The sequence below is a fragment of the Mesorhizobium sp. P3_B5 genome (genome assembly GCF_056402815.1).
In genome coordinates, this window is sequence record NZ_JBFUGR010000003.1 from 331,737 (window position 1) to 494,053 (window position 162,317).

A 162,317-nucleotide genomic window follows, 5' to 3' on the forward strand; every position below is an offset into this window, starting at 1 on the left:
CGCAAAGAGAAATATTGCAACCGGAACTATCCATTTTACGTCGTTCATTTCCATTCCCTCCCAGATTTGGACAATGATTGGACGACGGCGAAGTTCTATTCCTTGGGACCGATTGAGGAGGATTTTTGCGGATTAGGGCGGGGCATCGCAGTTGCTGCCTTCGCAGGCATAGTCACAAGCCCATTCACCCGTCTGGTGGCAATGGTCGTAAATCTCCCTCACCGACGCGCCGGGATTGTCGAGAGAAAAGTTACAATGCTGCTTTCCCACCTGATAGACATTAGCCCAGAAAGCGTGCTTGTTTCGGCAGGCATCAGGAAAGACCCACCTGTTGTCTGCCTGTATTTGCTTGCGCACTCGATCTTGATTCTTGCGGAGCTCGTCTAAATCTCTCGCGAGTTTTTCACGCTCCTTAGCAAGTTCCTTACGCCATACTTCATTGGAGCCTTCCTTTGCATTGTTGAAATAGTCAAAGTTAGCCTTCGCTTTATCTTTGTAAGATGGGACTCGCTTTTTTGCCTCAGACAGTCGGCTTTTCATAGGATCAGTTGGCGGCTGATCTGATGAATCCGAGCCAGCGCCTCCAGGTTCATTTGCCGAACCTTCATCCTTGTCTTTCGACACCGCTGACGACAGTTGCCAGACTTGTATTCCGGTACAGTCATCTCTAGCAAATAGACAATAATATTCTTCTCGTCCATTAGATTGTATGCCCGTCTGTCGTGATTTCTTTCCAGCAACAATCTCTATACGTATGTCGCTACCACATATATTTGTAACCTGAACCCCAAATCTTTTGTCATAGCAACTATTATTATACCGTATCGGACATACCCCTGGCGGCAATAGCTCAGTTTGTCGCGCTTCAGGCAAGTTTGTAGCAACAATACAAGATTGTTTGATGAGAGTCTCATTCTGCTCAGCGTTGGCAATTGAAGTAACCACTATAAGGCTCGCTATGGCTAGCAACAAGCGCATTTGGTCACCCTCCTAGAGATAGTAACACCGTTCAATTTACTTGACGGTCGCTTAGAACAGTCGCCGTCCTATCGGCCCTGGAGCCAAGCATGATCTCGTTTCAGCGCAGATTCAAGCGATCGCTAAATTGGCTAGCTCAGGGGGGCGATCGTCAGCCATTTGGCGGCCGTTCATTCCTCGCGAAAGTCCCTGAGTGACGCATGGCGCAGCTTTTCTTCGCCCTTCAAGAACTTCACTCGCCCCACCAGCCCGGGCTTCAACCACTCGGCCTTCTCTCGGGCAAGCCCATTCGGCGGGGGAGCGCCGATCTTGCCCTGAACACGATCCCACAGGGCCAGCCGCTGGTCGGCTTTGAGGGTGACGAACGCGCCGCCCATGTAGTGGCCCTTGTCAGCCATCAACACCATTGCCGGCTTTCCGGTCTCCCGCTTCACCCCGATTATGTCCATTTCCTGCTCGACGTAGCACTTGATCTTACGCCAATTCATCGTTGAGCCGCTGCTATAAGGGCTGTCGAGGCGCTTCGAGACGATGCCTTCGAGGCCGGCCTCACAAGCAAGATGATAGACGGCCTCACCAGAGCCAGGCAGCGCCTCGCTGAACTGGATATGGCCGCCGGCCGGGATCATCGCCTGCAAGATTTCGCGCCTGTCTTTCAGCGGCATGTCGCGCAGATCATGGCCGTTGAGGTGCAGAAGGTCGAAGGCGACGAGGTAAAGGTCTAGGGGGCGTCTCGTGATGGCCGAGCGCAGCGCATGGAAGTCCGAAAGCCCAGCCTCATTCGTAACGATTGTCTCACCTTCCAGAATGAAGCTCTCGGCCTTTATCGACTTCGCCTCGTCGGCAAGCGGCCGGTACTTGGCCGTCCAGTCGAAACCGTTCTTGGTGTAGAAGCGTATGCCGTCAGCGACTTTGATGATTTGGGTGCGGTAGCCGTCGAACTTGACCTCGTGGCCCCATTCGCCACCCTTGGGCGGCTGTTCGACTAACTCCGGCTCCATCGGGCGGATGAAGGACAATCGGACCCCGCCGGCAGGCTTACGCATGAAAACCCCAACACGACACTCGAATTTTATTCAATATCGCACAGCCGTAAGCGTTCCGTTAGCCGGTGCTAAAAAGCGTCAGAACCAAACAGCTGAGGCCCTCGTCGGGTCAGTTGCACTCGCCCAAGGCACCGGCGATCATCTTGTCGCTTGCACCAAGTTCATAAGTTCCCAATTTCTGGTTTTTCGCCATTTGGGATCGGATATCGGGAAATCCAAAATCTTGGGCAGCACCGTTTAGGCCATATTTCAGACCGCCGAGTTCGATAGTCACAACGGGTCGTCTCACACCACCAACGGAAGCGCGATCACATCTAAGCACTCCTTGCTTAAAGGCTGGAAACGGCCACTCGCCGCCAAACTCTGCTTTCGTAATCGCCCTCGTATAAGAGGGGTACAAGGTCCGCGCCGCCCCCGGAATTTCATCGTCCAAAACGCTCCGAGACTTGCCCTCCCACATCGGTGACGTGAGCGCTAGGGCGAAGAGAGAAATTGAAACCAGCGCCGAATTGTGCCGATTTAACGCGAGGAACACACCGGTCGTGGCGAGGCAGAAAGCCATCCATCCTGCGGTTCCGTCCGCGTAGACGCGTTTGACAACTCCAATTTCGACGAGCCAAACCAGGACAAGGCAGACCCCTACTCCGATGATCAGACACGCAAATGCAAGAGCGCGCCAATTCATCCAAGGCAGGGCATTCGTTGAAACCTGTACTTCGGTTTGGGTTGGCTGCTGGACCTCCTCGACCGCGCTCAGCGAACGGATGAGGACCAGTCCACGTTTGAACTTCTCTTCATCGATCTGACCAGCCTGCCACAATTCGATCAGTTTTTCGTACCGCGGGTCAGACATTTGTATTGCCCCAATCGTTCCCCTTGCTCTGAACGATATCCAATTTTTGGATAATTTGAAGATGGGAATACCGCCGTGCGGGTAAGCTCCAGCTGCCCCACCCAGAATGGCGAAGACACTTCACTCGGCTCGACATCGACGGCTCGCGGAACTGATCGTTGAACAACGGTTGGCAGCGGGGCTGACGCAGGCTGCAGTTGCCCAAGCGATGGGACGTCACCAACCGTTTGTCGCAAACATAGAAGGTGGCGACCGCCGCGTTGACCTGATCGAGCTGATGGATTTGGCTTCGATCATCGGGTTCGATGTGCGCGACATTCTCGAGCAGCTTGAACGCTTATAGGCCACTATCCCGTCTACAAGACCGCGCCAGCAGCATTGTTTTCGAACATGTTGCCATCACGTATATATCTGGCCAGCATAACGTCGCTCGCGTGGCCGGTTTGCGCCCTGATCTTGTGAGACGGAGAACCAGCCATCGCTGCGCTGGTGGCCAACCCGGCGCGAAGCGAGTGGCCCGAGTAACCTTCCGGGTCGAACCCGGCTGCCCCCGCGCGGTCCTTGACGACTATCGAAACAGCCTCACCCGACAGCCGTTTATTAGCGACATAGCCGTGGCGGTTAATGAGACGGAAGATCGGTCCGGTTTCGATCTGGGCGTGAGCAAGCCATTCAGACAGATGCTGGACCGGGCACCATCTCGACCTGCCGAACGGTATCCCGATCTTTCGGCCCGCGCCTGTTTGGTCAGTCTTGGATCGGCGGAGGGTGACAACGATGCCTTGCCGAACTCGCTCAATATCTCCGGCATCGAGACCGACGAGTTCCGAGCGTCGGAATGCCCCAGCGAAGCCAATCAGAATCATTGCTCGGTCGCGCATATCTTTGGGCCGGTTGCCGATGCGCTCCAGTATCTGAAACAAATCATCCCGAAGCAGCGGCTTCGCTTCCCTTTGAGCGGTTCCGATGGAACGGCGTATCCCGCGCAGGGTCGCCTTCACGATCTCTGCTTTGCAGGGGTCATCAGCTCCGATAGCGCGATGTGCTTTCGAGATCGAGGCCAGATATCGAGCGAGGGTTGCCGGTCTATGCGTCGAAGCGCGGGCGGCCAAGTATTCCGCGATCCGTTCTGGTGAAGAAGGGATAGACCCGCCGGAAGCCTTGTATTGGGCTAAGTCCGCCCCGTACGCGCGTTTTGAGCTGGCGGAGAGGGAGTTGGTGATAAACTGCTGGAAGAGCGCAGGCGGGGCTGTGAGGGCACTTTGCGAGATGGGAAGACATACCTCTGTGCAAGTGATTGCACTGGCAATCTGCGTTCCATCTTTACCAACCCCTAAAGGAGTTCCGTGGCGAGGAGCGCCAGTTCCGAATTGACGAATTGCCGGGCTAGAGAACATTGGCCCGCTCCTCGTTCAAGAGGTCGATATCTGCGCGCAGAAGGTCGAGCAGCGTTACGACCTCCTTGGGTTCGACCACGAATGAATTCCAATCGGCTTGGCGACGGAGGCTGACGCTATCCGGCCAAATGATCCGGTCCTTCACCAAACCGCTCTCCACTCGGAAAAGAGCGTGGCCTAACATGGACATCCGGTCGCGGATGGCAATGTGACTGCGAAGCCATTGTGATGTGGTGCTGCCTCCAGCAAGAAACTGCGCCATCGCGGCTCTACCCTCACGCGTGAACTTGTCTAAGGCCCACGACGGTATTCGGCTGATCATCGTCTCTGGCGGAAACTGGTCAGACCGCGTGGTGACTTCGGAGCCTTCAAAGGCTGACCAAAGAAGCGGAAGGAATGCGCAAATGACTTCGCCTGTCTGCCGATACGCTTCGCGAGAGATTTCCACCAGCGTATGAGGTAAGCCTCGCTCGCATAGGAATTCGAACATCGCTTGCGGATGCCCACGCCGTCTTGCCAGATCACTCGTGACTGCCACTAACTCGGTCCCCATCGCGTACCGTAAGGCGATGGCGCGGCGCTCTATCGGATCGCTGCCCGCGACCACATCAAGCAAGTCGCCAAACGGTAGATCGGCGAGTTCGAGACGATGGTCGCCCCACTCTGGGCAGTCTTCGCTGACAACGTGAAGATCGTCCGTGCAGCGGCATTTCATGGCCTCGGATAAACGCATGACAATCAGACTAACCAAGTGCCAACGGTGGTATCGCTTAGCCAGTCGCCTCCTTTGCGCCCCGGCAACGACAGTCAGATAGACTGCGTCCAAATCACCAAGGCCGACATCCTCGACTGCGATAATTGCCAAGCGTCGCCAGAGGCGATCCGGCGCGGCTTGTAGCAGCAAGGCTGCCGCAGCCAGCGCTAGATCGGTTCGACCACGCCGCACGCTCTTCTGAAGCAACGCCGTCGCCAACCAGGGCGAGGTCGCGGGAAGGCTCGCGGGTAGCTCTGACTGGCGGTGGTGAAGTTGTCGTTCGAGGTCGAAAATGACTGAGGCAATGATGTCTGGGCCGTTCATGTTTTGCTCTCCGTTTCGGTGAGAGCCAGATCATCCGCGCCCGCTACTAACTTGGCAGAATGAACGGCGTAGGAAAGTGAAAATCCAACCTTTCTGAGACGCCCGGCCGTGAGCGGTCGTTTCATTGTTCCCAAGAAAGGGAAAATATTCCGAGGTATTTTTTCCTAGATAAGTCGTTGAACGAGCCGACTAAATCGAGATTTGTCAGGCGAATTCGCGTCGGCCCAGTTATCGATCCAAAGGAAGCAGGTGGATCGAGAGGCGTGCTTTTTGGATCGAAGCGCGATCCAAACCAAGCAAATTGAGAAGTGGAGCGAATTGACTAGCTAATACAGGACCTTACGCTCGTATCACTCTCAGTCGCTTCGCCAGCGTCTCACCCAGTTGCCTGATACCCAAACGATACGGGTTCGAAGTGATGTTTAAGGCTGTAGCGGTCTCCCGCTACCACCTTCACAGTCCAAACGATTCTCCGGTCCCCTCATGGCTCCCCGGAAGCGCATCGTTTGCGGGGTGTGCGGCCGAAAGCCGGGGAGAGCAGGTCCCGGGGTCTTATTTGACGGTCGAAAACTCAAAACGATCGAAACGGAAGACTGCCGTATACTCGTTGCGTCGCTCCGGCGTCCCGGCAGGATTGCGAAAGATCGCGCCGCAGGTTGTCTGAACTTTCGGAATGGCGTCGCACAGGAAGTTCTGCTGCACCCAGCTGGTTCCTTTATCTATCCATGCGCCTCCCCCGCGCAGGTCACGACCGAGGATGAGCGACCTGATCTCCGAACCGGTAAGCCGGTCCTTCGCATCCAGATCGACCTCTTCCGGCAACTCCGGCAAACCGGCCTTGTCCAGGCCGTCCAGCAGACGCCCGATGTCAGCCGGGTTCTTGAACACAAAATATCTCTGCGTGACCAGCTGATTTGCCCCTCCATCCTTTCGTTCCAACATGACGTTCCTTAGCCTGTCACTATAGGCCGCGACCTGGTCACTGCGCCCGAGATGTGCGTAGGCCGAAACCAACACCTGCAGGCCGTAGAATTTCGGCCATGGATCGGTCGATTGGAGATCGATCCTTTCAAGGTAGTCGACAGCTTCCTCGAAACGACCCTGGCCAAATTCAGCCAGCCCAGCCAGGTAGTGCCGATGGTCATTGCCGCCTGGGTCGACACGGTTGGCCGCGACGAGATAGTCGCTGGCCTCGTTCGGCCTGCCATTGAAATTCAGAGCTTCTGCCAGCCCGACATAGTTCAGGGGATCGCTCGGGTCGAGCGCCACTGCCTTGAACATAACCGCGACTGCCTCGTCGGACCGGTGCTCGCGAACCAGCAAACTGGCGACGAGCTGATAGTAGGACGGCGAAGGATGCCTAGCCGCCGCCCCCAGGTACTTGTATACGTTGAACTGCGCAATGCTATCCGAAGAGGCTAAAGCTTTGACCCGTGGCCCGTCCATGTCCCAATAGGCCCATGCGAGCGAGGCTGCCGCCACGCCGAAATTCGGATCGAGTTCCAGCGCCTGCTGGAAAAACCTCACCGCCTGCGCAAACTCGTCTGGAGTATTGCGACGATTGTAGATCTCCATGCCCTGGAGGTAAGCTTCGTAGGCTGCAGGATTGCGCGTGCCGCCCGCGACATCTGCCTTGCCTTGGGCGCTGACGAGACGGAGCTTGAGCGCGCCCGCGATGCTGACGACGACCTTGTCCTGCAACGCAAACACATCCGTCCACTGGCCGTCGAAACGTTCTGYCCAGAGATGACCGGTGGTCGAGCCGTCGATCAATTGCGCGTTGATACGCATGTCGTCGCCGACCCGACGTATCGAACCCTCCAGTATGTACCGGACACCAAGCGCTGCGGCGACCTCAGCGGGTCTGGTCTCCTTGTCCTTGTAGGCGGAAGCCGCGTTTCGCGACACGACGAACAGTCCGGGCACGCGTGCAAGTTCTGTGGTCAGGTCCTCGGTGAAACCGTCGGCCAGATAACCTTGCGCCTTGTCGTCGCTGAGATTGTCAAATGGAAGCACGACGAGGGATGGCCGGGTGTCGGCTTTCGCATTGGCCGTCAGGGCGGTGGGCCGAAGCGGTGGCTCCCACGGTCGCCACCACGCTGCTGCAAGGCCGACTGCGACAACAAGGACCCCAATAACGACGGCCAGATTGCGCCTGAAGCGTGGGTGTCGATTGACAGTCATGGGCTTTCCCGCCACCGCGGGATCGAGCAGCACCCGGTACGCTTGCACCGGTTCGGCGATGTTCTTCAGCTTCTGTTGGCCCATCGGCTCAAAGCCGAAAGCCAACTTCTTCTCAACCTCTTTTGCGACCTTTGCCGAGACACAGATGCCGCCAGGTTCCGCCAGTTGTTGGAGCCTGGCAGCGACGTTGACGCCTTCGCCATATCGGTCCTCGCCCTCGACAATCATCTCGCCGAGATTGATCCCGATCCTGACGCGAATCCGATGATCCTCGGAAACGGCGGCGTTGCGTTCCGCCAGGGCGTGCTGCAACGACACGGCACATTCGACCGCATCCACGACGCTGCCGAATTCGGCCAGCAGTCCATCGCCCATCAGCTTGAAGATGTGGCCGTGGTGGCGGGCAATCTCAGGCTCGAACAGTTCCTTGCGTCCAGCTCGAAGGCGCTCGAACGTGCCGGCCTCGTCGCGTTCCATCTGGGCGGAATAGCCCACAACATCGGCAGCGAGAATGGCGGAAAGCTTACGGTCCATCGATCTGGCCTGTCCCCCGTGGAGTATAGACCTGGTCACACTGAAATGAAACGACCGACCTCTCCAGCGTCCGTCGCCGGTGTCTCTGGATCATCCAGCAATCGTTGGCACCGATCTTGCCATCGAGGATGACGGAACTGTCGCTTTGATGCTTGAGCGCCGAGGCTCGCCTCCCGCAATCTCGATGGCGAACTGCAGTTCCAGCGAGATAGCAGGAAGGCGCCGCGGCGGTGGTCGACTTGGCATTGTGCAGCGCCCCAGAGGACTGAACCGCGAAAGATCGGACGAGGTTCAGATGCGAGGAAAAGCAACGCGCATTTCACTCCTCCCTGAAGGCCCGCGCAATCTGATCCGCCAGGGGTTTCACGAGATAGGAAAGCATTGTGCGACCGCCCGTCGAAAAGAACACCTCGACCGGCATTCCAGGTGCCAATGTCAGGCCCTTGAGCCTGGTAAGCTCCGCGCGGGTCAAGTTGACGCGCGCTGTATAGAAGCTGGCGCCGCTTCGTTCGTCGATAGTGAGATCGGGAGAGATCTCGCTGACGACACCGTTCAGTTCCGGCGTGATCCGCTGATTGAAGGCAGTGAGCCGCAGGATCGCACTCTGCCCCAGTGTCAGTTGATCGATATCTTGCGGGGCCACGCGCGCTTCGACAGTCAGGTCGTCTGCCACCGGTACGATGAGCATGATTTGCTCACCCGGAGAAACAACCCCCCCGACCGTGTGTACGCCGAGTTGATGAACGACGCCGGTTTGCGGACTGCGTATATCGATACGCTTGAGCTGATCCTCAGCTGACACCTTGCGTTCGACGAACTCGGAAAGCTTGGCCTGAACGTCACGGAGCTCGGTCGCAACCTCGCTGCGCAGATCCTGGTCGACCTGGATGATCTGCAGGCGGATTTCGGATGTATGACCCTTCGATTGCGCGATCGCCGCTGTAAGCTGCCCGTGCTCGCCTTCCAGGCGCACGGCATCGCGTTCGAGCGCGGTTATGCGATCAATCGAGACCAGCTTGCTTTGCCAAAGTTTGCGCATGCCCTCGAGCTCTATGCCAATCAGCTTGATTTCCTGGCTTTTGGCGTCTCTTTGCTCGGTCAGGCCGGAGACCTCCTCGACAAGCTGAGCGATACGCTCCGCCAGCTGAGCCTTCTGGCCAGCGCGCGCCTGCCTGCGAAACTCGAACAGGGATCGCTCGCCGGCCATCGCGCGGCCGGTCTCGGGTTCCGCTTGCCGCGACATGAGTGACGCCGGAAAGGCGATGACGTCGGCACCGTCGCGCTCGGCTTCAAGGCGCGCCAGGCGGGCATCGAATTCATCGAGGCTCTTGGTGACAATGGCCAGATTGGCGCGGGTGATCGTTTCATCGAGACGGATCAGGACCTGCCCCGCCTGCACGGCATCGCCTTCCCGGACCAGGATTTGACCGACCACGCCGCCCGTTGGATGCTGCACCTTCTTGACGCTGGAATCGACGACCAATCGTCCCGAGGCGATGACGGCTCCGGAAAGCTCCGTGACGGCGGCAAGGCTTCCCGCGCCGCCAACAAGCAGGACGCAGGCGGCGATGCCGCCAAGCAGATAGCGCCGAATGGTCCTGTCAATCGCGGATGCAGCGCGTTCCGCCATCAGGATGTGGCCTCTTCGGGGCCGGAGACGACCTTCAGCGGGACGCCTGCCGGGCGGGTAACCTTGTTCAACACCTCATTCTTGGGGCCAAAGGCCTGCACGCGGCCGCCGGCCATGACGAGCACCTGGTCAAGGCTTGCCAGCGCGCTTGGCCGATGCGCCACGACGACGGCAATGCCACCTCTTTCACGCACGCCCTGGATTGCCACCGTCAGCGCGGTTTCGCCTTCGGAATCGAGATTGGAGTTGGGCTCATCCAGAATGACCAGGAACGGATCGCCAAAGAGAGCCCTGGCCAGCGCCACCCTTTGTCTCTGGCCAGCCGAAAGCGCCGACCCGGCCTCACCGATCCGCGTCTCATAGCCTTCCGGCAGATGGACAACGAGATCGTGCACGCCGGCAGCGCGTGCCGCCGCCAATATCTTGTCCGAGGGCGCCTGGAGTTCGAAGCGCGATATGTTTTCGGCAATGGTGCCGTCGAACAGCTGGACGTCCTGCGGGAGGTAGCCGACATGCTTGCCAAGCTCTTCGGGCGACCACTGGTCGAGCGTCGCGCCGTCCAGCCTGACGGTTCCGCGCACCGGCAGCCAGATACCGGCGATGGCTCGCACAAGCGAGGATTTTCCCGAAGCGCTCGGCCCGATGATGCCGAGGCCGGCGCCCTTCTCCAGCGCAAAGCCGGCATCCTGCACGACCACACGACGCTCGCCCGGTGGCGTAACGCTGATGCCTTCGACCGAAAGCGCCGATATCGGCGCCGGCAGCGAGACACTTGTTGCAGTTTCGGGAAGCAGGGCCAAAAGCTGCGTCAGCCGAGCCCAGGCCTGGCGGGCAGTGACGAAACCCTTCCAGTGGGCGATGGCCAGTTCGATAGGTGCGAGCGCCCTACCCATCATGATCGAACTGGCGATCATTATACCGCCCGTCGCCTCCTGATGAATGACGAGATAGGCGCCGATCGCCAACACACCTGACTGCAGCATCATCCGCAGGATCTTCGAGATCGTTCCGAGCGTACCCGCCAGGTCGCTCGCTTTCGCATTCGTGTCGAGATAGTCGGCGTTGATGCCCGACCAGCGCTCGGCGATACGTGAGCCAAAGCCCATGGCCTGCAGAACCTCGACATTGCGGCGGGTAGCCTCGGCAAGCGTGTTGCGCGCCGCGGCCTGGCTGTTTGCCCTTTTCGTCGGCTCTCGTGTGCGCATTTCGGCAAGCAATGTCAGGCCAAAGAGAATGACGGCGCCGGCGAGCGCAGCCATGCCAATCCAGAAATGGAACAGGAAGCAAATACCCAGATACAGCGGCATCCACGGCAGATCGAAAAGCGCGGTCGGACCGGCGCTCGACAGAAACGAGCGCACCTGGTCGAGATCCCGCAACGACTGCAGGCCATCGCCAGCGAGCTTGGTGCGCAATGGCAGGCGCATCAGGGCTGCATAGACTTGCCCGCTCAGCTGCGCGTCGAGCGCCATGCCGATGCGCACCAGCAGCCGTGACCGGATGAGCTCGAGCACGCCCTGGAAGATGAAAAGCGTGGCGGCAAACACGGCAAGCCCGACGAGCGTCGGCACGCTGCGGCCGGGTATGACGCGATCATAGACCTGCAGCATGAAGAACGAGCCGGTCAGCGCCAGGATGTTGACGACCCCGCTCATCAACGCGATTCCGGCGAACGCGCGTCGAAACGAAGCCAAAACCGATGCGAGGGTTGTTCGCGGCGGCTCGGATGGATTGGACTGCGTCGTCGCCTTCACATCAGTTCCTGTTCAGTCTCAGGCAGCAATGCAATAAATGGAGATTGCCGAGGCTTGATGACGAACGTGTCCGTACCGGCCTCACCATCAGCTGTTGCGCCTAGATAAACCAATCCCCCAGCGCATAAGCGTGAACATAGTCGATGTGCATTTCCGCCGGCGTCGCCAGCCCGTCGGCGGGTGCTCCCGCGATGCCGCCAACCGCCAGGTCGACCAGCATGTACATCGGCTCGTGCATGTCGGCAGGCGTTGCGGCACGGGCGACTTCGACGTCGTCGAAATACCAGACCAGTTCGTCTTGCGTCCACAGCACCCCGTATGTGTGGAAGCCTGCGGTATCCGAGACATAGGGCGTCGCGCCCACGGTTGTGTGCGCTCCCGTCTCGTTCGTGTGGCCAGTCAGGAGGAGCTTGTTAGGGTCCTGGCCGGTCATCTCGATGGCATCCAGTTCCGGCGGCCAGGAACCGTCCGCCGGCAGCAGCCAGAAGGCCGGCCACGCACCTTGTTTCTCCGGCATGTCGGCACGGATTTCGAAATAGCCATAGGTCTGCACGAAGGTATCGTGGGTCGTCAGCAGGCCCGACGTATACTTGTAGTCGTTTATCAAGGGCTGGATCGCTTCCGCAGCCCGGGCGGCGGTTATCGTGAGAACGCCGCTGTCGACGCTGAACGGATGGACGGAACTGGTCGGCGCGTAGTTGGCATCGATATACCATTGAAGCTCGCCATTGTCGGTGAGCGAACTGCCGTTTGCGCCGCCCCACCAGAAGTTCGTGTCCCAGGTGCCGCTCGAGCCGTTCCTGAGGCTCAGCGTGTTGAACTCGTCGGAGAAGGTGAGTTCCAGATGCGACCTGTCCAGCGCCAGATCGAACTGGCCTTCCGTGAACTGGCCGACCGTCTTGTTGGCGAAGACCAGAAACTCGGTGCTGGAAAGATTGAGCCGCACATTCGCGCCCGACTGGACCATATTGGCCTGCACCTGCTCGAAGGAGGTGGAGCCGTAGCTCCCGACGCGCACGGTGTCGTCGGCGCCAAAGTCCAGGATCAGGTCGCTGCCGTTGCCCCGGGTAACGACGAAGATGTCCGCCCCCGATCCGCCTTTCAGAACATCATCGCCCTGCAAGCCGTCGAGCGTCTGCTGGCCGGCGCCGCCGGTAATGATGTTGTTTAGCGCGTTTCCGAAAGCATAGTGTTTGTCGCCGGTGACGGTCAGGTTCTCGAAATTCGCCGGCAGCCGATAACTCATCCAGGTCGAGATGGTGTCGACACCCTCATTGGCCAGCTCGACCGGCTTGTTCTTCGTGGAATACAGATAGTAGATGTCGTCGCCCTTGCCGCCATACATCGTGACGCTGACGCTGGCGTCGCCGTAGATGGTGTCGTTGTATATGCTGCCATAGAGTGTCGGGCCGGAATTGGTCGCCGAGTACCACTTTGTCGAGGACCCGCTGTAGGAGAGTGGAACGCCTTTGGCGTTCAGGACGGTCGCCATGCTGGTCTCTGCTCCTTCGACTCGCCTTGATGTCAGGCCTAGCATCTATGGAGGACACGAGAAGCCAATGCTTTTTTTGGTCTTCGACTTGGGTTCGACTTGTGAGAGTTACCAAGAACTTAACATGCAGGCGGTCCGGGCCGCCCTCATTGCCTCTAGTGCATCAAGGTTGGGCTGCCAGCACTTTTTTTGGTCACAAGTCGTCGCAATGTGCGGGGCTACGGGAAAGGGGCAGACTGCGTTGAGAAACGCGATACCTGCTATCCAGGTTCGAGCGCGTCGCCTTGGGCTTTGGATGGAGCAGCATCCAAGACGCAATTCACGAGAAGCAAGCAAGCTCTCAGGCCATTCTCTATGGCCTCGCTATTCTTTCGACGCACCCAATCAAGCCACAGCCCGTCCATCGTCGCAGTAATGCTGTCCACGAGAAATGGGACTGATTCACGGCCCTTCGTTCGTTCATCCGCTATCTGACTCAGTATCTCTGAAAGTTCATTTCGGAAATGCTGGTAAAGGGAAACCTCGGTTTTCAAAATATCGTCGGAGGCCAAAGCGGCGGACCAGAGGTCGATCCGGACGCGCAAGAAGTCCCTTTTGAGGAAATTAGGGGTCAGGAACGTCCCCAGGAAAATTTTAAGCTGCTCAGTCGGGGAATTAGATCCTTTGGCGCGTTGATCGCGGACCGCTTCTATCAAGAGATTTGACGTATATCGATAGGTCTCAACAAGAACCTCATTCATATCTTTGAAATTGTAGGTTATGTGACCCAAGGAAATATTGGGGTGCTCGGCAATTTTTCGAGCGGTTAATTTGGCGTAGCCGACCTCCTTGATGCACTGGAACGCCGCCTCGATGATCTCGGCCCTCCGCGCCTCGGAGGTCAGATACGTTCGTGGGGATTTCCGCATTGCCGCCATCTCATTCCTGCTTTCAGCGTTCGTCGACAGAACCGGCTTTCGGTTCCAAATGCAAATCGTGGCGAGACCCTGCGATGCCCAGCGATCCCTTGACAATGAGTATGGTACGACCGTACAACAATGGTACATATGTACTAATAGCCGGAAAATCCGATGCCTGCCACCGCGTCAAACGGGACCGTAAAGGGCCATGTCGAGCCCGGCTTCGAAGCCGTTGCGGAGGAGTTTGAGAGGAATTTCATCGAGCGAGGCGACGTTGGCGCCGCATTCGCCGCGGTGCATTCGGGTCGAACTGTTGTCGATATTTGGGGCGGCAACGCGGCGCCGGGCCGACTATGGCAGCAGGACACCCTGCAAGTCGTCTTTTCCGGCACCAAGGGCCTATTGGCGGGGTGCATGTTGATTCTGATCGAGCGCGGTCTGGTGGATATTGATGCACCGGTCACAAAATACTGGCCTGAATTTGCACAGGCCGGGAAAGAACGCATTCTCGTTCGCCATGTTGTTTCCCATCGCAGTGGGGTTCCCGGTGTCGTAGCTCCATTGTCGATCGATGACGTGCCGGACTACGAGAAAATAGAAGGCCTGCTTGCAACGCAGCCTATCGCAAACGATCCCGACGCCTTCGCTTGCTACAATGGACTGACGATCGGATGGCTGTGCGGGGCCATCATCCGTCGTGTGGATGGCCGGACGCTCGGGCAGTTTTTTGCCGACGAGATCGCTCGGCCTCTGAATCTGGAGGCATGGATCGGGCTGCCACACGATCTCGAATCGCGCGTGGGAGAGATCGAAGTTGAGGACGCGATAGGCTGGGTTGACGCAGATCCGGAAAATCCAACAGGTCGATCCATCTGGAGCAATCCCCCGCTGCTCACCACCCATACCGCTGCGTGGAACACGAGGGCATTTCACGCCGGTCAGATTGGCGGAGCCGGCTGTATCGCAGCGGCTCGTTCCATGGCTCGTTACTACGGCTGTCTCAGCCAGGGTGGCGAGATCGATGGTGTGCGCATTCTCAAGCCTGAGACATTGGATCAAGGTTTGATCGAGCGTTCGCGCTTCACAGATCCCTATTTCTCCGAGCCGCTGGCCTTTGCCACGGTCTTTGCGCTTCAGACGCAAAAGATGCGTTTCGGTCCAGCCCACGATGCCTTCGGGCATTCAGGAGCCGGCGGCTCCATTCATGCCGCCTGGCCGTCACGAAAGACAGGGCTGTCCTACACGATGAACCAGATGAGGAACGATCCGGACGATCGTCGCTCGCGCTTCGTTCTGGAGAAGCTCTTCGAAGCGGTAAACCTGCAATAGGCAATGTTGGACAAGCAAAAGGGGAGATTCAAATGCCGGAAGAATTCGAAGCTATGGCAAGGGCCACGGTCCGGGGCAAACTGAGCCGGAGGGAATTTCTTGGACGCGCGGCAACGTTGGGGATCACCGCCACGGTGGCCCAAAATCTGCTCGTTGGTGCTATACGCGCCGCCGGCCCGACCAAGGGGGGCACGTTGAAGGCGGGCATGGTCGGCGGCGAATCGACAGACAGCCTCGACCCCGCGACCTGGGCGAGCCAGGTGCCTCTGACATTCGGACGGACTTGGGGCGAAACTCTGGTTGATGTCAGTCCCGACGGTTCGATCGCAATGAAACTTGCGGATCAAGTGAGCTCGTCGAAAGATGCCAAGACCTGGACGTTCAGAATCAGAAAGGACGTATCCTTTCACGACGGCAAGAAACTCGTCCCCGCCGACGTAGTCGCGACGCTTGAGCGACATTCCGATGCGAAGTCAAAATCCGGCGCCCTTGGTTTGATGCGCGGGATCGACACGATCAAAGCGGATGGCGACAGCGTTGTCATCGGTTTGAAGGATGGTGACGCCGATCTGCCCTATATCTTGTCGGACTATCATCTGGCGATCCAACCAAATGGCGGCAAGGACGATCCCGCGGCAGGAATAGGAACCGGGCCGTACAAGATTTCGACCAACCAGCCCGGTGTGCGCCATGCTGGAGAGAAGTTTTCCGGATACTGGAATGGCGATATAGGCCATGCCAGCGAGGTCGAGATCATTGTGATCAACGACACGACAGCGCGCACGGCGGCACTCCAGGGCGGTCAGGTCAATATGATCAATCGTGTCGAGCCGAAGATCGTCGATCTGATCAAGCGGGTAGCCGGCGTGACGATCCGCACGGTTGCGGGAAGGGGACACTACCTGTTCGTCGCTCATTGCGACACCGCGCCCTTCGACAACAATGACCTCAGGCTGGCGCTCAAATATGCGGTTGACCGCGACGAACTGGTCAAGAAAATTCTGAACGGCTACGGCAGCGTCGGCAATGACAGCCCGATAAACGCGACGTATCCGCTCTACACGCCCGTCGAGCAGAGGTCATATGACCCGGACAAAGCCGCCTTCCACTATAAGAAATCCGGACACAGCGGATCAATCCTTCTGCGAACCTCCGAAGTCGCGTTTCCCGGCGCGGTCGATGCGGCGCAGCTTTATCAGCAGAGCGCTTCCAGGGCGGGCATCAAGCTGGATATCAAGCGCGAACCTGGAGACGGCTACTGGTCGGAGGTGTGGAACAAACAGCCATTTTGCGCTTCTTATTGGGGTGGGCGCCCAACGCAGGATCTCATGTACACAACGGGATATTATTCTAAGGCCGATTGGAATGAGACCCGATTCTTCCGCGACGATTTTGATAAGATGCTCAGTCAGGCCCGCTCGGAGCTCGACACCGAAAAGCGCAAGAAACTATACGCCGACATGGGGTCCATTGTCAGGAACGATGGTGGGGCCGTCGTTCCCATGTTCAACGACTACATTGACGCAACGGGTCCAAATGTAGAGGGCTGGGTCGACGATCCAAACTACGAAATGTCCGGCGGTTCAGCCTTGATACGCTGTTGGATGAACTCCTAGAGCATGATCCCGAAAAGTGGGAACCGGTTTCCGGAAAAGATCATGCTCAAACAAGAAGATAGAGCCCCATCCCGATTCCATCGGGATGGAACAGGCTCTCGTCGCGAACAGCGCGTATAGTCCGCCGATCCCATTTTTGAAGCCCCAGCGGCCAAAGCCGGCTGCTGGGGCATCAGCTTGATGACGGCTCGTCGAATTTCGCATTGTAGGACTGGGGCAAGCCATGAGTCATGCGCCGCAATCGGAAGAAGCCACCAGAGTCGCTTTGGCCGCCTGCTATCGGCTGGCTGCCCATTTTCAGATGACGGATCTGATCTACACCCACATCACAGCCAGGGTTCCAGGCACCCAAGGTCAGTTTCTCATAAATCCCTATGGCCTGCGGTGGGAGGAAATTACGGCGTCGTCTCTGGTCAAGATCGATACAGATGGCCAGAAAATCGAAAATACGCCTGCCTCCGTCAATCCCGCAGGGTTTACGATTCACAGTGCTGTTCACACTGCTCGCGCCGATGCGCATTGGGTTATGCATACGCATACGAAAGCGGGGGTAGCGGTTTCGTGCCTTGCGGAAGGCTTGCTTCCGCTCAATCAGATCGCGCTGCAATTCTTCGAACGCCTAGCCTACCACGACTTTGAGGGCATAGCCCTGGATCATGCGGAACGCAGTCGCATCGTCGCCGACTTTGGCAACCATCCCGCACTTGTCTTGCGCAACCACGGCCTTCTCACGGTCGGCCGTACTGCTGCTGAAATGTTCAACACCATGTTCTACCTGAACCGAGCCTGCGAGATCCAGGTTGCGACGCTGTCGATGGGGCGGGATATCGTAGCGATCCCGGGATCGATCGCGCAGAGAGTGGTCTCGCAAAACGATCAAATGTCGCTCGATGATGGTGGGCTCGAGTTGGAGTGGGCAGCACATTTGCGCATGCTCGATTCGATTGATCCGACATTTCGGACCTGAGAAGTCTAAAAGGCGTTGGAAGCCGGTCCGGTGAGCGCTGCGCCGCCTGTTCCCGATATCTTGCGCTTGCGGACCGGGCAGGCCCTCGGCTGAAATCAATCGCTTGACATTAATTAAATCAAGATGATTGATTTATTTTTAGGATCATAATTCGCAAAGACTCGTCTAGCTGGTCATCATGATAGTCAAGAAAGCCATCGCCGGCACCAATCTCGAACAGGCCAAGTCACACAATCGCCGCGTGGTGATCGAAGCGATCAGGACCAACGGCGCCTTGTCGCGTGCGGCCATCGCGCGACTGACAGCACTGAGTTCACAGACCATTTCCAACATCGTCGAGGAGCTCGAAAAAGAGGAGCTGCTGCGCCCGGAAGCGACGCAGAAGGGCGCTCGCGGTCAGCCGGCCGTTCCCTATTCGATCAATCCCGACGGCGGTTATTCGATCGGCCTGCAACTCGACCATCAACTGGCGGTGGGTGTCATCACCGATCTGTCCGGCACGGTTCGGGCCCGTTTCGAACGGCCGGTCGACCGGCCGACGCCGGCGCAGGCGATGCCATTGCTGGCTGCGATTGCCGATGATTTGATGCGGACGTTTCGTTTCGACCGCAGCCGCCTGCTTGGCATCGGCATGGCGATGCCGGGCCCGTTCGACGTCGAGGGCATGACTTCGGTCGGGCCAACGGCACTGCCTGGCTGGCAGGATTTCCCCGTCGCCGAAGAGCTCGAGCGGCTGACCGGCATTCCGGTGACGGTGGAGAACGACGCCACCGCAGCCGCCATCGGCGAACGGCTTTACGGCGTTGCCCGCAACCTGAGCAGCTTCGTCTATTTGTTCATCGGCACCGGTCTCGGCGCTGGGCTGTTTCTCGATGGCCATCTCTACAAGGGCACCCGCCACAACGCCGGCGAGATCGGACATATGATCGTCAGTCCTGGCGGCCTCGAATGTGGCTGCGGCAAGCGCGGCTGCCTTGAACGCTACGTCTCGTTGCGCGCCGCCTATGAATGTCTGGAGATCCCCGATCCCGATCATGCCTCGCCGGAACTGCTCGAGGCTTTGCTGGCAAGCGGCGACAGCCGCATGGAACCATGGATCGCACAAGCCACCGCGCCGCTGCGCCAGGCGATCAATGTGCTGGAACTGGCGCTCGATCCTGAAACCGTCGTCCTCGGCGGCTTCATGCCGCTGGCCGTCATCGAGCTTCTGGCGAGCCGACTCGACCCCTTGTATCTCTCGGTCAGCTCGACCAGCACCCGCACGGTACCAAGGGTGCTGGTTGGCGCCGCCGGCAAGGACACCTCGGTTCTGGGCGCGGCCGCGCTGCCGATTTTTTCGGAGACCAACCCGCAATTCGACGTGCTGCAGAAACCGTTCGGATAAGATCCTATGGCGGTTCGATCGATTGTAAGATTTCCCAATCCGCTTCTGCGTGCCATCGCCGATCCGGTGGAGCTGTTCGACAACGACTTGTCCAAGCTGGCGGGCGATCTCATCGACACCATGCACGCGGCACCTGGTATAGGTATCACCGGCCCGCATATCGGCATTTTGAAACGCCTGGTCGTGATCCAGCTGCCTTCTGCCGCAAAGCCGGGAATCTATGTCAATCCATCTGTCATCCAGGCCTCGCCTGAAATGATCCGCCACGCGGAAGGCAGCGTTTCGATGCCCGGTGTCACCGAAGACGTCGAGCGACACGCACGCATACGGGTTCGCTATCAGGATCTCGACGGCAACGAGCGGTTCGAGGATGCCGATGGTCTGCTGGCTGTCTGCCACCAACATGAGATCGATCAACTCGACGGTATCTTCTGGACGCACAGGCTGTCGCGCCTGAAGCGCGACCGTCTGACCAAACGCTACGACAAACTCATGCGGATGTCCTGAACGGAAGTCTGGCGCTAGGATAGCCCGTAGAGCACCGGCATCAGCCCTGCGAGCGCGCTGAACCGTTCCCAGGATTTTCGCTCCGGCACCGTCCAACCGGTCTCGGCAAGGGCCGACAGCCGGGGAAAGACCAGCCGGTCGAAGACGGCGCGGTYGGTCATCGGTTCCGACCAGATGCAGCATTGCACGCCGAGGAAATGTTTTTTCTGCGCAGCGCTCCAGCCTGCCACCGGATCGAAGCCGTAAAGCTTCTCGGGCGATGACCAGCCGGCCCAGGCAGCGCCGGGCTCCGACCATTCCTGGCTGTTGGCCATGTCGAGGTAATAGACCTGTCCCGGATTGACGACGATGTCATAGCCTTCGCCGGCCAGTGCCGCCGAAACCTCGACGTTGCGCCAACCATTGAGGTAGCACTTCGTCTTGTCGATGACGTTGCCGTGCGCGGCTTCTTCCCAGCCGCCGGTGATGCACCCGCGGGAGGCAAGGAAGGTTTGTATCCTTTTGAGGAACTGGGCTTGCAGCAGGGCAGCGCCCGAGCCGTCGATCTCGTCGGCGCCATGCGTGTTGGTGACCACGCCGAGCCGCTTGGCATGCGACTGCGCCAGCGCCTCGCCGCCGAGTTCGGCAAGCCGTTTTAGCGCCTGCGGCGAGCCCGACCATGCACCGATCGGCACCTCGTCGGCGCCGACATGGATCGCCTTGAACGGGAACAGCTCGATCATCTCGTCGAAGATCGTTTCGAGCACGCGGTAGGTTTCCTCGCGTGCCGGGTTGAGGCAGTTGTTGGGAAATCCCTGTACGGAAAAATACTGGCCGTGTTCGCCGGGATCGCGCAGCTCGGGCAGCGCCTCGAGCATGGCGTAACAGTGGCCGGGCACGTCGATCTCCGGCACCACTTCGATGCCGAACCGGCCGGCCAGCGCGACGATCTCGCGGATCACAGCCTTGGTGTAATAGCCGCCGGTCTTGCCGGGGCCTGAGCCAAGCAGCGACGGGATCGGCAGGCCGTGGCCGCGCCAGGCGCCGATGCTGGTGAGCGCAGGGCATGCGTCGATTTCGACCCGCCAGGCCTCGTCATCGGACAAATGCCAGTGGAAACGGTTCAGCTTGCTCCAGGCGAGGATTTTGAGGAACTTCGCGATCTCGGCGGAGGCATAGAACTGCCGCGCCGCATCGAGGTGGCAACCGCGCCAACCAAGCGACGGTTCATCGTTGATTTCCCCGCTGGCCGGAAAAGTGAAAGTGCCAGGATGCTGTCTCGCGCCACGCACGATCTGCCCAAGCGTGATAAGCCCATAGAGGAACCCTGTTTGAGTCGATGCTAAAACCGTCGCAGCGTCAGCCGAAAACATGATCGCATAGGCTTCCGCTCCGAGACCCTCCTTGAGGGACAGGATCACGGGAAAGCCACCTTCCGCTGCCGGACGCACCAGTCCCTCAGCTAGGAACAGGCTGGCGCTGAGTTCGGCAAAGGCTGCCGCAGCAATTGTGGCCTCCCTGCCTCCTGGCCTTGGGTCAAGACCAGCTGGCGCCAGCATGGCGCCTGACACCTCAACACTCCGCGGCCAAGGAATGACCGAGATGGAAGCCGGCGCGACAGTCGGCACCGGATAGGGCTCGGCGCCGCGCTTCAGCGGCGCGTTGTCGCCTTTGGCCTTCGTCGGCTCGACGGAGATGCGCTGGACGCTGCCATCGGCCAGCACCAGGTAGGCGCCGGTAGCGCCATCCGTCCAGTGGCGCAGCGGGTAGCTGAGGCCGCGCGCCGTCAATGTCCAGGCCGCACCGGGTTCGAGCACGAAGCCGACGGGTGGCGCAAACTCGGCATGGTTCGACACGCGATTGACCAGCGTGGCGCCTTCGACGGCGGCCGCCGGGTCGATCCGCGCCGGGCCGCTGATGCAGAGGCGGAAATCCTGCAAGGCCCGACTTGAGGCGTTGGTGAGTTTTAGCGAATAGGCCAGCGCCTGGTTGTCGGATGCGGGCGTCCAAAAACTCTCCAGCCGCAGGGCAAGTGTCTCGGTCATGGCAATCTCATGTGTAAGCGTGAAAAGATCAGTCGACCGACTTCAGCAGGCCGGCATAGATGCCGGGTTCCGAATTGGGGATTTGCGTCGCGCCGACGGTGCGTTCGTAGAATTCCGACGGGCCGACATCGCCAATGATGGCGTAGGCATAGCCCATGGTCTTGAGGTCGAGCAACGAAGCCAGCAGCAGCGCATGCCCGATGCCCTGGCCGCGCACCGCCTCGTCGACGCCGGTCGGGCCGAAAAAACCGCGGGCGATCGATTCATGGCAGGCAAAGCCGACCAGTTTTTCCCCCTTGGTGGCCAAGAAACAGGTCGGCGGCTGGCGCATCATGGAAACCGCCGTCTCGCCCGCCCAGCCGGAGCTGAACTTGCGCCGGACCCAGTCGGTGACCAGTTCGAGTTCCGGGGCCAGCGCCCGGCGAATGGTGACAGCGGCGCTGCGGACGCGCGCGTCGAGTTCCGGATCGGGAGCGAGAAGCGAGAGATTGACAAGATAGTCCATGAAAACCTTCCGGCGTGAATGTCAGGAAACGGCGCCCAACGCGCGGACGAAATGGTTCGACCCGACCTGATCGACCACGGTCGAGGTTGGCCGGCTCAAGCGGCGCACCTCCTCGGCGTGGCCGAGAAAACGGGCGCTGTCGCCGGCAATGAACGGCCGATCGGGGTCGGGCACAGCCGAAAGCAGCAGCCGCGTATAGGGATGGCGGGCATCGCCGATCACGGCCCGTGTGTCGCCCCACTCGACCATCTGTCCCGCAAACATCACGATCACCTCTTCGGCGACATGGGCCGCGGTGGCGATGTCGTGGGTGATGTAGAGCAGCGCCAGCTGCCGCTCGCGCTTGACGCGCGCCAGGAGATCGAGGATGCCGAGGCGGATAGAGACATCGAGCATCGAGGTCGGCTCATCGGCAACCAGCACCTCCGGCTGAACGGCGAGCGCGCGTGCGATGTTGACGCGCTGGCGCTGACCGCCCGAAAGCTCGTGCGGAAACTTGTGCGCTGTCAGCGCCGGCTCCAGCCCGACCCAGTCGAGCAGATCGGCAACGCCTTTCACTTGCTCGGCCTTGCTTTTGGCGTGGCCATGCAGCGCCAGCGGCCGGGCTAGGTGATGCTGCACCGAAAACACCGGATTGAGCGAGGCGAATGGATCCTGGAACACCATCTGCACGGCGCGGCGATAGGCCTTTTCGCCGGCCGCCGTGCCGGCTCGCGTCACGTCGCGGCCGCGGAAGAACATGTCGCCACCGGTCGGGGCGTCCATGCGCGCGATGATGCGGGCGCATGTGGTCTTGCCGCAGCCGGACTCGCCAACCAAWGCCAGCGCATGGCCGCCCCGCAGCGACAGCGAGATACCGCGCAAGGCCTGCACAAGACCGAAGCTGCGCTCGATGCCATCCAGCCTGATGATCGGCTCGGCCTCGATCGTGGCAATTGGGGTCGTCGGCACAGCATTCATACGGCCGCTTCCTTTGCCAGGCCTGGCAGTTGCGGGATCGCGCCCCAGAGTTTTCGTGTGTAGTCATGCGCCGGGGCGCGACTGACCTGCCTGACATCGCCGATCTCGACCAGTTCGCCCTTCAGCATCACCCCGATGCGGTGGCAGAGCTGCGCCATCAGGTGCAGATCGTGGGTGATGAACAGCACCGAGAAGCCGTAGCTTCGCTGCAGGTCGATGACCTGTTCGAGGATTTCGCGCTGCACGACGACGTCGAGCGCTGTCGTCGGCTCGTCCATGATGATCAACTCCGGCTTCAGCGCCAGGCAGATGGCGATGACGATACGCTGGCGCATGCCGCCTGAGAACTGGTGCGGATAGTCGCCAAGTCGGCTGGCCGGGATGCCGACCAGCTTGAACATCTCTTCTGCCCGCGCCCGCGATTTTTCGCGCGACGAGCCGGTATGATGGCGCAGCACATCGTGGAACTGCGCCTCGACCCGCATCAGCGGATTGAGCGAATTCATCGCGCTCTGGAACACCATACCGATGCGCCGCCAGCGCACCTCCTGCAGCTTGCTTTCCGTTAGTTTCAGCAGGTCCTGGCCATCGAGCAGGATTTCGCCGCCCGCCACCCAGGCCGGCGCCTTGGCGAGCCTTGTGATGGCGTAGGCGATCGTGCTTTTACCGCAGCCGGATTCACCGGCCAGCCCGAACAGTTCGCCGCGGCCGATGTCGAAGGATACGTTCTTGACCGCGCGAAAGGCTCCCTTGTCGAGCAGATAGTCGACACTGAGGTCGCGGATTTGCAGCAACGCTTCGCTCACCGTGCCGCCTCCAGTTCACGCTTGCGCAGCCGGTTGAGGCGCAGCCAGCGGCTGAGCGCCGGGCCGGAGCGCAGCTGCGGGTTGGCGATTTCGTCGAAGGTGAAGTTCAAGAGCGCCAGGCCCAGCCCGACCAGTGCGATGCCGGCGGCCGGCGCGCTGATATCCCACCACGCACCGACGATGATGGCCGACGAATTCTGCGCATTGTAGAGCATCGTCCCCCAGGTGACGTTGAGCGGATCGCCAAAGCCGAGATATTCGAGCGTCGTCTGCGCCACGATGGCGTAGATGATCGAGCCGACGATGTTGATGCCGATCAGCGGCACCAGATTGGGCAGGATCTCGACGAAAATAATCCGCCAGGCGGGCTCGCCGACCATACGCGCGGCGGTCACGAACTCGCGGTTCCGGAGTGCCAGCGTCTGCGAACGCGTCATGCGCGCGCCCCACGGCCATGAAGTCAGCGCGATGATCATCATGATGGCGACAGGTCCGACCGTGCCGGCGAAGGAAGCGAGCAGGATCAACAGCGGAATGTTGGGAATCACCAGCACCGCATTGGTGATCAGATCGAGCGTGGCGTCGGTGCGGCCGCCGAAGTAGCCGGCGACAAGTCCGATGATGGTGCCGAGCGCGGTGATGAACAGGCCGGTGGCGAACCCGACGGCCAGCGACGGGCGCGCGCCCCAGACGAATTGCGCATAGACGTCGCGGCCCATCTTCGTGGTGCCGAAATAGTGCTCGACGGTCGGCGGCTGATGCGAGCGCCCGACGCGCTCACCGGGATCGGTCGGCGCAAGGATCGGCGCGAACAACGCCATCAGGCAGAGCGCGGCGACGATGATCAGGCCGGCGACGGCCTTCTTCTGCCGCCATAAAAGGCGCCAACCAAAATTCATGCCCGCTCCTCCCGAATGCGTGGATCGACGAACCCGTAAAGGAGATCGACCAGAAGATTGGCGCCGAGCGTCGCCATCGTCATCAAAAGCAACTGGCCCTGGATGACCGGATAGTCGCGTGCGACGCTGGCGGTAAACAGCGTCAGCCCGAGGCCGGGATAGTTGAAGACGATCTCGGTCACGATCGAGCCGCCGAACACGGCGCCAAGCATCAGCGCCAGATTGGTCAGCACCGGCAGCATGGCGTTGCGCAACGCGTAGGAAAACATCACCATCGTCTCGCCGAGCCCCTTCGCGCGGCCCATGGTGACGTAGTCCTCGCCAAGCACCGATATCATCGAGGAGCGCGTCGTCGTCTGGAACTCGCCGATCAGATAGGGCGACAGCGTCAGCACCGGCATGATCGCGTGCCAGAAGACGCTGCCGAAAAAGGTGAAGTTCAATCCCGGGTCGAGGTCGGGATTGTAGGCATAGCCCACCGGGAACCAGCGCAGCGTCACGCCAAAGGTGAACAAGGTCGCCAGTCCGATGATGACCGGAGGGATCGCGATCAGCACGACAGAAAACGGCGAGACGAACGCATCGAAGCGTCCGCCCCGCCGCCAGGCTGCCACTGCGCCGAGGGAGACTCCAACGCAGAGGGAAAAGATGATCGCCGTGGTAACCAGGAAGGCGGTCCAGCCGGCGGAGCGAGCCAGAACCTGGGTGACGGTCTGCGGGTAGTATTTCACCGACACGCCGAGATCGAACCTGGCGAGGCCGGTGATGTAATCGACGAACTGCCCCAGCATCGGCTGTTCGACGGCGCCGAAGCGGGCCTTGATCGCTTCGATCGCCGCCGGTGTCGCGCGCGGCCCGAGTTGCGCGATCATGCCGTCGACCGGACTTCCCGGCATCAGCCGGGGGACAGTGAAATTCATGACGATGGCGAACAGGAAAGCGACGAAATAGACCCCGAGTCGTCGAAGAGGAATCCGCATTCACCTGTCCTTATGCTCGGTTTGCCTTCTCTTCCTGTGGAAGAAGGCGACGGATGGAAGGGGGACGACGGCTGCTTCGTCCAGCACCGTCGTCCGACCTCGCGGCGTCTGTCCCTGCTGCTCGCCAAAAGGCGGGGCTGGGACGCCCCCTCCCCTCAGGGAAAAGGGCGCTTGCCCCAGACTATTGCACGGGCTTCAGGCGCAGCAAATGCATCAGCCGCAGGCGGTTGTTGTCGTGGTTTTCAGGGTTCATCACCGGCTCGTCCTTGGTCACCCAGCCGGTGAAGCGCTTGGTCGAATACTGGTACCAGGTCGGTCCGTTGAACACCGGCACCACCGGAAAGTTGTCGGCGATGAGGACTTGCACCTGATCGAACAGTTTTTTGCGCTCGTCGTCGGTGGTCGCCTTGCGGTAGGCGTCGAAGACCTTGTCCAGTTCCGGATTGGAATAGCGCGACGGTGCGCTGGTGATACGGCCGGCAAAGGCCGTCGACAGCGACTGGTAGTAGCCGCGGAACGGTGTCGGCCCGTCGGCGCGCGAGTTCATGACCGCATCGAACGAACCGTCGAGAATCTGCTTTTGCCATTGCTCATATTCCGGCGTCGCCACCGAGGCATTGATGCCGGCCTTGCGCAGTCCTTCGGTGGCGATCTGAACGGCGTCGATCCAGTCGGTCCAGCCATTGGGAACGATGATCGAGAACGCGATCGGCTCGCCCTTCGGCGTGGTGCGCATGCCGTCGGCGCCCTTCTTGTAGCCGGCGTCGTCAAGCACCTTGTTGGCCTTGTCGACGTCGTAGGTCATCCAGACATCCTTGTCGCCTTCGGCTGCCTTGTTGCGCCAGGCGTCGAAACGCGGCGGCAGGCCGCTGGCGTGCAGATTGACCACCGGATAGCCGAAACCGGCAATATCGACCATCGCCATGCGATCCATGACCAGGCTGAAGGCGTGGCGGAAATTAATGTCGTTGAAGGCTTCGGCCAGCGCCGGCTTGGCGGTCTTGAAATTCATCTGGAAAGCGATGGTTTCCGCCGGCGGCTGCCAGTAGCCATTGTGCTCCTTGTCGAGCGCGACATAGGTCTTGTCGATCTCCGGCAGGAACGAGCCGATCCAGTCCATCGACCCCTCCGGCAACAGCGCCAGCATCTGGTCGTTGCCGGCGATCTGCGGCAGCTTCAGGCAGTCGACATGCAGCGAGGCGGCATCCCAGTAGTTGGGATTGCGGCATTGTTCGTAGACCTGCGGCGTGAAGCGGCGGATCTCGGTCATCGGGCCCGATCCCACAGGCTTCTCGTTCTTGAAGGCGAGCGGATCGGCGACATCCTTCCAGATGTGCTCGGGCACTACCGGGAAATCGGCCATCGATTCCGGAAAATGCGTGTCGATGTCCTTCAGCGTGATCTTGACTTCGGTCGGCGACGGCGCTTCGACCGAGGCGACGCTGCTGCCGACACCGACAGTGTCGACCGCCGGGTTCTTCAGCATCAGGTCGAGGGTGAATTTCATGTCGGCCGAGGTCAGCGGTTGACCATCCGACCATTTGACGCCGTCGCGCAGCGTGTAGGTGATCGATTTCAAGTCGTCGGAGAATTTGTAACCCGTCGCCAGCCGATAGATCGGCTTGCCGCTGTCATAGTCGTTGAAGATGACCAGCGGCTCATAGACGAAGTCCATGGTGCTCTGGCGGCGCCCGCCGAGATCGAACGGGTTGAAATTCTGCACCCAGCTCGTCTGCTCCTCGATGTGCATGGCGAGCACCGATTCGGCGGATGCCGATCGCACGCCGAAGGGAAAAGTCGTGGCGATAGTCGCGGCGACGAGCGCCGTGCCGATCAACAGCCGCCGGCGTGAAATCGCCGTCGACAGGTCTTGCGGGCAACGCAGATTCGGGTCTGGCAGCTTAGCGGTCATGCTTCATTTCCCCTTGGTTGATTGCCATTCCGCCTCTTCGGGCGAATAAGATAAATCAATTTGATTTAATCCTAAGTGGGAAACAGTGCCGGCGTCAACGCCTCTGTTCAGCAATGCCGATTGAAGTTCCCAAGAACCGCTGGTTACTCAGGTCTGGCATAGATGCCGGGGGGCGAAATTGCGTTGGGTTGAGGCCCTGCGGATCGCCTCTTATCTCCTCTTGATAGATTGCGTTCGTCATCTATATAGGTATAGATTGCGAACGAACTCTAAATGGAGACTGACGATGCGTGTGAGTCGTAGTCAGGCCGCGGAAAACCGCGAAACCGTAATCAACGTCGCAAGCCGCCTTTTTCGGGACCGCGGCTTTGACGGCATCGGCCTCAAGGATCTTATGAAGGGTGCCGGGCTGACCCAAGGCGCCTTTTACAAGCAATTCGCGTCAAAGGAGGATCTGGCTGCGCAGGCTTCCAGGCGGGCGATGGAGAGCGCCACCCACCGATGGTCGGCCGCAACTGCGGCGAACCCCGAGGATCCGCTGGGCGCGGTGATCGGATTCTACCTCAGTATGGGCCATCGCGGAGAAAAGATGGACGGCTGCCCGGTCGTTGCGCTCGGCTCGGATGCTGCCAGGCAGCGCGCCGAGGTGAAGGCGTCATTCGAAGCCGGGATCAAGGAATACCTTGAGATGCTCGGTAGTTGGGTTGGCGAGGCCAGCGGCGAGGAGGCTGGCGGCAAGGCCATGGCCATTCTCTCGACAATGGTCGGCGCGGTGGTCCTCTCGCGGGTCGTCAACGATCCCGACCTTGCGCAAGCTTTTCTGGATGCTGCGACCAATCAGGTTCGCGAAGCAGTCGCCGCTTGAGCGGTGCCGGTAGCGCTGTCGGTGCACCCAAGTGATAGGAGAAAAGATGCGACGGATTGTTGTTACAGGCATGGGAGCGGTCACGCCGCTTGCTGCCAATGTCGATGCGTCCTGGTCGCGCCTATTGGCCGGTCGATCGGGCATCCGCAGGCTTCCGGACGATGTGGTGGGAGACCTGCCGGCGAAGATTGGCGGCGTGGTTCCCTCCGCAGATGAAGATCCGGACGCCGGTTTCGATCCCGATGTCATCCTGTCTGCGAAGGACCAGCGCAAGGTAGACCGGTTCATTGTCTTTGCGCTGGCTGCGGCGGAAGAGGCGCTTGCGCAGGCGAAATGGAAGCCTGCCTTGGAAACGGATCGCCTGCGTACAGCAACGATCATCGCTTCAGGGATCGGCGGGTTTCCCGCCATCACCGAGGCGGTGCGCACGGTCGACCTGCGTGGCGTCCGCCGCCTGTCGCCCTTTACGGTGCCGTCCTTCCTAGTGAATCTTGCGGCAGGCCACATCTCGATCCGGCATGGCTTCAAAGGCCCATTGGGCGCACCGGTGACGGCGTGCGCTGCCGGCATCCAGGCGATCGGCGATGCGGCTCGTCTTATCCGCGCCAATGAAGCCGATATTGCCGTGTGCGGCGGCACGGAAGCATGCATGAATATCGTCAGCCTCGGTGGGTTTGCCGCGGCACGCTCTCTTTCGACCTCTTTTAATCACCGTCCTGATGAGGCCTCCCGACCGTTCGACAAGTCGCGCGACGGCTTCGTCATGGGCGAAGGAGCCGGCGTGCTGGTCATCGAGGAGTTGAGCCACGCGCTGGCGCGCGGCGCAAAACCGCTTGCCGAGCTCGTCGGCTACGGGACGACCGCGGATGCTCATCACGTCACTTCCGGTCCCGAGGATGGCGGCGGTGCGCGCCGAGCCATGGAGATCGCCATTGCGCAAGCAGGGATTTCGCCGCGCGAGGTTCGTCATCTCAATGCGCATGCGACCTCCACGCCAGTCGGCGACCTGGGTGAGATCGAAGCGATCAAGAGCGTATTCGGGCGCGATTTCGCGATAGCCGTCAGCGCAACGAAGTCGGCGACCGGGCACCTGCTCGGAGCGGCCGGCGGGCTTGGTGCTATCTTCGCGATCCTGGCGCTCAGGGATCAGGTCGCCCCGCCGACCCTTAACCTGAGCGGTCCCGATCCGGCCGGCGACGGCATCGACTTCGTCGCAAACGAGCCCCGGCCAATGGAGATGGAGTACGCGATCTCCAATGGCTTCGGCTTTGGCGGTGTGAATGCCAGCGCCTTGTTCAGGCGCTTGAACCACCCGTGGCCTGACGCGAGCGCCAGAGGCAGTCAGGTCTAACGCCCTTTGCTCCGACCTTTCATGCTTCTCCCCCCGATCCAACGCAAAGAAAGAAATGATTTCGATGAATAAGACCAATCCTGGCGTCGCCCTCGTCACGGGGGCATCCTCCGGCATCGGGCGCGCGACGGCCAACACCTTACTGAACGCGGGCTTTCGCGTATTCGGAACCAGCCGTCGTACGGCCTCCAAACAATCCGACGGCGTTACCATGCTGACCTGCGACGTGACCGACGACGCGTCCGTTGCGAAAATGGTCGATGACGTTCTGGCCAAGGCCGGACGCATCGACCTGCTGGTCAACAATGCCGGCATGGGTCTGTTTGGCGGCGCGGAGGAGTCCTCGACCGCTCAGGCCCAGGCGCTATTCGACGTGAACGTCTTCGGCGTTTTGCGCGTGACCAACGCGGTGTTGCCGGCAATGCGACGCCAAGGGACGGGCAGAATCGTCAATTTGAGTTCGGTACAGGGGTTCATCCCCGCTCCCTATTTCGCGCTTTACTCGTCGACCAAACATGCCATCGAGGGTTATTCCGAGTCGCTCGATCACGAATTGCGCCCGTTCGGCATTCGCGTTTCGTTGGTGGAGCCCGCCTATACTCGTACGTCATTCGAGGACAATCTTGCCGCCCCCGATCAGTTGCTTGATATTTATGACTCAGCGCGCGCTGGCATGACTGTAGCCGTGCGGAAAGCGATGGAAACAGGCGATGCGCCCGAAGTGGTAGCTGAGACCATTTTGGCGGCTGCGACCGATTCCGCGCCCAAGAGGCGCTATGCGGCGGGCAAAATGGCGCGCCGGGTCAGTTTCTTGCGCCGTTTCGTCCCCGCGTCCGCATTCGACAAAAGCCTGCGAAAGCAGCTCGGGCTGCCGGTCTGACGGTTTGGGCTGCGGCGCTCTCCCGCTGCCATTGCTTCCCTCGAACGGAGAAGCGTGTCCCAAGCCCTGGTCGCCGGCTGACATTTTCGACGTGAATGCGCAGCCAAAACTCAACCGCCGCCGACTACGCCATTTCAGGACGTTTTGACGCCTCGCGGATCGCTTTGTGCACGCCGCGCTGCAGATCCATGAACGCCGGCGTTTCCATGACCTCTTCGCGACGTGGGCGTTCCATATCGACATTGAAGGTCTGGGTAATGCGTCCGGGGCCAATGCCCATGACGACGATCCGATCGGAGAGATAGACAGCCTCCTCGACATCATGGGTGACGAACAGCACTGTCAGCCTGTGTTCTTCCCAGATCTGGGTCAGGAGTTCCTGCATCTGATGCCTGGTCAAGGCATCCAGCGCGCCGAAGGGCTCGTCCATCAGCAGCATTTTGGGTCGATAGGAGAGCGCGCGGGCGATGGCGACGCGCTGCTTCATGCCGCCTGAAAGCTCGGACGGATAGCGATCGGCGCTGTGGGGCAGCTTGACCAGTTCGAGATGCTCGAGCGCGATCCGCCGACAGGTCGCACGGTCATGGCCGGCGGCCTTGAGGGCAAACTCGATGTTCTGTTGCGCCGTCAGCCAGGGAAGCAGTGTGTAGGACTGGAAGACGACGCCGCGGTCGAGCCCCGGCTGCAGGATCGGCGCGCCGTCGATGGCAAGCTCGCCCGCGTCGAAATCCTGCAGCCCGGCGACGATCGAAAGCAGCGTGCTCTTGCCGCAACCCGATGTGCCCACCAGCGAGACAAACTCGTTGTCGGCAAGATCGAGATTGATATCGCGCAGCACTTCCGTGCGCCGTTCCCCCGAGCCGAAGCTCTTGTGGAGGCCTCCGATGTGCAATTTGGGAACACTCATCGGCTGCATCTCATTGCGATTGGCCATCCTGACGAAACAGCACTTTCTCAAGCGCCTTCATGACCTGGTCCGTGACCAGGCCGAGGACGCCCAGCAGCAGGATGTAGCCGATGATGGTGTTGGTCTGGAAATAGCGCTGCGACACTGTGATGCGATAGCCGAGGCCGGATGTCGCCGCGACGAGTTCCGCCAGCACGAGCCATGTCCAGGCCCAGCCGAGGCTGATGCGCAGCGTGTCCCAGATGCCCGGCAAGGCACTCGGCACCACGATGCGGGTCAGGATCTTGCGATCCGGCAGGCCGAGTGTCCGCCCAAGGCCGATGAAATCCTTCGGAACCCGCTTCACATTGTCCATGATCATCAGGACCTGCTGAAAGAAGGTGCCGATGAAGATGATCAGGAATTTCTGCGTGTCTCCCGTACCCGCCCAGAGGATGGACAAGGGCACGAAAGCGACCACCGGCATGTAGCGGATGAAATCCACCAGCGGCTCGACCGCTGCTTCCCACGACCTGAAACTGCCGATCAGCACGCCGATCGGGATTGCCAGGGCCGAGGCAATCAAGAATCCGATGGAGATACGGTACATCGACGCTTTGAGGTCGATCCACAGCGTGCCGTCGCCGGCGAGCTTGGCGAGCTGGCTTGCCACACTGCCGGGCGATGGCAGGAAGATCGCTTTCACCGCCCCAAGGCCTGTGGCTGCCCACCAGGCAACACCGAGCCCGATGAACACCGCAACGGCAATCATCACGAAGCGCGACCGGGCGATGGGCACGCCGATCCCCGAGGATCGGCGGCGCGCCGGCGTGCGTTTCGTGACTGGCTCCGGAGGCGGGCTCGTGGTCACAGCACGCTCCTCGGCCGTTTTCGTTGCCACGTCAGGCCTTCGTCACTCTGCCGCCTTGACGAAAGCCGGGTCGATCATCTGCTCGGGCGTCACATCGGCCTGAAGCAGCTTGGCGTTCTTGGCGGCGGCTTCGACATCGGCAAACGTCTTGGTCGAGAAATCGCCGGTCAATGCCGTCTTGTTTTCGGCGAGCGAATAGTAGCGCACGCCGTCAAACGCGGTGTTGAGGTCTTCGACGCTCGAACCAACCGCCTTGGAGATGATAGCGCGGCCACCGGGCGTATCGGCGGTGTAGTCCTTCAGCGCTGCGTCCCAACTCTTGATCATGGCCAGCACCTGCCCGGGGCGCGACTTGATCACCTCATCGCGCACCACCAGCACGTCGCTGATCAGGCCGGGATCCTCTCCGGCGGTGAAGATCAGTTTGAAGTCCTTGTTCTGCGCCATGGCCACGGTGAGATAGGGCTCATAGGTGACCGCGACCGGAACCTGACCGGCGATCAACGCGCCGCCTGCATCGGACGCCGGCATCGGTACCGGCTGGATATCGTCGATGGACATGCCGTTTTTGGCCAGCGCATATTTGAGCAGGATATCGCTCGTCGTGCCTTCCTCGAAGGCGACCTGCTTACCCTTGAGATCCTTGACCGACGTGATGTCCTTGCCGGCGATCATCGCGTCGGCCGTCATCGAGACATCGAGCAGCAGCACGATTTTCACCGGCAGGCCGGCGGCAACCATACCCATCGCCGTGTGGGTCGCGATGTTGGCTGCGTCGAGCTGGCCGCTCGCCAGGGCAGCGTTGATATCCTTGTCCTGGGCGAAGTTCACGATTTGGACGTCCGCCAGCCCGTTTGCCTTGAACAGACCCTTGGCCTCGGCGATATGCCACTGGCCATATCCAAGCCACGGTTCGATGCCGATCTTGAATGAACCCGCCTCGGGCGTGGTGGGAATGGTCGCATCGGCCGCATTTGCGGCCTGGCTGGCGGCGATGCCGATGGCCGCAGCCATGAACAGCGCGCGAAATTGTCCTGTGAGGTTACGCATCGTCATTGTTCCCCTTGATGCCGGATCACTTCTTCAACAAAGCACCGGTCTGGTGAGAAGGCGGGTTCTGCTCTCGCGGCTCTTGCCCTGGCGTTTTTCCGCAGCCTTCATGGAAGTGCAGCGGCATTTCAACGTCGGCGAAAGCCGTTGTCAAGAAGTAAAACTACATACATGCATATACAAGCCATGGCTTCTCCTGGTCAGGCATTTTTGGAAGGAGAATAGCGGCTGCCGAGGGTGTACCGGCTGCCCGCATAGGTCAGTTTGCTGATCGTCGCCACCACGGCGCCGGTCCATGTGCGGCGATGCAGAAAGAGGCAGCAATCGCCGACCTCGATGCCCAGATGCAGCGCGGTCTCGGTATCCGCCGGGATGGCGGAGATGATGTGCTCGACCTCGGTCACCGGGGTTTTCTGCATAAGGTAGTCATACGTCGCCGTCTTCGTGAAATCCTGCTTGTCATAGTCGGGGATGAGGCCTGGATTGACGAAGCGCTCTTCGACTTGCACGGGCACGTCGTTTTCGAAATTCACGACGACGGAATGGTAGACGGCAACCCGTTTCGCCATCTCGAAGGCAAGCATCAGCTCCTTTGCCGGCATGATGGTTTCAAGGACCAGCACTTCGGAACGGTGCGTGTTGCCGCGCCCGACAATCTCCGCCGCTATGTTGTTGATCTCAAGCAGGGCCGACTGCGGCCGAGGCGGCGCAATGAACGTTCCAACGCCCTGAATGCGGACCAGAAATCCCGCCGACGTCAGCTCCCTCAAGGCCCGATGGATGGTCATCCTGGAAACGCCGAGCGATGCCACGAGTTCGTTTTCGGACGGCAGCTTGCGGTCCTTGCTCCATCGCCCGGTGCCGATGTTGGTCAGGATGTAGTCCTTCACCTTTTCGTAGAGCGGGCTCGCCGTATTGGGCAAGGTGTTCATCTTCAAAGTCCTTTCCGGCAATCCATCGAAAGTCATGCGCCCTCGGCACGTTGCTGCATCCGGATGATCGTTTTCAAGCCATCGGCTCGCCCCGCCAGCAACCGCTCATAGGCGGCGGGCACGTCATCGAGGCCGACCTCGCGGTCGATCAGCTCGATCAGGGGCTGCGTCAGTTCACCGAGCATCGCAATGGCGTCGGGAAGCTCGTCCGCAAACGCATGGCAGCCCAGCAATGTGATTTCCCGTTCAACCAGAGTGTTGGGATCGATATCGAGACGGCCATGGAATATGCCGACCATTGCCACCGCGCCGCCCGGATCGAGAACACCCAGCAGTTGCTCGAGTACGGCGATGCTGCCTGTCGCTTCGACAGCGGCGAGCAAGGGGGTATACGCCGTGGCCGCGGCGATGGCTTCGCGGTTCAGCACGACAGGCACGGCGCCGGTGACTCGCGCCACCAGCGCGCAGCGGCTCGGGTTGCGGTCGGTGACCAGAATGGTCCCCTGAAATGTTCGGGAGAGCAGCAAGGCAACGAGACCGCCGATAGGGCCGCAACCGGTGACGAGGACGGAACGTCCGTTTTTAGGCAGGCGCCGCACGGCATGCAAAGCCACCGCAAGCGGCTCGGCCATTGCCGCAACCCGCTCGTCAAGGGCGGCATCGACGATGTGCAGGAGACGGGCGGGCAAGACGGCCTCTTCGGCGAAGCCGCCATCGCAGACTTCACCGACAAATCCAAGCGAGCTGCAGTGCTGCCTGCGCCCCGCTCTGCACTCAGCACAGTCTCCGCACCAGAAGCGCGAGTCGGCGACGACCCTGTCGCCGACGGCGAGCGTGTCCACGCCCTCCCCGACCGCTGTCACCTCGCCTGTCAGTTCATGCCCCGCCGTGGACGGAGATCGGCTTATCCACTGGCCCGTCCGGAAATTGTGCAGGTCCGAGCCGCAAATGCCCGCGGCCGTGACCTTCAGCTTCACCCAGCCCGCATCGGGATCGCTTGGTGCCGCGATGTCTTCGACGCGCAAGTCACCGGGTCCATGCAGGCGTACGGCTTTCATGGCGACCCCTTAGAGATAGCGGTTGCGGATCTCTGAAATCGCGTTTTCGTGGGAACTGAAACCTTCGTAGCGGGCCAGCTTGCGCGCATGCCCGGCGAGTTCCGGATAGGCTGCCGAGGTGACATAGCCGACGGACGAGCGCTTGACGAAATCCGTCACCGAAAGCGGCCCGTAGGTTCGCGCCCAGCGGCTGGTCGGCAGCACCGCATTGGGTCCGAGGACAAAGTTGGCGAGCGTCACCGGCGTGTGCGGCCCCATCAGGATTTCGGCCGCTTCGGTGATCTGCCCAAGGTGCGCAAACGGCTCCTTCGACAGGATCTCGAGGTGCTCGGGCGCATAGTCGTTGATGAAGCGGTAGCTGTCTTCCAATGACGCCGTCAGCACGATGCCGCCGCGCTTTCCGGTCAGCACCGCACGCGAAAATTCGACACGCTGCTCGGTCATCCGCGACCAGTGTTCCGGAATGGCGGCAAGGGCGGCTTCAGCAACCTTGCGGCTATGCGTGACGATATAGGCCGATGAATCGGGCCCATGCTCGGCCTCGATCAAAAGGTCGAGGGCAGCAAGGCCGCCGTCGATGCTGTCGTCGACAAAGATGATCGCTTCGGAGGGGCCGGCCGGAAGACCGGTGTTGATGACCGAGGACAACAAGCTCTTTGCCGCAACCACCCACGGGCTGCCAGGACCGACGATCTTGACAGCTGGCTTCACCGTCTCGGTGCCATAAGCGACTGCGGCGACAGCCTGGGCGCCGCCGCATTTGTAGACGGTCTCGACGCCGGCAAGGCGGGCTGCGACCAGAGTGGCGGCGTCCACGGAGCCATCCGATGTCGGCGGCGTGACGATCGCGATCTGCGGCACCCCGGCGATCACGGCGGGAACCGACGTCATCATCGTCACCGATGGAAAGGCACCCTTGCCGCGTGGCACGTAAAGCGCAACCGAAGCGATCGGCGTGTACCGGTCACCGGCATAGGCGCCTGGCCGAACCTCCTTCAGCCACATCGGTTCCGGCCGCTGCTCCAGGTGGAAACTGCGGATGTTGCCGATACCGTATTTGATGCTCTCGGTGACATCCTTTTCGACCGTGTCGAACGCCGCGTCGAATTCGGCCTCCGAGACCTTCAGCTCACCTTCGGCCACACTGGCCTTGTCGAACTCCCTGGCGAACCGGATCAGCGCCGCATCGCCTTCGTCCCTGACCGACTGGATGATCGGCCGGACCTTCTCGACGAAAGTCGACAGATCGCCTTCGGCTCGCTTCAGCAAATCGGCTCGCTGGCCAGCATCGATCGACGACAGATCATGAAAGCTGATGTCAGACATGGGTGTTCCCTCTTCTGGAAAATGTCAACATGCCGGGCGGCTTCCACAAAGTATGTACAACCACATACAAGATGCCAAGTTGATTCTCGCTGCCCGGCTTCGCGCCGCAGCGCAGCCACTGTCACCCGGTCATATCGACGCCAGAAAGCCGCCATCGACCGGGATCGACTGTCCGGTTATGTAGGCAGCGGCATCGGACGCCAGGAACACGGCGACCCCATGCAGATCGGCGACATCGCCGAAGCGTCGCTGCGGTATCTTGGCAAGCATTGCCCGCTGCCAGGTCTCGTCGCTGTAAAAAACATCGGTCATGGCTGTCCGGAAGTATCCGGGCGCGATGGCGTTGACGCGGATGCCGAGCTCCGCCCACTCCGCCGCCAGAGCACGCGTCATGCCGAGCAGGCCCGATTTCGACGAACCGTACGGCACCGCTGTCGGCACGCCGACTTCGGATGTCAGGGAGCAGAGATTGATGATGACGCCTGGTCGCCCCGCCTCTCTCATGTGGCGGGCGGCGGCCTGGGCGCAGAAGAACGCTCCCTTGAGATTGGTGTCGACGATCCTGTCCCACAGGGCTTCCTCGACATCGAGTGAAGGCCGGACCTCTTCCACGCCGGCATTGTTGACGAGGATGTCGAGCCCGCCGAGCAGGTGGGCTGCCTCCGCCACCGCGCTCCTGCAGCTACCGACATCGGTGACATCGAGGGCCAGCGCATGCGCAATGCCATCGGCTTGACGTATGGCCGCGGTCGTCTCGTCGAGGGACGGCACGGCACGTGCGGTGACCGCGACATCGGCGCCGGCAGCACTCAAAGCCTCGGCAATGCTGCGCCCGATGCCACGGCTGGCGCCGGTGACCAGCGCCTTCTTGCCGGAAAGGTCGAAAAGAGAAGCATTGCGCATGTGAGTCCATTCCCTCGGTGCCGTCTTCCGATCCACCGGCCCATTCGCCGTCTTAGGGCCATCTAACGGTGGTTGCCCACGCTGGCATACATGCCGGTGGTGCGAAATTGCGTGGGGTTGATGCCATACAGGCGGCGGAAGACTTTCGAAAAATAGTTGGCATCTTCGAAGCCGCACATGATGGCCACTTCCTTCACCGGCAGGAAGTCGGCTTTCGTCAGCAATTTCGCCGCACGCTGCAGCCGCTGCTGCAGCACGAATTCGGCCGGTGGCAGGCCCTCGCTCTCGGCGAAGCAGCGCGAGAAATGCGCGCGGCTGAGCCCGCTGATCGCCGCTAGATCGTCGACCGACAGCGGCCTGTCGAGATTGGCCTTGATGTGATCGATCACCGGCTGCATCGGGCTTTTCTCGTCGGTGAAGGCATGCGAGCCGAACACATCGTCATAGAGCGCCATCGCCGCCTCGTAGGCGACGGCGGACGCGGCTCCGGGCGAGGCCGCGCCCTTGACCAGGCGCACGCTGCAGTCTGCGAGATGATCGATCGTCGACGGCTGCAACCGCAGCACCGGGCCGACGGCGGCAAGGACCAGCTTGTGGATGCGCAGCGCCTCATCGCCGTTCATCGATATCCAGAAATATTCCCAGCGCTCGCCCTTGGCCAGCCAGTACCGGTGATTGTGCGGCACCAGCACCAGCAGCGTGTCGCCCTTTTGCAGGCGGTAGTTGCGGTTCTCGTAGCGCAGCCGGCCAGTGCCGCTGATTGTGTGCTGAAGCACCGTAAACGGCGTCTGGCCGCGCTTGCGTCCATCCCAGTCGTAGATTTCGTTCTCGCGCACTTCGTAGCCGGTGCTTGTCGGCATGGTGTGCAGGCGCTGACGGCCGCGCGGCAGCGAGACGGTTCTGCCCGATGGTCCGGTGTCGATCAGGTCGCGCAGCACAAAATTACCCCCGAAAGCACAATCCTTCTCTGGTCGCTTTCCTCAATAGGCGCATAATCCCTGCCGAAAGCATAAGAAGCCGCGGTCGAGGAGCGGTCAGGAGGAGACGCCGGATTCCCGTTTGTCGTGGCTCTATGCCGCGGCATGTGGATCAAATTTCCTTTTGTCGCCCTTACCTAACATTTCGACAGGATCGAGGTGAAGTGATGAGTTTCAAAATCGCCATCATCGGCGCGGGCAGCGTCGGCTTCACCAAGAAGCTGTTTACCGACATTCTGTGCGTTCCGGAATTCAGGGATGTCGAATTCGCGCTGACCGACCTTAGCCAGCACAATCTCGGAATGATCAAGGAGATCCTCGACAGGATCGTCGAATTCAACAAATTGCCGACGCGGGTCACGGCGACAACGGATCGCCGCGTTGCCCTTGAGGGGGCTCGCTACATCATCAGCTGCGTGCGCGTCGGCGGCCTCGAAGCCTATGCCGACGACATCCGAATCCCGTTGAAATATGGCATCGACCAGTGCGTCGGCGATACGATCTGCGCCGGCGGCATTCTCTACGGCCAGCGCAACATCCCGGTCATTCTCGACTTCTGCAAGGACATCCGCGAACTCGCCGAGCCTGGGGCGAAATTCCTCAACTATGCCAACCCGATGGCGATGAACACCTGGGCGGCGATCGAGTATGGCAAGGTGGATACCGTTGGCCTCTGCCATGGCGTCCAGCACGGCGCCGAGCAGATCGCCGAAGTGCTGGGTGCCAACTCGCATGGCGAACTCGACTATGTCTGCTCCGGCATCAACCATCAGACCTGGTTCATCGATCTGCGTCTCAACGGCCGCAAGATCGGCAAGGACGAGTTGGTTGCGGCTTTCGAGGCGCATCCGGTTTTTTCGCAGCAGGAAAAGCTGCGTATCGATGTCCTGAAGCGCTTCGGCGTCTATTCGACCGAAAGCAACGGCCACCTTTCCGAATATCTGCCCTGGTACCGCAAGCGGCCGGACGAAATCACCCGCTGGATCGACATGTCGGACTGGATCCATGGCGAAACCGGCGGCTACCTTCGCCACTCCACGGAAACGCGCAACTGGTTCGAAACGGAATTTCCGCAATTTCTCGAATCCGCTGCCAGGCCGATCGATCCTGCCAAGCGCTCCAACGAGCATGCGAGCCACATTCTGGAAGCGCTGGAGACCAACCGCGTCTATCGCGGCCATTTCAACGTCAAGAACAATGGCGTCATCACCAACCTGCCGCAGGACGCGATCATCGAGTCGCCGGGCTTCGTCGATCGCTTCGGCATCAACATGGCCGCCGGCATCACGCTGCCGGAAGCCTGCGCCGCCACCTGCATTTCCTCGATCAATGTCCAGCGCATGTCGGTTCATGCGGCGATATCAGGCGATATCGACCTTTTGAAACTGGCGGTCCTGCACGACCCGCTGGTCGGCGCCGTCTCGACGCCGGAAGAAGTCTGGCAAATGGTCGATGAGATGGTCGTCGCCCAGGCCAACTGGCTGCCGCAATACGCCCATGCCATTCCGGCCGCGAAGGAACGGCTTTCGAAATCCAGGGTCAAGACCCGCGAATGGGCAGGCGCCGCACGCCGCGACGTCCGCTCGATCGAGGAGCTGCGCACCGAAAAGGCGGCCCTCAAACAGGCCGTCTGAACGACAGGCAGAACGGATCACGGCTGATTTTCGGAGGAGATCACCGACCGCATATCTCGAGGAGCAATGGAGTGGCGCAAGCGCTCCGAAACAACAACAGGGAGGAGAGACGATGACGAGTTTCCGAAACATTGGCATTCTTGCCGGGCTGGCGCTGAGCGTATCCGCCGCGGCGTTGACTGCGCACGCATCCGAACCGACCGTGCCGCCGGCGCCCGCACAATTTCCCGCCGAGGGAAAAATCACCTATGTGGCGCGCGACTCCATCCTGGAGTTCAAGGCGCTGCCCGAATACCACGAGCCCGATTGGGTCACGCAGAAATACGTCAAGACCGGCGAACTGCCGCCGGTCAAGGATCGGCTGCCGAAGGAGCCGCTGGTCTTCAAGACCGCCAACATGCAGGACGGCATCGGCGTCTACGGCGATACGATGCGCCATGTCATCGGCGGCCGGCCGGAAGGCTGGAACTATGGCGCCGGCCAGACGCAAGGTTGGGGCGGCATCGATATCGGCCTTTCCGAATGCTTGACGCGCACCGCGCCGCTGTTCCAGGTCGAGGCCAAGGACACCGAGCCGCTGCCGAACCTGGCCAAAAGCTGGGACTGGTCGAAGGACGGCCACAAGCTGACGATGCACCTGGTCGAAGGCGCCAAATGGTCTGACGGTGTTGCGTTCAATGCCGACGACGTCATGTTCTACTGGGATGACGAGGTCGTCGACCCGAATGTCTCGCCGCTCAACGGCGCCACCCCGGAAACCTTTGGCGTCGGCACGACGCTGAAGAAAATCGATGACTACACCGTCGAGTGGACCTTCAAGGAAGCCTTCCCGAAGCAGTATCTCTATGCCATGGCCTACGGCACTTTCTGCCCCGGCCCAGCGCATATTTTGAAGCCGCACCACCCGAAATATTCGAAGAACACCTACGAGCAGTTCAAGAACGCCTTCCCGCCGGAATATATGAACATGCCGGTGATGGGCGCCTGGGTGCCGGTCGAATACCGGCCGGACGACATTATCGTGCTGCGGCGCAATCCCTACTACTGGAAGGTCGACGAGAAGGGCAACCAGCTGCCTTACCTCAATGAGCTTCACTACAAGCTCTCGACCTGGGCAGACCGCGACGTCCAGGCCGTCGCAGGCGCCGCCGATTTCTCGAACCTCGAGCAGCCTGAAAACTTCGTCGCCTCACTGAAGCGTGCGGCGGAAAAGGACGCACCGGCCCGTCTCGCCTTCGGTCCGCGCCTGATTGGCTACAATTTGCGCATGAACTTCTCCGCCAACGGCTGGGGCAACCCTGACGAACGCGGGCAGGCGATCCGCGAGCTGAACCGCAATGAGGACTTCCGCAAGGCCGTCACCATGGCACTCGACCGCAAGGCGCTTGGCGACTCGCTGGTCAAGGGTCCGTTCACCGCGATCTATCCCGGCGGCCTCTCCTCAGGCACAAGCTTCTATGACCGGAATTCAACCGTCTACTATCCATTCGATCTCGAAGGCGCCAAGGCAGAGCTCGCCAAGGCAGGCTTGAAGGATACGGACGGCGACGGCTTCGTGAACTTCCCGGCCGGCACCGCCGGCGGCAAGAACGTCGAGATCGTGATGCTGGTCAACAACGACTACACCACCGACAAGAGTCTCGCCGAGGGTGTCGTCGGCCAGATGGAAAAGCTTGGCCTGCGCATTGTCCTCAACGGGCTCGACGGCACCCAGCGCGACGCCTCACAATATTCCGGCCGCTTCGACTGGCTGGTAAGGCGCAACGACCAGGAGCTCACCTCCGTCGTGCAGAACACCGAGCAGCTGGCCCCTGTCGGCCCGAAGACCAGCTGGAACCATCGCGCTCCGGAAAGCGGCCAGGTCGATCTGATGCCGTTCGAGAAGGACCTTGTCGACATCGTCAACAAGTTCGTCTCGACGCAGGACAATGACGAGCGTGCCAGCCTGATGAAGCAGTTCCAGAAGATCTCGACGGAACACATCTACACGATCGGCCTGACGGAATATCCGGGCGCGCTGATCATCAACAAGCGCTTCTCGAACATCCTGCAGGGCACGCCGATCTTCATGTTCAACTGGGCCGAAGACTCGATCATCCGTGAACGTGTCTGGGTCGCCGCCGACAAACAGGGCAAGTATGAGCTGTTCCCCGAACAATTGCCCGGCAAGCCCGGAGACAAGGGTCCGATGAACTAATGCCTGTCGCCCAAAAACGCGCAGCGGTTTTGGGTAACGACATGCATCAAAAAAGAAACTTGAAGCGCGCTGCCACCTGCGACGCGCTTTAAGATCCTCCCAGACGAAAAGACCTTCCGGCCGCGCCGCGAGCGCGGCCGGACAAAAAAGAAACCGCCGGCTGCACCCACGAGGAGCAACTGCTGCAAAGCGAAGCGAACCGTCAAATGTTACGATTCCTGCTCGTGCGCATAGCCTCCGCCATACCGGTGCTGGTCATCCTGAGCGCGGTGACTTTTGCCATCATCCAGGCACCGCCGGGCGATTATGCGGATTACATTCGCTCCCAGCTCATCAATCAGGGTGGCGCCTCCTTCGCCGAGGCCGACGCGCAGGCGCAGGCCTACCGGGTCGAGCACGGGCTCGATAAGCCGATGCTGGTCCAGTATTTCAACTGGATCGGCGGCATCGTCACCCACGGCGATTTCGGCTACAGCCTCTACTACAACAAGCCGGTTGCCGATGTGGTCGGTGAGCGCTTGCCGCGCACCTTGCTGCTGGCTCTTGTGTGCCACATCCTGGCCTCCGTGCTCGGCATCGGTTTCGGCATCTGGGCGGCGACCAGACAGTATAGCTGGATCGACAGCGCGCTTTCGACCGTCGCCTTCCTCGGCATGACGGTGCCGCGCTTCCTGATGGCGCTGATCATCGTCTATCTCCTGGTTTTCAAGTTCAACGTGTCCGAGATCGGCAGCTTCTTCTCGCCGCAATATGGCGGGGCGCCATGGTCTTGGGCCAAATTCGCCGATCTCGTCAAACATGTCTGGCCGGTCGTTGCGATCGCAACTTTTGGCGGGCTCGCCTACAATATGCGCGTCATGCGCGGCAATCTGCTCGACACGCTGAATGCCCAGTATGTCGAAACGGCCCGCGCCAAGGGCCTGAGCGGCGCCGCAGTCGTCATGCGCCATGCGGTGCCGAATGCGCTGCATCCGCTTGTCATGTACCAGGGCGTGGTGCTGCCCTACATGCTGACAGGCGAGATCGAGACGGCGATCATCTTTGCGCTGCCGACCGTCGGGCCGGCGATCGTCGGCTCGATGGCGGTCGGCGACGTCTATGTCACCGCCACCTTCATGATGGTGCTGTCGGCGACACTGATCGTCGGCAACATCATCGCCGACATGCTGCTGGTCCTGCTCGACCCCCGCGTCCGCCAGTATGCGGGGGCTTGAGATGCTTGCGATCGATCCCTCCCTGCCGCCGCCCGTCGAAGAACCCGTCACGACGAGACCGTCGCATGGCAACGAAAGCTATATGGCGCTCGTCTGGCGTCGGCTGAAGCGATCCTGGACCGGCATGGCCGGGCTGATCCTGGTTGTATTTCTGGTGCTGATGGCGGTGTTCGCCGATTTCTTCGCCCCCATGGACCCCAAGGTGACCGATGTCGGTTTCGCGCCACCGCAAATGATGAGCTTCCACGACAAGGACGGCAATTTCGTCTTCCAGCCGCGTGTCTATGCGCTGGCCGATTCCGAAGAGCTTGACCCGGTCACCTTCCAGCCGGTCGTAGGACCGGACTATGACCACCCGCGCCTGCTCGGTTTCTTCGTCAAGGGCGCGGACTACAGGCTCCTTGGCCTGATCCCTGCCAACCGGCACTTCTTCGGCTCGACCGACGGCCTTCCGGTGCATTTCCTCGGCACCGACAAATTCGGCCGCGATGTGCTGGCCCGCGCCATCTATGGTTCGCGCATCTCCTTGATGATCGCGCTGACCGTGGTCTTCATCGTCACCGTCATCGGCACCACTGTCGGCATGGTTTCGGGCTATTTCGGTGGTGTGTTCGATGTCTGGGTGCAACGCTTCGTCGAACTGGTGCTCGCTTTTCCGCAACTGCCGCTCTACCTGGCGCTGACATCGCTGGTCCCGGTGACAGCTCCGACGAACGTCTTCCTGGCCTTTGTGATCATCGTCATGTCCGCACTCGGCTGGGCGCAGATGTCGCGCGAAGTCCGCGGCAAGACGCTGGCGCTGGCCCGGATCGACTATGTCCGTGCCGCGATTGCCGTCGGCGCCACCGACCGTCGCATCATCATGCAGCACATTTTCCCGAACGTAATGAGCCACGTCATCGTTGCCGTCACCTTGGCGATCCCGAGTGTCGTGCTGCTCGAATCGTTCCTGGGCTTCCTCGGTTTCGCGGTGAAGCCGCCGCTGATCTCCTGGGGGCTGATGCTGCAGGACACCGCGACCTACTCGGTCATCGGCACCTATCCCTGGATTCTTGCGCCCGTCGGCTTCGTGCTCGTCACCGTCTTCGCGTTCAACGCGCTTGGCGATGGGCTGCGCGACGCGGTGGATCCTTATTGAGGTGATGTGATGGCTCTCGCACTCGTCAACACCTTCGCACCGCCTGTCCGGCTCGACCATGACGGACGTTCGGAAAATCCGGTCATCGATGCCCGCAACATCGCGGTCGAATTCAAGGTCGAACACGGCACGGTCGAAGCCGTCAAGGACATCTCCTTCCAGCTCTATCGCGGCGAGACGATCGCCATCGTCGGCGAATCCGGATCGGGCAAGTCGGTGACGGCGCGCACCGTCATGGGGCTGCTGTCCAAGCGCGCGGTGGTGTCGGCGAAATCGACCGTCGAGTACGACGGCGCCAACATTCTGAAATTCTCCGAACGGGAGCGGCGCAAACTGCGCGGCGACCGCATTTCGATGATCTTCCAGGAGCCGATGAGTTCGCTCAATCCGATCTATACGATCGGCAGTCAGATCGTCGAGGCGATCCGGGTGCATCGCAAGGTGAGCCGCAGGCAAGCCGAGGCGCGAGCGCTGGAACTATTGCAACAGGTGCAGATACCGGACCCTTCCGCGCGGCTGCGGCAATATCCGCACCAGCTTTCCGGCGGCCAGCGCCAGCGTGTGATGATCGCCATGGCGCTCGCCAACGATCCGGACGTGCTGATCGCCGACGAGCCGACGACGGCGCTCGACGTCACGGTTCAGGCGCAGATCCTGAACCTCATTCGCAACCTGCAGAAACAATTGCGGATGGCGGTGATCCTGATCACCCATGACCTGACCGTGGTGCGGCAGTTCTCCGACTATGTCTATGTCATGCAGCACGGCGCCATGTGCGAGCACAATGTAACGGACAGGCTTTTCGCCGATCCGCAGCATCCCTACACAAAGCACCTGCTGGCCTCCGAGCCGCGCGGCCAGGCCAATCCGTTGCCGGAAGGCGCGGGCATCATCCTCGATGCCAAGCGCGTGCGCGTCTCCTTCATGTTGCGGCACGGCACTTTCCTGAAACCGGACCTGCGCGAACTCGTCGCCGTCGACAGTCTCGACCTGACCCTTTGCCGCCACGAGACACTGGGCCTCGTCGGCGAATCCGGGTCGGGCAAGACGACCTTCGGCGAGGCGTTGCTCAGGCTCAACACCAGCAGCGGCGGCGAGATCTACTTTGACGGCCAGCCGATCCATGGCCGGTCGCGGGCTGAGATGCGGCCGTTGCGCTCGCGCATGCAGATCGTCTTCCAGGATCCGTTTTCATCGCTCAACCCGCGTATGACGATAGGCCAGATCATCGAAGAGGGGCTGGTCGTTAACCGGATCGGGGCGACCAAGAGCGATCGCATCGACCGGGTGCGCGACGCGCTGACCAGCGCCGGCATGCCCGGCAATATCCTCTCGCGTTTCCCGCACGAGTTTTCCGGCGGCCAGCGCCAGCGTATCGCCATCGCCAGAGCGATCGCGCTGGAACCCGAATTCATCGTGCTCGACGAGCCGACATCGGCGCTGGATCTTTCGGTCCAGGCGCAGATCATCGAACTGCTGCGTAAGCTGCAGCGCGAACGGGGCCTCAGCTACCTCTTCATCTCGCACGATCTCAAGGTCGTCCGCGCCCTCTGCCACCGTGTGATCGTCATGCAGCACGGCAAGATCGTCGAAGCGGGGCCGGTCAACGAAGTTCTGTCCAATCCCAAAACCGCCTACACGCAACGGCTCGTCAAAGCCGCTTTCGAGGTAGCCTGATTGCATTTGCCGGAGACTGTAATGACAAGAAATCCCAAGATCACCTTTATCGGAGCTGGCTCCACGGTGTTCATGAAGAACATCGTCGGCGACGTGCTGCAGCGTCCGGCATTATCGGGGGCGAGCATCGCCCTGATGGACCTCAACCCGCAGCGCCTCGAAGAGAGCGCCATTGTCGTCAACAAGCTGATCTCGACCCTCGGCGTCAAGGCCAAGGCCGAAACCTATTCCGATCAGCGCAAGGCGTTGAAGGGCGCGGATTTCGTCGTCGTCGCCTTCCAGATCGGCGGCTACGAACCCTGCACGGTCACTGATTTCGAAGTCCCGAAGAAATACGGCCTGCGCCAGACCATCGCCGATACGCTCGGCGTCGGCGGCATCATGCGGGGCCTGCGAACCGTGCCGCATCTCTGGAAGGTCTGCGAGGACATGCTCGCCGTCTGCCCGCAGGCGATCATGCTGCAATACGTCAACCCGATGGCGATCAACACCTGGGCGATCGCGGAGAGATACCCCGAGATCAGGCAGGTCGGCCTCTGCCATTCGGTGCAGGGAACGGCGATGGAGCTCGCCCACGACCTCGACATTCCCTACGAGGAAATCCGCTACCGCTCCGCCGGCATCAACCACATGGCCTTCTATCTCAAATTCGAGCATCGCCAGCCGGACGGCTCGTACCGCAACCTCTATCCCGATCTGGTGCGCGCCTATCGCGAAGGCCGCGCGCCGAAGCCGGGCTGGAACCCGCGCTGCCCAAACAAGGTGCGCTACGAGATGCTGACGCGGCTCGGTTATTTCGTCACCGAAAGCTCGGAGCATTTCGCCGAATACACGCCCTACTTCATCAAGGAAGGCCGCGACGATCTGATCGAGAAGTTCGGCATTCCGCTGGACGAGTATCCCAAGCGCTGCATCGAGCAGATCGAACGCTGGAAAGGGCAAGCCGAAGCCTATCGTTCAGCCGACAGGATCGAGGTCGAGCAGTCGAAGGAATACGCGTCCTCGATCATGAATTCGGTGTGGACGGGCGAGCCGTCGGTGATCTACGGCAATGTCCGCAACAATGGCTGCATCACCTCGCTGCCCACCAATTGCGCCGCCGAGGTGCCGTGCCTCGTCGATGCCTCCGGCATCCAGCCCACCTTCATCGGCGACCTGCCGCCGCAGCTCACCGCCCTGATCCGCACCAACATCAACGTGCAGGAGCTGACGGTTCAGGCCCTGATGACGGAAAACCGCGAGCATATCTATCACGCGGCAATGATGGACCCGCACACGGCAGCCGAACTCGACCTCGACCAGATATGGTCGCTGGTCGATGAATTGCTCGCCACCCATGGCGACTGGCTGCCGGCCTGGGCGCGTAAAACGCCAGGAGCCCGGGCGGCCTGACCGTCGTTTCCGAAATCCGATCGGGAAGAACGAGGCGGCAATGACCGCCCGTGCCCGGGGCTCGGCTTCAGCCGAGCTCCAGGGTCGTTATCCCGAAAACTCCCGACGGGGCAGACACGCCTCCCCTGTACATCCGGGTCGTTGTGAAGCCCGGTGACAGACCGGCCGCCTCGAGCGCGGCGATGAACTCGCCATTGGTCGCAGGAGCGTCGATGTGCAGCGTGTCGCTTGCCTGCAAGCCTGCCAGTCCCGTCACCAGTTGCAGCGCAATGTCCATGTCGTCGGCGAACAAAGGCCCGATCTTGAAACCGTCCCGGCACGGCCGCGCGACGCCATAGCCGTAAATTCTTCCTGCGTTCACGACCGCAAGCGCGTTGCGCGGTGGCCGCAACCATTCCTGCAGGAAGGCTTGTCGGGGCGCCGGAAAACAGTGACGGTCGTAGGCCAGGATATCGGCGAGAAGGTCTGGCGTGACAGGCCGGACGTCGCTGCCGCTGGCCTCACCGGCAGCGTGCCCGCTGTAGCGAACGGTGTCATAGGCAGGCACGAAGCCCATGCTGCGGTAATTGGCCTGCTGCTCGGCAACGCCATCGAGGCCGATCGTGCGGTTGCCAAGCCGCGCCATGCCGGCATCCCACACCGCCTTGCCATGGCCCTGGCCACGCCGGTCCGGACGGCAGATGTAGAGGCCGATGAAGCCGAAATCGTCGCCATAGGCGACGGCCGAAATGCCGGCGACCATCTCGCCATCGACAAAAGCGCCGATGAAGCCACCTGGATCCGCCGCGCGGAACACCGCGGCATCGCCGAAGCCGGGGTTCCAGCCCTCGACAGCTGCCCAGTCGACAAGGGTTTCCACTTCGCTCTCAGCGAGCGTCCGGATCGTTCGAGGCATTGCAATCACTCGGCGGCAACAGGTCCCGGTGCAAAGGATTTTAGGACGCCACGATAGGGCTTTGCCAGCGGGTTTGCATAGGCGCCACGCTTGGATGTCGACAGGCCAAGCGCGATCAGCGCCTCGGCCTGTTTGACCGCGGCGCCGACGCCGTCGATGACCGGAACGCCGAATTCCGCCTGCAGCCGGTGGGCAAGATCGGCCATGCCGGCGCAGCCGAGCACGATCGCCTCGGCGCGATCCTCGTCGATGGCGCGCGCAATCTCGCCACGCAGTTTTTCGACCGCACCGGATGCCGGGTCTTCAAGCGCGAGCACTGGAATATCGGCCGCGCGCACGCGCGCCCGGCCCGCCATGCCGTAGCGCTGCACCAGCGCCTCGACGGGAACCCATGATCGTGTGGTCGTCGTCACCACGGTGAAGCGTTGGGCGATGAATGAGGCGATGCTGAGCGCGGCCTCGCAGATGCCGATGATCGGAATATTGGCCATGGCGCGCGCGGCGTCGAGGCCGGTGTCGTCGAAACAGGCGATGATCGCAGCCTGCGCGCCCGAGCGCTCGCCGGCGGCGATCTCGACCAGCAGGCCGGGCACGGCCAGCGCCTCGTCATAGTAGCCTTCGATCGAAACCGGACCCATCGAGGAGGTGACGGCGACGATTTCCGTCGCGGCGCCGGCGGCGGACCGCGCCGCCCCCGCGATGGTCTCGGTCATGCTGGCGGTGGTGTTCGGATTGACAACGAGAATCTGCACTGCGGTTCTCAAGCCCTTGCCCGGCGGCGGCCGAGATAGAGAATGGCGCCGAGCGTCGCCAGGATCACCAGGAAGGAAAACACCGTGGTCACCGTGCCCAGCGCATAGAGCACCGGCGTCGTGACGTTGGTGGTCATACCGTAGATTTCCAGGGGCAGCGTGTTGAAGGTTCCCGACGTCATCAGCGTGCGCGCGAACTCGTCATAGGACAGCGTGAAGCCGAACAGGCCGACGCCGATCAGGCTCGGCGCGATCATCGGTAGCACGACATGGGCGAAGGTCTGCCAGGAGGTTGCACCAAGATCGCGCGCGGCTTCCTCATAGGCCGGCGAGAACCGGTTGAAGACGGCGAGCATGATCAGCACGCCGAACGGCAAGGTCCATGTCAGATGCGCGCCGAAAGCCGACGTGTACCAGGTCGGGCGAAAGCCGATCTGCTGGAAGACGACGCCGATGCCGAGCGAGATGATGATCGACGGCACCACGAGGCTGGCAACGGCCAGGTAGAACAACGCAGTGGCGCCGCGGAATTTTTGGCGAAAAGCAAGGCCGGCGAGCAGCGACACCACCACGGTGACGATCATCACCATGACGCCCAGCATCAGCGATCTCTTGAAACTGCCGCCGAAATCGCCGACCGCTTGGCGCTCGAACAGATTGGCGAACCAGTGCAGCGACACGCCGTTGAGCGGAAACGTCAGGCCGCCATTCTCACCCTGGAAGGACAGGATCAGGATCGCCGAAAGCGGGCCGTAGAGAAACAGCACGAACAGCGCGAAGAAGGCCGCCAGCACGTAGAATTCAAGGGTGCGTTTTTCGTGGCTCACGTCAGAGCTCCTTGCGGATGTCGACGATGCGCAGGATGCCGGCGACCATCAACAGCACCAGCACCAGCAGCACGACCGCATTGGCGGCGGCTGCCGGATACTGCAGCAGCGACATCTGGTTCTTCATCATCAGCGCCACCGAGGCGCTCTGGCCGCCCGACATCACCTGCACGGTAGAGAAATCGGCCATCACCAGCGTGACGACGAAGATGGTGCCGATCGCCATGCCGGGCTTGGCCAGCGGTATGATGACGTTCCAAAGCACCTGCCAGCCGGAAGCGCCGGCGTCGCGCGCGGCCTCCAACAGCGACCGGTCAATGCGCATCAGCGTGTTGAAGATCGGCGTCACCATGAACAGCGTGTAAAGATGCACCATGGCCAGCACCACGGCGAATTCGGAATAAAGCAGCCACTCGATCGGCTTCGGCACCAGGCCCAGTTGCACCAGCGTCGAGTTGATCAGCCCGTTGCGGCCGAGCACCGGAATCCAGGAGATCATGCGGATGATGTTGGAGGTCAGGAACGGCACCGTGCAGACCAGGAACAGCACCATCTGCATGGCCGTGGTGCGGATATGGAAGGCAAGGAAATAGGCCACCCAGAAACCGATGAACAAGGTCAGCGCCCAGACGATGGCTGCGAATTTGATGGTGTTGAGATAAGTCTTCCAGGTCACCCAGGAGCCGAGCACGTCGGAATAGTTGGTGGTCAGGAAATCCGGATACATCGCCGCGAAGTCGTAGTCCCAGAAGGAGACGACGACGATCATGATGATAGGCAGCAGCAGGAATGCGCCGAGGATGAGCGCCAGCGGCGCTGATTGCAGGTAGGGCGTGACGGCACTGAACGACCAGCGGCGGCGCCTGGCGGGCTTGGCGGCGGCGATTGCGGGGCGTTCGAGCGCGACTGTCATGCGGGATATCCGACGAGCTGTGGTGTTGCGGATGACGGCGGCGTCGCCGCCGTCATCCGCGATCAGTGCATCACGCCGCGATGAACTCGTTCCAGCGCTTCACCATGTAGCGGTCCTCGTCCATGACCGAGTTCCAGCAGGCGACCTTGCCCATGCGCTCTTCGAACGAGCCGCCGTCGCGCACGGCGCCGGCCTTTTCCATAACGGTGCCGTCTGGCGCCTTGATCTCGCCCTTGGCCGGCTTGCCCTCGATCCAGTAACCCCACTCGTCCTCGGACATGAACTTCTTGGCCGACACCATGTTGGCGGAATAGTAGCCCTGGCGGTTGAGATAGCCGCCTACCCAGCCGGACGTGTACCAGTTGATGTATTCATAGGCAGCGTCGAGTTCGGCGCCCTTGAGGTGGGCGGCGAGGCCAAGGCCACCGCCCCATGAGCGGTAGCCTTCCTTGAGCGGCTGGAAGCGGCAGGCGATGCCCTTGGAGCGCACGGCGGCGACGGCCGGCGACCACATCGACTGAATCACCACTTCGCCCGACGCCATCAGATTGACGCTCTCGTCGAAGGATTTCCAGAAAGCGCGGAACTGGCCAGCCTGCTTGGCCTTGATCAGGAAGTCGATCGTCTTGTCGATCTCTTCCTTGGTCATGTTGCCCTTGTCGGCATATTTGATGTTGCCGGTGGCTTCCATGATCATTGCCGCGTCCATGATGCCGATCGACGGGATGTTGAGGATCGCGGTCTTGCCCTTGAAGGCCGGGTCCATGATGTCGGCCCAGGTGGTGATGTCGCGGCCGACGAGGTCGGGACGGATGCCAAGCGTGTCGGCGTTGTAGATGGTCGGCACCATGGTGAACCAGTTGGTCGGCCCCTTGGCGAAGGTCTTTGAGTCCTGCGCCTCGACATAGCCGACCGTGTGCGGCGCGGTGCCCTGGGCAATCACGCTGTCGGGCGTCAGCTTGCCGGTTTTGAACAGCGGCACCAGCTCGTCATAATATTTCAGCTTGCTGACATCCATCGGCTGCAACACGCCGCTCGGAAACACCTTCTTGCAGATCCAGTATTCGATGTCGGCAATGTCGTAGCTGTCCGGTTGCGTCACCGCGCGTTGGGCGGCGGCGTCGGAATCGGTCGCGGTCATTTCCAGCGTAATGCCGAGATCGGCCTTGCACTTGTCGGCGATGGCGTTGAGGTTCGACACGCCGGTGCCGAACTGGCGCAGCGTGATGTTCGACTGCGCCCAGATGGTCGGGAAGCCTGATATGGCGCCGGAGCCGGCGGCAAAACCGACGGCCGCAGCCCCTGTCTTGAGCAGCGAGCGGCGGGAAATTCCTGTCTTCTTGGTGTCGGTGGTGTTGGTCATTTTCTGTTCCCCTTTTCTGGTTGGTTATGCTGGTTCAGGAATCGAGACGGCCGAGGACGATCGCGTCCGCGGGGTCCCAGGCGATTGGCACCGCATCGCCGACGGCCACCGGCTTGGCGAAGAAGCTGGTGTCGTCGACGATGACGGTGAAATCCTCGATGCCGGCGCCGTTGACCGAGAGCTTCACGGTCGAGCCGCGGTACTCGATGTTGGAGATGATGCCGGTGAAGCCGAGCCCGCTGGCCGGCGGGTCACCGATCCGCACATGATCGGTGCGAATGGCGATGTCGATGGGCTCACCGGCCTGCCTGCTCTGCCCGCTGGCTGCCAACGATGTACCACCCGGCACATCGAAGACGACCATGCCGTCGCGCTCACCACTGACGCGGCCGGAGATCACGTTGTGGTCGCCCATGAAACGGGCGACGAAGGCGGTGGCCGGTCGCTCGAAGACGTCGCGCGGTGGTGCCGCCTGCTCGATGCGGCCGTCATTCATCACCACGATCAGATCGGCCAGCGCCATCGCCTCTTCCTGGCTGTGGGTGACATGGACGAAGGTGATGCCGAGCGACGCCTGCAGTTTCTTCAACTCGGCCCGCATGCGGATTTTCAGGAACGGATCGAGCGCCGACAGCGGTTCGTCGAGCAACAGCGCCTCGGGGTCGGTAATCAGCGCGCGGGCCAGCGCCACGCGTTGCTGCTGGCCGCCTGAAAGCTGCGCCGGGCGACGGCCGGCATAGGCCTCCATCTGCATCAGCTTCAGCATGTCGAGCGCCTTGGCGCGACGCTCCTCCTTGCCGACGCCTTTCATCTTGAGGCTGAACGCGACATTGTCGATCAGGTCGAGATGCGGAAACAGCGCGTAGGACTGGAACATCATGGCGGTGCCGCGCTTGGCCGGCGGCAGATCGGTGACCACCACATTGCCGAGCCGCACATCGCCGCTGGAAATGCTCTCATGCCCTGCGATCATGCGCAGCGTCGAGGTCTTGCCGCAGCCGGAGGGACCAAGCAGGCAGCAATAGGTGCCGGCCGGAATTTTCAGGCTGATGTCTTCGACGGCGGTGGTTGCGCCATAGACTTTCGAAACGGACACGATGTCGATTTCGGCGGCTTTGGACATCCGGCTTCCCCTTTGATCGGATTAACCAAAGCATCATGCGTGCCAGTCGCTCGCCGTGAGCCTCAAGCGTTTGAATCCTTGGAAAAATCAGCCCCGAAGCCGACTGCCCGCCGAAATGGCATACTTGTGCAATGCACAAATAATGAGCGATTGTTTTCGATCTGCGCAAAAATCGTATGCAATCTTTTCTGCGATCGTGTTCACTTTGGCTCTCGTCCGAACGCCCCGATTCAGGATAGAAAGGCGCGAGGGTGCGCAGCCATGAACATTGCCGACCAGACTTTCCCTGCTATCGACAACGCCAATGAGGATCGTGCCCAGGCGATCCGCGACCATTTGCGCGATGCGATCGTCGACCGCCGGCTTGCACCCGGAACCAAGCTGTCGGAAGGCGAGGTCGGCACTCTGTTCGATGTCAGCCGCACCGTGGCACGCGCCGCACTGCAGATGCTGTCCTTCGAAGGCCTGGTGCGAACCGAGCGCAACCGCGGCGCTTTCGTCGCCAACCCCTCGCCGGAAGAAGCGCGACAGGTCTTTGCCTCGCGCCGGCTCATCGAACCCGGCATCGCCATTGCAGCCGCCGGGCGCATCACGCCGGAGCATGTCCTTGCGTTCAAGGCTCAGCTCGAGGAAGAGGGCCGCTTCATTGCCGAACGCGGACCGACCGCGAGACGCTCCGAAATCAAGGCGTCAGGTGATTTTCACTTGCTGCTGGCTTCGGTGGCGGGAAACGTCATCCTGCAGCGCTTCATGGAAGAGCTGGTGGCGCGCTCCTCGCTGGTGATCGCGCTTTATGGCCGCTCCGGCATTTCGAGCTGCGGCCACAACGAGCACATGCAGATTCTCGACGCGCTCGAAAACGGCAATGCCGAACGCGCCAGCGCACTGATGCTGCACCATATCGACCACATCGAAGCCGATCTCGATCTTCGCGTCAGGGGTGGTCCGGCACTGCGGGAAGCACTCGAACTCTGACGCGCCGCTCCTTCAACCAGGTGAAGACGGGCACCTGCTCCACGAACAGTCGCCAACAGTTGGCCGCAAGTATTGGGTGCGATCCGCTCGGGCCTATTGTTCAGGCTGGAACGTCTAGACACGAAGTGTGAAGGCTGAAAATGTAATCTGCGTCTTCGCAGGCTGGGGCTGGGTCGGAGCGAGGAGGATGGCGCTGAATTTGGAAGATATTGCCGGCCATCCGGCATTGCATCGCGGTGTTCGGGAGCAGTCGCTGGCCCTGCTCCAGATTTATGAAGCGACGCCGCGCCTTGCTTCGGTGTTCGCCACGCAGCAGCGTTGGCTGATGGCCCATGTCGGCCTTGCCCTGCATTTCAGGCGAGACCCGCATGACCGTCACACCGAGGTGACGGTGACGCGTTTCATGGAGGCCATCCGCCGGAATTCGGTGGCCAGCCGCAACACCGCCGACGCTTTCATCAAGGAGATGTTGCACTACCACATCATTGAGTATCTGCCGAAGACCGAGGACGGTCGTGCCCACCCCTTTCAGGTGACGGCGGGCACGCTCAAAGCATTTGCCGGCTGGGTCGTTGCCCATCTGCGCACGCTGGACAGTCTCGATGGCGGCAGCCGGTTGGCCATGTTCCTCGAACGACCCGAAATGATTGTCAAATTGCAGCCGCTAGTGGCGGACGGCCTGCTCTCCTCCAGCCCGGTGCGCGAGCCCAAACAGACCTTTTCGCTGTTCATCTGGCTCAACAATGGCGGCATCGTCATGGACCGGCTGATGTCCGGCATCGATCCCGATCATGCGGGCCTCGATCGTATCCCGACCAGCGTCGTTTCGATCGCGGAGTTTGCCGACTGGCTCAAGCTGTCGCGAACCCATCTGGCGCGCAAATTGCGCGATGCCGAGGCGCTCGGCAGTATTGGCTGGCTGGGCCAGCCCGGCCATTCGGTCATGTGGGTATCGAACCAGTTTTACCAGGAGTACATGACGGTCCAAGCCGCAAAGCTCGCCATCGTCGAGGCAGCCTTCCAGGCGTGTTTTCCGACAGCTGAGGCGTAGCAACCACCTGCAGAACACAGCCATGATCGATCCGTTGTGTCGTCCTGATTTTGGGCGTCTGGACACAAGCGGCGAAGACTGAAAATGTGATTTTCTTCTTCGCAGCCGGGAGGCTGTAGCGGCGCACGGGGAGGATATGCTGACCTTGGAAGATATTGCCGGGCATCCGGCATTGCACCGCTGTGTCCGGGCGCAGGCGCTGGCGATGGTCAAAGCCTTCAGAGCCGACCCACGCCGCTCTTCGGTGTTTGCCACGCAGCAGCGCTGGCTGATGGCGCATCTCGGCCTTGCAATGCATTTCAGGCGGGATCCGAACGACTATCGCAAGCAACTGACGATAGCCCGTTTCATCGACGTGATCGGTCAGCACTCCGTCGCCAGCCGTAACACGGGTGACGCCTTCATCCGCGAGATGCTGCACTATGATTTCATCGAGTATCTGGAAAACAGCGAGGACAGGCGCATCCGCCCACTGCAGCCCGCAGCAGCTACGCTGGAGGCGGTGACCGGCTGGCTTCTTGCCCATCTGCAGACGCTGGACGCTCTGGACGGCGCCAGCCGGCTTGCGAATTTCCTCCAACGACCCGACGCGCTCGCAAGGGTGCAGCCGCTGGTGGCCGACGGCCTGGTGTCGTCGAGTCCGGTGCGTGAGCCAAAACAGACCTTCTCGCTGTTCACCTGGCTCAACAATGGCGGCGTCGTCATGGACTGGCTGATCTCGGGCGTCGACCCCGACCATGCCGGGCTGGACCGGATCCCGACCGGCGTGGTGTCGATCGGCGACTTCGCCAACTGGCTCAAGCTCTCGCGCACCCATCTTGCCCGCAAACTGCGCGATGCCGAAGGGCTCGGCAGCCTCGGCTGGCTCGGCCAGCGCGGCAAATCCATCATGTGGATCTCGAACAGTTTCTATCAGGAGTACATGACCGCCCAGGCCGTCAAGCTGGCCATTATGGACGCGGCCTTCGCAGCGTGTTTTCCGCCATCGAATGGCGCTTGAACGTCGATTTCAGGACCCGCCGGAGCGTGTCTTCAGGATCGCTGAAAACCGCGGGTCGAAGGCGCGGCTGATCGGCTCGGCCGCGGCACCGAGCGCAATCGACCAGGGATCGGTGATGCCGAGTTGCAGGCGTGGCAACAGCCGTCCGGGCCGGTCGGCGATCGACGGCAGCAACGGGTGCATCGCCTCCAGCAGGCGGCGGGCCAACGCTTCCGGTGCGCCGCTGGTCAGGATGACGGTCTGCGGATCGAAGATCGTTTCGATGAGATGCACGCTCCAGCGCAGATCATGCGCAGCACCCTCGATCCAGCCCATGATCTTGGGATCCTCGGCCACGGCCAGTGCATTCATCCGCTCGTAGAGACCTTCGTCGGCGAGGTTCATGTCGAGGTGCTGGTAAAGTGAGGCGAGCGAGGCGCGGTGCTCGAGCGGCGTCGAGCCGGGACCAGCCGGCGACAGCAGCGCCATGCCGATCTCGCCGGCATTGCCGTTGCCGCCGCTGTACAGCTCGCCGTTCAGGATAAGCCCGGCGCCGATGCCGTAGCCGACATAGAGGCAAACCGCATGATCGACACCATGCGCGGCGCCGACGATCCGCTCTGCCGTTGCACAGGCGGCAGCGTCGTTCTGCAGCCCGACATTCAACCCGGTGCCTGCGGCAAGGGTTTCCAGCAGCGGAAATTTCTGCCAGGCCGGCATCATCCATTTGTCGTCGGAATTCTTCACCCCGAACGGGCCGGGCATGGCGACGCCAAGGCCGACGAGCCGGCTTTCGGACTGGCTGGAAATATCGGCCAGCTGGCGTCTGACGCCGGCGATCAGGCCGAGGATGATTTTGACGCCTTGTGAGGGCTCGTCGACGGGCAGGTTGGCTTCGGCGCGCGCCAGCACGCTGCCGACCAGATCGACGGCGACCGCCCGCGTCACATGCCGGTCGATCTGCAGCCCGATGGCGAAGGCGCCTTCCGGAACCAGCCTGTAGGGAGTCGAGGGTTGTCCCCTGCCCTTGCGCACCGTGTCGAGGGCAATGACCAGGCCATCGCGCTCGAGGTCGTCGATGATGTTGGAAACCGCCTGCTTGGTCAGTTGTGTCGCCCGTGCCAGGTCGGCGCGCGAAAGCGCACCGTTGAGCCGCAGCGCCTCGATCATGACACGGCGGTTGTGCGCGCTGGTGCCTTCCTGGTTGGTGCCGCTTTTGGCGCGGATCGGGCTGATATCGTTCACCGGCGTTTCCCTCTTGACTCCAGTAAACTATTGATCGACTAATTAAGTCAAGCGGATTGACTTAATGGTGAAACGGGCGCTCCAGAAAAAGATGGCCAAGGCTGAATGCCTATCGCCACCGATCGCTCCGGGGAACAAAAGGTCACGCGACATCAGTTCGAGAAGGCGGTGCAACGCCGGCGCCACCAACTCGCCAACGCTGGAAAATGGGAGATGAAAATGTTGAAATCGATTGGTAAGGCACTTTTGGGCGCAGTCTTCGCAGGAGGATTGCTGGTTCCTCACGCTTTCGCAGAAACCTCGCTGAATGCGCTGTTCATGGCGCAGGCCGCCTACAGCGAAGCCGATGTCCGCGCCATGACGGACGCCTTCACCAAGGCCAATCCGGACATCAAGGTCAATCTCGAATTCGTCCCCTATGAGGGCCTGCACGACAAGACCGTGCTGGCGCAAGGATCGGGTGGCGGCTATGACGTCGTGCTGTTCGACGTCATCTGGCCGGCTGAATATGCCACCAACAAGGTGCTGGTCGACGAGTCGTCGAAGATCACCGACGACATGAAGAAAGGCGTGCTGCCCGGCGCCTGGACCACCGTCCAGTATGACGGCAAATATTACGGCATGCCCTGGATCCTCGACACCAAGTACCTGTTCTACAACAAGGAGATCCTGGAAAAGGCCGGCATCAAGGCGCCGCCCAAGACCTGGGAAGAACTGAACGAACAGGCCAAGATCATCCAGGACAAGGGCCTGCTCAAGACCCCCATCGCCTGGAGCTGGTCGCAGGCCGAAGCCGTGATCTGTGACTACGCCATGCTGGTCAGCGCCTATGGCGGCGACTTCCTCAAGGACGGCAAGCCGGACTTCCAAAACGGCGGCGGGCTCGACGCGCTGAAATACATGGTGGCCAGCTACAAGTCCGGCCTCACCAATCCCAATTCCAAGGAATTCCTCGAAGAGGACGTCCGCAAGGTGTTCGAGAACGGCGATGCCGCCTTCGCGCTCAACTGGACCTATATGTACAACATGGCCAACGACCCCAAGGACAGCAAGGTCGCTGGCAAGGTCGGCGTCGTGCCGGCGCCCGGCATTGCCGGCAAGAGCGAGGTTTCGGCCGTCAACGGTTCGATGGGCCTTGGCGTCACCGCGGTCTCCAAGCACCCGGACGAAGCCTGGAAGTACATCGAGTTCATGACTTCGCAGGCAACGCAGAACCAATACGCCAAGCTCTCGCTGCCGATCTGGGCCTCGTCCTATGACGATCCGGCGGTCACCAAGGGCCAGGAAGAACTGATCGCCACCGCCAAGGTCGGGCTTGCCGCCATGTATCCGCGCCCGACCACGCCGAAATACCAGGAGATGTCGACCGCTTTGCAGCAGGCGATCCAGGAATCGCTGCTCGGTTCGGCTTCGCCGGAAGACGCGCTGAAGACGGCTGCTGAAAACAGCGGTCTTTGAGCCCAGCTGTTCGTTGAGCACGGGCGGCGAAAGGCCGCCCGTGCTATCTCTCAAATCGCGATGAATGAAGAGAGGCTGCTCCGATGTCGAGCACCTGGATGACAACCCGTGCGTGGCTGCTGATGCTGCCGTTGCTCGTGGTCATGGTCGCCGTCATCGGCTGGCCGCTCGTCGACACTGTCGGCCTGTCCTTCACCGACGCCAAGCTGGTCGGCACGGAGGGCTCGTTCGTCGGCATCGACAACTACACCAAGATGCTGTCCAGCTCGAATTTCTCGCGCACGCTGGTCACCACGACCTGGTTTGCTGTCGCCTCCGTCGCCATCGAAATGGTGATCGGCGTCCTGGCCGCACTGCTGCTCAACCAGGAGTTTCGCGGTCGTGCCTTTTTGCGGGCGCTGATGATTCTGCCCTGGGCATTGCCGACCGTGGTCAACGCCACGCTGTGGCGGCTGATCTACAATCCGGAATATGGCGCGCTGAACGCGGCGCTGACGCAGCTGCATCTCATCGACGCCTACCGCTCCTGGCTCGGTGAGCCAGGGACGGCGTTGGCGGCATTGATCGTCGCCGACTGCTGGMAGAATTTTCCACTGGTGGCGCTGATTGCGCTGGCCGCCCTGCAAGCGGTGCCGCGCGACATCACCGCTGCCTCGCTCGTCGACGGCGCCGGACCTTTCGCCCGCTTCCGCTTCGTCATCCTGCCCTATCTCGCCGGACCGCTGATGGTGGCGCTGGTGCTGCGCACCATCGAGGCCTTCAAGGTCTTCGACATCATCTGGGTGATGACCCGCGGCGGCCCTGCCAACAGCACGCGCACGCTGTCGATCCTCGTCTACCAGGAGGCCTTTTCCTTCCAGCGCGCCGGCTCCGGCGCCTCGCTGGCGCTGATCGTCACCTTGCTCGTCACCGTGCTCGCCGTCGCCTATGCAGCACTTGTGAGGAAGACCGCCGGGAGTGCCAACTGATGGAACGCAAGAGCCCTGCCTTCACCGTCTTCATCTACGCATGCGCGCTGCTGCTTGCCGTGGTGATCCTCGCTCCTATCGCCTGGCTGTTCATCATGAGCATATCGCCGGCCGCCGACCTGGCCGCCAAGCCGCTGCGCTGGTGGCCGCAAAGCGCCGACTTCTCGCGCTACCGGCAATTGCTGTCGACGGGCGAGAACAGCGCCGGCGCCGCCTTCACCGCGTCGCTGCGCAACAGCCTTGAGATCGCCGGCATGGCGACCATTGCCGCCCTGCTGCTCGCCATTCCCGCCGGCTGGGCCGTCTCGCGCACGCCGTCGATCGGCTGGTCGCTGTCGATGGTCATCGCCACCTATATGCTGCCGCCGGTGGCACTCGCCGTGCCGCTCTATATGGGTCTTTCGCATCTTGGCCTGCTCAACAACGTCTTCGGCCTGGCGCTGGTCTATCTGACCATCCTGGCGCCGTTCACCACCTGGCTGATGAAGGCGGGATTCGACTCGATCCCGCGCGAAATCGAAGCGGCGGCGATGATCGATGGCGCCGGCCTGTTCCAGACGCTGCGCATCATCACGCTGCCGCTGGCAGCCCCTGTCATGGCGACCTCGGCACTGTTTGCCGTGCTGCTTGCCTGGGACGAGTTCTTCTACGCGCTGCTTTTCACCTCCGATCAGCGCGCCAAGACGCTGACCGTCGCCATCGCCGACCTCGCCGGCGGCCGTGTCTCCGACTACGGGTTGATTGCTACAGCCGGCGTGCTGGCCGCCTTGCCGCCAGTGCTGATCGGGCTCGTCATGCAACGTGCCCTGATTTCCGGCCTGACCAGCGGTGGTGTCAAAGGATGACGATGACTGTACAAAAACCGCGGCCTTCCGGGCTCGCTGCGATCGACCGCGAAATGGCGCGCCAGCATACGGATGCGATCGCGTCTTTCCAGGACAACGCGGTAATGGCGACCAAAATCGCCACCTCGATACGACGGACCGGCCGCCTGCTTCTGCTCGGCATGGGCGGCTCGCATGCCGTGGGACGCGCCGTCGAACCGCTCTATCGCGCCCATGGCATCGAGGCCATCGCGTTGCCACTGTCCGAGCAGCTTGGCCAGCCGCTGCCGCTCGCCGGCACGACCGTGCTGGTTACGTCTCAGTCCGGCGAAAGCGCCGAGGTCGTGCGCTGGTTCGCGGAAGCCGGCGCTGCTTCCGACACGTTCGGCCTGACGCTGGAGCGAGCCTCGTTCCTCGCCCGAACCGTCCCCTGCCTGGTTGGCGCCGGCGGCACCGAGCTGGCCTTCGCCGCGACCCGCAGCCTGACCGTCAGCTTCGCTCTGCATCTCGCGATCCTGGCGGCGCTCGGCGACGACCCGGCGGCGGCACTCGGCGCGCTCGACGCTCCTGAGACCGCCGACATCGGTGACGCGCTTGCAGCCCTCGACGATGTGACCACTATCGTCACCTCCGGCCGCCGGCTGCAAGGACTGGCCGAAGCCTTGGCGCTCGGCCTCACCGAACTGTCGCGCCTGCCCTGCTTTTCCCTCGAAGGCGGCCAGCTCCGTCACGGTCCCATGGAAATGCTCGGCCCGCATATCGGCGTCATCCTGTTTCGCGGCAAAGATCCGACGGCGGAGCTGGTCACCGCCATGGCCATGTCCGTGGTCGAGGCCGGCGCACCGCTCGTCATCTTCGATTCCTCAGGGCAAGCACCAGTCGCCGGCGCCGTCACGCTTTCGTTCAAGCCGGCCTCCGGCCTGACGGCGATCTTTGCCATGCTGCCGGTGGCGCAGCGGCTGATGATCGCCTTTGCCGACGCTCGCGTCGACGATGCCGGCACGCCGGTTCGCTCCACCAAGATCACCCGGAGCGAATGATGCGGCCGCTTGCAGTGATCGGCAACGTCAATGTCGACCTGATTGTCGGCCCGGTCGCGCCGTGGCCGGCGGCGGGCACGGAAACCGTCGTCGACCATGACGAGTTGCGCGTCGGTGGGCAGGCGGGAAACAGCGGCCTCGCCTGGATGGCGCTCGGTGTCGACTTCGAGATCGCCGCCAATGTCGGTGACGACCAGTTCGGCCGTTGGTTGCGCGAGGCCTTCGGCAGCCGGGCGCAGAAATGGCCGGTGCGCCCCGAAGGCACGACGCTGTCGGTCGGCATGACCCACCCCGATGGCGAGCGCACCTTCTTCACCACGCGCGGCCACTTGCCGCGCTTCAGCCTGGCCGACGTCCTCGCCGTTCTCGATGGCAAGCAGCTCTCCGGCGGCTACGCGCTGTTGTGCGGCTCCTTCCTCACCGATGATCTGACCGGTGACTACAAGGCGTTTTTCGACTGGGCGGACGAGCACGACATTGCGGTGGCGCTCGACACGGGTTGGCCGATGGCTGGCTGGACGGCGACGAACTGCGCCGCCGCGCGCGCATGGCTGTCGCGCTGCGATCTCGCGCTTTTCAATGAGGTCGAGACGCTGACCCTGGCGGGGCTTGAAAGCCCCGCCGACGCCGCACGCGAGATGAGGTCCAGCATGAAGAAAGGCGCAACCGTCGTCGTCAAGCGCGGCCCGGATGGCGCGCTCGCCATCGGCTCGGACGGTGCCCTGGTCGAGGCGCCCGCGCCAAACGTGAAAGTCGTCGACACGATCGGCGCCGGCGATGTCTTCAACGCCGCCTTTCTCGCCGCACTGGCGCAGGACCAGTCGCTGAGTTCCTGCCTGTCGGCCGCCACGCATGTGGCGTCCCGTGCGATATCCACCTTGCCCCGCAACTATGGCGGGCCCATGCAATTCGAGGACGCCGTCCATGAGCGCGCTTGAAATCCGCAATATCCGCAAAAGCTACGGCGCCGTCGAAACGCTGAAAGGCATCGACATCGCGCTGGAGAGCGGCGAATTCCTGGTGCTGCTCGGTTCGTCGGGCTGCGGAAAGTCGACGCTGCTCAACATCATCGCCGGACTGGCCGAAGCGACCAGCGGCGATGTGCTGATTGGCGGCCGCTCGGTGCTTGGCGTCCATCCCAAGAACCGCGACATCGCCATGGTCTTCCAGTCCTACGCGCTCTATCCGAACCTGACCGTTCACCGCAACATCGGCTTCGGCCTGGAGATGCGCAAGGTCCCAGCCGCCGAGCGCGACAAGACGGTGCGCGAAGCGGCAAAACTGCTGCAGATCGAAGCCCTGCTCGACCGCAAGCCGAGCCAGCTGTCCGGTGGCCAGCGCCAGCGCGTCGCCATCGGCCGGGCACTGGTGCGCAAGCCGCAGGTCTTTCTGTTCGACGAGCCGCTCTCCAACCTCGATGCCAAGCTGCGCCTCGAAATGCGCACCGAGCTCAAGCGCCTGCACCAGCTCCTGCAGACCACCGTCGTCTATGTCACCCATGACCAGATCGAGGCGATGACGCTGGCGACGCGGATCGCCGTCATGCGCGACGGCAGGATCGAACAGCTCGGCACGCCCGAGGACATCTACAATTATCCGGCGACGCTCTATGTCGCCGGTTTCGTCGGCGCGCCGTCGATGAACATGCTGCAGGCATCGGTCGAGAATGGAGCGCTGGCCATTGCCGGCTCGGCTGTGCGATTGCCCTTGCCCGCCCGTTTCAGAAACGCGGTCAAGGATGGCGCGCAGGTCATTGTCGGCATCAGGCCCGAGGCACTTCGCCTCGCCACTGGCGCGGCAGCGGAATTGTCATTGCCGGTCGAAATCGACGTCGTCGAGCTGACCGGCCCGGAACTGGTCACCACCGCCCGGATCGGCACGCAAAGGCTGACGGCTTGCCTGCCGCCACGCGCCCGCGTCGCCAAGGGCGAAACATGCACGTTCGCCTTCGACGAAGAAACCTTGCGCCTCTTCGATCCCGTGACCGGCAAGGCCTTCGCAGCGAAGCTATAGAAACGGAAACGGGCAACGCCTCACGGTGCTGCCCGAATACTGTTTCAACGAAATTCCTCAGTCGATGTCGAAGGACACGCCCTGCGCCAGCGGCAGCGCCTTGGAATAGTTCACCGTGTTGGTGGCACGGCGCATATAGGCCTTCCACGCATCGGAACCACTCTCGCGACCGCCGCCGGTTTCCTTCTCCCCACCAAACGCGCCACCGATCTCGGCGCCCGAAGTGCCGATATTGACGTTGGCGATGCCGCAGTCCGAACCGTCGACGCCGAGGAAGCGCTCAGATTCCTGCAGGTCGCGGGTGAAGATCGACGACGACAGGCCGGCGCCAACCGCATTGTGCTCGTCGAGCACGGCGTCGAAGTCGGAATACTTCATCACATAGAGGATCGGCGCAAAGGTCTCTTCGGTGACAGGAGCCACCTGCTTCGGCATTTCGACCAGCGCCGGATGCACGTAATAGGCATCGGGATGGCCGTTCTCGACCCGCGAGCCGCCGGTCAGCTTACCGCCGTGAGCGGTGGCTTCCTTGAGCGCTCTCTGCATGGCGTCGAAGGCAGCCTTGTCGATCAGCGGACCGACCAGCGAGGAGGTCTCCAGCGGGTTGCCGACCGAAACGCTCTCATAGGCCTTCTTCAAGCGCGGCAGCAAAGCATCATAGACACTGTCATGCACGAACAGGCGCCGCAGCGTCGTGCAGCGCTGTCCGGCCGTGCCCATGGCGCCGAAGGCGATGGCGCGCAAGGCCATGTCGAGATCGGCCGTGGGGCAGACAATGCCGGCATTGTTGCCGCCGAGTTCCAGCACGGCGCGGGCAAAGCGCTTGGCCAGCCGCGGACCGACGTCCCGGCCCATGCGGGTCGAGCCGGTGGCCGAAACCAGCGCCACCTTCGGGTGGTCGACCAGGATTTCGCCGATGGCGCGGTCGCCGATCAGCACCGGCGCCAGCCCATCCGGGGCATCGCCGAAACGCTCTGCCGCGCGCTTGAAGATCGCCTCGCAGGCAAGCGCTGTCAGCGGCGTCTTTTCCGACGGCTTCCACACCACGGCGTCGCCGCAGACCAGCGCCAGCGCGGTGTTCCACGACCAGACCGCAACCGGGAAGTTGAAGGCCGAGATGACGCCGACGACGCCCAGCGGGTGCCAGGTTTCCATCATGCGATGTCCCGGACGTTCGGTGGCGATGGTCAGGCCGTACAATTGCCGGGAAAGGCCGACGGCGAAATCGCAGATGTCGATCATTTCCTGCACTTCACCAAGGCCTTCGGACGGGATCTTGCCGACCTCGATCGACACCAGCCGGCCAAGCTCGGCCTTGTGCGCGCGCAGCTCCTCGCCGAGCAGCCGCACCAGTTCGCCGCGTCTCGGCCCCGGCACCATCCGCCAGGTCTGGAACGCCTTGTGGGCGGCTTCGATGGTCTTTGTCGCATCGGCTGGTGAGATCGTCTTCAGCGCCGCAATCTGCTCGCCCGTTACCGGGCTGCGCACGATGAGATCGCCGCCGACAAGCGCGCCCTTGGCAACACCCAGTTTCGCCAGAAGCTCAGTCGTTTCCTTCGCTATCGTCATTTTTGTCCCTTTCAGAGTCCGCCGCTCATAGGCTGGCGGCTCAAGCCTTGCGCCATGCCTTCTCGGTGCCGTCTGGCACTGGAGGCGCTGTCATGGCGTGCCATTACCTGTTTCAGGGAAAAATCGCCACCCCGGCATGGTCCAAGCCGGGTCTAGACCATTGAACCAGCCGGATGAAAGGATCAGAGGGCTGCCTTGGTGACGCCCTTTGTGGCACCGTCCTTCATCAGGCGGTCGATATGCATGCGGATATGGGCCGCTTCGGCGGCGGTGTTGGCGAGCGCGATGGCGCGGTCGAAGGCGACACGCGCCTCGTCGCCGCGGCCAAGCTGCATCAAGAGGCCGCCCTTGAGGCCGAAGAAGTGGAAATAGCCGGACAGCCGCTGTTCCAGCGGGTCGATCATGGCAAGGGCCGCTTCAGGGCCGCGAACTTTGGCAACGGCGACAGCGCGATTGAGGGTGATGACCGGCGATGGCTGCATCTGTTCGAGCAGGCTGTAGAGCAGGTCGATTTCAACCCAGTCGGTATCCTCGGCCCGTTCCGCCCGCGCATGCAGCGCCGCAACCGCCGCCTGCACCTGGTAGGGACCGGGCTTCTGGTGGCGCAAGGCCTTGTCGACCAGCGCCAGGCCCTCGTCGATCATCTTGCGGGTCCACAGGCTGCGATCCTGGTCTTCGAGCAGCACGATCTCGCCATTCTCGTCGAAACGCGCCGGCGCCCGCGCATGCTGCAGCAGCAACAGCGCCGCCAGCCCCATGATCTCCGGCTCGGTCTGGAACAGCCGGAGCAGCAGCCGGGCCAGGCGGATCGCCTCTTCGCAAAGCGGCGCGCGCGCCGGCGCCTCGCCGCTGTTGGTCGAATAGCCTTCGTTGAAGATCAGATAGACCATGGCCGCGACAGCTGCGAGCCGCTCCGAACGCTCCACCGCGCCCGGCGTCTCGAACGGCACGCCGGCATCCGCAATGCGCGCCTTGGCGCGGGTGATGCGCTGCTCCATGGCGCTTTCGCCGACAAGGAAGGCGCGCGCAATCTGCTTGACGGTCAGGCCGGAGACGATGCGCAACGCCACAGCAATCTGCTGCGTCGCCGGCAGGTCTGGATGACAGCAGATGAACAGCAGCCGCAAGATATCGTCGCGGTAATGCGCTCCGTCCAGCCGCTCGGCGATATCGCTCTCGGCATCCTCGAGGTCGGAGATCTGATCCTCCTCCGGCAGCGGCGCCTGTTTGGCGCGCTTGCGCACCGCATCGATGCCGCTGTTGCGGCCGACAAAGATCAGCCAGGCTGCCGGATCGCGCGGCGGGCCGTTTTTCGGCCAGTTGTTCAGCGCTCTCAGGCACGCGTCCTGGAACGCTTCCTCCGCCGCATCGAGATCGCGGAAGTAGCGCAGCAGCGCGCCCATCGCCTGCGGACGGGCGGTGCTGATCGCCGTGCTGATCCAGGCGAGCTCGGTCATACGGGAACTCTTGCGGGGTTGAAGAGGGAAACCGGCCGGATCTCGTAGGAGCCGCCGCTTGGGTTGACCTCGGAAAGCTCACGCGCGAACTCGACCGCCTCGTCGAGATCGGCGCATTCGAGCGTGTAGAAGCCGAGGAACTGTTCCTTGGTCTCGGCGAACGGGCCGTCGATGACCACCGACTCGCCCTTGACCCTTCGCAGCGTTGTCGCCGCCGTTGTCGGCAGCAGGCGTGCCACCGGGCCAAGACGGCCGGCTTTCGCGTATCTTTCCTGGACGTCGAGCAGATTGGCCATGACCTCGTCGTCCTGCGCCTTGCTCCAGGAGCAGACGACATCTTCGGAGGCGTAGCAGAGGATAGCGTAGAGCATGGGACGTCCTTTTCTCTATCAAAGGACGAAACAGTAGGACCGATCCCGACATGGCGTCGATAAAAAAATTGCGCCTGACTTGGCGTCAACCAGCCCCCGCTTTGAGCCATCTCAAAACGAGGGCTTCCTCGTCGTCGAGACCGTCTATCGATCGCTTGCGCCTGTTGGCCTCCGCCATTTCACCGAGCAGCCTTTTTCCAGACCAGGCATCGAAGACTTGCGGGTGGATATAGCATTTGCGGCAGACGGCGCGCGTGTTGCCCAGCCGTTCGGCAACCTTGTCGATGACGCCGTTGATCACCCTTTTCGATTGCGCCTGGCTCTCTGGGTACTCGGTCTGCGCAAACAGCGACGCGGCATGGATGGTGCCGCCCCAGGTGCGGAAATGCTTGGAGCTGAAATCGGCGCCGGCTGCGTCGCGGATGTAGCGGTTGACATCGTCGGAGTGGACCGGCCGCCTGTTGCCGTCCTCGTCGAGATACTGGAACAGTTTCTGGCCGGGCAGTTCCTGCGCCCCACGCACGATCTTGGCGATGCGGCGATCGGTGAGCTTCAGTCGCCACTCCTTGCCGGATTTGCCCTTGAAGGCGAAACGCAGGCTAGATCCCTGGATATCGACATGTCGGTCGCGCAGCGTGGTCAGTCCAAAGCTCTTGTTGTCGCGGGCATAGGCGGCATTGCCGACGCGGATCATGGCGTTGTCGAGCAGCCAGACGATCGCCGCCACCACGCGCTCCAGCGGCAGGCCGTGACGGCGCAGATCGGCATCGATCTGGTTGCGCAGGGCCGGCAGTGCCTCGGCAAAGGCAATCAGGTTAGAATACTTGGCGCCGTCGCGCTCTTCGGCCCATTGCGGGTGGTAGCGATACTGCTTGCGCCCGCGCTGATCCCTGCCTGTAGCCTGGATGTGACCGTCGGCATCGGGCGAAATCCAGACATCCGTCCAGGCCGGCGGAATGGCGAGCGCCTTGATGCGCGCACGCGTGCCATTGGAGACTGCCCGCCCGTTTGGCCCCTTGTAGTAGAATCCCTTGCCTGTCTTCAGCCGGCGAATGCCGGGCTCGGTATCGCTGACATAAGTAAGCGAGGCTCGCTCGGCAGAGGCCTGTGCGCCATTCGTCAGCGCACCATTCTTTGGGGCAAGCTCCTCGGCGGCCGATGAGCCGGATGGCGACGCGGATTTGTCCAGCATTTCCTCTCCACGGAATTTTGCCCGTAGATAAGCTGCGTGACCGGCAGCAGGTTCCACCGAGCTCCTATGGAATGTCGTCTGGTCCGCCGAATTTGGCGCCTGCCGAGACGTCGGCCATCCAGAGGCTGCCATCATCAACGTGCAGCGGGCGATAGTCGCGCCCGGGCGGAATCTGTTCGAACACGGCCCCTGCCTCGTCGGCAAGGTAGTCATAGCCCACCTCCTGCAGGAGGTGCTTCGGATCGAGTTGGTCATAGAGATTGCGGCGGGCGATCCGCCGCTTCGGCTCTACCATCTTCAGATGATAGAGGTTGAGCCCGCTTTTGCGGGCCTTGAAACCGAGATCGGGAGGATACCAGAGCCCATGCAGGTCCTCTGGTCGGTATTTCGCCGGATTGTAGGCCCTGAACAGACGATACTGGAACTTTTCGGCCCAGAGGCCGTCAACCCGGTACTCGGTCGGCGAATACAATTCGCGGAGGCGGAACCCCCAGGCCATGCGCCGGTAGTCGCCCGTTAATTGTCCAATCCGCTCCGCGGCACCGCGTTCCAGCCGCTCATCGGGATCAATAGCCAGTATCCAGTCGGCGGCGGCGTTCTTCGCTGCTTCGAGCAATATCTGCCGCCGCTGTGGCTCACTGCTGAACACGCCGGTCGCCCCACGATCATCATAGGCAATCCAGCCGTCGACGACCGGATCGATATTGGCGAGCAGATCGGCAACCAGATGCGCGTCATAGCGATAGCTGAAAACTGCGATCGTTCTCTGCCGCGTCCAAAACAGTCGGCTCCGTCGCCAGCGGTGAGGTTTGATCTGGCTCGTTATCATTTTCTTGTCGCCGCTTTCATGCGATTTCGCACGCCGGCACAGACGCCCATGGACTTGACCAGCAGGGCAAGCCAAACAATTGGCAGCGACATCATCGCGAAGGTTAGATCCCGTCCGGAAAGCCCGATCTTCGCCAGCTTGCGGGCATTGCGCCGGTCGCGAAAAGTGTCACGAAAACACCGAAACGAAGTGTCCGGGGTGGACGCTGCAAGGTAATCGCCGCGGCGATAGCCGCGCCTGTACTGATCGGCAAGCAATCTGGACAACCGGGTTTCGTTGCGATGAACCGTTTGCACCTCCGGCTCCCAAACCGGCTGCAGTTGCTGCGGCAGCCGCCCCAGGAATTCGGTGTCTTCGGCAGCAGGCATGGTTTCATCGAACAAGCCATATTCATCGAACAGCCGGCGATCGAACGATACGCCGTAGCGCAGCGCACGATCCGCCGGCAGACCGGGAAGCCGTCGCATGAACATGATCAGGTGAGCTGCACAGGCAATCAGATTGCGCGGATGGCTGTTCACCATTGCGCTCGCCACGGCGCGATCGCCGGCGAGATGCCGCTGCATCCGTGCCGCGGCCCAGCCCGGACAGGCGAGGCAATCATCGGCAAGAAAGGCAACGAATGGCGCCCGCGTCGCGGTGATGCCGAGATTGCGGGCCGCACCAACAAACAGCCTTCGACTGACCTCGATCACTGGCACCTTGACCCCGGCGCCAGACAGCAGCGCCAGCACGTCCCCTCCGCCCGAGTTGACCACAATGATCTCGAGCGGCGCATTCTGATCAAGCAGGGATATCACCGCCTCGACGATTTGAGCCGGCGCGCGGTAGCCAATGACAATGACCGCAAGCTTCGGCGGGTCCGTGTCACGCACGTTGCAACTGGGCGTGCGGAGGGGAAAACCGGCGTCGCACCGCAAGCTTGAACTGGTAGCGCATGCAGCGCCAGGCATCCGAGGCACCTTTCGGCGCCGCCATGGCGATAGTCAGGAACCGCGCCGCTGTGTTCAGATCGCCGCGCGCATAGTGGACGCGGGCGATCTTGAGCGCGACCATGCCTTCCCTGACCTTCAGCGTCGACTTCGGAAGGCCGCAGTCGGTAAGCTTGCGCAGCGCCAGATGCCAGTCGAGGAAACGTTGCGCCGGCTTGACCGTGAAACGGTCGTCGGAGCGCTCCGCCGACACGACGTAAATCATCACAGGTCGTGAAATGACGGCAAGCGATGCCCTGCTCATCAGCCGTGCCCAGAACAATGTATCCTCGTCATAAGCGAGCCCGGTCGGGAACCTGGTGTCTCCGATCCCGCTGCGTGACACCAGCACGCTGCCCACGGCAATCGAGCGGATGCGACCTTTCAGATAGGCCGAAGCATTGGCGGCACCGTTGGCCGTATAGCCGCTCGGAACCTTGACATGCCTATCGTCGCCATCAGTCCATCGGCGGTAGGCACCGACCACCATATCGGCCGGCGGCTGGGAATTAGCGCGCAAGATCAGAGACCGCAGCCCGCCTTCCAGATGCAGGTCGTCAGCGTCGATCATGTATATCCAGGAACATCGCGCCTGCGCCAACGCCAGATTGCGGGCACCGCCGGCATCACGGCAATTTGCAGGAAGCACGCGCAACGGCAATGTCATGGACGAAGCGGCGTCTTGCGCTATGCGCGCCGTGCCGTCCGACGACGAATCGTCGACCACCAGCACCTCGCCAATAAGGTCAGCCTCGGAGCGAAGTGAGGCCAGCGTAGCGGCGATGGTTGCCGCCGCATTGTGGGCCGGAATAACAACGCTGACTGCTTTCAAAGATAGCTCCACGCCGGCGCATTTCTCGTGTGCAGGAGGTTCCCCTCAAATATGCTCAGGATAACCGCCGCATCCGCGTTTGAGAAGCAGTCTTTGCCTGCCTGGCCTGGCCCGGCCCCTCGCAGAAGTCAGGCCTTCTCGAGCACCACGGGGATGACATCCACCGCCTGGTCGCCGACTTGTCCGCCGGTGGTTTTCAGAACACCGACGATCGGCGCCACATCCGAGTAGTCGCGGCCGTAGCCGACGGTGATGTGGTCGTTGCTTGCCCGCATGCCGTTGGTCGGGTCGAACTCCTGCCAGCCGGCATCCCGTCCGCACCACACCTTGACCCAGGCATGCATAGCGTCGGCGCCTTCGAGCCGCGGCTTGCCCTTCGGCGGGATGGTGCGCAGGAAGCCGCTGACATAGCCGGCCGGAATGCCGAGGCCACGCAGGCCGGCGATCATCATGTGCGAAAAATCCTGGCAGACGCCGCGTTTGAGTTTGAAAGCGTCGCTGGCTTTGGTGCGGACGGTCGTCGCCTTGCCGTCATAGGTGAAATCGCGGCGAATGCGGTTGCACAGATCCACGGCCGTACCGATGATCGAGCCGCCGACGCTGCCTTGCGCATAGGCGGTGATCGCCGCGTCGATGCCGGCATGATCGCTGGCCGCCAGGAAATGGTGCGGTGTGTCAGGCGACAGCGACCGCACCGCGGTAAGTTCGGCCCGCAGCCGGGCAATGTCGGGCGACACGTCGAGCCCGGGCTCCGGCCGCGACACGGCCACGCGCGCGCTCATCCTTATGTCGAGCGCGTCATGGGCGTCGCGAAATGCGATCGCGGTGACGTTGTTGCCAAAGAAATCGGAAAAGTCCGAACGTTCGCTCGGCGCCGGCGCAAACGACAGCGAAGCGGCGATCACCCGCTGCACGCCCGGTATCGTCGGCGGCAGCACGCGCACCTGATGGCGGCCGCCGCCGGCCGCAGCGTCATAGTCGTAGCGCAGATGGAGCCTGATGTCGTAGAGCATGCCGGCTTTTACCCGAAATAGGCTTTGGCGAGGCTGTTGTAGAGGCCGCCGATCTCACTGGCGAGATCGTCCAGGGCCTTCGCCGTCATGTCCGAAGGTTCTTTGATGGCGATCGCGGTGTTCAGCTGCAGTATCTCCTTGGCTGCGAGCGACATATGCCCCTCGCCGCCAATAGAAGGCAGCAGACCGATTTCGGCCTTCAGCCGTTCGAGCTGGAACAGAATGGAGCGCGGGTTGAGCGGATCGAGCACCAAGAGGTCGATCACCGTGCGCCGGCCCGCCTGCACCGGGTACTGCCGCCGATGGGTCATGACGCTGTCACCGATCTCCAGCATCATGTCGAGAGCACCGTCCGGCGCCTTGGGATTGGTCAGCCGGGCCAGCGTGCGGGCGATCTGGATGCCGCGTTCCAGCCGCCGGCCGATCTCCAGGAAACGCCAGCCGGTGAAGCGGTACATGTTCTCATGCAGCAGGCCGGAAAATCCGGCGAGCTTGCGCAGCAGGACCGTCATCGCCCGGGTCGCGTCATCGCCAGGCGCCACCGTCGTCGCGAACTGATGCACGGTCTTCGACAGATCCTTCAGCGCCAGCCAGCCATCGGGCGAAAACCGGTCGCGGATTTGCCCGGCGCTGTAGACGGCGCTGTCCAGCGTGCCGATCAATCCGGATGGGATTGCCGAGTCGACGTCGATGCCGAAGGGCTCGAGATAATCCCTGATATCGGCCAGCAGCGGCATGTCGGGGTCCGAGGTCTCGGCCAGACGGACGTGATAGGCGCGCAGGATACGCACCGTGTCTTCCGAGCGCTCGATATAGCGGCCGAGCCAGGTCAGGTTTTCCGCCGCCCGGCTGGGCAGGCTGCCCGGCATGCTGCGGGTAAAACTGTCATGCTCCTGCGGCAGCAGCGTCTCGCGCTCCACCGGTTTGTCGCTGACCACCCAGACATCCGCCGCCTGGCCGCCGCGCTGCATGGCGATGGCGGTCGGGTCGAGCGAAAAGCCGACACGGGCAAAACCGCCGGGCATCACCGTCCAGCCATCCGGGGTTCGCGCCAGATAGACGCGCAGGCTTGCCGGGCGCGGCTCCAGCCAGCCGCCGACATAGACCGGCGTCGTCGACAGCGTCACCGCTTCCTGGCCGACGAAGTCGCCGCCGGCCTGTTCAATACGCGCCACCAACTCCGCCCGCTCCCCTGCAGACAGGGCCGAACCGAGCTTCGTCGAATCGTCATCCTCGAAGGCCAGCCGCGTCGACAGCGCCGGGCCGATCACCATGCGATCGATATTGGCAAGCACATGGGCTCGTTCGGTTGCTTGCCCGCACCACCATGTGGCGACGCTTGGCAGCAGCAGTTCCTCGCCCCGCAATTCACGCGAAATCTTCGGCAGGAAGGCGAGCAGCGCCCGCGTTTCCATCAGACCTGAGCCCAGCGCATTGACCGTTGAAACAGCACCTCGGCGGATCGCCTCGACCAGGCCCGGCGTGCCGATCTGCGAATCCGAGCGCAGTTCAAGCGGATCGGCAAAGGCAGCGTCGAGCCGCCGCCACAGCACGCTGACCGGCTTCAGGCCGGAAACGGTGCGCACCATCAGCCGGCCACCGGAGACGGTCAAATCCTCGCCTTCAAGCAGCATGATGCCGAGATAGCGGGCGATATAGGCATGTTCGTAATAGGTTTCGTTGAGCGGCCCCGGCGTCAGGATGGCGACGCGGCCGTCGGTTTCCTTGGCCATGCCGATCAGCGCGTCGCGGAAACGGCGGAAGAAGCCGGCAAGGCGATGCACATGCATCTCGCCATAGATATCGGACAGCGCACGCGTGGTGGCGACGCGATTTTCCAGCGCAAAGCCGGCGCCCGACGGCGCCTGCGTGCGGTCGCCAAGCACCCACCACTGTCCGTCAGGCCCGCGGCCGAGTTCGAAGGCGCAGAAATGCAGGAAATGGCCGCCTGCCGGCCTGGTGCCAACCACCGGCCGCAAATATTCCGGGCTCGCCGCAATCAGTCCTGCCGGCAGGATGCCTTTCTCGATCAGCCGGTTCGGCCCGTAAATGTCGGCAATGGTTTCCTCGAACAGCTCGGCGCGCTGGACGAGGCCGGCGCTGATGTCGGCCCACTCCTTGTCCTCGATCAGCAGGGGGACATGCGCCAACGGCCATTCGCGCTCATTGGCGCCGGCCTTGTCGTAGACGCGGTAGTAGACACCGGCATCGCGCAGATACTGGTCGGCGCGGGCGAAGCGCTGGGCGAGCTTTTCAGGACCGAGGTCTTCCAGCGCCTCGACGAAATTCTTCCAGGCCGGGCGGGGATTGCCCGATGCGTCGACCATCTCGTCGACGACGCCATCAATCGGCTGGTAGTGCTCCAGCAGACTGTGGGTTTGCGGCTTGCCGCGGACCCTCTTGTGATTCCCCTTTGCCATCGCTGATCAGAGTCTGGCAGGGCGGCGCAGGTCAAGGGTCATCGGAAAGTCTTCAGCAGCTTCTTCGTTGCGCAGCACATAACCGGACGGCGTATGGCCGCGCGGCTCGAAGCGGGCGAGCCTTCTTGCTTCCGCTTCGTTGCCGTTGACCGGGAAAGTGTCGTAGCTGCGCCCGCCGGGATGCGCGACATGGTAGACGCAGCCGCCGACCGCCCTGCCCGACCAGCGGTCATAGATATCGAAGACCAAAGGCGTGTTGACCGGCAGCGCTGGATGCAGGCCCGATGAAGGCTGCCAGGCCTTGAAGCGGACGCCCGCCACCGCGACTTCGCGGTTGTCGGTCACCTTCATCGGCACGATGCGGCCATTGCAGACGATGGCATGGCGCTCCGGATTCAACCCTTCGGTCTTGACCTGCAGCCGCTCGACCGAGGAATCGACGAAACGAACGGTGCCGCCGATCGCGCCTTGCTCGCCCATGACATGCCACGGTTCCAGCGCCTGGCGCAGTTCCAGCTTGATGCCGGCATACTGGACCTCGCCGCAGAACGGGAAACGGAATTCAAGCTGCGCGTCGAACCATTCGGGCCGGAACTCGAAGCCATTGAGCTTGAGGTCGTCGAGCACGTCGAGAAAGTCAGCCCAGACATGATGCGGCAGCATGAAGCGGTCATGCAGCGATGTGCCCCAACGCACGAAACGACCGTCGAGCGGGTTCTTCCACGCGCGGGCTATAATGGCGCGGACCAGTAGCTGCTGCGCCAGGCTCATGCGCGCATTGGGCGGCATTTCGAAGCCGCGGAACTCGACCAGCCCCAGACGGCCGGTCGGGCCATCCGGCGAAAACAGTTTGTCGATGCAGATTTCCGAGCGATGCGTATTGCCGGTGACGTCGGTCAAGAGATTGCGGAACAGTCGGTCGACCAGCCACGGCAAAGGTGCCGCGCCCTTGTCCGGATGCGGCACCTGCGCCATGGCGATTTCGAGCTCGTAGAGCGAGTCATGACGCGCCTCGTCGAAGCGCGGCGCTTGGCTGGTCGGGCCGATGAACAGGCCGGAGAACAGATAGGACAGCGACGGATGCCGCTGCCATTGCAGCACCAGGCTCTTCAACAGGTCGGGCCGGCGCAGGAACGGGCTGTCATTGGGCGTCGCGCCGCCGACGACGACATGGTTGCCGCCGCCGGTGCCGGTGTGGCGGCCATCGATCATGAACTTGTCGGCGCCAAGCCGTGTCTGCCGCGCTTCCTCGTAGATCGCGGTGGTCGTCGCCACACAATCCTGCCAGTTGGAAGCCGGGTGGATGTTGACCTCGATGACGCCGGGGTCCGGCGCGACGCGGATGACGTTGAGGCGCGGATCGTGCGGCGGGCCGTAGCCTTCGATGTGCACGGGAAGGCCGATCGCCTTGGCCGCGTTTTCAGCCGCTGCGATCAGTTCGAGATAGTCCTCCAGCGCCTCGACCGGCGGCATGAACACACAGAGCCGCCCGTCGCGCGGTTCGACCGAGAGTGCAGTGCGCACCGCGCCGCCGATCTCGGTGATCTCCTGCTCGACACGGTCCTGCTGGCCGGTCGCAGCGGTGAAGGACACCGCTTGCTGGCGGCGCGCCATTTCGTCGGCGCCTTCCAGTTCGGCCGGGGCGGCGGTAGGCAAAATCGCTTCGCGCGCGGGCAGCGGTCCGCGCGGCAGCGACGGGTCCACGGGCACGATGTAGGGGAACTGCGCCGGCGGCACATAGGGCAGCGTGCCCAGCGGCAAGCGGTAGCCGACCGGTGAATCGCCCGGCACCAGGAACAGCCGTCCGCGCCGCGTCTTCCATTTTTCCGAGCGCCAGCGTGGACCCGATGCCTGGCTGTTCCAGCGCTGCACAGGCAGCACATAGCCCGAGGGCTTGGTCAGCCCGCGTTCGAACACCTTTGCCATACGGCTGCGTTCTTCGGGATCTTCCAGTTTGGAATTGGACGGATCGACATTGTCGGGCAACTTGCCTTCCTTGAGCAGCCACTCCGCCGGATCCTCATAGGCCTCGCTGACCATGGTCTTTTCGATGCCGAGCTCGCCGGCGATCGCTGTCAGCAGGCTTTCGGCCTGCTTCGGCCCGATATCGGCCTCGCTCTTTTCGCGCGCGATCAGCGACGGATCGCTCCACACCGGCTGCCCGTCGGTGCGCCAGTAGAGCGAGAACGTCCAGCGCGGCAGGCTTTCGCCCGGATACCATTTGCCTTGCCCGTAGTGGAGAAAGCCGCCCGGCGCGAAACGCTCGCGCAGTTTTCTAATCAGCGCATCGGCTTTTTCCCGCTTGGTCGGGCCGACGGCGGCGGTGTTCCATTCCGCCGACTCGAAATCGTCGATCGACACGAAGGTCGGCTCGCCACCCATGGTCAGCCTGACGTCGCCGGACGCAAGTGCTGCATCGACCTTGTTGCCGAGCGCATCGAGCGCCTGCCAGCTTTCGTCCGAGAATGGCTTGGTAATGCGTGGATGTTCGGAGATGCGGTCGACTCGCATGTCGAAACCGAACTCGACATTGGCAAAACTCGCCATGCCGGAGATGGGCGCGGCATTGCGGAAATGCGGCGTCGCCGCCAGCGGCACATGGCTCTCGCCGGTCAGCAGGCCGGAGGTCGGATCGAAACCGATCCAGCCGGCACCCGGCAGGTAGACCTCGCACCAGGCATGCAGATCGGTGAAATCCACAGCGGTTCCGGGCGGGCCATCGAGCGCCACCAGATCGGGCTTGAGTTGGATCAGATAGCCTGAGACGAAACGCGCGGCGATGCCGAGATTGCGCAGGATCTGCACCAGCAGCCAGCTCGAATCACGGCACGAGCCTTTTTTCGCAGCCAGCGTTTCCTCCGGCGAGAACACGCCGGTTTCCATGCGCACGATATAGGCGATCTCTCTCTGCAGCCGCGCATTGAGGTCGACGACGAAATTGACGGTGTTGGTCACGCTGCGGTCGATGGTTTTGAGGAACGCCGACAGCAGCGGTCCCGCCGGCTCCGGCGTGCGGTAGATAGCGAGATCGTCCCTGATGTCTTCAGGGTATTCGAACGGAAATGTCTCCGCCGACGGCTCGACGAAGAAATCGAACGGATTGTAAACCGTCATGTCGGCGACGAGGTCGACTTCGATCTTCAGTTCCGTCACCGGCTCCGGAAAGACGAAACGGGCGAGGAAGTTGCCATAGGGGTCCTGCTGCAGATTGACGAAATGGTTTGCCGGCTCGACCTTCAGCGAATGGCTCAAGACCTTGGTGCGGGAATGCGGCGCCGGCTGCAGCCTGATGACCTGAGGGCCGAGGACCACCGGCCGGTCATATTTGTAGTGGGTCAGGTGGTAGATGGCTGCCAGAATTGCCATGGGGCCTCGAAAGTCGGCGTTTCAACGAATTCGCCGAACCCTGACACAAATGACGCCCATTCTCCAAGCAGAGATGTTGCGGTGCACCTAATTTAGGCTTGGGAACCGTTGATCCTGCAGCACGTCACGGCCGCTCCGAGCCCGGGTGAACCCGCCAACATTGTCGGCGGGTTCGGATTGCTGCCAGCGGATTCATCCGGTCGGCATGCGCTCGAATGCCTGCAGGGCGGGATCGACCGTGTCCCAGGCGTGGCCGCGGATGCCATAGGTGAGCACTTGCGGCTGAAACTGGCCCGGGTCGTCAAGGCTGGTTGCGTGGATCGCTATCAGCTCGGGCATGGCGACGAATGTCAGGTAGACCGGCGTTCCGCAGGTCGGGCAGAAGGCGTGGATTTTCTCGTTGCCGCTGTCGCCCTTTATCCGCCAGGTTTTCGCCTCGCCGGTGATTGCCATGTCGGCGCGCCGGCCGAAGGTCAGATAAGAGCCATGCCCGGTGCCGCTGCGTTTCTGGCAATCGAGGCATTGGCAGTGGTTCTCAAAGATGGGTTCGCTGCTGGTTTCATAACGGATCGCGCCACACGCACATCCGCCGCTAAATCGCTTGGTCATTGTCATTCTCCGCTGGCGGATGTGTTGATCGGCAAGGATCAGGCCGATTTCGGCTTGGCGAAAACGTCGATGCCGCTGCCGGTTTCCAGCAGGGATTTCAGGCTGGACAGCACGACTGGCCAACCCTGGCTGATGCCTTTCGCCATGCCGCTGCCGGCTTCGAGTTGGTCATGAGTGACGGTCAGCCGGACCATATCGTCATATTCCTCGATGCCGAAGGTCACACGACTGTAGGCAGAGGGATCGGCGGCCTGCGAAGGGCTCGCCCAGGTGATGACGAGACGGGTCGGCGGCGAAACCTCGACAACCTCACCGACAATCTGGACGGTGCGCTCATCATTGGCGCGGACATGTTCCCATTTCGATCCGGGCTTCCAGTCCGAGACGTTCTCATGGCCCCAATAACGCCTTGCAACGTCTGGTTTGGTGATGGCTTCGAACACCTTTTGCGGCGTTGAGCGAATATAGGTCACGTAGACAAAACTGGTCGTTTCCTTGGTCATTGGTCGTCTCCTTCGAGTTCTTTTTTCAAATCGTGCAGCAGGCTGAGCCGCTGCTGTTCGAATTTCCGCACCCAGCGCTCGTAGATGTCGTGCAGCGGCACCGGGTTGATGAAGTGCAGCTTTTCGCGGCCGCGCTTGACCGTAGTCACCAGATTGGCCGCCTCCAGCAGGTCGATGTGCTGGGTGGCCGATTGCCTGGCCATTTCAAGGTTTTCGCAAAGCTGGCCGAGCGTCTGCCCGTTCTTCTCATGGAGAAGGTCAAGCAGCCTTCTGCGTGTCGGGTCGCCCAGCGCCTTGAAAACCTTGTCAGCGTCCATCGGTCTCGCTCGTTGTTGAGGCTATTATATGCAGGCAAATACCTGCATGTCAAATGGCAACTTTCTCGCGCTCGCCGCGACGAGCGAGGCAACTGGCGCGGGCGTGATCGATGCCACACATCTGGAAGCCCACCGAAGGGGGCCAGCTAAAGGGAGAGTCCGTCGTCTTTAGGGGGACGAGAAGCGGCCTGAACTCCAGGCCGCACGCGGTTTGCGACGCCGATGACTATCGTCGTGCAGCATTGAACGCGAGTCGGCAGGCCTAGGGATACGACCGATGCGCCCACGCCTTCATGAGCGCCATCGCCTTCGCGGCAACCAGCATCTTCTGACTAAAAGTCCTGAGCCCAGGCAGCTCTTGCAGGGCTTAGAAAAACGCCTGCAACCCGGTCTGCGCCCGCCCGAGGATCAGCGCGTGCACGTCATGCGTGCCCTCATAGGTGTTGACCGTCTCGAGGTTCTGCGCGTGGCGCATGACGTGGTAGCCGATCTGGATGCCGTTGCCGCCATGCATGTCGCGGGCCTGGCGGGCGATGTCGAGCGCCTTGCCGCAATTGTTGCGCTTGACGATGGAGATCATCTCCGGCGCCATCTTGCCTTCGTCCATCAGCCGCCCGACCCGCAAGGACGCCTGCAGCGCCAGCGCGATCTCGGTCTGCATGTCGGCGAGCTTCTTCTGGAACAGCTGCGTGCCGGCCAGCGGCTTGCCGAACTGCTTGCGGTCGAGGCCATATTGGCGCGCCCGGTGCCAGCAATCTTCCGCCGCGCCCATCGCGCCCCATGAGATGCCGTAACGGGCGCGGTTGAGGCAACCGAACGGACCGGCGAGGCCCTTGGCGTTGGGCAGCAGCGCATCCTCGCCGACCTCGACACCTTCCATCACCACTTCGCCGGTGATCGAAGCGCGCAGGCTGAGCTTGCCGCCGATCTTCGGCGCCGACAGGCCTTTCATGCCCTTCTCCAGCACGAAACCGCGGATCTCGTCCTTGCCGTTCTCGCCCTTCAACTTCGCCCAGACGACGAACACGTCGGCGATCGGCGCGTTGGAAATCCACATCTTCGAGCCGGAAATCTTGTAGCCGTTGGCCGTCTTCTCGGCCCGCGTCTTCATGCCGCCGGGATCGGAGCCAGCATCCGGTTCGGTCAGGCCAAAACAGCCGATCCACTCGCCGCTGGCGAGTTTCGGCAGATATTTCTTGCGCTGCTCCTCCGAGCCATAGGCATGGATCGGATACATCACCAGCGACGACTGCACTGACATCATCGAGCGATAGCCGGAATCGACGCGCTCGACTTCCCGCGCCACCAGCCCGTAGGTGACATAGTTGGCGCCAAGCCCGCCATATTCCTCGGGGATGGTCAGGCCGAGCAGACCTGCCTCGCCCATTTCGCGAAAGATGCCGGCATCGGTCTTTTCCTCGAGATAGGCTTCCTCGATCTTCGGCGCCAACTTGTCGGCGGCAAAGGCAGCTGCGCCATCGCGCACCATGCGCTCGTCTTCCGAAAGCTGGTTCTCGATCAGGAAAGGATCTTCCCAGACGAACGCGTTCTTGTCGGCGGCCATGGCTCTCGGTCTCTCCCAGCGAAAAATCTGAAGTGCCCGGCTTATCGGCCTCCGCCTCGGAAAAATCAAACGAAATTGCTTCACCGATCAATGAGCGTTAGTAATGGATCATGAGTGTCCAACGCCGTCTTTTGCCAAGCACCAGCGCCCTTGCCGCCTTCGAGGCGGTGGCGCGTCTCGGCAGTTTTACCGCCGCCGCCCAGGAGCTCGATCTCACCCAGGGCGCCGTCAGCCGGCAGATCGGGCTTTTGGAGGACCAGTTCGGCCGCCGGCTGTTCGAACGCGACAGCCGCAATGTCCGGCTGTCGACGGCAGGCGAGATCTATGCCGACGCGGTGCGCGCAGCACTTGGCCAATTGCGCGACGCTGCACTTGGATTGATGAGCAATCGGCATAGCGGCATCCTGAACCTTGCCATCTTGCCGACCTTCGGCACGCGCTGGCTGATGCCGATGATCCCCGATTTCGTCGAAAACAATCCTGACATCACCATCAATTTCGTCACCCGCGTCGGCCGCTTCGACTTTGCCCGCGAGCGGCTGGACGCCGCCATCCACTATGGCTTGCCCGACTGGCCGGAGGCCGACTCGACGCTGCTGGTGCGCGAAACGGTGGCGCCGGTGGTCTCGCCCCAATTCCTGGCCGGGCGCGCCATCGCCACGCCGGCCGATCTTGGCCGCCTGCCGTTGCTGCACATGGCGACGCGCCCCGGTGCCTGGACCGAATGGTTCGAGCATCAGGGCCTGAGCGCGCCGACCGGGCCGGGCATGCAGTTCGAACAGTTCGGCACCGCCGCCCAGGCCTGCATGGCCGGGCTCGGCGTCGCGCTGCTGCCGCAAATCCTGATTGCCGGCGAGTTGCAGCGCGGCCAGCTGGTGCCGGCGCCCGGCCAGCCGATGCAAAGCCGCAGCGCCTATTACCTGGTCGTGCCGCACGACAAGCGCGGCCATCCCCCGGTCGCCAGCTTTCGCGACTGGCTGCTTACGCATGTCGGCAAGAAGGGCGAAGCCTCCGCTCAGCCGCCGAAATAGCGGGGATGGTCGAGGTCGGCGATCAGGCCGGGCTCTCGCGGCTGCCATCCCAGCACGTCGCGGGTCTGCTGGCTCGACGCCGGCCAGTCCAGGCCGAAGAAGTGCCCGACAAAGCCGAAATGTCCGGCCGCCTCCTCGCGGGTCTTGGCGACCACAGGCAGGTTCAGGCGCCGGCCGATGATCTCGGCGATCTCCAGGGTCGGTACGCCTTGCTCGGCGACCGCGTGATAGCGGGCGCCCCCAACCCCCTTCTCCAGCGCCAGCCTGAAGAGGGTGGCGGCGTCGAGCCGGTGTACCGCCGGCCAGCGGTTGAGCCCGTCGCCAACATAGGCTGAGACCCCCTTGTCACGCGCGATGCCGATCAACATCGGAACGAAGCCGTGATCGCCGTCACCGTGCACCGTTGGCGAAAGGCGCACCGTCGAGGCGCGCACGCCGCGCGCCGCGAGTGCTTCGGCCGTCACTTCCGAGGCGCGCGGATAGGAGGCGGAGGGAGGCACAGGCGCATGATCCTCGGTCGCCATGCTGCCTTGCGACAACACCGCAAGCCCGGAGGTAACCAGCAGCGGGCGCTCGGAGCCTTCGAGAACCGCGCCGAGCACCTCGATGGCGCGCCGGTCCGCCGCGCAATTCTCGGCAAACTTCGAGAAGTCGTGGTTGAAGGCGGTATGGATCACCCCGTCCGATCGGGCCGCGCCACTGCGGAGGCTTTCAAGGTCCGTGATATCGCCGCGATGCGCCTCGGCACCAGCGGCGACGACCGCCTTGGCGCCTGCATCCGAACGGGCAAGGCCAAGCACCTGATGGCCCGCGTTGAGGAGCTCCTGCACAACGGCAGAACCGACGAAACCTGTAGCTCCGGTGACAAATACCCGCATCGGGATTTCTCCTTTGTTTCGTTCGAAAGCTGCGGGGGCAGCCTGTTGCCAAAGGAGATACGGGATTGAGGAAATACGATCTATGCTGTAAAGTCCGTGATATCTTCGCGATCGTCCGGAACAGTGCATGGATCCCCTCTCAGACGTGCTGTCGCTGCTGAAGCCGCGCAACTACCTCTCGGCCGGCCTGGAGGCGGGTGGGGACTGGTCGATCCAGTTCCCCGACCAGCAGGCAGCCATCAAATGCGGCGCCGTGGTTTCCGGCCAATGCTGGCTGTCGGTGGAGGGCGTCACGGATGCGGTTCGGCTGGAGACGGGCGACTGTTTCCTGCTACCGCGCGGACGGCCTTTCCGCCTTGCCAGCGACCTGAGCCTGACGCCGGTCGATGCCCGCACGGTTTTTTCACCCGCCCGCACCGGCGGCATCACCGCGCACAATGGCGGCGGCGATTTTCTTCTCGTCAGCAGCCGCTTTGCACTTTCCGGCGACCACGCCGGCATCCTGCTGAGGATGTTGCCGCCCATCGTCCACATCCGCAAAGAGACCGACCATCCGGTGCTGCGCTGGCCCGTCGAGCGGATGATGCAGGAACTGCGCGTGCCCCAGCCGGGCGGCTTCCTGGTCGTGGAGCACCTCGCCCACATGATCCTGATCGAGGCCCTGCGGCTGCATATGGCGGAAGGGCCGCGCGGCGGTGTCGGCTGGCTCTTTGCGCTGGCGGACAGGCAGATGGGCGCGGCGATCAACGCCATGCATGACGATCCGGCACGTGGCTGGACCTTGCAGACGCTGGCCGAGCGCGCCGGCATGTCGCGATCGACCTTGGCCCTCAAATTCAAGCAAACGGTCGGTACGTCCGCCATGGACTATCTGACGCGCTGGCGCATGCTGCTGGCCGGCGACAGGCTGGCGAATTCCGGCGATCCCGTTTCCGTCATTGCGCTGTCGCTCGGCTATGAATCCGAAAGCGCCTTCAGCACCGCCTTCAAGCGGGTGATGGGCTGCTCGCCACGCCAATATGGCCGTGGCCGCAACCAACCGTCCGCTGGCGAGGCGGAAGCCGCGAACGCCAATCGGATCGCAGCCGTCGCCAGCTGATCTGCCCGCCTATTTCCGCTTCAGCGCATCCGCCAATGCAGCGCCGAACGCACCTTGCTGCGCCGGCCTTTCCGGCTGGCGCAGCGGTGCCGGCGAGCGTGGCGCCGGCTTGTTGCCATTGTCGCGCGGCCCTCCACGCGAGGCGCCGCCGTCGCCGTCCTTGCGCATCGACAGCGCGATGCGCTTGCGCTTGATGTCGACTTCGACGACGCGCACCTTGACCACGTCGCCGGCTTTGACCACCTCATGCGCGTCCTTGACGAAACGATCGGCCAATTGCGAGACGTGCACCAGCCCGTCCTGATGCACGCCGATATCGACGAAGGCGCCGAAGGCAGCGACATTGGTGACCGTGCCTTCCAAGAGCATGCCGGGCTTCAGATCCTTGATGTCATCGACGCCGTCGGCAAAGGTCGCTGTCTTGAAGCCGGGACGTGGATCGCGGCCGGGCTTTTCCAGCTCCGCCAGGATGTCGCGCACCGTCGGCAGGCCAAAGCGCTCATCGACGAAGACGCGCGGGTCGAGCGCCTTCAGCGCTGCGCTATCGCCCATCAGCGAGCGCACATCGCGGCCGCAGGCCGCGACGATCTTCTTGGCCACGCCATAGGCTTCCGGATGCACCGACGAGGCATCGAGCGGCTCGCTGCCATTGGCAATGCGCAGGAAGCCGGCAGATTGTTCGAACGCGCGCGGCCCAAGCCGCGCCACCTTGAGCAAATCCTTGCGGCTGGCGAAGGGTCCTGTCGCATCGCGATGCGCAACGATCGCTTCGGCCAGCGACGCGCCAAGGCCTGAAACCCGTGCCAGCAGCGGCGCCGATGCGGTATTCAAGTCGACGCCGACGGCATTGACCGCGTCTTCGACGACAGCCTCCAGCGAACGGCCGAGCCGGTACTGGTCGACATCGTGCTGATATTGGCCGACGCCGATCGACTTGGGCTCGATCTTGACCAGTTCGGCCAGCGGATCCTGCAGCCGCCGGGCGATCGACACCGCGCCGCGCAGCGACACGTCGAGGCCGGGAAATTCAGCTGCCGCTGTCGCTGAAGCCGAGTACACCGAGGCGCCGGCCTCGCTGACGATCACCTTGAGCGGCTTTGGCCCGGCATCGGCAGGCATCTCGGACAGCATGTCGGCCACCAGCTTCTCCGTCTCGCGAGAGCCGGTGCCGTTGCCGATCGAAATCAACTCGACCTTGTGCAGGCGAATGAGCTTGGCCAGTTCCGCTTGCGTGCCGCGCACATCGTTCCTGGGCGGAAAAGGATAGACGGTCGTCGTCGTCAGCACCTTGCCGGTACCGTCCACCACCGCCACCTTGACGCCGGTGCGGATGCCGGGGTCGAGCCCCATCGTGGCGCGCGAGCCGGCGGGTGCGGCGAGCAGCAGATCTTTCAGGTTACGGGCGAAGACATGGATCGCCTCTTCCTCGGCCCGCTCGCGCAGATCGCGCATCAGATCGAGCGTCAGATGCAGCGAAAGCTTGATGCGCCAGGTCCAGCCGGCGACCTCCATCAGCCAGCGGTCGCCAGGCAGGCTGCCACCGATGGCATAGGAGTTGGCGATCATGCGCTCGACCGGCTTCACCGGCGACGCATCGTCGGCATCGACCTCGATGTCGAGCGACAGCACCTCCTCGTTGCGGCCGCGCAGCATCGCCAGCGCGCGATGACTCGGCACCGTGGCCCAGCGCTCGACATGGTCGAAATAGTCGGAGAATTTCGCACCAGCCTCCTGCTTGCCGTCGACGACCCTGGCCCGCATGAAGGCGCGTTCCTTCATGTAGCTTCGCAATTTGCCGACCAGATCGGCATTTTCGGCGAATTGTTCCGACAGGATGTCGCGCGCGCCGTCGAGCGCCGCCTTGGCATCCGCCACCTCTTCGCCGAGATAGGCCAGCGCCAGTTCGGCCGGCACCAGCGCACGATCAGCAAGGATGGCCTCGGCCAGCGGCCCCAGCCCGCGCTCACGCGCGATCTCGGCTTTGGTCCTCCGCTTCGGCTTGTAGGGCAGATAGATGTCTTCCAGTTCGGCCTTGGTGGTTGTTGCCGCGATCTTGCCTTCCAGTTCCGCCGTGAGCTTGCCCTGCTCGCGGATCGAACCGAGAATGGCGTCGCGGCGCGCCTCGAGTTCGCGCAGATAGGCAAGCCGTTCGGCCAGCAGGCGCAACTGCGTGTCATCAAGCCCGCCCGTGACCTCCTTGCGGTAGCGCGCCACGAACGGCACCGTCGCCCCTTCGTCCAGCAATTCGATCGCCGCCGCAGCCTGTTCCGGCCGTGAAGCAATCTCGGCTGCGATGAGGGCTGCGATGCGCTTGATGTCGGATGCCATGTCGTTCCTGTACCCAGTCGAAAAGAGCGGCGACCATAGGCGCTGCGCATCGCTACGCCAACCGCGGCGTTTTCAACCCCCAGAAAGGTCCACAGGAAAGCGTGCCGGAGTCCAGACGCCCGGGCGTGACTAAACCAGATGGCTCAGCGCCTCCAGGAAGGCAACGACCTCGACATCCAGCGGATCGTCGACCGGGACTGGTTGCGACGACATCTTGGCAATCACCACTTCTGCTTGCGGATTGACGTAGAGCCATTGGCCATGGATGCCGATGCCGCAGAAGGCACCACTTGCCGCCCCGGTCTGGTACCATTTGTTGCGGTAGCGTCCCTCAGGAAACAGGAACGCCATGGTGCCGCGCTGCCAGGCCTCGAGGCTGCCGCCGGTGGCGACCGTATCGCGCACCCATGCCTCCGGCACGATGCGGCGGCCATTGACTGTCCCCCCTTGCCGCATCATCTCGCCGACCCGCGCCAGGTCGCGCGGCGTCACCGAAATGCCGCCAGCCGTGCGCGCCGTGCCTTCCATGTCGACGCCGATCGAGGCTTCACTGACCGCACCGAGCGGCAGCCAGAGTTTCTCGCGCATCAGATCGGCAAAACGCTGGCCCGACGCGCGTTCGAGCAGGATGCCAAGCAGGTCCGAATTGGGCGAGCGGTAACGAAACGTCTGGCCATGCGGCTCTGGCAGACGCTGCAGCGTCAGGATGAACTCGCGCAAGCTTTCGGTGCCGCCGCCCGGGTTCCACAAAGTGGCGCGACGGTAACGGGCAAAGGCGCTTTCCGGGTCGAGATATGCCTCCTCGAAATCGAGGCTGACGGTCATATCCAGCACATGCCGCACACTCGCGTCGCCATAGGCCGAACCGGCAGCTTCCGGAATGTAATGCGTGACAGGGGCTTGCGGATCGAAAAACCCCTCACCTTCCAATATGCCGGCGATGATGGCGGTGACCGACTTGCTGATCGAAAAGATGATGTGGCGCGCGCCGAAATCCATATGCGGTGCGAACCAGTCGCCAACGACCTTGCCACCCTTCATGATGGTCAGCGCGTCGGTGTCTGAACGCTTGAGAAAGGCCGCTACCGTCTCCGCGCCATTTGGCAAGGCGATCTTCTCGCCGAGCAACCCACCAAGATCCTGAACCGGCGCCTCGCTGCCACCCGCCGCCGCCACGCGGGCAGTCGGCACCAGTTCGCCGAGGTTCTGGAACGACCACCTGTTGTAGGGGTTTTCCCGCCAGTTGCCGAGCAGCACCTGATTGCGGGCAAAGCCATATCGGGTCTCGAACGCGGTCGTGCCGGTCATGGCGTCTCCTCACAGTTTCTTCTTGGGGCTCAGGCCAGCGCCGCGGCAATCACGTGCACGGCCTTCAGCGTCGCCACGGAATAGGCGATGTTGGTGAAATCCGGATAGGTCGAAAGCTTCACCACGACCATTCTCGTGTCCCAGTCGATATGGATCAATTGGCCGAACACGCCCCGGCACATCAGCGCGCGCGAGCGCGGGTCCTCGATCCAGAACTGGTTGCGGTAGCTGCCTTCCGGCAGGCTGGGATTGAAATCCGCTCCATGCCGGCCGTCGCGCGTCGCCTCGATCCACCCGGCCGGCACCACGCCACCGCCATTGTCGAGGATCAGCTGGCCGAAGCGGCCATAGTCGCGCAGCGTCGCGTTGAAGCCGCCATCGGCCACCGCATAGCCGGTGCTGTCGACGGTGAAGCAGGCGCTTTCATCGGCGCCAAGCTTTTGCCAGATCTCTTCGGAAACCAGTTGCGGCAGCCGCTTGCCTGTCACCCGCTCCATGATGAAGGCGAGCACATCGGTCTCGATCGAGCGGTACTCGAATTCAGCGCCATGCGGCCGGCTTTGCTCCTTCAGGCCCAGGATCAGCTCGAACATATGCGAAGGCCAGCGGAAGTCCGGATCGCTGCCCGGCGGCACCGGCTTCCAGCCGGTGGCGACATCGACCTGGCCGATGTCGGAATAGGGGTCGGTGTATTCCTCGGAAAAGCGCACGCCGCTGGTCATATCAAGCACATGCTGCACGCTGGCGCCGGCCCAACCGGTGGCGGCCAGTTCCGGCAGATAGGTCGTCACCGGCAGCGCCGGATCGATCAGGCCGCGCCCAACCAATATGCCGAACACTGAAGCGGTGACCGATTTCGCCATCGACTGCGACAGATGCAGCGAGCGGTCGGTCATGCCGTTGAAATAGCGCTCACAGGCGACCTTGCCGTCCTTGAGCACGAGGAACCCGTCCGTATAGGTTTCGTCGAGCAGCCCGGCCAATGTCGTCGGTGCGCCCGCGCTGTCCACCACCGGCAGCGCATCGAGATCGACTTCTGCCCGCTCGAGCCGGTGCCGATGGCCGTTGCCGCGCCAGACTTCGGCGGTCGGCAGGAATTCGCGTATGTGCTGGAACGCCCAGCGATTCCACGGGCCCCTGTCCCAGTCGAGCTTCGGCAGCACCATCTGCGGCGGCGAGCCTTGCATGATCGGCGGCGCCGGATCGCTGTTGCGATAGGATGTCATGGAACCTCCTCGTAGGCGCAAAGAAGGGAGGCCGAAGCCTCCCTTCCGCTGGACCCTAGACCGAACCTATTTGCGCAAATTGGTCCAGATCTTGTTGTAAATCTCGACCACCTCAGGCGGGCAAGGCGGAACGAACTCAGCGGCCGGCGCTCCTGCCGGCGGATTGAGTTCCGGCGACGCCGCGAAATCGGCCGGCAGGAACTTGTGGCTGCCGGCAATACCGTTGTCATAGCCGGCGAATTCCGAGATCAGCGCCGCGTTTTCCGGAGCCATGATAAAATCCTGGAAGAGCTTGGCGTTGTCGAGGTTCTTGGCGCCTTTCAGCACCGCGACATTGTCCATCCAGCCCTCGATGCCTTCCTTCGGATAGGCATACTTGATTGCCGGAATCTTCTGCCGTGCACGGTAGGTGGCGCCATTCCACGCCTGCGTGACGATGACGTCGCCGGAGGTGATCTTGGTGATGGTGTCGTAGCTGAAGGTCTTCCATGAAGGCTTGGCCGCCGTCAGGATGTCGTTGACCTTCTTCAGATCGGCCTTCTCGGCGCCGCAACGCGGCACGCCGGCATAGCGCTCAGCCGCATGCATGACGGTGTTGACGTCGTCGAGCATGTTGATCTGGCCCTTCAACTCGTCCGGCGGGTTGAACAGGATCGCCAGCGTGTCGATGTCGCCCTTGTACTTGTCGGTGTTGACTTCGAACGTGGTGGTGCCGAACTGCCATGGCGCGGTGTAGTGGCGGCCACTGTCCCAATAGATGTCGAGGAAGCGCGCGTCGATGTTCTTGCCGTTCGGCATAGCATTGGGCTCGGTCTTTTCGAGCAGGCCCTCGTCGACCATGATCTTCACGGTGTAATCCGACGGCACCACGATGTCGTAGCCGGAATTGCCGGCGCGCACTTTCGACAGCATGGTTTCGTTGGAGTCGTAATCGTCCAGCGTGACCTTGACGCTGTACTGTTTCTCAAACTTTTCGATCAGCTTGGGGTTGGTGTAGTCACCCCAATTGTAGATATGCAACTCGCCGTCGGCGAGCGCGGGCACTGCCCACAAAAACGCCGCTGTCGAAACAGCAGCCATCAGTTTCCTAGACATTTTTGTTCTCCTTTGCCTTCCCATTTATTCAGTTGGCCCATATTCAGTTGGCCCATTTGTTCAGTTGGCGCGTCGGCGCGCGATCAGGAACGATACCGAGACGAAGAGGATCGAGACCAGCAGCAGGATGGTGGAGATGGCATTGATCTCCGGCGTCATCGGCCGCCTGATCTGGTTCCAAATGTAGAGCGGCAGTGTCGTCTGTCCGGGACCGGCGACAAGCTGCGTGATGGTGAAGTCGTCGAAGGACACGATGAAGGCGAGTGCCGCACCCGACAGGATGCCGGGAACAAGCAAGGGCAGCGTTATGCGCCGGAAGGCGTGCCACGGCGTGGCATAGAGATCGGCCGCGGCGGATTCGAGCGTCAGATCCATATCCTCAAGACGCGCCCGGATCGGCATGTAGGCGAAGGGAATGCAGAACACGGTGTGGGCGAGGATCAGATTGCCGATGCCGAAGTTCAGCCCGAACGCGCCGGCGATCAAGGCGAAGAAAGACAAGGTTGCCACCGCGGTGATGATCTCGGGGACCATCAGCGGCAGGTTGATGACCATGAAGGCAGCCGAAAGCCCGTGCCACGGCTTCACCCGCGTCATGCCGATCGCCGCCAGCGTCGCGCAGATCGTCGAAATGATGGTCGCGGTCACCGAGATGATCAGCGTGTTCTCGGCGGCGTGGTGGAATTCCTCGTTGAGCAGCGCGCTGCCGTACCAGCTGAAGCCGACGCCCTCCCAATGCGTGACGAGCGAGCCGGTGTTGAACGAAAAGACCATCAGGATCAGGATGGGCACGTAGAGCACGGCAACGCAGATGATGGCGATTGTGCGGAATCCCGGTTGATCCTTGATATCGACGTTGCGGGGATCAGCCATGCTGGATCTTCCCCGATGTGTTACGAACGTAGAAGTAGAGGGCGACCAGCACCGCGGCCATCAGGATCAGCGCCTGGGCGCAGCCAAGCGGCCAGTTGCGCCCGGAGCCGAACTGCTGGGCGATGAGATCGCCGATCATCAGGTGGATGCCGCCGCCAAGGATCAGCGGCGTCACATAGGCGCCAAGCGCCGGAATGAAGACGAGCAGGCAGCCTGCGATAATGCCGGGCAGCGACAGCGGAATGATCACGCGCCAAAGCACCTGCCGGCGTGTCGCATAGAGGTCGTTGGCGGCCTCGACGAGCCGGAAATCCATCTTCTCCAGGCTGGCATAGAGCGGCAGGATCATGAACGGCAGGAACGAATACAGCAGGCCAAGCTGAATGGCGAAATTGGTGTAGAGCATGGTGATCGGCTTATCGATCACGCCAAGCCCGATCAGCAGATTGTTGATGAGACCTTCGTCGCGAATGATGAACATGATGGCCAGCGTGCGCACCAGCAGGTTCGACCAGAACGGAATGGTGATCAGCAGCACCCACCAATTGCGCTGCGCCGGTGTCCGCGTCGCCATGAAATAGGCGGTCGGAAAACCTAGCAGCAGGCAGATGACCGTGGTCACCACGGCGAACAGAAACGAGCGCAGATAGATGACCAGAAAATCCGGCGTGAACTGAAGCGTGTCATCGAAAATGTCGCGCTGGAACAGGAAGTTCAGATAGGCGTCCGTCGAAAACTTCCACTGCACGCCACCATAGGGCGCGGCAACGAGAAACGAATAGACGCAGATGATCAGCAGCGGCAGCACGCCGAACACGCCGATGACGACCAGCGCCGGCGTGGACAGCAGGCGATTGCGGCGGCTGGCAGCCCGCTCCGCCTTGGCTTCGAACAACGCGGCCTGGGAAACGACGTTTGCCATCAGTCCCTCAATATCCGCGCGCCGCCGTCCTCGAACACGATGCCGACCTTGGCCCCTGGGTCGAATGCCACCGCACTCGACCGGCTGTTCTGGTGGCGCACGATGAAGTTGTCGCCGCCGTCGAGCTTCACGTGGTAGTGGGTGTCGGTGCCGAAATAGACGACATTGGCCAGAACGCCGCCGACCGTGCCCTTGGCCGCATCGGCAACCAGATCCGCATGTTCCGGCCGCACCACGACCGTCACTTCACCGGAGGGATCGAAACCTTCGGGGAAACCCGCCGCGACCATTGCGTCTGAAGCGATCCTCACGGTGGCGATGCCGGATTTCTTCGAAACCACAGTACCTTTCAGGAAATTGGTTTCGCCGATGAAGTCGGCGACGAAACGCTCGGCCGGGCGATCGTAGATGTCGTGCGGCGTGCCGACCTGCAGGATCTTGCCGGCCGACATCACGGCGATGCGGTCCGACATCGTCAGCGCTTCTTCCTGGTCGTGGGTGACGAAGATGAAGGTGATGCCGGTCTCGTGCTGCAGCCGTTTCAACTCGATCTGCATTTCCTTGCGCAATTTGTAGTCGAGCGCCGACAGCGGCTCGTCGAGCAGCAGCACCTTCGGCTGCGGCGCCAAGGCACGGGCCAGCGCCACGCGTTGCTGCTGGCCGCCGGAGATCTGGCTGGTACGGCGAGCTGCCAGCGCCTCCATCTTGACCAGTTTCAGCATCTGGGCGACGCGCGCCGTAATCTCGGCCTTCGGCTTGCCCAACATTTCCAGGCCAAAGCCGATATTCTGCGCCACCGTCATGTGCGGGAATAGCGCATAGGACTGGAACACCGTGTTGACCGGCCGCTTGAACGGCGGCAGCGGCGCGATGTCCTCGCCATGCAGAAGTATTTCGCCGGCGCTCGGAAAATCGAAGCCGGCAATCAGCCTTAAAAGGGTTGTCTTTCCGCAGCCGGACGGCCCGAGCAGCGTGAAAAACTCATTCTCGCGGATCGACACCGAGACTGTGTCGAGAGCGGCGACCTGGTTTTCACCGGTGCCGAATACCTTGCGCACACCACGGACTTCGATCGCATTCTTACCCGGTTGTTCCGGCACGATTACCCCATTGAGAAAGCCTGCTCTTGGTGGCAGGTGTGTTCCTGTTTGATTGTCATCACAAGCCAGTCGGCTTGGCAACTGCGGAGCTGTAACTGGACTTTCAAACGCAATTCCCATGCCATCGTCAGGCCTGGTAGGTAACCTTTCCGCCGCAGATGGTGGTCACCGGCCGCACCGTGTGCAGCGCTTCCGGCGCGGTCGCCTCGATGTCGGCGGACAGCACCACCAGATCGGCCAGATAGCCTGGCTTCAACCGGCCTTTGCGGTGCTCCATGAACTCGCTATAGGCGCCCTCGACCGTGTAGCCGGCAAGCGATTCCTGCAGCGAGAACCTCTGGTCCGGCAGCCCCTCTGCCCAAGGTTTGCGCAGCACCGCCGCCTGGATGCCCAGGATCGGATCAACCGGCGAAACCGGCCAGTCGGAGGCGAAGACGACGTGGGCGCCGGCATCTTTCAGGGTCCGCCAAGCGTAGCTCAACGGCCATTTTGCGCGGCCGATGCGCGAAATCGTCGGCTCCAGTGGAAAGTTCATGGCTCCCGGCGGATGCGGCGGCTGCATCGAGGCGATGACGCCGAGCTCGGCAAAGCGCGGCACGTCGGACCGCGTGGTGACCTCGATGTGCTCGACCCGGTGCCGGCTGTCGCGCTTGCCGTTCTTTTTCTGCGCCGCCTGGTAGCCGTCGAGCACGGCGCGCACCGCGCCGTCGCCGATCGAATGCACAGCGATCTGAAGGCCGCGCCTGTCGGCCTCGACCGCCACCTCGGCGAAATGCTCCGGCGTAAACAGCGGCTCGCCGCGCCAGCCCGGCCGGTCGGCATAGTCGTCGACCATGACGGCGGTCCAGGAATCGAGAACGCCGTCATAGAAGACCTTGACCATGCCCGACGAAAGCCACTCGGAATTGTATGCCGTCGCCATGCGCGAGGCCTTTTCCAGCATGTCCAGCGTCATGAAGTTCTTGAAATGGAACGGAATCTTGGTGCGGCAAAGCAGCCGCCCTTCCGCTTCCAGCCCGGCAAGCAGCTCCAGCTGGTAGAGGTTGCCGTCCATGTTCTGGATCGAGGTGATGCCGTGCTGGGCGCACCATTGCAGCCCTCGGTGCATCAGGTCGCGATCGGCGGCCAGTTCTTCCGCGGTTGGATAGGGCTCGGGCTCCTGGCCCGTCAGGCCGAGCCGCGTCCGGTTGGCCCCGAAATGCTCGAGGATCGGCCCGAAGGCCTCGCCCTCGCGCAATTCGCCGGCGGCGAGCCCATCGGTGCCCATGACAACCTCGTTGCCCGGCCCGACCTGCTTGCCATGCAGCAAGCCCGCTTCTTCCAGCGCCTTGGTGTTCGCCCACATCGTGTGGTGGTCGGATGCCGACATGGCGAAGGGGCGGTCGGGAATGATGCGGTCGAGATGATGCCGCGTGACCGGCTCGGGCAGGATCGCATAGTCGACGCCGGCGCCGATCAGCAGTCTGGCGTTCGGCCGCGCCGCCGCGAAGGCGCGGATCGCATCGCGCAAGGCATCGAAGCCATGCACGCCTGCCAGATGCAGATTGTCGAGCTCGGCCGCGCCGCCGAACAGATGCATGTGCGCTTCGATGAAACCGGGCACGACCGAGCCGCCCTGGGCGTCGATGACCCTGGTGGCCGGGCCCTCGAGCTCTTCGATGGCGGCGCGGTTGCCGATGGCAATGATGGCGCCGTCCTTGACGGCAATGGCCTCGGCGGCGGGATTGTCATCGTCCATGGTCCGCACACGACCGTTGATGACGATCAGATCAGCACCCGCACCCGTGACAGACATCGCGACTCCGCGCTTTTGACGACTGACTGAGACCGGCAACCCTGTTGTCCAACAACCCGCCACTCCGCAGAGCGGCGCTGTCGGGCGAAAATGATGCCAGTGCGCTGTCTCTGGAGATTCCCCTTGTTATCCCCGAGGACAGCGTGGATAAAAGAATGCGACTAAATATTCGCGTTTGTCAACGTGCCGAATTTCGAATGTATTGTGGACAGCATCCGGCGCTTGGGACGGGGGAACGAGGGCATCGGTACGTGAAGCGCAATCTCAGCCGCGAAACCAGGATAGCGCTCCAACCGCGCAAGCAGCCGCGGCAGGAACGGTCGAGCAAGGTGGTCGACCGGATACTCGACGCGGCGCTGACCTTGACGCGGGAGCAAGGAACCAAGACGCCAACGACGCTCGCCATTGCACAGCGCGCCGGCCTGTCGGTCGGTTCGGTCTACCAATACTTCCCCAACAAGGAGGCCATTCTTCTCGACCTCGCCCGGCGCTGGCTGTCATCCTTTCCCGAGGTCATCGCCAAGCGCATCAAGGTCGCTCCGCCCACCAACCGCGAAGAGTTTCGGCAGGAAGTGCGAGAGCTCTTCATCGATACCTCCAGGATTTATCTCGACAACGCCAATCTGATGCCGGTGATCGAGGCTATCTCCGGCAATGCCGACCTCAGGCCGATCCAGGACGAGTATGACGACCAGATCATCGCCCTCTACGCGGCATGGCTGCAGCATGTGAACCCGGCGCTTGAAGGCAAGATCGCCAGCCGGCTCGGCGTGGTTATGATGGAGGTCGGGCACGTCTGCCGGCTTGTGGGGTTGAAAAAAGACCGCAAGACGTTCGACCTCATTGAGGACGATGTGGAAACCATGTGGCTCGCTTTGGTGAGCCCCTATCTCAATCTTGACTAAGTTCGCATTTCGAGAGGAATTTTATGAAGACTGTCTATTCGCCGCTTCATGCCGGCCATGCCGGGCAGATGGAACTGGTTGCGTCGGCCATCGTGCCGGGTTTCGAAAAGCCGTCGCGGGCCGAGTTCATCAAGGCGCGGGTCGAAAGCGAAAAGCTCGGGCCGATCATCACGCCGGTCGAGCATGATCTTACCGCCGCCAAGCGCATCCACAAAGCCGACTATATCGACTTCCTGCCGACCGTCTGGCCGCAATGGACGGCCGCCGGCTTCACGGGCTCGGCCATGCCCTTCACCTGGCCAACGCGCGGCCTGCGCGGCGACGTGCGGCCGCAGCGCATCGACGCCCTGCTCGGCTACTATTCCTTCGATGCCGGCGCCACTTTCGTCGAGGGCACCTGGACCGCGATCAAGTCGTCTTACGATGTCGCGCTGACCGCTGCCGCGCTGGTCAAGGGTGGCGAGACATCGGCCTTCGCGCTTTGCCGTCCACCCGGCCATCACGCCGGTGCCGGCTTCATGGGCGGCTACTGCTTCATCAACAACGCCGCCGTCGCCGCGCAATGGTTTCTTGACCAAGGCGCCAGACGGGTCTCGATCCTCGATGTCGACTATCACCATGGCAACGGCACGCAGGAAATCTTCTACGACCGCGCCGACGTCCAGGTCATCAACCTGCATGGCGATCCCCTGACCGAGTATCCGTTCTTTCTCGGCCATGCCGACGAGCGTGGCGCGGGCGAAGGCGAAGGCTTCAACATCAACTATCCGATGCCGTTCGGCACCGGCTGGGACGCCTGGAACGCATCGCTGGACGATGCCTGCACGAAACTTGCCGCTTACGCGCCGGATGTCGTCATCGTCTCCCTCGGCGTCGACACTTTTGAGAAAGACCCGATCAGCCAGTTCAAGCTGAAAAGCCCCGACTATCCCAAGATCGGCCGCCGCATCGCAAAACTCGGCCTGCCGACGCTGTTCGTCATGGAAGGTGGCTACGCCGTCGAAGAGGTCGGCATCAACGCCGTCGGCGTGCTGACCGGCTTCGAGGACAGGTAACAAAACAGGGCGGACGCCCTGTTTTGCCGATCAGGTGGCTGCGCCAGCGCTCGGCGCGGCAGCGGGGGTCGCTGCCTTGCGCGACCGGCCGAGATAATAGACCGCCGCCGCCGCGATGATGCCCGCCGCCAGAATGCTTGCCGCCAGCACCGGCCGGTACCAGAACCAGGCGATGGCGATGGTCGTCGTCCCGACCAGGATCGCCAGGAAGAAGGCGATGATGCCGGTCCCCATCCGCGCGATGCTGCCGAGGAAGGGTATGACGTCGAGGATGACGCCGATCGGGCTGAGAAACAGCGCAAAGCCGATCGTCAGCAGCAACAGGCCGGCGGCGCGCAGCAACCAGGTGATGATAGTGTTTTCAGAGACCGCGTCGGCGAACATCTTCGCCGCCGGCACGTCGCCAGTATCCACCATCAGCAACTGGTCGCCGGCGACCGTCTGGTAGGGCTCGAACCGGCTGCCGGCCTGCCGCGCGACGATGCTGACCACGCCAAGCGGCGCCAGCTCATAGCCGATGCGATAGTCCCCCAACGCCGGCGATGTCGTGTCGGCGCCGAGATAGATCTTGCCGTCGACGACGTTGATTGGCTTTGTGCCGGTATAGGCGGCCTTGATCGCAGCCGCCTGGCTGGATGCGAGCGAATAGTCCTTGTCGCCCTCGATGCGGTCGAGCACCGGCGTATCGAGATCGAACGCGACGAGCTTGCCGTCCGGAATCTGGAAAGTCTTGCTGTGAATTTCCATCGGCGGATTCTGGTGGCCGTCCGGCTTCTTGAAATCCGATGAATCGATCTGGCTGTCATCCCACACCTTGGAATAGGAGTAGGTCGTCACCGTCTCCTCGCCGCCGCCCAGCTTCTTCTCTGTTTCGGACTTGGATTCTTCCTTCCACTGGTACATCTCGGCAGTGCGCGACAGGCGCAGCCCTTGCGCCGCAATGCCGAAGTCGGGGTCGGCAAGGCCGTCGCTCGCCGTCACCGGGCCACTGACATGCACAAGCTTGCCGTCATTGGCGGCATCGACGCTGTCTGCCCCAACCGAGACGACCGCACCGGAGCCCTCGGCCAGCGAGCGCGCCGTCTGCACAGCGCGACCCTCGTTCCAGAACAGCCCGATCACCATCAGCACGACCAGCAACAGGCCGAAGACGACCCCGCCAACCGCGCGCTTGATCCGCCCGAACCACGAGACGGATGTTACTTCCCGAAATGAATCGCTCATTGTTTCCCCCGAAACTGCTATTGTCGAAACTTGCGCGCGAGCGGACTGCCGCGCGCTTCAAACCATTAATCAGCGTGAATGCGCGCGCCGCAATCCTTGCCGTTCTCGCAGGAATGCACCGCCCGTGTCGTCCCGCCATCGCCGATCCGCCATGGCGAGGCGGTCAGCGGTGACTGTTGATTGCCGCTGAGCAGATCGAGAGCGCGCATGGCGGTTTGCTCGTCTCCCCGCTGCACGATCTCGACGTCCTCGAGGCCGATCGCTGCAAGCTGCGGCATCACCACATCCGGGTCGCCCGCCACGACGATCAGCGAGGGATCGAGCGACGACAATGCCAGCGCCTGTTTCTGCACGGCGTCGAGCGTAAGCTTGGTGCGCGCTGTCATGCGGCCCTGCTGGTCTTCCAGCGTCGAGCCGCTGCCGACGGCGCCGATCAGCGAACTGAACAATCCTGCCGAAGTTTCCGCCGATCCGGCCAGTGCCCGGCGGTAGACAGTGACCGTGCGGTCGACCTCGTCCTGCGCCACCGGCAAGGTCTTCAGTCCGGCAAATCCTTTTAGGATTTCGGTGATCGCCGGACCGGTGTTGGCTCGCTCGACGGTGGTCGCCACCACCAGTCCGGAGCCGGCCTTCATCGGGCTGAGCAGATAGCTCGACACGCCGTAGGAATAACCCTTCTCCTCGCGGATCACCGAATTCAGCCGGCTCGAAAAATCGTCGCCGAGCAGATTGGCGACCGCAGTCGATTCGGCACGCTCGCTTTCGTCGCTGCCGGGTGCGGGCCGAGCCACGAACAGTGCCGACTGGCTGGCGCCGGGTTCCGGCACCAGCAGCACTTTTTGGCCGCCATTGAAATGCGCCGCCGGCGAGGCTTCGGGCGCGTAGCCGGCAGCATCGCTTGACCATGCGCCGAACGCCTTTTCAAGGCTGGCGGCGACTGTTTCCACCGGCACCGGGCCGACGCTGTAGAAGGTCACGGATTTCGGCGTGAACACGGCCTTGAAGGCAGCCTTCGCGTCATCCAGCGAGATCGACGCCAGTGCCTTTGCCGACCAGTCGATCGCCGCCTTGCCTGGCTCTTGCGGAATGAGTGCTGCCTTCGCAGCGCGGCCTGCCACACCCGGCAGGTCCGCTTCGCGGCCATTGAGCCAGTCGGCAGTCTGCGCCGTCAGGATGGTCCAGTCGGCCTTGTCGAATCGCGGCTTCAGCACCGCGTCGGCAAGCAGTCCGATGCCTTGATCGAGTTTCTCGGGCTGGACGCCGAGCGTCATCGCCGTGGTCAGGGTGCCCGCCTGGGAACCGATACTGGCGCCGATATCGCTGGTGGCCTTGGCGAAGTCAGCGGAACCACGCTCGCCGGCACCGCGCGTCGCCATGCTGGCGGCAAGTTCGAGCAGCCCTTCCTTGCCTTCCGGCACGCTGTTCCAGCCGCCTTCGGCGCTCGCCGCGAGATAGACCATCGGCGCTTCCGGCATGGTGTAGTGGACAAGCCTGATGCCATTCGAGAGCGTCGCCGTCTCTTTTTCCGGCAGCACCGCCGAAGGTGCGTTGCCGGCCGGGTGCTTGGGAATGTCGATCGCCACGCGCTCCGGCGCGGTGAACGGCTGCGGTTTGCCGGACGATCCGATCAACGCATCCGGGTAGCCGCCGCGCGGACCGGGCTTCAGCACCAGAACGCTGGCGTCTTCCGGCTTCAACAGCCGTTTGATCGTCGCTTCGATATCGGCGGCACTGGCATTCTTGATCCTTGGATCGTCCTCCAGCGCGCTCTGTGCATCGCCGAGGATATCGGCGTCGTAGGAGACCGCGCCGGCGCGATCCTTCAACGACTCGGTGCCGAGCCGGGCACCGAGCAACAAATTGCTGCGCGCGCGTTCCACGTCCGCCGGATCGAGCGGCGTCTTCAGGAAATCGGCGAAAACCGCCTTCATCTCGGCTTCGAGCGCCTCGGGAGCGACACCTTGCGCAGCACCCGCCTCAAGGGTGAAGCGGCCACCGAGCAGCCCACCCGTCCAGCCGGCGCTGGCATAGGTGGCGATGCCCTTCTGCGCCACCAGCCGGTTGCGCAGGAAGCCGTAATCGCCGTTGCCGAGCAGTTCCGCGGCGATGCTAAGCGCGCCATTGTCTGGCGACTGCGCTGCCGGACCGCTGAAGCCGACCACCACGACCGGGCTCGGCACACGATCCTCGAGCACCAGTTTAAGCCTGGCCTGCGTCGGTTCGGGCACTGCCGGCCGCGCCACGTCGGCGCCGCGCGGTATCCGGCCGAACGTGTCTTCGATCAGCGCCTTGGTTTCATCCACCTTGAGGTCGCCGACCAGCACCAGCACGGCATTGTTGGGCAGGTAATAGCTGTTGAAGAAGCCTCTGACATCGTCGAGCGTCGCGGCATCGAGGTCGGCCACCGAACCGATGACCATGCGGCTGTAGGGATGCGGCTTCGGAAACAGCCCCGACCAGAAGGCTTCCCAGCCGGAGGCGCCAGCCTTGTCGAGCACGTTCTGGCGCATCTCGTTCTTGACCACGGAGCGCTGCAGGTCGAGCTTGGCCTGGGTCACCGAACGGCCGAGATTGGCCATGCGGTCGGCTTCCAGCGACAGGATCATCGGCAGCGACGACGACAGGCCGTCGACATAGAAGACCGTGCCGTCCTCGGTGGTCCAGGCGTTGATCTCGTTGCCGAGCGCGGCGTGCGCCCCGAACACGTTCGGCCATGCCGGCGTGCCGGAAAACATCAAATGCTCGAACAGATGCGCAAAGCCCGAGCGTCCGGCCGGTTCGTTCATCGAGCCGACGCGATAGCGCAGGTTCATCACCACTTTCGGCGCGCGATGATCCGGCACCAGCACCACCTGCAGCCCGTTGCCAAGCGCATAGGTGACGACAGGCTCGGCCTTCGCCGGCTCTGCCGCCCAGGCGCCGCTCCACAGCGCAAGCGCCACCGTGAATGCGAGAAAAATCCGCACCATGATCAAACCCCATCTCGACGGCCGCGAAACACGCGCCGCCAACATCGCCCAGAATCGATCGAAAAGGACGCCCATCCGTTCCGGTCGCCGCAACCTATCGGAATCGATCGGTCGCCGATACGGCACGCTTGCAACAAGGTCTGGCTTTTTCGTGTCGGGACCTGTGGTCGAAGCTCCCGAAAGCCGGCCTCTGAGTCGCGCCTGAGTCCACAGGATTCGATTTTGTCAAATCGCGTTTGATGTCGGATTCGAGTGCGGGTAGATTAGACCCGAATCAGCCGGTCCTGGGGGGCGCGGCGACCACCCAAAGTCTCACGTTCCGGAGTTTCTCCGGCGCCAGACGCGGACGGCTTCGCGTTCCCTGAAAGGATTCGGTTTGATCCGCGCGACCCCGCGCCATGCGTGTGCTTCGTAAACGTAATGCGTATCCAAGTTCGGCTGCTGGTCACTCCAGCCTCCGGGCTCAAGAATAGATTCCGGCCATGACATACAACCAAAGCAGCAAATGAGCAGTCCCGCCGCGCTTCTGCAATCCGACACAGTAGGCTCGCGCCTCGCGTCCCGCGGCGATCTCACCTCTTTTTTCATGCAGCTTGCCGCCGAGATCGGCGCCGACAGCTACATGCTCGTCGCCATCGTCCACGACCAGGACCGCAACGACGCGCGCATCGTTTCTTCCAACTGGATCTTCGACGCCATCGAACTGATCGGCAAGCGACTGATCGCTGGCCTTGCTCAAGGGGCATTGACGGCCGCGCCCGGCATCCGCCCGAAACCATTGGTGGCCGCCCATGCGCCCGACGATGGCGGACTGCTTACCGGCGAGGAGGCCCGCCTTCTCGACGTGCTCGGCCACGCCGAAATCTATTCGCTGCGGCTGAATGTCGGCCGCCAGCGCCTGTTCGCGCTGTTTTCTGCGGCGGCTGCCGGCAAGATCGACCAGCCGGCGCTGATGAAGGCGCAGCTGAAGTGCTGCTATGCGCTCTCCAGCATCCCGCAATTGATCGCCGCCGCCGCCATGCAGGATCCGCTGTCCGATCGCGAGCGCGAATGCCTGTTCTGGGTCTCCGAAGGCAAGACCACCGACGAGGTCGCGGTCATCCTTGGCGTCTCCTCGAACACCGTCAACAGCTACATCACTCACGCCATACAGAAATTCGCGGCCTCGAACCGCGCGATGGCTATCGCCACGGCGATCAGGAGCGGCATCATTTGAAACACGCGCACATCAAGGAGGCGGCGGAAGCCCTTTTCAGTGAGCAGCGCAATCCGTTCGGAGCCTTCTCGCTCGGCTCCGAAACGCATCACGCCGTCACCATTCCCGATGCCGTGCGCCGCTGCCGCTGGATCGCCGTCGACGTCAATGCCTCGGCCTTCGGCCTGTTCTTCGTCAGTCCGTCACCGGAACGCGCCCGTCTCGTGGCCAGCTTCGATTCCGACTATCCCGGCACCGCCGTCGCGACGAAATTCATCTCCGGCGCCAATGGCGAGGAGATCGTACGCCACACCCGCACCTCGACGGCGCCGCGCTGGTGGGCGGATGACGGCATGGCCGGCTCGGAAGCGACATTCCAGAACCTTGCCTGGTCGGAGCGCATGGCGCCGCTGGCGCCGGGCACCAACGGCATCGCCTTTCCCGTCCATGCCGATCGCGGCCATTGCGGGTTGGTGGTTTTCCTGGGCTCGCAAATGGCCTTGCCGGAAGACGCGCTCTACGAGATCCACGCCCGCTGTTTCTCGCTGTTTGCAGCGGTCGCCCGTATCCGTCCGAGCGATGCCGGCAGGATGCGCTCGATCTCCAAGCGCGAACTCGAATGCCTGAAGCTGACCGCCAACGGCAACACCAGCGAGGAGATCGCACGGCTGCTGAAACTGTCGGTCCACACCGCCAACCAGTATCTGACCCAGTCGACCCAGAAGCTCAACGCGGTCAACCGCAACCAGGCGGTCGCCAAGGCGCTGCGGCTGGGTCTGATTGAATAGGGCAGGCAATCAGCCAAAGGCCAGCGGTTCGGTCTTGCGGATCCGCGCCTGCTCGATCACCGCCTCGAGCAGGGCCGTGTTGTGCTCGGGATCCTCGCCAGGCTTCTCGAACGACACGTAGTTCACCACCACCGATGCCTTGTGTTCGCTCAGCGTCAGCTGGAAATAGACGGTGACGCCGGGCGGCCTGAGTTCCAGATCGAGCACGATGCGCGGGCTGCCGCTCCAGTCGACATGCGCCTCGCCGCCATGGCCGAGCCGCAACGTTCCCGGCAGGAAGAACAGCTCGACGGCCGAATCCACCAGATCCGACAGGCAGGCGAAATGCTCCAGCCGGATGAAGGCGATGTAGTCGGCGACATCGATGAGCCGCAACTCGTCCACCACCTGCTCGATGGCGTTGGCGACGATGATCTCGCGGGATTTTGCGTGCGGTTGGCGGTTCATGAAATCTGTCTGCGCTCAGCCTTTTTCGAGTAGACGATCCGCACCAGTTCGGCGACGGCCTGGTAGAATTGCGACGGGATCACGCTATCAACCGAAACTTGCTTGTACATGGAGCGGGCGAGCGCCACGTCTTCGAAGATCGGGATATTGTGCTCCCTGGCGATCTCGCGGATCTTGAGCGCCACCAGATCCTGGCCTTTGGCCAGCACCACGGGGGCCGCATCCTCGTCGCGGACATATTTCAGGGCGATCGAGAAGTGTGTCGGATTGGCGATGATCAGCGTCGCGCGCGGCACCGCCGTCATCATCCGCCGCCGTGCCCGATCGCGTGCCAGCGACCGCAGCCGCGACTTGATGATCGGGTCGCCTTCCGACTGCTTCATCTCGTCCTTGACCTCCTGCTTGCTCATGCGCAGATCCTGCTTCCAGTGGAAGCGGGACCAGACGAGGTCGACGGCGGCAATCAAGGCCATGACGAAGACGATCGCCACCAGGATATCGACGGCGATACCCCTGATGACGAGACCGAAAGCGACCGGGTTGGTGATCATGCCGGTCAACAGCTTGCGGTGGTCTTCCGACAGCGTGAAGACAAGCACGGCGATGGCAAAGCCAAGCTTGCCGAGCGATTTCAGGAACTCGACCCAGCCCTGAACGCCGAACATCCGGCTCCAGCCCTTGGCAATCGAGATGCGCGACAATTGCGGCCTGATCCGCTCGCCGACGAATTGCGGCATGTTCTGGAACACCGAGGCGCCGACACCGGCCACGACCAGCAGCACCAGCAGGCTCAAGACAGCTCGACCGACCTCCGTGATGACGGTTTTGTAGAGCGCAATGACGTCGGTCTCGGTCTCCATCGGCCACGCCTCCGGCTTCTCCAGGAACATCGACAGGAACGTGCCGAGATCGACGATGGCATCCTTGGCGTAGAAGACGGTGAACACCAGTATGGCGACGAAGGAGGCAAGGATCGCGGTTTCCCGGGAATGGGGCAGCTTGCCCTGTTCGACGGTGTCGCGGATCTTCTTTTCGGTCGCGTCTTCGGTTTTCGAGTCTTTGTCGACCGCGTCAGCCATTTGGTGTCAGCCGCTTTGAGCAATTCCAGGAAAGTGTGAGCGGTTTCCGCCCGGAATTGCGAAAAAAGAGATAGAATGTCAGGCTGCTTCGCTCTGCTGCGACGAGGGAAGTTCGAAGGCCCCCTCGCGCGAAAGCCGGATCGTCGTCACCGAGACTGTCTTGCGTGCCGCCATGATGTCGGCAAGCGCGATCCCTTCCGAGCCCTGTCCGAGTTCGGCTTCGATCATGCGCCGCGACCGCGCGCCGATCGCCGACAGCACCGCTTCGGTCAATCCGGGCGGCGCGCCGCGCAGGGCCAGCGTCACCAGTTCGGTCGACAGCCCGTCGAACAGCAGCACGCGCGCCTTCTGGGTGAGCAGCGGCAAATCGTCGAAGGAAAACAGCCGCGACCTGACGCCGCCGAGATCGGGCGTGCCGGCTTCTTCCAGATCCTGCATGACCTCTTCGAGCTGAGGCTTGTCCATCTCGTTGAGCAGGCTGGCGACGCGCGCCTGTCCGGCCGATGTGTCCTTGGTCGAGGTCTGCGCCAAGATGCTGTTGCGCAACTGGTTTTCGACGATCTTCGTGGCCGCGTCCGGAACGCTGGCCAATGTCACCATGCGCTTGATGATCTCGCTGCGCATCGGCTTGGTCATGGTCAAGAGCACATTCGCCGCTGCTTGCGGCGAAAGCTTCGCCAGCACCATGGCCGCGGTCTGCGCATGTTCGCCGGCAAGGAAGGTACCGAGGCGCTCCGGTTCGAGCTTTTCCAGCTCGGGCCAGATCGGCGGCGGACCTTCCGGCGCGACCTCGAACCGTTTGTCGCCCATGATGGCGCTCATTTCTTCCGGCGACAGCGATTCATTGAGGATGGTGTCCATCCTGTCGGCGGAATCGAGCAGCCCCGCCCCTTCGGTGAATTCGGCTTCGAATTCGGCGACGATGCGTTCGAGATCGCTTTGCGGAATCGTGCGCAGCAGACGCGCACCCTCGATCAGCGCCTTCAATTCTTCCTGCTTGAAGAATTTCAGCAGCCGACTGGCCGAGGGCTTGCCCATCGCCACCAGGATCGCGGCGGCCTTTTGCGGGCGCGTCAGCGTCATCAGCGTCGTCATGCCGTCCGCTCCCACCGCCGATGACCCCGCGCGTCGCTCATATCTAAGCGCCCTTTGCCGCTGCGATGATTTCGGTCAGCCTGATGCCGAAGCGCGATGGATCGCTTTCCAGCACGGTGATTTCGCCGCGCGCTATCTTGCGGCCATTGACCACCACGTCGACCGGTTCGCCAATGCGGCGGTTCAGCGCCACCGTCGAGCCCTTCTGCAGCGCCATCAATTCCGACACCGGCATCTCTGTGCTGCCAAGGATGATCTGCACATCGACAGGTATCGTCATGATGACATTCGAATTGGTGCCGGAAGCTGCCCGGAAGGCGGCGTCGGGCCGCTTTTCCTCTTCCTGGAGAACGCCGCGCAACTCTTCGATGGCCCGGTCGAGCTGTTCGTCCGGTTGATCGGGTTCGGCTTCCACCTTGGTCTTGGCCATGCGTCGTCTCCAAAAAGCTCAAGCTCGCCCGGCATCAGCCTGGCATAAGCCCATCGATGAAGTCCTGTCCGGCGTCGTATGGGTGCCGGATGCGGACGGTGTAGTTTTGTCCCAGCTTGCCGAATTCGCACACGAACAACGTCTTGTCGCGCGCGCTCAGCCGCGCTTGCGACTGCGCGGTCTCCTCGAATTCGATGACCTGGCCGGCCTCGAAATCGGCGATGTCGCCAAGTGTCAGCCGGGCCAGCGGCATGGTCGCCTCGAGCGTCACCATCGAGCGCATGACCTCTTCCGAAAAGCGGGCGCGCCAGTCGGAATTCACGCTGTCGGCCTCATTGCCGTTGGCCGCAATGCCGCGGGTCGCCAGCAGAATGCGCTGCGGGATCATCACCGTGACCGTTCCGGTATCGGTCGGCGTCGAGATACCGAAGACGATGCGAACCGCGGCACCGTCGCGCAGCACGCGGCGCTTGGCCTCCATGCCGGACATCGCCCGCGGCACCGGCAGCCGCAATTCCAGCGACCGGCGGCCCGAACCGTTGAGGGCTTGCGCGACCTCCTGGAACACCATCGTCGCCACATCCGTCTCGATCTGCGACAGATCGCGCTCGATGGGTGATACGGCCAGATCCGGATCGCCTCCGAACAGCGCGCAGACCATGACTGCGATCGCCGGTGAATCGATGACCAGCGTCATCGCATCGGAGGATGTCGGCGAGGCAATGATGGTCAGGGCAAACGTGTCGCCGGCATGCGCGCGCGCATCGGGGACGCGGCTGACTTCGACCGCCCGCAGGTCGACGGTGACCGGAGCGCCAAGCTCGTTGGCCAGGCTTTTCTGCAGCAGCGGCAGCGCACGTTCGCCCATCGACCGGCCGGTTCCGATGACGTGAGCGGCCTCGCCGCTGTCACCGACCAGACGCTCGATGATCAGGGAACGGGTTTGCGACGGGCTGCCTGGGCTGGTCATGACGGCGCGCGGCCCCGTCTTTTGTCACCCATGTGTCTGTTGTCGCGCATGGCTCAGGCCGCTTTCTTCTCGGCGGACGCGGTGTTCATCGTGCTCTGCTCAACGGCGTCGATCGTCGGCCGCTCATAGGAAGAAATGGTCTTGCGGCCGAACTCGATCGCCACCTGCGGCAGCGCGCCGTTCATGTAGGCCAGCAGCGTCTGCTTGACGATGATGTAGAGGCGGTTCTTCTTCTCGCGCACAGTCTTGATCTTGGTGGCGACCGGCCCGACCACCGCGTAGGACAGGAAGATGCCGAGGAAGGTGCCGACAAGGGCGGCGCCAATCAGGCCGCCGAGGATTTCCGGCGACTGGTCGAGCGCGCCCATCGCCTTGACCACGCCGAGCACGGCAGCGACGATGCCAAGCGCCGGCAGGCCGTCGCCCACCGCCACCAGCGCATGATAGGCCTTCATCTTGTCGGATTTGATGGTCTGGATTTCCTCGTCCATCAGCGCCTCGATCTCATGCGAGCGCGCATTGCCGATGATGATGATGCGGCAGTAGTCGCAGATGAAATGCGTCAGATCGTGGTTCTTCAGCACGGTCGGGAAGGCCTGGAAGATCGCCGATTCCTCCGGGTTGTCGATATGCGCCTCGACCTCGCTGCGCGACTTGGAGCGCAATTCGCGCATCAGGCTGTGCAGCACGCCAAGCGTTTCGAGATAGTCCCGCTCCTTCGGCACCGCCTGCTTGAAGGCTTCCAGAATGCCTTTGCCGGTATCCTTGACGGTCTTCATCGGATTGGCGACGAGGAAGGTGCCAAGTGCCGCGCCGCAGATGACCACCGCTTCCCATGGCTGCATCAGCACGTGAAGATGGCCGCCCATGGCCATGAAGCCGCCGAGAACGCAGCCGAGCGTCACCACAAGTCCGATCAGAATGCCCACAAACGGTCCTTCCGCATTTCAACGAGATCAACGGATAGTCCTCGTGCCTTGTGTGAGGCTTGAATCGCGCATCACGAACCGATTCAGCCTCGCGCAAGCAAGTCGGCATACTCTGCTTTGAACGCTGCGACCGGAGGCACGTCGTGTTGAGCACATTTACCAGCTACCAGCTCATCGCCAGGGACATCCCCAAGGCGATCGACCAGGTCGAGGCGCAGCCGATCACCAAGCGCGACACCGACTACTATCTGGCCAACATCGGCAGCGTGAAAACGATCGACGATTTCGTCAAGAACACCCGCCTGTTCACCTATGCCATGAAGGCCTTTGGCCTTGGCGACATGGCTTACGCCAAGGCCTTCATGGTCAAGGCCCTGAAGGAGGGCGTGTCCGACTCCGACAGCTTCGCCAACAAACTGTCCGACAAGCGCTATGCCGAGTTCGTGAAGGCGTTCAATTTCGCGGCCTTGGGGGAGAATGCCACGAGCTACAATCCGGCGCAGCAGGGTGTGACCAACAATTATAGCGTTCAGGTCTCGGCCGGCGTCTCGCAGAGCGGCTTCAGCTACTACAAGGGCGAGACCTCCTACTATCTGAGCAATATCTCCAACGTAAAATCGATCAACGACCTGATGGGCAATGACCGCCTGCTCACCTATGCGATGGCCGCATTCGGGCTCGACGCCGACAGCGAACCGGCTGCGACCGTGCGTGCGATGCTGGAAGGTGGCGTCACCGATCCGAACAGCCCCGCAAACACGTCGACCAACAAGGGCTATGCAGCCTTCGTCGCTGCCTTCGACTTCGCCCAATATGGCGACCAGACAACGGCGCGCGACGCCGCCCAGCTGGCGGTTCCAAAAGCTGTCATAGGCGGAACCGGATTGGTGCTGGTCAAGCCAACCGCGCAATACATCAAGGGCGAGGCTGACTACTACGCGGCAAACATCTCCAAGGTGAAGTCGATCGACGATCTCCTGAAGGACAAGCGCCTGCTTACCTTCGCCATGGCTTCATATGGTTTGGATGCGTCGACCGAAACGGCCAAGCAGATCCGCACCATGGTCAACGGCGGCGTCACCGATCCGTTCAGCCCTGCAAACCTGTTGTCCGACAAGAGCTACGCCAACTTCGTCACCGCTTTCGATTTCGCCCAGTATGGCGATCAGACGACCACGCGCGACGCGGTGCTGAAGATCACGCCGAAGCTATATACGAGCGAGTCCAGTCTAGGCCTCATCAAGCCGAATGCGGACGCTATCCAGGCCGAGACCAGCTACTACCTCGCCAACATCACCAAGGTGAAGTCCATCGACGATCTGATGGCCGACAGCCGCCTGTATAATTATGCGCTGTCCGCCAGCGGGCTCGATCCGGCAACCACCAACACGGATCTCGTCCGCGACGTTCTGGAGGGCGGCGTCAGCGATCCCGACAGCGTCGCCAACAAGCTCAGCAACAAGGCTTACGCCAGGCTCGCCACCTCGCTGAATTTCGAGGCTTACGGCGAAGCGGCAACGACCCGCAGCCCGTCACAACAGCCGGTCGTCGACAAATACATGCGCCAGACGCTGGAAGAAGATGCCGGCAAGACCAATGAGGGCGTGCGGCTGGCGCTCTATTTCGAGCGCAAGGCGTCGACCATCACCAGCTGGTACGACGTTCTGGCCGACACGGCACTGTCCAGCGTGGTGCGCACCGCGCTCGGCCTGCCCGATTCCTTCGCCTCCGCCGACATCGACAAGCAGGCGCAGGCCTTCGAGCAAAAGCTTGACCTCACCGATTTTACCGACCCGGCCAAGCTCGAGAAGTTCCTGACCCGCTTCACCAGCCTGTGGGAAATCAATCACCCAACCTCGACGGCATCGACATCGGTCGGCGTGCTGTTTGCCCAACCGACCTCTGCCGGCATCTCGACCGATCTGATGATGGCGATGCAGAAAATGAAATTCTGAGAGCACCATGCAGGACAGCCTCTACGTCGCCCTTTCGTCGCAGATCGCGCTCGAGCGCCGCCTCGACACCATCGCCGACAATGTCGCCAACGCCTCGACCATCGGCTTTCGCGCCACCGGCGTGAAGTTCGAGGATGTCGTCTCCGGCACCGGGCCGAAGTCCGTGTCCTTCGCATCGACAGGCAACACCTATCTTTCCAGCGCGCATGGCGCGATGACCGAGACCGGCAACCCGTTCGACTTCGCCATCCAGGGCGACGCATGGTTCGCCATCGACACGCCCGCCGGCACCGTGATGACCCGCGACGGGCGTTTTTCGATGAACGAGAACGGCGAACTGATGTCGATCGAGGGCCACCCGGTGCTTGATTCCGGCGGCGCGCCGATCCAGCTCGATCCGCGCGATGGTCCGCCCAAGGCGGGCGCCGACGGCTCGCTGCGGCAAGGCGACAAGCTTGTCGGCGCCATCGGTCTCTACGATTTCGACCCGGGGCAGAATTTCGTCCGCTACGGCAATTCGGGCATCGTTCCCGCCCGCACGCCCGAGCCGGTCACCGACCGCTCCGATATCGGCGTCGCCCAGGGCTTCCTCGAGGAATCCAACGTCAATCCGGTGCTGGAAATGACGCGTCTGATCATGGTTCAGCGCGCCTTCGAGAACACGGCGGCGCTGATGCGCCAGACCGATGCGTCCACTGACGACGCCATCAAGACGCTCGGCTCCAAGTAGCGGCATGTCGACCGGCCCATTGATACGCGCGCTTGAAAAACTGCCCGAAGCGGTGCCGGAAGACCGGCTTGCCGCGCTGGAGCGGATCTGGCGCCGTTTCGACGACACGGACATATTGCTGCGGCGCGGCGGTCGCGTCGCCGAGGTTTCTTCCACGCACTACAAGGTACGTGGCCTTTCCGAAGTCGCCAGGTTGGGCGATCTCGTCGAGCAGCGCGGCCATGCTGGCACGCGCCGCGGCGAGATCGTCAAGATCGGCCGCGACGAGGTCGTCATCGCACCATTCGAACGCAGCGCCGATGCCGGCATCGGCGACGCCGTGTTTCGCCGCGGTCCGCTGACGGTGACGCCGCATGCCTCATGGCGCGGGCGGGCGATCGACGCGCTCACCCGCGTCATCGACGGCGGTCCGGCCTTGATCAGGAATGACGGCGCTGCAAGCGGCGATGGCACGACACCAGGCGCCATGTCGCGGCAGCGCGTCGGCACCTCGTTCATGACCGGCGTCAGGGTCATCGACATCTTCACCCCGCTTTGCTTTGGCCAGCGCCTCGGTGTCTTTGCCGGCTCGGGCGTCGGCAAGTCGACGCTGCTCGCCATGCTGGCCGGGGCCGAAGCCTTCGACACCGTCGTGGTAGCGCTGATCGGCGAGCGTGGCCGTGAGGTGCGCGAATTCCTCGAGGATACGATCGGCGCCGAAAGCATGGCCAAGACCGTCGCTGTCGTTGCCACCAGCGACGAGAGCGCCATGATGCGCCGGCGCGCGCCGGACACCGCCATGCGCGTCGCCGAGCATTTTCGCGACCAGGGCCACCGCGTGCTTCTGGTGCTGGATTCGATCACCCGTTTTGCCCATGCGCTGCGCGAAGTGGCCACGGGAACCGGCGAGCCGCCGGTGGCGCGCGGCTATCCCGCCTCCGTCTTCACCGACCTGCCCAAACTGCTGGAGCGCGCCGGACCAGGCGTCGAAGGCCCAGGGATCAAAGGCCAGGGGTCGATCACAGCCATCATTTCGGTGCTGGTCGACGGCGACGACCACAACGACCCGGTTGCCGATTCGGTGCGCGGCATCCTCGATGGCCATGTCGTGCTCGACCGGGCCATCGCCGAGCAGGGCCGCTATCCGCCGGTCAATCCGCTATCGTCGATCTCCCGCCTTGCCGACAAGGCATGGAGTGCCGAGCAGCGCATGCTGGTAACCAGACTGAAGTCGATGATTTCCCGCTTCGAGGACACCCGCGACATCCGCCTGCTTGGCGCCTATCAGGGCGGCGCCGACGCCGAACTCGACATCGCGGTGCGCCAGGTGCCGCTGATCTACGAAGCGTTGACGCAGTCGCCCAGGGATCGCGCCTCGACCGATCCATTCTCCGACCTCGCCCGTCATCTGAAAGGCAAGCAAAGTGTCGATGCAGGAGACTGAGCTTCAGTACACTGAGCGCCTTTTGCGCGAGATGATTGCCGAGGCCTCGGCTGCGGAAGAAGCGCGGGCGAACGAAGCGAAATTTGCCAAGGCAAAGGCTGATCGCGCCAAGGCAGCCAAGACCGAGGCGGTTCTGGCCAGGGCAGCCAGGCCATTCTTGCCGAGAGTGGTCAAGCCTGCGTTGCCCGAGCCTGCTTTGCCCGGATCCGCCTTGCCCAGCCTGCCCGAGCCTGCCCTGCCGGGCGTAGCCAACCTTGCCTTGCCGGGCCGGGCCGGGCCATCCATGCCCGGCGCAGTCAAGCTTGCCTTGCTCAGCGCGCCCAAGGCTGCTTTGCGCAGTGTGACCAAGCTCGCATCGCGCAGCGTAGCCAGGCTAGCCAAGCCCGCCTCGCGCAGCGTGGCGAAGCCTGCCTTGACAGGAGAAGCCAAGCTGGCCTCTCGCAGAATAGTCGAACCTGCCTTGCTCGACGTCGCCAAGCCTCCATTGCCCAGTTCAGCGAGGCCCTCCCCTCCCAGCCCGCCCAGGCCTTCATCGCCGAGGGCTCCTCATGCCGAGCTTGTCGACGCGATCGCCGCCAGTCGTGACTCCCTTCTCGACGGGCTCTTTCCAGCCACCGAATGGCCGCAGCCGCCAAAGACGCAGTTTCCCAGGCTGAAAAAGAAGGATGATCGGCGCAGCGATTTCGTCGTCGCCGCGCTCGGCCTCACGCTCGGCCTGATTTGCGCGCTGTTCCCCTGGTATATCTTCTTCAATCAGGACCAGTTCGGCGTCCAGGCCATCAAGTTCGGCGGCAGCGGCACCAATGCCGGACGCACCGCTGGTGGCTCGCAAATGGAAAATGCCGGCGCGCCGTTGACGGCCAAAGATGTTCCTCCTGATGTCGATCTGTTGGCCACCGGCACGCTGCAGGACACCACTGTGAATCCTCCCGGTGTCGACGAACAACCCTTCCCGGCCGACGTCGGGAAATTCCGTATGGTCCATGTCGCCAACGGCCGCGCCATGATCGAGGACGACGCCGGCCTGTGGATCGTCCAGCGCGGCTCGAAACTGCCGGATTCCAGCATCGTCTCGTCGATCGAGCAACGCGGCGGCAAATGGGTTCTGGTCACCAGCACCGACCAGGTGATCGAACTCTCCAAGTAGCAGCCCCTTCACGCTGCGCGGTGTCGGGCTCCGCGCAAGGCCCGCGCAAGACTGGCGGCCTAGTCTCTGGAAACCTGCCCGGAGATTCCCATGGAGCCCGTCAACCTTTTCGATCTCGCTGCCAAGCAGTCGCAGTGGCTGGCTGTGCGCCAGTCCGCCATTGCCAGCAACATCGCCAACGTCAACACGCCGGGCTACACCGCCGGCGATGTCGAACCCTTCGACAAGGTCCTCGACCGCACGGCGGTGTCGCTCAACGCCACCCAGGCCGGTCATCTCGGCAGCGCGGCGACCAATGCCGGCTTTACCGTCAAGCCTCAGGAAACCACCGGTTCGATCATGCCGTCGAAGAACACGGTGGTGCTGGAAAACGAGTTGATGAAGGCTGGCGAAGTCCGCCGCTCCTTCGAGCTCAACACCGCGATCGTCAAAGCATTCCATTCGATGATGATGATGGCTGTGAAGAGCTGACCATGGACGCATTGACCGCAGCCCTCAAAGTCGCAGCATCCGGTCTCGGCGCCCAGTCGGAGCGCTTGCGTGTTGTCTCGGAAAACCTCGCCAATGCCCAGTCGACCGGCGACACGCCCGGCGCCGATCCCTATCGCCGCAAGACCATCAGCTTTGTCTCGCAGCTCGACCGGTCTTCCGGCGGCTCGCTGGTCGAGGTCAGTTCGATCGACCGCGATCCGGCCGCCTTCCCTGTCGAATTCCAGCCCGGCAACGAAGCCGCCGACGACAAGGGCTACGTCAAGATGCCCAACGTCAATGTGCTGATCGAGATGGCCGACATGAGCGAGGCCAACCGCTCCTACGAGGCCAACCTGCAGGTCATCAAGCAGGCGCGCGATCTGATTTCCATGACCATCGACCTGATGAGGAACCAGTGATGATCGGCGGCATTGGCGGCATCGGTGCACTTCAACTCAAACCTGAAATCGGCGGCACCGACGCGGCGACGAACCTGTTTCAGGGCGGTGCCGCACCGCTGGCCGGCACCGACATCGGCACCACCTTTGCCGAAGCGCTCAGCCAGGCCGCGTCGAAGACGGTCGGCACCTTGCAGAATGCCGAGCAAGTATCGCTCCAGGCGCTCAAGGGCGACGCCGACACCCGTCAGGTCGTCGATGCCGTCATGAGCGCCCAGCAAGCGCTGCAGACCGCCGTCGCCATCCGCGACAAGGTCGTTTCCGCATATCTCGAAGTCAGCCGCATGGGCATCTGAGGAACCTCGCTATGAAAGCACTCGCCATCGCCGCCACCGGCATGAATGCCCAGCAGACCAATCTGGAAGTCATCGCCAACAACATCGCCAACATCAACACCACCGGCTACAAGCGCGCCCGCGCCGAATTTTCCGACCTGCTCTATCAGGTCGACCGCACGCAAGGCGTGCCCAACCGCTCCAATTCATCGCTGGTGCCGGAAGGCGTCTCGATCGGCCTCGGCGTCAAGACCACGGCGGTGCGCAACGTGCACACCCAGGGCGAACTGACCAGCACCGGCAACAGCTTCGACATGGCGCTCACCGGCCGGGGTTGGTTCCAGATCGAGGGCGCCGACGGCGGCACCCTCTACAGCCGCGCTGGCGCCTTCAACACCAATGCCACCGGCCAGCTGGTGACCGTCGACGGTGCCAATGTCATTCCGGCCATCACCGTGCCGACCGATGCGATCGAGGTCATCGTCAACAAGACCGGCCAGGTGTTCGCCCGCATCGATGGCCAGACCGACCTCCAGCTGCTCGGCCAGCTGCAGCTCGCCAACTTCGCCAATGAAGCCGGTCTCGCGCCGCTCGGCGACAATCTCTTCCAGGAAACGGCGGCTTCAGGCCCGGCCAATGTCGGCGTGCCCGGTGACCCCGGTTTCGCCACCGTCCAGCAAGGCTATCTCGAGGCGTCCAACGTCGATCCGGTCAAGGAAATCACCGAGCTGATCTCGGCGCAGCGCGCCTATGAGATGAACTCCAAGGTCATCCAGGCCGCCGACGACATGGCCTCGGTCGTTTCCAAGAACATCAGGTAACAGACGATGTTCAAGCCGGTCTCCCGCCCTGCATTCTGCCGCGCCGCGCTGCTCATCGCGCTGGTGGCCGGCGGCATGCCGGCTGTTGCGCAGGAGACCACAGACCAGACCGCAAACCAGTCGGCCAACCAGATCGCCAGCAACCAGGCCGCCGGCGATGTCGTGCTGATCCCCAACCGGGTCATCTATCCCGGCGAGACCATCGAACCGGGTGCCCTCAAGCAGGTGACGCTCATCCCAGGCAAGCACAGGCCGGATGCCGTCGCCACCAGCGCCGACGAACTCGACGGCAAGGTCGCCAAGCGCACGCTGCTGCCCGGCCGCTACATCCCGGTCGCCGCCATCCGCGAGGCCTGGCTGGTGGAACAGGGTGCAGCCGTGCAGGTCTATTTCATCGCCGGCGGCCTCACCATTTCGGCCACCGCCGTGACGCTGCAGCCAGGTGCTGCCGGCGATCTCGTCAAGGTCCGCAACATCGACAGCGGCAAGATCTTCTCCGGCACGGTGATGGCCGACGGCTCGATCAGGGTCAGCGCTTCATGAGGCGCGGGCTTGCCCTTGTGCTTGCGGCTGTGCTCGGCCTGCAGCCGGCGCTGGCCGACGGGCTGACGCCGAAGCAAAAGCGCGAACTCGCGGCCAAGAATGGCGGCGCCTTCAACGACCCGGAATACGACCCGGCAACCACCACCCGCATGTTCAAGGTGTCGAACGGGCCAAGCACGCTGCCGCCCGGCCAGGTCGCGTCGCGCATCAAGGACATTGCCCAGTTGCAGAGTTCTCGGGACAACCAGCTTGTCGGCTATGGTCTGGTCATTGGTCTCGCCGGATCGGGCGACAGCCTGCGCAACTCGCCCTTCACCGAACAGTCGATCCGCGCCATGCTCGAAAATCTCGGCATCGCCACCGAGGGCGGCAGTGCGCGAGCCAAGAACGTCGCCGCCGTCATCGTCACCGCCAACATGCCGCCCTACGTCCAGTCGGGAGCCCGCATCGACATCGATGTCTCCTCGATGGGCGATGCCACATCGCTCGCCGGCGGCACGCTGGTGATGACGCCGCTGAAGGCGGCCGACGGCGAGATCTATGCTGTCGGACAGGGATCGGTCATCGTTTCCGGTTTCACCGCCCAGGGCCAGGCCGAGCAGCTGACGCAAGGCGTGCCGACCGCCGGACGGGTGCCGAACGGCGCCATCGTCGAACGTGCTGTCCAGGCCGAGTTCGAAGATCAGGCTTCACTGACCCTGCAGCTGCGCAATCCCGATTTCTCGACTGCCGTTCGCATCGCCGACGCGGTCAACGACTACACCTCCCAGCGCTTCGGCATGCGCGTGGCGGCAGAGCGCGATGCCCGCACGGTACAGATCAGAAGGCCGAAAAACGTTTCGGCGGCCCGCTTCTTTGCCGAGATCGAGAACCTGGTCGTCGAGTCGGACACGCCGGCCCGCGTCGTCATCGACGAACGTACCGGCACCATCGTCATCGGCAACGAGGTCAAGATCTCGCGGGTCGCCATCAGCCACGGCACGCTCACCGTGCGCATCACCGAGCAGCCGAAAGTGGTCCAGCCGGAACCCTTCTCCAAGGGCGTGACCGCGGTTGAGCCTTTCACCACCATCGAGGCCACGCAGCCCGACGCCCGCGTCGCCGTGCTGGACGGACCCGACCTTCAAACGCTTGTGTCCGGCCTCAACCGTCTCGGCGTCAAGCCGGACGGCATCATTGCCATCCTGCAAGGCATCAAGTCGGCCGGCGCCCTGCAGGCCGATCTGGTTCTCCAATAGGCCCATGCCGATGATCGATCTTCTTCGCCGAAAGCATCACCGCAACGCCAGGGCAGTCCTGGCGGCCTGCGCCTTCGCACTTCTCGCCGGCGGCCCTGCCCGCACCGAGGAAGCGGTTCGACAGGTGTTGCCGGGCGCGCCGCCGCCGGCAGCTCCGCAGCAGCTGGCGCGGGAGAAGGCGCCGGATCAAAGCGAGATCGAGCGCTTCTGCTCCAACATTGCCGACGCCGCCCGCGACCGACGCTACATGCTGCAGGCAGAGGAACTGAAGCAGCTGCAGGCCGGCATCGACCAGCGCATGAAGGCATTGGACGACAAGCGGGCCGAATACGAGCAATGGCTGAAGCGGCGCGAAGTCTTTCTGGCACGCGCCGAGGACGGTGTCGTCAAGATCTATGCCGGCATGAAGCCCGATGCGGCTGCCGAGCGCCTGGCGATGGTCAATATCGACCTCGCCGCCGCCATCCTGATGAAGCTCGATTCGCGCAAGGCCAGCATCATTCTCAACGAAATGGACCAGAAGGCGGCGGCAGCGCTCACCGGCATCATGGCCAGCGCCGCCCGAAGGGTAGATCCGTCATGATCCGCAGAACGCTCATCCTGCTCGGCGTCGCCGTCCTGTCCGGCTGCGGCTCCGACCTCAGGGAGGTCGGCAGGGAGCCGGCGCTGTCGCCGGTCGGCTCCGGCATCACCGGCAGCACCAACGCTCCCTACAGCTATCCTGAGGCGCCGCCGGCGCCGGTGAAGAAATTTTCGCTGTGGGACGATCGCCAGAGCCGGCTGTTCACCGATCCGCGCGCGCTGCGCGATGGCGACATCCTGACCGTCAGGATCAAGCTCAACGACAAGGCCAACTTCAAGAACCAGAACGACAGGAGCCGTACCGCCGGCCGCAAGCTCGGTTATGACGTCAACGTCGGTTGGGAAGGTGCCAGCACGAGCGGCAAGGGCGACGCCGGCTTGAGTTCCAGCACCGAAACCAACGCGGACGGCGAGATCAAACGCTCGGAAAACCTGGAGCTCAATGTCGCCGCCGTCGTCACCGAGGTGTTGCCCAATGGCAATCTGCTGATCAAGGGATCGCAGGAGGTGCGTGTCAACGCCGAACTCCGGGTGCTCACCATTGCCGGCATGGTGCGGCCGTCCGATATCGGCGCCGAGAACACCATCTCCTATGAACGCATCGCCGAGGCCCGTATCTCCTATGGCGGCCGCGGCCGCGTCAGCGAGATCCAGCAGCCTGCATATGGCCAGCAGATCCTTGATCAAGTCCTTCCTTTCTAGGATCGGGAGAATCGCACCGTGGCCAGCGTCGAGCAAATCGAACCCAAAAAGGGACCTTCCCTCGTCATCCAGCTGGCGATGCTGCTCGCGGTGACGGCCGCCGCCATCGGCATGGGCTGGATGTCCGGTGGCTATCTGAAGGGTGTCGGAGGACCAGTGCCGGTGCCGGCGGCGCCGGAGAACCAGGCCAACGCCGAGCAGCCCGCCGCCGCGCATGAGCAGCCGGGCGCAGGACCGACGCTTGTGGCACTGGCGCCAATCACCACCAATTTGGCGGCGCCCGCCGACGTCTGGATAAGGCTGGAGGCGTCGGTGCTGTATGACGCACCGCAACCGACGACGGTTTCCGACGACATCCATCAGGATCTGCTGGCCCTGGTCCGCACCTTGAAGATGCACCAGATCGAGGGCGCCAGCGGCTACCAGCATTTGAAAGCCGACCTCGAGGAGCGCGCCGCGATCCGCAGCGGCGGCCATGCCAAACAGGTCCTCATCAAGACATTGCTGCTCGAATGAAGAAATTCCTCATCGCCTCGGCGATCGTCATTGCCGCCACATCTGTCGCCGCCGCCCAACAACTGGACCTCGGTGGCATCGGCAAGACCGACGGCACGACCGTCGGCTACATCATCCAGATGTTCGGCCTGCTTACCGTGCTGTCGGTGGCGCCGGGTCTGCTGATCATGGTGACCAGTTTCACCCGCTTCGTCATCGCCTTCTCGATCCTGCGCGCCGGCATCGGCCTGCAATCGACACCGGCCAATCTGATCCTCATTTCGCTGTCGCTGTTCATGACTTTCTATGTCATGGCGCCGACCTTCGACCAGGCCTGGAACACCGGCGTCAAGCCGCTGATGGACAACCAGATCAGCCAGACCGAAGCGTTCGGGAAGATCTCGGATCCGTTTCGCACCTTCATGCTGCACAATGTGCGCGACAAGGATTTCGATCTTTTTGCCGACCTCGCCCGCGAGCGCGGCCAGGTGGTTGCCAAGGAGACCGTCGACCTGCGCATCCTGGTCCCGGCCTTCATGATCTCGGAAATCCGGCGCGGCTTCGAGATCGGCTTCCTGATCGTGCTGCCGTTCCTGGTCATCGACCTGATCGTCGCCACCATCACCATGGCCATGGGCATGATGATGCTGCCGCCGACCGTCGTCTCTTTGCCTTTCAAGATCCTGTTCTTCGTCCTGATCGACGGCTGGAATCTTTTGGTCGGCAGCCTGGTGCGATCTTTCAACTGATCGTTTTCCGGCCGGCGCCGCATTCGCTCAAGTTTTACGCAATATATTTTCGATTAACCGTCCCGTTTAGCCGTTTGGTAGGGACTTGCCCGCATATTCGCCTGCAGATGGCGGGTGATCGGGTCTCACGATCATTGGCATGATGCCGCTCCGTCATACCGGACATACCGGTATGTCAAAAAAACACCTGTAAAAAACAAGGTACGAGTAGCCATGTCCAGTATCATGACCAATGCCTCGGCGCTGACCGCGCTGCAGAGCCTGAACAACACCAACAAAGCCCTCGAACAGACCCAGTCGCGCATTTCGACCGGCTACCGCGTCGCCACCGCCAGCGACAACGCCGCCTATTGGTCGATCGCGACCTCGATGAAGTCCGACAACAAGGCGCTTTCGTCGGTCCAGGACTCGCTCGGCCTCGGCGCCGGCAAGGTCGACACCGCCTACACCGCCATCAATGACATCAAGGACCAGGTCGATCTGATCAAGACCAAGCTCGTCACCGCTCGTGGCGCCAGCCAGGAAGATCAGCAGAAGATCTCGACCGAAATCAAGGCCATCCAGGCACAGATCAAGTCGTCGGTCACCAACGCCAACTTCGCCGGTTCGAACCTGCTGCAGAACAACGCCGCAGCCGCGTCCGACCTGAAGATCGTTGCGTCCTACAACCGCACCGGCGCGACCGTCACCATCGACACGATCGATGTCACGGCTGCCGATACGCAGGTTCTCGACGTCGCCGGCACGGGCGGCATCGTCGGCGGCCTGCTCGCCGCGGCGTTCTTCGACCCGAGCAGCGCCCAGGTCTCGGCCGCTGCCATCGACACGGCACTGGGCAGCGTTGAAACCGCGCTTGGCAAACTGTCGACGGGCGCTGCCTCGCTCGGCGCCGCCAAGTCGCGTATCGACACTCAGAAGAGCTTCCTCTCCAATCTGAGCGACTCGATCGACAAGGGCGTCGGCGCGCTGGTCGATGCCGACATGAACAAGGAATCGACCCGTCTGCAGGCCCTTCAGGTCCAGCAGCAGCTCGGCGTCCAGGCGCTGTCGATCGCCAACGGCAACTCGCAGTCGATCCTGTCGCTGTTCCGCGGCTAATCGCTTCCGCTTCACGACGAAGCAAGGCAATAAATCGGGCCGCGCCATCAGCGCGGCCCGTTTTCTTTTGTGCACAACCCATCGCCCTGAAACTTGCCGCTTCTTGCCGGCCTGCATCACTTTTAAGAAGGCATTAACCATATCGCGCTACTCATGGTTAACCATTCACTACAGACCGGTCGGCATGACGCCCTCCTGTCGAACAGGGTTGACCAGGCATGTGCGAGCAAGCCTGTTTTTAAAAGGGGTGTATCTTGGCAAGCATCATGACGAACGCCGCGGCGTTGACTGCACTTCAGAGCCTTAACGCCACCAACAAGTCGCTCGAAACGACGCAGGCGCGCATTTCGACCGGCTACCGCGTCGCCACCGCCAGCGACAACGCCGCCTACTGGTCGATCGCTACGACCATGCGCTCCGACAACAAGGCGCTTTCGGCCGTCCAGGACGCGCTTGGCCTCGGCGCCGGCAAAGTTGACACCGCCTACACCGCCATCACCGACATCAAGGACCAGGTCGACTCGATCAAGGCCAAGCTGGTCACCGCCCGCAGCGCCAGCCAGGACGACCAGCAGAAGATCGCGACCGAAATCAAGGCCATCCAGGCACAGATCAAGTCGTCGGTCACCAACGCCAGCTATGCCGGCTCGAACCTGCTGCAGAACGACGGCTTGGCCGCGTCCGACCTGAAGATCGTTGCGTCCTACAACCGCACCGGCACGACCGTCGCCATCGACACGATCGATGTCAAGGCTGCCGATACGCAGATCCTCGACCTACCTGGCACCGGTGGCATCGTCGGCGGCCTGCTCGCCACGGGGTTCTTCGATCCGAGCGCCGCCCAGGTCACTCCTGCCGCCATCGACACGGCACTGAACAGCGTTGAAACCGCGCTTGCCAAGCTGTCTACCGGCGCTGCCTATCTCGGCGCCGCCAAGTCGCGCATCGACACCCAGAAGAGCTTCCTCTCCAATCTGAGCGACTCGATCGACAAGGGCGTCGGCGCGCTGGTCGATGCCGACATGAACAAGGAATCGACCCGGCTCCAGGCGCTTCAGGTCCAGCAACAGCTCGGTATCCAGTCGCTCTCGATCGCCAACGGCAACTCGCAGTCCATACTGGCGCTGTTCAAGAGCTAAGGTCCCGGCTGATCTCTCAATTTCGTCGAAAGGCCGCGCCCCGAGCGCGGCCTTTTCGTTTGCGCCTATCATCTTCGCACAAGCTTCGCGGTCTACTGTTCCTGCGGACAGTCATGCTGGGAGCGATTGAATCGTGCCGGAACAGATCCAGAGGATCATCTCCAATCTCCAGGGGTTTGGCGTCAAGCGCCTCGCCATGCTGGCTGGCATCGCCGCGCTGGTGATGACCGTCATCGGCGTTGCTTCGGTGTATCTCAACCGCCCGGCCTACGACACGCTCTATGTCGGGCTCGAACGCTCCGATGTGAACCAGATCGGTCTCGTTCTCGGCGAGGCGGGCATCGGCTTCGACGTCGGTCCTGATGGAACCACCGTGCTGGTGCCGGCCGGCACCACCGCCCAGGCACGCATGCTGCTCGCCGAGAAGGGCCTGCCGACCAGCGCCAATGCCGGCTACGAGCTGTTCGACAATGTCGGCTCGCTCGGCCTGACATCCTTCATGCAGCAGATCACCCGGGTACGGGCGCTGGAAGGCGAGATCGCCCGCACCATCCAGTCGATCTCGGGCATCAAGGCCGCGCGCGTCCACATCGTCATGTCCGAACGTGCCAATTTCCGCCGTGACGAACAGCAGCCCTCTGCCTCGGTCGTCATCCGCTATTCCGGCATTGACGCCGAAAAGAGCGCCATGTCGATCCGCCATCTCGTTGCCGCCGCCGTTCCCGGCCTGTCGGCCGACAAGGTCACCGTGCTCGATTCCAACGGCAACCTGCTGGCGGCCGGCGATGATCCCTCCAACACCAGCGCCGCCCGCACGCTCGGCGTCGAGCAGACCGTCGAAGCGCAGATCGGCGACAACATCCGCCGCGCCTTGACCGCCTATCTCGGCCCCGACAATTTCCGCGCCAGCGTCAAGGCCGACGTCAACACCGACACCCGCCAGACCGAAGAGACGATCTTCGATCCGGAGTCGCGCGTCGAACGCTCGGTGCAGTCGGTGCGCGCCAACGAGAACAACAGCCAAAAGCAGGCGTCGACGCCGGCCAGCGTCGAGCAGAACCTGCCCGAGACCCAGGCGACCAGCACCGACGGGCCGCAATCGTCCTCCGAGAACGACCGCAAGGAGGAGATCACCAATTACGAGATCAACTCCAAGAAGATCGCCACCGTCTCCAACGGCTATTCCGTCACCAAGATGTCGATCGCCGTCGTCGTCAACCAGCAGCGCCTGATGACCATCCTCGGCAAGGACGCCACGCCGGAGCAGATCGCCAAGCGCGTCGCCGACATCCAGAAGATGGTGCAGTCGGCAACCGGCTTCGATGACAAGCGCGGCGATATCATCGATGTCTCGGCGGTCGAGTTCATCGACGGGCTGGATGGCGAGCCGATCGAGCAACCCGGCATGCTTGCATCGATCGGAACCTATGCCGGCACGTTGATCAACGCCGGTGCATTCATCGTCGTCGTGTTCCTGGTCGCCTTCTTCGGCCTCAAGCCGATGGCCGCCTCGCTGACCGCGAAGGCCACTCCTGCTCTGGCCGGCCCGAGCTTCGACGATGTCCAGCGCTCGCTGCCGACGCCCGAAGCCAGCGCCGCTTCCGAAGCGTCTTCCGCTCCCGTCGCCGCCCTGCCCGGCACTCGATCTTCCTCGACCCCGCTTGACGATTTGCGCCAGAAGATCAGGCCGGCACCGCAGGATCGTCTTGCCCGCATGGTCGACATCAATGAGGAGCGCACCGCGCAGATTCTGCGCAAATGGGCGGCCCAGGAAGTCGCGGGGTAGACCATGCCCACAGCAGCGCTCTTTGACCTTCTGCCGGATTTCGGCACGCGCACCCCGCGCAACGGTCAGCCTCAGGCGATGACCGAACCGCAGCGCAAGCCGGATGCACCCGCACCGCAGGCCGATATCGGCGCACTGATCGCCGAAGCGGTTGCCGACGCCGAGGCAGCACTTGAGGCGCGCCTTGCCATTGCCCATGAAGCAGCGCTCGAGGCCGAGCGCCAGGCCAACGCCGACGAGGCAAGGATCTTTCTCGAGAGCTTCGGCGGCGATCTCGGCAACGCGGTCGCCACGCGCGTCGATGCCATGGAGGCCGAGGTAACCCGCCTCGTCAGCGCCACCGTTGCCCGTGTCATCGGCGGCCTCGTCAGCGACGATTTGCAGAAGCGCTCGCTGGAAGCCCTTGCCCGCACGATCGGCGAAGCCGTCGCTGACAACGAGGCCGTGCGCATAGGTGTTCGCGGTCCGCTATCCCTGTTCGAAACCTTGAAGACCGCGCTCGGCCCGCGCGCCGCCAATCTCGACTTCGTCGAGATGCCCGGCTTCGACCTTACCGTCGCCATCGACGAGGCCGTCTTCGAAACGCGCATCGCCGAGTGGTCGGCCGCCCTGTCGGAGGCCTTGTCATGAGCGCTGTCGACGCCGCGGAGGTCAGGCACGAGATCATCATCGTCAAGCGCAATCATCACGATCACGACGAAGGTCACCATGGCGGTGTCTGGAAAATCGCCTTCGCCGATTTCATGACCGCCATGATGTGCTTCTTCCTCGTCATGTGGCTGATCAACGCCGCCAACGAGCAGACCAAGGCCGCCGTCGCCAGCTACTTCAATCCGGTCAAGCTGATCGACCGCAATGCCAGCCGCAAGGGCCTGGAGGACCTCGGCGACGGCCCGAGCAAGGTCGCGCCGGCGGCCGAGGACCAGCACGACAAGACGACCGCCAAGTCCGGGCAGGATAGCGCCGGCACCGCCGGTTCCGCGGACAAGCAGCAGCCGAAGCAATCGGCGCCGAAAACAGACCTGTCCGACCAGCATCTCTTTGCCGATCCCTATGCGGTGCTTTCCGAAATCGCCACCGACACCGGCGTCATGCAGAACGTCAGCGAAAAAGGCGACGGCGGCGTGCAGAATGCCGGCCCGGCGACTGGCGCGTCCGGCGGCGAGTCCTACCGCGATCCCTTCGCCCCGGATTTCTGGTCGCAGCAGGTTGCAGCACCCGCCGCCGAGGCCAGTGCCGAACGCGCAAAGATCGAAGGCGACCCGGTCAAGCCTGGCGACAAGGTCGCGCAAACGCAGGTGCCCAAGGTGAAGGCCGTCCCGCCAGCGCCGCCTGTGACCGAGGCGCCATCCGAGCCGCCAGCCACATCCGCGCCGGACAAGGCGGCTCCGAAGACGGCGGCGGCGAAAAAGGCCGAAGCCGCGAAGCTCGAAATCGCGAAGGCCGAAGCCGTTGAGGCCGAAGCTGCCAAGCTCGAGGCCGCAAAGGCGGAAGCAGTGGCCAAACCCGACGCCACGGAAAAGGCACCGAGTGCGGCCGCCGTCAAGGCCGCGGCGCAGGTCGGGCAGCAACTGGCCGATGCCTTCAAACCCGGCGACAAACTGCATGATGGCGTCTCGGTCGAGGCCACCGACAAGGGCGTCGTCATCTCGATCACCGATCAGCTCGATTTCGGCATGTTCGAGATCGGCTCGGCCTTGCCGAGCCGCGAACTGGTGCTGGCGATGGAAAAGATCGGCCGCATCGTCAACAGCCAGAAAGGCACCATCAGCATCAACGGCCATACCGACGCACGGCCGTTTCGCAGCGACACCTATGACAATTGGCGGCTGTCCACGGCGCGTGCCCATTCCGCCTACTACATGCTTGTCCGCGGCGGCGTCGACGAGCGTCGCATCACCGAGGTCGCTGGCTTCGCAGACCGTCAGCCAAAGGACCCCGCCAACCCGATGGCTGCCGCCAACCGCCGCATCGAAATCCTGATGTCGGCCGGCGGATGAGACCCGGCGCCATCATCGGCCGCGCCATCGGCCTGTTGCTGCTGACCGCCGCACACGCACCGGCGGCCTTCGCCCAGGATGCGCTGCAGCCCTATCAACTTGTGCGCTCGCTGCAGCTTGTCCAGGACCGCATCGCCTCCGGCGACCATGCAGCACTGCCGATGCAGGCCAAGCTGCTCGAAATGGCCGACGCACGGCTTCGTGCGGCAGATGCGGACGATTTCAAGGATCCGAAGAATTTTCGCGCCTTGCTGGTCTATGGCATGAGCGGCGGCAACCCCGTCACCGTCGAGGCGGCTGCGTCGCGTGCTCAGACCGACCCGCAAAGCCTTGCCATCGCCAAGGGCATCATCAGCTACCTCAATGGCCGGCCGGCCGAGGCGATCGAAGCGCTGAAACCGATCGATCCGATGACCCTGCCAAGCGACATCGGGGCGTTCCTGGCTCTGGTCAAGGGCTCGCTGCTCGCCACCGAGGAACCGGCCGAGGCGCTCAAGCTGCTCGACGATGCCCGCCTGCTCGGCCCCGGCACGCTGGTCGAGGAGGCGGCATTGCGCCGCTCGGTCGGCATTGCCGCCGCCAAGGGGGATGCCGCGCGCTTCGCGCTCGCCTCCACCCAGTACGTCGAAGATTATCTCTATTCGCCCTATGCCAGCCAGTTCGCGGACTCTTTCGTCTCCGGCGTCATTGCCCTGCACATGGCCATCAACGTCGACAAGCTCGCCGACATCACCTCGATGATGGATCCCGAGCGCGAGAAGGTGATTTATCTGCGCATCGCCCGCCGTGCCGCGATCGACGGGCTAAACGACCTTTCCGCCTTTGCCTCGGCCAAGGCCGAGCAGGGCCGCGACGGCATCCACAGCACCGACGATCCGCGCGCCGCGCTCTATGCCGGCCTTTCCACGGTAACGTCCGGCACCATCGACGACGTGCGCGCCGCGCTGGGCAAGATCGACCGCAGCAAGCTTTCGGAGGGCGACCGCGCCTTGCTCGATGCCGCGCAAGTGGTCGCCAGCGAAGTGATTGCGCCGCCGGCGGCCCTCCCCGTCGAACAGCCTGCGCCAGCCGCCATCGAGCAGAAGCCGGCGACCGCGGCCGCTGTCGCTGCAAAGCCCGATGAAACCGGCCTGCCGCCGGTCGAAGGTGCGATGCCCGAGCAACCGGCCGTCGCGTCATCCGACAAACCCGCTGGGCCGGTGCCGGACGCGCCAGCTGTTGCCGCTGCTTCCAGCGATGCGGCTTCCGTCCTGCCCGTGTCGGCGCCCGCGCCTGCTGCCGGCCTCGACCCGACCGACCCCACCGACGCCGCCATGATCAAGGCGCGGCGTCAGCTCGATATGATCGACCAGATGCTTGGAGCCGCCCCGAAATGACTACCAGTGTTGGCCAGGCCCTTCCGGGATTCGCAGCTGCGCGCGCGCCGTCGGCGAAGTCCGCGACGGACGAAAAGAGCGACGACACAAGCTTCGGCAAAATGGTGCGCGGCGACGAAAAACCAGCCGCGCCGGAAACCCCGCCGGCATCCGAAGCCAGCGTCCACGGCCCGCGATGGGCCAAGCGCACCCTGGCTGGTCTTGGCAAGGCAGAGTCTGCCCAAATCGAGCCGGGCAAGACTGCTTCGCCGAAACTGCCCGCCGGAAAGATGGCAAAGGACGACCCGGATACCAGTGCGGACAAGGTCTCGACCGATACCGAAGAGAGCGGGCAAAGCGCAAGCGCAACGCCGCTTCAGGATCACTTGCCGTTGCTGATCGCACTCCACGACATGCGCCATTTCTCGACATCGGCCAAGACGGATGCACGCAGCACCACGGCAGACGAACAGGCACCTGATCCGGCGCTCGACGCCCAGCCTCGTTCTGCGGAGCAGCTGCCCGTGTCGACGAAAAAATTCCGCGCGGCATCCGGCGGCGATACCGACGCCCTTGCAGCCCTGTCGCGTTCCGGCGGGGCCCTGGTTGCGGCAAACCTTTCCGGACAAAAGGAGAGCCAACAAGCGGACTGGATAGCGCCTGCTTCCGACGAACCTTCGCACCAGGATGATTTGGCGGCTCGTCTGCTGAAAGATCAGCCGGCGGCCGATGTTTCTGCGCCGGAAGCCAAGCGCTCGGCGCCGGTGGTGAAGGGCCTTGACGCGGTCCAATCCGCCATCCGCTCCGAGACCGGAAAACAGGCCGCGCCCGGCGGACGCATTGAAATCGTCGCCGAGCAGAGTTTCCCGGCGCCACCCCAAAACCCAATGAGCCAGACGGCGTCAGCTCTGGTTGATGCAATCGCTTCGGATGGCTTGCGGCAGGCTCTTTCGACACCTTCGACGACCTCTCAAATGGCCAGTTCTGTTGCCGTTCCGACACATATACTGAAGATCGAGCTGCATCCGGCTGAACTCGGCATCGTCACGGCCAGCATGCGGCTTGCCGGGGAACAACTGTCGATCGAACTGAAGCCCGAAACGCATGAAGCCTACCGCCGTCTGACCACCGACAGCGAGGCCATCGTCAAGTCGTTGCGCGGCCTCGGTTTCGATGTCGACAAGGTCACCATCCTGCAACCCTCGATAGCAGTTCCCGCCGCGACCCGTACCGATGCAAGCAGTTCCTTGCCGATGTCGTCAGGCCGCGATCAGCCCCCCTTTCAACCCGGCAACTCAAGCGGCAACAATGCCGGCTCCGGCGGCCAGCAACCGGGAAGGAACCCTCGGAATGACGCACACGAATTTGGCCGTGCGGCTTCGCCTGCTCGCGAGCGTGCTGGCGACGATATGTTTATCTAGCCTCGCTGCCGGCGTCGCGAACGCCGCCACCAACCCGTGCGAACCGGAAATCCTGCGCGCCGCCGATCGCTATGGCGTGCCTGCCGGCATCCTCTATGCCGTCGGCCTGGCCGAGACCGGCAACAAGGGCAGCTTGCAACCCAATGCCTTGAATATAGAAGGAAAAGCGGTCTTTCCGCGAAACCGCAGCGAGGCGCTGGCGACGTTCGAAAATGCCCGACGCGAGGGCAAGACACTGATCGATCTCGGCTGCATGCAGATCAACCACCACTATCATGCCTCGCATTTCCGCAGCGTCGACGACATGCTCGACCCCCGCCAGAATGTCGACTATGCGGCGCGGTTCCTGGCCGCTCTGCATGCCCGTCACGTGACCTGGTCGATGGCCGTCGCCCGCTACCATGCAGGTCCCGACAACGATCCCGCACAGAAGATCTACGTCTGCCGTGTCATCGCCAACATGGTTGCCACCGGCTTCGGCAAATGGACTGCCAACGCTCGGAATTTTTGCAACCCATAGCTGTCTTCAATGGTCGCAGCTGTAGGCCTTTGCCCGGCCTTGCCGATGCTCCAATCGTCGTCGGCGCATGCAGCCACCGAAGCAGCCACGCGGCCGCCGTTATTTCGAACCTCAAAAAAACTCCCAAGAAAATAGCTACAAGAAATGACGGTTGTTCACGAATCCCGCCACCGGATACGGCTTTTCACACGGGGCAGATGAGCTGATTCGGAGGGCGGGCCGATGATTGTGATCGTTGACGAGCGTGAGCTCGTAACTGAGGGATACAATTCACTTTTCGATCGTGAGGGCGTCGCCTGTGCAGGCTTCGCACCCGGCGAGTTCGGCGAGTGGGTGACCTCGGCGGCAGACACCGATCTGAGGTCGGTCAGAGCCTTCCTTATTGGTGACTGCCGCGAGGGCGCAATCTCACCACGCCAGATCCGCGATCGCACCGGCGCACCGGTCATCGCACTCAGCGAACAGCACTCGCTGGAGAACACGCTTCGGCTGTTCGAGAGCGGCGTCGACGACGTCATCCGCAAGCCGGTTCACATCCGCGAAATACTGGCCCGCATCACCGCCATCCGCCGTCGCGCTCACGAAGACGTGGCCTACACCGAGATCGGCGCCATGCGCATCTTCATGGACGGCCGCGATCCCGAGATCGACGGCCAGCCGCTACCCTTGCCGCGCCGCGAGCGCCGTATCCTCGAATATCTGGCGAGCAATCGCGGCCGCCGCGTCACCAAGACCCAGGTTTTCAACGCCATCTACGGCATCTTCGACGAAGAGGTCGAGGAGAACGTGGTGGAGAGCCACATCAGCAAACTGCGCAAGAAGCTGCGTGAGAAACTCGGCCACGATCCGATTGATTCCAAGCGCTTCCTCGGCTACCGGCTCGTCTATTGATGCCGACCTCCGCCAGCCTCGCGCAAGACAGAAAGCGTACCCTCACGGCCAGTAATATGGACATTGAGGAGACGTTTCGATGAGCCTCTACGGAATGATGCGGACCGGCGTTTCCGGCATGAATGCACAGGCAAACCGCCTGTCCACGGTGGCCGACAACATCGCCAATTCCGACACCACGGGCTACAAGCGGTCCTCCGCCGAATTTTCAACGCTGGTCATGCCGACTGTCGGCGGCGCCTACAATTCCGGCGGCGTCAACACCACGATCCGCTCCGCGATCAGTTCGCAAGGGGTGCTCCAGTACACCACCTCGGTTTCCGACCTGGCGGTCAATGGCGAAGGCTTCTTTGTCGTCCAGAATCCGAGCGGAACGCCTTTCCTCACCCGCGCCGGTGCCTTTGTCCCGGACGCCGAAGGCAAGCTGGTCAATGCCGCCGGCTACCAGCTGATGGCCTACAGCTATGCCAATGGCCCGCCGGCCGCCACCGCCAACGGCTTCGACGGGCTTGTGCCTGTCCAGATCTCCGACCAGGAGATGACGGCGACGCCGAGCACCGAGGGCACTTTCAACGGCAATCTTCCCGCCGGCGCGACCCCGGTCGCTGCGGGCAGCCTGCCCACGACCAACACGGCCACGGCTCAATACACCTCGAAATCCTCGCTGGTCGCCTATGACAATCTCGGCAACAAGGTGCTGCTCGACGTCTATTTCACCAACACCGGCGCCGGCACCTGGCAGGTCTCGGTCTTCGACCAATCCAAGGCCACGGCCGGCACTTCGTTCCCCTATACGGGTGGCGCGCTGGGCTCCGCCAACCTGACCTTCGACACCACGACCGGCAAACTCACCGGCGCCGTCACCGGTGTGTCCGTGACAGTGCCGAACGGCGCCGCCTTCAACCTCGATCTGTCCAAGCTCACCCAGCTCGGCACCGGCTTCACCGTCTCCGACGCGACGGTCAACGGCAACGCACCGAGCACCATCCAGAAGATCCAGATCGGTCAGGACGGCATCATCTACGCGCAGTATGAGGACGGCTCCACCAAGCCGCTCTACAAGATTCCGCTGGCCGACGTGCAGAGCCCCGATCGCCTCACCGCGCTGCCTGGCAACGTCTACTCGCAAAGCGCCGACTCGGGTGCCGTGCGCATCGGCTTTGCCAATGAGGGCAAGCTCGGCAGCGTCGTCTCCGGCGCCTTGGAGAATTCCAACGTCGATATCGCCGAGGAATTGACCAACATGATCGCGGCGCAGCGCAGCTACACCGCCAATTCGAAAGTCTTCCAGACCGGTTCCGACCTGATGGACGTCCTTGTCAACCTGAAGAGATAAACGACGGGCGCCAGCCCGTGAAAGACCCGCATGTCGCTGACCTCCGCATTGAGCATCGCCCAGTCGGCGCTTCTGACCACGTCGAAGCAGACAAGCATCGTTTCCCGCAACGTTGCCGATGCCTCCAATCCGGACTACGCCCGCCGCACGGCGGTCGTCACCAGCACGGCGCCCGGCGCGCGCTCGGTGGAGATTCAGCGGGCCACCAACGCCTTGCTGTTTCGCCAGAACCTCAGCGCGCAGTCGGCATGGAGCGGCCAGAGCACGCTTTCCAGCGGCATGGACCGGCTGGACCTCGCCGTCAACGGCGTCGACAACGCCTCCTCGGCTTCGACCGCGATCGGCAATCTGCAGCAGGCGCTGCAGCTCTATGCCACCTCACCGTCGAACCCGAACCTCGGCGCCAGCGTCATCGACGCAGCCAAGCAGGTAACGCGCTCGCTGAACGACGGCACCAAGGCGATCCAGGATTTCCGCACCCAGACCGACGGCGAGATCGCCACGGCGGTCGACGATCTCAACTCGCTGCTCAGCCAGTTCCAGGATGCCAACAAGGCCATCATCTCCGGCACCCGGTCGGGCGGTGATGTATCCGATGCGCTCGACCAGCGCGACGCGCTGCTGAAGAAGATTTCGGAATATGTCCCGGTGTCGACCTTCACGCGCGGCGACAACGACATGGTCATCACCACCAAGGATGGCACCACGCTGTTCGAAACGATACCGCGCTCGGTGAGCTTCACGCCATCGCCGGGCTATGCCGCCGGCGTCGCCGGCAACACCGTCTATATCGACAACGTACCGGTCTCCGTGGGCTCAGGCGGCAATGCCAGCGCCGACGGCAAGATCGCCGGCCTGATCACATTGCGCGACGGCGTCGCCGCTACCATGCAGAGCCAGCTCGACGAGACCGCGCGCGGGCTCATCACCGCCTTTGCCGAGACCGCGCCGTCACTGCCCAACGCAGCCGGTCTGTTCACCTGGTCGGGTGCCCCCGCCGTGCCGCCGGCCGGCACGCTGGTCAACGGCCTTGCCGGCTCGATCAGCGTCAACGCGGCGATGGATCCGAGCGTCGGCGGCAATGTGACGCTGCTGCGCGACGGCGGCGCCAACGGCGCTGCCTATGTCGCCAACACCAGCGGCGGCGCTTCCTATGCAGACCTTTTGATCGGCTATGGCGACAAGCTCGATCAGCCGATGGCTTTCGATCCGTCCGCCGGCATCACCACCGCATCCAGCGTCGCCGACTATTCCGCCAATGCCATCGGCTGGTTCGAAAGCGTGCGCCAGCAGGCCTCGACCAATGCCGACACCAAGGAAGCGCTGGCGACGCGCACGGCCGAGGCGCTGTCCAACGACACCGGCGTCAACGTCGACCAGGAAATGTCACTGCTGCTCGACCTCGAACACACCTACCAGGCCTCGGCCCGCATGATGAAGACCGTCGACGACATGCTGTCCGCCCTGCTCGATGCCGTGGGATAAGCCATGAAAGCGACATCCGTCTCCTCAGCCGCCATGTCAAACGCTCAGCGCTATTCGCAGATGCGCATGCAGAGCGACCTCGTCAAAGCCCAGAAAGAGGCAACGACAGGCACGGTCGCCGATGTCGGCCTGGCGCTTGGCGGACGCACCGCCCAGGCCGTGACCTTCTCGCGCGATCTCGACCGGCTGAATGTCATCATCGATTCCAACGCATTGGTCACCGCCCGGCTTACCTCGACCCAGAATTCGCTCGGCCAGCTCTCCGACGTCGCGCAGGATTTGCTGACCGCCCTGACCGCCACCGGCGATTCCTCGAGCACCATCACGCATGACGCCGGCAAGGCCGCGGTGCAGCAACTGACGTCGATCCTCAACACCAGCGTCAACGGCGAATATCTGTTCGCCGGCACAAACACCGACGTCAAGCCGGTCGACGACTTCACCGCCGCCGGCTCGCCCGCCAAGGCGGCGTTCGACGCCTCCTTCGTCGCTTATTTCGGTTTCACCCAGAACGACCCGGCCGCGGCCAGCATCACCGCCACCCAGATGGACAACTTCATCACCACCAGTGTCGAGCCGCAATTCCTCGGCTCCGGCTGGCAGACCAACTGGTCGAATGCCACCGACCAGCAGATCACCAGCCGCATCGCGCTCAACGACACCACCCAGACCTCGGTCAGCGCCAACAGCGACAGCATTCGCAAGCTCGCCATGGCGTCGGCCATGATCACCGGCCTGCTGTCCAGCAACATTAGCCAGGCCGCGCGCAATTCGGTTGTCACCCGTTCCATGTCGCTGGTCGGCGAAACACTGGGCGGGCTCGGCCAGCTGCAGTCGCAGACCGGCCTTGTCCAGAAACGCGTGTCCGACGCCAGCGACCGCATGAAGACGCAGGTCGATCTTTTCGAGCGGCACATCCTCGATCTCGAAGGTGTCGATCCCGCCGAAGCCGCCACAAGGGTCGCCGATCTTACGCAGCATATCGAGACGTCTTTCGCACTGACGGCGCGCCTGCAGCAACTCAGCCTGTTGAATTACCTGACCTGACAACTCCGCAACGGAACGGTAGAGCCCAACGATGTACCAATTCTCCTACGCCGACATCCAGACCGACTCCGTAGCCGATGCGAAGGACCGCGAGCGGCAGTTGCTGACCCGCTCGATCGACATGCTGTCGGCGGCCGCCGCTGTCGGCCACGGTTCGATGGAGGCGGTCGAGGCGCTGCACTTCACCAACCGCATCTGGACCACTTTCGTCGACGATCTCGGCTCCAGCGACAATGCGCTGCCCAAGGAGCTGCGCGCCAATTTGATCTCCATCGGCCTGTGGCTGCTGCGCGAGACCGAGGACATCCGCCAGGGTCGCACCGACAATTTCGAAGGACTGATCGAAGTCTCCCAGATCATCAGGGACGGCATTCAATGACCAACACGCTGAAGATCTCGCTGAAACCCAACGAGAAGATTTACATCAACGGCGCCGTCATCCGCGTCGACCGCAAGGTCACCGTCGAACTGATGAACGACGTGCAGTTCCTGCTCGAGAGCCATGTGATCCAGCCCGAGGACGCCTCGACGCCGCTCAAGCAGCTCTATTTCATCCTCCAGGTCATGCTGATGAACCCTTCGGGCGCCGTCGAGGCGCGCGATATGTTCCGCCGCTCGCTGCCGCTGCTTCTGGCAAGCTTCGAGGACGAGCAGATCTGCGGCGGGCTGAAGCAGATCGACCGCATGGTCGGCGAGGATCATGTCTACGAAGCGCTGAAGGCGATCCGCGCGCTTTATCCGCTCGAACGCCGCGCGCTTGGCGGCAATGACGATGTTGCAGGCGCGCAGCGCCCGCTGGCTGTGGGAGCACGATACTGATGAATGTGGATATGACGACCACCATACCGACCGGCGCCAACCAGGCCACCCAGTCGACCTCCAAGACCGCGGTCGACTACCAGTCGTTCCTGAAGCTGCTGATCGCCGAGATGAAAAACCAGGATCCAACGAAGCCGATGGATTCGACGCAGTATGTTGCCCAGCTCGCAACCTTTTCGCAGGTCGAGCAATCGGTGCAGACAAACACCAAGCTTGACCAGATAATGCAGTCCTCGGCATTGTCGCAGGCGGATGCCTTGATCGGCCGTTCGATCACCTCCGCCGATGGCAAGACGTCAGGCACGGTGGCGTCGGTGCGCCTCGCCAACAACGGCCTCATCGCAGTGCTGCAGAACGGCACGGAAATCGCGGTTGGTCCTGGCGTCTCGGTGAAGGCCGCAAGCTAGAGCAATTCCAGGAAAAGTGTGAAACGGTTTTCCGTCCGGAATTGCCTAAAAACAAAGAGATAGAGCTGTTCAGCGTGAAACGGTGAACAGCTCTATGCCGGTCGCGAGGTAAGGCTTACCCCATGAACGAGGCCGACGCCCTCGATATCGTCCAGTATGCGGTGTGGACGGTGCTGACCGCTTCCGCTCCGGTGGTGCTGGTCGCCATGGCGGTCGGCATCGGCATTGCCCTGATCCAGGCCTTGACCCAGATCCAGGAAATCACGCTGACCTTCGTGCCCAAGATCGTCGCCATCATGCTGGTCGTGGCGCTGACCGGCCCGTTTATCGGCAGCCAGATATCGGCCTTCACCAACGTCATCTTCCAGCGCATCGAAAACGGCTTCTAGCCTCGGCTCAAGGCCGCGCTTGCAGCCGGCCGGGTTCCGGATAGATTGCTCTCTCGCGGCAAGCACCTGCTTTTCCCGCGGCGCCCTTTGTCCCGATAATGTCTTGGAATGCAATGAACCAGGCAAGACCGACCGGCAGGCCATGTGCGGAATAGCCGGCGTCTGGCGAAAGCATAGCCCGATCGGCTCGCGTGACCTGTCGGATGTCGCCCGCATGATGCAGGCGCTGGTGCATCGCGGTCCGGACGATCATGGCAATTGGAACAGCGGCCGGCTCGCTTTGGGTCACCGGCGGCTAACGATCATCGATCCGTCGTCCGCCGCGCGCGAGCCGATGCTGACCGCGTCGGGACAGGGCGTGCTGGTCTACAATGGCGAAGTCTACAACTACCGCGCGCTGCGCGGCGCCCTCGAGGCCGAAGGCAATGTTTTCCGAACCGTATCGGATACCGAGGTGGTCCTGCAGGCCCTGCATCACTGGGGCCCGGACAAGGCAGTGCCGCTGTTTGACGGCATGTTCTCCTTCGCCTATTTCGACCTGCGCGATGAGACGCTGTGGCTTTGCCGCGACCGGCTCGGGATCAAGCCTATGTCGGTGGCGGTGACGGACGACCGCATAATCTTCGCGTCCGAGGACAAGGCGATCCTGGCCTGCGAAGGGTTCGCGCGCGACATCGACACGCGTGAAATCACCTTGCGGCTCGCCTGGCAGAGCCGCGATTCAAGCTTCAGCCTGTTCGACAAGATCGAGCGCCTGCCGCCCGCCGGCCTGTGGAAGGTCACCGATGACGGTGTCGAGAAACGCAGTTTCTGGCATGTTCTCGATGTCCTCGAAACAGTGCGTATCAACGATGACAGGGCATCCGACCCCGACCGCATAGCCGCGCTGGAGAAGCTGATCGAGGACAGCATCGAGATGCACTGCATCGCCGACACCAGCGTTGCCACGGCCTGCAGCAGCGGCGTCGACTCCGGCCTGATCACCGCGCTGGCCAAGCGCTTCCGGCCCGAGATCCATGGCTATGTCGTCGATCCCTTGATCGGCCGCAGCGAAGCCGAAGGCGCTGAACGAACCGGCCGCCATGTCGGCGTGCCCTTGCGCAGGGTGCCACTCGACAAGAAACGCTTTTTCGAACTGTGGCCGAGAATGGTCTGGCATCTGGAAAGCGACGGATGGCACCCCAGCCGGCCCGCACTGCTGGCGCTTGCCGAACAGTGCCGGGCCGATGGCATCAAGGTCCTGCTCACCGGCGAAGGCGCCGACGAGCTTTTTGGCGGTTACGATTGGCAGGCGGCGAGCATGAAGCTGTGGCGTCCATGGTCATGGCCGCAGCGGCTGTTTCAGTCGAAGCGCTCGCTCGATCGGAAATTCAAGCGTCTGCGCCGTGCGCCATACGCGATCTCGATGGGTGGCGGCAAAGGATCGGATCGCAATGCCGTGTTGCGAGCCCTGTCGCCGGAACTGAACTTTCTGCAAACCAAGCTCTTCGACCGGCTGGAGCCGGTGACACCACTGAGCGACCGCGCCTTTCTGGGAAGCTGCCTTCAGGACCTGTACGGGCATCTTCAGGATCTGCTGCACAGGCATGACCGGCTCAGTATGGCGGCGTCCGTGGAACTCAGGGTGCCTTTCCTCGAGAACAGGCTGATCGATTTTGCCATCCATCTGCCCAGGCGACACAAATATCGCGACAAGACCGGGAAGTGGCTTTTGAAAAAGGTCGCGGAAAAACACATCCCACGCCAGAACGTCTACGCAAAAAAGGTCGGTTTTGACATGTCTCCCGACTTTAGCGCCGGCGCTCAGGATTTGTTGCGCAAGGGGTTCTTGCGGGATGCCATGAAATGGCCGGCGTCTTCCCTGGAGGATCTGGTGGAGCTTGCGGCGCGCGATGAATCATCCCGCATGCGGCTCGTCGGCATGGACCTTTTCCTGCGCCTCTACGCCGGCGGCGAGACGGCGGGCAACCTCACCGAAGCGTTGCACGCCGCCAGCAGGGACGCCCGCTGACGTGGACCAATGAGAACCTTGCGCTGGGCAAAAGACTGTCACATCAGGACGTATTTTCGCCTTCGCTATCCTGTTGTTGGATCATGATCTTTTTGAAAGAGGCGTTCGCCCTTTGCGGCGCCGCGGTCTACTTGGTTCAGCGGACGAAACCAGCACGTGATGGCAGGCAGCTTTTATGATCGATGACGAGCCGGCCAGCGAACGCGTCTCGGCGCTGGCGCCGTTCCGGCACGGAATTTTCCGTGCTGTGTGGTCGGCCAGCCTGGTGTCGAATTTCGGCGGCCTGATCCAGGGCGTCGGCGCCGCCTGGATGATGACCACCATCGCCACCTCGTCCTACCAGGTCGCGCTGGTCCAGGCTTCGACCACTCTGCCGATCATGCTGTTTGCGCTCGTCGCTGGCGCCATCGCCGACAGCTTCAACCGGCGCAAGGTGATGCTGGTCGCCCAGACCTTCATGCTGGTCGTGTCGGTGCTGCTGACGCTGTTCACCTGGTTCGGCCTGATCACGCCGTGGACGCTGCTCGCCTTCACCTTCCTGATCGACAGCGGCACGGCGCTCAACAGCCCATCCTGGCAGGCTTCCGTCGGCGACATGGTGCCGCGTCCCAAGCTGCCGGCGGCGGTCGCGCTCAACTCACTCGGCTTCAACCTGACGCGCAGCGTCGGCCCGGCGATCGGCGGCATCATCGTTGCTGCTGCAGGTGCCGCGGCCGCCTTTGCCGCCAACGCGCTGAGCTATGTCGGCCTGATCATCGTGCTGGCGCGCTGGAAGCCGGAACTGCCGGTGTCCACCCTGCCGCGTGAGACGCTCGGCGCGGCGATGGGCGCCGGCCTGCGCTACGTCGCCATGTCGCCCAACATCGGCAAGGTGCTGGTCAGGGGTTCGGCCTTCGGCTTCAGCGCCGGCGCGGTGCTGGCGCTGCTGCCGCTGGTGGCGCGCGATGTCGTCAAGGGCGACGCCTTGACTTACGGCATCATGCTCGGCGCCTTCGGCATCGGCGCGGTCGGCGGCGCGCTGATCAGCGTCAGGCTGCGGCAGCTGCTGTCCAGCGAGACGATGGTGCGCATGGCCTTCGCCGGCTTCGCGCTCTGCGCCTTCAACGCCGCCATCAGCCACAATGCCTGGCAGACCTCGCTCGGACTGCTGCTGGGCGGCGCCTGCTGGGTGAACGCGCTGTCGCACTTCAACGTCACCGTGCAGATGTCGACGCCGCGCTGGGTGGTTGGCCGGGTGCTCTCGGTCTACCAGACGGCCACCTTCGGCGGCATCGCGCTCGGCAGCTGGGTCTGGGGCGTCGTTGCCGATGCGCACGGCGCCGAAACCGCGCTGATCGCTGCCAGCGTCGCCATGCTGGCGGGCGGCGCCATCGGCCTGCTGCTTCCCCTTCCCCAGCAGGCGATGCTCAATCTCGATCCACTCAACCGCTTCAAGGAACCGCATCTCGGGCTCGACCTCAAGCCGCGCAGCGGTCCGATCGCCATCATGATCGAGTACATCATCCGCGACGAGGACGTGCCGGAATTCCTCGGCGTCATGGCCGAGCGCGGCCGCATCCGCCGCCGCGACGGCGCCCGCAACTGGACGCTCGCGCGCGACCTTGAAAACCCGGCGATATGGATCGAGCACTATCACACGCCGACCTGGCTCGAGTACATCCGCCACAACAAGCGCACCACCCATGCCGACGCCGTCATCGGCGAGCGCATAAGGGCGCTGCACAGCGGCGACGAACCGCCGCGCGTGCGCCGCATGATCGAGCGCCCGACAACCGCCGGCACGGCGTTGGTCATGCCGAAGGGCCCGATCGAGCATTAGGCCTTTCCTGCTGGATCGAGTCGCTCCCCAGCATCTGCGTCAATTTTAGCGAAACTTGATATAAAGATTCTCGGCGTATTCGTGACCTTGACGGCAAGCACCCTGCAAGGAGCAACGAGAACCTTATGCCAGCATTGCGCAAGTCGCCCGCACCGATGGATTTCCAATCGAACGAACCGGCAAAGGTCAGTTCGACAGAGCAGTCCCTGCGGGAAAGAGTTCGGCTTCTGGAGGCAGTCGTCGACAACTTCCCCGGCGGCATATCCCTGTTTGATGACGACCTGCGGATGGTCCTCTGCAACGACCAGCAAAAGTCCATGCTTGACTATCCTCCGGAACTTTTCCGCAATGGCTATCCAAACATGGAGGATCTGTTCCGGTTCAATGCCGAGCGAGGTGAGTATGGCCCCGGGTCGACCGAAGAACATGTCGGCAGGCGTCTTGAGCTGGTCAGACAGCGAACGCCCCACAGTTACCACCGCACCCGCCCCAATGGCACCGTGCTTGAAGTACGGGGCGTTCCACTCAGCGGCGGAGGATTTGTGACCACCTATCTGGATGTGACGGAGCAACGCCGCAACCAGGAACTCGTTGCCCATATGGCGCACCACGATCACCTGACCGATCTTCCCAACCGCGCGCTGTTCAATGACCGTTTGCAGCAGGCAATCGCGAAGACGAAGCGCAACGGGACCATAGCCGTCCTGTGCCTGGATCTTGATCGGTTCAAACCGGTCAACGACCAGCTTGGTCATCAGGCGGGAGATGAGCTTCTGAAGCAGGTTGCCGGACGACTAAATGCCTCGGTTCGCGATCACGACACGGTCGCCCGCCTTGGAGGCGACGAGTTCGCGATCGTGCAGACAGATATCCATCGGCGATCCGATGCCGGCGTCCTTGCACGCCGTCTGGTTGCCTCGATGCATGAACCGTTCGCTGTTTGCGGGCATTCGATCTCCATCGGCACCAGCATCGGTATCTCCGTTGCACCCGACGACGGGTTGTCATTGGACGACCTGTTGCGGAAAGCCGACCTTGCACTCTACCGGAGCAAGCGTGGCGGTCGGGGCACATTCAGTTTCTACGAGGACGACAGTTCGCCACTAAGCCACATTTAACGCTGTCACCCCTCGCCCGACAGGTCGCGGCGCGCCTTGTCGAGCTCTTCGGCATAGCGCCGCATCAGATGGCCTTCCGTCAAAAGCCCAACGACGACCTGGTCGTCGAAATCCTCGACCACCGCCAGTTCTTCGGCGCCGGCGCGTTGAAAAGTCCCGGCGGCTGACTGCACGTTCATGCTCGGCACCAGCACCGCATCCCTGAATTTCGCCAGCGACAGCACCGGCGTCTCGCCATCGGACTGGTCACTGTGCAGTTCGGCGACGATCAGCACGCCCGTATAATGCTGCCCGGCATCCACCGCGATGACGCGCTGCGCGGCGCCGAGCGGCACTTCCTTGCGAAAGGCGGCAAGCGTGGTCGAGGCGTCGATGGTGCGGACATCCTTTCGCATCATCGAGCCGACCGTCAGGCTGCGCATCCAGCCGACATCATGGGCGCTGCGGATCGTCTCGCCGCGCAAATGGAAGCGCCATGTCGAGAAGGAATAGCCGAAGGTTTCGCGCACCAGGATCGCCGCCATCAGCGAAGCCGCCAGCACCACGCCAGTGAGCGTTAGGTCGCGGGTCGATTCCAGCGCCAGGAACGTCATCGTCAGCGGACCGCCGACGACGCCGACGGCCAGCGACGTCATGCCGACGACGGCGGCGACCGACGGGTCGATGCCGGTTGCCGGCGAGACAAATGCCATCACGCCGGCGAACATCTTGCCGAGCAAGGCGCCGAGGAACAGCGAGGCGAAGAACAGGCCGCCGCGAAAGCCCGAGCCGAGCGAGATCGCCGACGCCGCCAGTTTCAGCACGAAGACGCTGGCCACGACTGCGAGCCCGTAGTTCATCGCGAACTCGCGATGCAGCGCGCCATGGCCGCTGGACAGAACCTGCGGCGTGATCAGCCCCAGCAACCCGACGATGACGCCGCCAATGAAGGGACGCAGCGAGGCGTCGATCGACAGCCTGGCGAAACCGCGTTCGATCAGGCTAACCAGATGCATGATGGCGATGGAGGCGCCGCCGCCCAGCAGCCCGAGCAGCAGGAACGGCAGATACTGGCTGGCGGTGAGTTCCGGCAGGCCGGAGAGCTCGAGGGGAAACGGCACCACGCCGAAGATTTCGGCGATCAGCGAAGCGCAGATCGCGGCGGTCATTACCGGCGCGACATTGGCGACCGAATAGATGCCGATGACCAGCTCGAAACCGTAGAAGGCGCCGGTCAGAGGCGCGTCGAAGGCAGCGGCGATCGCGCCGGCAGCGCCGCAACCGACCAGGATGCGGACATCGTTGCGGCGCAGGTTGAAGGCGCGCGCCAGCCACGACGCCAGTCCGGAACCGACCTGCGCGTAGCCGGCCTCCAACCCGACCGAGGCGCCAAAACCGCTGGAGATCATCGTCTGCCCGGCGATGATGAAAGTGTCGGTGAGCGACATGCGCCCGCCATAGAGCGCGTTGGCTTCGATCGGATCGACCGGGGTGCGGAATTTTCGTCTGCGCAGCCAGATCACCGTCAGTCCAAGCAGGATGCCGCCGATCGCCGGCACCAGCGCCTGCACCGGGTTGGCCAGCGAAAACATCGCAGAAAGCCGGCCGCCGGGCTGAACGCCGAACAGCAGCCCATGCAGGTCCTGCACCATCTGGCTCATCGCGGTGACCAGCACCGCCGCCATCACCCCGACGACACCGGCCAGCATGACGATGACGATGCCGCGTGCCTCGAGCAGCGGGATCGATCTGATGAGCACCGCGCGAAGCCGGCGGGCATAAACTTGCGGTTCGTTTCTGGAAGGCACCGGAGCGGCTCGCCGATATCCGAATGGTGTGAAGGCCTGCCGTGCTGATACGCCCGGCGATACCGCATGGCAACCGCGATACCGGCTGCCAATCAGGTCGGCTTGGGCTCCCCCGCCTTATAGAGCACGAGATTGCGATCGCCGATGCCGAGTGCCGGCCAGCTGGCACGCCAGCTTGTCAGATGGGGCGCGGCAAAATGGGCATCGAGCGCCGCCCTACTGCTCCAGACTTCGGTGATCCGGATGAGCCCCGGATCGAAGACATCCTGCGCATAGGAATATTCGAGGCAGCCGGGCTCGGCGCGGCTGGCCGAAACCATGCGCTCCATCGCCGGCTTTGCCTGCTCGAGCTTTTCCGGCGGCAGGCGGACGGTGCCGATGATCAGGAGCATGGGAGTTCCTTTCGAAGGCTCGGACCACGGTGCAGTAGCCAGTCTCCCACCCTCGCGCAAGCTTGGTCGCTTAGGCTCACCAGGCTGTCGCATGCTCGGCAGGCTTGTGATCTGGGGACGACATGGCGATCAGCGAAAGCATCCAGCCCGGCGCGGTGGCCAAGAACGGCCGCGACGTCTTCTTCGCCATCGGCATCGTCATCATCCTGGCCGTGCTGTTCCTGCCGATCCCGGCTTTCCTCATCGACATCGGCCTTGCCTTCTCGATCGCGCTGTCGGTGCTGATCCTGATGGTGGCGCTGTGGATCCAGCGGCCGCTCGATTTCTCCTCGTTCCCGACCGTGTTGCTGATTGCCACCATGCTGCGGCTGTCGCTCAACATCGCCACCACGCGCATGATCCTGGCGCATGGCAATGAGGGCACGCACGCCGCCGGCTATGTCATCGCCGGCTTCTCCAGGCTGGTGATGGCCAGCGATTTCGTCATCGGCCTCATCGTCTTCATGATCCTGATCGTGGTCAATTTCATCGTCATCACCAAGGGCGCCACGCGTATCGCCGAAGTCGGCGCGCGCTTCACTCTCGACGCCATCCCTGGCAAGCAGATGTCGATCGACGCCGACCTGTCCGCCGGCATGATCGACGACAAGACGGCGCAGCTGCGCCGCCGCGAGCTTGAAGAGGAATCCTCCTTCTTCGGCTCGATGGACGGCGCCTCAAAATTCGTCCGTGGCGACGCCATCGCCGGTCTCATCATCACCGCCATCAACATCGTCGGCGGCATCGCTATCGGTTACATCCGCCACGGCATGGGCATGGGCGAAGCCGCCGATGTCTTCATCAAGCTGTCGGTCGGCGACGGCCTCGTCACCCAGATCCCGGCGCTGATCGTTTCGCTCGCCGCCGGCCTGCTCGTCTCCAAGGGCGGCACCCGCGGCTCGACCAACCAGGCGGTGTTCGGCCAGCTCGGCGCCCATCCGCGCGCCCTCTATGTGGCGGCATCGCTGCTCGTCCTGCTCGGCCTGATGCCCGGTCTGCCGCTGTTCCCGTTCTTTGCGCTCGCCGGCGGCATGGCCGGCCTCGGCTACATCATCCCGATGCGCGCCAACCGTGTGCTTGCCGAGGCCGAAGCGCTGAAGAACCAGGAGAAGGCGACCAAGGTCGAGGAGGAAAAGAACTCGGTCAAGGCTTCGCTGGCCACCGCCGAGATCGAGCTTCTGATCGGCAAGCAGCTGTCGACGCGGCTTTTGGTGTCGCATCAGGAACTGTCCTTCCGCATGGCCAAGATGCGCAAGAAGTTTGCCACGCAGTATGGCTTCGTCGTGCCGGAGGTGCGCGTCGCCGACGATTTCGGCATCCCGCCGAAGAGCTATCAGATCAAGGTGCACGGCACCGTCGTCGCCGAATATCAGATGCGCGTCGGCGAGATCATGGTGCTGCTCGGCACCCGTGACGTGCCCGACATGCCCGGCGAGGAAATCCGCGAGCCGGCCTTCGGCATGCGCGCCTTCTCGGTGCTCGAAACCTTTGCCGAGGATCTGAAGCGCGAGAACTACACCTTTGCCGACAACATGTCGGTGCTGCTCACCCATCTCTCCGAGGTCATCCGCAACAACCTGCCGCAGCTTCTGTCCTACAAGGACATGAAGGCCCTGCTCGAACGCCAGGACCCGGAATACCGCAAGCTCGCCGACGAGATCTGCACCTCGCACATCTCCTACCCCGGCCTGCAGGCGGTGCTGAAGCTGCTGCTCGCCGAGCGCGTCTCGATCCGCAATTTGCACCTGATCATCGAGGCCATCGCCGAGATCGCGCCGCATGTGCGCCGCACCGAGCAGATCGTCGAGCATGTCCGCATCCGCATGGCCCAGCAGATCTGCGGCGACCTTTCCGAAGGCGGCGTGCTCAAGGTGCTGCGCCTCGGCAACCGCTGGGACCTCGCCTTCCACCAGAGCCTCAAGCGCGACGCCAAGGGCGAGGTGCGCGAATTCGACATCGACCCGCGCCAGCTCGAAGAATTCGGCCAGGACGCGACCAAGGCGATCCGCAAGCATCTGGAAGCCGGCGAGCGCTTCGTCCTCGTCACCGCCCCGGACGCCCGCCCCTATGTGCGCATGATCATCGAGCGCCTGTTCACCACGCTGCCGGTGCTCAGCCATGTCGAAATCGCCAAGGGCGTCGAGATCAAGGTGCTCGGGACCATATCGTGACCGCGCTGTCGCAAGGCGTCGTCATCGCCGCCTTCCTCGCCTTCTGCCGCATCGGCAGCTGCTTCATGTTGATGCCCGGCCTGTCCAGCGCCCGCGTGCCGGTTCAGGTCCGGCTGTTCGTGGCCATCGCCGCCACCGGCGGCCTGCTCACTTTCCTGTGGGACCGCATCTATCCCTTCGTCGATCCGCGCCCGCAGATACTGGCGCCGATGATCGTCTCGGAACTTCTGATCGGCGGGCTGATCGGCGCCATGACCAGGCTGTACATGGAGGCGCTGCGCTTCATGGGCGCCGGCATCGCCACGATGATCGGCTATGGCGGCTCCGGCGGCCCGGCCATCGAAGAAGCCGAGCCGCAGGCAGCCCTTGCCGCCATCATTTCGTTTTCGGCGCTGATGCTGCTTTTCGTCTTCGACTTCGACCACGAGATCGTGCGCGCGCTGGTCTCCTCTTACACGGTCGCTCCGGTCAACATCTTCTTCAACCCGCAAGCGGCGCTGGTCGATGTCACCGACACGGTGTCGGACGCCTTCTTCCTGGTCATCCGCCTCGGCAGCCCGTTTGTCGCCTATGCCATCCTGGTCAACCTGACCATCGGCTTCGTCAACAAATTGACCCCGCAAATCCCGGTCTATTTCATCTCGCTGCCCTTCGTCATCGCCGGCGGGCTGATCATCTTCTATTTCGCTATCGGCACTCTGCTGTCGCTGTTCGTCAACGGCTTTGTCGACCTCACACTCGCCCGGTAAACACAATGAGCACGCGCAAGGATCGTCTGAAAAAACTGGTCAAGGTGCAGGAACAGCTGAAGGCGCTGCACGAAACCCGTCATGCCACGTTCCTGTCGGCGGCCGCGGAGGCGCAGACGGAAGCAAAAGAACTGGTCGAACATTTCGACGCCGCCGACTCGCTGGCCGGTCTGTTTCCCGATCTCTACCATCGCCGCATCGCCAATGCCGTAGGCCGCCAGGAGGCGAACCTCGAAAGCGCCAGGCAGGAGGCCGGCCTGATCGCCACCGCAACCGCGCGCACCAACATGGTCGAGCGCGCCTACAAGGACGTGCGCCGCCGCGACGACCGCGAACGCTCCGACCGCGACCGGCTCGACCTCATTGCCCAGAAGCGCGGGCAGGAGTAGCGGCGGGAATTCTGCTTTCCATAACCGAAGTTTCCCCGAAAGCCACCTCAAAGCCAGTTGCCGCCATTTACGGGCGTACGCCAATTCGGTTTTTAGGACTCGATTTTTCGGCGTCTGGCCCAATCGCCGCAACCGAGGAAGCGGATGGCCATTATGAGGAGACAGTTTATAACGGTCGCTGAAATTCCGATATCCAAGGGGAGACGATGCGTTACATACGTCCGCTTTCAATCGAAGATGCCGTTGGTGAGCTCGCCAAGGCAATAGGCCCGGCCGCCATCCTCGCGGGGGGCAGCGACCTCCTGGTGAGGATGAAGGGCGGCTTCATCGAACCCGACCTGATCGTCGACATCAAGGCGATCGACGGCTTCAACGAAATCCGCGAAACGGCCGACGGCTTCAGCATCGGTGCCGCGGTGCCCTGCGCCGTGCTGGGCGAGAGCGCCGCCCTGAAGAAGGCATGGCCCGGCGTCGTCGAAGCGGCCAAGCTGATCGGCTCGAAGCAGGTGCAGGGGCGCTGCACCATCACCGGTAATCTCTGCAACGCCTCACCGGCGGCCGACAGCGTGCCGGCACTGGTCGCGGCCGGTGCCCGGGCATCGATCGTCGGACCGGGGGGCAGGCGCACCATTCCCGTGGGCAGCGTGCCGATCGGGCCGGGCAAGACGTCTCTCGCCAAGGGCGAGATCATCGAGGCGATCCTGCTCGACAGCCAAGCACCGCGCTCGGGCGATGCCTATCTGCGTTTCATTCCCCGCACCGAGATGGATATCGCGGTGGTCAGCGCCGGCGTCAACCTGACGCTCGACGAGCACGGCGTCGTCAAAGCGGCCCGCGTGGCATTGGGCGCCGTGGCGGTGACGGTGCTTCTGGTGGAAGAGGCAGCCGAGGCGCTCATCGGCAGGAAGCTGGATGAAGCAGCCCTTGAGCGGCTCGCCAAGGTCTGCGCCGGGGCCTGCCGCCCCATCGACGACAAGCGCGGTACAATCGAATTCAGAAGGAAAGTTGCGGGTGTGCTGGCCAAGCGGGCCGCGACGACCGCCTATGCACGTGCAGGAGGCAAATGATGGCTGGTGTAGCAGTTTCAACCACAATCAACGGCGACCATGTCGAGTACCTTTGCCAGCCGGACGAGACGCTGCTCGACGTGCTGCGCGATCGGCTGGGGCTGACGGGCGCCAAGGAAGGCTGCGGCACCGGCGACTGCGGCGCCTGCAGCATCATCCTCGACGACCGGCTGGTTTGCTCGTGCCTGGTGCTCGGCGCAGAGGCTGAAGGCCGGCGCGTCGAGACCATCGAGGGCATGGCGCATGGCGACAAACTGCATCCGCTGCAGCAGAAGTTCCTCGAGCACGCGGCCCTGCAATGCGGCATCTGCACGCCCGGCTTCCTGATCGCGGCCAAGGATCTCCTGGCCAAGAACCCCGACCCGACCGAGGAGGAAATCCGCTTCGGCCTCGCCGGGAACCTGTGCCGCTGCACCGGCTACGACAAAATCGTGCGCGCCGTCCAGGACGCCGCCACCGTGATGAAGGGAGCCTGAGATGAATTTCGATCCACGTTTTTCCGGGCGTAAATTCACATCCGTCGGCACACGCCCGATCCGTCCCGATGGCGTCGACAAGGTGACGGGTCGCGCCCGCTACGGCGCCGACTTCAACATGGCGGGACAGTTGGTCGGGCGGATCTTAAGAAGCCCGCATGCGCACGCTAAGATCAGGAAGATCGACACCTCGAAGGCGGAAAAGCTTCCCGGCGTGAAGGCGGTAATCACCGCCGCGGACCTTCCCGACCTCACAGATGGCGATGCCGCCATGTACGACATCCTCGACAATTGCATGGCGCGCACCAAGGCGCTCTATGACGGCCATGCCGTGGCCGCGGTCGCCGCGGTCGATGCCCGCACCGCCAGGCAGGCGCTGAAGCTGATCGTGGTCGACTACGAGATCCTGCCGCATGTCACCGATGTCGACGAGGCGATGAAGCACGCAGCACCCCTGATCGACGATACGATCTTCACCGAAGGCCTCGAGGAAAAGCCGGTAAAACCCTCCAATGTCACCAAGCGCAGCCAGTTTGGCCATGGCGATGTCCATCAGGGTTTCGGGCACGCCGATTTCATCGTCGAGCGCTCGTTCAAGACCGAGCAGACGCACCAGGGCTATATCGAGCCGCATGCCTGCGTCGCGAGCGTCAGCTCCGACGGCACCGCCGACCTCTGGGTCTGCACGCAGGGGCATTTCGTCTATCGCCAGCATTGCGCGCAACTGCTTGGCATGGAAGCCTCGAAGCTGCGCGTCACCTCCTCGGAGATCGGCGGCGGCTTCGGCGGCAAGACCCATGTCTGGGCCGAGCCGGTGGCGCTGGCGCTGTCGCGCAAGGCCGGACGGCCGGTCAAGCTGGTGATGACCCGCGACGAGGTGTTCCGCGCCTCGGGGCCGACCAGCGCCACCTCGATCGACGTCAAGATCGGCGCCCGCAAGGACGGCACCATCACCGCCGCCGAAGCGACGCTGCGCTACAGCTGCGGCCCCTATGCCGGCTCCTGGGCCGAGATCGGCGCCATGACGGCGTTTGCCTGCTACAAGCTCGATAACGTCAAGACCGTCGGCTACGAAGTGCTGGTCAACCGGCCGAAGACGGCGGCCTATCGCGCGCCCTCCGCACCTATGGCTGCGTTCGCGGTGGAAAGCGCCGTCGACGAGCTGGCCAAGGAGATCGGCATGGACCCGGTCGACTTCCGCATCAAGAACGCCGCCCAGGAAGGCACCAAATCGTCCTACGGCCCGGTCTACGGCCCGATCGGCATCGGCCCGACGCTGGAGGCGGTGAAGAGCCATCCGCACATGAAGGCCAAGCTCGGCAAGAACCAGGGCCGCGGCATGGCTTGCGGCTTCTGGTTCAACTTCGGCGGCCAGACCTGCACCGACCTCAACATCGGCATGGACGGCTCGGTTTCGCTTGCCGTTGGCACGGTCGATGTCGGTGGTTCCCGCGCCTCGCTGTCGCTGGTGGCGGCGGAGGAGCTCGGCGTCGATTATAGCCAAGTCAAGGCGATCGTCGCCGATACGTCCAGCCTCGGCTACAACGACATGACCGATGGCAGCCGCGGCACCTTCTCGTCTTCCATGGCGACGATCTCGGCCGCGCGCAACGCGATAAGAATCCTGCGCGAGCGCGCCGCGCAGATGTGGGACATCGCCGTTGACGACGTGGTCTGGGAAAAGGGCCATGCCGTCGCCAAGGGCGAGAAGCACGGCAATCTCGGCAAGCTGTCGCTGAAGGAGATCGCGGTAGAGTCCGGCAAGACCGGTGGCCCGATCGCCGGCCACAGCGAACTCGTCGCCGACGGCGCCGGCGTCTCCTTCGCCACCCATATCTGCGATATCGAGGTCGATCCCGAGACCGGCTTCACCAGGGTCATCCGCTACACGGTGGTGCAGGATGCCGGCAAGGCGGTGCACCCGACCTATGTCGAGGGCCAGTACCAGGGCGGTGCCGCGCAAGGCATCGGCTGGGCGCTCAACGAGGAGTATATCTACGGCAAGGACGGACGGCTGCAGAACCCCGGCTTCCTCGACTACCGCATCCCGGTCTGCTCGGACCTGCCGATGATCGACACGCAGATCCTCGAGATCCCCAACCCCAACCACCCCTATGGCGTGCGCGGCGTCGGCGAAACCTCGATCGTGCCGCCGCTGGCGGCGATCGCCAATGCGGTGTCGAACGCGGCCGGCGTGCGCATGACGCACATCCCGATGTCGCCGCCGCGGATTCTTGCCGCCATCGAGGCGGAACGGGGAGGCTAGAAAGGGGCTGCCTCATGGTCGAAGTCACGCTCTGGGGCGCACTCGGCCAACTCGCCGGCGGCCAGAGCAAGGTCGAGGTCGAGGCCAAGGACATAAGGGAGCTGTTCAGGAAGCTGGCTGAACAGTATCCCGGCCTCGAGCCCTTGATCGAGAAGGGCATCGCCGTGGCGATCGACGGGACGATCTATCGCGATACGTGGTCGAAGAAGCTGCCGCCGGGGGCGGAGATTTTCCTGCTGCCGCGGTTGGCTGGGGGGTGATGGGGGGCTGATTACCGGCAGTGGCTAAGGCTGGCTCGCTCCGCCGTGCTTTTCTAAGTTAAGTCGGTTGGCGTGAGGGAGGATAAGTCATCTCACCTTCTCTGTTGACCAATTCCGCTTGGCCTTCAACCCACCTCGCGCAGGTGAGATGACTACCTCCACGTGAGTAGTAATGACACTTGCCATGATTTTTGCAGCCGTCGTGCGGCTCTTGTAGAAATCTGGGATTAGCGATTAGATCTCGGCAAATTCCCAAGTGCATATTTGGCGGAACGCCGACCAAGTCTCGATTCAGCGCGCGGCCGGAAATAATAAAAGAACGCCCGGGATGCCTTAATCCGAAAGAAATGCTTTCGCGAAATCGATCAGAAAGTATATCTGGCCGAGCCGGGTAAATCAGTCGTTTGTCGATATTGTAAAAACCAGATGAAATATCTACGTAGTCAAACGGAAGTTGCGCAATCGCATCTTGGTAATCGAGGGAACCTATACTGTCAAAATCGGAATCACCGGTCTTAAGTGAGATACGGATCGATGTTTGCACGCCCTCTTGCCTCAGCCGCTCTGCGAGCAATCCCAATCGATCAAGCACGCTATTCGCGTCGCGGTTAACACGATGATCAGTCAGCAGGCTAAGTAGATAGCCATGGGCGGCGTGAATCTGGATGTGACCAAATCCATGCCGGATGGCTACGTTTGCTGCGAGATCAAAAGAGTCGATTACAGCAGTGATTCTCTCCGAACCCATACTTTCAACCATATGGCGCGCAAGAGGAATGAACTTAGTTGCCTCACCCGTCAGGAATTTTCGCGAGCCGACATAGCCCTCCCACGTAGTGGCCAGCTGAATGCCGGGCACGGTGCCTTCTGCTCGGATAGCGGAAGCTAGATCGGCCCAAACAGAGTCGATAGTGAGCGCGGGTGTTACTGCGTTGCTAGCAAAGCCGCCTGGCACAACCACATTTCCGACGATCGCGCAGTGTAACTGCGGGGAGCTGCGAGTTCGGTAAAAATCAAAAAAACGATCGTCTGGCACACCGCCAACTACAAACCCCGTATTTACGGCGAGAAGGAAAACGAGCCTATCGCTCAAGGTAACGATATCGTTCTTGATTGATTTTCATTTTGCTCAAGACGTCCTGCTCAAGGTCACCTTCAAGGATTGTCGATAATCGGAAGAGGTATATCGCGACGTCTGCAAGCTCAGACCGCAGACGCGGGGCGGCCTCAGGAAGACTAGGGCCTGCGTAACCTACGGTTGAGAGCGCCAAGCCAACTTTCTTCAATAGGTCGGCGAACTCGCCAACTTCCCCGATCAAGCCTACTAGGTCGCGCATAAGTTGGTCGTGACGTTCAGCATCGCTTCCGAATCTCACCGGAAAACCTCGACGCTCGTCTGCGTCAATTTGCTTCTTCATAAGTGCCGAAAGTTCCACTCAACCATTCCTTCGACGGAAATTGATGAATAAGGCGGAAAGAGTAATTATACCACTTGCAACTAAATTCCCCACTATTCCATAGAAATTATCCTCAAATTGTCCGCCGATCGCAAATAGAGACACCGAATTATTTATTATTGCTAGAAATATTCCGGCGTTGGTCCAAATTTGCGTGTTCTCAATGCGGCGTATGACCGTTTGCGTTGCTGACGGAAGGAGCGCGAAGGCTTCTTCTTTTTCCGAACGAACGCGAGGGTCATTCGCCACGTCACCATGCTCCTTCTGCAGGTGAGTTTTGATAGGCCAGATGCCCACTTGGAATCCATGTTGACCTTTGTACAAGTGCTCCGCAGGTGTCGAAAGCCGAGTGAAGTCCGCCTTGGCTATCGGTTCGCCCTGTGGGAGCTCTACATATTTGTCGCTGATGTTCTGAGTCACAATCCCTAAATTTCCACTGAACCCAGGATCTGCATAGGTTGCAACCGGGCTTAACCCAACGCTAAACAATGAGCCCTTGCTCACCACGCGCACCAGAATATCCGACGGCACATCGAAATCTTCCGCCGTGATGAGGACAACACGGTGACCAGGCTTGATAAGCACCATTTGATCTGGCGTCAGCGCAATTCGCTTCCCGCCCTCGGTTAGGTCGTAATATACACTTCCCATCCGCAGTTCGTAGCAAGCTCCTGCGAGCCCGCGAAGGTCGGCATTGCGAAGCAGCCTCTCCGCTTGGATTTCCTTACCAATATCAACGTCGCTAAGTGTCGTCATTAATCCCACCCTCAAAAGCGCTTAAAATGGTAGCGCCAGATTTTTGGCTCAATGGCCTCTTCCCTTCTAAGCCCTCAGATGAGCTTAGGGAGTACAGTATCTATGTTCGAGGTGGCGTGAATTCAATTTAGATCGAATGAATATCAAAATGACAGCGACTGGAGGCCTACTACTCCGGTCGTGTGATCTCCATTCTGAATTCGGCTCGGTGGGGCACGCTGATGATATTGGCCTTCGGCAATCACGAATCGCGCCGCCGTCATCCATCATCGCTCTTCTGGTCGAGTGCCGAAGACGCTTCGTCCACCGGGGTATGAGAAAGGACACGAAGGCGAGGCGAGGCGTTTCGGGCCTCGACAGCGGTGCACCTTACTCAAGCTAGCTGCGGCCGAGCTCGTTGACGCTGCCGCCCCTACGCCCCCAGCGTCGGCTCCGTATTCACCTCCAGCGCCTCTTCCGCCTCATCCTCCTCGCCGAGCAAATCCCCATGCACCCCCAGCGGCCGGCCAATCCAGAGGGGATCGACCAGATGGTCGCGTTTGGGGTTGGTGGTGTTGGGGTGGATGAGGATGCTTAAGCCGCCATGGTTCAGCATCAGCCACGGAACGAGGGTAGCGAAAATCTCGTTCGCGAAAGAGACCTGGTACATGGCCTGCTCATGCGGGCCGACCGGCTCGTCGCGCCAATTGCCCAGGCGCACGCGAAAACGTTCGCCGATGCGCAGGCGCAGCCATTCGGCGTGCTGTCGCTCGGCCGATCCGCCATAGTAGATATGGGCGTGGTAGCTGGCGATCTCAGCGAGCGGCCTTGGTGAGCTTGGGCTGGCGGTGTCTGCGTTCACCTCGATGGCTCCCTCGATGATTGTCATGCAGACAGCGTACACGCGCGACAAATGCCTGTCACTTGGACTCGAGAAGCGGCTCGACTATCCGCCCGCATTCCGCCTCCCCTCTCCCCGCAAGCCTGCCACAAGCTTGTTGAGGCATGGTTTAGCCACGGAAAACCGGCAAAAGGCGGACTCTCTTGGCGATTTCTCCACCCAGCGACATCGTTATGGATGTAGCCCGAGCCGTCGACCCCGAAGGCATCGAGGCGGCTCGCGCGGCGTTGACCAAGCGGGCGGGTGGTGCTGCCGGGACCTTTTCGGTCGACACCGCCGCGTCGGTCGATGCCGGCTCGATCCTGTCGCGCGCCACCGCCGACAAGGCCGCGGCGAACGCCGACCCCGCCAAGAAGTTCAAGAAGTTCGAGGCGATGGTGCTGCAGACCTTCATCCAGAACATGCTGCCCAAGGACACCGAAGGCGTCTATGGCAAGGGCCTGGCCGGCGACATGTGGAAATCGCAGCTTGCCGAAAGGCTGGCCGACGTCATGGCCGATCGCGGCGGCATCGGCATCGCCAAGTCGATGCTGGCCGACCACTATAAGGACGGCAAGCGCACGGTTCCGGTCGGGCCGGTCTCAGGCGGGCCTGAGAAGACCGAGATCGACCAGCAGACCCGGCTGTCCACCTCGCTGGTCCAGGAACTGCAGCGCAAGGTCGCGCGGTCGATGACTGGCGACGAGACGACCATCAAAACCGACATCAAAATCTAGACCAGGATTTGTCATGGCCGATTATTCGGAATTCTCTTCCAACCTGCCGGCGCGCACGAGCGAAGCGCCGATCCCGTTCGCGCGGCCGGGAAATCTCGCCGCCATCATCGGCCGCATCGAGGAAGCGGTCGAGGAAGAGACGGCAGGTATCCGCAGCGACACCAGTTATGACCTCAAGGCGTCGAACGCCCGCAAGAGCCGCTATCTCTATGAGCTGACGCGCGCCATGAAGGGCGGCAGCGAAGCCGAATTCCTCGAGCAGCATCGCGAGGGCCTGACGCGGCTGCGCCAGAAGCTGGCGAAGAACGAGGCGGCGATCCTGGCGCACCTCAACGCCGTCAACGAGGTCGCCAATCTGTTGAAGAACGCCATTCAGCGCGCCGAAGCCGACGGCACCTATTCGGCCGGCGAATTCGGCTGGGCACGAGCATGAAAAGAACCGACCCGGGCAGAACGGGGACTCCCCGGTGATCAAGTTCATCGCCGCCGCGATCTGGATCTGCGCCGCCACGCTCGGCGCCGTGTTCTATTCGTTCCAGGCGGCCGGCGAGGCCGGCGTCGGCCAGACCCCGAAGCCGATGCTGGGCGGTCTCGACTATGTCAAGACCGACATGATTTCGGTGCCGCTGATCCGCGATTCCAAGATCGACGGCTATTTCCTGACCAAGCTCGTCTACACGGTCGAACCCGCCGAGATAAAGAAGCTGTCGATACCGGCCGAAGCGCTGATGACCGATCAGGTCTATTCCTATCTCTATTCCAACCCGCAGATCGACTTCACCAAGAAGGAGACGATCGACCTCGACGCCTTCCGCACCGCCATCCGCGACACCATCAATGCCCGCGTCGGTGCCGAATTGGTGCATGAAGTGCTAATCGACCAGGTCAACTTCCTGACCAAGGACGAGATCCGCGACAACGCGATGCGCCGCCGCAAGGAGCCGGCCGCGGCGGAGGCGGAAACGCCCAAACCAGCCGCCGAACATTGACCTGCCGACAGGCGGATAGGCCCCTGCCGGAGGGGCTCTGCAAATCATCAACGTGACAAAGCCGATGGCTTGCTCCACTCGTCATCGGAAAAATGACGCAGGCAAACTGCGTTGACGTAAACGTCAACCCGAAGCTATATGCGCCAGCGATCATGATCGCGAAGTGCCAATGCGCATCAAACGCAACGAGACGAGGAGAACAGCCATGAGCGTTCAGGAGATTGCCGACAGGATGAGGTCGCGCGTGGCGAGCGCCGGGTTCGAGCATTCGGTGAAGTTCGACACCGGCAGCGACGGCGTCATCGTCATCGACGGTGCTACCGTCTCGAACACCGATGCACCGACCGACTGCACCGTAAAGCTTTCGCTCGACGATCTGGACTCGCTGATTGCCGGCGACCTCAACCCGACCATGGCGTTCATGTCCGGCAAGATAAAGGTCGAAGGCGACATGACGGTCGCCATGGCGCTGAGCCAGCTGCTCGGCTGATCCCTAGGGATAACAGCAAAACGCCGCCTGAAACCTCATAAGGTCGGGCGGCGTTTTGTTTTCGGCTGATCAGGCGGCCAGCGACAGCCTCTGGGCCCTCAGCTTGCGCCCTGCGGCCTTCAGCGTGCCATGCACGCCGTCGAGCGCGCCCTCGACCAGCTCCAACGCCAGCAAGCGGTGCCGTTCGTAAGGTCCGGGCATGGCGAGCGAGCCGGTCTTGTCAGCCGAGAAGCCGAACCGCCCGTAGTAAGGCGCATCGCCGACCAGCAGGATCGCGGCGTGGCCGAGGCGCGCGGCTTCAGTCACCGCATGACGCATCAGCGCCGAGCCGATGCCTGCGTCCTTCAGCGCCGGATCGACGGCGAGCGGGCCAAGCAGAAGCGCAGCCGGACCGCCGTCGCCCAGCCGCACATCCCACAGCCGCACGGTGCCGATAACCGCGCCCGCCGCATCGCGTGCGACAAAGGCCAGACCTTCTGAGGGACGGCGGCCGCGCCGCAGCTTTTCCGACGATTTCTTGTGCCGCATCGGGCCCATGGCGTGATCGAGCAACGCCTCGCGCGCCGCAATGTCGGCCGCGGTTTCGGCGGTGATGACAATGGCGCAGGCAATCTCCCCCCTCGAGGGGGAGATGTCGCCAAAGGCGACAGAGGGGGTCGGCACGACCTGACGCGACACCCTGCCGTCGACAGAGGGCGACGGCGCTTCACGCGCGGCGACCCCCTCTGACCGCTTCGCGGGCATCTCCCCCTCGAGGGGGGAGATTCCGGGCGTCGCGCTGTCAACGATAGAATTTGCAATGTCCATTTCCGCGATCCTTCACGAGCGGAGACTGTTCCACAGGCGAGCCCAAGCGGGCGACAGGCGCCCACCTGGGATGATCTGACCGGCTCTATCGAGCCGTCAGATCACGTAGGATCGGAGAGGCTCGAAGCCGTTGAAGGCGACCGAAGCGTAGGTCGTCGTATAGGCGCCAGTGCCCTCGATCAGCACCTCGTCGCCGATGGTCAGCGACAAGGGCAGCGGGTACGGCGTCTTCTCGTACATCACGTCGGCCGAATCGCAGGTCGGGCCGGCGAGCACGCAGGGTGCGGTCTCGGTGCCGTCATGCGCGGTGACGATCGGGTAGCGGATCGCCTCGTCCATCGTCTCGGCGAGACCGCCGAACTTGCCGATGTCGAGGAACACCCAGCGCACATTGTCGTTGGCGGCCTTCTTCGAGATCAGCACGACTTCCGACTTGATGACGCCGGCATTGCCGACCATGCCGCGGCCCGGCTCGATGATGGTCTCGGGCAGTGCATTGCCAAAATGCTTGCGCAGCGCCGAGAAGATCGCCTGGCCATAGGCCTGCGCCACCGGCACGTCCTTCAGGTAGCGGGTCGGGAAGCCGCCGCCCATATTGACCATCTTCAAGACGATGCCTTCGTCGGCGAGCGTCGCGAACACCTTCTTGGCGTCGCCCAGCGCACGGTCCCAGGCCGTCAGGTCGGTCTGCTGCGAGCCGACATGGAACGACACCCCATAGGCGTCGAGGCCGAGCCCCTTGGCATGGCGCAGCACGTCGACGGCCATGTCAGGCACGCAGCCGAACTTGCGCGACAGCGGCCATTCGGCACCCTCGCCGTCGGTCAAAACGCGACAGAACACGCGGGCGCCGGGAGCGACGCGGGCGATCTTGTCGACTTCCTCGACGCAGTCGACCGCAAACAGCCGAATGCCGAGCTGGTAGGCGCGTGCGATGTCACGCTCCTTCTTGATGGTGTTGCCGAAGGAGATGCGGTCCGCCGGCGCACCGGCGTCCATCGCCATCTCGACTTCGGCAACGGAAGCGGTGTCGAAGGACGAGCCCATCGCAGCAAGCAGGCGCAGGATTTCCGGCGCCGGGTTTGCTTTCACCGCATAGTAGATCTTGGAATCGGGCAGCGCCTTCTCGAAGGCGCGGAAATTGTCGCGCACGACATCGAGGTCGACGACGAGGCAAGGGCCGCTCGGACGTCGGGTGGCGAGGAAGTCAAGGATGCGCTGGGTAGCCATCGGGGTCTCTCCATCAGCGCCTTGCGGCGCGCAATAAGGCTGCGGGACGCGGGCTGTCAGCCTCGCGAACACGCGGTGGACAAAGGCGGGACGGAAATCCATGGAACCAGCCGGTGGAGACCCCGGAACCATGAAGCGCCGTCTCGCGGCGGTGAACCTTGGCCTTGCCCGGCCTCGGTTCGCTTTGTCTGCCTTGGCTTGGATGGGAGACCCGTCCGCACTGCCGGCAATGAAGGTGTGCCTCTTCAGTAACCCCGGTCTTTGGACGACCGGCAGAACACCAGAAAGGCCCGCACCGTCGTTGCTTCAAGGTGTCCTCGGTCTTGCGGTTGGCCGCTAAACCGACTGGAGGGGTTGGCTCCAGTTACCTTACCGATATCCCTCACCATTTGAGGATCGGCGGACACCCACAGGCACGTGCGACTTTGGGCAAGCGCGATATAGGGTCGAAAGATTTCACAATCAATAAGAATCGTATCCCAGGTTGTAAAATTTCTGGCATCGAACAATGCTGCGGCAACCGTATCCGGATAGCGAACGATGACAGGAACGCACGGCCCGCTCAACGCCTTTCTCGACCTGCGCCGGATGCCGGTGGCGAATGCGGAACTAGGCCCGCTTGCGGGGCTGAGGCTCGCCGTCAAGGACATCTATGACGTTGCCGGCTACCGCACCGGCTGCGGCAATCCGAGCAAGTCCGTCGAAGGCCACGCCGCCTCCGGTACCGCCGCGGCCGTGCAGATGATCCTCGACGCCGGCGCACGATTCGTCGGCAAGACGCAGACCGACGAGCTTGCCTTCTCGCTGATGGGCCAGAACGCGCATTTTCCTTTTCCGGTGAACCCGGCAGCGCCTGATCGCGTTACCGGCGGCTCTTCGTCGGGATCGGCGGCAGCGGTCGCCGGCGGGCTTGCCGATATCGCCGTCGGCTCCGACACAGGCGGCTCGATCCGCGCGCCGGCGAGCTTTTGCGGGCTGATCGGACTGCGCACCACGCATGGCCGCATTTCGCTTGAGGGCGCCATGAAGCTGGCGCCAAGCTTCGACACATTCGGCTGGTTCGCGGACGACATCGAGACCTACGAGACGGTCGGCAAGCTGCTGCTCGGGCGCGATCCGCACCAGCAGCCGCTCAACCGTCCGCTTTCGATTGGCAGGCTGGACGCTTTCGTGGCCGGCCCCGCCGAGGCGGCCGAATATGCCAGGATGAAGGCATTGGCCGCCACCGTCATCGGCGAGCCGACGCCGGTGGAATACTTGTTCGCGTCCTTCCCCGACGAGCTCTACTGGTGCTTCCGCCGGCTGCAGGCCTTCGAGGCCTGGCGCGAGCATGGCGACTGGATCGCCGGCGGCAACCGCCAGCTCGGGCCCGGCGTCGAGGAACGCTTCGGCTTCGGCCGGGCGGTCGACATCAAGACGGCGCAGGCCGAGGCGGCGCGCCGGCTGACCTTCCGCGCCGAGCTCGACCGCTTGCTTGGCAACTACGGGTTTCTGGTCATGCCGACGGTTCCAGGCCCGGCGCCACTCGTCAGGAGCACACCGGAACAATTGCAAGCGTACCGCGAAAAGGCTCTGCATCTCTTGTGTCTTTCCGGCCTGTCGGGCTTCCCGCAGATCACGCTGCCGCTCGGCCAGGTCGATGGCGCACCCTTCGGCCTTTCGCTGCTCGGCCCTTCCGGCAGCGACGTCGCCCTGATACGGCTCGGCCGTAGGATTCTCGACGCCGCACGAAAGGCCTGACCATGGACACACTGACCCGCATGCGCGCCTTCATCGACGTGGTCGAGGCCGAAGGCTTTTCGGCAGCGGCACGCAAGATCGGTCGCTCCAAGGCGCTGCTGTCGAAATATGTGCGCGAACTGGAGGATGAGCTCGGCGCGCTGCTCTTGAACCGCACCACAAGGCAGTTCTCGATGACCGAAGCCGGCCACACCTATTTTCGCCGCGCCTCCGAGATTGTGCGCGAGGTCGACAGCCTCGCCGATGCGGTGCGCGAATCCTCCGGCGACGTGCGCGGCCGAATCAAGCTCTCGGCGCCGCGCACTTTTGCCGACGCGCCGATCGGCCAGTCGCTGATCGACTTCGCCAAGCAGCATCCCGACATTGTGCTCGACATCCATCTCGACGACCGCTTCGTCGATCTGGTCGAGGAGGGTTTCGATCTCGCAGTGCGCATCTCGCGGCTGGAAAACTCCTCGCTGATCGCCAGGCGCCTGGCGCCGTTTTCGGTGCGCCTGTGCGCATCTCCCGAACTGATTGCCAAGCACGGCATGCCGTTGCGGCCGCAGGATCTTGCCCGTGTGCCTTGCATCGTCGACACCAATGGCCGCTCGCTGACCAACTGGCCGTTCAAGGGCGACAATGGCGATGCGGTGAGCGTTTCGGTGTCAGGTCCGATCGAGGTCAACAGTCCGATGGCGGCAAGAGCCGCCGCCGTGTCGGGGCTGGGCTTCACCATATTGCCGGATTTCATCGCCGCGCCCGATATCGCAAACGGCCAGCTGGTGACTGTGATGGACGACCGCATCCTGTCGGGCAGCGGCATTTTCGCTGTCTACCCGCACCGCCGTTATCTGCCGGCGAAGGTTCGCGTTTTCGTCGATTTCCTGGTGCAGTGGTTCAAGACGCGCGAAGCGGCATGACCTGTCCGGCCGTCAAAGCGCGTTGCGCTTTGAGTTTTTGTCGGGCGCGTGCCGTTATCCCAAAACCGCTTCGCACTTTTGGGCGGCACTCGGCACCGGTCCCAATTTCGCCCCGTTTCTGGTAACTGTCGACAGCCTCTGAAGTCGATGGAATCGCGACCGGGAATGCACCTGAAACGGCAAGCAATGATGATGGCTTCGGCCATGGCGGCGACCTTTGCCACGGTCGGACCGGCCGAGGTACATCCGCACGTCTTCGCCGAGGCGCGTCTCGACGTCATCCTCAGCCCGGATCACCAAAGTGTGAAAGCACTGCGCCATCTCTGGCGCTTTGACGATCTGTTTTCCAGTACAGTGATGATGGAGTTCGACAAGAACTCCGACCTGAAGCTTGACGACAAGGAGCTGAAGGATGTCGCCGACACCGTCCATGCCTCGCTGGCCGAGTTCAACTATTTCCAGCTCGTCACCGTCGACGGCAAGGACGTGGCGATGACGCCGCCGCCGCATCTGATGGCCAATTTCGACAATGACCAGCTGATCATCCTGTTCGAATCCGAACCGAAGGAGCCGATCAAGCTCGCCGGCAAGATCGATTTCGGCGTCTATGACCCGACCTTCTACACGGCGATCGATTTCACTGAGGATTCCAACATCACGGTCGAAGGCCTGCCCTCGAACTGCACCAAGACCGTCATCCGACCCGACCCGGATGAGGCGATCAAGGAAAACCAGAAGACCCTGACGGAAGCCTTCTTCAACGACCCGACAGGCACGGACATGAGCAAGATCTTTGCCACCAAGCTCGAGCTGAACTGTCAGCCAGAAGGATAATCCGGTGACGAAACCGTCCCTGCGTTTGGCACTCGCCCTTTTGGCCCTCACCTTTGCGGCGATTTATTTCGTCAGCACCGCCTATGCGAAGAGTTCGCTCGGCATCGGCGTCAATGACGGCTTGGCGCCCACCGCCACCGGTCCGTTTGCCCACATTCTGATGTGGGTCTATCTCCGCCAAATGGAATTCAACCAAGAGTTGGGAGCGGCAATGAAAGCGATGCGCCAGGATGGCAGCAAGGTCTGGCTGCTCATCGGGCTGTCTTTCGCCTACGGCATTTTTCACGCCGCCGGCCCCGGTCACGGCAAGGCTGTGATCTCGTCCTACATGGTCGCCAATGAAGTGGCGCTGCGGCGCGGCGTCCTGTTGTCCTTCGTCTCGGCGCTGCTGCAGGGCCTGACGGCGATCGCGGTCATGCTGCTCGCCTATTTCGTCCTGCGCGGCACCACTATCTCGATGACCGACGCGACCTCGTTCATGGAAATCATGAGCTATGTTTTCGTCACCCTGTTCGGCGCCTGGCTGTTGTGGCGCAAGGCCGGCCCCGCCATCCTGCGCCTGTTCGGCGCCAACCCCGCCTACAGCCTCTCGGCCGCTCATGCCGGCCATTCCGCCGGCCATTCGCATGCCGGCCACACGCATTCCGCACATGCGCATTCCCACGCGCTCCACGCGCATGACGAACACGACCATGCGGCACACGATCATTCTCACGCGCATGACCACGGCACGCATGACCATGATCATGGCGATCATCACGACCATGGCCACGTCCATGCGGCGGGCGAGGTCTGCGACACCTGTGGACATTCGCACGCACCCGATCCGGCGCTGCTTTCCGGCGACCGCTTCGACTGGCGCACCGCCTGGTCGGCGGTGGCCGCCGTCGGCATCCGCCCCTGCTCCGGCGCGCTGATCGTGCTGAGCTTTGCTCTGCTCAACGGCCTGTGGTTCGGCGGCATACTTTCGGTGCTGGCGATGTCGCTCGGCACTGCGATCACCGTCTCGGCCCTGGCGACGATTGCGGTGACGGCCAAGAACTGGGCGGTGTATTTCGCCGGCGATGGCCGCATGGGCAACCGCATCCACTCGATCGTCGAGATCGGCGGTGCCGCCTTCGTCTTCCTGTTCGGACTGCTGCTTTTGTCGGCGAGCCTGGCGACCGGTACGGTGCTCTAGAGCGGGATGAATTGAGGCTGAATCGGCGAGGATTCCCTTAGGCGTGCAAATCTGATTCAACCTTCTTGCTGAGACAAGGAGGTCAGCATGGATGGGCAAGCCTTACTCGATGGATCTTCGCGAACGGGTTGTTGCGTCGGTTGAGCGGGAGGGGCTGTCGCGACGGCAGGCCTCGGCACGCTATGGGGTTGGTATCAGCACCGTCATCAGGTGGGTGCAGCGGTTGCGCGACATGAGTAGCCTTG

150 protein-coding genes are annotated in these 162,317 nt (G+C 62.6%); 79 read left to right on the top strand and 71 right to left on the bottom strand.

Features of this window, described 5'->3' with window-relative positions; translation table 11 throughout:
• Positions 1 to 132: 132 nt before the first annotated feature.
• The 3 genes from AC1DVW_RS11335 to AC1DVW_RS11345 form a co-directional block, all read right to left on the bottom strand.
• Positions 133 to 978, bottom strand: a complete 846-nt coding sequence (locus AC1DVW_RS11335) for a hypothetical protein (protein ID WP_477323104.1) — start codon at positions 976 to 978, stop codon at positions 133 to 135.
• A 170-nt stretch (positions 979 to 1,148) separates the two neighbouring features.
• On the bottom strand, positions 1,149 to 2,024 hold the full coding sequence (locus tag AC1DVW_RS11340; protein WP_477323106.1) for an ATP-dependent DNA ligase: 876 nt from the start codon (positions 2,022 to 2,024) through the stop codon (positions 1,149 to 1,151).
• A 109-nt stretch (positions 2,025 to 2,133) separates the two neighbouring features.
• Complete coding sequence (locus tag AC1DVW_RS11345) at positions 2,134 to 2,877, bottom strand: hypothetical protein (RefSeq protein WP_477323108.1); 744 nt, start codon at positions 2,875 to 2,877, stop codon at positions 2,134 to 2,136.
• A gap of 106 nt (positions 2,878 to 2,983) precedes the next feature.
• Here AC1DVW_RS11345 and AC1DVW_RS11350 point away from each other — a divergent pair, with 106 nt between their 5' ends.
• Complete coding sequence (locus AC1DVW_RS11350) at positions 2,984 to 3,220, top strand: helix-turn-helix domain-containing protein (protein WP_477323110.1); 237 nt, start codon at positions 2,984 to 2,986, stop codon at positions 3,218 to 3,220.
• Positions 3,221 to 3,233: 13 nt separating this feature from the next.
• Here AC1DVW_RS11350 and AC1DVW_RS11355 read toward each other — a convergent pair whose 3' ends face one another.
• The 7 genes from AC1DVW_RS11355 to AC1DVW_RS11385 form a co-directional block, all read right to left on the bottom strand.
• On the bottom strand, positions 3,234 to 3,878 hold the full coding sequence (locus AC1DVW_RS11355) for a site-specific integrase (protein WP_477323112.1): 645 nt from the start codon (positions 3,876 to 3,878) through the stop codon (positions 3,234 to 3,236).
• A 385-nt stretch (positions 3,879 to 4,263) separates the two neighbouring features.
• The gene (locus AC1DVW_RS11360) at positions 4,264 to 5,352 is read right to left on the bottom strand and encodes a hypothetical protein (RefSeq protein WP_477323114.1); all 1,089 of its coding nucleotides are present in this window, start codon (positions 5,350 to 5,352) and stop codon (positions 4,264 to 4,266) included.
• 552 nt (positions 5,353 to 5,904) lie between these two features.
• On the bottom strand, positions 5,905 to 8,070 hold the full coding sequence (locus AC1DVW_RS11365) for an adenylate/guanylate cyclase domain-containing protein (protein WP_477323115.1): 2,166 nt from the start codon (positions 8,068 to 8,070) through the stop codon (positions 5,905 to 5,907).
• Positions 8,071 to 8,389: 319 nt separating this feature from the next.
• Positions 8,390 to 9,700 carry an HlyD family type I secretion periplasmic adaptor subunit gene (locus AC1DVW_RS11370; protein WP_477245648.1) on the bottom strand — a complete coding sequence of 437 codons (1,311 nt, stop codon included), beginning with the start codon at positions 9,698 to 9,700 and terminating at the stop codon, positions 8,390 to 8,392.
• A complete protein-coding gene (locus AC1DVW_RS11375; protein WP_477245650.1) occupies positions 9,700 to 11,454 on the bottom strand; it encodes a type I secretion system permease/ATPase in 1,755 nt (584 codons plus the stop codon). Before AC1DVW_RS11375 ends, AC1DVW_RS11370 begins: the two co-directional genes overlap by 1 nt.
• Positions 11,455 to 11,554: 100 nt before the next feature.
• Positions 11,555 to 12,946, bottom strand: a complete 1,392-nt coding sequence (gene eglC / locus AC1DVW_RS11380) for an endo-1,3-1,4-beta-glycanase EglC (protein ID WP_477323117.1) — start codon at positions 12,944 to 12,946, stop codon at positions 11,555 to 11,557.
• Between the two features lie 260 nt (positions 12,947 to 13,206).
• Positions 13,207 to 13,863 (bottom strand): TetR/AcrR family transcriptional regulator, encoded by a 657-nt coding sequence (locus AC1DVW_RS11385; RefSeq protein WP_477323119.1) that lies wholly within the window; start codon positions 13,861 to 13,863, stop codon positions 13,207 to 13,209.
• Between the two features lie 153 nt (positions 13,864 to 14,016).
• Between AC1DVW_RS11385 and AC1DVW_RS11390 the strand changes: the two genes are divergently transcribed.
• The 5 genes from AC1DVW_RS11390 (at position 14,017) to AC1DVW_RS11410 (ending at position 19,648) form a co-directional block, all read left to right on the top strand.
• Positions 14,017 to 15,174 carry a serine hydrolase domain-containing protein gene (locus AC1DVW_RS11390; RefSeq protein WP_477323121.1) on the top strand — a complete coding sequence of 386 codons (1,158 nt, stop codon included), beginning with the start codon at positions 14,017 to 14,019 and terminating at the stop codon, positions 15,172 to 15,174.
• A gap of 32 nt (positions 15,175 to 15,206) precedes the next feature.
• Complete coding sequence (locus tag AC1DVW_RS11395; protein ID WP_477323123.1) at positions 15,207 to 16,790, top strand: ABC transporter substrate-binding protein; 1,584 nt, start codon at positions 15,207 to 15,209, stop codon at positions 16,788 to 16,790.
• A 223-nt stretch (positions 16,791 to 17,013) separates the two neighbouring features.
• On the top strand, positions 17,014 to 17,757 hold the full coding sequence (locus AC1DVW_RS11400) for a class II aldolase/adducin family protein (protein ID WP_477245657.1): 744 nt from the start codon (positions 17,014 to 17,016) through the stop codon (positions 17,755 to 17,757).
• Positions 17,758 to 17,935: 178 nt separating this feature from the next.
• Entirely contained in the window at positions 17,936 to 19,141 is a 1,206-nt protein-coding gene (locus AC1DVW_RS11405; RefSeq protein WP_477323125.1) for an ROK family protein, read from the top strand.
• Between the two features lie 6 nt (positions 19,142 to 19,147).
• Positions 19,148 to 19,648, top strand: a complete 501-nt coding sequence (locus AC1DVW_RS11410) for a peptide deformylase (protein ID WP_477323126.1) — start codon at positions 19,148 to 19,150, stop codon at positions 19,646 to 19,648.
• Positions 19,649 to 19,662: 14 nt separating this feature from the next.
• Here the strand turns inward: AC1DVW_RS11410 and AC1DVW_RS11415 are convergent, their stop codons facing one another.
• From AC1DVW_RS11415 to AC1DVW_RS11445, 7 genes are all read right to left on the bottom strand, one after another.
• On the bottom strand, positions 19,663 to 21,672 hold the full coding sequence (locus AC1DVW_RS11415; RefSeq protein WP_477323128.1) for a beta-N-acetylhexosaminidase: 2,010 nt from the start codon (positions 21,670 to 21,672) through the stop codon (positions 19,663 to 19,665).
• A gap of 28 nt (positions 21,673 to 21,700) precedes the next feature.
• On the bottom strand, positions 21,701 to 22,177 hold the full coding sequence (locus tag AC1DVW_RS11420) for a GNAT family N-acetyltransferase (RefSeq protein ID WP_477323130.1): 477 nt from the start codon (positions 22,175 to 22,177) through the stop codon (positions 21,701 to 21,703).
• A gap of 21 nt (positions 22,178 to 22,198) precedes the next feature.
• The gene (locus AC1DVW_RS11425) at positions 22,199 to 23,137 is read right to left on the bottom strand and encodes an ABC transporter ATP-binding protein (protein ID WP_477323132.1); all 939 of its coding nucleotides are present in this window, start codon (positions 23,135 to 23,137) and stop codon (positions 22,199 to 22,201) included.
• Positions 23,134 to 23,943, bottom strand: a complete 810-nt coding sequence (locus tag AC1DVW_RS11430) for an ABC transporter ATP-binding protein (protein ID WP_477323134.1) — start codon at positions 23,941 to 23,943, stop codon at positions 23,134 to 23,136. Before AC1DVW_RS11430 ends, AC1DVW_RS11425 begins: the two co-directional genes overlap by 4 nt.
• On the bottom strand, positions 23,940 to 24,842 hold the full coding sequence (locus AC1DVW_RS11435; RefSeq protein WP_477323136.1) for an ABC transporter permease: 903 nt from the start codon (positions 24,840 to 24,842) through the stop codon (positions 23,940 to 23,942). Before AC1DVW_RS11435 ends, AC1DVW_RS11430 begins: the two co-directional genes overlap by 4 nt.
• Positions 24,839 to 25,822 (bottom strand): ABC transporter permease, encoded by a 984-nt coding sequence (locus AC1DVW_RS11440; protein WP_477245671.1) that lies wholly within the window; start codon positions 25,820 to 25,822, stop codon positions 24,839 to 24,841. The genes AC1DVW_RS11435 and AC1DVW_RS11440 overlap by 4 nt, the downstream gene beginning before the upstream one ends.
• 181 nt (positions 25,823 to 26,003) lie before the next feature.
• A complete protein-coding gene (locus tag AC1DVW_RS11445) occupies positions 26,004 to 27,734 on the bottom strand; it encodes an ABC transporter substrate-binding protein (RefSeq protein WP_477323138.1) in 1,731 nt (576 codons plus the stop codon).
• A 286-nt stretch (positions 27,735 to 28,020) separates the two neighbouring features.
• On the opposite strand from AC1DVW_RS11445, the gene AC1DVW_RS11450 reads away from it, so the two are divergent.
• The 3 genes from AC1DVW_RS11450 (at position 28,021) to AC1DVW_RS11460 (ending at position 30,830) form a co-directional block, all read left to right on the top strand.
• Complete coding sequence (locus AC1DVW_RS11450; protein WP_477323333.1) at positions 28,021 to 28,599, top strand: TetR/AcrR family transcriptional regulator; 579 nt, start codon at positions 28,021 to 28,023, stop codon at positions 28,597 to 28,599.
• Positions 28,600 to 28,645: 46 nt separating this feature from the next.
• Positions 28,646 to 29,950: a beta-ketoacyl-ACP synthase II gene (gene fabF, locus AC1DVW_RS11455; protein ID WP_477323140.1), complete on the top strand. Its 1,305-nt coding sequence runs from the start codon at positions 28,646 to 28,648 to the stop codon at positions 29,948 to 29,950.
• 64 nt (positions 29,951 to 30,014) lie between these two features.
• Positions 30,015 to 30,830 carry an oxidoreductase gene (locus tag AC1DVW_RS11460; protein ID WP_477323142.1) on the top strand — a complete coding sequence of 272 codons (816 nt, stop codon included), beginning with the start codon at positions 30,015 to 30,017 and terminating at the stop codon, positions 30,828 to 30,830.
• A 124-nt stretch (positions 30,831 to 30,954) separates the two neighbouring features.
• Here the strand turns inward: AC1DVW_RS11460 and AC1DVW_RS11465 are convergent, their stop codons facing one another.
• From AC1DVW_RS11465 to AC1DVW_RS11500, 8 genes are all read right to left on the bottom strand, one after another.
• Complete coding sequence (locus AC1DVW_RS11465) at positions 30,955 to 31,737, bottom strand: ABC transporter ATP-binding protein (protein WP_477323144.1); 783 nt, start codon at positions 31,735 to 31,737, stop codon at positions 30,955 to 30,957.
• 10 nt (positions 31,738 to 31,747) lie between these two features.
• Positions 31,748 to 32,521 (bottom strand): ABC transporter permease, encoded by a 774-nt coding sequence (locus AC1DVW_RS11470; protein ID WP_477323335.1) that lies wholly within the window; start codon positions 32,519 to 32,521, stop codon positions 31,748 to 31,750.
• Between the two features lie 108 nt (positions 32,522 to 32,629).
• Entirely contained in the window at positions 32,630 to 33,643 is a 1,014-nt protein-coding gene (locus AC1DVW_RS11475) for an ABC transporter substrate-binding protein (protein WP_477323146.1), read from the bottom strand.
• Between the two features lie 194 nt (positions 33,644 to 33,837).
• The gene (hutC, locus tag AC1DVW_RS11480; protein WP_477323148.1) at positions 33,838 to 34,569 is read right to left on the bottom strand and encodes a histidine utilization repressor; all 732 of its coding nucleotides are present in this window, start codon (positions 34,567 to 34,569) and stop codon (positions 33,838 to 33,840) included.
• Between the two features lie 32 nt (positions 34,570 to 34,601).
• A complete protein-coding gene (locus AC1DVW_RS11485) occupies positions 34,602 to 35,627 on the bottom strand; it encodes a zinc-dependent alcohol dehydrogenase (RefSeq protein WP_477323150.1) in 1,026 nt (341 codons plus the stop codon).
• 9 nt (positions 35,628 to 35,636) lie between these two features.
• Complete coding sequence (gene hisD, locus AC1DVW_RS11490) at positions 35,637 to 36,953, bottom strand: histidinol dehydrogenase (RefSeq protein WP_477323152.1); 1,317 nt, start codon at positions 36,951 to 36,953, stop codon at positions 35,637 to 35,639.
• Between the two features lie 129 nt (positions 36,954 to 37,082).
• Entirely contained in the window at positions 37,083 to 37,856 is a 774-nt protein-coding gene (locus tag AC1DVW_RS11495; RefSeq protein WP_477323154.1) for an SDR family NAD(P)-dependent oxidoreductase, read from the bottom strand.
• Positions 37,857 to 37,918: 62 nt separating this feature from the next.
• A complete protein-coding gene (locus tag AC1DVW_RS11500) occupies positions 37,919 to 38,794 on the bottom strand; it encodes an AraC family ligand binding domain-containing protein (protein WP_477323156.1) in 876 nt (291 codons plus the stop codon).
• Between the two features lie 206 nt (positions 38,795 to 39,000).
• Between AC1DVW_RS11500 and melA (AC1DVW_RS11505) the strand changes: the two genes are divergently transcribed.
• The 6 genes from melA (AC1DVW_RS11505) to melA (AC1DVW_RS11530) all read left to right on the top strand — a co-directional run bounded on the left by melA (AC1DVW_RS11505) (position 39,001) and on the right by melA (AC1DVW_RS11530) (position 48,085).
• On the top strand, positions 39,001 to 40,467 hold the full coding sequence (melA, locus tag AC1DVW_RS11505; RefSeq protein ID WP_477323158.1) for an alpha-galactosidase: 1,467 nt from the start codon (positions 39,001 to 39,003) through the stop codon (positions 40,465 to 40,467).
• Positions 40,468 to 40,579: 112 nt separating this feature from the next.
• Positions 40,580 to 42,664 (top strand): ABC transporter substrate-binding protein, encoded by a 2,085-nt coding sequence (locus tag AC1DVW_RS11510; RefSeq protein ID WP_477245691.1) that lies wholly within the window; start codon positions 40,580 to 40,582, stop codon positions 42,662 to 42,664.
• A 206-nt stretch (positions 42,665 to 42,870) separates the two neighbouring features.
• The gene (locus tag AC1DVW_RS11515) at positions 42,871 to 43,878 is read left to right on the top strand and encodes an ABC transporter permease (RefSeq protein ID WP_477272954.1); all 1,008 of its coding nucleotides are present in this window, start codon (positions 42,871 to 42,873) and stop codon (positions 43,876 to 43,878) included.
• 1 nt (position 43,879) lies between these two features.
• Positions 43,880 to 45,016 (top strand): ABC transporter permease, encoded by a 1,137-nt coding sequence (locus tag AC1DVW_RS11520; RefSeq protein WP_477272956.1) that lies wholly within the window; start codon positions 43,880 to 43,882, stop codon positions 45,014 to 45,016.
• 9 nt (positions 45,017 to 45,025) lie between these two features.
• The gene (locus AC1DVW_RS11525) at positions 45,026 to 46,693 is read left to right on the top strand and encodes an ABC transporter ATP-binding protein (protein ID WP_477323160.1); all 1,668 of its coding nucleotides are present in this window, start codon (positions 45,026 to 45,028) and stop codon (positions 46,691 to 46,693) included.
• A gap of 21 nt (positions 46,694 to 46,714) precedes the next feature.
• Complete coding sequence (gene melA / locus AC1DVW_RS11530) at positions 46,715 to 48,085, top strand: alpha-galactosidase (protein ID WP_477323162.1); 1,371 nt, start codon at positions 46,715 to 46,717, stop codon at positions 48,083 to 48,085.
• Between the two features lie 67 nt (positions 48,086 to 48,152).
• On the opposite strand, the gene AC1DVW_RS11535 is transcribed toward melA (AC1DVW_RS11530), so the two are convergent.
• From AC1DVW_RS11535 to AC1DVW_RS11560, 6 genes are all read right to left on the bottom strand, one after another.
• Positions 48,153 to 48,980, bottom strand: coding sequence for a GNAT family N-acetyltransferase (locus AC1DVW_RS11535; RefSeq protein WP_477323164.1), 828 nt, complete (start codon positions 48,978 to 48,980; stop codon positions 48,153 to 48,155).
• 5 nt (positions 48,981 to 48,985) lie between these two features.
• Complete coding sequence (locus AC1DVW_RS11540) at positions 48,986 to 49,732, bottom strand: aspartate/glutamate racemase family protein (protein WP_477323166.1); 747 nt, start codon at positions 49,730 to 49,732, stop codon at positions 48,986 to 48,988.
• 8 nt (positions 49,733 to 49,740) lie between these two features.
• The gene (locus AC1DVW_RS11545) at positions 49,741 to 50,559 is read right to left on the bottom strand and encodes an ABC transporter permease (RefSeq protein WP_477323168.1); all 819 of its coding nucleotides are present in this window, start codon (positions 50,557 to 50,559) and stop codon (positions 49,741 to 49,743) included.
• 1 nt (position 50,560) lies between these two features.
• A complete protein-coding gene (locus tag AC1DVW_RS11550; protein ID WP_477323169.1) occupies positions 50,561 to 51,472 on the bottom strand; it encodes an ABC transporter permease in 912 nt (303 codons plus the stop codon).
• 70 nt (positions 51,473 to 51,542) lie between these two features.
• Positions 51,543 to 52,835: an ABC transporter substrate-binding protein gene (locus AC1DVW_RS11555; protein ID WP_477323171.1), complete on the bottom strand. Its 1,293-nt coding sequence runs from the start codon at positions 52,833 to 52,835 to the stop codon at positions 51,543 to 51,545.
• A gap of 34 nt (positions 52,836 to 52,869) precedes the next feature.
• On the bottom strand, positions 52,870 to 53,958 hold the full coding sequence (locus AC1DVW_RS11560; RefSeq protein ID WP_477323173.1) for an ABC transporter ATP-binding protein: 1,089 nt from the start codon (positions 53,956 to 53,958) through the stop codon (positions 52,870 to 52,872).
• 261 nt (positions 53,959 to 54,219) lie between these two features.
• Between AC1DVW_RS11560 and AC1DVW_RS11565 the strand changes: the two genes are divergently transcribed.
• From AC1DVW_RS11565 to AC1DVW_RS11575, 3 genes are all read left to right on the top strand, one after another.
• Positions 54,220 to 54,933: a GntR family transcriptional regulator gene (locus AC1DVW_RS11565; protein WP_477323174.1), complete on the top strand. Its 714-nt coding sequence runs from the start codon at positions 54,220 to 54,222 to the stop codon at positions 54,931 to 54,933.
• Positions 54,934 to 55,120: 187 nt separating this feature from the next.
• Positions 55,121 to 55,984 carry a hypothetical protein gene (locus tag AC1DVW_RS11570; RefSeq protein WP_477323175.1) on the top strand — a complete coding sequence of 288 codons (864 nt, stop codon included), beginning with the start codon at positions 55,121 to 55,123 and terminating at the stop codon, positions 55,982 to 55,984.
• A gap of 136 nt (positions 55,985 to 56,120) precedes the next feature.
• On the top strand, positions 56,121 to 56,984 hold the full coding sequence (locus tag AC1DVW_RS11575) for a hypothetical protein (RefSeq protein WP_477323177.1): 864 nt from the start codon (positions 56,121 to 56,123) through the stop codon (positions 56,982 to 56,984).
• A 9-nt stretch (positions 56,985 to 56,993) separates the two neighbouring features.
• Here AC1DVW_RS11575 and AC1DVW_RS11580 read toward each other — a convergent pair whose 3' ends face one another.
• A complete protein-coding gene (locus AC1DVW_RS11580; RefSeq protein WP_477245719.1) occupies positions 56,994 to 58,208 on the bottom strand; it encodes an ROK family protein in 1,215 nt (404 codons plus the stop codon).
• Positions 58,209 to 58,427: 219 nt separating this feature from the next.
• Between AC1DVW_RS11580 and AC1DVW_RS11585 the strand changes: the two genes are divergently transcribed.
• The 6 genes from AC1DVW_RS11585 to AC1DVW_RS11610 all read left to right on the top strand — a co-directional run bounded on the left by AC1DVW_RS11585 (position 58,428) and on the right by AC1DVW_RS11610 (position 64,511).
• Entirely contained in the window at positions 58,428 to 59,666 is a 1,239-nt protein-coding gene (locus AC1DVW_RS11585; RefSeq protein WP_477245721.1) for an extracellular solute-binding protein, read from the top strand.
• Between the two features lie 83 nt (positions 59,667 to 59,749).
• Positions 59,750 to 60,634, top strand: coding sequence for a carbohydrate ABC transporter permease (locus AC1DVW_RS11590; protein WP_477323178.1), 885 nt, complete (start codon positions 59,750 to 59,752; stop codon positions 60,632 to 60,634).
• On the top strand, positions 60,634 to 61,479 hold the full coding sequence (locus AC1DVW_RS11595) for a carbohydrate ABC transporter permease (RefSeq protein ID WP_477245725.1): 846 nt from the start codon (positions 60,634 to 60,636) through the stop codon (positions 61,477 to 61,479). The genes AC1DVW_RS11590 and AC1DVW_RS11595 overlap by 1 nt, the downstream gene beginning before the upstream one ends.
• Before the next feature lie 2 nt (positions 61,480 to 61,481).
• The gene (locus tag AC1DVW_RS11600) at positions 61,482 to 62,498 is read left to right on the top strand and encodes an SIS domain-containing protein (protein ID WP_477323179.1); all 1,017 of its coding nucleotides are present in this window, start codon (positions 61,482 to 61,484) and stop codon (positions 62,496 to 62,498) included.
• Positions 62,498 to 63,436 carry a PfkB family carbohydrate kinase gene (locus tag AC1DVW_RS11605; protein WP_477323180.1) on the top strand — a complete coding sequence of 313 codons (939 nt, stop codon included), beginning with the start codon at positions 62,498 to 62,500 and terminating at the stop codon, positions 63,434 to 63,436. The genes AC1DVW_RS11600 and AC1DVW_RS11605 overlap by 1 nt, the downstream gene beginning before the upstream one ends.
• Positions 63,423 to 64,511, top strand: coding sequence for an ABC transporter ATP-binding protein (locus AC1DVW_RS11610; RefSeq protein WP_477323182.1), 1,089 nt, complete (start codon positions 63,423 to 63,425; stop codon positions 64,509 to 64,511). Before AC1DVW_RS11605 ends, AC1DVW_RS11610 begins: the two co-directional genes overlap by 14 nt.
• Positions 64,512 to 64,568: 57 nt before the next feature.
• On the opposite strand, the gene amaB is transcribed toward AC1DVW_RS11610, so the two are convergent.
• The 14 genes from amaB to AC1DVW_RS11680 all read right to left on the bottom strand — a co-directional run bounded on the left by amaB (position 64,569) and on the right by AC1DVW_RS11680 (position 81,524).
• Positions 64,569 to 66,080 carry an L-piperidine-6-carboxylate dehydrogenase gene (amaB, locus tag AC1DVW_RS11615; RefSeq protein WP_477323183.1) on the bottom strand — a complete coding sequence of 504 codons (1,512 nt, stop codon included), beginning with the start codon at positions 66,078 to 66,080 and terminating at the stop codon, positions 64,569 to 64,571.
• A 182-nt stretch (positions 66,081 to 66,262) separates the two neighbouring features.
• Positions 66,263 to 67,537 carry an RNA polymerase sigma factor gene (locus tag AC1DVW_RS11620; protein ID WP_477323184.1) on the bottom strand — a complete coding sequence of 425 codons (1,275 nt, stop codon included), beginning with the start codon at positions 67,535 to 67,537 and terminating at the stop codon, positions 66,263 to 66,265.
• A complete protein-coding gene (locus tag AC1DVW_RS11625; protein ID WP_477245736.1) occupies positions 67,534 to 67,908 on the bottom strand; it encodes a YciI family protein in 375 nt (124 codons plus the stop codon). Before AC1DVW_RS11625 ends, AC1DVW_RS11620 begins: the two co-directional genes overlap by 4 nt.
• A gap of 85 nt (positions 67,909 to 67,993) precedes the next feature.
• A complete protein-coding gene (locus AC1DVW_RS11630) occupies positions 67,994 to 69,100 on the bottom strand; it encodes a DNA topoisomerase IB (protein WP_477323186.1) in 1,107 nt (368 codons plus the stop codon).
• Positions 69,101 to 69,164: 64 nt separating this feature from the next.
• Complete coding sequence (locus AC1DVW_RS11635) at positions 69,165 to 69,929, bottom strand: glycosyltransferase family protein (RefSeq protein ID WP_477323187.1); 765 nt, start codon at positions 69,927 to 69,929, stop codon at positions 69,165 to 69,167.
• A complete protein-coding gene (locus AC1DVW_RS11640) occupies positions 69,926 to 70,804 on the bottom strand; it encodes a glycosyltransferase family 2 protein (protein ID WP_477323188.1) in 879 nt (292 codons plus the stop codon). Before AC1DVW_RS11640 ends, AC1DVW_RS11635 begins: the two co-directional genes overlap by 4 nt.
• A complete protein-coding gene (locus AC1DVW_RS11645) occupies positions 70,797 to 71,732 on the bottom strand; it encodes a glycosyltransferase family 2 protein (RefSeq protein WP_477323189.1) in 936 nt (311 codons plus the stop codon). The genes AC1DVW_RS11640 and AC1DVW_RS11645 overlap by 8 nt, the downstream gene beginning before the upstream one ends.
• A 128-nt stretch (positions 71,733 to 71,860) precedes the next feature.
• Positions 71,861 to 72,745, bottom strand: a complete 885-nt coding sequence (locus AC1DVW_RS11650) for a transglutaminase family protein (RefSeq protein WP_477323191.1) — start codon at positions 72,743 to 72,745, stop codon at positions 71,861 to 71,863.
• A gap of 8 nt (positions 72,746 to 72,753) precedes the next feature.
• Entirely contained in the window at positions 72,754 to 75,165 is a 2,412-nt protein-coding gene (locus tag AC1DVW_RS11655) for a circularly permuted type 2 ATP-grasp protein (RefSeq protein WP_477323193.1), read from the bottom strand.
• Positions 75,166 to 75,171: 6 nt separating this feature from the next.
• On the bottom strand, positions 75,172 to 78,531 hold the full coding sequence (locus tag AC1DVW_RS11660; RefSeq protein WP_477323195.1) for a transglutaminase family protein: 3,360 nt from the start codon (positions 78,529 to 78,531) through the stop codon (positions 75,172 to 75,174).
• Between the two features lie 192 nt (positions 78,532 to 78,723).
• On the bottom strand, positions 78,724 to 79,140 hold the full coding sequence (locus AC1DVW_RS11665) for a GFA family protein (protein ID WP_477323197.1): 417 nt from the start codon (positions 79,138 to 79,140) through the stop codon (positions 78,724 to 78,726).
• Positions 79,141 to 79,178: 38 nt separating this feature from the next.
• The gene (locus AC1DVW_RS11670; protein WP_477323199.1) at positions 79,179 to 79,643 is read right to left on the bottom strand and encodes an SRPBCC family protein; all 465 of its coding nucleotides are present in this window, start codon (positions 79,641 to 79,643) and stop codon (positions 79,179 to 79,181) included.
• The gene (locus tag AC1DVW_RS11675; RefSeq protein ID WP_477323200.1) at positions 79,640 to 79,960 is read right to left on the bottom strand and encodes an ArsR/SmtB family transcription factor; all 321 of its coding nucleotides are present in this window, start codon (positions 79,958 to 79,960) and stop codon (positions 79,640 to 79,642) included. The genes AC1DVW_RS11670 and AC1DVW_RS11675 overlap by 4 nt, the downstream gene beginning before the upstream one ends.
• Positions 79,961 to 80,327: 367 nt before the next feature.
• Positions 80,328 to 81,524 carry an acyl-CoA dehydrogenase gene (locus AC1DVW_RS11680; protein ID WP_477323202.1) on the bottom strand — a complete coding sequence of 399 codons (1,197 nt, stop codon included), beginning with the start codon at positions 81,522 to 81,524 and terminating at the stop codon, positions 80,328 to 80,330.
• Between the two features lie 110 nt (positions 81,525 to 81,634).
• Here AC1DVW_RS11680 and AC1DVW_RS11685 point away from each other — a divergent pair, with 110 nt between their 5' ends.
• A complete protein-coding gene (locus AC1DVW_RS11685) occupies positions 81,635 to 82,555 on the top strand; it encodes a LysR family transcriptional regulator (protein ID WP_477323203.1) in 921 nt (306 codons plus the stop codon).
• Here AC1DVW_RS11685 and AC1DVW_RS11690 read toward each other — a convergent pair.
• A complete protein-coding gene (locus AC1DVW_RS11690) occupies positions 82,540 to 83,433 on the bottom strand; it encodes an SDR family oxidoreductase (RefSeq protein ID WP_477323204.1) in 894 nt (297 codons plus the stop codon). The two genes, AC1DVW_RS11685 and AC1DVW_RS11690, sit on opposite strands and share 16 nt — an antisense overlap.
• A gap of 127 nt (positions 83,434 to 83,560) precedes the next feature.
• Here AC1DVW_RS11690 and AC1DVW_RS11695 point away from each other — a divergent pair, with 127 nt between their 5' ends.
• Positions 83,561 to 84,532 carry an AraC family transcriptional regulator gene (locus AC1DVW_RS11695; protein WP_477323206.1) on the top strand — a complete coding sequence of 324 codons (972 nt, stop codon included), beginning with the start codon at positions 83,561 to 83,563 and terminating at the stop codon, positions 84,530 to 84,532.
• A 9-nt stretch (positions 84,533 to 84,541) separates the two neighbouring features.
• Here AC1DVW_RS11695 and AC1DVW_RS11700 read toward each other — a convergent pair whose 3' ends face one another.
• From AC1DVW_RS11700 to AC1DVW_RS11735, 8 genes are all read right to left on the bottom strand, one after another.
• Entirely contained in the window at positions 84,542 to 86,860 is a 2,319-nt protein-coding gene (locus AC1DVW_RS11700; RefSeq protein ID WP_477323208.1) for a Tex family protein, read from the bottom strand.
• Between the two features lie 129 nt (positions 86,861 to 86,989).
• Positions 86,990 to 88,168 carry a serine hydrolase domain-containing protein gene (locus AC1DVW_RS11705; protein WP_477323210.1) on the bottom strand — a complete coding sequence of 393 codons (1,179 nt, stop codon included), beginning with the start codon at positions 88,166 to 88,168 and terminating at the stop codon, positions 86,990 to 86,992.
• A 29-nt stretch (positions 88,169 to 88,197) separates the two neighbouring features.
• On the bottom strand, positions 88,198 to 89,394 hold the full coding sequence (locus tag AC1DVW_RS11710) for a serine hydrolase domain-containing protein (RefSeq protein WP_477323212.1): 1,197 nt from the start codon (positions 89,392 to 89,394) through the stop codon (positions 88,198 to 88,200).
• Between the two features lie 66 nt (positions 89,395 to 89,460).
• Positions 89,461 to 90,489 (bottom strand): extracellular solute-binding protein, encoded by a 1,029-nt coding sequence (locus AC1DVW_RS11715; RefSeq protein WP_477323214.1) that lies wholly within the window; start codon positions 90,487 to 90,489, stop codon positions 89,461 to 89,463.
• 60 nt (positions 90,490 to 90,549) lie between these two features.
• Positions 90,550 to 91,362, bottom strand: coding sequence for an ABC transporter permease (locus AC1DVW_RS11720; protein WP_477323216.1), 813 nt, complete (start codon positions 91,360 to 91,362; stop codon positions 90,550 to 90,552).
• Entirely contained in the window at positions 91,355 to 92,284 is a 930-nt protein-coding gene (locus tag AC1DVW_RS11725; protein WP_477323218.1) for an ABC transporter permease, read from the bottom strand. The genes AC1DVW_RS11720 and AC1DVW_RS11725 overlap by 8 nt, the downstream gene beginning before the upstream one ends.
• Complete coding sequence (locus AC1DVW_RS11730; RefSeq protein WP_477323219.1) at positions 92,284 to 93,384, bottom strand: ABC transporter ATP-binding protein; 1,101 nt, start codon at positions 93,382 to 93,384, stop codon at positions 92,284 to 92,286. Before AC1DVW_RS11730 ends, AC1DVW_RS11725 begins: the two co-directional genes overlap by 1 nt.
• Before the next feature lie 127 nt (positions 93,385 to 93,511).
• Positions 93,512 to 95,179 carry an amidohydrolase gene (locus AC1DVW_RS11735; protein ID WP_477323221.1) on the bottom strand — a complete coding sequence of 556 codons (1,668 nt, stop codon included), beginning with the start codon at positions 95,177 to 95,179 and terminating at the stop codon, positions 93,512 to 93,514.
• A gap of 44 nt (positions 95,180 to 95,223) precedes the next feature.
• Between AC1DVW_RS11735 and AC1DVW_RS11740 the strand changes: the two genes are divergently transcribed.
• Together AC1DVW_RS11740 and AC1DVW_RS11745 are read left to right on the top strand one after the other, a co-directional pair.
• Positions 95,224 to 96,084, top strand: coding sequence for a TetR/AcrR family transcriptional regulator (locus tag AC1DVW_RS11740; RefSeq protein ID WP_477323223.1), 861 nt, complete (start codon positions 95,224 to 95,226; stop codon positions 96,082 to 96,084).
• A 23-nt stretch (positions 96,085 to 96,107) separates the two neighbouring features.
• Positions 96,108 to 97,139, top strand: a complete 1,032-nt coding sequence (locus AC1DVW_RS11745; protein WP_477323225.1) for a histone deacetylase family protein — start codon at positions 96,108 to 96,110, stop codon at positions 97,137 to 97,139.
• Between the two features lie 30 nt (positions 97,140 to 97,169).
• Here AC1DVW_RS11745 and AC1DVW_RS11750 read toward each other — a convergent pair whose 3' ends face one another.
• A complete protein-coding gene (locus tag AC1DVW_RS11750; RefSeq protein ID WP_477323227.1) occupies positions 97,170 to 98,363 on the bottom strand; it encodes a TMEM43 family protein in 1,194 nt (397 codons plus the stop codon).
• 65 nt (positions 98,364 to 98,428) lie between these two features.
• Positions 98,429 to 101,332, bottom strand: a complete 2,904-nt coding sequence (locus AC1DVW_RS11755) for a M16 family metallopeptidase (RefSeq protein WP_477323229.1) — start codon at positions 101,330 to 101,332, stop codon at positions 98,429 to 98,431.
• Positions 101,333 to 101,837: 505 nt separating this feature from the next.
• Between AC1DVW_RS11755 and AC1DVW_RS11760 the strand changes: the two genes are divergently transcribed.
• Positions 101,838 to 102,548 (top strand): helix-turn-helix transcriptional regulator, encoded by a 711-nt coding sequence (locus tag AC1DVW_RS11760; RefSeq protein ID WP_477323231.1) that lies wholly within the window; start codon positions 101,838 to 101,840, stop codon positions 102,546 to 102,548.
• Positions 102,545 to 103,315, top strand: a complete 771-nt coding sequence (locus tag AC1DVW_RS11765; protein ID WP_477323233.1) for a helix-turn-helix transcriptional regulator — start codon at positions 102,545 to 102,547, stop codon at positions 103,313 to 103,315. The genes AC1DVW_RS11760 and AC1DVW_RS11765 overlap by 4 nt, the downstream gene beginning before the upstream one ends.
• Positions 103,316 to 103,324: 9 nt before the next feature.
• Here AC1DVW_RS11765 and AC1DVW_RS11770 read toward each other — a convergent pair whose 3' ends face one another.
• The 6 genes from AC1DVW_RS11770 to motA all read right to left on the bottom strand — a co-directional run bounded on the left by AC1DVW_RS11770 (position 103,325) and on the right by motA (position 108,265).
• The gene (locus AC1DVW_RS11770; RefSeq protein WP_477245795.1) at positions 103,325 to 103,762 is read right to left on the bottom strand and encodes a hypothetical protein; all 438 of its coding nucleotides are present in this window, start codon (positions 103,760 to 103,762) and stop codon (positions 103,325 to 103,327) included.
• Positions 103,759 to 104,841 (bottom strand): flagellar biosynthesis protein FlhB, encoded by a 1,083-nt coding sequence (gene flhB / locus AC1DVW_RS11775; protein ID WP_477323235.1) that lies wholly within the window; start codon positions 104,839 to 104,841, stop codon positions 103,759 to 103,761. The genes AC1DVW_RS11770 and flhB overlap by 4 nt, the downstream gene beginning before the upstream one ends.
• 78 nt (positions 104,842 to 104,919) lie before the next feature.
• Positions 104,920 to 105,936, bottom strand: a complete 1,017-nt coding sequence (locus tag AC1DVW_RS11780; RefSeq protein WP_477273033.1) for a flagellar motor switch protein FliG — start codon at positions 105,934 to 105,936, stop codon at positions 104,920 to 104,922.
• 43 nt (positions 105,937 to 105,979) lie between these two features.
• Entirely contained in the window at positions 105,980 to 106,366 is a 387-nt protein-coding gene (gene fliN / locus AC1DVW_RS11785; protein WP_477273035.1) for a flagellar motor switch protein FliN, read from the bottom strand.
• Positions 106,367 to 106,400: 34 nt separating this feature from the next.
• Positions 106,401 to 107,336 carry a FliM/FliN family flagellar motor switch protein gene (locus AC1DVW_RS11790; RefSeq protein WP_477323237.1) on the bottom strand — a complete coding sequence of 312 codons (936 nt, stop codon included), beginning with the start codon at positions 107,334 to 107,336 and terminating at the stop codon, positions 106,401 to 106,403.
• A gap of 53 nt (positions 107,337 to 107,389) precedes the next feature.
• A complete protein-coding gene (motA, locus tag AC1DVW_RS11795) occupies positions 107,390 to 108,265 on the bottom strand; it encodes a flagellar motor stator protein MotA (protein WP_112559342.1) in 876 nt (291 codons plus the stop codon).
• 143 nt (positions 108,266 to 108,408) lie between these two features.
• Here motA and AC1DVW_RS11800 point away from each other — a divergent pair, with 143 nt between their 5' ends.
• From AC1DVW_RS11800 to AC1DVW_RS11960, 33 genes are all read left to right on the top strand, one after another.
• Entirely contained in the window at positions 108,409 to 110,220 is a 1,812-nt protein-coding gene (locus AC1DVW_RS11800; protein WP_477323239.1) for a DUF1217 domain-containing protein, read from the top strand.
• 7 nt (positions 110,221 to 110,227) lie between these two features.
• On the top strand, positions 110,228 to 110,950 hold the full coding sequence (gene flgF / locus AC1DVW_RS11805; protein WP_477323241.1) for a flagellar basal-body rod protein FlgF: 723 nt from the start codon (positions 110,228 to 110,230) through the stop codon (positions 110,948 to 110,950).
• Positions 110,951 to 110,954: 4 nt separating this feature from the next.
• A complete protein-coding gene (fliI, locus tag AC1DVW_RS11810; RefSeq protein WP_477323243.1) occupies positions 110,955 to 112,373 on the top strand; it encodes a flagellar protein export ATPase FliI in 1,419 nt (472 codons plus the stop codon).
• Positions 112,360 to 113,520, top strand: coding sequence for a hypothetical protein (locus AC1DVW_RS11815; protein WP_477323245.1), 1,161 nt, complete (start codon positions 112,360 to 112,362; stop codon positions 113,518 to 113,520). The genes fliI and AC1DVW_RS11815 overlap by 14 nt, the downstream gene beginning before the upstream one ends.
• 90 nt (positions 113,521 to 113,610) lie before the next feature.
• Entirely contained in the window at positions 113,611 to 113,991 is a 381-nt protein-coding gene (gene flgB, locus AC1DVW_RS11820; RefSeq protein ID WP_477323247.1) for a flagellar basal body rod protein FlgB, read from the top strand.
• A 2-nt stretch (positions 113,992 to 113,993) separates the two neighbouring features.
• A complete protein-coding gene (gene flgC / locus AC1DVW_RS11825) occupies positions 113,994 to 114,410 on the top strand; it encodes a flagellar basal body rod protein FlgC (RefSeq protein WP_477245814.1) in 417 nt (138 codons plus the stop codon).
• Positions 114,410 to 114,745: a flagellar hook-basal body complex protein FliE gene (fliE, locus tag AC1DVW_RS11830; protein ID WP_477323249.1), complete on the top strand. Its 336-nt coding sequence runs from the start codon at positions 114,410 to 114,412 to the stop codon at positions 114,743 to 114,745. Before flgC ends, fliE begins: the two co-directional genes overlap by 1 nt.
• 11 nt (positions 114,746 to 114,756) lie before the next feature.
• Positions 114,757 to 115,545 carry a flagellar basal-body rod protein FlgG gene (flgG, locus tag AC1DVW_RS11835; RefSeq protein WP_477273051.1) on the top strand — a complete coding sequence of 263 codons (789 nt, stop codon included), beginning with the start codon at positions 114,757 to 114,759 and terminating at the stop codon, positions 115,543 to 115,545.
• Between the two features lie 6 nt (positions 115,546 to 115,551).
• Positions 115,552 to 116,088, top strand: a complete 537-nt coding sequence (flgA, locus tag AC1DVW_RS11840) for a flagellar basal body P-ring formation chaperone FlgA (protein ID WP_477323251.1) — start codon at positions 115,552 to 115,554, stop codon at positions 116,086 to 116,088.
• Positions 116,085 to 117,326, top strand: coding sequence for a flagellar basal body P-ring protein FlgI (locus tag AC1DVW_RS11845; protein ID WP_477323253.1), 1,242 nt, complete (start codon positions 116,085 to 116,087; stop codon positions 117,324 to 117,326). The genes flgA and AC1DVW_RS11845 overlap by 4 nt, the downstream gene beginning before the upstream one ends.
• Positions 117,327 to 117,330: 4 nt before the next feature.
• Positions 117,331 to 117,909, top strand: coding sequence for a MotE family protein (locus tag AC1DVW_RS11850; RefSeq protein WP_477323255.1), 579 nt, complete (start codon positions 117,331 to 117,333; stop codon positions 117,907 to 117,909).
• Positions 117,906 to 118,610 (top strand): flagellar basal body L-ring protein FlgH, encoded by a 705-nt coding sequence (gene flgH, locus AC1DVW_RS11855; RefSeq protein WP_477323257.1) that lies wholly within the window; start codon positions 117,906 to 117,908, stop codon positions 118,608 to 118,610. The genes AC1DVW_RS11850 and flgH overlap by 4 nt, the downstream gene beginning before the upstream one ends.
• Positions 118,611 to 118,628: 18 nt before the next feature.
• A complete protein-coding gene (locus AC1DVW_RS11860; RefSeq protein WP_477245828.1) occupies positions 118,629 to 119,126 on the top strand; it encodes a flagellar basal body-associated FliL family protein in 498 nt (165 codons plus the stop codon).
• Positions 119,123 to 119,854: a flagellar type III secretion system pore protein FliP gene (gene fliP, locus AC1DVW_RS11865; RefSeq protein WP_477245829.1), complete on the top strand. Its 732-nt coding sequence runs from the start codon at positions 119,123 to 119,125 to the stop codon at positions 119,852 to 119,854. Before AC1DVW_RS11860 ends, fliP begins: the two co-directional genes overlap by 4 nt.
• A 213-nt stretch (positions 119,855 to 120,067) precedes the next feature.
• A complete protein-coding gene (locus tag AC1DVW_RS11870) occupies positions 120,068 to 120,952 on the top strand; it encodes a flagellin N-terminal helical domain-containing protein (protein ID WP_477273061.1) in 885 nt (294 codons plus the stop codon).
• Positions 120,953 to 121,206: 254 nt separating this feature from the next.
• Positions 121,207 to 122,091 carry a flagellin N-terminal helical domain-containing protein gene (locus tag AC1DVW_RS11875; protein WP_477245833.1) on the top strand — a complete coding sequence of 295 codons (885 nt, stop codon included), beginning with the start codon at positions 121,207 to 121,209 and terminating at the stop codon, positions 122,089 to 122,091.
• 133 nt (positions 122,092 to 122,224) lie between these two features.
• A complete protein-coding gene (fliF, locus tag AC1DVW_RS11880) occupies positions 122,225 to 123,877 on the top strand; it encodes a flagellar basal-body MS-ring/collar protein FliF (RefSeq protein ID WP_477323259.1) in 1,653 nt (550 codons plus the stop codon).
• 3 nt (positions 123,878 to 123,880) lie between these two features.
• Complete coding sequence (locus AC1DVW_RS11885; protein WP_477323261.1) at positions 123,881 to 124,507, top strand: hypothetical protein; 627 nt, start codon at positions 123,881 to 123,883, stop codon at positions 124,505 to 124,507.
• Positions 124,504 to 125,877: a MotB family protein gene (locus tag AC1DVW_RS11890; protein ID WP_477323263.1), complete on the top strand. Its 1,374-nt coding sequence runs from the start codon at positions 124,504 to 124,506 to the stop codon at positions 125,875 to 125,877. Before AC1DVW_RS11885 ends, AC1DVW_RS11890 begins: the two co-directional genes overlap by 4 nt.
• Complete coding sequence (locus AC1DVW_RS11895) at positions 125,874 to 127,253, top strand: chemotaxis protein MotC (protein WP_477323265.1); 1,380 nt, start codon at positions 125,874 to 125,876, stop codon at positions 127,251 to 127,253. The genes AC1DVW_RS11890 and AC1DVW_RS11895 overlap by 4 nt, the downstream gene beginning before the upstream one ends.
• A 101-nt stretch (positions 127,254 to 127,354) precedes the next feature.
• Positions 127,355 to 128,653, top strand: a complete 1,299-nt coding sequence (gene fliK / locus AC1DVW_RS11900; RefSeq protein WP_477323267.1) for a flagellar hook-length control protein FliK — start codon at positions 127,355 to 127,357, stop codon at positions 128,651 to 128,653.
• A complete protein-coding gene (locus AC1DVW_RS11905; RefSeq protein WP_477323269.1) occupies positions 128,583 to 129,173 on the top strand; it encodes a transglycosylase SLT domain-containing protein in 591 nt (196 codons plus the stop codon). Before fliK ends, AC1DVW_RS11905 begins: the two co-directional genes overlap by 71 nt.
• A gap of 222 nt (positions 129,174 to 129,395) precedes the next feature.
• Entirely contained in the window at positions 129,396 to 130,064 is a 669-nt protein-coding gene (locus tag AC1DVW_RS11910) for a response regulator transcription factor (RefSeq protein ID WP_477245845.1), read from the top strand.
• A gap of 79 nt (positions 130,065 to 130,143) precedes the next feature.
• Positions 130,144 to 131,400: a flagellar hook protein FlgE gene (locus AC1DVW_RS11915; protein WP_477245847.1), complete on the top strand. Its 1,257-nt coding sequence runs from the start codon at positions 130,144 to 130,146 to the stop codon at positions 131,398 to 131,400.
• A gap of 30 nt (positions 131,401 to 131,430) precedes the next feature.
• Positions 131,431 to 132,885, top strand: coding sequence for a flagellar hook-associated protein FlgK (gene flgK, locus AC1DVW_RS11920; protein ID WP_477323271.1), 1,455 nt, complete (start codon positions 131,431 to 131,433; stop codon positions 132,883 to 132,885).
• A gap of 3 nt (positions 132,886 to 132,888) precedes the next feature.
• Complete coding sequence (locus tag AC1DVW_RS11925) at positions 132,889 to 133,932, top strand: flagellar hook-associated family protein (RefSeq protein WP_477245851.1); 1,044 nt, start codon at positions 132,889 to 132,891, stop codon at positions 133,930 to 133,932.
• 31 nt (positions 133,933 to 133,963) lie between these two features.
• Complete coding sequence (gene flaF / locus AC1DVW_RS11930) at positions 133,964 to 134,311, top strand: flagellar biosynthesis regulator FlaF (RefSeq protein WP_477245853.1); 348 nt, start codon at positions 133,964 to 133,966, stop codon at positions 134,309 to 134,311.
• Positions 134,308 to 134,751, top strand: coding sequence for a flagellar biosynthesis repressor FlbT (gene flbT / locus AC1DVW_RS11935; RefSeq protein WP_477245855.1), 444 nt, complete (start codon positions 134,308 to 134,310; stop codon positions 134,749 to 134,751). The genes flaF and flbT overlap by 4 nt, the downstream gene beginning before the upstream one ends.
• On the top strand, positions 134,751 to 135,158 hold the full coding sequence (gene flgD / locus AC1DVW_RS11940; protein ID WP_477323273.1) for a flagellar hook assembly protein FlgD: 408 nt from the start codon (positions 134,751 to 134,753) through the stop codon (positions 135,156 to 135,158). Before flbT ends, flgD begins: the two co-directional genes overlap by 1 nt.
• A gap of 122 nt (positions 135,159 to 135,280) precedes the next feature.
• Positions 135,281 to 135,547 carry a flagellar biosynthesis protein FliQ gene (fliQ, locus tag AC1DVW_RS11945; protein ID WP_477323275.1) on the top strand — a complete coding sequence of 89 codons (267 nt, stop codon included), beginning with the start codon at positions 135,281 to 135,283 and terminating at the stop codon, positions 135,545 to 135,547.
• Between the two features lie 103 nt (positions 135,548 to 135,650).
• Positions 135,651 to 137,558 carry an asparagine synthase (glutamine-hydrolyzing) gene (asnB, locus tag AC1DVW_RS11950; RefSeq protein WP_477323277.1) on the top strand — a complete coding sequence of 636 codons (1,908 nt, stop codon included), beginning with the start codon at positions 135,651 to 135,653 and terminating at the stop codon, positions 137,556 to 137,558.
• Between the two features lie 175 nt (positions 137,559 to 137,733).
• On the top strand, positions 137,734 to 139,377 hold the full coding sequence (locus AC1DVW_RS11955; protein ID WP_477323279.1) for an MFS transporter: 1,644 nt from the start codon (positions 137,734 to 137,736) through the stop codon (positions 139,375 to 139,377).
• Positions 139,378 to 139,502: 125 nt separating this feature from the next.
• Positions 139,503 to 140,495 carry a diguanylate cyclase domain-containing protein gene (locus AC1DVW_RS11960; RefSeq protein WP_477323280.1) on the top strand — a complete coding sequence of 331 codons (993 nt, stop codon included), beginning with the start codon at positions 139,503 to 139,505 and terminating at the stop codon, positions 140,493 to 140,495.
• A gap of 5 nt (positions 140,496 to 140,500) precedes the next feature.
• Here the strand turns inward: AC1DVW_RS11960 and AC1DVW_RS11965 are convergent, their stop codons facing one another.
• Both AC1DVW_RS11965 and AC1DVW_RS11970 read right to left on the bottom strand, forming a co-directional pair.
• Positions 140,501 to 142,282, bottom strand: coding sequence for a chloride channel protein (locus tag AC1DVW_RS11965; RefSeq protein WP_477323282.1), 1,782 nt, complete (start codon positions 142,280 to 142,282; stop codon positions 140,501 to 140,503).
• Between the two features lie 92 nt (positions 142,283 to 142,374).
• Positions 142,375 to 142,674: a putative quinol monooxygenase gene (locus tag AC1DVW_RS11970; RefSeq protein ID WP_477323283.1), complete on the bottom strand. Its 300-nt coding sequence runs from the start codon at positions 142,672 to 142,674 to the stop codon at positions 142,375 to 142,377.
• 122 nt (positions 142,675 to 142,796) lie between these two features.
• Here AC1DVW_RS11970 and flhA point away from each other — a divergent pair, with 122 nt between their 5' ends.
• The 7 genes from flhA to AC1DVW_RS12005 all read left to right on the top strand — a co-directional run bounded on the left by flhA (position 142,797) and on the right by AC1DVW_RS12005 (position 150,091).
• Positions 142,797 to 144,884 (top strand): flagellar biosynthesis protein FlhA, encoded by a 2,088-nt coding sequence (flhA, locus tag AC1DVW_RS11975; protein ID WP_477245870.1) that lies wholly within the window; start codon positions 142,797 to 142,799, stop codon positions 144,882 to 144,884.
• Entirely contained in the window at positions 144,881 to 145,633 is a 753-nt protein-coding gene (gene fliR, locus AC1DVW_RS11980; protein WP_477245872.1) for a flagellar biosynthetic protein FliR, read from the top strand. Before flhA ends, fliR begins: the two co-directional genes overlap by 4 nt.
• A 5-nt stretch (positions 145,634 to 145,638) precedes the next feature.
• A complete protein-coding gene (locus tag AC1DVW_RS11985; protein ID WP_477245874.1) occupies positions 145,639 to 146,022 on the top strand; it encodes a hypothetical protein in 384 nt (127 codons plus the stop codon).
• A 206-nt stretch (positions 146,023 to 146,228) separates the two neighbouring features.
• Positions 146,229 to 147,089, top strand: coding sequence for an FAD binding domain-containing protein (locus AC1DVW_RS11990; RefSeq protein WP_477323285.1), 861 nt, complete (start codon positions 146,229 to 146,231; stop codon positions 147,087 to 147,089).
• A complete protein-coding gene (locus AC1DVW_RS11995; RefSeq protein WP_477245877.1) occupies positions 147,089 to 147,565 on the top strand; it encodes a (2Fe-2S)-binding protein in 477 nt (158 codons plus the stop codon). Before AC1DVW_RS11990 ends, AC1DVW_RS11995 begins: the two co-directional genes overlap by 1 nt.
• Position 147,566: 1 nt before the next feature.
• Complete coding sequence (locus AC1DVW_RS12000; RefSeq protein ID WP_477323287.1) at positions 147,567 to 149,831, top strand: xanthine dehydrogenase family protein molybdopterin-binding subunit; 2,265 nt, start codon at positions 147,567 to 147,569, stop codon at positions 149,829 to 149,831.
• 14 nt (positions 149,832 to 149,845) lie between these two features.
• Positions 149,846 to 150,091: a MoaD/ThiS family protein gene (locus AC1DVW_RS12005; RefSeq protein WP_477323289.1), complete on the top strand. Its 246-nt coding sequence runs from the start codon at positions 149,846 to 149,848 to the stop codon at positions 150,089 to 150,091.
• Positions 150,092 to 150,149: 58 nt separating this feature from the next.
• On the opposite strand, the gene AC1DVW_RS12010 is transcribed toward AC1DVW_RS12005, so the two are convergent.
• The 4 genes from AC1DVW_RS12010 to AC1DVW_RS12025 form a co-directional block, all read right to left on the bottom strand.
• The gene (locus AC1DVW_RS12010; protein ID WP_477323290.1) at positions 150,150 to 151,184 is read right to left on the bottom strand and encodes an oxidoreductase; all 1,035 of its coding nucleotides are present in this window, start codon (positions 151,182 to 151,184) and stop codon (positions 150,150 to 150,152) included.
• A complete protein-coding gene (locus AC1DVW_RS12015) occupies positions 151,174 to 151,527 on the bottom strand; it encodes a hypothetical protein (RefSeq protein WP_477323292.1) in 354 nt (117 codons plus the stop codon). Before AC1DVW_RS12015 ends, AC1DVW_RS12010 begins: the two co-directional genes overlap by 11 nt.
• Positions 151,528 to 152,304, bottom strand: coding sequence for a dCTP deaminase domain-containing protein (locus AC1DVW_RS12020; RefSeq protein WP_477323293.1), 777 nt, complete (start codon positions 152,302 to 152,304; stop codon positions 151,528 to 151,530).
• A 412-nt stretch (positions 152,305 to 152,716) separates the two neighbouring features.
• Complete coding sequence (locus tag AC1DVW_RS12025) at positions 152,717 to 153,172, bottom strand: DOPA 4,5-dioxygenase family protein (RefSeq protein ID WP_477323295.1); 456 nt, start codon at positions 153,170 to 153,172, stop codon at positions 152,717 to 152,719.
• A gap of 185 nt (positions 153,173 to 153,357) precedes the next feature.
• Between AC1DVW_RS12025 and AC1DVW_RS12030 the strand changes: the two genes are divergently transcribed.
• From AC1DVW_RS12030 to AC1DVW_RS12045, 4 genes are all read left to right on the top strand, one after another.
• On the top strand, positions 153,358 to 153,900 hold the full coding sequence (locus AC1DVW_RS12030; RefSeq protein ID WP_477323297.1) for a rod-binding protein: 543 nt from the start codon (positions 153,358 to 153,360) through the stop codon (positions 153,898 to 153,900).
• Positions 153,901 to 153,913: 13 nt separating this feature from the next.
• A complete protein-coding gene (locus AC1DVW_RS12035) occupies positions 153,914 to 154,333 on the top strand; it encodes a hypothetical protein (protein WP_477323299.1) in 420 nt (139 codons plus the stop codon).
• 34 nt (positions 154,334 to 154,367) lie between these two features.
• Entirely contained in the window at positions 154,368 to 154,889 is a 522-nt protein-coding gene (locus AC1DVW_RS12040; RefSeq protein ID WP_477323301.1) for a hypothetical protein, read from the top strand.
• Positions 154,890 to 155,094: 205 nt separating this feature from the next.
• Complete coding sequence (locus AC1DVW_RS12045; protein WP_477248373.1) at positions 155,095 to 155,379, top strand: SCP2 sterol-binding domain-containing protein; 285 nt, start codon at positions 155,095 to 155,097, stop codon at positions 155,377 to 155,379.
• 69 nt (positions 155,380 to 155,448) lie between these two features.
• Here the strand turns inward: AC1DVW_RS12045 and AC1DVW_RS12050 are convergent, their stop codons facing one another.
• Both AC1DVW_RS12050 and odc2 read right to left on the bottom strand, forming a co-directional pair.
• Positions 155,449 to 156,123: a GNAT family N-acetyltransferase gene (locus tag AC1DVW_RS12050; protein WP_477323303.1), complete on the bottom strand. Its 675-nt coding sequence runs from the start codon at positions 156,121 to 156,123 to the stop codon at positions 155,449 to 155,451.
• Positions 156,124 to 156,282: 159 nt separating this feature from the next.
• Complete coding sequence (gene odc2, locus AC1DVW_RS12055) at positions 156,283 to 157,416, bottom strand: ornithine/lysine decarboxylase (protein WP_477323305.1); 1,134 nt, start codon at positions 157,414 to 157,416, stop codon at positions 156,283 to 156,285.
• A 540-nt stretch (positions 157,417 to 157,956) separates the two neighbouring features.
• Between odc2 and AC1DVW_RS12060 the strand changes: the two genes are divergently transcribed.
• The 5 genes from AC1DVW_RS12060 to AC1DVW_RS12080 all read left to right on the top strand — a co-directional run.
• Positions 157,957 to 159,156, top strand: a complete 1,200-nt coding sequence (locus tag AC1DVW_RS12060) for an amidase (RefSeq protein ID WP_477323307.1) — start codon at positions 157,957 to 157,959, stop codon at positions 159,154 to 159,156.
• A gap of 2 nt (positions 159,157 to 159,158) precedes the next feature.
• Positions 159,159 to 160,058: a LysR family transcriptional regulator gene (locus AC1DVW_RS12065; RefSeq protein WP_477323309.1), complete on the top strand. Its 900-nt coding sequence runs from the start codon at positions 159,159 to 159,161 to the stop codon at positions 160,056 to 160,058.
• 165 nt (positions 160,059 to 160,223) lie between these two features.
• On the top strand, positions 160,224 to 160,892 hold the full coding sequence (locus AC1DVW_RS12070) for a DUF1007 family protein (RefSeq protein WP_477323311.1): 669 nt from the start codon (positions 160,224 to 160,226) through the stop codon (positions 160,890 to 160,892).
• A gap of 4 nt (positions 160,893 to 160,896) precedes the next feature.
• Complete coding sequence (locus tag AC1DVW_RS12075; RefSeq protein ID WP_477323313.1) at positions 160,897 to 162,072, top strand: nickel/cobalt transporter; 1,176 nt, start codon at positions 160,897 to 160,899, stop codon at positions 162,070 to 162,072.
• 91 nt (positions 162,073 to 162,163) lie between these two features.
• Positions 162,164 to 162,317, top strand: a 154-nt coding sequence (locus tag AC1DVW_RS12080) for a helix-turn-helix domain-containing protein (RefSeq protein ID WP_477323337.1), incomplete at its 3' end; no start/stop codon positions are given.

What these genes read in the sequence shown, in the direction of transcription:
- AC1DVW_RS11335 (WP_477323104.1), bottom strand. Translation starts at nt 978, where the DNA reads ATGCGCTTGTTGCTAGCCATAGCGAGCCTTATAGTGGTTACTTCAATT.
- AC1DVW_RS11340 (WP_477323106.1), bottom strand. Translation starts at nt 2,024, where the DNA reads ATGCGTAAGCCTGCCGGCGGGGTCCGATTGTCCTTCATCCGCCCGATG.
- AC1DVW_RS11345 (WP_477323108.1), bottom strand. Translation starts at nt 2,877, where the DNA reads ATGTCTGACCCGCGGTACGAAAAACTGATCGAATTGTGGCAGGCTGGT.
- AC1DVW_RS11350 (WP_477323110.1), top strand. Translation starts at nt 2,984, where the DNA reads ATGGCGAAGACACTTCACTCGGCTCGACATCGACGGCTCGCGGAACTG.
- AC1DVW_RS11360 (WP_477323114.1), bottom strand. Translation starts at nt 5,352, where the DNA reads ATGAACGGCCCAGACATCATTGCCTCAGTCATTTTCGACCTCGAACGA.
- AC1DVW_RS11370 (WP_477245648.1), bottom strand. Translation starts at nt 9,700, where the DNA reads ATGGCGGAACGCGCTGCATCCGCGATTGACAGGACCATTCGGCGCTAT.
- eglC (WP_477323117.1), bottom strand. Translation starts at nt 12,946, where the DNA reads ATGGCGACCGTCCTGAACGCCAAAGGCGTTCCACTCTCCTACAGCGGG.
- AC1DVW_RS11385 (WP_477323119.1), bottom strand. Translation starts at nt 13,863, where the DNA reads ATGGCGGCAATGCGGAAATCCCCACGAACGTATCTGACCTCCGAGGCG.
- AC1DVW_RS11390 (WP_477323121.1), top strand. Translation starts at nt 14,017, where the DNA reads ATGCCTGCCACCGCGTCAAACGGGACCGTAAAGGGCCATGTCGAGCCC.
- AC1DVW_RS11395 (WP_477323123.1), top strand. Translation starts at nt 15,207, where the DNA reads ATGCCGGAAGAATTCGAAGCTATGGCAAGGGCCACGGTCCGGGGCAAA.
- AC1DVW_RS11400 (WP_477245657.1), top strand. Translation starts at nt 17,014, where the DNA reads ATGAGTCATGCGCCGCAATCGGAAGAAGCCACCAGAGTCGCTTTGGCC.
- AC1DVW_RS11405 (WP_477323125.1), top strand. Translation starts at nt 17,936, where the DNA reads ATGATAGTCAAGAAAGCCATCGCCGGCACCAATCTCGAACAGGCCAAG.
- AC1DVW_RS11410 (WP_477323126.1), top strand. Translation starts at nt 19,148, where the DNA reads ATGGCGGTTCGATCGATTGTAAGATTTCCCAATCCGCTTCTGCGTGCC.
- AC1DVW_RS11420 (WP_477323130.1), bottom strand. Translation starts at nt 22,177, where the DNA reads ATGGACTATCTTGTCAATCTCTCGCTTCTCGCTCCCGATCCGGAACTC.
- AC1DVW_RS11435 (WP_477323136.1), bottom strand. Translation starts at nt 24,842, where the DNA reads ATGAATTTTGGTTGGCGCCTTTTATGGCGGCAGAAGAAGGCCGTCGCC.
- AC1DVW_RS11440 (WP_477245671.1), bottom strand. Translation starts at nt 25,822, where the DNA reads ATGCGGATTCCTCTTCGACGACTCGGGGTCTATTTCGTCGCTTTCCTG.
- AC1DVW_RS11445 (WP_477323138.1), bottom strand. Translation starts at nt 27,734, where the DNA reads ATGACCGCTAAGCTGCCAGACCCGAATCTGCGTTGCCCGCAAGACCTG.
- AC1DVW_RS11450 (WP_477323333.1), top strand. Translation starts at nt 28,021, where the DNA reads ATGCGTGTGAGTCGTAGTCAGGCCGCGGAAAACCGCGAAACCGTAATC.
- fabF (WP_477323140.1), top strand. Translation starts at nt 28,646, where the DNA reads ATGCGACGGATTGTTGTTACAGGCATGGGAGCGGTCACGCCGCTTGCT.
- AC1DVW_RS11460 (WP_477323142.1), top strand. Translation starts at nt 30,015, where the DNA reads ATGAATAAGACCAATCCTGGCGTCGCCCTCGTCACGGGGGCATCCTCC.
- AC1DVW_RS11465 (WP_477323144.1), bottom strand. Translation starts at nt 31,737, where the DNA reads ATGAGTGTTCCCAAATTGCACATCGGAGGCCTCCACAAGAGCTTCGGC.
- AC1DVW_RS11475 (WP_477323146.1), bottom strand. Translation starts at nt 33,643, where the DNA reads ATGACGATGCGTAACCTCACAGGACAATTTCGCGCGCTGTTCATGGCT.
- hutC (WP_477323148.1), bottom strand. Translation starts at nt 34,569, where the DNA reads ATGAACACCTTGCCCAATACGGCGAGCCCGCTCTACGAAAAGGTGAAG.
- AC1DVW_RS11485 (WP_477323150.1), bottom strand. Translation starts at nt 35,627, where the DNA reads ATGAAAGCCGTACGCCTGCATGGACCCGGTGACTTGCGCGTCGAAGAC.
- hisD (WP_477323152.1), bottom strand. Translation starts at nt 36,953, where the DNA reads ATGTCTGACATCAGCTTTCATGATCTGTCGTCGATCGATGCTGGCCAG.
- AC1DVW_RS11495 (WP_477323154.1), bottom strand. Translation starts at nt 37,856, where the DNA reads ATGCGCAATGCTTCTCTTTTCGACCTTTCCGGCAAGAAGGCGCTGGTC.
- melA (WP_477323158.1), top strand. Translation starts at nt 39,001, where the DNA reads ATGAGTTTCAAAATCGCCATCATCGGCGCGGGCAGCGTCGGCTTCACC.
- AC1DVW_RS11510 (WP_477245691.1), top strand. Translation starts at nt 40,580, where the DNA reads ATGACGAGTTTCCGAAACATTGGCATTCTTGCCGGGCTGGCGCTGAGC.
- AC1DVW_RS11515 (WP_477272954.1), top strand. Translation starts at nt 42,871, where the DNA reads ATGTTACGATTCCTGCTCGTGCGCATAGCCTCCGCCATACCGGTGCTG.
- AC1DVW_RS11520 (WP_477272956.1), top strand. Translation starts at nt 43,880, where the DNA reads ATGCTTGCGATCGATCCCTCCCTGCCGCCGCCCGTCGAAGAACCCGTC.
- AC1DVW_RS11525 (WP_477323160.1), top strand. Translation starts at nt 45,026, where the DNA reads ATGGCTCTCGCACTCGTCAACACCTTCGCACCGCCTGTCCGGCTCGAC.
- melA (WP_477323162.1), top strand. Translation starts at nt 46,715, where the DNA reads ATGACAAGAAATCCCAAGATCACCTTTATCGGAGCTGGCTCCACGGTG.
- AC1DVW_RS11535 (WP_477323164.1), bottom strand. Translation starts at nt 48,980, where the DNA reads ATGCCTCGAACGATCCGGACGCTCGCTGAGAGCGAAGTGGAAACCCTT.
- AC1DVW_RS11550 (WP_477323169.1), bottom strand. Translation starts at nt 51,472, where the DNA reads ATGACAGTCGCGCTCGAACGCCCCGCAATCGCCGCCGCCAAGCCCGCC.
- AC1DVW_RS11555 (WP_477323171.1), bottom strand. Translation starts at nt 52,835, where the DNA reads ATGACCAACACCACCGACACCAAGAAGACAGGAATTTCCCGCCGCTCG.
- AC1DVW_RS11560 (WP_477323173.1), bottom strand. Translation starts at nt 53,958, where the DNA reads ATGTCCAAAGCCGCCGAAATCGACATCGTGTCCGTTTCGAAAGTCTAT.
- AC1DVW_RS11565 (WP_477323174.1), top strand. Translation starts at nt 54,220, where the DNA reads ATGAACATTGCCGACCAGACTTTCCCTGCTATCGACAACGCCAATGAG.
- AC1DVW_RS11570 (WP_477323175.1), top strand. Translation starts at nt 55,121, where the DNA reads ATGGCGCTGAATTTGGAAGATATTGCCGGCCATCCGGCATTGCATCGC.
- AC1DVW_RS11575 (WP_477323177.1), top strand. Translation starts at nt 56,121, where the DNA reads ATGCTGACCTTGGAAGATATTGCCGGGCATCCGGCATTGCACCGCTGT.
- AC1DVW_RS11585 (WP_477245721.1), top strand. Translation starts at nt 58,428, where the DNA reads ATGTTGAAATCGATTGGTAAGGCACTTTTGGGCGCAGTCTTCGCAGGA.
- AC1DVW_RS11595 (WP_477245725.1), top strand. Translation starts at nt 60,634, where the DNA reads ATGGAACGCAAGAGCCCTGCCTTCACCGTCTTCATCTACGCATGCGCG.
- AC1DVW_RS11600 (WP_477323179.1), top strand. Translation starts at nt 61,482, where the DNA reads ATGACTGTACAAAAACCGCGGCCTTCCGGGCTCGCTGCGATCGACCGC.
- AC1DVW_RS11605 (WP_477323180.1), top strand. Translation starts at nt 62,498, where the DNA reads ATGCGGCCGCTTGCAGTGATCGGCAACGTCAATGTCGACCTGATTGTC.
- AC1DVW_RS11610 (WP_477323182.1), top strand. Translation starts at nt 63,423, where the DNA reads ATGAGCGCGCTTGAAATCCGCAATATCCGCAAAAGCTACGGCGCCGTC.
- amaB (WP_477323183.1), bottom strand. Translation starts at nt 66,080, where the DNA reads ATGACGATAGCGAAGGAAACGACTGAGCTTCTGGCGAAACTGGGTGTT.
- AC1DVW_RS11620 (WP_477323184.1), bottom strand. Translation starts at nt 67,537, where the DNA reads ATGACCGAGCTCGCCTGGATCAGCACGGCGATCAGCACCGCCCGTCCG.
- AC1DVW_RS11625 (WP_477245736.1), bottom strand. Translation starts at nt 67,908, where the DNA reads ATGCTCTACGCTATCCTCTGCTACGCCTCCGAAGATGTCGTCTGCTCC.
- AC1DVW_RS11630 (WP_477323186.1), bottom strand. Translation starts at nt 69,100, where the DNA reads ATGCTGGACAAATCCGCGTCGCCATCCGGCTCATCGGCCGCCGAGGAG.
- AC1DVW_RS11635 (WP_477323187.1), bottom strand. Translation starts at nt 69,929, where the DNA reads ATGATAACGAGCCAGATCAAACCTCACCGCTGGCGACGGAGCCGACTG.
- AC1DVW_RS11650 (WP_477323191.1), bottom strand. Translation starts at nt 72,745, where the DNA reads ATGCTCTACGACATCAGGCTCCATCTGCGCTACGACTATGACGCTGCG.
- AC1DVW_RS11655 (WP_477323193.1), bottom strand. Translation starts at nt 75,165, where the DNA reads ATGGCAAAGGGGAATCACAAGAGGGTCCGCGGCAAGCCGCAAACCCAC.
- AC1DVW_RS11660 (WP_477323195.1), bottom strand. Translation starts at nt 78,531, where the DNA reads ATGGCAATTCTGGCAGCCATCTACCACCTGACCCACTACAAATATGAC.
- AC1DVW_RS11665 (WP_477323197.1), bottom strand. Translation starts at nt 79,140, where the DNA reads ATGACCAAGCGATTTAGCGGCGGATGTGCGTGTGGCGCGATCCGTTAT.
- AC1DVW_RS11670 (WP_477323199.1), bottom strand. Translation starts at nt 79,643, where the DNA reads ATGACCAAGGAAACGACCAGTTTTGTCTACGTGACCTATATTCGCTCA.
- AC1DVW_RS11675 (WP_477323200.1), bottom strand. Translation starts at nt 79,960, where the DNA reads ATGGACGCTGACAAGGTTTTCAAGGCGCTGGGCGACCCGACACGCAGA.
- AC1DVW_RS11680 (WP_477323202.1), bottom strand. Translation starts at nt 81,524, where the DNA reads ATGGCCGCCGACAAGAACGCGTTCGTCTGGGAAGATCCTTTCCTGATC.
- AC1DVW_RS11685 (WP_477323203.1), top strand. Translation starts at nt 81,635, where the DNA reads ATGAGTGTCCAACGCCGTCTTTTGCCAAGCACCAGCGCCCTTGCCGCC.
- AC1DVW_RS11690 (WP_477323204.1), bottom strand. Translation starts at nt 83,433, where the DNA reads ATGCGGGTATTTGTCACCGGAGCTACAGGTTTCGTCGGTTCTGCCGTT.
- AC1DVW_RS11695 (WP_477323206.1), top strand. Translation starts at nt 83,561, where the DNA reads ATGGATCCCCTCTCAGACGTGCTGTCGCTGCTGAAGCCGCGCAACTAC.
- AC1DVW_RS11700 (WP_477323208.1), bottom strand. Translation starts at nt 86,860, where the DNA reads ATGGCATCCGACATCAAGCGCATCGCAGCCCTCATCGCAGCCGAGATT.
- AC1DVW_RS11705 (WP_477323210.1), bottom strand. Translation starts at nt 88,168, where the DNA reads ATGACCGGCACGACCGCGTTCGAGACCCGATATGGCTTTGCCCGCAAT.
- AC1DVW_RS11710 (WP_477323212.1), bottom strand. Translation starts at nt 89,394, where the DNA reads ATGACATCCTATCGCAACAGCGATCCGGCGCCGCCGATCATGCAAGGC.
- AC1DVW_RS11715 (WP_477323214.1), bottom strand. Translation starts at nt 90,489, where the DNA reads ATGTCTAGGAAACTGATGGCTGCTGTTTCGACAGCGGCGTTTTTGTGG.
- AC1DVW_RS11720 (WP_477323216.1), bottom strand. Translation starts at nt 91,362, where the DNA reads ATGGCTGATCCCCGCAACGTCGATATCAAGGATCAACCGGGATTCCGC.
- AC1DVW_RS11725 (WP_477323218.1), bottom strand. Translation starts at nt 92,284, where the DNA reads ATGGCAAACGTCGTTTCCCAGGCCGCGTTGTTCGAAGCCAAGGCGGAG.
- AC1DVW_RS11735 (WP_477323221.1), bottom strand. Translation starts at nt 95,179, where the DNA reads ATGTCTGTCACGGGTGCGGGTGCTGATCTGATCGTCATCAACGGTCGT.
- AC1DVW_RS11745 (WP_477323225.1), top strand. Translation starts at nt 96,108, where the DNA reads ATGAAGACTGTCTATTCGCCGCTTCATGCCGGCCATGCCGGGCAGATG.
- AC1DVW_RS11750 (WP_477323227.1), bottom strand. Translation starts at nt 98,363, where the DNA reads ATGAGCGATTCATTTCGGGAAGTAACATCCGTCTCGTGGTTCGGGCGG.
- AC1DVW_RS11755 (WP_477323229.1), bottom strand. Translation starts at nt 101,332, where the DNA reads ATGGTGCGGATTTTTCTCGCATTCACGGTGGCGCTTGCGCTGTGGAGC.
- AC1DVW_RS11760 (WP_477323231.1), top strand. Translation starts at nt 101,838, where the DNA reads ATGAGCAGTCCCGCCGCGCTTCTGCAATCCGACACAGTAGGCTCGCGC.
- AC1DVW_RS11770 (WP_477245795.1), bottom strand. Translation starts at nt 103,762, where the DNA reads ATGAACCGCCAACCGCACGCAAAATCCCGCGAGATCATCGTCGCCAAC.
- flhB (WP_477323235.1), bottom strand. Translation starts at nt 104,841, where the DNA reads ATGGCTGACGCGGTCGACAAAGACTCGAAAACCGAAGACGCGACCGAA.
- AC1DVW_RS11780 (WP_477273033.1), bottom strand. Translation starts at nt 105,936, where the DNA reads ATGACGACGCTGATGACGCTGACGCGCCCGCAAAAGGCCGCCGCGATC.
- fliN (WP_477273035.1), bottom strand. Translation starts at nt 106,366, where the DNA reads ATGGCCAAGACCAAGGTGGAAGCCGAACCCGATCAACCGGACGAACAG.
- AC1DVW_RS11790 (WP_477323237.1), bottom strand. Translation starts at nt 107,336, where the DNA reads ATGACCAGCCCAGGCAGCCCGTCGCAAACCCGTTCCCTGATCATCGAG.
- flgF (WP_477323241.1), top strand. Translation starts at nt 110,228, where the DNA reads ATGCAGGACAGCCTCTACGTCGCCCTTTCGTCGCAGATCGCGCTCGAG.
- fliI (WP_477323243.1), top strand. Translation starts at nt 110,955, where the DNA reads ATGTCGACCGGCCCATTGATACGCGCGCTTGAAAAACTGCCCGAAGCG.
- AC1DVW_RS11815 (WP_477323245.1), top strand. Translation starts at nt 112,360, where the DNA reads ATGCAGGAGACTGAGCTTCAGTACACTGAGCGCCTTTTGCGCGAGATG.
- flgB (WP_477323247.1), top strand. Translation starts at nt 113,611, where the DNA reads ATGGAGCCCGTCAACCTTTTCGATCTCGCTGCCAAGCAGTCGCAGTGG.
- flgC (WP_477245814.1), top strand. Translation starts at nt 113,994, where the DNA reads ATGGACGCATTGACCGCAGCCCTCAAAGTCGCAGCATCCGGTCTCGGC.
- fliE (WP_477323249.1), top strand. Translation starts at nt 114,410, where the DNA reads ATGATCGGCGGCATTGGCGGCATCGGTGCACTTCAACTCAAACCTGAA.
- flgG (WP_477273051.1), top strand. Translation starts at nt 114,757, where the DNA reads ATGAAAGCACTCGCCATCGCCGCCACCGGCATGAATGCCCAGCAGACC.
- flgA (WP_477323251.1), top strand. Translation starts at nt 115,552, where the DNA reads ATGTTCAAGCCGGTCTCCCGCCCTGCATTCTGCCGCGCCGCGCTGCTC.
- AC1DVW_RS11845 (WP_477323253.1), top strand. Translation starts at nt 116,085, where the DNA reads ATGAGGCGCGGGCTTGCCCTTGTGCTTGCGGCTGTGCTCGGCCTGCAG.
- AC1DVW_RS11850 (WP_477323255.1), top strand. Translation starts at nt 117,331, where the DNA reads ATGCCGATGATCGATCTTCTTCGCCGAAAGCATCACCGCAACGCCAGG.
- flgH (WP_477323257.1), top strand. Translation starts at nt 117,906, where the DNA reads ATGATCCGCAGAACGCTCATCCTGCTCGGCGTCGCCGTCCTGTCCGGC.
- fliP (WP_477245829.1), top strand. Translation starts at nt 119,123, where the DNA reads ATGAAGAAATTCCTCATCGCCTCGGCGATCGTCATTGCCGCCACATCT.
- AC1DVW_RS11870 (WP_477273061.1), top strand. Translation starts at nt 120,068, where the DNA reads ATGTCCAGTATCATGACCAATGCCTCGGCGCTGACCGCGCTGCAGAGC.
- AC1DVW_RS11885 (WP_477323261.1), top strand. Translation starts at nt 123,881, where the DNA reads ATGCCCACAGCAGCGCTCTTTGACCTTCTGCCGGATTTCGGCACGCGC.
- AC1DVW_RS11890 (WP_477323263.1), top strand. Translation starts at nt 124,504, where the DNA reads ATGAGCGCTGTCGACGCCGCGGAGGTCAGGCACGAGATCATCATCGTC.
- AC1DVW_RS11895 (WP_477323265.1), top strand. Translation starts at nt 125,874, where the DNA reads ATGAGACCCGGCGCCATCATCGGCCGCGCCATCGGCCTGTTGCTGCTG.
- fliK (WP_477323267.1), top strand. Translation starts at nt 127,355, where the DNA reads ATGGTGCGCGGCGACGAAAAACCAGCCGCGCCGGAAACCCCGCCGGCA.
- AC1DVW_RS11905 (WP_477323269.1), top strand. Translation starts at nt 128,583, where the DNA reads ATGACGCACACGAATTTGGCCGTGCGGCTTCGCCTGCTCGCGAGCGTG.
- AC1DVW_RS11910 (WP_477245845.1), top strand. Translation starts at nt 129,396, where the DNA reads ATGATTGTGATCGTTGACGAGCGTGAGCTCGTAACTGAGGGATACAAT.
- AC1DVW_RS11915 (WP_477245847.1), top strand. Translation starts at nt 130,144, where the DNA reads ATGAGCCTCTACGGAATGATGCGGACCGGCGTTTCCGGCATGAATGCA.
- flgK (WP_477323271.1), top strand. Translation starts at nt 131,431, where the DNA reads ATGTCGCTGACCTCCGCATTGAGCATCGCCCAGTCGGCGCTTCTGACC.
- AC1DVW_RS11925 (WP_477245851.1), top strand. Translation starts at nt 132,889, where the DNA reads ATGAAAGCGACATCCGTCTCCTCAGCCGCCATGTCAAACGCTCAGCGC.
- flaF (WP_477245853.1), top strand. Translation starts at nt 133,964, where the DNA reads ATGTACCAATTCTCCTACGCCGACATCCAGACCGACTCCGTAGCCGAT.
- flbT (WP_477245855.1), top strand. Translation starts at nt 134,308, where the DNA reads ATGACCAACACGCTGAAGATCTCGCTGAAACCCAACGAGAAGATTTAC.
- flgD (WP_477323273.1), top strand. Translation starts at nt 134,751, where the DNA reads ATGAATGTGGATATGACGACCACCATACCGACCGGCGCCAACCAGGCC.
- fliQ (WP_477323275.1), top strand. Translation starts at nt 135,281, where the DNA reads ATGAACGAGGCCGACGCCCTCGATATCGTCCAGTATGCGGTGTGGACG.
- AC1DVW_RS11955 (WP_477323279.1), top strand. Translation starts at nt 137,734, where the DNA reads ATGATCGATGACGAGCCGGCCAGCGAACGCGTCTCGGCGCTGGCGCCG.
- AC1DVW_RS11960 (WP_477323280.1), top strand. Translation starts at nt 139,503, where the DNA reads ATGCCAGCATTGCGCAAGTCGCCCGCACCGATGGATTTCCAATCGAAC.
- AC1DVW_RS11970 (WP_477323283.1), bottom strand. Translation starts at nt 142,674, where the DNA reads ATGCTCCTGATCATCGGCACCGTCCGCCTGCCGCCGGAAAAGCTCGAG.
- flhA (WP_477245870.1), top strand. Translation starts at nt 142,797, where the DNA reads ATGGCGATCAGCGAAAGCATCCAGCCCGGCGCGGTGGCCAAGAACGGC.
- AC1DVW_RS11985 (WP_477245874.1), top strand. Translation starts at nt 145,639, where the DNA reads ATGAGCACGCGCAAGGATCGTCTGAAAAAACTGGTCAAGGTGCAGGAA.
- AC1DVW_RS11990 (WP_477323285.1), top strand. Translation starts at nt 146,229, where the DNA reads ATGCGTTACATACGTCCGCTTTCAATCGAAGATGCCGTTGGTGAGCTC.
- AC1DVW_RS11995 (WP_477245877.1), top strand. Translation starts at nt 147,089, where the DNA reads ATGGCTGGTGTAGCAGTTTCAACCACAATCAACGGCGACCATGTCGAG.
- AC1DVW_RS12000 (WP_477323287.1), top strand. Translation starts at nt 147,567, where the DNA reads ATGAATTTCGATCCACGTTTTTCCGGGCGTAAATTCACATCCGTCGGC.
- AC1DVW_RS12005 (WP_477323289.1), top strand. Translation starts at nt 149,846, where the DNA reads ATGGTCGAAGTCACGCTCTGGGGCGCACTCGGCCAACTCGCCGGCGGC.
- AC1DVW_RS12020 (WP_477323293.1), bottom strand. Translation starts at nt 152,304, where the DNA reads ATGACGACACTTAGCGACGTTGATATTGGTAAGGAAATCCAAGCGGAG.
- AC1DVW_RS12025 (WP_477323295.1), bottom strand. Translation starts at nt 153,172, where the DNA reads ATGACAATCATCGAGGGAGCCATCGAGGTGAACGCAGACACCGCCAGC.
- AC1DVW_RS12030 (WP_477323297.1), top strand. Translation starts at nt 153,358, where the DNA reads ATGGATGTAGCCCGAGCCGTCGACCCCGAAGGCATCGAGGCGGCTCGC.
- AC1DVW_RS12035 (WP_477323299.1), top strand. Translation starts at nt 153,914, where the DNA reads ATGGCCGATTATTCGGAATTCTCTTCCAACCTGCCGGCGCGCACGAGC.
- AC1DVW_RS12045 (WP_477248373.1), top strand. Translation starts at nt 155,095, where the DNA reads ATGAGCGTTCAGGAGATTGCCGACAGGATGAGGTCGCGCGTGGCGAGC.
- AC1DVW_RS12050 (WP_477323303.1), bottom strand. Translation starts at nt 156,123, where the DNA reads ATGCCCGCGAAGCGGTCAGAGGGGGTCGCCGCGCGTGAAGCGCCGTCG.
- odc2 (WP_477323305.1), bottom strand. Translation starts at nt 157,416, where the DNA reads ATGGCTACCCAGCGCATCCTTGACTTCCTCGCCACCCGACGTCCGAGC.
- AC1DVW_RS12060 (WP_477323307.1), top strand. Translation starts at nt 157,957, where the DNA reads ATGACAGGAACGCACGGCCCGCTCAACGCCTTTCTCGACCTGCGCCGG.
- AC1DVW_RS12065 (WP_477323309.1), top strand. Translation starts at nt 159,159, where the DNA reads ATGGACACACTGACCCGCATGCGCGCCTTCATCGACGTGGTCGAGGCC.
- AC1DVW_RS12070 (WP_477323311.1), top strand. Translation starts at nt 160,224, where the DNA reads ATGCACCTGAAACGGCAAGCAATGATGATGGCTTCGGCCATGGCGGCG.